This is a genomic window from Pseudomonas sp. AC242 (genome assembly GCF_979258655.1).
The window spans coordinates 3640001-3870686 of sequence record NZ_OZ409873.1 but is presented as its reverse complement, the minus strand read 5'-3'; the positions used below and the strand labels follow the sequence as shown (position 1 = coordinate 3870686).

General features: G+C 59.0%; 205 protein-coding genes, 1 rRNA gene and 1 pseudogene (2 of these 207 cut by a window edge). 119 read left to right on the top strand and 88 right to left on the bottom strand.

What is annotated here, in order from left to right:
- The 8 genes from ACZZ0A_RS17305 to ACZZ0A_RS17270 all read left to right on the top strand — a co-directional run.
- Positions 1-648 carry the 3' portion of a substrate-binding periplasmic protein gene (locus tag ACZZ0A_RS17305; RefSeq protein WP_007908342.1) on the top strand. The gene continues 186 nt to the left of window position 1, outside the view, so the window shows 648 of its 834 coding nt (coding positions 187-834); its start codon lies beyond the left edge, outside the window; its stop codon occupies positions 646-648.
- A gap of 9 nt (positions 649-657) precedes the next feature.
- Complete coding sequence (locus tag ACZZ0A_RS17300) at positions 658-1014, top strand: DUF4398 domain-containing protein (protein WP_176472319.1); 357 nt, start codon at positions 658-660, stop codon at positions 1012-1014.
- Positions 1011-1823: an OmpA family protein gene (locus ACZZ0A_RS17295; RefSeq protein WP_007908346.1), complete on the top strand. Its 813-nt coding sequence runs from the start codon at positions 1011-1013 to the stop codon at positions 1821-1823. Before ACZZ0A_RS17300 ends, ACZZ0A_RS17295 begins: the two co-directional genes overlap by 4 nt.
- A 202-nt stretch (positions 1824-2025) precedes the next feature.
- The gene (locus ACZZ0A_RS17290; protein ID WP_007908347.1) at positions 2026-3465 is read left to right on the top strand and encodes an aminotransferase-like domain-containing protein; all 1440 of its coding nucleotides are present in this window, start codon (positions 2026-2028) and stop codon (positions 3463-3465) included.
- A gap of 78 nt (positions 3466-3543) precedes the next feature.
- Positions 3544-4014 (top strand): hypothetical protein, encoded by a 471-nt coding sequence (locus tag ACZZ0A_RS17285; RefSeq protein ID WP_007908348.1) that lies wholly within the window; start codon positions 3544-3546, stop codon positions 4012-4014.
- Positions 4015-4180: 166 nt separating this feature from the next.
- Entirely contained in the window at positions 4181-4435 is a 255-nt protein-coding gene (locus ACZZ0A_RS17280) for a YkgJ family cysteine cluster protein (RefSeq protein WP_007908349.1), read from the top strand.
- Positions 4436-4476: 41 nt separating this feature from the next.
- Complete coding sequence (locus tag ACZZ0A_RS17275; protein WP_123375489.1) at positions 4477-5082, top strand: START domain-containing protein; 606 nt, start codon at positions 4477-4479, stop codon at positions 5080-5082.
- A gap of 316 nt (positions 5083-5398) precedes the next feature.
- Positions 5399-7492: an LTA synthase family protein gene (locus ACZZ0A_RS17270; protein ID WP_463543501.1), complete on the top strand. Its 2094-nt coding sequence runs from the start codon at positions 5399-5401 to the stop codon at positions 7490-7492.
- A 76-nt stretch (positions 7493-7568) separates the two neighbouring features.
- On the opposite strand, the gene ACZZ0A_RS17265 is transcribed toward ACZZ0A_RS17270, so the two are convergent.
- The gene (locus tag ACZZ0A_RS17265) at positions 7569-7727 is read right to left on the bottom strand and encodes a DUF3309 family protein (RefSeq protein ID WP_169432680.1); all 159 of its coding nucleotides are present in this window, start codon (positions 7725-7727) and stop codon (positions 7569-7571) included.
- Between the two features lie 323 nt (positions 7728-8050).
- Between ACZZ0A_RS17265 and ACZZ0A_RS17260 the strand changes: the two genes are divergently transcribed.
- The 3 genes from ACZZ0A_RS17260 (at position 8051) to csrA (ending at position 9583) form a co-directional block, all read left to right on the top strand.
- Complete coding sequence (locus ACZZ0A_RS17260; RefSeq protein WP_007908355.1) at positions 8051-8866, top strand: SDR family oxidoreductase; 816 nt, start codon at positions 8051-8053, stop codon at positions 8864-8866.
- A 63-nt stretch (positions 8867-8929) separates the two neighbouring features.
- Positions 8930-9262 (top strand): YnfA family protein, encoded by a 333-nt coding sequence (locus ACZZ0A_RS17255; RefSeq protein ID WP_123375491.1) that lies wholly within the window; start codon positions 8930-8932, stop codon positions 9260-9262.
- Between the two features lie 135 nt (positions 9263-9397).
- Positions 9398-9583, top strand: a complete 186-nt coding sequence (gene csrA / locus ACZZ0A_RS17250; RefSeq protein ID WP_007908359.1) for a carbon storage regulator CsrA — start codon at positions 9398-9400, stop codon at positions 9581-9583.
- A 4-nt stretch (positions 9584-9587) separates the two neighbouring features.
- Here csrA and ACZZ0A_RS17245 read toward each other — a convergent pair whose 3' ends face one another.
- The 5 genes from ACZZ0A_RS17245 to ACZZ0A_RS17225 all read right to left on the bottom strand — a co-directional run bounded on the left by ACZZ0A_RS17245 (position 9588) and on the right by ACZZ0A_RS17225 (position 16489).
- Positions 9588-9815 carry a YheU family protein gene (locus ACZZ0A_RS17245; RefSeq protein WP_463543500.1) on the bottom strand — a complete coding sequence of 76 codons (228 nt, stop codon included), beginning with the start codon at positions 9813-9815 and terminating at the stop codon, positions 9588-9590.
- 198 nt (positions 9816-10013) lie between these two features.
- Positions 10014-11204, bottom strand: a complete 1191-nt coding sequence (locus tag ACZZ0A_RS17240) for an osmoprotectant NAGGN system M42 family peptidase (protein ID WP_007949948.1) — start codon at positions 11202-11204, stop codon at positions 10014-10016.
- A 166-nt stretch (positions 11205-11370) separates the two neighbouring features.
- A complete protein-coding gene (gene ngg / locus ACZZ0A_RS17235; RefSeq protein ID WP_123375492.1) occupies positions 11371-13119 on the bottom strand; it encodes an N-acetylglutaminylglutamine synthetase in 1749 nt (582 codons plus the stop codon).
- 3 nt (positions 13120-13122) lie between these two features.
- The gene (locus ACZZ0A_RS17230; protein WP_123375493.1) at positions 13123-14895 is read right to left on the bottom strand and encodes an N-acetylglutaminylglutamine amidotransferase; all 1773 of its coding nucleotides are present in this window, start codon (positions 14893-14895) and stop codon (positions 13123-13125) included.
- Positions 14896-15004: 109 nt separating this feature from the next.
- Positions 15005-16489, bottom strand: coding sequence for a dermonecrotic toxin domain-containing protein (locus tag ACZZ0A_RS17225; protein ID WP_463543499.1), 1485 nt, complete (start codon positions 16487-16489; stop codon positions 15005-15007).
- A gap of 340 nt (positions 16490-16829) precedes the next feature.
- On the opposite strand from ACZZ0A_RS17225, the gene ACZZ0A_RS17220 reads away from it, so the two are divergent.
- Entirely contained in the window at positions 16830-21644 is a 4815-nt protein-coding gene (locus ACZZ0A_RS17220) for an NEL-type E3 ubiquitin ligase domain-containing protein (RefSeq protein WP_463543498.1), read from the top strand.
- A 3-nt stretch (positions 21645-21647) separates the two neighbouring features.
- On the opposite strand, the gene mnmC is transcribed toward ACZZ0A_RS17220, so the two are convergent.
- Complete coding sequence (gene mnmC, locus ACZZ0A_RS17215; RefSeq protein ID WP_463543497.1) at positions 21648-23627, bottom strand: bifunctional tRNA (5-methylaminomethyl-2-thiouridine)(34)-methyltransferase MnmC2/FAD-dependent 5-carboxymethylaminomethyl-2-thiouridine(34) oxidoreductase MnmC1; 1980 nt, start codon at positions 23625-23627, stop codon at positions 21648-21650.
- Between the two features lie 172 nt (positions 23628-23799).
- On the opposite strand from mnmC, the gene pap reads away from it, so the two are divergent.
- Entirely contained in the window at positions 23800-25314 is a 1515-nt protein-coding gene (pap, locus tag ACZZ0A_RS17210) for a polyphosphate:AMP phosphotransferase (RefSeq protein ID WP_007908377.1), read from the top strand.
- A gap of 102 nt (positions 25315-25416) precedes the next feature.
- Complete coding sequence (locus tag ACZZ0A_RS17205; protein WP_463543496.1) at positions 25417-26601, top strand: thiolase family protein; 1185 nt, start codon at positions 25417-25419, stop codon at positions 26599-26601.
- Between the two features lie 135 nt (positions 26602-26736).
- Here the strand turns inward: ACZZ0A_RS17205 and ACZZ0A_RS17200 are convergent, their stop codons facing one another.
- Positions 26737-26931, bottom strand: a complete 195-nt coding sequence (locus tag ACZZ0A_RS17200; protein ID WP_007908380.1) for a DUF6316 family protein — start codon at positions 26929-26931, stop codon at positions 26737-26739.
- Positions 26932-27141: 210 nt separating this feature from the next.
- Between ACZZ0A_RS17200 and ACZZ0A_RS17195 the strand changes: the two genes are divergently transcribed.
- Positions 27142-28101 (top strand): DMT family transporter, encoded by a 960-nt coding sequence (locus tag ACZZ0A_RS17195; protein WP_007908382.1) that lies wholly within the window; start codon positions 27142-27144, stop codon positions 28099-28101.
- A 105-nt stretch (positions 28102-28206) separates the two neighbouring features.
- Here the strand turns inward: ACZZ0A_RS17195 and ACZZ0A_RS17190 are convergent, their stop codons facing one another.
- On the bottom strand, positions 28207-29601 hold the full coding sequence (locus ACZZ0A_RS17190) for a class II fumarate hydratase (RefSeq protein ID WP_007908383.1): 1395 nt from the start codon (positions 29599-29601) through the stop codon (positions 28207-28209).
- A 193-nt stretch (positions 29602-29794) separates the two neighbouring features.
- Between ACZZ0A_RS17190 and ACZZ0A_RS17185 the strand changes: the two genes are divergently transcribed.
- The 7 genes from ACZZ0A_RS17185 to ACZZ0A_RS17155 all read left to right on the top strand — a co-directional run bounded on the left by ACZZ0A_RS17185 (position 29795) and on the right by ACZZ0A_RS17155 (position 37624).
- Positions 29795-30310 (top strand): DUF2059 domain-containing protein, encoded by a 516-nt coding sequence (locus tag ACZZ0A_RS17185; RefSeq protein ID WP_007908385.1) that lies wholly within the window; start codon positions 29795-29797, stop codon positions 30308-30310.
- Positions 30311-30322: 12 nt separating this feature from the next.
- Entirely contained in the window at positions 30323-30622 is a 300-nt protein-coding gene (locus tag ACZZ0A_RS17180; protein ID WP_007908388.1) for a BolA family protein, read from the top strand.
- A 101-nt stretch (positions 30623-30723) separates the two neighbouring features.
- Positions 30724-31665: an oxygen-dependent tRNA uridine(34) hydroxylase TrhO gene (trhO, locus tag ACZZ0A_RS17175; RefSeq protein WP_007908390.1), complete on the top strand. Its 942-nt coding sequence runs from the start codon at positions 30724-30726 to the stop codon at positions 31663-31665.
- A 35-nt stretch (positions 31666-31700) separates the two neighbouring features.
- Positions 31701-32303, top strand: coding sequence for a DsbA family protein (locus ACZZ0A_RS17170; RefSeq protein WP_176472332.1), 603 nt, complete (start codon positions 31701-31703; stop codon positions 32301-32303).
- On the top strand, positions 32296-34122 hold the full coding sequence (locus ACZZ0A_RS17165) for an ABC transporter ATP-binding protein (protein ID WP_007908392.1): 1827 nt from the start codon (positions 32296-32298) through the stop codon (positions 34120-34122). Before ACZZ0A_RS17170 ends, ACZZ0A_RS17165 begins: the two co-directional genes overlap by 8 nt.
- A gap of 201 nt (positions 34123-34323) precedes the next feature.
- Positions 34324-36783, top strand: a complete 2460-nt coding sequence (locus tag ACZZ0A_RS17160; protein ID WP_095112911.1) for an EAL domain-containing protein — start codon at positions 34324-34326, stop codon at positions 36781-36783.
- A gap of 79 nt (positions 36784-36862) precedes the next feature.
- On the top strand, positions 36863-37624 hold the full coding sequence (locus tag ACZZ0A_RS17155) for a TenA family transcriptional regulator (RefSeq protein ID WP_409212648.1): 762 nt from the start codon (positions 36863-36865) through the stop codon (positions 37622-37624).
- Positions 37625-37758: 134 nt separating this feature from the next.
- On the opposite strand, the gene ACZZ0A_RS17150 is transcribed toward ACZZ0A_RS17155, so the two are convergent.
- The 5 genes from ACZZ0A_RS17150 to ACZZ0A_RS17130 form a co-directional block, all read right to left on the bottom strand.
- Entirely contained in the window at positions 37759-38685 is a 927-nt protein-coding gene (locus ACZZ0A_RS17150; RefSeq protein WP_007908395.1) for a GGDEF domain-containing protein, read from the bottom strand.
- 361 nt (positions 38686-39046) lie between these two features.
- Positions 39047-39787, bottom strand: a complete 741-nt coding sequence (locus tag ACZZ0A_RS17145) for a YciK family oxidoreductase (protein WP_007908397.1) — start codon at positions 39785-39787, stop codon at positions 39047-39049.
- Between the two features lie 76 nt (positions 39788-39863).
- On the bottom strand, positions 39864-40535 hold the full coding sequence (gene mupP, locus ACZZ0A_RS17140) for an N-acetylmuramic acid 6-phosphate phosphatase MupP (RefSeq protein WP_463543495.1): 672 nt from the start codon (positions 40533-40535) through the stop codon (positions 39864-39866).
- 4 nt (positions 40536-40539) lie between these two features.
- Positions 40540-41238: a bifunctional 2-polyprenyl-6-hydroxyphenol methylase/3-demethylubiquinol 3-O-methyltransferase UbiG gene (ubiG, locus tag ACZZ0A_RS17135; protein ID WP_007908399.1), complete on the bottom strand. Its 699-nt coding sequence runs from the start codon at positions 41236-41238 to the stop codon at positions 40540-40542.
- A gap of 57 nt (positions 41239-41295) precedes the next feature.
- A complete protein-coding gene (locus ACZZ0A_RS17130) occupies positions 41296-42630 on the bottom strand; it encodes a TRZ/ATZ family hydrolase (protein WP_095112913.1) in 1335 nt (444 codons plus the stop codon).
- A 108-nt stretch (positions 42631-42738) separates the two neighbouring features.
- Between ACZZ0A_RS17130 and mtnA the strand changes: the two genes are divergently transcribed.
- From mtnA to ACZZ0A_RS16980, 30 genes are all read left to right on the top strand, one after another.
- On the top strand, positions 42739-43815 hold the full coding sequence (gene mtnA, locus ACZZ0A_RS17125) for an S-methyl-5-thioribose-1-phosphate isomerase (RefSeq protein WP_042704961.1): 1077 nt from the start codon (positions 42739-42741) through the stop codon (positions 43813-43815).
- A 434-nt stretch (positions 43816-44249) separates the two neighbouring features.
- Positions 44250-47024, top strand: a complete 2775-nt coding sequence (gene gyrA, locus ACZZ0A_RS17120) for a DNA gyrase subunit A (protein ID WP_007908402.1) — start codon at positions 44250-44252, stop codon at positions 47022-47024.
- Positions 47025-47175: 151 nt separating this feature from the next.
- Positions 47176-48261, top strand: a complete 1086-nt coding sequence (gene serC, locus ACZZ0A_RS17115; protein ID WP_007908403.1) for a 3-phosphoserine/phosphohydroxythreonine transaminase — start codon at positions 47176-47178, stop codon at positions 48259-48261.
- Complete coding sequence (gene pheA, locus ACZZ0A_RS17110) at positions 48261-49355, top strand: prephenate dehydratase (protein WP_007908404.1); 1095 nt, start codon at positions 48261-48263, stop codon at positions 49353-49355. Before serC ends, pheA begins: the two co-directional genes overlap by 1 nt.
- A 13-nt stretch (positions 49356-49368) precedes the next feature.
- Complete coding sequence (hisC, locus tag ACZZ0A_RS17105; protein ID WP_007908418.1) at positions 49369-50481, top strand: histidinol-phosphate transaminase; 1113 nt, start codon at positions 49369-49371, stop codon at positions 50479-50481.
- 28 nt (positions 50482-50509) lie between these two features.
- Positions 50510-52717 carry a bifunctional prephenate dehydrogenase/3-phosphoshikimate 1-carboxyvinyltransferase gene (locus ACZZ0A_RS17100; RefSeq protein WP_463544101.1) on the top strand — a complete coding sequence of 736 codons (2208 nt, stop codon included), beginning with the start codon at positions 50510-50512 and terminating at the stop codon, positions 52715-52717.
- On the top strand, positions 52714-53403 hold the full coding sequence (cmk, locus tag ACZZ0A_RS17095; RefSeq protein ID WP_007908422.1) for a (d)CMP kinase: 690 nt from the start codon (positions 52714-52716) through the stop codon (positions 53401-53403). The genes ACZZ0A_RS17100 and cmk overlap by 4 nt, the downstream gene beginning before the upstream one ends.
- A 119-nt stretch (positions 53404-53522) precedes the next feature.
- Complete coding sequence (gene rpsA, locus ACZZ0A_RS17090) at positions 53523-55205, top strand: 30S ribosomal protein S1 (protein ID WP_186620528.1); 1683 nt, start codon at positions 53523-53525, stop codon at positions 55203-55205.
- A gap of 205 nt (positions 55206-55410) precedes the next feature.
- On the top strand, positions 55411-55689 hold the full coding sequence (locus ACZZ0A_RS17085; protein WP_007908433.1) for a hypothetical protein: 279 nt from the start codon (positions 55411-55413) through the stop codon (positions 55687-55689).
- A gap of 152 nt (positions 55690-55841) precedes the next feature.
- Entirely contained in the window at positions 55842-56138 is a 297-nt protein-coding gene (gene ihfB, locus ACZZ0A_RS17080; protein WP_003189779.1) for an integration host factor subunit beta, read from the top strand.
- Positions 56139-56165: 27 nt separating this feature from the next.
- Positions 56166-56405: a LapA family protein gene (locus tag ACZZ0A_RS17075; protein ID WP_123375504.1), complete on the top strand. Its 240-nt coding sequence runs from the start codon at positions 56166-56168 to the stop codon at positions 56403-56405.
- A gap of 224 nt (positions 56406-56629) precedes the next feature.
- Complete coding sequence (gene rfbB, locus ACZZ0A_RS17070; protein ID WP_176472320.1) at positions 56630-57706, top strand: dTDP-glucose 4,6-dehydratase; 1077 nt, start codon at positions 56630-56632, stop codon at positions 57704-57706.
- Positions 57703-58596 carry a dTDP-4-dehydrorhamnose reductase gene (rfbD, locus tag ACZZ0A_RS17065; protein ID WP_007908452.1) on the top strand — a complete coding sequence of 298 codons (894 nt, stop codon included), beginning with the start codon at positions 57703-57705 and terminating at the stop codon, positions 58594-58596. The genes rfbB and rfbD overlap by 4 nt, the downstream gene beginning before the upstream one ends.
- Complete coding sequence (rfbA, locus tag ACZZ0A_RS17060) at positions 58593-59483, top strand: glucose-1-phosphate thymidylyltransferase RfbA (protein ID WP_007908453.1); 891 nt, start codon at positions 58593-58595, stop codon at positions 59481-59483. The genes rfbD and rfbA overlap by 4 nt, the downstream gene beginning before the upstream one ends.
- A 55-nt stretch (positions 59484-59538) precedes the next feature.
- Positions 59539-60459 carry a glycosyltransferase gene (locus tag ACZZ0A_RS17055; protein WP_414916842.1) on the top strand — a complete coding sequence of 307 codons (921 nt, stop codon included), beginning with the start codon at positions 59539-59541 and terminating at the stop codon, positions 60457-60459.
- Positions 60460-60637: 178 nt separating this feature from the next.
- Positions 60638-61627, top strand: coding sequence for a glycosyltransferase family 2 protein (locus ACZZ0A_RS17050; RefSeq protein WP_463543494.1), 990 nt, complete (start codon positions 60638-60640; stop codon positions 61625-61627).
- A gap of 54 nt (positions 61628-61681) precedes the next feature.
- Positions 61682-62500 carry an ABC transporter permease gene (locus tag ACZZ0A_RS17045; protein WP_007908460.1) on the top strand — a complete coding sequence of 273 codons (819 nt, stop codon included), beginning with the start codon at positions 61682-61684 and terminating at the stop codon, positions 62498-62500.
- Complete coding sequence (locus ACZZ0A_RS17040) at positions 62490-63815, top strand: ABC transporter ATP-binding protein (protein WP_123375507.1); 1326 nt, start codon at positions 62490-62492, stop codon at positions 63813-63815. The genes ACZZ0A_RS17045 and ACZZ0A_RS17040 overlap by 11 nt, the downstream gene beginning before the upstream one ends.
- Positions 63816-63968: 153 nt before the next feature.
- Positions 63969-65216 carry a sulfotransferase family 2 domain-containing protein gene (locus ACZZ0A_RS17035; protein ID WP_463543493.1) on the top strand — a complete coding sequence of 416 codons (1248 nt, stop codon included), beginning with the start codon at positions 63969-63971 and terminating at the stop codon, positions 65214-65216.
- A 1-nt stretch (position 65217) separates the two neighbouring features.
- Positions 65218-66279, top strand: coding sequence for a glycosyltransferase family 2 protein (locus tag ACZZ0A_RS17030; RefSeq protein ID WP_463543492.1), 1062 nt, complete (start codon positions 65218-65220; stop codon positions 66277-66279).
- Positions 66280-66336: 57 nt separating this feature from the next.
- Positions 66337-66855 carry a hypothetical protein gene (locus ACZZ0A_RS17025; protein ID WP_463543491.1) on the top strand — a complete coding sequence of 173 codons (519 nt, stop codon included), beginning with the start codon at positions 66337-66339 and terminating at the stop codon, positions 66853-66855.
- The gene (locus ACZZ0A_RS17020) at positions 66848-68011 is read left to right on the top strand and encodes an acyltransferase family protein (protein ID WP_177321048.1); all 1164 of its coding nucleotides are present in this window, start codon (positions 66848-66850) and stop codon (positions 68009-68011) included. The genes ACZZ0A_RS17025 and ACZZ0A_RS17020 overlap by 8 nt, the downstream gene beginning before the upstream one ends.
- Positions 68012-68018: 7 nt before the next feature.
- Positions 68019-70232: a glycosyltransferase gene (locus ACZZ0A_RS17015; RefSeq protein WP_238539522.1), complete on the top strand. Its 2214-nt coding sequence runs from the start codon at positions 68019-68021 to the stop codon at positions 70230-70232.
- 95 nt (positions 70233-70327) lie between these two features.
- On the top strand, positions 70328-71260 hold the full coding sequence (locus tag ACZZ0A_RS17010; protein WP_007908483.1) for an NAD-dependent epimerase/dehydratase family protein: 933 nt from the start codon (positions 70328-70330) through the stop codon (positions 71258-71260).
- Between the two features lie 48 nt (positions 71261-71308).
- Positions 71309-72655, top strand: coding sequence for a glycosyltransferase (locus ACZZ0A_RS17005; protein WP_123375512.1), 1347 nt, complete (start codon positions 71309-71311; stop codon positions 72653-72655).
- 169 nt (positions 72656-72824) lie between these two features.
- A complete protein-coding gene (cysC, locus tag ACZZ0A_RS17000; RefSeq protein ID WP_007908485.1) occupies positions 72825-73418 on the top strand; it encodes an adenylyl-sulfate kinase in 594 nt (197 codons plus the stop codon).
- Positions 73415-74791 (top strand): FAD/NAD(P)-binding protein, encoded by a 1377-nt coding sequence (locus ACZZ0A_RS16995; RefSeq protein ID WP_463543490.1) that lies wholly within the window; start codon positions 73415-73417, stop codon positions 74789-74791. Before cysC ends, ACZZ0A_RS16995 begins: the two co-directional genes overlap by 4 nt.
- A gap of 173 nt (positions 74792-74964) precedes the next feature.
- Positions 74965-75936 (top strand): UDP-glucose 4-epimerase family protein, encoded by a 972-nt coding sequence (locus ACZZ0A_RS16990; protein ID WP_123375514.1) that lies wholly within the window; start codon positions 74965-74967, stop codon positions 75934-75936.
- Complete coding sequence (locus ACZZ0A_RS16985; RefSeq protein ID WP_463543489.1) at positions 75933-76949, top strand: MraY family glycosyltransferase; 1017 nt, start codon at positions 75933-75935, stop codon at positions 76947-76949. Before ACZZ0A_RS16990 ends, ACZZ0A_RS16985 begins: the two co-directional genes overlap by 4 nt.
- Before the next feature lie 407 nt (positions 76950-77356).
- The gene (locus ACZZ0A_RS16980; protein WP_463543488.1) at positions 77357-78964 is read left to right on the top strand and encodes a glycosyltransferase; all 1608 of its coding nucleotides are present in this window, start codon (positions 77357-77359) and stop codon (positions 78962-78964) included.
- A 10-nt stretch (positions 78965-78974) separates the two neighbouring features.
- Here the strand turns inward: ACZZ0A_RS16980 and ACZZ0A_RS16975 are convergent, their stop codons facing one another.
- On the bottom strand, positions 78975-79739 hold the full coding sequence (locus ACZZ0A_RS16975; RefSeq protein ID WP_007908493.1) for an SGNH/GDSL hydrolase family protein: 765 nt from the start codon (positions 79737-79739) through the stop codon (positions 78975-78977).
- Between the two features lie 188 nt (positions 79740-79927).
- Here ACZZ0A_RS16975 and ACZZ0A_RS16970 point away from each other — a divergent pair, with 188 nt between their 5' ends.
- The 4 genes from ACZZ0A_RS16970 (at position 79928) to fabF (ending at position 84685) form a co-directional block, all read left to right on the top strand.
- Positions 79928-81922, top strand: coding sequence for a polysaccharide biosynthesis protein (locus ACZZ0A_RS16970; protein ID WP_007908494.1), 1995 nt, complete (start codon positions 79928-79930; stop codon positions 81920-81922).
- 110 nt (positions 81923-82032) lie between these two features.
- A complete protein-coding gene (locus ACZZ0A_RS16965; RefSeq protein ID WP_007908495.1) occupies positions 82033-82368 on the top strand; it encodes a ComEA family DNA-binding protein in 336 nt (111 codons plus the stop codon).
- Between the two features lie 216 nt (positions 82369-82584).
- Complete coding sequence (locus ACZZ0A_RS16960; protein WP_463543487.1) at positions 82585-83388, top strand: SDR family NAD(P)-dependent oxidoreductase; 804 nt, start codon at positions 82585-82587, stop codon at positions 83386-83388.
- Between the two features lie 22 nt (positions 83389-83410).
- Positions 83411-84685 (top strand): beta-ketoacyl-ACP synthase II, encoded by a 1275-nt coding sequence (gene fabF / locus ACZZ0A_RS16955; protein WP_007949741.1) that lies wholly within the window; start codon positions 83411-83413, stop codon positions 84683-84685.
- On the opposite strand, the gene ACZZ0A_RS16950 is transcribed toward fabF, so the two are convergent.
- From ACZZ0A_RS16950 to eat, 3 genes are all read right to left on the bottom strand, one after another.
- Entirely contained in the window at positions 84682-85236 is a 555-nt protein-coding gene (locus ACZZ0A_RS16950) for a TetR/AcrR family transcriptional regulator (RefSeq protein ID WP_007908503.1), read from the bottom strand. The two genes, fabF and ACZZ0A_RS16950, sit on opposite strands and share 4 nt — an antisense overlap.
- A 137-nt stretch (positions 85237-85373) precedes the next feature.
- On the bottom strand, positions 85374-85541 hold the full coding sequence (locus ACZZ0A_RS16945) for a DUF2897 family protein (protein ID WP_007908505.1): 168 nt from the start codon (positions 85539-85541) through the stop codon (positions 85374-85376).
- 129 nt (positions 85542-85670) lie between these two features.
- Positions 85671-87035, bottom strand: coding sequence for an ethanolamine permease (gene eat / locus ACZZ0A_RS16940; protein ID WP_007908507.1), 1365 nt, complete (start codon positions 87033-87035; stop codon positions 85671-85673).
- Between the two features lie 384 nt (positions 87036-87419).
- Here eat and kdpF point away from each other — a divergent pair, with 384 nt between their 5' ends.
- The 6 genes from kdpF (at position 87420) to ACZZ0A_RS16910 (ending at position 95722) form a co-directional block, all read left to right on the top strand.
- The gene (gene kdpF, locus ACZZ0A_RS16935; protein WP_007899818.1) at positions 87420-87509 is read left to right on the top strand and encodes a K(+)-transporting ATPase subunit F; all 90 of its coding nucleotides are present in this window, start codon (positions 87420-87422) and stop codon (positions 87507-87509) included.
- An 8-nt stretch (positions 87510-87517) separates the two neighbouring features.
- Entirely contained in the window at positions 87518-89212 is a 1695-nt protein-coding gene (gene kdpA / locus ACZZ0A_RS16930) for a potassium-transporting ATPase subunit KdpA (protein WP_007908510.1), read from the top strand.
- A 24-nt stretch (positions 89213-89236) separates the two neighbouring features.
- Positions 89237-91294 (top strand): potassium-transporting ATPase subunit KdpB, encoded by a 2058-nt coding sequence (gene kdpB, locus ACZZ0A_RS16925; protein ID WP_095112937.1) that lies wholly within the window; start codon positions 89237-89239, stop codon positions 91292-91294.
- 346 nt (positions 91295-91640) lie between these two features.
- A complete protein-coding gene (gene kdpC / locus ACZZ0A_RS16920) occupies positions 91641-92186 on the top strand; it encodes a potassium-transporting ATPase subunit KdpC (protein ID WP_007908524.1) in 546 nt (181 codons plus the stop codon).
- 137 nt (positions 92187-92323) lie between these two features.
- The gene (locus ACZZ0A_RS16915; RefSeq protein ID WP_007908532.1) at positions 92324-94975 is read left to right on the top strand and encodes a sensor histidine kinase; all 2652 of its coding nucleotides are present in this window, start codon (positions 92324-92326) and stop codon (positions 94973-94975) included.
- 48 nt (positions 94976-95023) lie between these two features.
- The gene (locus ACZZ0A_RS16910) at positions 95024-95722 is read left to right on the top strand and encodes a response regulator (protein ID WP_007908541.1); all 699 of its coding nucleotides are present in this window, start codon (positions 95024-95026) and stop codon (positions 95720-95722) included.
- Positions 95723-95863: 141 nt separating this feature from the next.
- Here ACZZ0A_RS16910 and ACZZ0A_RS16905 read toward each other — a convergent pair whose 3' ends face one another.
- On the bottom strand, positions 95864-96913 hold the full coding sequence (locus ACZZ0A_RS16905) for a patatin-like phospholipase family protein (RefSeq protein ID WP_007908542.1): 1050 nt from the start codon (positions 96911-96913) through the stop codon (positions 95864-95866).
- Between the two features lie 215 nt (positions 96914-97128).
- Here ACZZ0A_RS16905 and ACZZ0A_RS16900 point away from each other — a divergent pair, with 215 nt between their 5' ends.
- From ACZZ0A_RS16900 to ACZZ0A_RS16890, 3 genes are all read left to right on the top strand, one after another.
- Positions 97129-97407 (top strand): hypothetical protein, encoded by a 279-nt coding sequence (locus ACZZ0A_RS16900; protein WP_007908543.1) that lies wholly within the window; start codon positions 97129-97131, stop codon positions 97405-97407.
- A 79-nt stretch (positions 97408-97486) separates the two neighbouring features.
- Entirely contained in the window at positions 97487-98251 is a 765-nt protein-coding gene (locus ACZZ0A_RS16895) for a CHAD domain-containing protein (protein ID WP_007908544.1), read from the top strand.
- Positions 98252-98485: 234 nt separating this feature from the next.
- The gene (locus tag ACZZ0A_RS16890; protein WP_463543486.1) at positions 98486-99280 is read left to right on the top strand and encodes an acyl-CoA thioesterase; all 795 of its coding nucleotides are present in this window, start codon (positions 98486-98488) and stop codon (positions 99278-99280) included.
- A gap of 1 nt (position 99281) precedes the next feature.
- On the opposite strand, the gene ACZZ0A_RS16885 is transcribed toward ACZZ0A_RS16890, so the two are convergent.
- The 3 genes from ACZZ0A_RS16885 to ACZZ0A_RS16875 form a co-directional block, all read right to left on the bottom strand.
- Positions 99282-99647 (bottom strand): DUF962 domain-containing protein, encoded by a 366-nt coding sequence (locus ACZZ0A_RS16885; RefSeq protein WP_007908547.1) that lies wholly within the window; start codon positions 99645-99647, stop codon positions 99282-99284.
- A gap of 187 nt (positions 99648-99834) precedes the next feature.
- Complete coding sequence (locus ACZZ0A_RS16880) at positions 99835-101316, bottom strand: methyl-accepting chemotaxis protein (RefSeq protein WP_463543485.1); 1482 nt, start codon at positions 101314-101316, stop codon at positions 99835-99837.
- Between the two features lie 212 nt (positions 101317-101528).
- Complete coding sequence (locus ACZZ0A_RS16875) at positions 101529-102335, bottom strand: TatD family hydrolase (protein ID WP_463543484.1); 807 nt, start codon at positions 102333-102335, stop codon at positions 101529-101531.
- Positions 102336-102571: 236 nt separating this feature from the next.
- Between ACZZ0A_RS16875 and ACZZ0A_RS16870 the strand changes: the two genes are divergently transcribed.
- The 3 genes from ACZZ0A_RS16870 (at position 102572) to ACZZ0A_RS16860 (ending at position 105098) form a co-directional block, all read left to right on the top strand.
- Positions 102572-103993, top strand: coding sequence for an MltF family protein (locus ACZZ0A_RS16870; RefSeq protein WP_007950156.1), 1422 nt, complete (start codon positions 102572-102574; stop codon positions 103991-103993).
- A 112-nt stretch (positions 103994-104105) separates the two neighbouring features.
- Complete coding sequence (locus tag ACZZ0A_RS16865; protein ID WP_007908568.1) at positions 104106-104540, top strand: DoxX family protein; 435 nt, start codon at positions 104106-104108, stop codon at positions 104538-104540.
- 249 nt (positions 104541-104789) lie between these two features.
- A complete protein-coding gene (locus ACZZ0A_RS16860; RefSeq protein WP_007908569.1) occupies positions 104790-105098 on the top strand; it encodes a hypothetical protein in 309 nt (102 codons plus the stop codon).
- 6 nt (positions 105099-105104) lie between these two features.
- Here ACZZ0A_RS16860 and greB read toward each other — a convergent pair whose 3' ends face one another.
- From greB to ACZZ0A_RS16845, 3 genes are read right to left on the bottom strand one after another with little or no spacing between them, the layout of a single operon-like run.
- A complete protein-coding gene (gene greB, locus ACZZ0A_RS16855) occupies positions 105105-105602 on the bottom strand; it encodes a transcription elongation factor GreB (RefSeq protein ID WP_123375521.1) in 498 nt (165 codons plus the stop codon).
- A 34-nt stretch (positions 105603-105636) separates the two neighbouring features.
- Complete coding sequence (locus ACZZ0A_RS16850; protein WP_463543483.1) at positions 105637-108141, bottom strand: ABC transporter permease; 2505 nt, start codon at positions 108139-108141, stop codon at positions 105637-105639.
- On the bottom strand, positions 108141-108824 hold the full coding sequence (locus tag ACZZ0A_RS16845) for an ABC transporter ATP-binding protein (RefSeq protein ID WP_007908572.1): 684 nt from the start codon (positions 108822-108824) through the stop codon (positions 108141-108143). Before ACZZ0A_RS16845 ends, ACZZ0A_RS16850 begins: the two co-directional genes overlap by 1 nt.
- Positions 108825-108834: 10 nt before the next feature.
- Between ACZZ0A_RS16845 and ACZZ0A_RS16840 the strand changes: the two genes are divergently transcribed.
- From ACZZ0A_RS16840 to ACZZ0A_RS16830, 3 genes are all read left to right on the top strand, one after another.
- Positions 108835-109440, top strand: coding sequence for an arylesterase (locus ACZZ0A_RS16840; protein ID WP_007908573.1), 606 nt, complete (start codon positions 108835-108837; stop codon positions 109438-109440).
- Positions 109441-109497: 57 nt separating this feature from the next.
- Entirely contained in the window at positions 109498-109791 is a 294-nt protein-coding gene (locus tag ACZZ0A_RS16835; RefSeq protein ID WP_007908575.1) for a hypothetical protein, read from the top strand.
- A 180-nt stretch (positions 109792-109971) separates the two neighbouring features.
- Positions 109972-110943, top strand: a complete 972-nt coding sequence (locus tag ACZZ0A_RS16830; RefSeq protein WP_007950157.1) for a L,D-transpeptidase family protein — start codon at positions 109972-109974, stop codon at positions 110941-110943.
- Between the two features lie 126 nt (positions 110944-111069).
- Here the strand turns inward: ACZZ0A_RS16830 and oprI are convergent, their stop codons facing one another.
- A complete protein-coding gene (gene oprI / locus ACZZ0A_RS16825; RefSeq protein WP_003199355.1) occupies positions 111070-111321 on the bottom strand; it encodes an outer membrane lipoprotei OprI in 252 nt (83 codons plus the stop codon).
- A 640-nt stretch (positions 111322-111961) separates the two neighbouring features.
- Here oprI and ACZZ0A_RS16820 point away from each other — a divergent pair.
- Positions 111962-112243 carry a GNAT family N-acetyltransferase gene (locus tag ACZZ0A_RS16820; protein WP_003226804.1) on the top strand — a complete coding sequence of 94 codons (282 nt, stop codon included), beginning with the start codon at positions 111962-111964 and terminating at the stop codon, positions 112241-112243.
- A gap of 60 nt (positions 112244-112303) precedes the next feature.
- Here the strand turns inward: ACZZ0A_RS16820 and ACZZ0A_RS16815 are convergent, their stop codons facing one another.
- On the bottom strand, positions 112304-113380 hold the full coding sequence (locus ACZZ0A_RS16815) for a 3-deoxy-7-phosphoheptulonate synthase (RefSeq protein WP_007908583.1): 1077 nt from the start codon (positions 113378-113380) through the stop codon (positions 112304-112306).
- A gap of 130 nt (positions 113381-113510) precedes the next feature.
- Positions 113511-113954 carry a PilZ domain-containing protein gene (locus ACZZ0A_RS16810; protein WP_007908584.1) on the bottom strand — a complete coding sequence of 148 codons (444 nt, stop codon included), beginning with the start codon at positions 113952-113954 and terminating at the stop codon, positions 113511-113513.
- Between ACZZ0A_RS16810 and ACZZ0A_RS16805 the strand changes: the two genes are divergently transcribed.
- From ACZZ0A_RS16805 to cysB, 5 genes are all read left to right on the top strand, one after another.
- Positions 113953-114339 carry a YbbN family protein gene (locus ACZZ0A_RS16805; protein ID WP_042705015.1) on the top strand — a complete coding sequence of 129 codons (387 nt, stop codon included), beginning with the start codon at positions 113953-113955 and terminating at the stop codon, positions 114337-114339. The two genes, ACZZ0A_RS16810 and ACZZ0A_RS16805, sit on opposite strands and share 2 nt — an antisense overlap.
- Positions 114336-115292, top strand: coding sequence for a putative 2-dehydropantoate 2-reductase (locus ACZZ0A_RS16800; RefSeq protein WP_123375523.1), 957 nt, complete (start codon positions 114336-114338; stop codon positions 115290-115292). Before ACZZ0A_RS16805 ends, ACZZ0A_RS16800 begins: the two co-directional genes overlap by 4 nt.
- A 22-nt stretch (positions 115293-115314) precedes the next feature.
- Entirely contained in the window at positions 115315-116220 is a 906-nt protein-coding gene (locus tag ACZZ0A_RS16795) for a 5'-nucleotidase (RefSeq protein ID WP_007908587.1), read from the top strand.
- A gap of 98 nt (positions 116221-116318) precedes the next feature.
- On the top strand, positions 116319-116822 hold the full coding sequence (locus ACZZ0A_RS16790; protein WP_007908589.1) for a universal stress protein: 504 nt from the start codon (positions 116319-116321) through the stop codon (positions 116820-116822).
- A 113-nt stretch (positions 116823-116935) separates the two neighbouring features.
- The gene (gene cysB / locus ACZZ0A_RS16785; RefSeq protein WP_007908591.1) at positions 116936-117910 is read left to right on the top strand and encodes an HTH-type transcriptional regulator CysB; all 975 of its coding nucleotides are present in this window, start codon (positions 116936-116938) and stop codon (positions 117908-117910) included.
- A gap of 9 nt (positions 117911-117919) precedes the next feature.
- Here cysB and ACZZ0A_RS16780 read toward each other — a convergent pair whose 3' ends face one another.
- Both ACZZ0A_RS16780 and ACZZ0A_RS16775 read right to left on the bottom strand, forming a co-directional pair.
- Positions 117920-118402: a GreA/GreB family elongation factor gene (locus ACZZ0A_RS16780; protein ID WP_007908593.1), complete on the bottom strand. Its 483-nt coding sequence runs from the start codon at positions 118400-118402 to the stop codon at positions 117920-117922.
- A 2-nt stretch (positions 118403-118404) separates the two neighbouring features.
- On the bottom strand, positions 118405-118812 hold the full coding sequence (locus tag ACZZ0A_RS16775) for a hypothetical protein (protein ID WP_007908595.1): 408 nt from the start codon (positions 118810-118812) through the stop codon (positions 118405-118407).
- Between the two features lie 124 nt (positions 118813-118936).
- On the opposite strand from ACZZ0A_RS16775, the gene earP reads away from it, so the two are divergent.
- Both earP and ACZZ0A_RS16765 read left to right on the top strand, forming a co-directional pair.
- Positions 118937-120079 carry an elongation factor P maturation arginine rhamnosyltransferase EarP gene (gene earP, locus ACZZ0A_RS16770; protein ID WP_463543482.1) on the top strand — a complete coding sequence of 381 codons (1143 nt, stop codon included), beginning with the start codon at positions 118937-118939 and terminating at the stop codon, positions 120077-120079.
- A 48-nt stretch (positions 120080-120127) separates the two neighbouring features.
- Positions 120128-120697 carry an elongation factor P gene (locus tag ACZZ0A_RS16765; RefSeq protein ID WP_007908599.1) on the top strand — a complete coding sequence of 190 codons (570 nt, stop codon included), beginning with the start codon at positions 120128-120130 and terminating at the stop codon, positions 120695-120697.
- Between the two features lie 195 nt (positions 120698-120892).
- On the opposite strand, the gene ACZZ0A_RS16760 is transcribed toward ACZZ0A_RS16765, so the two are convergent.
- The 3 genes from ACZZ0A_RS16760 to ACZZ0A_RS16750 all read right to left on the bottom strand — a co-directional run bounded on the left by ACZZ0A_RS16760 (position 120893) and on the right by ACZZ0A_RS16750 (position 123124).
- Complete coding sequence (locus tag ACZZ0A_RS16760; protein ID WP_007908600.1) at positions 120893-121312, bottom strand: organic hydroperoxide resistance protein; 420 nt, start codon at positions 121310-121312, stop codon at positions 120893-120895.
- A gap of 327 nt (positions 121313-121639) precedes the next feature.
- The gene (locus ACZZ0A_RS16755; RefSeq protein WP_177321068.1) at positions 121640-122095 is read right to left on the bottom strand and encodes a MarR family winged helix-turn-helix transcriptional regulator; all 456 of its coding nucleotides are present in this window, start codon (positions 122093-122095) and stop codon (positions 121640-121642) included.
- A 72-nt stretch (positions 122096-122167) separates the two neighbouring features.
- Positions 122168-123124: a LysR family transcriptional regulator gene (locus ACZZ0A_RS16750; RefSeq protein WP_042705017.1), complete on the bottom strand. Its 957-nt coding sequence runs from the start codon at positions 123122-123124 to the stop codon at positions 122168-122170.
- Positions 123125-123236: 112 nt separating this feature from the next.
- On the opposite strand from ACZZ0A_RS16750, the gene ACZZ0A_RS16745 reads away from it, so the two are divergent.
- Positions 123237-123983 carry a sulfite exporter TauE/SafE family protein gene (locus ACZZ0A_RS16745; protein WP_007908605.1) on the top strand — a complete coding sequence of 249 codons (747 nt, stop codon included), beginning with the start codon at positions 123237-123239 and terminating at the stop codon, positions 123981-123983.
- Here ACZZ0A_RS16745 and ACZZ0A_RS16740 read toward each other — a convergent pair.
- On the bottom strand, positions 123973-124827 hold the full coding sequence (locus tag ACZZ0A_RS16740; protein WP_007908606.1) for a LysR substrate-binding domain-containing protein: 855 nt from the start codon (positions 124825-124827) through the stop codon (positions 123973-123975). The genes ACZZ0A_RS16745 and ACZZ0A_RS16740 overlap by 11 nt on opposite strands.
- A 96-nt stretch (positions 124828-124923) precedes the next feature.
- On the opposite strand from ACZZ0A_RS16740, the gene ACZZ0A_RS16735 reads away from it, so the two are divergent.
- Positions 124924-125145, top strand: coding sequence for a DUF1127 domain-containing protein (locus tag ACZZ0A_RS16735; RefSeq protein WP_007908607.1), 222 nt, complete (start codon positions 124924-124926; stop codon positions 125143-125145).
- 80 nt (positions 125146-125225) lie between these two features.
- Complete coding sequence (locus ACZZ0A_RS16730) at positions 125226-126452, top strand: winged helix-turn-helix domain-containing protein (RefSeq protein ID WP_463543481.1); 1227 nt, start codon at positions 125226-125228, stop codon at positions 126450-126452.
- 132 nt (positions 126453-126584) lie between these two features.
- Here the strand turns inward: ACZZ0A_RS16730 and ACZZ0A_RS16725 are convergent, their stop codons facing one another.
- Complete coding sequence (locus ACZZ0A_RS16725; RefSeq protein WP_003226774.1) at positions 126585-127931, bottom strand: class II 3-deoxy-7-phosphoheptulonate synthase; 1347 nt, start codon at positions 127929-127931, stop codon at positions 126585-126587.
- 153 nt (positions 127932-128084) lie between these two features.
- On the opposite strand from ACZZ0A_RS16725, the gene ACZZ0A_RS16720 reads away from it, so the two are divergent.
- Entirely contained in the window at positions 128085-128840 is a 756-nt protein-coding gene (locus ACZZ0A_RS16720; RefSeq protein ID WP_463543480.1) for a spermidine synthase, read from the top strand.
- Positions 128841-128972: 132 nt separating this feature from the next.
- Here ACZZ0A_RS16720 and ACZZ0A_RS16715 read toward each other — a convergent pair whose 3' ends face one another.
- Positions 128973-129764, bottom strand: a complete 792-nt coding sequence (locus tag ACZZ0A_RS16715) for a crotonase/enoyl-CoA hydratase family protein (protein WP_007908610.1) — start codon at positions 129762-129764, stop codon at positions 128973-128975.
- 422 nt (positions 129765-130186) lie between these two features.
- On the opposite strand from ACZZ0A_RS16715, the gene ACZZ0A_RS16710 reads away from it, so the two are divergent.
- A complete protein-coding gene (locus ACZZ0A_RS16710; RefSeq protein WP_007908612.1) occupies positions 130187-131860 on the top strand; it encodes a DEAD/DEAH box helicase in 1674 nt (557 codons plus the stop codon).
- A 159-nt stretch (positions 131861-132019) separates the two neighbouring features.
- Here ACZZ0A_RS16710 and ACZZ0A_RS16705 read toward each other — a convergent pair whose 3' ends face one another.
- The gene (locus ACZZ0A_RS16705; RefSeq protein WP_414916821.1) at positions 132020-132787 is read right to left on the bottom strand and encodes a DODA-type extradiol aromatic ring-opening family dioxygenase; all 768 of its coding nucleotides are present in this window, start codon (positions 132785-132787) and stop codon (positions 132020-132022) included.
- 103 nt (positions 132788-132890) lie between these two features.
- On the opposite strand from ACZZ0A_RS16705, the gene ACZZ0A_RS16700 reads away from it, so the two are divergent.
- A complete protein-coding gene (locus tag ACZZ0A_RS16700; RefSeq protein WP_463543479.1) occupies positions 132891-133538 on the top strand; it encodes a thiopurine S-methyltransferase in 648 nt (215 codons plus the stop codon).
- Between the two features lie 198 nt (positions 133539-133736).
- Here the strand turns inward: ACZZ0A_RS16700 and htpX are convergent, their stop codons facing one another.
- Together htpX and ACZZ0A_RS16690 are read right to left on the bottom strand one after the other, a co-directional pair.
- On the bottom strand, positions 133737-134624 hold the full coding sequence (htpX, locus tag ACZZ0A_RS16695) for a protease HtpX (protein WP_007908619.1): 888 nt from the start codon (positions 134622-134624) through the stop codon (positions 133737-133739).
- 303 nt (positions 134625-134927) lie between these two features.
- Entirely contained in the window at positions 134928-136139 is a 1212-nt protein-coding gene (locus ACZZ0A_RS16690; RefSeq protein ID WP_007908620.1) for a pyridoxal phosphate-dependent aminotransferase, read from the bottom strand.
- A gap of 224 nt (positions 136140-136363) precedes the next feature.
- On the opposite strand from ACZZ0A_RS16690, the gene msrB reads away from it, so the two are divergent.
- From msrB to ACZZ0A_RS16675, 3 genes are all read left to right on the top strand, one after another.
- Positions 136364-136759 carry a peptide-methionine (R)-S-oxide reductase MsrB gene (msrB, locus tag ACZZ0A_RS16685; protein ID WP_007908622.1) on the top strand — a complete coding sequence of 132 codons (396 nt, stop codon included), beginning with the start codon at positions 136364-136366 and terminating at the stop codon, positions 136757-136759.
- A 109-nt stretch (positions 136760-136868) separates the two neighbouring features.
- A complete protein-coding gene (locus tag ACZZ0A_RS16680) occupies positions 136869-137354 on the top strand; it encodes a glutathione peroxidase (RefSeq protein WP_123375531.1) in 486 nt (161 codons plus the stop codon).
- Positions 137351-137812: a MarR family winged helix-turn-helix transcriptional regulator gene (locus ACZZ0A_RS16675; RefSeq protein ID WP_447786561.1), complete on the top strand. Its 462-nt coding sequence runs from the start codon at positions 137351-137353 to the stop codon at positions 137810-137812. The genes ACZZ0A_RS16680 and ACZZ0A_RS16675 overlap by 4 nt, the downstream gene beginning before the upstream one ends.
- Here the strand turns inward: ACZZ0A_RS16675 and ACZZ0A_RS16670 are convergent.
- A complete protein-coding gene (locus ACZZ0A_RS16670; protein ID WP_463543478.1) occupies positions 137796-140117 on the bottom strand; it encodes a hybrid sensor histidine kinase/response regulator in 2322 nt (773 codons plus the stop codon). The genes ACZZ0A_RS16675 and ACZZ0A_RS16670 overlap by 17 nt on opposite strands.
- A 166-nt stretch (positions 140118-140283) precedes the next feature.
- On the opposite strand from ACZZ0A_RS16670, the gene ACZZ0A_RS16665 reads away from it, so the two are divergent.
- Positions 140284-141174 carry an ATP-binding protein gene (locus tag ACZZ0A_RS16665; RefSeq protein ID WP_007908631.1) on the top strand — a complete coding sequence of 297 codons (891 nt, stop codon included), beginning with the start codon at positions 140284-140286 and terminating at the stop codon, positions 141172-141174.
- A complete protein-coding gene (locus ACZZ0A_RS16660) occupies positions 141171-141653 on the top strand; it encodes a GAF domain-containing protein (RefSeq protein WP_007908634.1) in 483 nt (160 codons plus the stop codon). The genes ACZZ0A_RS16665 and ACZZ0A_RS16660 overlap by 4 nt, the downstream gene beginning before the upstream one ends.
- Here ACZZ0A_RS16660 and ACZZ0A_RS16655 read toward each other — a convergent pair whose 3' ends face one another.
- The 8 genes from ACZZ0A_RS16655 to ACZZ0A_RS16620 all read right to left on the bottom strand — a co-directional run bounded on the left by ACZZ0A_RS16655 (position 141654) and on the right by ACZZ0A_RS16620 (position 153021).
- Positions 141654-144599, bottom strand: coding sequence for an HD domain-containing phosphohydrolase (locus tag ACZZ0A_RS16655; protein WP_463543477.1), 2946 nt, complete (start codon positions 144597-144599; stop codon positions 141654-141656). It lies immediately after the preceding gene.
- A 47-nt stretch (positions 144600-144646) separates the two neighbouring features.
- Entirely contained in the window at positions 144647-148291 is a 3645-nt protein-coding gene (locus tag ACZZ0A_RS16650; RefSeq protein ID WP_414916818.1) for a transporter substrate-binding domain-containing protein, read from the bottom strand.
- 8 nt (positions 148292-148299) lie between these two features.
- Positions 148300-148926, bottom strand: a complete 627-nt coding sequence (locus ACZZ0A_RS16645; RefSeq protein WP_007908640.1) for a response regulator transcription factor — start codon at positions 148924-148926, stop codon at positions 148300-148302.
- Between the two features lie 363 nt (positions 148927-149289).
- The gene (locus ACZZ0A_RS16640) at positions 149290-150618 is read right to left on the bottom strand and encodes a deoxyguanosinetriphosphate triphosphohydrolase (protein WP_007908641.1); all 1329 of its coding nucleotides are present in this window, start codon (positions 150616-150618) and stop codon (positions 149290-149292) included.
- Positions 150619-150694: 76 nt separating this feature from the next.
- Positions 150695-151858: an EAL domain-containing protein gene (locus ACZZ0A_RS16635; protein WP_095113037.1), complete on the bottom strand. Its 1164-nt coding sequence runs from the start codon at positions 151856-151858 to the stop codon at positions 150695-150697.
- 124 nt (positions 151859-151982) lie between these two features.
- On the bottom strand, positions 151983-152321 hold the full coding sequence (locus ACZZ0A_RS16630) for a hypothetical protein (protein WP_007908651.1): 339 nt from the start codon (positions 152319-152321) through the stop codon (positions 151983-151985).
- A complete protein-coding gene (locus ACZZ0A_RS16625; protein WP_007908652.1) occupies positions 152318-152704 on the bottom strand; it encodes a phage holin family protein in 387 nt (128 codons plus the stop codon). The genes ACZZ0A_RS16630 and ACZZ0A_RS16625 overlap by 4 nt, the downstream gene beginning before the upstream one ends.
- Positions 152705-152706: 2 nt before the next feature.
- Positions 152707-153021 carry an ElaB/YgaM/YqjD family protein gene (locus ACZZ0A_RS16620; protein ID WP_007908653.1) on the bottom strand — a complete coding sequence of 105 codons (315 nt, stop codon included), beginning with the start codon at positions 153019-153021 and terminating at the stop codon, positions 152707-152709.
- Positions 153022-153325: 304 nt separating this feature from the next.
- Here ACZZ0A_RS16620 and ACZZ0A_RS16615 point away from each other — a divergent pair, with 304 nt between their 5' ends.
- Positions 153326-154534 (top strand): ammonium transporter, encoded by a 1209-nt coding sequence (locus tag ACZZ0A_RS16615; RefSeq protein ID WP_007908654.1) that lies wholly within the window; start codon positions 153326-153328, stop codon positions 154532-154534.
- Here the strand turns inward: ACZZ0A_RS16615 and ACZZ0A_RS16610 are convergent.
- Positions 154531-156243 carry a cation:proton antiporter gene (locus tag ACZZ0A_RS16610; RefSeq protein WP_463543476.1) on the bottom strand — a complete coding sequence of 571 codons (1713 nt, stop codon included), beginning with the start codon at positions 156241-156243 and terminating at the stop codon, positions 154531-154533. The genes ACZZ0A_RS16615 and ACZZ0A_RS16610 overlap by 4 nt on opposite strands.
- Positions 156244-156451: 208 nt before the next feature.
- Between ACZZ0A_RS16610 and ACZZ0A_RS16605 the strand changes: the two genes are divergently transcribed.
- The 3 genes from ACZZ0A_RS16605 to ACZZ0A_RS16595 all read left to right on the top strand — a co-directional run bounded on the left by ACZZ0A_RS16605 (position 156452) and on the right by ACZZ0A_RS16595 (position 158079).
- Positions 156452-156688 carry a glutaredoxin family protein gene (locus tag ACZZ0A_RS16605; protein WP_007908657.1) on the top strand — a complete coding sequence of 79 codons (237 nt, stop codon included), beginning with the start codon at positions 156452-156454 and terminating at the stop codon, positions 156686-156688.
- A 112-nt stretch (positions 156689-156800) separates the two neighbouring features.
- Positions 156801-157118, top strand: a complete 318-nt coding sequence (locus ACZZ0A_RS16600; RefSeq protein ID WP_007908658.1) for a transcriptional regulator — start codon at positions 156801-156803, stop codon at positions 157116-157118.
- A gap of 70 nt (positions 157119-157188) precedes the next feature.
- Positions 157189-158079, top strand: coding sequence for a pseudouridine synthase (locus ACZZ0A_RS16595; RefSeq protein ID WP_463543475.1), 891 nt, complete (start codon positions 157189-157191; stop codon positions 158077-158079).
- A gap of 79 nt (positions 158080-158158) precedes the next feature.
- Here ACZZ0A_RS16595 and ACZZ0A_RS16590 read toward each other — a convergent pair whose 3' ends face one another.
- Both ACZZ0A_RS16590 and mobA read right to left on the bottom strand, forming a co-directional pair.
- Positions 158159-158380, bottom strand: a complete 222-nt coding sequence (locus tag ACZZ0A_RS16590) for a YgdI/YgdR family lipoprotein (protein WP_007908660.1) — start codon at positions 158378-158380, stop codon at positions 158159-158161.
- A 78-nt stretch (positions 158381-158458) separates the two neighbouring features.
- A complete protein-coding gene (gene mobA / locus ACZZ0A_RS16585; RefSeq protein ID WP_007908662.1) occupies positions 158459-159061 on the bottom strand; it encodes a molybdenum cofactor guanylyltransferase MobA in 603 nt (200 codons plus the stop codon).
- 81 nt (positions 159062-159142) lie between these two features.
- Between mobA and moaB the strand changes: the two genes are divergently transcribed.
- Positions 159143-159682, top strand: a complete 540-nt coding sequence (gene moaB, locus ACZZ0A_RS16580; protein WP_007908664.1) for a molybdenum cofactor biosynthesis protein B — start codon at positions 159143-159145, stop codon at positions 159680-159682.
- Entirely contained in the window at positions 159666-160892 is a 1227-nt protein-coding gene (locus tag ACZZ0A_RS16575) for a molybdopterin molybdotransferase MoeA (RefSeq protein ID WP_463543474.1), read from the top strand. The genes moaB and ACZZ0A_RS16575 overlap by 17 nt, the downstream gene beginning before the upstream one ends.
- A gap of 58 nt (positions 160893-160950) precedes the next feature.
- Here the strand turns inward: ACZZ0A_RS16575 and ACZZ0A_RS16570 are convergent, their stop codons facing one another.
- A complete protein-coding gene (locus ACZZ0A_RS16570) occupies positions 160951-161259 on the bottom strand; it encodes a hypothetical protein (RefSeq protein ID WP_176472330.1) in 309 nt (102 codons plus the stop codon).
- 313 nt (positions 161260-161572) lie between these two features.
- On the opposite strand from ACZZ0A_RS16570, the gene yegS reads away from it, so the two are divergent.
- Positions 161573-162490 (top strand): lipid kinase YegS, encoded by a 918-nt coding sequence (gene yegS, locus ACZZ0A_RS16565; RefSeq protein WP_007908672.1) that lies wholly within the window; start codon positions 161573-161575, stop codon positions 162488-162490.
- Here the strand turns inward: yegS and ACZZ0A_RS16560 are convergent.
- From ACZZ0A_RS16560 to ACZZ0A_RS16550, 3 genes are all read right to left on the bottom strand, one after another.
- Positions 162474-163133, bottom strand: coding sequence for a response regulator (locus ACZZ0A_RS16560; protein WP_007949957.1), 660 nt, complete (start codon positions 163131-163133; stop codon positions 162474-162476). The two genes, yegS and ACZZ0A_RS16560, sit on opposite strands and share 17 nt — an antisense overlap.
- Positions 163130-164023 (bottom strand): sensor histidine kinase, encoded by an 894-nt coding sequence (locus ACZZ0A_RS16555; RefSeq protein WP_007908674.1) that lies wholly within the window; start codon positions 164021-164023, stop codon positions 163130-163132. Before ACZZ0A_RS16555 ends, ACZZ0A_RS16560 begins: the two co-directional genes overlap by 4 nt.
- 485 nt (positions 164024-164508) lie before the next feature.
- On the bottom strand, positions 164509-164976 hold the full coding sequence (locus tag ACZZ0A_RS16550) for a hypothetical protein (protein ID WP_007908675.1): 468 nt from the start codon (positions 164974-164976) through the stop codon (positions 164509-164511).
- 453 nt (positions 164977-165429) lie between these two features.
- Between ACZZ0A_RS16550 and ACZZ0A_RS16545 the strand changes: the two genes are divergently transcribed.
- Positions 165430-166365 (top strand): chemotaxis protein CheV, encoded by a 936-nt coding sequence (locus tag ACZZ0A_RS16545; protein ID WP_007908676.1) that lies wholly within the window; start codon positions 165430-165432, stop codon positions 166363-166365.
- Between the two features lie 167 nt (positions 166366-166532).
- Positions 166533-167339 carry an MOSC domain-containing protein gene (locus ACZZ0A_RS16540; protein WP_414916812.1) on the top strand — a complete coding sequence of 269 codons (807 nt, stop codon included), beginning with the start codon at positions 166533-166535 and terminating at the stop codon, positions 167337-167339.
- A 72-nt stretch (positions 167340-167411) separates the two neighbouring features.
- Here ACZZ0A_RS16540 and ppnP read toward each other — a convergent pair whose 3' ends face one another.
- The 8 genes from ppnP to ACZZ0A_RS16500 form a co-directional block, all read right to left on the bottom strand.
- Positions 167412-167696: a pyrimidine/purine nucleoside phosphorylase gene (ppnP, locus tag ACZZ0A_RS16535; RefSeq protein ID WP_003226701.1), complete on the bottom strand. Its 285-nt coding sequence runs from the start codon at positions 167694-167696 to the stop codon at positions 167412-167414.
- A 105-nt stretch (positions 167697-167801) separates the two neighbouring features.
- Positions 167802-168344 carry a 3'-5' exonuclease gene (locus ACZZ0A_RS16530; RefSeq protein ID WP_007908678.1) on the bottom strand — a complete coding sequence of 181 codons (543 nt, stop codon included), beginning with the start codon at positions 168342-168344 and terminating at the stop codon, positions 167802-167804.
- 70 nt (positions 168345-168414) lie between these two features.
- The gene (locus tag ACZZ0A_RS16525; RefSeq protein ID WP_463543473.1) at positions 168415-170376 is read right to left on the bottom strand and encodes an acetyl/propionyl/methylcrotonyl-CoA carboxylase subunit alpha; all 1962 of its coding nucleotides are present in this window, start codon (positions 170374-170376) and stop codon (positions 168415-168417) included.
- A gap of 118 nt (positions 170377-170494) precedes the next feature.
- A complete protein-coding gene (locus ACZZ0A_RS16520) occupies positions 170495-171292 on the bottom strand; it encodes an enoyl-CoA hydratase/isomerase family protein (protein WP_095113044.1) in 798 nt (265 codons plus the stop codon).
- Positions 171289-172446, bottom strand: coding sequence for a citronellyl-CoA dehydrogenase (atuD, locus tag ACZZ0A_RS16515; protein WP_463543472.1), 1158 nt, complete (start codon positions 172444-172446; stop codon positions 171289-171291). The genes ACZZ0A_RS16520 and atuD overlap by 4 nt, the downstream gene beginning before the upstream one ends.
- A gap of 30 nt (positions 172447-172476) precedes the next feature.
- Positions 172477-174093, bottom strand: a complete 1617-nt coding sequence (locus ACZZ0A_RS16510) for an acyl-CoA carboxylase subunit beta (RefSeq protein ID WP_463543471.1) — start codon at positions 174091-174093, stop codon at positions 172477-172479.
- Positions 174094-174096: 3 nt separating this feature from the next.
- A complete protein-coding gene (locus ACZZ0A_RS16505; protein ID WP_463543470.1) occupies positions 174097-174966 on the bottom strand; it encodes an SDR family oxidoreductase in 870 nt (289 codons plus the stop codon).
- 12 nt (positions 174967-174978) lie between these two features.
- Positions 174979-176763, bottom strand: coding sequence for an acyclic terpene utilization AtuA family protein (locus tag ACZZ0A_RS16500; RefSeq protein ID WP_463543469.1), 1785 nt, complete (start codon positions 176761-176763; stop codon positions 174979-174981).
- A gap of 184 nt (positions 176764-176947) precedes the next feature.
- On the opposite strand from ACZZ0A_RS16500, the gene ACZZ0A_RS16495 reads away from it, so the two are divergent.
- From ACZZ0A_RS16495 to ACZZ0A_RS16480, 4 genes are all read left to right on the top strand, one after another.
- Complete coding sequence (locus ACZZ0A_RS16495) at positions 176948-177571, top strand: TetR/AcrR family transcriptional regulator (RefSeq protein ID WP_007908692.1); 624 nt, start codon at positions 176948-176950, stop codon at positions 177569-177571.
- A gap of 92 nt (positions 177572-177663) precedes the next feature.
- Positions 177664-178458, top strand: a complete 795-nt coding sequence (locus ACZZ0A_RS16490) for a substrate-binding periplasmic protein (protein WP_007908693.1) — start codon at positions 177664-177666, stop codon at positions 178456-178458.
- Between the two features lie 137 nt (positions 178459-178595).
- Positions 178596-179432, top strand: a complete 837-nt coding sequence (locus tag ACZZ0A_RS16485; RefSeq protein ID WP_007908694.1) for a carbohydrate binding domain-containing protein — start codon at positions 178596-178598, stop codon at positions 179430-179432.
- 140 nt (positions 179433-179572) lie between these two features.
- Positions 179573-180586: a GNAT family N-acetyltransferase gene (locus ACZZ0A_RS16480; protein WP_123375541.1), complete on the top strand. Its 1014-nt coding sequence runs from the start codon at positions 179573-179575 to the stop codon at positions 180584-180586.
- Positions 180587-180694: 108 nt separating this feature from the next.
- Here ACZZ0A_RS16480 and ACZZ0A_RS16475 read toward each other — a convergent pair whose 3' ends face one another.
- Positions 180695-181249: an RNA polymerase factor sigma-70 gene (locus ACZZ0A_RS16475; RefSeq protein ID WP_007908696.1), complete on the bottom strand. Its 555-nt coding sequence runs from the start codon at positions 181247-181249 to the stop codon at positions 180695-180697.
- Positions 181250-181618: 369 nt separating this feature from the next.
- On the opposite strand from ACZZ0A_RS16475, the gene ACZZ0A_RS16470 reads away from it, so the two are divergent.
- On the top strand, positions 181619-194617 hold the full coding sequence (locus ACZZ0A_RS16470; RefSeq protein ID WP_463543468.1) for a non-ribosomal peptide synthetase: 12999 nt from the start codon (positions 181619-181621) through the stop codon (positions 194615-194617).
- Positions 194618-194846: 229 nt separating this feature from the next.
- Positions 194847-195659 carry an alpha/beta fold hydrolase gene (locus tag ACZZ0A_RS16465; protein WP_463543467.1) on the top strand — a complete coding sequence of 271 codons (813 nt, stop codon included), beginning with the start codon at positions 194847-194849 and terminating at the stop codon, positions 195657-195659.
- 81 nt (positions 195660-195740) lie between these two features.
- Here the strand turns inward: ACZZ0A_RS16465 and dsbG are convergent, their stop codons facing one another.
- The 4 genes from dsbG to ACZZ0A_RS16445 all read right to left on the bottom strand — a co-directional run bounded on the left by dsbG (position 195741) and on the right by ACZZ0A_RS16445 (position 199892).
- On the bottom strand, positions 195741-196511 hold the full coding sequence (gene dsbG / locus ACZZ0A_RS16460) for a thiol:disulfide interchange protein DsbG (RefSeq protein WP_463543466.1): 771 nt from the start codon (positions 196509-196511) through the stop codon (positions 195741-195743).
- Positions 196487-197368, bottom strand: a complete 882-nt coding sequence (locus ACZZ0A_RS16455) for a TlpA disulfide reductase family protein (RefSeq protein ID WP_007908704.1) — start codon at positions 197366-197368, stop codon at positions 196487-196489. Before ACZZ0A_RS16455 ends, dsbG begins: the two co-directional genes overlap by 25 nt.
- A complete protein-coding gene (gene dsbD / locus ACZZ0A_RS16450) occupies positions 197368-199101 on the bottom strand; it encodes a protein-disulfide reductase DsbD (protein WP_463543465.1) in 1734 nt (577 codons plus the stop codon). The genes ACZZ0A_RS16455 and dsbD overlap by 1 nt, the downstream gene beginning before the upstream one ends.
- 98 nt (positions 199102-199199) lie before the next feature.
- Complete coding sequence (locus tag ACZZ0A_RS16445) at positions 199200-199892, bottom strand: hypothetical protein (protein WP_463543464.1); 693 nt, start codon at positions 199890-199892, stop codon at positions 199200-199202.
- A gap of 238 nt (positions 199893-200130) precedes the next feature.
- On the opposite strand from ACZZ0A_RS16445, the gene ACZZ0A_RS16440 reads away from it, so the two are divergent.
- The 5 genes from ACZZ0A_RS16440 to ACZZ0A_RS16420 all read left to right on the top strand — a co-directional run bounded on the left by ACZZ0A_RS16440 (position 200131) and on the right by ACZZ0A_RS16420 (position 204610).
- Positions 200131-200811, top strand: coding sequence for a response regulator (locus ACZZ0A_RS16440; protein ID WP_007908710.1), 681 nt, complete (start codon positions 200131-200133; stop codon positions 200809-200811).
- On the top strand, positions 200811-202133 hold the full coding sequence (locus ACZZ0A_RS16435) for an ATP-binding protein (protein ID WP_095113055.1): 1323 nt from the start codon (positions 200811-200813) through the stop codon (positions 202131-202133). The genes ACZZ0A_RS16440 and ACZZ0A_RS16435 overlap by 1 nt, the downstream gene beginning before the upstream one ends.
- A 128-nt stretch (positions 202134-202261) precedes the next feature.
- A complete protein-coding gene (locus ACZZ0A_RS16430; protein ID WP_007908713.1) occupies positions 202262-202747 on the top strand; it encodes a GNAT family N-acetyltransferase in 486 nt (161 codons plus the stop codon).
- 142 nt (positions 202748-202889) lie between these two features.
- On the top strand, positions 202890-204302 hold the full coding sequence (locus tag ACZZ0A_RS16425; RefSeq protein ID WP_007949601.1) for an aspartate aminotransferase family protein: 1413 nt from the start codon (positions 202890-202892) through the stop codon (positions 204300-204302).
- Positions 204303-204385: 83 nt separating this feature from the next.
- Entirely contained in the window at positions 204386-204610 is a 225-nt protein-coding gene (locus ACZZ0A_RS16420) for an MbtH family protein (protein WP_463543463.1), read from the top strand.
- A 200-nt stretch (positions 204611-204810) separates the two neighbouring features.
- Here the strand turns inward: ACZZ0A_RS16420 and ACZZ0A_RS16415 are convergent, their stop codons facing one another.
- The 8 genes from ACZZ0A_RS16415 to ACZZ0A_RS16380 all read right to left on the bottom strand — a co-directional run bounded on the left by ACZZ0A_RS16415 (position 204811) and on the right by ACZZ0A_RS16380 (position 211074).
- Positions 204811-205716: a metal ABC transporter substrate-binding protein gene (locus ACZZ0A_RS16415; protein ID WP_123375546.1), complete on the bottom strand. Its 906-nt coding sequence runs from the start codon at positions 205714-205716 to the stop codon at positions 204811-204813.
- Entirely contained in the window at positions 205717-206616 is a 900-nt protein-coding gene (locus ACZZ0A_RS16410) for a metal ABC transporter permease (protein ID WP_007917717.1), read from the bottom strand.
- The gene (locus ACZZ0A_RS16405; RefSeq protein ID WP_414916880.1) at positions 206616-207326 is read right to left on the bottom strand and encodes a metal ABC transporter ATP-binding protein; all 711 of its coding nucleotides are present in this window, start codon (positions 207324-207326) and stop codon (positions 206616-206618) included. The genes ACZZ0A_RS16410 and ACZZ0A_RS16405 overlap by 1 nt, the downstream gene beginning before the upstream one ends.
- A gap of 134 nt (positions 207327-207460) precedes the next feature.
- Positions 207461-208390: a metal ABC transporter substrate-binding protein gene (locus tag ACZZ0A_RS16400; RefSeq protein WP_095113060.1), complete on the bottom strand. Its 930-nt coding sequence runs from the start codon at positions 208388-208390 to the stop codon at positions 207461-207463.
- Positions 208391-208425: 35 nt separating this feature from the next.
- The gene (locus ACZZ0A_RS16395) at positions 208426-209001 is read right to left on the bottom strand and encodes a DUF6162 family protein (RefSeq protein ID WP_095113061.1); all 576 of its coding nucleotides are present in this window, start codon (positions 208999-209001) and stop codon (positions 208426-208428) included.
- Entirely contained in the window at positions 208998-209339 is a 342-nt protein-coding gene (locus tag ACZZ0A_RS16390; RefSeq protein ID WP_007917722.1) for a hypothetical protein, read from the bottom strand. Before ACZZ0A_RS16390 ends, ACZZ0A_RS16395 begins: the two co-directional genes overlap by 4 nt.
- A complete protein-coding gene (locus ACZZ0A_RS16385; protein ID WP_007917723.1) occupies positions 209336-209878 on the bottom strand; it encodes a hypothetical protein in 543 nt (180 codons plus the stop codon). The genes ACZZ0A_RS16390 and ACZZ0A_RS16385 overlap by 4 nt, the downstream gene beginning before the upstream one ends.
- On the bottom strand, positions 209875-211074 hold the full coding sequence (locus tag ACZZ0A_RS16380; RefSeq protein WP_007917724.1) for a PepSY-associated TM helix domain-containing protein: 1200 nt from the start codon (positions 211072-211074) through the stop codon (positions 209875-209877). Before ACZZ0A_RS16380 ends, ACZZ0A_RS16385 begins: the two co-directional genes overlap by 4 nt.
- A gap of 406 nt (positions 211075-211480) precedes the next feature.
- Between ACZZ0A_RS16380 and leuC the strand changes: the two genes are divergently transcribed.
- Both leuC and leuD read left to right on the top strand, forming a co-directional pair.
- The gene (gene leuC, locus ACZZ0A_RS16375; RefSeq protein ID WP_463543462.1) at positions 211481-212899 is read left to right on the top strand and encodes a 3-isopropylmalate dehydratase large subunit; all 1419 of its coding nucleotides are present in this window, start codon (positions 211481-211483) and stop codon (positions 212897-212899) included.
- Positions 212896-213510: a 3-isopropylmalate dehydratase small subunit gene (gene leuD, locus ACZZ0A_RS16370; RefSeq protein WP_463543461.1), complete on the top strand. Its 615-nt coding sequence runs from the start codon at positions 212896-212898 to the stop codon at positions 213508-213510. The genes leuC and leuD overlap by 4 nt, the downstream gene beginning before the upstream one ends.
- 135 nt (positions 213511-213645) lie before the next feature.
- Here leuD and ACZZ0A_RS16365 read toward each other — a convergent pair whose 3' ends face one another.
- From ACZZ0A_RS16365 to soxR, 4 genes are all read right to left on the bottom strand, one after another.
- On the bottom strand, positions 213646-214596 hold the full coding sequence (locus tag ACZZ0A_RS16365) for a LysR substrate-binding domain-containing protein (protein ID WP_463543460.1): 951 nt from the start codon (positions 214594-214596) through the stop codon (positions 213646-213648).
- A 24-nt stretch (positions 214597-214620) separates the two neighbouring features.
- Positions 214621-215496, bottom strand: a complete 876-nt coding sequence (locus ACZZ0A_RS16360) for an alpha/beta fold hydrolase (protein WP_463543459.1) — start codon at positions 215494-215496, stop codon at positions 214621-214623.
- 240 nt (positions 215497-215736) lie between these two features.
- The gene (locus tag ACZZ0A_RS16355) at positions 215737-216195 is read right to left on the bottom strand and encodes a VOC family protein (protein WP_095048404.1); all 459 of its coding nucleotides are present in this window, start codon (positions 216193-216195) and stop codon (positions 215737-215739) included.
- 105 nt (positions 216196-216300) lie between these two features.
- A complete protein-coding gene (gene soxR / locus ACZZ0A_RS16350; RefSeq protein ID WP_007917730.1) occupies positions 216301-216753 on the bottom strand; it encodes a redox-sensitive transcriptional activator SoxR in 453 nt (150 codons plus the stop codon).
- Between the two features lie 93 nt (positions 216754-216846).
- Here soxR and ACZZ0A_RS16345 point away from each other — a divergent pair, with 93 nt between their 5' ends.
- Complete coding sequence (locus ACZZ0A_RS16345) at positions 216847-217200, top strand: antibiotic biosynthesis monooxygenase (protein WP_463543458.1); 354 nt, start codon at positions 216847-216849, stop codon at positions 217198-217200.
- Here the strand turns inward: ACZZ0A_RS16345 and ACZZ0A_RS16340 are convergent.
- The 4 genes from ACZZ0A_RS16340 to msuE all read right to left on the bottom strand — a co-directional run bounded on the left by ACZZ0A_RS16340 (position 217197) and on the right by msuE (position 221388).
- Positions 217197-218300 (bottom strand): sigma-54 interaction domain-containing protein, encoded by a 1104-nt coding sequence (locus ACZZ0A_RS16340; RefSeq protein ID WP_007917735.1) that lies wholly within the window; start codon positions 218298-218300, stop codon positions 217197-217199. The genes ACZZ0A_RS16345 and ACZZ0A_RS16340 overlap by 4 nt on opposite strands.
- A gap of 36 nt (positions 218301-218336) precedes the next feature.
- On the bottom strand, positions 218337-219524 hold the full coding sequence (locus ACZZ0A_RS16335; protein WP_007949712.1) for an acyl-CoA dehydrogenase family protein: 1188 nt from the start codon (positions 219522-219524) through the stop codon (positions 218337-218339).
- Between the two features lie 144 nt (positions 219525-219668).
- A complete protein-coding gene (ssuD, locus tag ACZZ0A_RS16330) occupies positions 219669-220814 on the bottom strand; it encodes an FMNH2-dependent alkanesulfonate monooxygenase (RefSeq protein WP_095113068.1) in 1146 nt (381 codons plus the stop codon).
- A 10-nt stretch (positions 220815-220824) separates the two neighbouring features.
- Entirely contained in the window at positions 220825-221388 is a 564-nt protein-coding gene (msuE, locus tag ACZZ0A_RS16325) for an FMN reductase (RefSeq protein ID WP_007917546.1), read from the bottom strand.
- 389 nt (positions 221389-221777) lie between these two features.
- On the opposite strand from msuE, the gene ACZZ0A_RS16320 reads away from it, so the two are divergent.
- The 4 genes from ACZZ0A_RS16320 (at position 221778) to ACZZ0A_RS16305 (ending at position 225988) form a co-directional block, all read left to right on the top strand.
- Positions 221778-222035, top strand: coding sequence for a hypothetical protein (locus ACZZ0A_RS16320; protein ID WP_007917547.1), 258 nt, complete (start codon positions 221778-221780; stop codon positions 222033-222035).
- A gap of 101 nt (positions 222036-222136) precedes the next feature.
- Positions 222137-222751: a LysE family translocator gene (locus ACZZ0A_RS16315; protein ID WP_095113070.1), complete on the top strand. Its 615-nt coding sequence runs from the start codon at positions 222137-222139 to the stop codon at positions 222749-222751.
- A 205-nt stretch (positions 222752-222956) separates the two neighbouring features.
- Positions 222957-224123, top strand: a complete 1167-nt coding sequence (locus ACZZ0A_RS16310) for an aminotransferase class V-fold PLP-dependent enzyme (RefSeq protein WP_463543457.1) — start codon at positions 222957-222959, stop codon at positions 224121-224123.
- Between the two features lie 56 nt (positions 224124-224179).
- Positions 224180-225988, top strand: a complete 1809-nt coding sequence (locus ACZZ0A_RS16305) for an aminopeptidase P family protein (RefSeq protein ID WP_123375557.1) — start codon at positions 224180-224182, stop codon at positions 225986-225988.
- A 43-nt stretch (positions 225989-226031) separates the two neighbouring features.
- Here the strand turns inward: ACZZ0A_RS16305 and ACZZ0A_RS16300 are convergent, their stop codons facing one another.
- A complete protein-coding gene (locus tag ACZZ0A_RS16300; RefSeq protein WP_123375558.1) occupies positions 226032-226628 on the bottom strand; it encodes a 2-hydroxychromene-2-carboxylate isomerase in 597 nt (198 codons plus the stop codon).
- Between the two features lie 37 nt (positions 226629-226665).
- Positions 226666-227394 carry an SDR family oxidoreductase gene (locus ACZZ0A_RS16295; protein WP_463543456.1) on the bottom strand — a complete coding sequence of 243 codons (729 nt, stop codon included), beginning with the start codon at positions 227392-227394 and terminating at the stop codon, positions 226666-226668.
- 91 nt (positions 227395-227485) lie between these two features.
- On the opposite strand from ACZZ0A_RS16295, the pseudogene ACZZ0A_RS16290 reads away from it, so the two are divergent.
- Positions 227486-228048 (top strand): annotated as a pseudogene (locus tag ACZZ0A_RS16290) (TetR/AcrR family transcriptional regulator).
- Between the two features lies 1 nt (position 228049).
- Here the strand turns inward: ACZZ0A_RS16290 and ACZZ0A_RS16285 are convergent.
- Both ACZZ0A_RS16285 and rhtA read right to left on the bottom strand, forming a co-directional pair.
- Positions 228050-228331 (bottom strand): hypothetical protein, encoded by a 282-nt coding sequence (locus ACZZ0A_RS16285; protein WP_007917561.1) that lies wholly within the window; start codon positions 228329-228331, stop codon positions 228050-228052.
- 167 nt (positions 228332-228498) lie between these two features.
- On the bottom strand, positions 228499-229386 hold the full coding sequence (gene rhtA, locus ACZZ0A_RS16280) for a threonine/homoserine exporter RhtA (RefSeq protein ID WP_042704914.1): 888 nt from the start codon (positions 229384-229386) through the stop codon (positions 228499-228501).
- A 611-nt stretch (positions 229387-229997) separates the two neighbouring features.
- Between rhtA and ACZZ0A_RS16275 the strand changes: the two genes are divergently transcribed.
- Positions 229998-230686: ribosomal RNA gene (locus ACZZ0A_RS16275) — 16S ribosomal RNA — on the top strand; it runs 848 nt beyond the window's last position.

Below are 230686 nucleotides of genomic sequence, written 5' to 3'. Positions count from 1 at the left end.
CAAGTCGCCAAAGACCTCGGCATCAAAGTCGAACTGCTCTACGCCGGCAAACGCTCGCAAGCCCTCGATGAAGTGCGCAGCGGGCGCATGGACATGCTGGCCGATGCGCCGCTGACCTTCAATGAACTGGAAAACTTCGACTACATCTATCCACCGCTGCTGGAAAACGACTATCTGGTGTGGACGCGTAAAGGCTCGACACTGGTCTATAGCGAGGCCAAAGACTTGCATGGCCACACCGGTGCGATGTCGGAAAAGTCTCGCATGACCCAGGCATTCGGCGTTTTCGCCGAGCAGAATCTGACCCTGACACGGACAGCCAACCTCACTCAGGCCCTGCAGAAATTGCTCCTCGGTGAAGTGGAATATGTACTCGCCGGCCGCTACTCAGGCATGGCCGCCGCGCAGGCATTGGGCATGACCAATGACCTGCTGGCGTTCGAGCACCCCGTCGACCGCCCGGGGCTGTTTCTTGCGGTTTCGCATAACTCGGCATGTAACGATCCGTGGTTGCGCGGACAGTTGGCCAAAAAGATGACAGAATTGCCCGCGTCCGGACTGACGGAAGCCGCGCTGCAACGCAACATCGAGCGCTGGAAGGCGCAGCAGCAACAGCCGCAACAACCCGTCAGTGCCCCAAAACAGTAGGGATTCTTAGTGAGTATTCGACCTCTTTTCGCGGCGATGGCCGTTCTGGCCCTGGCCGGTTGCGCGACCGATCCGGCACCCGTTGAACAAATGCGCCTGACCGAGCAAGCCATAATCCAGGCCAAGGCTGTTGGCGCCACTGCTGACGAAGTGCCGGAAATGAAACTGGCCGAAACCAAGTACAACCGCGCCAAAGGCAACATGGCGGACGAGTCCTACCGCAACGCGCGCATGCGTTCGGAACAGGCTGAACTGGATGCTCGTCTGGCCGAAGCCAAAGTGTTGACGCAAAAAAGTGAAGAACAGCTGAATGTGCTCAACACCCGCATCGTCCGTCTGCGCAAGCAACTGGGAGATGCCCAATGAGCCTCAAATCCAAAGTCCTCGGCGGTCTGATACTTGCCGGTTGCGCCAGCCTGTACGGCTGCGCCGGTCAACACAGCGAATCCGCACTGCAAGAGGCCAGCGCCGACTTCCAGAAGGTCAAGGAAGATTCCAACGTGCTGCGCATTGCGCCGAAAGACGTGATCCGTGCCGGTGAGTCGCTGGCCCGTGCCGATCGCCTGTCGACCTACTGGGGCAGCGGCTCTGACGTGGTGCATTACGCCTACCTGAGCCAGCGTTACAGCGAAATCGCCCGCGAGCACACCAATCAGGTGCTCAACGAAGAGCGCGCAGCCAAACTGGAGCTAGAGCGTCAGCGCTTGCAACTGGCCCTGCGTGAATCCAAGTTGCTCAGTGTGCAGCAGCAGGGCAAATGGCTGGAAGAACAGATCGTCGCACTGGCCACCACGCAGACCGACCGTGGTCTGGTAATGACCCTCGGTGATGTGCTGTTCGACACCGGTGAAGCGGAGCTGAAAAACTCGGCCAACCGCGTGGTGCTGAAGATCGTCCAGTTCCTGCAATTGAACCCCAAACGCGTGGTGCGTATCGAGGGGTACACCGACAGTACCGGTGGCAAACAGGAAAACCTCAAGTTGTCTCGTGATCGCGCGCAATCGGTCGCGGATGTGTTGATAGATCTGGGCATCGACGACAAGCGCATTCAGGTCGAAGGCTACGGCGACGAATACCCGGTGGACGCCAATGCTTCCGAGCGTGGGCGGGCGCAGAATCGTCGTGTGGAAATTGTCTTCTCCGATGAAAAAGGCCAGCTCGGCGCCGCCCGCTGAGGGCTGCGTCTCTGGAAAGCCCGGACTGTCATGCAGTACCGGGCTTTTTTACGTCTGTCGAATAGCCCGCAAATCAGTACAGTCAGGGGCAGACACCGCACTGTATGGTCGAGTAATGTGACAACTGTCCCAGTACACTTCTAAACTGTTCCGGTATTGTTTCACACAAGAATAAAATGCCCGTGAAATCGAGTGCTGCGTCATGACCAATCTCTTGCTCTACCAACGTATTGCTCAGCAACTGGCCGAAGACATCCGCCGTGGCGTCTATCAACCGGGGGAGCGCGTGCCTTCGGTGCGCAAGATGAGTTCGCAGCTCAACGTCAGCCATGCGACGGTGTTGCAGGCTTACGCCAATCTCGAAGATCAGGGCTTGATTAGGGCGCGCCCGCAGTCCGGGTATTACGTGCACCAGACACCTGCACTGACGGCGCCGACGCCGGACATCGCCCGGGTCGAACGGCCGGGCCTGGTTACCCGCAGCAGCATCATTCAACAGGTGCTGGTCGAATCACGCCGAGAAGGCGTGTTTCCGCTCGGCGCGGCTGTGCCGAGTGTCGATTACTTGCCGGTGCGCGCACTGCATCAGCAACTGGCCAAGGTCACGCGCTTCCATAGCCCGCGTGCTTTCAGTTACATGTTCAGCCCCGGTTTTGAGCCGCTGCGCCGCCAGGTGGCGATCCGCATGCGCGATGCTGGTGTGGTGGTCGATCCGTCAGAAGTGGTGATCACCCACGGTTGCGTCGATGCCTTGCAGATGTCGTTGCGCGTACTGACCCGCCCGGGTGATCTGATCGCCGCCGAATCGCCGACCTATTACGGATTGCTGCAACTGGCCGATCTGCTCGGCCTGAAAGTCATCGAGATTCCGAGCGATCCCGCGACTGGCATGAGCCTCGAAGCCCTGCAACTGGCGGCCAACCAATGGTCGATCAAAGCGCTGGTGCTGACCACGCGGCTGAGCAATCCGCTGGGCGGCACCATGCCCGAAGAGCGGCAGAAACAGTTGCTGCGCCTGGCTTCTGATTTCGATATTCAGATTGTCGAAGATGATATCTATGGCGAACTGATGTTCGAGCAAGGCAAGACCAAAGCGCTCAAGGCGTATGACCGACTGGATCGGGTGATCTACTGCTCGAGTTTCTCCAAAACCTTGTCACCCGGTGTGCGCATCGGCTGGATGATCGCCGGCAAGTATCAGCAGGAAATCCAGCGCTTGCAGACCTTCAGCACCCATTCGGCGTGCAGCGTGACGCAGATGGCGATTGCCGCTTATCTGGAAAACGGCGGTTATGACCGGCATTTACGGTACATCCGCCAGGAATACCGGAAAAACCTCAGCGCCTTCCAGTTGGCGGTGCAGCAGTACTTCCCCGAAGGCACGCAAATGACCCGGCCCACGGGCGGTTTCATCCTCTGGGTGAGCTTGCCGGGGAGGGTCAATACCCAGGAGTTGCATGTTCGCGCGTTGCAGCAGGGCATCAGTATTGCCCCGGGGCTGATCTTCAGTAATACCGAGCAGTTCAACCACTGTATTCGCCTGAACTGCGGGATTCCGTGGAACCGCGAGGCGGAGCGGGCGCTGATGACCCTGGGCATGCTGGCGACGCAACTGTGTCAGGAAACCGCTGGCGGATTCTGAACGAGCGGTGGGTGACGCTTGTCTTGTCGCGTCCAACAAGCGAGCATATGGCCCTCTGCCGTTAGTGTCGTTGGGTCCATGAAAGCGATTTTTCCTGCCGCTTGGGTGTTGCTGGGTTTGCTGATGATCGGTCATGCGCCTGGAGCCGTGGCCGCTGCAGTTCAGGAAAAACCGGCTGCGACGAGTGCCGCTAAAAAAGCCACGTCTGCGCCAAAGGCTGTTCCCGCGAAGAAAACCCAGCAAAAAGTCATCAAGAAACGCAAGCCGATCGCTTCCAAATCGAAGCCTGCCAGCGAAGTGGTGAAAGCCAAGTTGCCGCCGGCAAAACTCGATTTGAGCCTGCCCAAGGACATGGTCCAGGAACTGAAGCCCAAGGGCACGGTTGAATTGCCCAAGCGCGAGCCGATCCTGCCGCAGATGTTTGGCGAGAAAAACAACGGATTCCAGCTCAACGGCCGCTTGCTCAGCAACGAAATGCAGTTGCAACTGCGCAACGAAGAGCGCCGCGAAGTCGAAGGCGCGGCGCTGGATTTCGAATTCAAACAGTAAAACCAGCCCATCTGTGACCCGCAGACCAGACGCTTTGTCGGAGACTGGTCAGTCATATTCAGTTATCGCTAAAAACCCCGGTTCCGGGAATTTGAAACAGCCGTTTTAGCGGTTACTCTGTTCCGCGTCCCTTTTACACATCGCCCGTCGCGAGGAATTGTTCGTCATGAAATGCCGTGAAGGCTGTGGCGCTTGCTGCATTGCCCCATCCATCAGTTCGCCGATTCCCGGCATGCCTGATGGCAAACCTGCCGGCGAACGTTGCGTGCAGCTTTCGGTCGAAAACCTGTGCAGCATTTTCGGCCGCCCGGAGCGCCCGGCAGTCTGTTCGGGCTTTGCTGCGGATGTCGAGGTCTGCGGCAGCAGCTCGGAAGAAGCGATCAGGCTGATCGGCTGGTGGGAGCAAATGACGGCGGCGTGATGTGTCAAACGAACGGAACTTCAACAATAAGGAATAAGACTATGGGTTCGCTGCATCGTATCGCTGTGTTGTGTGGTTTGACCGCTGTGCTGGCCACGTCCGTCGCTCAGGCTGAAGACTGGAAAGTCGCCAAGAACGAGGACGGTATCAAGGTTTCCCTCAGTGAAGTGCCGGGTTCGGACTACAAGTCCTACCAGGGCGTTGCGCTGATGAAAACCACCGTCGCCAAACTGCGCGCACTGCAGGAAGATGTCTCCGGCGCGTGCGCCTGGATTCACGAGTGCAAGACCCAGAAACTGCTCAAGCACGAAGGCGATCAGAGCTGGACCTACACCCAGTTCAACACGCCTTGGCCAGTTACTCCGCGTGACTCGGTGCTGAAGGTGACCACCGTTGAAGGCGCCGATGGCAGCCTGACCCGCAATCTGGAAGGCTTGCCGACGTACATGCCGGAAGAAAAGGGCTTTGTCCGCGTTCAGCAGGTCAAAGGCTTCTGGAAGTTCGTGCCCAAGGGCGACCAGGTTGAAGTGACTTATCAGGTGCACACCGAGCCAGGCGGTAGCGTGCCGGCAATGGTGGCCAACAAGTTCGTCGTCGATGCGCCGTTCAACACCTTGAAAGCTCTGAAAGAACGCGCCGAGAAGTAATAAGCGCGCTCTACACAAAACGCCCCGACCGATACGGGGCGTTTTGTTTTCTCGCAATATTGTGTTTCCAGATATGCGTTGCACGAAATTTTCACAAAGTGTTCCTGACAATTCGCCCGCGCTGTTTGCACGCTTTCCCGGTTTGCCATGGCTCTAGATGAAAGTGTCTGGCGGCGGGGCAGTAATCAATGGCAATGGTGCGGGTGATCGTGCAACATTTGCGCACTGCGCAAGCCCCGGGGTCTGGAATGACCAATAGAGGGCATGGCGCCGCTGTATTTTTGCAACTTCAACTTCCAATGGGTCCTAAAACGACATGGCAAACCCGGACGCCCTGAATCAGCAGCGATCTTCCGCTCGCCTGCTGCAACCGACCGTCAAATCGCATCTGGCCTACACGCTGCTTTGCGCGCTGGTCATGATGGTGATGTTTTCCGTGCTGCGCCTCGCGCTGCTGGTCTACAACCGCGAGATGATCCTCGACACCCCGGCTTCGACCTTCCTCGAAGCCTTCGCCAACGGCCTGCGTTTCGACCTGCGCCTGGTGGTTTACGTGTGCATTCCGCTGGTGCTGGCACTGTTCAGTGCCCGCGCCATGGCCGCTCGCGGTTTCTTCCGCCTGTGGCTGACCATCGCCTCGAGCATCGCGCTGTTCCTTGGCCTGATGGAGATGGACTTCTATCGTGAGTTCCACCAGCGCCTCAACGGTCTGGTGTTCCAGTACGTGAAAGAAGACCCGAAAACCGTGATGAGCATGCTCTGGTACGGTTTCCCGGTGGTTCGCTATCTGCTGGGATGGGTCATCGGCACTGTCATCCTCACCCTGGCGTTCAAAGGTGCCGACCGTGCCACGCGTCCGCGCGGACCGTTCAGTGGCGGCAGCGTCAGCACCCGTCAAGTTGCGCCGTGGTACACCCGTCTTGCGGTGTTCGTGGTCTGCTTGCTGATTTGCGTGGTTGCCGCTCGTGGCACTCTGCGTCAAGGCCCGCCGATGCGTTGGGGTGACGTCTACACCACCGATTCCAACTTCGCCAACCAGCTTGGCCTCAACGCCACGCTGTCGCTGATCGAGGCTGCCAAGTCGCGCATGGGCGAAGATCGCGACAATATCTGGAAAGCGACGTTACCGCAGGAGCAAGCGCAGAAAGTCGTGCGCGATATGCTGCTGATGCCTGACGACAAACTGGTCGATGCCGATATTGCCGCCGTGCGCCGTGATTACACGCCGCCGGCCGACAAGACCCTGCCGATCAAGAACGTTGTAGTGATCCTGATGGAAAGCATGGCCGGTCACTCGGTCGGTGCATTGGGCGCGTCAGGCAACATCACGCCATACCTGGACAAACTGTCGAAGGAAGGTCTGCTGTTCGACCGCTTCTTCTCCAACGGTACGCACACCCATCAGGGCATGTTCGCGACCATGGCCTGCTTCCCCAACCTGCCAGGTTTCGAATACCTGATGCAGACCCCGGAAGGCAGCCACAAACTGTCCGGCTTGCCGCAGGTGCTCAGCGCCCGCAACTACGACGACGTATACGTCTACAACGGCGACTTCGCCTGGGACAACCAGTCGGGCTTTTTCAGCAACCAGGGCATGACCAACTTCGTTGGCCGTAACGACTTCGTCAACCCGGTGTTCTCCGATCCGACCTGGGGCGTGTCCGACCAGGACATGTTCGACCGTGGTCTGCAGGAGCTCAAGGCGCGGGAAAACGGCAAGCCGTTCTACGCGCTGCTGCAAACCCTGTCCAACCACACGCCGTACGCCTTGCCGACGCCATTGCCGGTCGAGCGCGTGACTGACCGTGGCAGCCTCAACGAACACTTGACCGCCATGCGCTACTCCGACTGGGCACTGGGTCAGTTCTTCGAGAAGGCGCGCAAAGAGCCGTACTTCAAGGAAACCCTGTTCGTCATCGTCGGCGACCACGGCTTCGGCAACGAGCGCCAGATCACCGAAATGGACCTGGGCCGCTTCAACGTACCGATGCTGATGATTGCACCGGGCATCCAGGAGAAGTTCGGTACCCGTGACCACACCGTGGGTACGCAGATCGACATCGTGCCGACCATCATGGGCCGTCTCGGTGGCGAAGTGCGTCATCAGTGCTGGGGCCGCGATTTGCTCAACCTGCCGGAAGGCGACACCGGTTTCGGTGTGATCAAACCGTCGGGCAGTGAGCAGACGACCGCCATCGTCACCGCCGACCAGATCCTGGTGTTGCCAAGAGACAAGGATATGGGGCCGAAGATGTGGCAGTACCAGCTAGGTGCCAACCCGCACGCCGAAGTCATTCCAAATGCACCGCGCACTGCCGAGTTGAAACTCAAACTCGAAGCGTTCCTGCAAACGGCGACCAAAAGCCTGATGGATAACACCGCTGGCGTCATTCACGGCAAGCCGGATTGATCGTTCACTGCCAGTAAAATCCGCGCAATAAAAAAGAGGCCCTGAACAGGGCCTCTTTTTTTTGCCGGTTACATCGTTATATCCGACCGAGTAACAGCAGCACCAACAGCACCACCAACACCACGCCGATAATCCCCGATGGACCGTAACCCCAACTTCTGGAGTGCGGGAAGACCGGCAGACCACCGATCAGCAACAGGATCAGGATAATGATAAGAATTGTGCCCATGTCGATTTCCTTGTTGATAGTGTTCGAGAAGTCTTGGTATTCAAGGGCGACTGGAGACTAAGTAATTCCAGACGGCTTACAAATTCCGACCGGTGCGCGTGAAAGAAAATTCAATGTTTTTTTAATGTATTTGGATTGCTTGTTTATTTCCTTTGAAGCACAAGATCAAAAGATCGCAGCCTTCGGCAGCTCCTACAGGAGTTCGATGTAGGAGCTGCCGAAGGCTGCGATCTTTTGATCTTGCATTCAGCAACTTGATGGAGCGTGGGCGCGCGCCGATCCTTCGCTACACTCGGCGCATCTTCCCCGGAACAACAAGGCTGTTTGCTATGCAAAATCGCATGATGATCACTGGTGCGGGCTCGGGCCTGGGTCGCGAAATCGCGCTGCGCTGGGCGCGTGAAGGCTGGCAACTGGCCTTGTCCGATGTCAGCGAACCCGGCCTGCAGGAAACCCTGAAAATGGTCCGCGAGGCCGGTGGCGACGGGTTCATTCAGCGCTGCGATGTGCGTGATTACAGCCAGCTCACCGCGTTCGCCCAGGCCTGCGAAGAGAAGCTCGGCGGCATCGACATCATCGTCAACAACGCCGGTGTTGCCTCGGGCGGTTTCTTCAGCGAGCTGTCGCTGGAAGACTGGGACTGGCAGATCGCGATCAACCTGATGGGCGTGGTCAAGGGCTGCAAGGCGTTCCTGCCGCTGCTGGAGCAAAGCAAAGGCAAGATTATCAACATCGCCTCGATGGCGGCATTGATGCAAGGCCCGGCCATGAGCAACTACAACGTGGCCAAGGCCGGGGTGGTGGCGTTGTCGGAAAGCTTGCTGATCGAGCTGGCGCAACAGGAAGTAGGCGTGCACGTGGTGTGTCCGTCGTTCTTCCAGACCAACTTGCTGGACTCGTTCCGTGGTCCCACCCCGGCGATGAAAGCGCAGGTCGGCAAGTTGCTGGAAAGTTCGCCGATCAGCGCGGCGGACATCGCCGATTACATCTATCAGCAAGTGGCCGCCGGCGAGTTCATGATTCTGCCCCACGAACAAGGCCGGATGGCTTGGGCGCTCAAGCAGAAGAACCCGCAACTGCTCTATAACGAAATGACCTCCATGGCGGAAAAAATGCGCGCCAAAGCCAAACAGAACAACGGCTGAGCTTGCCCGTAGCAGACCGCGTCGTTAGGGTGGCCGCAATGGTCACCCTGTCGAGACGCATCAATGCTCAATTACTTGTGGTTCTTCCTCGCGGCGCTGTTTGAAATCGCCGGTTGCTTCGCCTTCTTCATGTGGCTGCGCCAAGGCAAAAGTGCGTTTTGGGTGATTCCTGCGCTGCTCAGTCTGACCCTGTTCGCACTGCTGCTGACCCGCGTTGAAGCTAACTACGCGGGGCGTGCCTATGCCGCGTATGGCGGGATCTACATCGTCGCGTCGATTGGCTGGCTGATGGTGGTCGAGCGGGTGCGTCCTTTGAGTTCGGACTGGATCGGCGTGGCGCTGTGCGTGATCGGCGCTAGCGTGATTCTGTTCGGGCCGCGATTTTCTGCGGCGTGAGGGGTATTTGTCGGAAACGTCTGACGGCTTGATGCGAGCATGGCTGTAAGGCAAAACTGATTTGCCCGCCATGCATTGTAGAGCCGCGGCAAGCCGCGCATCTTCAGGGTTCGCTAACCCTGAAGGACGAATCTCATGCTTGTACTCAGCCGTGTTGTTGGTGAGTTGATTTCAATCGGCGACGACATTTCCCTGCGCGTGCTGTCGGTGAACGGCTCCAGCGTGCGCTTTGGCGTCGAGGCCCCGCAAAAGGTCAATGTGCACCGCGCGGAGGTCTATGACCGGATCAAGCGCAAGCAGGCCACCGAAAAGCTCCGCTAGGCATTCAATCGAACAGATGCTTGGGCACATCGTGTTTGAGCATCAACTGACATTGCTCGCTTTCCGGGTCGAAGACGATCAGCGCCTGGCCTTTGTTCAAGGCCTGACGCACGCGCAGCACACGGGTTTCCAGCGGCGTGTCATCGCCGTTGTCGGTGCCGTCGCGGGTGACGAAATCTTCGATGAGGCGGGTGAGGGTGTCGACTTCAAGTTGGTCGTGGGGAATGAGCATGGGCACCTCGGCTGAATCAATGGCGGGATGCTACGGCGATTGCGGTTTGCCTGCCAGTTTTGTGTTGCCTATGCCGACCTCATCGCTGGCAAGCCAGCTCCCACAGTAATTGGGGCAACACAAATTTGTGTACACCTCCGATACCTGTGGGAGCTGGCTTGCCAGCGATGGGGCCAGTCCTGTCATCACAAAGCCGGATCAAGTATCGGAACGCTGCCCCACCAGACTGTCCACCGACGGCACCCGCGTATCGCTCTCCATTTGCGTGTCATGTTCAATCTGATGACTGAAGCGATCCAGCGAAGCATTCGCCGGCGCTGCATCACTGGCAAACACCGGCGGACTCAAGATGTAAGCCCCCAGCAAACGACTCAGCGCCGCCAGGCTGTCGATGTGCGTACGCTCATAACCATGGGTCGCATCGCAACCAAACGCGAGCAGGGCAGTGCGGATGTCGTGGCCTGCAGTCACCGCCGAATGCGCATCGCTGAAGTAATAGCGGAACAGGTCGCGGCGCACCGGCAACTCGTTCTCGCTGGCCAATTTCAGCAAATGTCGCGACAGGTGATAGTCGTACGGCCCGCCGGAATCCTGCATCGCCACACTCACCGCATGCTCGCTGGAGTGCTGCCCCGGAGCGACCGGTGCGATGTCGATGCCGACGAATTCGCTGACGTCCCACGGCAATGCCGCTGCCGCGCCGCTGCCAGTCTCTTCGGTGATGGTAAACAGCGGATGGCAGTCGATCATCAGTTCCTGGCCGCTGTCGACGATGGCTTTGAGTGCCGCCAGCAGCGCTGCAACCCCGGCCTTGTCATCGAGGTGACGGGCGCTGATATGGCCGCTTTCGGTGAATTCCGGCAGCGGATCGAAGGCGACCACGTCACCGATGCTGATGCCCAGTGAGTCGCAATCGGCCTTGGTCGCACAGTAAGCGTCCAGGCGCAGTTCAACGTGATCCCAACTGATCGGCATCTCGTCCACGGCGGTGTTGAACGCGTGCCCGGAGGCCATCAGCGGCAACACACTGCCGCGAATCACGCCGTTGTCGGTGAACAGGCTGACACGGCTGCCCTCGGCAAAACGGCTCGACCAGCAGCCGACCGGGGCGAGGGTCAGACGCCCGTTATCTTTGATCGCGCGGACCGCCGCGCCGATGGTGTCGAGGTGCGCCGAGACGGCGCGATCGGGGCTATTCTTCTTGCCTTTGAGCGTGGCGCGAATGGTGCCGCGCCGGGTCATTTCGAACGGAATGCCGAGTTCTTCCAGACGCTCGGCGACATAGCGCACGATGGTGTCGGTAAACCCGGTAGGGCTGGGAATGGCGAGCATTTCCAGCAGTACTTTTTGCAGGTAGTTGAGATCCGGTTCGGGGATTTGCGTGGTCATGGAAACTCCTGATGGGTTGAGCACACCGATGGTTTCGATGAGGAAAGTTTTGTGTTGCTTGATAGGGCCTCATCGCTGGCAAGCCAGCTCCCACAGTTTTTGTGTGTACCGCAAAACTTGTGGGAGCTGGCTTGCCAGCGATGGCGTCGGTTCAGTCACTAGAGAATCAAGAGACAACCGGCTGACTGTGCGGAAACAACAAATCGACAAACCGCTCCGCCGTCGGCTGCGGCTCATGGTTGGCCAGCCCGGCGCGCTCGTTGGCCTCGATAAACACGTACTCGGGCTGATCCGCCGCCGGCACCATCAGATCGAGGCCGACCATCGGAATATCCAGCGCCCGTGCCGCCCGTACTGCCGCATCGACCAGCGTCGGGTGCAGAATCGCCGTGACATCTTCCAGCGTGCCGCCGGTGTGCAGATTCGCCGTACGCCGCACAAACAAATGCTCACCGGCCGGCAAAATGCTGCTGTAGTCATAACCCGCGGCATGCAAGGTGCGCTGGGTCTCGTGGTCCAGCGGGATCTTGCTCTCACCGCTGGTGGCCGCTTGCCGACGCCGACTCTGCGCCTCGATCAACGCGCCCACCGAATGCTGACCATCGCCTACCACTTCGGCAGGCTTGCGAATCGCCGCTGCCACCACTTCAAAGCCAATCACCAGAATCCGCAGATCAAGGCCTTCATGGAAGCTTTCCAGCAGCACGCGGCTATCAAACTGCTTCGCCGTTTCGATGGCTTGCTGCACCTCTTCGATGCTTTGCAAATCCACCGCCACGCCTTGACCTTGTTCTCCGTCGAGCGGCTTGACCACCACCCGTTGATGCTCGTCGAGGAAGGCCAGATTGTCGTCGGCATTGCCCGCCAATTGCTGCGAGGGCAGGTTCAACCCGGCGCCTTTGAGCACTTTGTGCGTGAGGCTTTTGTCCTGACACAAACTCATGCTGATCGCGCTCGTCAGGTCGCTCAACGATTCACGGCAACGCACCCGGCGCCCGCCATGGCTGAGGGTGAACAGGCCGGCATCGGCGTCGTCCACTTGCACGTCGATGCCGCGCCGATGGGCTTCTTCAACGATGATCCGCGCATACGGATTGAACTGCGCCTCCGGCCCCGGGCCGAGAAACAGCGGCTGATTGATGCCGTTCTTGCGCTTGATGGCGAAGGTCGACAGATTGCGAAAACCGAGCTTGGCGTAGAGGTTTTTCGCCTGCCGGTTGTCGTGCAACACCGACAGATCCAGATAACTCAGGCCGCGACTCATGAAGTGTTCGATCAGATGCCGCACCAGCACTTCGCCGACACCCGGGCGCGAGCACTGCGGATCAACCGCCAGGCACCACAGGCTGCTGCCGTTTTCCGGGTCGTTGAAGGCTTTTTGATGGTTCAGGCCCATGACGCTGCCGATCACCGCGCCGCTGTCTTCGTCCTCGGCCAGCCAGTACACCGGGCCGCCCTGATGATGCGGAGTCAGCCGCGTGGCATCGATCGGCAACATGCCGCGCGCCTGGTACAACTGATTGATCGCCTGCCAGTCCGCTTCACTTTGCGCGCGGCGAATACGAAAGCCGCGAAACACTCGGGTGGCCTGGCGGTAATCGCTGAACCACAGGCGCAAGGTGTCCGACGGGTCGAGAAACAGTTGCGTCGGTTCCAGGCCAAGAATCTGCTGCGGCGCGGCGACATACAAGGCAATGTCGCGCTCGCCGGGCTGCTCTTTCAGCAGTTCCTGCGCCAGTGATGCCGGGTCGGGAAACGTGTGGCCGATCAGCAACCGGCCCCAGCCGCAATGCAGCGCAATCGGCTCGGCGGCCAGCGTGCTGCCGTCTTCGGCCAGACGTGCCTGCAAGCGTTCATAGGACGGTGTCTGACCGCGTATCAGCCGTTGGTTGATGGCCGTGGCGTGGGGTTTCATCAATCAGATTCCTTGTTCACTGAGCCACAGGTTCAGGGCCGCCAGTTGCCACAGCTTCGAACCGCGTAACGGCGTCAGTTGGCCTTGCGGATCGGTCAGCAATTTGTCGAGCATGGCCGGGTTGAACAGGCCGCGATCCTGACTCGGATCAAGCAGCAGTTCGCGCACCCAGTTCAGCGTATCGCCCTGCAAGTGCTTGAGGCCGGGCACCGGGAAGTAGCCTTTTTTGCGATCGATTACTTCACTTGGGATGACTCGGCGCGCCGCTTCTTTGAGCACTTGTTTGCCGCCATCGGGCAGCTTGAATTTGCCGGGTACGCGGGCCGAGAGTTCGACCAGTCGGTAGTCGAGAAACGGCGTACGCGCTTCCAGGCCCCAGGCCATGGTCATGTTGTCGACGCGTTTGACCGGATCGTCGACCAGCATCACCGTGCTGTCCAGACGCAGGGCTTTGTCGACCGCCGCCTCGGCGCCGGGCTGGGCGAAATGCTCTTTGACGAAGTCACCGGCCGCGTCATGCGCAGTCAGCCACTGCGGTTGCACGGTGGCGGCGTAGTCGTCGTAGCTGCGGTCGAAAAACGCGTTGCGATAAGCCGCGTAAGGATCGGCAGCGCCGTCGACTTGCGGGTACCAGTGATAACCGGCGAACAATTCGTCTGCGCCCTGGCCGCTCTGCACAACCTTGCAGTGCTTGGCCACTTCACGCGACAGCAGATAGAAAGCGATGCAGTCATGACTGACCATCGGTTCGCTCATCGCGCGGAACGCGGCGGGCAATTGCTCGATGATTTCTTTCTCGTCGATACGCAATTGGTGATGCTGAGTGCCGTAGTGCTTGGCAATCAGATCGGAATACTGAAACTCGTCACCGCGTTCGCCGCCGGCATCCTGGAAACCGATGGAGAACGTCGAGAGGTTCTCGACGCCGACTTCACGCAACAGGCCGACGAGCATGCTCGAGTCGACACCGCCGGACAGCAGCACACCGACATCCACAGCGGCACGTTGACGAATCGCCACCGCTTCGCGGGTGCTGTCGAGGACGCGGTCGACCCAGTCTTCCAGCGTCAGATTTTTTTCGTCGTCGTGTGGGCCGTAGGGCAGGGTCCACCAGGTTTTCTGCTCGGTGCTGCCGTCGGCTTCAACGCGCATCCAGGTCGCTGGCGGCAGCTTTTCGATGCCGGCCAGCAAGGTGCGCGGCGCCGGGACCACGGCATGGAAATTCAGATAGTGATTGAGCGCCACCGGATCGAGAATCGGGTTGATGTCGCCGCCCTTGAGCAACGCCGGCAAGGCCGATGCAAAACGCAGGCGCTGGCCGGTGCGCGACAGGTACAACGGCTTCACGCCGAGACGGTCGCGGGCGATGAACAGGCGTTTGGCGTCGCGTTCCCAAATGGCGAAGGCGAACATCCCGTTGAGCTTGGGCAGCAGCGCTTCGCCCCAAGCGTGGTAGCCCTTGAGCAACACTTCGGTGTCGCCACCGGAATAGAACGCGTAACCCAGCGCTTCGAGTTCGGCGCGCAGCTCGGGGAAGTTGTAGATCGCACCGTTGAAGGCCAGGGAAAGGCCAAGTTGACTGTCGATCATCGGCTGTGCCGAGCCGTCCGACAGGTCCATGATTTTCAGGCGACGGTGGCCCAGGGCAATCGGCCCTTGGGCATGGAAGCCCCACGCGTCGGGGCCGCGAGGGGCCAGGTGATGGGTGATTCTCTCGATCGCTGCAAGGTCTGCAGGTTGTTGATCAAAGCGTAACTCGCCAGCTAATCCGCACATAAAGTCCTTACCGGTTTTTCCGTTGGGGAGGGGTCAAGCCGTACCTCGCCAGAAGAGCGGGTACTCAGAAACTGACCCGCCCCGGTAAGTGGAGTTTTAGAACGATAAGTTATAAGGCAACAGGTTCCAGCTTGTGCAGCAGAGTGCCCGGTTGTTCGCGCAAATGTTTCTGCGCCTCAAACTGCCCGAAGTAGTCGTCCGCCATTTCGCTGTTTATGGGGGCACCGGGCTTCGCGGAGTCTGTTGTGGTCAGGCGTTTTTTCAGATCCACCAGTCGAGACAGCGCATCGTGTTTTTCGATGGCGGTCCAACGATCGAGGCTGGCGAAAACGAGGGCCAGCAATTCATCCGTGGCATAAATACGCAAGCGCCTGTTGAAGTCCTCGTTCGGGCTGTTGAGATGGGCTGCGCCTATAAGTGACGCCTGATTCTCCGGGCGATTGGCGTAGGCGGCCTCGTTGACATTGGCAACCGCCACCGCGAGTTCCCCGGCATCTGCTGTCAACTTATCGAGATGGCGATCGAAAAGATGTTTGTACAGGCCTGTCTCCAGCGGGATGAACGCGATGTCTTCCAGGAACGAAAGGCTTTCCAGGTTCAATGTCCGGAAGTCACTTTGTTCGCGGTGGGTCAATTGCGAAATGAACAGTTCTTGCAGTTCTTTACTTGCAACGAAGTTGACGGCCAGGCGATACCTGCACTGGTCTTCACTGTCGTCCTGGTAAAAGCTGTCGCCAGCATCATTGGGAATGTAAACGTAGTAGCTGTCTTTCGTCGATTGATCGGTCTGGCGACAGGTTATCAATACGGCATCTGTCATGTATTTGCCAAATAGTTGTATCGAATACAACTTGATTCTGGAGTTGTTGAACAGGTCACCATAAACAATGTCTTCGTTGCCTTTGGCGAGGTTCAACAGGGTGACAAGCCGAGAAAGAGGGAAGTTCGGTTTGCTGAAATATTTTCCGTAGGCGGCGAGCTTCATGTTTGTTTTATGCATTCGCAGGCTGATCAATTCGAGACTTGAGACTCTGAACGTTCTGGATATGTGTTTCTTGTATTCGCCCCCGAGATCAAGCTGGCGACTCAACAGCGCAAACGCTTGTGCGGTTATCTGAGTAGGCGTTGAGCCGTCGGGCGCTTCTTCGTCGACTTTGGTTAAGGTCTCGCTGTCGTCCGAGAAGTAACCGGCAGCCGCTTCCTGTTGCGTAAAATTCAGCATCGCTGCCTGCAACAAGGTGTAGGTGTGGGAGCCATCGTCCACGGCTGTCGCGGGTTTGAGCTTGATGCTGTCGTTGATACTGAATCGTCCTCCATACTGTTGCTGCAGCGCCTGTCGCAGCTTTCGCTTGCAGAGATCCTCCAGCGTTTCCAGTTTGCCCAGCAATTGATCAATGTAGTACTGGTAGGGCAGCGCCTCATCGAACAATGCACGGAATCCGTCAAGTCTGACCGGGTCGGCTTTGAGCAATCCGTCACTGATGAATCGGGCAACGACGGTTGCCTTGTCCCGGTTGCCCATTACATTGAGCAGTTTTTTCAGCGTGGCTTCATGGGTCAAAACGCTTGCTTGTTGTTGCGTCTGGATAATCATGTTGGAAATCTCGTGTTGAAGAAGAGACTTGATCCTAGGCCGTCGAAACGAAAAAAAATAACGTGTTTATTTGATCGCTTGAGCCATGAAGTCAGCGGTATTTTGATTGAAATATATACATATCTATCGCCACGGAAAGGTCTGAGTGTGTGTGCGGTATTTGCAGGGGAGATGGCACTCGGGCATCCTGAAGTTACCGGAAAAGTGGTGGTAGATATCTATGTTATTGATGAGGGTTGTTGTGGTTTTATGCGTGCAGGAACATCAGGTCTTGGATTGTTAATTGTTCTTCGATTCCGATATGTTCAAACCTCCACTTCGCAATAAAGGACTATTGCCGATGTCAACCGAAGCAAAGCTTTCACAAAAAACAATCCTCAGCACATTGCTCGATGCCACAGAGGATCTCGATACCGCCCAGACTCTGCAAGAAAGCCTACCGGCGCATTTATTGAAAGCGACGGTGGCCGCTTTGTCAGCCCTTGATCAGACAAGCCGTGATCTGCACCAGATTCAGGCGACCGTGGCGGCGGATCTGCTCGCATTGAAGCCCTTGCAGACGTTCTGCATCAGTGAACTGAGCGATGCCTTGAGTCGCAAATGGTCGGTGGTTTTTGATGTCGAGAAAGACTTTCTGAGTCTGCCGGGCGTTGATTGCGGTTGCCCTGCGACCTCTACCGACGAGAACGGTATTCAGACGTTCCCGCACGCTACAACGCCGCTGTTGCAAGCGGCGATGCAGAACTTCAGCGAAGACGAGGCGGCTGAGAGCTTTCCGCAAGGCAGTTTTATTCGAGTGCACAGTGCCCCAGACGGTGTCACCGGGCTGACCCCGGCCACGTTTGCCGCTTTTTGCCGAGAGCTGGATTTGGGCAAGCGCTATCAGGAGCATTTCCAGCTGGTGTTCGGCTTGCGCGACAGCGATGACAAGGTGATCGCCACCAGCACCATGACCGCTGATATCGCCAAAATGAAAAAGCTGCTGTTGCAATTCGACATGCACCAGGCCGCTCTTAAAAGCCATATCACCTTGTCCGGTCAGCAAATGCTGCAGAAGCTGATCGACTTCGATGGCGTGGTGTCGGCGCAAACACTGCTCTATGGCAACCGAACGCTGATCATGCAAGGCATTGAAATTTTCGACAGTTGCGTCTGGGGTGTGGTGGTGTTTTCTGCCCGTTCGGTGGAGTTGTACCCCGATGAGTGGTGCCTGGTGTACATGGCGGGTGAGCCCGAGCGACCACTGTACGAATACAGCAGTTTTACCGCGTTCAAGCAGTACCTGACGCAGCAGTTGAAGGTTAAAAGTTACAAGGATTATTTCGCCAACAGCATTGATGAAGACGACAAGGCCGATTTTTTCAAATCACTCGCTGACAGCGCGGATCTGGGCCACATCAAGCAATTGCCGATCGCCGTGCCACTCTTTGAGTTCATGCTGCAAAGCCATGTCGGCAAGCTTCAGCTCGACGCGCGCAAACTGGCGGTGCCGACCGCTGATATCGATGAGGATGTCCGCCGGAAACGCTTGCTGGATTTTCTTCAGTTGGGTGTGACCGTTGCGTCCGTGGCGGGGTTCGTCGTGCCGGTGCTCGGGCAATTGATGATGGGCGTTGCAGTCGGGCAGTTGCTCAGTGAAGTTTACGAAGGGGTCGAGGATTGGCGCCGCGGTGATCATCAGAAAGCCCTGTCGCATCTGTTGAGCGTCGTGGAAAACATTGCGCTGACGGTTGCCTTTGCCGGGGGACAAAAAGCCTTGGGAGCGCTGGGTAAGAAACTGCTGCAGTCACACCCGGCGTTCTTCGGTGAATTCACCGCCATTATCAATCACGCTGGCCAGCCGCGCCTGTGGAAACCTGACCTTTCGCGCTATGAGCATTTCCTGCCGACGGGATTGACGGTCGCGCCGAGTTCCGAGGAGTTTTATCAGATCGGTGCGAAAACCATGGCTCGCGTCGATCATCGGTTCTTCGCCGGACCTTATGATTCCGCCGCGAAAGTCTGGCGCCTGGAACATGCCGAACGCGCGCAAGCTTATGTGCCGGAGCTTGTCCGGCACGTCGAAGGTGGCTGGCGGCTGCCTGCTGAAGAACCGCAAGAGTGGGGCAGTTCCGCGTACACGCTCAAACGTATCGATCCGCAATTGAGCGAATTCGTGGATACCGACCTGGACATGATGCGGCGACTCAGCGACACCTCGCCAGAAACCTTGCATCAGGCCTTTACTGACAATCTGAATTTGCCTGTGCGGCTGCGCGAAACCGTGGAGCGCGCGCGCGTCGTGCGTCAGTTGCGGCAATTGACCCGCGAACTGCAGAACGGCGAAACCCATTCCGGCCAGCCTGTTGAAGCGCAATTGCACGCCTTGCCGAAAATGTCCGGTTGGCCGACCGACCGCTACATTGAGGTGACCGACGCAGAAGGCACAGTGACGGCGACCTATCCGCAAACCAAAGTGCTCGACGAATCGCTGGCGGTGATGGTCAGCGAAAAACAACTGGCGCAGGGCCAGTTGCTGCAATCCGTAGTCGATGGCCTGTATCAGAAAGAGGTGGACACTTTGCTCGGCGGCAAAGTCGCGCAAAGTGTTGAAGAGTCGACGCTGGCAAAGAAACTCGGTGCGGTTTTGCAGGCGGATCATCGCGCGGCTTTCGAGCGTATGTACCAACGCTACGATAAAAGTGACGTCGATGATGTTCTGAAGCTGCGCCGTGTTTTTCCCGATATCCCGGCGCGTTATGCGAAAGCACTCATCGAGCGCGCGTCGAGTGTGCAGCGCCTGCATCTGCGTAAAACCGGTCGAGTACCGCTGCGGCTGGGGCAGGAGGTCAGCGATGGTATTGGCAAAGTGCGACTGGATCGCGCACTGGCGGGGTTTCATTGGTCGAGGCTCGCCAACGCCGACACCGACAGGCTGGCGATTCAGTTGTTGCCTCGTCTGAGCGGCTGGGATTCCCGACTGCGTCTGGAACTGCGCGACAAAACGCTCAGCGGGCCGATTCTGCAAGCCGTTGGCGACACCTCGGCGCTCCCCGCCGATACGTGCTCGCTGGTGAAGTCGGCTGATGGGTATGAGGCTTTTGGCGGCGACGGCAAAACCTTGGGAAAAGTGGCATTCGGCCCTGACGCGCTGTACGAAGCCATCCTCAAGGCCCTGCCGCGACGCCAGCGAACAGCCATTGGCTTTGCAGACCCGAAGCAGGCCAGCGCGGCAAAGCTGCGCAGCCAGTTGCTCAACGCTGCACTGGATGAGCGCGAGGCCACGGCGCGCACGCTGGTCAATGGCAAGCCTGAGCCGCAGGTTGTCGAACCAGTCTGTAATCAGGGTGATCAGCCGCCTGCGGTGCAACATCCACCGGCGTTGCTGCGCAAAGTGCGCAAACTCTTTCCGCGCTTGAGTGAAACGCAGGCCAGTGAGTTCATCGATGGCCTGGGAGACGATCAGTTGACTCGTGCGACACGGGTCAATGCCTTGCGCCAGGATCTGCAAAGCTTGCGTGAAGCGCTGTTCCTCTGGAGTGAGGATACTGGCGCAATGAACAAACTCGGAGGGGATCTGGCGGAAGTGCGGCACAGCCGCAAAACCATGGCCGAGCTGATCGAAAACGGATTCCGCCGGTATTACTCCGTCACCAATGAAAACGGGAAATGGGTGGGGGTCCTGAATTTTGATGGCATGCGGGTCGGAAAACTGCCGACGCTGCCCCCGGGGATCAGCTTTGACCACATCCAGAAACTGTTCATGAATGACATGGCACTGGATGATGATGTCGCGTACTTCCTCAAGTCATTCAAAAAGCTTGAGACGCTCGAGCTCGACCGCAATGCCATTACCCGCCTCCCTGAGGTGCTGTCGCATATGCCCGATATCACTCGCTTGTGTCTGGCGGGCAACAAGCTCCAGCTGACCGAGTATACGCTGGCCAAACTCAGCGGTTTGCGCTCGCTGCATCACCTGAACCTCAACGAAAATCCGCTGAATGCCACACCGGATGTCAGACAGATGTTCAATCTGCGTCGTCTGTTACTGCAAGACACCGGCCTCACGGAAATCCCCAAGGGACTTGAGTATCTGCTGTATCTGGACTGGGTGGACTTGCGCAGCAACAAGATCAAGAACCTGCCTGACTGGTTGTTCAAGACACCGCGAAGTTTCAGCCAGGCGCTGGACCTGGGACTCAATCCCTTGGCCGATCCGAGCAAAACGCACCTGGAGAATTATCGCGATAATTTCGGTATCGGCATGGGGTATCTGGAAAACGACATCGCTCGAATGAACGAGCAACAGGCACGCTCGCTTTGGCTTGCTGATAAAACGGCTGAGACGGGGACCGGGCGTGAACGGATCTGGAACGCATTCAAGGATGATCCACGCGCCGAGAGCCTGTTCCATCTGCTCGCTGAGCTGGGTGATACCGCCGATTCGGAAAAGGTCAACAAGGACATGCAGCGGCGAGTCTGGGCCGTGCTGGAAGCAGCCGAAGCCGATACAGCGCTGTGTGATCAGATACTGAGTCTGGCCGCCACCCCGATCAATTGCACCGACAGTGCGGCAATGAACTTCAGTTATCTGGAGGTCGCCGTGGAGGTCGATCGGGTGACCCGGCTGGCCGGAAACCGGATCGCCAGTGGCAAGCCGTTGCTTGAGCTGGGACGTGGCCTGTTCCGGTTGGAACAATTGAATGAAATTGCTCGGGCGCATGCCGCCAAGGTCCCGAAGGTGGATCCACTGGAGGTAAACCTCGCCTATCGCATCGGCCTGGCCGAGACACTGGAGTTGCCCGGCCAGCCGCGCAATATGCTTTTTGGCACACTGGGCGGGGTCACCGCAGCCGATCTGGACGTCGCGAAAAACCAGGTCGCCACGGCGGAACTCTCGCCCAAATGGCTGCAGTTCATGAGTGAGCGGACATTCTGGAGAGACTATCTGGAGCGCACACTTGCGCATCAGTTTTCCTCTGTCCGAGATATGTACGACCAGCGCATGACTGCCTTGGACGCGAAGAAAGACACGATGTCCAGTGTCGATTACGTTAGCCAGTCCGGCGTCCTCAAGGTCGAGCGCCAAAACGCCATGGACGAGGTCATGACGCGTCTGACCACCGATGCGCTGCGCGACGCGGATCTGGGCATCTGCACCCTGGCTGACGGATAAGTACTACTTGCCGCGAATCAGCTTGCGCAACGCGAAACGGTTGGGATGACAGGCTTCGGCGACGCTTCTTGGTACGGGCAGCGGCTCATCGTCCAGCCAGGCAGCCAGCAGCTCGCCCGACAGCGGCGCGGTGATCAGTCCTCGCGAGCCGTGGCCACTATTGATGTACAGGCCGTCGAGCCACGGACAGGCGATGTCCGGAATCTGACGGGCGTCCTTGCTCAGCAGCGCATAAGCGTCAAGAAACGCTTTGCGGTCGGCGAGGGGACCGACCATCGGTAAATAGTCAGGGCTGGTGCAGCGAAAGGCTGCGCGGCCCTGCAGGTTTTCGACAGGCTGTTCGCTGATTTTCAGGCGTGCGACAAGGTCAGAGGAAATCTCTGCAAGCATCGCCAGATTGCCTTGGTGTTCGGCGGTGGTCGGTGTCAGATCATCGCTGTTGAAATCGAAACTGGCGCCGAGGGTGTGTTCGCCCAAGCGGGCAGGAGCGACGTAGCCTTCGGCACAGACCACGGTGGCCAGTGTCTGACTGGCTGCGGTTTCGGCGAGACGGGTGATCTGCCCGCGAATGCGCTTGAGCGGCAACTCGGCACTCTGGGCAAAGCGTTGGATCTCGGCGGCACCGGCCAGCACCACGACCGGTGCGCTGGCGAGCAAACGCTCACCGTCCAGCGCCTGCCATTGATCATCGACCTTGCGCAGTTGCAGCGCTTCGCAATGGCTGAGCAGTTCGATGTTCGGCTGCGCCGCTTGCGCCTGACACAGCGCCGGCGGATGCACCCAACCCCCTTCGGCATAGTACAAGCCGCCGTGGGCTACTCCGACCCCGGCACGGGCCTGCGCCTCGGGTTGATCCAGCCACTGCAACAGGTCTTCCGGGAAGGCTTCAGCCAACTGCGCGTGACGCTCGGCTTCCTTGGTATTGAACGCCAGTTGCAGCACGCCACAATCGTCCCAGTCAGTGCCGCGTTGCAGGGTTTCCAGCAGGCGCCGGGTGTAACCGAAACCGCTGACGATCAGCTGCGACAGCGCCGTGCCGTGGGCGGACAACTTCAGGTACAGCACGCCCTGCGGATTGCCCGAGGCTTCCTGCGCCACGGCTGCATGGCGTTCGAGCAACGTCACCTGCCAGCCGCGTGCGGCCAGGCTGGACGCCGTGGCACATCCGGCGAGACCGGCGCCGATCACCAGTGCTCGACGGTCACTGGTGATCGGCGCAGGGCGAGCAAACCAGGGTTTTTCCGGCGCCGGCGGCGTCACCTCTGCCGGCCAGCCGAGGAATTCGCCACGGAGGATTTCCCACTTGTGGCCGATGCCCGGCGTGCGCTTCATTTTGAACCCGGCGGCATTGAGCAAACGCCGTACCCAGCCGGTGCTGGTGAAGGTGCTGATGGTCGAACCGGGCGCTGCCAGTCGCGCCAGTTCGACAAACAGTTCGGCGGTCCACATGTCGGGGTTTTTCGCCGGGGCGAAACCGTCGAGAAACCACGCGTCGATCTGTGCGTCGAGCTGCGGCAGTTGCTCCAGTGCATCGCCGATCAACAGCGTCAGCGTCACGCGGCCGTTGGCCAGGGTGATGCGCTGAAAGCCGGCATGGATTGCCACGTAATGGCGCAGCAACTGATCGGCCAACGATTTGAGTTCCGGCCAGAGTGCCAAGGCACGCTTGAGGTCGGCGGGGCTCAACGGGTATTTTTCGACGCTGACAAAATGCAGTCGCGCACCGGCCACGGCGTGTTGCTCGAACAACTGCCAGGCGCAGAGAAAATTCAGCCCGGTGCCAAAACCGGTTTCACCAATAACCAGACGACCAGTTGCCGGCAGTGCGGCAAAACGCTCGGCCAGGCGATTCTGTTCGAGGAACACATAACGGGTTTCTTCCAGACCTGATTTGTCGGAAAAATACACGTCATCGAACACCCGCGAACGCGGGCGTCCCTGGTCATCCCAGTCGAGTTGGGCGTGGGGCAATACAGGTTTCATGGCAGGCTCGGCAACGACAAGGCGGCCATTCTAGCCGATCGCGCAGGCGCTGCTTGATCCATGGCAAGGCTTGCGCCCGACGACTCGCGGACAATCCGCGACCTGCGGGAATTTCTGCGCCGTTGCTGTGCCCAATCCGCTAGTCTTGCTGAATCCTGGAAGGAGCCGTCCCATGTTTGAATCCGCTGAAATCGGTCACGCCATCGACAAAGACACCTATGAGGCGGCCGTCCCGGCATTGCGTGAAGCCTTGCTCGAAGCCCAGTTCGAACTGCAACAGCAGAAGCGTTTTCCGGTGATCATCTTGATCAACGGTATCGAAGGTGCGGGCAAGGGCGAGACGGTCAAGTTGCTCAACGAGTGGATGGACCCGCGCCTGATCGAAGTGCGTACTTTCGATCAACAGACCGATGAAGAGTTGTCCCGGCCACCGGCCTGGCGTTACTGGCGGATGCTCCCGGCCAAGGGCCGCATGGGGATTTTTTTCGGCAATTGGTACAGCCAGATGCTCCAGGGGCGGGTGCATGGCTTGTTCAAGGATCCGCGTCTGGATCAGGCGATCGCCGGTGCCGAGCGCCTGGAAAAGATGCTCTGCGATGAAGGCGCGCTGATCTTCAAATTCTGGTTTCACTTGTCCAAGAAACAGATGAAAGCGCGGCTCAAGGCGCTGGCCGATGACCCGTTGCACAGCTGGCGCATCAGCCCGCTGGACTGGCAGCAGTCGGAAACCTACGACAAGTTCGTCAAGTACGGCGAGCGCGTGCTGCGCCGTACCAGCCGTGATTACGCGCCGTGGCATGTGATCGAAGGCGTCGACGCCAACTACCGCAGCCTGGCGGTCGGCAAGATTCTCCTCGAGGGTTTGCAAAATGCGCTGAAGCGTCCGGACGTACATCCCCACGATGTCAGCGCCGCGCCGCTGGGTACGCCGGTCGATCAGTTGAACCTGCTCGACAGCCTCGACCTGACCCAGCGCCTGGAGAAGAAAGACTACGAAGAACAACTGATCACCGAGCAGGCGCGATTGTCCGGGCTGATGCGCGACAAACGCATGCGCCGCCACGCGCTGATCGCGGTATTCGAAGGCAACGACGCGGCAGGCAAGGGCGGGGCGATCCGTCGGGTCGCGGCGGCGCTCGATCCGCGCCAGTACAACATCGTGCCGATTGCCGCACCGACCGAAGAGGAGCGGGCGCAGCCGTACTTGTGGCGCTTCTGGCGGCACATTCCGGCGCGCGGCAAGTTCACCGTGTTCGACCGCTCCTGGTACGGCCGGGTCTTGGTCGAGCGGGTCGAAGGCTTTTGCACGCCAGCCGACTGGCTGCGCGCCTATGGCGAGATCAACGATTTCGAAGAGCAACTGGCCGATGCCGGCGTGATCGTTGTGAAGTTCTGGCTGGCCATCGACAAGGACACGCAGATGGAGCGGTTCCAGGAGCGCGAAGAGATCCCGTTCAAGCGTTTCAAGATCACCGAAGACGACTGGCGCAATCGCGACAAATGGGACGCCTACCGGGCCGCCGTGGGCGATATGGTCGACCGCACCAGTTCGGAGATCTCGCCATGGACGCTGGTCGAAGCCAATGACAAACGCTGGGCCAGGGTCAAAGTGTTGCGCACGATCAACCGCGCGCTGGAAGACGCCTTCGAGAAATCCGACAAGCGCGCAAAGAAACACAAGGATTGAGCCGATAGACGCGCATACGCGGGGTGAATGATTGTCGCGGTCGTTGATGCAGTGGACTTATGCTCGGTCCACTCTCAACTGACCACAACAATGAGGTATGCCATGCGTGAAGTGGTGATCGTCGACAGCGTGCGGACTGGCCTGGCCAAATCCTTTCGCGGCAAGTTCAACCAGACCCGTCCCGATGACATGGCGGCTCATTGCGTCAACGCCCTGCTTGAGCGCAACGATATCGACCCGGCGAGCGTCGAGGATTGCATCGTTGGTGCGGGCTCCAACGAAGGTGCGCAGGGTTACAACATCGGCCGTAATGTCGCGGTGCTGTCGCGCTTGGGCAACGGCACCGCCGGCATGACCCTCAACCGTTTCTGCTCGTCAGGCTTGCAGGCTATCGCCATTGCCGCCAACCAGATTGCCTCGGGTTGCAGCGACATCATCGTTGCCGGCGGCGTCGAGTCGATCAGCCTGACGATGAAAAGCGTCAACACTGATCACTTGATCAACCCGCTGCTCAAGCAACAGTCGCCGGGCATCTATTACACGATGGGCCAGACCGCCGAAGTGGTCGCGCGACGTTATGGCGTCAGTCGTGAAGCGCAGGATCGATATTCGCTGCAAAGTCAGGTTCGCACTGCGGCAGCGCAGGCCGCAGGGCTGTTCAACGATGAAATCGTGCCGATGGCGGTCAAGTATCGTGTCGAGGACAAGAACACCGGTGAGGTGCAGATTCTCGATGGCGTGGTCGACCGCGACGACTGCAACCGTCCGGACACCACCTATGAAAGCCTCGCTGGACTGAAACCGGTATTCGCCGAGGACGGTTCGGTGACGGCGGGCAACTCGTCGCAACTGTCTGACGGTGCGTCGATGACGCTGGTGATGAGCCTTGAGAAAGCGTTGCAGCTGGGCCTCAAGCCGAAAGCGTTTTTCCGTGGCTTCACCGTGGCCGGCTGCGAGCCGGACGAGATGGGCATTGGCCCGGTGTTCTCGGTGCCGAAACTGCTCAAGGCCAAGGGCCTGCAAGTGGCGGATATCGATCTGTGGGAGCTGAACGAGGCGTTCGCTTCGCAGTGCCTGTACAGCCGTGATCGGCTGGAGATCGATAACGACAAGTACAACGTCAATGGCGGCTCGATTTCCATTGGTCACCCGTTTGGCATGACCGGATCGCGGCAGGTCGGGCATCTGGTGCGTGAGTTGCAGCGGCGGAATTTGCGTTACGGCATCGTGACCATGTGCGTGGGCGGCGGGATGGGGGCGACGGGGTTGTTTGAGGCGGTGCGTTAAGCCAGAACATTTTTGTTGTCTGTTCCATTGCTATCGCTGGCAAGCCAGCTCCCACAGGTTTCGGAGCGTTCGCAAAATCTGTGTACGCCACCGATCCTGTGGGAGCTGGCTTGCCAGCGATTGGATCACCACCACTTAGCGGTTGGAATCCTGCAGCTGCATCCGCGCGATATAGGCTTTTATCTCCAGCTCAGCCTTCTTGGCACTCTCAAACGGCCCCTCAAGGGTATTTTCCCGAGTGCTGAAAAAAAGTTCGCCATTGACCCGGCACAACCGCTCGCTGCGAAAGCGCATGGCGGGGGCGCTGTCCTGCGCGCGCATTCCTAACATGATCGGTCTCCTCGGCTGATGTGCTGAAAGGGATCCAATGAGCTTATGCCTGAAGCACTTGGCGCGCCCGCTCAGCCGATCAACGGCGGCGCGTCAATTTACTGCTGCGACCTGCACAGTTTCATTCGCGTCCTGACCGCAACTGTCCCTGTGTCGCGCCCGGTGGCACGCCTAGAATGAGCGCACTTGTCAGCAGGCTTTGGGGTTTCCATGCACATATCATCCGGTCGCTGGGTCTACGGCTTGTTCCTGGCACTGCTGACTGCGTTTTTGTGGGGCATCCTGCCGATCAAACTCAAACAGGTATTACTGGTGATGGACCCGGTGACGGTGACCTGGTTTCGCCTGCTGGTGTCCGGCGGCTGTCTGTTCATCTATCTGGCGGCGGTAAAACGCCTGCCCAGCCGCAAAGTGCTCGGGCCCAAGGGTGGCTGGCTGGTGTTGATGGCGGTGCTCGGGCTGGTTGGCAACTATGTGCTGTACCTGATGGGCCTCAATCTGCTCAGCCCCGGTACCGCGCAACTGGTGGTGCAGATGGGCCCGATCATGTTGCTGATCGCCAGCCTGTTTGTGTTCAAGGAACGCTTTAGTATTGGCCAGGGGATTGGTCTGGCGGTGTTGTTGATCGGTTTTGTGCTGTTCTTCAATCAGCGGCTGGCCGAACTGCTGACCTCACTGTCGGATTACACCGCTGGGGTTTTGCTGGTGCTGTTGGCGTCGACGGTGTGGACCTTCTACGCGCTGGGCCAGAAGCAATTGCTGACGGTGTGGAATTCGTTGCAGGTGATGATGGTGATCTACCTGTTCTGCGCGCTGTTGCTGACACCGTGGGTGCACCCGCTCGAGGCGCTGAACCTGAATCCCTTGCAGGGCTGGCTGCTGCTGGCGTGCTGCATGAACACGCTGATTGCCTATGGCGCGTTCGCTGAAGCGTTGGCGCATTGGGAGGCGTCGCGGGTCAGTGCGACGTTGGCGATTACGCCGTTGGTAACGTTTGGTGCGGTGGCGATTGCGGCCGGGATCTGGCCCGAGTACGTACATGCTGAGCAGATCAATGCGCTCGGCTATGGCGGGGCGGTGCTGGTGGTGCTGGGTTCGGCGCTGGTGGCGTTGGGGCCGTCGTTGATCGCCGGTTTGAAGGCGCGGCGGATGAAGATGGCCGCCAGTTAAACCGCGCCGCTGCCATTCGCGAGCAGGCTCACTCCTACAGGGGGAATGCGTTCCAATTTAGGAGTGAGCCTGCTCGCGATGACTTACTAAGAAACGCTACAAATCTCAGCCCTTGGCGCCAGCCTCGATCATATTCTCCGGCCGCACCCACGCATCAAACTCTTCATCGGTGAGATACCCCAGCGCCAACGCCGCCTCACGCAAGGTCAGCCCTTCGCTGTAGGCCTTCTTGGCGATCTCCGCCGACTTGTCATAACCGATATGCGGATTCAGTGCGGTCACCAGCATCAGCCCACGCTCCAGATGTCGTGCCATGACTTCGGCATCCGGCTCCAGCCCGGCAATGCAGTGCTGCTGGAAGTTGCTGCAACCGTCGGCCAGCAAGCGAATCGATTGCAGCAGGTTGTGGATGATCACCGGTTTGAACACGTTCAACTGCAAGTGACCCTGACTGGCGGCAATGCCGATGGTCACGTCATTGCCCAGCACCTGACAAGCGAGCATCGACAGCGCTTCGCATTGGGTCGGGTTGACCTTGCCGGGCATGATCGAACTGCCCGGCTCGTTCGCCGGCAGCCGCACTTCGGCAAACCCTGCGCGTGGCCCGGAGCCAAGCAGACGCAGGTCATTGGCGATTTTCATCAGCGCCACGGCGAGGGTTTTCAGCGCGCCGGAGAGGCTGGTGAGCGGTTCGTGGCCGGCGAGGGCGGCAAACTTGTTCGGCGCAGTGACGAAGGGCAGGCCTGAGAGCGCCGCCAGTTCGGCGGCAATCGCCTCACCAAAACCGTGTGGCGAATTCAGCCCGGTACCGACCGCGGTGCCACCCTGGGCCAGTTCACACACCGCCGGCAGTGCCGCGCGGATTGCGCGTTCGGCGTAATCCAGCTGCGCGATGAACCCGGACAACTCCTGACCGAAGGTGATCGGCGTCGCATCCATCATGTGCGTACGTCCGGTCTTCACCAGTTTCATGTGCCGCGCGGCCAGTTCGGCGAGGCCGCCGGACAACTCGGCAATCGCCGGCAGCAGTTGTTCCTGCACCGCTTGCGCGGTGGCGATGCTCATGGCGGTAGGGAAGCAGTCGTTGGAGCTTTGCGAGCGGTTGACGTGATCGTTGGGGTGCACCGGCGTCTTGCCGCCGCGCGGGTTGCCGGCCAGTTCGTTGGCGCGACCGGCGATCACTTCGTTGACGTTCATGTTGCTCTGCGTGCCGCTACCGGTCTGCCAGACCACTAGTGGAAACTGGTCGTCGTGCTGGCCGTCGAGCACTTCGTCAGCGGCCTGTTCGATCAGGCGGGCGATGTCGGCGGGCAGGTCGCCGTTGCGGTCGTTGACCCGGGCCGCGGCTTTCTTGATCAGGGCCAGGGCGTGCAATACCGGCAGCGGCATGCGTTCCTGACCAATGGCGAAGTTGATCAGCGAGCGTTGCGTCTGAGCACCCCAGTAGGCGTCGTCCGGGACTTCGATCTGGCCCAGGCTGTCGGTTTCGATACGGCTCATCGTGCACACTCCTGTTGGTCTGTTTGCGCAGTTTAGGCCCGGTCGGGCCCAGGTGGTTCCCTCGATCCGATTGTTGACCGGTAAAACCCCGCCAATCAAGCGCGGCAAGGCTCGGGGGTTGAGCGACGAGGTTTTTTAGGCGCAGAATGGTCGCCCTTGGGGTTTTACCTCGCCTAGCTGAAAAGGAAACTCGATGACTCGTCTTCGTGCCATCTGCACCGCGGTTGCACTGGTTTGCGCCAGCGGCCAGGTGCTTGCCGATACCGCCAGCCACAACGCCAGTGCTGAAGCTTTCCTGACCCTGGCGCACGCTGACAAGCTGGGCACTCCGGTGTACATGCAAGTGCAGCAAATGTTCGCTCAGCGTTTCGAACAGACCAAAGCCCCGGAAGCCAAGAAAGCCGTACTGGAAACCTACCAGGCCAAGGCCAACGCCGCGCTCGACCAGGCCATCGGCTGGAACAAGCTCAAGCCTGACATGGTCAAGCTCTACACCAGCAACTTCAGCGAATCCGAGCTGAAAGACCTGGTCGCGTTCTACCAGTCGCCACTGGGCAAGAAAGTCCTGGAAAAAATGCCGCAGCTGACTCAGCAATCGGCCCAGATGACCCAGGCCAAACTGGAAAGCGCCGTACCGGTCGTCAACAAGCTGCTCGACGACATGACCAAAGAGCTGACCCCGGCAGCGCCTGCGGCCAAGAAGAAGTAAGCGGAGTTCGTGATGACCATGCAACAACGCATCGAATCGACGCTGGCCCTGCTTCAGCCTGAGCACCTGCAAGTGCTGGATGAAAGCCACATGCACAGTCGCGGGTTACAGACGCACTTCAAGGCCGTGGTGGTCAGCGCGCAGTTCGACGGCCTGAACCGGGTCAAGCGCCACCAGAAAGTCTACGGCACGCTTGGCGAGCTGATGGGCGAGTTCCATGCGTTGGCGCTGCACACCTACACCCCGCAGGAATGGGCAGAGATCGGCGCCGCTCCGGCATCGCCGACCTGTGCTGGCGGCAGCAAGCATTAAGCTTCGGTTTTTTGCTAGAATCCGCAACGCGCCGCTCACCCGGCGCGTTTTTTTTGAATCCGGTTCACCCTTTGCGAGGGTAGCCACCTGGAGAAATACCCATGACACAACCGATTGTCGTGGCGGCACTGTATAAGTTCGTCACCCTCGAAGATTACGTCAATCTGCGCGAGCCCCTGCTGCAAGCGATGGTCGACAACCAGATCAAAGGCACGCTGCTGATCGCCGAAGAAGGTATCAACGGCACGGTCTCCGGCAGCCGCGAAGGCATCGACGGCCTGCTCGCCTGGCTGAAGAACGACCCACGCATGATCGACATTGATCACAAAGAGTCGTACTGCGACGAGCAGCCGTTCTATCGCACCAAGGTCAAACTGAAGAAAGAGATCGTCACCCTCGGTGTCGAAGGCGTCGACCCGAACAAGAAGGTCGGCACCTACGTTGATCCGCAAGACTGGAACGCGTTGATCAGCGACCCGGAAGTGCTGTTGATCGATACACGTAACGATTACGAAGTGTCGATCGGCACCTTTGAAGGCGCCATCGATCCGAAAACCACCAGTTTTCGCGAATTTCCCGACTACATCAAAGAACACTTCAACCCGGCCGTGCACAAGAAAGTTGCGATGTTCTGCACCGGTGGCATTCGCTGCGAGAAAGCCTCGAGCTACATGCTCGGCGAAGGCTACGAAGAGGTTTACCACCTCAAGGGTGGCATCCTGAAGTACCTTGAAGAGGTGCCGCAGGAAGAAACCAAGTGGCAGGGCGACTGCTTTGTGTTCGACAACCGCGTGACCGTGCGTCACGACCTCAGCGAAGGCGACTACGATCAATGTCATGCCTGCCGCACGCCGGTCAGTGTTGAAGATCGTGCGTCCGAGCACTATGTGGCCGGTATCAGCTGCCCACATTGCTGGGACAAACTCAGCGAGAAAACTCGCCGCAGCGCGATCGATCGGCAGAAGCAGATCGAACTGGCCAAGGCGCGCAACCAGCCGCACCCGATTGGCTACAACTACAAGCAAGCATCCACCGAGGCTTAACCATGTCTGCGCGCCTGCTCTATGTGATGGATCCGATGTGTTCGTGGTGCTGGGGGTTTGCTCCGGTGGCCAAGGCATTGGTCGAGCAGGCGCAAGCAGCCGGTGTGGAGTTGCATCTGGTGGTTGGCGGTTTGCGCACCGGCAGTGGCTCGGCGCTGGAGCCGACCACGCGTCGCTACATTATCGAGCATTGGCAAGCGGTCACTGAAGCCACCGGCCAGCCGTTCAAGTTTGACGGTGCGTTGCCCGACGGTTTTGTCTACGACACTGAGCCTGCCTGCCGGGCGATCGTTACTGCGCGCAGTCTGGCGCCGGATTGCGCGTGGAGATTGGTCGGACTGATCCAGCAGGCGTTTTATGCTGAAGGTCGCGACGTTACCCAGGCCAGCGTGCTGGTCGAGCTGGCAGAAAAGGCCGGTGTACCGCGTATCGAATTCGCTGCCTTGTTCGATCATGCCGACCAGCACAAAGCGACTCAGGCCGATTTCAGTTGGGTGCAAGATCTGGGCATCGCCGGTTTCCCGACCCTGCTCGCCGAGCGCAACGGTCAACTGGCGCTGCTGACCAACGGCTACCAACCGCTCAGCGAGCTGTCGCCATTGCTCGGCCGCTGGCTGGAACGCGCGGCCTGTGTCTGATCGGGCCGATGACACGCCAGCCGTAAAGCGTGTCGACCGGCTGAGCTGGGCAGAAGTCCGGCGACTGGCATTGAGGCACAAAAAATCCCTGTGGATCGCTAACGGTGTCGCCGTGCTGGCGACGCTGTGCAGCGTGCCGATTCCGTTGCTGCTGCCGCTGCTGGTGGACGAAGTGCTGCTCGGCCATGGCGACGCTGCGCTGAAAGTCATGAATCACGTGCTGCCCGGTATGTGGCAGCAAGCGGCGGGTTACATCGGCTTGATGCTGGTAGTGACGCTGACCCTGCGTTGCGGCTCGCTGTGCTTCGGCGTGTTGCAGTCGCGGCTGTTCGCACGGCTGGCCAAAGACATCGTTTATCGCATTCGCGTGCGCCTGATCGAACGCCTGAAGCGGATTTCCCTCGGCGAATACGAAAGCCTCGGCAGCGGCACCGTGACCACGCACCTGGTCACCGACCTGGACACCCTCGACAAATTTGTTGGCGAAACCCTCAGCCGCTTTCTGGTGGCGATGCTGACGCTGGTCGGCACCGCGAGCATCCTGATGTGGATGCACTGGAAACTGGCGCTGTTGATTCTGTTGTTCAATCCGTTGGTGATCTACGCCACGGTGCAGTTGGGCAAACGCGTCAAACACCTGAAGAAACTCGAGAACGACAGCACCTCGCGCTTCACCCAGGCGTTGAGTGAAACCCTCGATGCGATTCAGGAAATCCGTGCCGGTAACCGCCAGGGCTTCTTTCTCGGTCGGCTCGGCCTGCGCGCGCAGGAGGTGCGCAACTACGCGGTCAATTCGCAGTGGAAAACCGACGCTTCCAACCGCGCCAGTGGCTTGTTGTTTCAGTTCGGCATCGACATTTTCCGCGCGGCGGCGATGCTCACGGTGTTGTTCTCCGACCTGTCGATCGGCCAGATGCTCGCGGTGTTCAGTTACCTGTGGTTCATGATCGGCCCGGTCGAACAACTGCTCAATCTGCAATACGCCTATTACGCGGCGGGCGGGGCGCTGGCGCGGATCAACGAGTTGTTGGCGCGCGCCGATGAGCCGCAATATCCCGGTGGCGTCGATCCGTTCAAGGGCCGCGACACTGTCGGCATTCAGGTGCAAGGCCTGAGCTTCGGCTACGGCGATGAGCTGGTGCTGGATCAGTTGAATCTGTCGATTGCTCCCGGTGAGAAAGTCGCGATTGTCGGTGCCAGTGGCGGCGGTAAAAGTACCCTCGTGCAGTTGTTGCTCGGGCTTTATACACCGCTGGCCGGCACCATCCGGTTCGGCGGTTCGACCCAGCAGGACATCGGCCTGGAAACGGTTCGCGAAAATGTCGCGGTGGTGTTACAGCACCCGGCGCTGTTCAACGACACCGTGCGCGCCAACCTGACCATGGGCCGCACCCGCAGTGACGAAGCCTGCTGGCAGGCGCTGGAAATCGCTCAGCTGGACGCGACCATCCGCGCTTTGCCCAATGGCCTCGACAGTATTGTCGGTCGCTCCGGCGTGCGTCTGTCGGGCGGGCAGCGGCAACGGCTGGCCATCGCGCGGATGATCCTCGCCGAGCCGAAAGTAGTCATCCTCGACGAAGCCACGTCTGCCCTCGACGCCGCCACTGAGTACAACCTGCATCAGGCCATGGCGCGCTTCCTCAATGGCCGCACCACGCTGATCATTGCCCACCGACTGTCGGCGGTGAAACAGGCTGATCGCGTGCTGGTGTTCGATGGTGGTCAGGTCGCTGAAGACGGCGATCACCAGCAGTTGATCGCCGATGGCGGTCTGTATGCCAAGCTCTATGGTCACCTGCAGCAGATCCAGCGCCCTTGAGTTTCGTTCCGGTTTCTGTGCTTAGTGCTTGAATTGCATTGAGTAAATTCAACCGGAACGCGCAAGCAGCACAGCCATTTGCACAATCGGCCTAGAGGACGGCAGAGCTGTCCCTTTGACTTGTCGAAAACTAGCCTAGGCTGAGCTGTCAGGAGCGGGATTTTCCGGTGTTCATCTGGCAGTGCTTGCGCAAGGGATCTCATGAAGCAAAAGCGGACTCTCGGAACGCCACGGTTGTTGGGCATCGTCTGGCCATTTATTGCCGTCGTGTTGTTTCAAGCGTTACTGGGTGGCGTGAGTCTTTACGTGCTCTCGGCCGTTCGCGGTTATGTCGCTGGCGAAAGTCTCTGGTCCAAGGGCCAGAAAGACGCGATCTATTACCTCAATCTATACGCCGACAGCCGTGACGAGGCGATCTTCCTCAAATACCGCAACGCGATTGCCGTGCCGCAAGGCGGGCATCAGTTACGCCTGGCGCTGGATCATCAACCGCCGGATCTGGCCGCGGCACGCGAAGGTATTCTCAAGGGTGGCAACCACCCGGACGACGTCTCCAGCCTGATCTGGCTGTACCTCAACTTCCGTCATTTCAGTTATCTGGAAACTGCCATTGACCGCTGGACGGTCGGCGATGCCTATCTGGTCGAACTGGATGACGTGGCGCAGGAGATGCACCGCAGCATTTCAGATAGCACGGCCAGCAGCGCCGATATCCAGCGCTGGAAGGCGCGGATTTTCGCCATCAACGATGCCGTGACTCCGGCGGCGAAAGCTTTCAGCGATGCCTTGGGCGAAGGTTCGCGGATGATTCTGCGGCTGCTGCTGTTAACCAATCTGGCCACGGCACTGGGGCTGATCGTGCTGGCCTTGTGGCGCACGCACAAACTGCTCAAACAGCGCCATGCCTTTGCCGAGGCGCTGCAACTTGAGAAGGATCGGGCGCACGTCACCTTGCATTCGATCGGTGATGGCGTCATCACCACCGATGTCAGTGGTGCCATCGATTACATGAACCCGGCCGCCGAAGCCATGACCCACTGGAAGGCCGAGCAGGCGGCGGGATTGCCGCTGGCAGCGTTGTTCAATTTGCTCGACGACAACGCCCAGGCCGAGGGGCTGACCCTGATCGAGCACATTCTCAGTGGCCAGCTCAGTGGCGGCAGCGAGCATTCGAAACTGATCCAGCGCCTGGATGGCACGACGTTGTCAGTGACGCTGGTCGGCGCACCGATCCGCAATGCCGGCAAGGTCAGCGGCACGGTGCTGGTGCTGCACGACATGACTCAGGAGCGGCAATACATCGCCAACCTGTCGTGGCAGGCGACCCATGATGCGCTGACCGGGTTGGCCAACCGTCGCGAGTTCGAATATCGGCTGGAGCAGGCACTGCATAAGCTCACGCGGCATTCCGGGCGGCATGCGCTGATGTTCCTCGACCTCGATCAATTCAAACTGGTCAACGATACCTGTGGTCACGCCGCCGGCGATGAACTGTTAAGGCACATTTGTACGCTGTTGCAATCGGGGCTGCGCGAAGGCGACACGCTGGCGCGCCTGGGCGGTGATGAGTTCGGCATTCTGCTGGAGAACTGCGCGCCAGACGCGGCCGAGAAAATCGCCGAGGCGCTACGCCAGACTGTGCAGAACCTGCATTTTGTCTGGAAAGGGCGGCCGTTCCTGACCACGGTGAGCATTGGTCTGGTGCATATCGCGCAGACCCCGACGACCCTCGAAGCCTCACTGCGCGCGGCCGATATGGCCTGTTACATGGCCAAGGAAAAGGGCCGCAACCGGGTGCAGGTCTACCACGCCGACGATTCCGAGCTGTCGCTGCGCTTTGGCGAAATGGCTTGGGTGCAACGGCTGCACATGGCACTGGAAGAAAACCGCTTTTGTCTGTACGCCCAGGAAATCGCCCCGCTCAAGCCGGGTGACAACAAGGGTGGGCACATCGAGATTCTGCTGCGTCTGCATGATGAAGCTGGGCGGATGATTCTGCCGGACAGTTTCATTCCCGCTGCCGAGCGTTATGGTTTGATGAGTCAACTGGATCGTTGGGTAGTTCAGAACGTATTCAAGGTTATTGCTCAATGTATTGCACAAGAACATCAAGAGCCTTTAGCAATGTGTGCGATTAATCTGTCAGGCATTACTATAGGAGATGACGCGTTTTTGCACTTTCTGCGAGAGCAGTTTGTTAACTACGCAATACCGCCTGAAATGATTTGTTTTGAAATTACAGAAACCAGTGCAATTGCAAATCTGGGCAGCGCAATAAGATTTATTAATGAACTCAAAGGCTTAGGTTGCTATTTTTCATTAGATGACTTTTGTGCCGGAATGTCTTCATTCGCTTATCTGAAACATTTGCCTGTAGACTTCCTGAAGATCGACGGGAGTTTCGTAAAGGATATGCTGGACGACCCGATTAACCGCGCAATGGTCGAAGTGATCAATCACATCGGGCATGTCATGGGTAAGCAGACAATTGCCGAGTTTGTTGAAACAACTCAGATCGAGCAGGCATTGCTCGAAATTGGTGTGGATTACGCTCAGGGTTATGTTATAGAACGCCCACAGTTGTTTACCTGTGACAGTTTGCAAAGTCGGCCCGCCAGACCGCAACCGTTGTTATTCAAAGCGCCTGGCACGTTCCGTTGAAGTCTCTCGCCGATCCTTACAATCACAAATCAAAAGGAGCCGAACAGTGATCGACACATTCAACCGAACCGGACCACTCATGGAAGCTGCAAGTTATCCTGCCTGGGCGCAACAGCTCATTGAGGATTGCAGCGAGAGCAAGCGCCGGGTTGTCGAACATGAACTTTACCTGCGCATGCGTGATAACAAGCTCAGCGCCAGAACCATGCGTCAGTACCTGATCGGGGGCTGGCCGGTGGTTGAGCAGTTTGCGTTGTACATGGCGCAGAACCTCACCAAAACCAGATTTGCCCGGCATCCGGGTGAAGACATGGCGCGGCGCTGGTTGATGCGCAATATCCGCGTTGAACTCAATCACGCTGATTACTGGGTGCATTGGAGCCGGGCACATGGCGTCAGTCTGGAAGACCTTCAGGCTCAACAGGTGCCGCCTGAGTTGCATGCCTTGAGTCATTGGTGCTGGCACACCAGTTCTGCCGATTCGCTGATCGTGGCCATCGCCGCCACCAACTATGCCATTGAAGGCGCGACCGGGGAGTGGTCGGCGCTGGTCTGCTCCACCGGCGTGTATGCCGCAGCGTTTCCCGAAGAGGATCGCAAGCGGGCGATGAAGTGGTTGAAGATGCATGCCCAGTACGACGATGCTCATCCCTGGGAGGCGCTGGAAATCATCTGCACGCTCGCGGGGATGAACCCGAGCAAGGCCTTGCAGGCCGAACTGCGTCAGGCGGTGTGCAAGAGCTATGACTACATGTATCTGTTTCTGGAGCGCTGCATGCAACTGGAGACGTCGGAGCGCTTGTTGGTCAACCGAGAGCGCAGGGCGGTAGTCGAGAGCTGATTCAAGTCTCACGCAATACCAATGTGGGAGCGAGCCTGCTCGCGAAGGGGTCATGTCAGTCAGCATTGCTTTGACTGAATCACCGCTTTCGCGAGCAGGCTCGCTCCCACACTGTTTTGTGTTGGTTGAACAGCTCAGCCCGCCATGGCCAAGCGATTACGCCCTTCGCGCTTGGCCACGTACAGCGCACTGTCAGCGCGGCGCAGCAAGCTGTCGGCCGATTCGCCGGGCAGTAACGTCGAGCATCCCAGGCTCACGGTCAGCTCGATCAACTGGCCATCGGCGTAGTACTCAGCCGCCTGTGTCGCATAACGCAGCCGTTCGCCGACCATTGCCGCCGCTTCGCGGCTGGTGTTGGACAGCAGAATCAGAAACTCTTCCCCGCCGTAACGGAACACCATGTCGACGTTGCGCAATTGTGCCTTGATCGTCGCGGCGATGGCTTTAAGCACGTCATCGCCGGCACTGTGACCATGGCTGTCATTGACCCGTTTGAAGTGGTCGATATCGAGCATCAACAGCGACAACGGTTGCAGGTGGCGACGGGACATTTCGATTTCCCGTTGCAGGGTCTGCTCCATGGCGATGCGGTTGCCGGCGCCGGTCAGCGGATCGCGCAGAGCGCTCTGGGTCGCCTCACGGTAAAGCAGGGCGTTGCGCATCGGGTACAGCAAGGATGACAGCAGCGACTCCAGCTGGCCTTGTTCCTTGTCGTTGAAGCGCTGATTGCGGCGGAACACCAGTTCGCCCATGTGCTCGCCTTCGTGGCTCAGGCTGTAGCTGACCGAGTGATGGCCGCGGCTGCCGAACTCCAGGCGCAAATCGCTGCCTTGGTGCACGTAACTCAGCGCGTCCAATGGCACGAGGCGCTGAACTTCGCGGAAAAACAGGCCGAGGATGCGTTGCGGTTCGAGGCTGGTTTGCAGTTGCAGGCTCATTTGCTGGCGCAATTGCGCCAGACTGGCCGGTCGCTCCAACAAGGGAGGCAATTGACCAAAGCCCAGGCGTTGCAATTTGGCACTGTCAAAGTCAATTGCATTGGTCTGGGAGGGTGATTTCATATGGCGTGAACCCTTAGCAGTAAGTCTGTCTTACAGGCTGGGTGAGAGCGGCTATGGGCTGCGCGTCATACTGATCCATCAGTCCCGTAGGACGTTTGGCGTAAGTTTAGTCTGCCGGATGACGATTAGTCAGCTATCGAAATCGGCCTCGCCCCATTGCCTTCACGTGGCTTGCTTTGAGGAAAATTAGAGCGAAAGTCGTGCCATTCGGTTCGGTTTTATTTAAACCGTTTGGAATCAATGGTTTGGATATTGGGGTGCGAGGTGTGCGCTGGAAATTTGACTGAAATGTGACGGTCGCCAGCGGCAAATGCATGCCGCGACAGGAATCTGCCGCGGCAACAAATGCGACGTATGGCAGTTATTGCGCGTTGAATGCCTGGCCGTTGATGCCGGTACTGTCCGGGCCCATCAGGTACAGGTACACCGGCATGATTTCTTCCGGCGTCGGATTGTTCAGCGGATTTTCTCCCGGATAAGCTTGCGCGCGCATACTGGTGCGCGTACCGCCCGGGTTGATGCTGTTGGAACGCACTGGTGCCACACCATCGACTTCATCGGCCAGGGTTTGCATCAGGCCTTCGGTGGCGAACTTCGAGACGCCATAGGCGCCCCAGTACGCCCGGCCCTTACGCCCGACACTGCTGGAGGTGAACACTACCGAGGCATCCTGCGACAGCTTGAGCAACGGCAGCAGGGTGCTGGTCAGCATGAACATGGCGTTGACGTTGACCTGCATGACGCGCATGAAGTTTTCGCCGGACAACTGCTCGATCGGTGTACGTGGGCCGATGATCGAAGCGTTGTGCAGCAAGCCGTCGAGGTGGCCGAATTCGGCCTCGATCATCGCGGCCAGCTCATCGTATTGATGGGGCAGGGCGGTTTCGAGGTTGAACGGAATCACCGCCGGCTGAGGGTGGCCTGCCGCTTCGATTTCGTCATAGACCTGCGTCAGGTTCGCTTCGGTCTTGCCCAGCAGCAATACGGTGGCGCCGTGGGCGGCGTAGGTTTTCGCCGCAGCCGCGCCAATGCCCCGACCGGCACCGGTGACCAGAATGACCCGATCCTTGAGCAATTCGGGGCGAGCGGAATAATCAAACATAAAAACCTCATCATGGAGTCAGATCGTTCCCCACGCTCCGCGTGGGAATGCAGCCAATGACGCTCTGCGTCAGGTCTCAGCAGCTGCAAAGCGCGCTATCGAGTACCTTGCGCAATTCCGACGGATGATCCACCACCACATCCGCGCCCCAATGACGCGGATTATCGTCCGGGTGGATATAGCCAAACGTCACCGCAGCGGTTTTCGTCCCGGCATCGCGCCCCGATTCGATATCGCGCAGATCATCGCCTACAAACAGAACCGTCGACGGATCCAGATCAAGCATCTTGCACGCAAGGATCAACGGTTCCGGATCCGGCTTGCTGTTTTTCACGTGATCCGGGCAGATCAGCAGCGCCGAACGCTCGGCCAGTCCCAACTGTTGCATGATCGGCTCGGCAAAGCGCAATGGCTTGTTGGTGACCACGCCCCAGATCAGCTTGGCCTTTTCGATATCAGCTAACAGTTCGCCCATGCCGTCGAACAGTTTGCTGTGCACGGCGCAGCCAACCAGATAGCGCTCAAGGAACTCCAGGCGCAGTTCTTCGAAGCCCGGTGATTCCGGGTCCATCGAAAACGTCACCGCTACCATGGCTTTGGCGCCACCGGAGATCTCGTCGCGGATGTACTTGTCGTTCATCGGCGGCAAACCACGATCCGCGCGCATTGCCTGGCAGATGGCGATGAAGTCCGGCGCCGTGTCGAGCAGGGTGCCGTCCATGTCGAAGAGAACTGCTCTGATGGCCATCGGCTTATTCCTCGCGCAGGGTCTGGATCATGTAGTTGACGTCAACGTCGTTGGCCAGCTTGTAGTGCTTGGTCAGCGGGTTGTAGGTCAGGCCGATGATGTCCTTGACGGTCAGGCCGGCCATGCGGCTCCACGCGCCGAGCTCGGAAGGGCGGATGAATTTCTTGAAGTCGTGGGTGCCGCGCGGCAGCAGCTTCATGATGTATTCAGCGCCGATAATGGCGAAGAGGTACGCCTTCGGGTTGCGGTTGATGGTCGAGAAGAACACCTGGCCACCCGGTTTGACCATGCGGAAGCAGGCACGAATGACCGACGATGGATCCGGTACGTGCTCGAGCATTTCCAGACAGGTCACCACGTCGAACTGCTCAGGCATTTCTTCGGCCAGGGCTTCGGCGGTGATCTGGCGGTATTCGACGCTGACGCCGGATTCCAGTTGATGCAGTTGCGCGACCGCCAATGGCGCCTCGCCCATGTCGATACCCATCACGGTGGCACCGCGTTGCGCCATGGCTTCGCTGAGGATGCCGCCGCCGCAACCGACGTCGAGGACTTTCTTGCCGGCCAGATTGACCCGCTCGTCAATCCAGTTGACCCGCAAAGGGTTGATGTCGTGCAGCGGTTTGAATTCGCTTTCGCGGTCCCACCAGCGATGGGCCAGGGCTTCGAATTTGGCGATTTCGGCGTGGTCGACGTTGCTCATGTTCAATTCCTCTAAAACTTTAAAAGGGCTGTAGCCCCGGCGTGGGCGCCGGGGTGTTTACGATTCGGTGTGGCCGCTGATGCGCTGGCCCCAGGTACGGGCGGTGGCGCCCAGTTGCGCTTCGTCCATGCGCGTCAGGCGTCGGTCGTCGAGCAGTTGTTTGCCGGCGACCCATAGGTGTTTCACGCAATCGCGGCCGGTGGCGTATATAAGCTGCGATACCGGGTCATACACCGGTTGCTGGGCCAGGCCGGACAGGTCGAAAGCGACGATGTCGGCGGCTTTGCCGATTTCCAGCGAGCCAACTTGCGTCTCGATTCCCAGTGCTCGCGCACCATTCAGGGTGGCCATGCGCAGTGCCCGATGAGCGTCCAGCGCCGTGGCCGAGCCGGCAACGGCTTTGGCCAGCAGGGCGGCAGTGCGGGTTTCGCCGAGCAGATCGAGATCATTATTACTGGCGGCGCCATCGGTGCCGACCGCGACATTCACCCCAGCCTGCCACAAACGCTCGACCGGGCAGAAACCGCTGGCGAGTTTCAGGTTCGATTCCGGGCAATGAATGACGCTGGTGTTGCTTTCTACCAGCAACGCCAGGTCGTCATCGCTGATCTGGGTCATGTGCACGGCCTGGAAGCGCGGGCCGAGCAGGCCCAGACGACCGAGGCGAGCGAGCGGGCGTTCGCCACGCTGCTCCAGCGCTTGTTGGACTTCGAACGCGGTTTCATGCACGTGCATGTGGATCGATGCGTCCAGCTCCTCGGCAATCACGCGGATTTTCTCGAGATTCTCGTCGCCGACGGTGTACGGTGCATGAGGGCCGAAGGTGATCTTGATGCGTTCGTGATGCTTCAAGTCGCCAAACAATTCGACGCCCTGACGAATGGCTTCATCGGCACTGCTGGCGCCCGGGATCGGGAAATCAAGGATCGGAATGGCGATCTGCGCGCGAATGCCGCTGTTGTGCACGCGCTCGCTGGCGACTTTTGGAAAGAAATACATGTCCGAGAAGCAGGTGATGCCGCCCTTGATCTGCTCGGCGATGGCCAGGTCGGTGCCATCACGAACGAAATCTTCATCGACCCACTTGGCCTCGGCCGGCCAGATATGGTTTTCCAGCCAGGTCATCAGCGGCAGATCATCGGCCAGGCCACGGAACAGCGTCATCGCCGCATGGCCGTGGGCGTTGATCAGACCGGGGGCGAGCAGCACGTCCGGCAGTTCGCGGACTTCAGTGGCGTTACACTTCAATGCTTCGGCGCGCGGGCCGATAAACACGATGCGACCGTCGCGGATGCCCAGGCCGTGCTCCTTGAGCACAACGCCTGCAGGTTCGACGGGTACCAGCCAGGTCGGCAGCAATAATAAGTCGAGCGCAATGGCAGGTTTCGGCATCGAGGGTCGGTTCCAGTGCTTTTGTAAAGGATGGCGAAGTATACCCGAGCGTCTTCGCGGGGGGATCGCTATAATCGGCGGCTTTTGTTCATGAGTGCGGGGTGTAGGATGCGCGATCGACTGTTGGCTGCGGAAAAAGTGAAGGCCATCGATTGGCGTGACGGCGCGCTGCACCTGCTGGATCAGCGTATTTTGCCGTTCGAAGAAACCTGGATTGCCTACACCAGCGCCGCCGGCGTGGCCGAGGCGATTCGCTCGATGGTGGTACGTGGCGCGCCGGCCATTGGCATCAGTGCCGCGTATGGCATCGTCCTCGCGGCCCGTGCGCGGATCGCCGAAGGTGGCGATTGGTACGTGGCGCTGGAAGAGGACTTTGCCTTGCTGGCCGATTCCCGTCCGACAGCGGTTAACCTGTTTTGGGCCTTGGGTCGCATGCACGATCGCCTTGATCGCTTGAAAGAGAACGCCGATCCGCTGGCCGCGCTGGAAGCCGAAGCCATCGCCATTCACGAAAGCGACCGCGAAGCCAACCTGACCATGGCCCAGTTGGGCGTTGATCTGATCCGCAAGCATCAGGGCAATGCCCAGGCGATTCTGACTCATTGCAATACTGGCGCGCTGGCCACCGGTGGTTTCGGTACGGCGTTAGGGGTGATTCGTGCAGCCTTCATTGAAGGCATGGTCGAGCGCGTCTATGCCGACGAGACCCGCCCATGGTTGCAAGGCTCGCGTTTGACTGCGTGGGAACTGGCCAACGAAGGCATCCCGGTTACGTTGAATGCCGACTCCGCCGCTGCACACATCATGAAAACCAAAGGCGTGACCTGGGTGATCGTCGGTGCTGACCGAATCACCGCCAATGGTGACGTGGCGAACAAGATCGGCACCTATCAACTGGCGGTCAACGCCATGCACCACGGTGTGCGCTTCATGGTCGTGGCACCGAGTTCCACCATCGACATGAATCTGGCCAGCGGTGACGACATTCCGATCGAGGAGCGTGACGGCGCCGAGTTGCTGGAAGTCGGCGGCAAGCGTGTCGGTGCGGACGTTGAAGCGTTCAATCCGGTGTTTGACGTGACGCCGGCGGATCTCATCGACGCGATCGTCACCGAAAAAGGCATCGTCGAACGCCCGGACACCGCGAAAATGGCCCAGTTGATGTGCCGCAAACGCCTGCATTAATGCGGTGATACTCAATGTAGGAGCTGCCGAAGGCTGCGATCTTTTGATCTTGCTTTTTAGAGGGCAGGATCAAAAGATCGCAGCGTTCGGCAGCTCCTACAGGTGTTTGTACCCCTAAATGTCAATAAACATCCGCAAATCAGCCCTCAAATCTGCATTCAAAGAAGCTCTGAGCTTCTCTCGTCCCCGTTAAGCCTGTCACCGGTCAACTAACTATGCTCCATGCGCATCTGGGGGATAGGTGCGTGGCGGCCTTTGTGATAACATCCGGCGTTTTCCGAGGCAGCTCCACGGAGCTGTCTTTACTGCGCAAATCCGCGATCCAATGTTGATTTGTCGTAAGTCGGCGCATGGCACTCGGCCTGCCCCGGCGAGCTTCGTTGCTCCCACATGGATATGACGAAGTTTCACCAGAAAAAGGAATCAGGCTTCTCATGGGCGAACTGGCCAAAGAAATCCTCCCGGTCAATATCGAAGACGAGCTGAAACAGTCCTACCTCGACTACGCGATGAGCGTAATCGTCGGCCGTGCACTGCCGGATGCGCGCGATGGCCTCAAGCCCGTGCACCGTCGCGTACTGTTCGCGATGAGCGAGCTGGGCAACGACTTCAACAAGCCGTACAAGAAATCTGCCCGTGTTGTCGGCGACGTGATCGGTAAGTATCACCCGCACGGCGACACTGCCGTGTACGACACCATCGTTCGTATGGCTCAGCCTTTCTCCCTGCGCTACCTGCTGGTAGACGGTCAGGGCAACTTCGGTTCGGTCGACGGCGACAACGCTGCGGCGATGCGATACACCGAAGTGCGCATGACCAAGCTGGCGCACGAGCTGCTGGCTGACCTGCACAAAGAAACCGTGGACTGGGTGCCGAACTACGACGGCACCGAAATGATCCCGGCGGTCATGCCGACCCGTATCCCCAACCTGCTGGTCAACGGCTCCAGCGGTATCGCCGTGGGCATGGCGACCAACATTCCGCCACACAACCTCGGTGAAGTCATCGACGGTTGCCTGGCACTCATCGACAACCCTGAGCTGACCGTCGACGAGTTGATGCAGTACATCCCCGGTCCGGACTTCCCGACCGCCGCGATCATCAATGGTCGCGCCGGCATCATCGAAGCCTACCGCACCGGTCGCGGGCGCATTTATATGCGCGCCCGCTCGATCATCGAAGACATCGACAAGGTCGGTGGCCGTCAGCAGATCGTCATCACCGAACTCCCTTACCAGTTGAACAAGGCGCGTCTGATCGAGAAGATCGCCGAGCTGGTCAAAGAGAAGAAGCTGGAAGGCATCACTGAACTGCGCGACGAGTCCGACAAGGACGGTATGCGCGTCGTGATCGAACTGCGTCGCGGCGAAGTGCCTGAGGTGATCCTCAACAACCTCTACGCCCAGACCCAGCTGCAATCGGTATTCGGCATCAACATCGTTGCGCTGATCGATGGTCGTCCACGCATCCTGAACCTCAAGGATCTGCTGGAAGCCTTCGTCCGTCACCGTCGCGAAGTCGTTACCCGCCGTACCGTGTTCGAACTGCGCAAGGCGCGCGAGCGTGGTCATATCCTCGAAGGTCAGGCCGTTGCCCTGTCGAACATCGATCCGGTTATCGCGCTGATCAAGGCTTCGCCGACGCCGTCGGAAGCAAAAGAAGCCCTGGTCAGCACGCCGTGGGAATCCTCGGCAGTGGTGGCGATGGTGGAACGTGCCGGTGCCGATTCGTGCCGTCCGGAAAACCTCGACCCGCAATACGGTCTGCGCGAAGGCAAGTACTTCCTGTCGCCAGAACAGGCGCAAGCCATTCTGGAACTGCGTCTGCACCGTCTGACCGGTCTGGAACACGAAAAACTGCTGGCCGAGTATCAAGAGATCCTTAACCAGATCGGCGAGCTGATCCGCATCCTCAACAGCGCCGTGCGCCTGATGGAAGTGATCCGCGAAGAGCTGGAAGTGATCCGCGCCGAATACGGCGACCAGCGTCGCACCGAAATTCTCGATGCCCGTCTTGATCTGACCCTGGGTGACATGATCCCGGAAGAAGAACGCGTCGTGACCATCTCCCACGGGGGCTACGCCAAGACCCAGCCTCTGGCTGCGTATCAGGCTCAGCGTCGTGGCGGTAAAGGCAAATCGGCCACCGGCGTCAAGGATGAGGACTACATCGCTCACCTGCTGGTTGCCAACAGTCACACCACGCTGCTGCTGTTTTCCAGCAAGGGCAAGGTGTACTGGCTCAAGACCTACGAGATTCCGGAAGCGTCCCGCGCCGCCCGTGGCCGTCCGCTGGTCAACCTTCTGCCATTGAGCGAAGGCGAGTACATCACCACCATGCTGCCGGTCGATCTCGAAGCCATGAAGCGTCAGGCTGATGAAGAAGAAGCCGAAGGCGTCGAGGCTGATGTAGAAGAGATCGAAAACAGCAACGAAACCGATGAAGAGCGTCGCGCTCGCATCAAGGCTGCCGATCGCAAGAAAGCGCCGTTCATCTTCATGTCGACTGCCAACGGTACCGTGAAGAAGACGCCGCTGGTGGCCTTCAGCCGTCAGCGCAGCGTTGGTCTGATCGCGCTGGAACTGGACGAAGGCGACATCCTGATCTCCGCAGCCATCACCGATGGCGAGCAGGAAATCATGCTGTTCTCCGACGGCGGCAAAGTGACGCGCTTCAAGGAATCCGAAGTTCGCGCCATGGGCCGTACCGCCCGCGGTGTGCGTGGCATGCGTCTGCCGGAAGGGCAGAAGCTGATCTCCATGTTGATTCCGGAAGAGGGCAGCGAAATCCTCACCGCCTCCGAGCGCGGCTACGGCAAGCGCACGGCGATCACCGAGTTCCCTGAATACAAACGTGGCGGTCAGGGCGTTATCGCCATGGTCAGCAACGAGCGTAACGGCCGTCTGGTCGGCGCAGTTCAGGTGCAGGACGGTGAAGAAATCATGCTGATCTCCGATCAGGGCACCCTGGTGCGTACCCGTGTCGACGAAGTGTCGAGCCTGGGTCGTAACACTCAAGGTGTAACGCTGATCAAGCTGGCCAAGGATGAAACCCTGGTCGGGCTGGAGCGGGTTCAGGAGCCTTCGGAAGTTGAGGGTGAAGAGCTTGAGGGTGAAGAGGGCGAGGAATTCGAAGGCACTGTCGTAAACGACGATGCCGGTGAAGACCAGCAACTCGACGCCGCAGCAGACGAAGAACCGCAAGAATAAGCGGACAAACGAGGGGGCGGATGAGAATTCGCCCCCTTGTTATTTGTCCGGTATGAATTTCCCCTGTAGGAGTTGCCGAAGGCTGCTACAGAGGTAGACCTATCAGATTTACAGATTTTTTGTGTATCACCAAGTCAGAGCGAGATTGGATGTGAGCAAGCGAGCCTATAACTTCTGCGCCGGTCCTGCGGCGCTTCCTGAAGCTGTCCTGCAGCGCGCCCAGGGTGAACTCCTTGATTGGCATGGCAAGGGTCTGTCGGTCATGGAAATGAGCCATCGCAGCGATGAGTTCGTGTCCATCGCCACCCAGGCCGAGCAGGATCTGCGTGACCTGCTGAATATCCCGTCGAACTATAAAGTGCTGTTTCTGCAAGGTGGCGCCAGCCAGCAATTCGCGCAGATCCCACTGAACCTGCTGCCTGAAGGCGGTTCTGCCGACTATATCGACACCGGTATCTGGTCGCAGAAAGCCATCGAAGAAGCTTCGCGCTACGGCCACGTCAATGTTGCCGCCACCGCCAAGCCATACGACTATTTCGCTATCCCGGGCCAGAACGAGTGGAAGCTGTCGAAAGACGCCGCTTATGTTCACTACGCGCCGAACGAAACCATCGGTGGTCTGGAATTCCAGTGGATTCCTGAAGTCGGTGATGTACCGCTGGTAGCCGACATGTCTTCGGACATCCTCTCGCGCCCGGTCGATATCTCGCGTTTCGGCATGATCTACGCCGGCGCACAGAAAAACATCGGCCCGAGCGGTATTGTGGTCAACATCATCCGCGAAGACCTGCTCGGCAAGGCGCGCGCGCTGTGCCCGACCATGCTCGACTACAAAGTCGCAGCGGATAACGGCTCGATGTACAACACCCCGCCGACCCTGGCCTGGTACCTGTCCGGCCTGGTGTTCCAGTGGCTGAAAGAGCAGGGCGGTGTCGAAGCGATCGCCAAGCTCAACGACGTCAAACAGCGCACGCTGTACGACTTCATCGACGCCAGCGGCCTCTACAGCAACCCGATCAACAAGTCGGATCGCTCGTGGATGAACGTGCCGTTCCGTCTGGCCGATGATCGTCTGGACAAGCCGTTCCTCGTCGGTGCCGAAGAGCGCGGCTTGCTCAATCTGAAGGGCCACCGCTCCGTGGGCGGCATGCGCGCCTCCATCTACAACGCCGTCGACATCACCGCGGTTAATGCGCTGGTGGCGTACATGGCTGAATTCGAGAAGGAACACGGCTGATGTCCGAGCAAGAACTCAAGGCACTGCGCGTTCGCATTGACGCTCTGGACACCAAAGTCATGGAGCTGATCAGTGAGCGTGCGCGTTGCGCCCAGGAAGTCGCGCGAGTAAAGATGGCCTCGCTGGCCGAAGGCGAAGTGCCGGTGTTCTATCGTCCTGAGCGCGAAGCTCAGGTGCTCAAGCGGGTGATGGAGCGCAATCAGGGGCCGCTGGGCAACGAAGAGATGGCGCGGTTGTTCCGTGAAATCATGTCGTCGTGCCTGGCGCTGGAGCAGCCACTGAAAGTGGCTTATCTCGGTCCTGAAGGCACCTTCACCCAAGCCGCAGCGATGAAACACTTCGGTCACGCGGTGATCAGCAAGCCGATGGCGGCGATCGACGAAGTGTTTCGTGAGGTGGCGGCCGGTGCGGTGAATTTTGGCGTGGTGCCGGTGGAAAACTCCACCGAAGGCGCGGTCAACCACACGCTGGACAGCTTCCTCGAGCACGACATGGTGATCTGTGGCGAAGTCGAGCTGCGCATTCACCATCACCTGTTGGTCGGTGAAAATACCAAGACCGACAGCATCAGCCGCATCTATTCCCACGCGCAATCGCTGGCCCAGTGCCGCAAGTGGCTGGACGCGCATTACCCGAATGTCGAGCGCGTGGCGGTGTCGAGCAACGCCGAAGCGGCCAAGCGGGTTAAAGGCGAGTGGAATTCGGCGGCGATTGCCGGCGACATGGCGGCAGGGCTGTATGGCCTGACGCGTCTGGCCGAGAAGATCGAAGACCGTCCCGACAACTCGACGCGCTTCCTGATGATCGGTAACCAGGAAGTGCCGCCGACCGGCGACGACAAGACTTCGATCATCGTGTCGATGAGCAACAAGCCCGGCGCGCTCCATGAGTTGCTGGTGCCGTTCCACGACAACGGGATCGACCTGACCCGTATCGAAACCCGTCCGTCGCGCAGTGGCAAATGGACCTACGTGTTCTTCATCGACTTCGTCGGCCATCACCGTGATCCGTTGATCAAAGGTGTATTGGAAAAGATCAGTCAGGAAGCAGTAGCACTCAAAGTGCTGGGTTCCTACCCGAAAGCAGTTCTCTAAGGGGCGGTAGCAAATGAGTGGCAACTTCCTCGCTCTGGCACAGCCGGGCGTGCAACAACTTTCGCCGTACGTTCCGGGCAAGCCTGTGGACGAACTGGCGCGCGAGCTGGACCTGGATCCGGCAAAAATCGTCAAACTGGCGAGCAACGAAAACCCGCTGGGTGCCAGTCCGAAAGCCTTGGCGGCGATCCGCGAAGAGCTGGCCGAGTTGACGCGTTACCCGGACGGCAACGGTTTCGCGCTGAAATCCCTGCTGGCCGAGCAATGCCGCGTCGAGCTGAATCAGGTCACGCTGGGCAACGGTTCCAACGACATTCTTGAACTGGTCGCGCGCGCCTATCTGGCGCCGGGTCTGAATGCCGTGTTCAGTGAGCACGCTTTCGCTGTGTACCCGATTGCCACCCAGGCAGTCGGCGCCCAAGCCAAAGTGGTGCCGGCGAAAGATTGGGGGCATGACCTGCCTGCAATGCTCGCGGCCATCGATGCCAACACCCGCGTGGTGTTTATCGCCAACCCGAACAACCCGACCGGTACCTGGTTCGGTGCTGAAGCGCTGGACGAGTTCCTGCAGGACGTTCCGGAGCATGTGCTGGTGGTGCTGGACGAGGCTTACATCGAGTACGCCGAAGGCAGCGATCTGCCGGACGGTCTGGATTTCCTCGCCGCTTACCCGAATCTGCTGGTCTCGCGCACCTTCTCCAAAGCCTATGGCCTGGCGGCATTGCGCGTTGGCTACGGTCTGTCGACTGCGGTTGTGGCTGACGTGCTGAACCGCGTTCGCCAGCCGTTCAACGTCAACAGTCTGGCCCTCGCGGCAGCCTGCGCAGCGCTGAAGGATGAGGAATATCTGGCGCAAAGCCGTCAGCTCAATGAGTCGGGTATGCAGCAGTTGCAGGCCGGCTTCCGTGAGCTGGGGCTGAGCTGGATCGAATCCAAAGGCAATTTCATCTGCGTCGACCTCGGTCAGGTCGCGGCTCCGGTGTTCCAGGGCTTGCTGCGCGAAGGCGTGATCGTGCGTCCGGTAGCCAACTACGGCATGCCGAACCACCTGCGGGTGACCATCGGTCTGCCGGCGGAAAACAGCCGCTTCCTCGAAGCGCTGCGCAAGGTTCTGGCTCGTGGGTGATGTCACTGCACTGCAATCTGCTGCACCTATGATCGGTCGCCTTGTGGTGGTCGGTCTGGGGTTGATCGGTGGTTCGTTTGCCAAAGGCTTGCGTGAAAGCGGTATCTGCCGCGAAGTGGTCGGGGTCGATCTCGACCCGCAGTCGCGCAAGTTGGCGGTTGAGTTAGGCGTTGTGGATCGCTGTGAAGATGACTTGGCAACCGCATGCCAGGGCGCTGACGTGATTCAGTTGGCGGTGCCGATTCTGGCCATGGAGAAAGTGCTCGCGCGGTTGGCGAACATGGATCTGGGCTCGGCGATTCTGACCGATGTCGGCAGCGCCAAAGGCAATGTGGTGCGCGCGGCGACCGAAGCGTTTGGCGCTATGCCGCCGCGATTCGTACCGGCTCATCCGATTGCCGGTTCCGAGCAGAGCGGGGTGGAAGCCTCCAATGCCGAACTGTTCCGTCGCCACAAAGTGATTCTCACGCCGCTTGAGCAAACCGATCCGGCGGCGCTGGCTGTGGTTGATCGTCTGTGGCGCGAATTGGGCGCCGACGTCGAGCACATGCAGGTCGAGCGTCACGATGAAGTGCTGGCCGCGACCAGTCATCTGCCGCATCTGCTGGCCTTCGGTCTGGTCGATTCGTTGGCCAAGCGCAATGAAAATCTTGAGATCTTCCGTTACGCTGCGGGCGGTTTCCGCGATTTCACAAGAATCGCCGGAAGCGACCCGGTGATGTGGCACGACATCTTCCTCGCCAACCGCGAGGCTGTCCTGCGCACACTCGATACATTTCGCAGCGACCTCGACGCCTTGCGCGACGCGGTCGATGCAGGGGATGGGCACCAATTGTTGGGCGTTTTCACTCGCGCCCGGGTTGCCCGCGAGCATTTCAGTAAAATCCTGGCCCGCAGGGCCTATGTGGACGCTATGAATTCCAACGATCTGATCTTCCTGGCTCAACCTGGTGGCCGCCTGTCCGGTCGGATTCGCGTACCGGGTGACAAATCGATTTCCCACCGCTCGATCATGCTCGGCTCGCTGGCCGAAGGCGTCACTGAAGTCGAAGGCTTCCTTGAGGGTGAAGACGCCCTGGCGACCTTGCAGGCATTTCGCGACATGGGCGTGGTCATCGAAGGCCCGCACCACGGCCGCGTGACCATCCACGGTGTCGGCCTGCACGGCTTGAAGCCGGCGCCCGGCCCGATCTATCTGGGCAACTCCGGTACCTCGATGCGTCTGCTGTCCGGCCTGTTGGCGGCGCAGAACTTCGACAGCGTTTTGACTGGCGACGCCTCGCTGTCCAAGCGTCCGATGAATCGCGTGGCCAATCCACTGCGCGAAATGGGCGCCGTGATTGAAACTGCTGCTGAAGGTCGTCCGCCGATGACCATTCGTGGCGGACACAAGCTCAAAGGCCTGACTTACACCATGCCGATGGCCAGTGCTCAGGTGAAGTCCTGCCTGCTGCTCGCCGGTCTGTACGCTGAAGGCAAGACCACCGTGACCGAGCCGGCTCCGACTCGCGACCACACCGAGCGCATGCTGCGTGGTTTCGGTTATCCGGTGAGCGTTGATGGCGCTACGGCCTCGGTCGAGTCCGGCGGCAAACTGACTGCGACCCACATTGAAGTGCCCGGCGACATCTCGTCGTCAGCGTTCTTCCTGGTCGCGGCCTCGATCGCCGAAGGTTCCGAGCTGGTGCTTGAGCACGTCGGCATCAACCCGACCCGCACTGGCGTGATCGACATCCTGCGCCTGATGGGCGCGGACATCACTCTGGAAAACCAGCGTGAAGTCGGCGGCGAGCCGGTGGCTGACCTGCGCGTGCGAGCAGCTAAACTCAAAGGTATCGAGATTCCTGAAGCGCTGGTTCCACTGGCGATCGACGAATTCCCGGTGTTGTTCGTCGCCGCAGCCTGTGCCGAAGGGCGCACCGTGCTGACCGGTGCCGAAGAGCTGCGGGTCAAGGAATCGGATCGCATTCAGGTCATGGCAGACGGTTTGCTGGCGCTGGGTGTCAAGTGCCAGCCGACTCCGGACGGCATCATCATCGACGGCGGCCAGATTGGCGGCGGCGAAGTGCATGGTCATGGCGATCACCGTATCGCGATGGCATTCAGTGTGGCGTCGCTGCGCGCTACTGCACCGATCCGCATCCATGATTGCGCCAACGTCGCGACGTCGTTCCCGAACTTCCTCGCACTGTGCGGGCAGGTCGGTATTCGTGTGGCACAAGAGGCTCAGTCGTGAAATACATTGCACCGGTCATCACCATTGATGGGCCAAGCGGCTCGGGCAAAGGCACCGTAGCCGGGATTCTGGCCAAGCGTCTGGGCTGGAACCTGCTGGATTCCGGTGCGTTGTACCGCTTGCTGGCATTTGCTGCGCACAACCACGGTGTGGATCTGACCAATGAAGAGCTGCTGAAGAAACTCGCCGCTCATCTGGATGTTCAGTTCATTGCGGCGACCGATGGTCAGTTGCAACGGATCATTCTGGAAGGCGACGAAGTCAGCGATGTCATTCGCACCGAAAGCGTCGGTTCCGGCGCTTCGCAAGTGGCGGCATTGCCGGCCGTACGCGAGGCACTGCTGCAGCGCCAGCGTGCTTTTCAGGAGGCGCCGGGTCTGGTGGCCGATGGTCGCGACATGGGCACGGTGGTTTTTCCTGATGCGCCGCTGAAGATTTTCCTGACCGCCAGTGCCGAGGAGAGGGCGCGCCGTCGATATTTGCAGTTGAAGGGCAAAGTCGAGGGTGTTAGTCTGTCGAGTCTGCTAGATGAGATCCGTGCACGCGACGAGCGTGACACCCAGCGAGCGGTAGCCCCGCTTAAGCCGGCGGCTGACGCCATACAGCTGGATTCCACGGAGTTGTCCATCGATCAGGTGCTTGAACGCATCATGAGCGAGATCGCCATTCGCGATATCGCCGGGTGACCAAGAAGGCGGCAGGGGACCAGTCATAGTCCTGCAGCGCTTCTTTTTAATGAAACTAACCCACACCGTCTGGGGTGTGGAGATGGGCGTATCCTTCGCCCTCATTTACAGGAATTAAAATGAGCGAAAGCTTTGCGGAACTCTTTGAAGAAAGCCTAAAAACCCTGAACCTTCAGGCAGGCTCCATCATCACCGGTGTTATCGTTGATATCGATTACCAGGCTCGCTGGGTAACCGTTCACGCTGGCCTGAAGTCTGAAGCACTCATCCCGCTTGAGCAGTTCTACAACGACGCTGGCGATCTGACTATCAATGTCGGTGACGAAGTTCACGTTGCTCTGGACTCGGTTGAAGACGGTTTCGGTGAAACCAAGCTGTCCCGTGAAAAAGCCAAGCGCGCTGAGTGCTGGATCGTTCTGGAAGCGGCCTTCGCAGCTGAGGAAGTGGTCAAGGGCGTTATCAACGGTAAGGTTAAAGGCGGCTTCACTGTCGACGTTAACGGCATCCGTGCGTTCCTGCCAGGTTCCCTGGTTGACGTCCGTCCAGTGCGCGACACCACGCACCTGGAAGGCAAAGAGCTGGAATTCAAGGTCATCAAGCTGGATCAGAAGCGCAACAACGTTGTCGTTTCCCGTCGCAGCGTCCTGGAAGCCGAGAACTCCGCCGAGCGTGAAGCTCTGCTGGAATCCCTGCAGGAAGGCCAGCAAGTCAAAGGTATCGTCAAAAACCTCACCGATTACGGCGCATTCGTCGATCTGGGTGGCGTGGACGGCCTGCTGCACATCACCGACATGGCCTGGAAGCGCATCAAGCATCCTTCCGAGATCGTCAACGTTGGTGACGAAATCGACGTCAAGGTTCTGAAATACGATCGCGAACGCAACCGTGTTTCCCTGGGCCTGAAGCAACTGGGCGAAGATCCATGGGTTGCTATCAAAGCCCGTTACCCAGAAAGCACTCGCGTTACCGCTCGTGTAACCAACCTGACCGACTACGGCTGCTTCGCTGAGCTGGAAGAAGGCGTTGAAGGTCTGGTACACGTTTCGGAAATGGACTGGACCAACAAGAACATCCACCCTTCGAAAGTCGTACAAGTCGGCGACGAAGTGGAAGTTATGGTTCTGGACATCGACGAAGAGCGTCGTCGTATCTCCCTGGGCATCAAGCAGTGCAAATCTAACCCATGGGAAGATTTCTCTGGCCAGTTCAACAAGGGCGATAAAATCTCCGGCACCATCAAGTCGATCACCGATTTCGGTATCTTCATTGGTCTGGACGGCGGCATCGACGGTCTGGTTCACCTGTCCGACATCTCCTGGAACGAAGTTGGCGAAGAAGCTGTTCGTCGTTTCAAGAAGGGCGACGAGCTGGACACCGTTATCCTGTCGGTTGACCCAGAGCGCGAGCGCATCTCCCTGGGTATCAAGCAACTGGAAAGCGATCCGTTCTCCGAGTACGTTCAAGAGAACGACAAAGGCGCCATCGTTAAAGGCACTGTGAAAGAAGTTGACGCCAAAGGCGCCATCATCGTTCTGGCCGACGATATCGAAGCGACTCTGAAAGCCTCCGAAATCAGCCGTGACCGCGTTGAAGACGCGCGCAACGTTCTGAAAGAAGGCCAGGAAGTAGAAGCCAAGATCATCAGCGTTGACCGCAAGAGCCGCGTGATCCAGCTCTCCATCAAGTCGAAAGACGATGCTGAAGAGAAAGAAGCTATCCAAAGCCTGAAGGCTGAAGAAGCTCCTGTTGGCGACACCACCATGGCGCAACTGCTGCGCAATGCAATGGCCAAACAGAACTAAGTTCTGCTTGATCATTAAAAAGGGCGACTTCGGTCGCCCTTTTTTGTGCCTGCGATTTGGTGCTTCCAGGTTTTCGCGAGTGTTTCGGTGAAACCAATTCCACTTCGGGCTGGTCTGTTTCTTTAATCGGATCAATCGTCTATTCACGTCTAAGCTTGGTCTTAAGCGTGTAGTCGTCGGGCAGTTGCCTGGCATAAGGAAGTGGATGAACAAGTTTATTGTCCTCATGGCTGTACTGGTTCTGGCTGGCTGTACGACCAGTGCCAAGACCCATGCTGTGCGTGGTGTCAGTGGTATAGAGGTCGACTGCTCTGGGTTGGGTTCTGGCTGGGAGAAATGTCAGAAGCGTGCGGCAAAGGAGTGCAAGGGGGCGGGGTACAAGGTGATCACCCGATCGGATGATGCCAAGGATGAAGATGAGTTTCCTTTTGGCTTCAATCCGGCGGGCTACGTGACGCGAACCATGCTGGTGATATGTCGTTAAGCATGCCGTGCCCTGTTTGTTGCTGTGATGCCCTGAAAACGGGCGTTTCGACGCGGTGGAAGATATGTCAATCCCTGGGCTGTTCAAAATCTTCCGGGCGTGCTAAAACCTTTCAAGCGCTGATCTAGCTGCTTGAAAAAGAAGGGAAAAATATGACGAAGTCGGAGTTGATCGAACGAATTGTCACCCATCAAGGGCTGCTCTCATCCAAGGATGTGGAGCTGGCCATCAAGACCATGCTTGAGCAAATGTCCCAATGCCTTGCCACCGGTGATCGCATCGAGATCCGTGGGTTTGGCAGTTTCTCCCTGCACTACCGTGCGCCGCGCGTCGGTCGTAACCCGAAGACCGGCCAATCCGTCAGTCTTGACGGTAAATTCGTTCCGCATTTCAAGCCGGGCAAAGAGTTGCGTGATCGGGTGAATGAGGAAGAGGAGGAGGGGGTTTGACAGTCGCTATCTCTCAAGGGGTTCCTCATGCGTAACCTTAAGCGCATATTTCTTGGCGTTTTTATTCTTTTACTGATTCTGGTGGTTCTAGCGTTTGTGCTCGAAAACCAGCAATCGGTATCGTTATTGTTTCTAGGTTTGAGCGGGCCGCAGTTGCCAATTTCACTGATCGTAGTCTTGGCGTTGCTGATTGGTATGTTGATGGGGCCAGTGCTCGGTTGGTTTTTGGGGCGCTCCTCCAGAGCGGCGCGCAAACGCCTTGTCTGAAAGCGGCAGGTGCAGGGCGTCTGTCGAAATTGCGCCTCTCCCTGTTTATATCCATTAGTAAAACGTTCGTTAAGCTGTAAAATGCAGCCCTTGTTCGACAATGCTTTATTGCGCGTCGATTCAGACTGACTTTGACGGAAGCCTCATGTTTGGTGGCTTCTGCATTCATGGATTAGACAGTGCTCGTTGATGGCGCTGTCCGCAGCTCAAGGGTATGGTTCCGCGTGAAAATTCTAGTAACCGGCGGCGCCGGGTTTATCGGCTCGGCAGTCATCCGTCACATCATCGCCAACACCACCGATTCTGTCGTTAACGTCGATAAACTGACTTACGCCGGCAATCTGGAGTCGCTGGCCGAGGTTAGTCAAGACGAGCGTTACGCATTCGAACGCGTTGATATCTGTGATCGCGAGCAGGTTGATCGTGTTCTGCGTGAGCACCAGCCGGATGCGATCATGCATCTTGCCGCTGAGTCCCATGTTGATCGCTCGATCTCGGGCCCGTCCGAGTTCATTCAGACCAACATCATCGGTACTTACACTTTGCTCGAGTCCGCACGCCACTATTGGTCGGCGCTGGACGATACCCGCAAGAGCAACTTCCGCTTCCACCATATCTCCACTGACGAAGTGTATGGTGATCTTGAAGGCCCGGAAGATCTGTTCACCGAGACTACGCCTTACCAGCCAAGCTCGCCATACTCGGCCAGCAAGGCCAGTTCCGATCACCTGGTTCGTGCCTGGGCTCGCACCTATGGTTTGCCAACACTGGTCACCAATTGCTCGAACAACTACGGCCCTTGCCACTTCCCCGAGAAACTGATCCCGCTCATCATTCTCAATGCGCTGGAAGGCAAGCCGCTGCCGGTTTACGGCAAAGGTAATCAGGTTCGCGACTGGCTTTATGTAGAAGACCATGCTCGTGCGCTGTACAAGGTCGTGACCGAGGGTGTTATCGGCGAGACCTACAACATTGGTGGTCATAACGAAAAGCAGAACATCGAAGTGGTCCATACACTTTGCGCCCTGCTTGACGAACTGCGTCCGGATTCTGCACATCGCCCGCATGCCAGTCTGATCACCTATGTCCAGGATCGCCCGGGCCATGATCAGCGTTACGCAATCGATGCCAGCAAGATCCAGCGTGAGCTGGGCTGGACGCCTGAAGAAACCTTCGAAACGGGTATTCGCAAGACCGTCGAGTGGTATCTGACCAACACCGAATGGGTAGAGCACGTGAAGAGCGGCAGCTACCAGCAGTGGATCGATCAGAACTACGCGGATCGATCGAACAAGGCATGAAGATCCTTCTTCTAGGAAAGGATGGTCAGGTGGGATGGGAGTTGCAACGCTCCCTCCGGCCGCTTGGCGAATTGATCGCACTGGGTCGGCATGGCGTTGACGGGTTGTCTGGTGACTTGACCGACTTGGCGGCCTTGCGCGAGACAATCCGCAAGGTCCAGCCTGACGTGATCGTCAATGCGGCAGCTTACAATGCCGTCGACACTGCCGAGTCCGAGCCAGATCAGGCTAATCTGGTGAATGCGCAAGCTATCCAGGTTCTCGCCGACGAAGCTCGTGAAGTGGGTGCCTGGTTGGTCCACTACTCGACTGATTACGTGTTTGACGGTCAGGGGCAAGTGCCCTGGCTGGAAGGCGACGAGCCGCAGCCGCTGAATCGCTACGGCGAAAGCAAGTTGGCAGGGGAGCGCGCCGTCCAGGCCTCCGGTTGCCGTTACTTGCTGTTTCGTACCAGTTGGGTTTACAGCGCTCGTGGCGGCAACTTCGCCAAGACCATGCTGCGTCTGGGTAAAGAGCGCGAAAAGCTCAATGTCATCGTTGATCAGGTAGGAGCGCCGACAGGTGCCGATCTGATTGCGGATATAACCGCACTGGCACTGCAGCAAGCGCTCAAGCGCCCGGAGCTGTCCGGTTTGTATCATCTGGCGGCCGCTGGGGAAGTGTCATGGTACGGCTATGCTTGTCATGTGCTGGATTTTGCCAAGGCCAATGGCGAGTCGCTTGCCGTACAGGCAATTGAACCCATTGAGGCAACGGCTTATCCAACTGCCGCACGTCGACCGTTGAACTCGCGCTTGAATACACAAAAGCTGCGCGACAATTTTTCTCTACACTTGCCGGATTGGCAAAGTGGTGTAACTCGAATGCTTAGGGAAGTTCTGAACAAATGACCACCAATAATCGTAAAGGCATCATCCTCGCCGGCGGTTCGGGCACTCGCCTGCATCCGCTGACCCTCGGCGTGTCGAAGCAGATGCTGCCGATTTACGACAAACCGATGATTTTCTACCCGCTTTCGGTACTGATGCTTGCCGGCATGCGCGAGATCCTGATCATCTCCACGCCGGAAGATCTGCCGAACTTCCGCAAATTGCTGGGTGATGGCAGCCTTTACGGTATCGAGCTGACTTATGCCGAGCAGCCTAGCCCGGATGGACTTGCACAAGCGTTCATCATCGGTGAAGAGTTCATCGGCAAGGACCCTTGCTGCCTGATCCTGGGTGACAACATCTTCTACGGCCAGCACTTCTCGGACAATCTGCGCTCCGCCAACGAGCAGAAGAGTGGCGCCACTGTGTTTGGTTATCACGTTTCCGATCCGGAGCGTTTTGGCGTGGTCGAGTTCGACGCGACAGGCCGTGCCCTGAGCATCGAAGAAAAGCCGTTGAAGCCGAAATCCAACTACGCGGTGACCGGTCTGTATTTCTACGATAACGAGGTCGTGGAAATCGCCAAGAATATCAAGCCGTCGGAGCGAGGCGAGCTGGAAATCACTGATGTGAACAGCGCCTACCTCAATAAGAAGTCGCTGAATGTCGAAATGCTCGGCCGTGGCTTCGCGTGGCTGGATACCGGTACCCATGACTCCTTGTTGGAAGCGAGTCACTTCGTTCACACCATCGAGCAGCGTCAAGGCTTGAAAGTAGCGTGCCTCGAAGAAATTGCTTACCACAATGGCTGGATAACAGCAGAGCAGCTGGGTTCTCAGGCAAATGCCTTGAAGAAAACCGGTTACGGTCAGTACCTGCAAAAACTGCTGGACTCGCCTTCTCGCTGATTCGAAAGCCTCGCGCTTTCAATCGGTGGGTTCAATCGCTGCTAGCAGGAATGGCATGCCAGTAAAACATCCCAAGATTGCGGTTTTGCTGGCTGCCTACAATGGCATGCAGTGGATCGAGGAGCAGGTAGCCTCGATCCTCGGTCAGCAGTCCGTCGATGTCACTATTCATATCAGCGTTGATTTGTCCGATGACGGCACCGAGGCCTGGTGCAAAGCTCTCGGAGAGGTCGACAGTCGCGTGATTCTTTTGCCTCCTGCCGGGCGTTTTGGTGGTGCGGCGCGCAATTTTTTTCGTTTGATTCGAGATGTTGATCTGCACGATTACGATGCTGTGTCGTTTGCAGATCAGGATGATATCTGGGAGTCCGACAAGCTGCTGCGCGCTACACAAGCCATTACCTCGCACGGAGTCGATGCCTACTCCAGCAATGTCACGGCTTTCTGGCCGGATGGCAAGACGATCCTGCTCGACAAGAGTCAGCCGCAAGTTGCCTGGGACTTTCTGTTCGAGGCGGCGGGGCCTGGCTGTACTTACGTGTTGAGCCCCGCGCTTGCCCGGTCACTGCGCCAACAGGTCATTCAGGATTGGGAGCAACTGCAGCAAGTCAGTTTGCATGACTGGTATTGCTATGCGTTCGCTCGCAGCCATGGCTTCAAATGGTTCATCGATTCGCGGCCGAGCATGCTTTATCGGCAGCATGAGAGTAACCAGGTAGGCGCCAATACCGGGTTGACATCACTGTTTCAACGCTATGTCACCATCCATGAAGGCTGGTGGTTCAAGCAAGTTCAGGCCATCGCGCTGCTTGTCGGGGCGGATAAAAATCCCTTCGTCAGCAGTTGGCTGCCTCTGCGGCGGCGTGATTTGCTGCGGTTATCCGTCAGGGGCGGGCAGTGCCGTCGGCGGCCGCGTGACAAGTTTCTGTTTTTTTTCGTCTGCTGGCTGACTGCTGTCGTTGGCAGGAAGTCCTGATCGAGGCTGGAGCGGGTTTTGCGATTTTGCTTCGCCTGCTCGAAGCCCAACAACCGGAGATGAAAGTTCTCTATAATCGCCCGCTTCATGAAGGGAACGAATGGAGCCGATACCGTCGAAGCACTGGATATGATTCCTCAGGCTTCCGACCGGCGTTTTAATTGCAGTGGAGCATACAGTGTCAAGCCCCTTATCAGCGGATTCCGCGAACTCCGGCCTGAGTGTCGATACAGTCGAAGTGCCGGAGCTGGATGAGTCTGTCGCGATATTGCTGTGCTCGTATAACGGAGAGCGATTTCTTTCCGAGCAATTGAGCTCCATTGAGCAGCAGCAACATGCGCAGTGGCGTCTGTTCGTCTCAGATGACGGATCGTCCGACTCAACACTGGAGATTCTCAAGTCGTTTCAGGCGCGTATGGGGGAGCAGAAAGTGACGTTGCTTTCCGGCCCTCGAACGGGGTTCGCCGACAACTTCATGTCGGTGACCTGTCTGGAAAATATCAGTGCTGATTTTTACGCATGGTCCGACCAGGATGATGTCTGGGCGGCCGATAAGCTCAGCGCTGCGTTGACGCGGCTACGTCAGGTACCCGTTGGCGTTCCTGCGCTGTATGCCTCCCGGACGACGGTGGTCAATGAGTCCGGTGTCGAAGTGGGGATGACCCCCGGATATTGCCGCGACTTCAGCTTCCCCAATGCGCTCGTACAGAATGTCGCCGCCGGAAACACGATGGTTTTCAATCGCGCGGCGCATGAGCTATTGAAGGCGGGGCCGGCTCGGGGCATTGTCGCCCATGACTGGTGGGCCTATATGCTGGTGACCGGTGCCGGCGGGCAGTTTCATTTCGATCAGGTGCCGCATCTTTTCTATCGGCAGCACGAAACGAATTCGATAGGCGCCAATGCGGGGTTCATGGCCGCCCTGACGCGTATCCGAAAAATGTTTCAGGGACGTTTGCGGCGCTGGATCGATCAGAACATCGACCACCTGGAGGTGGTTGAACATCTTCTAACCGAACAGAACCGCAAGGTGCTGAGCCGGTTCAAGAGCGCTCGCAATCGGGGCTTGGTTGGACGCATCACCGGGATATGGCGCTCGGGTATTTACCGCCAGACGCTCCTTGGAAATCTGGGGCTTGCAGTAGCGATCATTTTCAAAGGAATTTGATGATGAATGTTGTGAAAAGGGTTTGAAAATGATTTTTTTTGAGGTCGCAGGTTAATGCAGAAGTTTTCAGCGGCGCCTGGCGTCATGTTCTCCAGTGTCTGGCGCAATCGCGCACTTATCGTTGCTTTGATCAAGCGCGAAGTCATCGGTCGCTACCGCGGCTCCTTTATGGGCATTCTCTGGTCGTTCTTCAATCCGATCGTGATGCTGGCGATCTACACATTCGTGTTCAGCTTCATCTTCAATTCACGCTGGGCGGGGGCTGGTGATTCAAAAGCCGAGTTCGCGTTGATCCTGTTCGCCGGCCTGATGGTTTTCAACCTGTTCGCAGAGTGTGTCACCCGCGCGCCCAATCTGATCATTTCAAATGCCAACTACGTGAAGAAGGTCGTGTTTCCGCTGGAAATACTGCCGTGCGTAATCGCCGGCTCTTCCTTGTTCCATGCGTTGGTCAGCCTGATTGTGTGGTTGCTGGCTTACTGCGTGTTTTTTGGCATGCCGCCGCTCACATTGTTTTACCTGCCGCTGGTCATAGCGCCTCTGGTGCTGATCATCCTGGGTCTGTCATGGGGGTTGGCCGCCATCGGTGTTTACATGCGAGATGTCGCGCATTTCATTGGCCTGGTGACCAGCGGTCTGATGTTTCTCGCGCCGATTTTCTACCCTGCGACGGCAGTGCCGGAGGAGTATCGGCATCTGCTTTTGCTCAACCCGCTCACCGTGGCCGTGGAGAACGTGAGGGCCGTACTGTTTTTCGGGCAGCAGCCTGATTGGCAGGCGCTCGGCATCTACGCATGCATAGCGATTGCAGTGGCTTACCTGGGGTTTGCCTTCTTCCAGAAGACTAGAAAGGGGTTCGCCGATGTCCTCTGAAATCGCGATCAAGCTGCAGAATGTCAGCAAGTGTTATCACATTTACGATAAGCCTCGCGATCGCCTCATGCAGATGGTCGCTGGTCAGCGCAAACAATACTATCGAGAGTTCTGGGCACTCAGGGACGTCTCGTTCGAAATCAAGAAAGGCGAGACTGTCGGTATTGTCGGCCGTAACGGCAGCGGCAAGTCGACATTGCTCCAGGTCATCTGCGGTACGTTGAACCAGACCGTCGGTGATGTTCAGACTCTGGGCCGGATCGGCGCACTGCTTGAGCTCGGCTCCGGATTCAACCCGGAGTTCACCGGGCACGAGAACGTCTACATGAACGCCGCGATTCTCGGCCTCAGTCGTGCGGAAGTGGATGAGCGCTACGACGACATTGCGGCATTTGCCGACATTGGCGAGTTCATCCATCAGCCGGTCAAGACGTATTCCAGCGGCATGATCGTGCGTCTGGCGTTTGCCGTTCAGGCGATGGTCGACCCGGACATCCTGATTGTCGATGAGGCGCTGGCGGTCGGTGATGAGCGCTTCCAGCGCAAGTGTTTCGCCAGGCTCGATGAGTTGAAGGCGAAGGGCACTTCGATTCTGTTCGTCTCCCACTCGGGACCGCAGGTTGTCGAGCTGTGTGATCGGGCGATTTTGATGGAGCGCGGCGAGCGCGTCTGTACCGGATCGCCGATGGAGGTGGTGCGGGCTTATCAAAAGCTGATCTACGCACCAGCCGAAGAGCAGCCTCGATTGATCGAGGAATTCCGCGCAATTGGTACGGACAAGATTGCTGTCGAAACGACCCCGCTGGAAGCTGAGCAGGATGCTCCGGCGCAAGACCAGTACTTCGATGCCGGAATGGTGCCTGAGTCGACTACGGTCTACCCCGAACAAGGTGCTCGAATCGACGCGTTCGAGGTGTTCGACAAAGAAGGACGTCGTTGTAATGTCCTGAAGGCCGGCGGCGAATACGATATCGTCATGCGGGGCAACCTCACTGACGCGGTTTCGCGGGTTTTCTTTGCGATGCATATCCGCACGGTGTCGGGCGTCGTGATTACCGGTCAGCGTTTCCCCGATGAAGGGAAATATTTTGACTGTGAAGGCGCTGAGCGCGAGTTTCGAGTCACGTTCAGCTGCAAGATGGTGATGCTCCCCGGCGTATACTTCGTCGGTGGGGGCGTGTGGTCGGAGAGCGAGCCAACCCTGTGCCATCGGATTCTGGATGCTTCGATGTTCAGGGTGGTGTCGGATCAGGGGGCGAGGTCGTTTGGTTATATGGATGTTTCCGTAGACGAACCGGCGCTTGAACTGCTCTAAAAACTTGATCTGCTGAGGGAGAATCAGTCGTTCAGATGCCTCGGGACAGGGATGTTCGAATGGATGAGGAGGCCGGGTATGGGCCCCGATATAGCGTGAATATCGGCAAGATTTCCCTTTGCATAAAAATCAATGAGAATTGAGAAAAAAGTAATGACGAGTAGTGATGACCAGCGCTTGCTGGACTATTTTTCCTGGAATAGCTGCGTCTCGGATGAGCGGAAGTTGTTCTACGTGGCCACTCCAAAGGTGGCGTGCACCTCCGTGAAATGGTGGTTTGCAGAGCTTGAGGGCGTTGTTCAGGCCGTCCAGCAAGCGAAAAGCAGTTCGGAAACAGATCCGGAATTGGCCATTCATGACACGTTGCTCGCCGTCGCCCCAGGATTGTTCGTCAGATCCCCCGAGCGACTTGCTCAGATAAAGGCCGATGGGTACTTTAGCTTTGCGCTGGTGAGAAATCCCTACAAACGGATTTTTTCTGCCTGGCAATCGAAAATACTGCTGCGCGAGCCGTTGCAGATTGTTCCTTATGAAGGGCAGGATTTCGTCGAGTACCCGATTGAACTCATGTCAGATGTGGCGGGGGCTTTCGAGTGTTTTCTCGAATATCTGTACGTCCACGAGCGCGACGATTTCAAGGATTGTCATTGGACGCCTCAGTACGATTTGCTCCAGCCTGCACTTTTCCCCTACAGCGCCGTCTCAAAAATAGAAGATACTGCGGCGCTTGATGCTGCGCTGCGCGCTCACCTCGCAGAGGCATATGTAAGTCCGTTTACGACTGCTCGCGCGAACGAGAGCATGATTCCCTATCTGCCGGAATTCATCAGCCCGCGATCCGAGGAGCTGATTAAAGAACTTTATTCCAAGGATTTTGAGGAATATGGCTATTCAAAAGTCATTCCGCCTGCGAAGGAAAGTTTCTCGCAAGAGCAGTTGACGGTGGCGCTGAAGGGGATTGAGCTTTTACGCGGCAGGCATCAACGCATGGGTGAAATGCGCCAATGTTTGAACGAACAGATGGCTGACCTGCTGAAGGATAAAGAGTGGCTTGTCGGAGATCGCGACACTTGGGCTGCTTTCGCCAAGAGCAAAGAAGAGCAGATATATGCTATTGAGGCGCACTGTAGTGCTCAAGAGGCCGATAGGATTGCCAGAGACGCACAATATGGTGATCTAGAGGCCAAAATGGTCGCTAAAGAGGCACAATATAATGACCTGGAGGTCCACAGGCTCGCTCAACAAGCTCAACTTGAAGCGTTGCGCTCTGAATGCGAAAATCTCGTAATTGAGCTGGACCAGTCGAAGAAAGAAGCGAGCCAGTTGAAGGTGGATCTCGAACTTTCCCAAGCGGAGTTGCGCAAGGCATTGCGTGTAACTAATGAGCGTAACGGAGCGTAAAGTGGCGAAAGTTTCAGTTGTTCTTACCTCCTATAACCATGAAAAGTTTATAGGGCAGGCAATCGATTCTGTGATCAATCAGACGTTTACTGATTGGGAGCTGATTATTGTAGATGACGTTTCGCCAGATGGTTCGTGGGCCGTTATCGAAAGCTACAATGACCCAAGAATCATCAAGGTTCAGAACGATAGAACTCGCCGTTATATCTATAACATTAATCGTGCTATCGAATCGCAAAGTACCGGTGAATATATTGCCATTCACCACTCGGATGATGCTTGGGAACTGGGCAAGCTGGAAAAGCAAGTGGCCGTGCTGGAAGCAAATCCCGGCATAGGCGCGGTATTTTCGCATGTTCAATGCATTGACGAGAATAACCAGCCACTCGTCGTCGAATGGTTCAATCAGCCGAACAAGCCGCGGACGGCCTGGTTGCGTTCGCTGTTCTTCAACGAAAACCAGTTGTGTCACCCAAGTGCGCTGGTCAGACGCAGTGCCTATGAACAGGCGGGTCTCTATAGAAGCGCGCATGCGCAAACAGACGATGCCGAAATGTGGACACGGTTACTGAAGATTTTCGATATCCATGTTGTTCAAGAGCGACTGACTCTACACCGTATCTTCTCGGATCAATCCAACGAGAGTGGGGATCGGCCGGACAGGCGGGCCCGGATGTGGCTGGAATGGTACTTTCAAAAGAAAAACTACATTGGCATGTCGCTGGCCGACATACTTGAAGCGTTTCCCGAAAGTGTAAAGTGGGTAACGCCAAAAGGGGCTAATAGTGGATACTTGCTGGCAATGTTCGCAATCCAGATCGGCGGTTGCCCTGGCACCCGGCTGTTTGGTGTCGAACTACTGTATCAGTTGATGAACAATAGCGAGGAGAGGGCGGAGATCGAAGCTATTCACGGCTTCAACTACCTGGATTTCATCGCGCTCACGGGTCAGGAAGAATTTTTCAACCCGGCAGCATTGGCGCCCGTAGTGCCGAGTCGCATCGTCAGCAATCCACTGCGGCGCTTTGCCGGTAAGGTAGTGCGCAGGCTAAGCAGCTGGTAACAGGGCATCTTCCAGGATAACTGACCGAGCCAGTGTTTCGCTTCTGAATGGGGCGGAGTGCTGGTTTTATGGTACGCAAAAGTAATCAGTGATGATTGGGCAGTGAGAGTGAAGGTCGATCTGAAGATATTGAGTGGTGTCCTTTTTTTCGCCTTGATTGCGATAGGAGTGTTGTCCTTCGCTCGCTGGACAGGAGTCGGCAAGGTAGTTGAATTGCCCGTACCGGTCGAACCTACGGTCGTTCTTCCGCAAGGGGTGGATGTGGCCGTGACGAGCGCGGGGGTCACCCTGGAAGTACAAGCGTGTGACATCGAAAAGTTGGGGGATGAGTTTTTCCTGCATCTTTATCCAGCGAATGCCGCGAGCGCAGGCCCGGAAGGATTCATCAATCAGCAGTTCAATCTGAAGGCCTTGACGCCAGTCCAAACCAAAAAGCAGGAAGGTCCCGGCTCTTGTCATTACCGCATAGAGTTCGCGCCGATGGCCATTACACGCGTCGCGCTAGGTCAGTTCAGGGCACCGGAAGGACGTTGCTGTGACATATTGTGGACTAAAGAAGTGAAACTTGATGAATAACCCTCAAGCAACAGGCGCTGTACAGAATGTCCATCGTTCCTTTGGCCTGGATGTTTGTCGGACCATTGCCTGCCTGCTTGTTGTTTTCGGACATATGCTCGGGCACTCGGCACCGCATCCAGTATTGGCCGGATTTGCATTTCTGGCGACTTTCGGTGTGGACTTGTTCTTTTGTCTGAGTGGTTTTCTTATCGGCAGGATTCTGCTAAAAGAGGCGGCGCATTGGCGCGAACAAAAGATTGCGGGATTGACAGAGTTTTGGTATCGCCGCTGGATGAGGACTTTGCCGCTCTATATTTTCTTCTTTTTTGTTTCGTTGCGATTTGACTGGGCGGGCGCCACGACATTCGCCGAGCAGTTTCACTACTTGGTGTTTGCGCAGAACTTTGCATGGAGCATGACGGATTTCTACCGTCTATCCTGGAGCCTGGCAGTTGAAGAGTGGTTTTACTACACCTTTCCGCTTGTTATGTTGTTGATGATCGGGCTGGGCGCAGGCGTAAAGAGCGCAGCAGCGATCGTTATTCTGGTCTTTATAGTGGCGCCTTTTCTTGCGCGTATCGGATTGCCAATTCAGTCAGTGCGATATGACGATGCACGTTATGTAGTGTTGTACCGCCTTGATGCCATTGGTTTCGGGGTATTGATCGCTTATCTCTACACTTGGCACCGCCCGATCTTTGAATGTCTGGCCAAATTTTGGTATGTGCCATTTACATTCGCTGTCGGATTGATTGTCCTGACTCGACAAGGGATGCCATGGACTGCTGGTAGCAAGCTGGAGCAATCATTGTTTTTCACGTGGTCAGCGATATTTTTCGCCACGTTAATACCTGCATTTTTCAGTCTGAGTGCTTCGCGCCTTAATATTGTAAATCGCTTCGTGAAATATACCAGCCTGATTTCCTATTCAATTTATCTCGGCCATATTTTCGCTTTTATATTGGTAATAAATGTTTTGAATCGATATGGGTTGCACGAGCGTATTTACGATAATCCGTGGCTGGCCTACCCGATTTTCATTGTATGCGTTTACGCGCTCGCTCATCTGACATACACATTCGTTGAGAAGCCGTTCTTGCGGTTGCGTGATGTTAATAGCTTGTCGGTATTCAAGTTTTTCAAAAGTCTTCAGCGTTTTGGCGCAGGGAAGTAATTATATTATGTCGAACTCTGCGCAGATTGATGCTCTTCCAAGCGCCGATCCGGTTGAAATGGCGAATCGATACGAACCGATAAATGGATCGAGTGGTGGTCCTCAGCAAGCTGACGTCCTTGTCGTCAGCAGTGCGAGCGCTACGCTCACCGATTTTTCGAATCTGTATCGATCCCTTCTGGGGCAGACATTCCAGTCCTGGAAATGGCTGATTTGCTTTGAAGGTGGCACGGCGCCGCAATTTGCCGATGAGTTCTTGCAAGCTATAGCCGTTGATAAGCGTGTGCAGGTACTTGATCGTACAGAGTGCTCTTATGCGAATGACGTTTGGGCATTTCCTGAATATGTAGTTCTGGCTGATGCAGCAACAGCGTTTGATCCGACATTTATCGAGAAGGGTATCTGGTTTCTAGAGTCCAACCCTGAGTTCGCTTTTTGCAACTCCTTCGGCACGATAACGGGAGAGCAGCGCGTGCCAGTACGGCACAGCTTGAGTCAAGGCAAATATTACCTCGAGCACCCTCATCCCAAAGTCAGAGGCATTGTGGTTCGCAAGTCGGTCATCTTGCAGATGTCTGAAGAAGTAGCGCCTCTCGTCGACGGCAGAGATCCAACATCGTTTCTCGCTCGCCTGGCGGATGCGGGTCATTGGGGTTTTACCATTGCAGAGTTTCTGCAGACCTTTAGCAAAGTATCGTCGCGACAAGACCTTGACGATTCACCCTCACTGCCGCTCAAGCCTGTTCCTAGCCCTCAGCGTCGTTATCCCTCTGCCTATGAAACATTGCCCGAGGGCGTTGTATTCAATAATCCGCTGAAAGGCAACGTGCGCGGTAGAAGGGTCATGTTTTTACTGCCGTGGATGGTTGAGGGCGGGGCTGATCGCGTCAATATTGATCTCATTCAAGGGCTCGTTGCGGGCGGCGCCGATGTAACGGTATGCGCTACCCTTGAGGCTGATCATCGGTGGCAGGACAAGTTTGCGGAGTGGACGGCGGATATCTTCATTCTGCCGAATATTCTTTCGCTGTCAGATTTTCCAAGGTTCCTCTTGTATCTCATTGCCTCCAGACAGATCGACACTGTATTGGTAGCCGGGAGTACGCTGGGTTATCAGCTTCTTCCTTACTTGCGCACGCAGGCGCCAGCGACGACGTTCCTGGACTTGAGTCATACCGAGGAAATGCACTGGCTCAACGGCGGGCATCCGCGATTTGGCGTCGGTTATCAGGATGCGCTGGACATGAACGTGGTCAGTACTCGCCATCTGTCCGAGTGGATGGTGGAGCGCAATGCTGATGCCGGGAAAGTTCGTGTCATGTACACGGGAATCAAATCGCACCCGGTATCGCTTTCGCAAACTCAGCGAGCTGAAAAACAGCGTGGTCTAGGCCTTGATGAACAGGCCTTTACCATCATTTTTGCGGGGCGCATGTGTGACCAGAAGCGACCGCTGAAGCTGGCTGAAATCCTCAACGGTTTGAAACAGGCTGGCATTCGCTTCAATGCATTGATCATCGGTGAGGGCGAATTACGTCCCGCGTTCGAGGCATCAATCAAGCAGTATGGCTTGGGTGCAGAAGTTCATGTAATTGGTGCGAAACCGCATGCTGAGTGGCTCTCATTGCTGGCGATTTCCGATGTGTTGCTAATGCCTTCGGAATACGAGGGAATCTCGGTCGCTCTTCTTGAGTCAATGGCTGCAGGCGTTGTGCCGGTGGTCGCCGATGTTGGTGGACAGGATGAGCTGGTGGGGGAGGAAACCGGGTATCTGGTCCCGCACGGCGAAGACGAGGTCAGTCGCTATGTTGACGTATTGAAGGTGCTGTCGAAAGATCCGGCGATGCGTGAGCGAAAGGCGCAGGCGTGCCGGCAGTTGATCGAGGCTCATTACACTGCAGCCGCGACCAATCGTCAGTGGTTGCAGATCTTGGATGAGGCTCAAGCCAACAGGGCGCAGTCACCCCAACCGTTCATGGCGGCAGGGCTCGCGAGAGAGCTGGCGACGACTGCGCTGGAGAACCGTCGTGTGACATCTTATCTGGATTATCTCTACTCTACGCATTGCCTGACAAATGATGCGCAGACCGAGGTTCCAGTCAAGTCCGGAATTCTACGGTTGTTAATTTCACAAGTTCGCCAATATCCATTTACTAAATACTTGCTGAAAAACCCATTGATTAAAAAGGTTGCGCAAAAGTTGAAAGTGTTGGTTTCTTGACGCTTTGTCGCTTTTGTGTTAATTTTTTTGTCATTTTTATTGGCTGATTAACGTCAATTTTTTTGTCATTTTTTCGATGTCAGTCGAGAGTTTTTATGAAAATTACAGTATTTGGTGGTGGTGGTTTTATCGGATCAACAATTGTTGATCGCTTGTTGTTAGATGGTCATTCAATTCGAGTTTTTGAGCGTCCTCGCGTAGTTGAATATCGTAAGTTTTTATCTCATGAATGTGTCGAATGGATGACAGGCGATTTGTCGTCCACCAGTGATATAAACAAGGCAGTAGAAGGTGCCGATGTTGTTTTTCATCTGGTCTCCACCACGCTGCCGAAAAGCTCGAATGAAGATCCGGTCTACGATGTCCAGAGCAATGTCGTTGCAAGTTTGCAGCTGCTCAATGCAATGGTTGCGCACAAGGTTGGCAGAATCGTTTTCATTTCTTCCGGAGGCACTGTCTATGGCGCTCCGAAGTACCTGCCGATCGATGAAAAACACCCGACAGATCCAGAAGTTTCTTATGGCATCACCAAGCTGACCATCGAGAAATATCTGCAAATGTACAACCATCTGTATGGCATCAAGCCTGTCGTTCTGAGGGTCGCCAACCCTTACGGCGAGCGTCAGCGCGTGGAGACTGCGCAGGGCGCGGTGGGTGTGTTCATCCATAACGTGCTGAAGGGCTTGCCGATCGAGATTTGGGGTGATGGTAGCGTCGAGCGCGATTTCCTGCATGTCAGCGATGTGGCCGAGGCGTTCGCCAAGGCGGCTACCTACTCGGGTAGCGCCAGTGTCTTCAATATCAGTTCCGGCGTGGGTACCAGCCTGAACAGTCTCATGTCGATGATCGAAGAAGTCAGCGGTGAGCCGGTTGCCCGTAACTACAAGCCTGGCCGTTCTTTCGATGTGCCAGTGAGTGTGCTGAGCAACGATCTGGCGCGCGACGAACTGGGCTGGGAGCCCAAGGTTTCGATGAAGGAAGGGATCGTGCGAACTTTCGAGTGGGCCAAGAACGAACAGCAGAAGTGAGGGTGGTCGGGTGAGTTACCGTCTGCTCGGTGTCAGCGTTGGTTGCAAATGAAGGTTCTGCTCACGGTTCATCAGTTTTTCCCGGAGTTTTCTGCGGGTACTGAGGTTTTGACGCTGTCCGTTGCCCGCGTATTGAAAACCCTTGGCCATGAGGTCAGGATTTTTACGGGCTATCCGGCTACCGAAGCGCTCGCGGACAGTGAGCGCTTCGATCAATATAGTTACGACTCGATTCTGGTTGATCGTTTTCGGCACGCCTATGTGCCCATGGGCGATCAAACTTCAAAAATCGAGATCGGTTATGACAACCATCTGGCCGCTGACTTTTTCGGGCATTTGCTGGAAGAGTTCAAGCCGGATGTCGTGCATTTCTTTCACCTCAATCGTCTCGGCACCGGCCTGATCGAAAAAGCGGTCGCTGCCGGTGTGCCTGCGTATTACACGCCAACCGACTTCTGGAGTATTTGTCCTACCGGGCAGTTGCTGCGTTGTGGCGGGCGGGCATGTGCGGGGCCAAGTACGGATGCGGGGAACTGTGTCGTGCATTTTGCTGCAAGTCAGTTGCCTGAGCGCATTGGCAGGCTGGCGACCGCGGTTCCGGATGTCATCAGCGATTTGCTCGTGCGCATTGCTCGCTCGCCTCGGCTGCCAGCGGGTTCCCTGGTGCGCGAGGTGCGCGCATTGCATGGTCGTCTTGAGCGTAATGTCGGGCGGCTGAATATGCTCCAGGGCATCATCGCCCCCAACCAGATGATCGAAACGCTGCTGACCCGTAATGGCGTGCGCCCAGATATCGTGGTCAAGTCGTCCTACGGCATCAATCTTGATCAGCCAGTTGTGGTGCGAGATCGAGCGCGGCGTGAGCGCCCCTTGGTCTTGGGATTCATTGGTACGCTCGCTTCACACAAAGGCTGCCATGTGCTTTTGGAGGCGTTGCAGCAGTTTTCTTCACGCGATGTGCGACTGAGAATTTACGGCAAGCAGACGGAATTTCCCGACTATGTAGCCGGCTTGCATCGGCTGGCGGATGGCAATGAAGCCGTTACGTTTTGCGGCACTTTCGCCAACGAAGACATATTCGATGTATTGGGTGGGCTGGACGCACTGATAGTGCCATCTGTCTGGAATGAAAATACGCCACTGGTCGTCTATTCGGCACAGGCTGCCGGTTGCCCGGTTGTGGCTTCCGATGTACCCGGAATCGCTGAGGCCGTGACCCATGATTTCAATGGATTGCTGTTTGAACCAGGCAGCGTGTTGGGCCTTGAAAGCGCATTGAAACGTCTGCTTGCCGAGGAGGGTTTATTGGCAAAGCTGTCGTCGAATTCCACGCCTCCAAAATCCGTTGCTGTTTATGTAAATGAGTTGTTACAGAGATGGACGTTATCCAAGTAACAGCGTCGGCTATTGTTCCGGTGTAGAGGTTTTTCTTGGCGCCGGCAGACGCTGGGTCTATTCTTCACGCTTAATTACGAACTTGGGTTCAATGCTCGCAGATCTAATTTCTGACAGCGTTGGAAAGCCTGATTTAAGTCAATGTGTATATAACTGCGGTGTAGTTTCGATGACGGAAAATCTTGTCGCTCATCAGATGGTCGTCGACCGGGAGCAGCGGAGCGCTCTTAAACAGCAGCGCCCTGTGGTTCTTTGGTTTACCGGGCTTAGCGGCGCCGGCAAATCGACGATCGCCAACGCTCTAGAGCAGGCACTGCTTGAGAATAATCGTCATACCTACTTGCTGGACGGAGACAACATGCGTCTCGGTCTGTGCAATGATCTCGGGTTCAATGATCATGATCGGGCGGAAAACATCCGCCGGATCGCTGAAGTAGGCAAGCTGTTCGTTGACGCTGGCCTGATCGTCGTCAGCGCCTTCATTTCGCCGTTTCGCCTTGACCGGGCATTGGCCAGGAAAGTGATCGGTGACGAGTTCTTCGTTGAGGTCTACATCAGTACGCCGTTACCTGAGTGCGAGCGCCGCGACCCGAAGGGTCTGTATGGCAAGGCCCGCTCGGGCATGATCAAGAATTTCACCGGTATCGACTCGTTGTACGAGCCTCCGTTGAACCCGGATATCACGATCAACACACTTGAAGAAGATGTGTCCGTATCTGTCGAGAAGATTATGCAGTATCTGGTCGGGCGGATCGAACGTTGAAGACTCTGGTCATCATTGGTGCCGGATTCAGTGGCGCGGTAACCGCTGTTCAATTCCTCCAGGTGTGCAAACCTGGCACTCGAGTGGTGTTGCTCAACCGTTCCGGTGAAATGGCCCGTGGTCTGGCTTACGGAACCAACAGTTCGCGGCACTTGCTTAATGTGCCAGCGGGGAACATGACGGCGCTGGTTGATCAGCCTGATCATTTTCTGCGTTTTTGCGAAAGCCGTTTGCCGGGTACTGCGGCGGGGACTTTTGTTCCTCGCAAGCTCTACGGCGAATACCTCTCGGGACTGCTCGCCGAGGCTGAACATCAGTGCCGTGATGGCGTCAGTTTCGAGCGGATCACCACCGAAGCTCACAGTATCGAAGCGGAGAACGGAAAAGCCCGGATACGTATTGCTGATGGCCGGGAAATACTGGCCGATCATGTGATTCTCGCGTTCGGTAACTTTTCACCGTTCAACCCGGCTATCACGTCCATTCCCCGTGCCGCAGGGCGCTATATCGCTGATCCGTGGTCGGGAGAAATCGAGGTGCCGATCGACCCGCAGGCTCCGGTTCTGTTGCTGGGCGCAGGATTGACTGCGCTGGATGTGGCCCTGACCCTGGATCAACAAGGGCACACCGGGCCGGTGTACATGCTTTCGCGGCGAGGCGTTCAGCCGTTGCCCCATCGTACTTCGGGACATGTCGATAGCATTGCCGGTGAGGTGGTTCAAACGCTTCTTGCCTCCGCTCCGAGCGTGCGCAGCTATCTGCGCCACATGCGCTCATTGGTTCGTGTTGCCGCTCAGGATGGCGTCGACTGGCGTGATGTCATTGCCGCCGTGCGTCCAGTCACTGCACAACTGTGGGAGCGTTTGAGCGAGACCGAACGCCGGCGTTTCCTGCGTCACGTCCAAGTGTATTGGGACGCCCATCGCCACAGAGTTGCACCGGCTTCGTATGCGGCGTTTTCCGCGCAGTTGGAGCTGGGCAGGCTGAAGCCGATGGCGGGCAGAATCCAGGACATCGAAGTGTTGCCCAATGGTTTGCGCGTTCAAGTCGGGCTGCGTGGTACTGCGGCGGTAGAGTCTCTGGATGTTTCGCATATCATCAATTGCACCGGGCCGAATTCCAATCTGGCGCGTGTCGATGATCGCTTGATCGTGCAATTGCGGCAGTCGGGGCTGATTCGATTGGATAAACTCGGCCTGGGCGTTTGCGTCGATGAGGCGCTTTCCGTTCAGGATGAGCACGGCGCCCCTGTCAGTTGGCTGAGCTACGTCGGGCCAATGCTCAAGGCGCAGTTCTGGGAAGCCACGGCTGTTCCAGAGCTTCGTCGTTATGCGCGAGATCTGGCCCAGCGGGTTGCCGCGAAACTCGGCTGATTCATATCGCGACGATCAGTGTCACGGGCTTGTCCTTTCAGGCATCACGGTTTCCACTGACGTGTAGTTTGGCCTCGCTGTTTGCAGCGGGGTCCAATCCTCTTTTGGATAATTTGATGGTCAGTAGTCGTGATGCAATTTCAAGCGTCAATATTCGTTACCGAGCCTGAACAATGAAAGTTGAAACGGTACTTGTCTCCGGCGGTTCAGGCTTTTTGGGTGGTGCCTTGCTGCGACACCTGGATACCAGCGGGCAGTATTCCCTGATTGCCGCGTTGCGCAAGGAATGTAGCGATCTCCCCCCATCCATTCGACGTTTCCTGTTTGCGGATCTGACGGCTGATGTCGATTGGCGAGATGCGCTTGATCAGGTTGATGTGGTGGTACATTCAGCTGCACGGGTTCACGTCATGGATGAATCCGCTGCTGATCCGCTGACCGAGTTTCGCCGGGTAAATGTCGATGCCACATTGAATCTGGCCCGGCAGGCTGCAAGTGCAGGCGTGAAGCGCTTCATCTACATCAGCTCGATCAAGGTCAATGGCGAATCAACTTCGCCTGGCATTGCGTTTACAGCAGATGACACGCCCGCGCCCCTCGACCCTTATGGCATTTCCAAACTTGAGGCCGAACTTGGCTTAAAGGCGCTCGCAATCGCTACCGGAATGGAAGTGGTCATCATCCGGCCCGTTCTGGTGTATGGCGCGGGCGTCAAAGCCAACTTCCTCACCATGATTCGCTGGGTACAACGCGCAGTGCCGTTGCCGTTTGGTGCGGTGCATAACAAGCGCAGCCTGGTCAGTCTGGATAATCTGGTGGATTTGATCGAGACGTGTATGAGACACCCTTCGGCGGCTAATCAGACATTTCTGGTCAGCGACGGGCATGACGTCTCGACAACCGAGCTGTTACGCAGTCTGTCTGCTGCGCTGCATAAGCCCTCTCTGTTAATACCGTTGCCGGTGAGCCTGATGAGCGCTGCGGCGAAACTATTGGGTAAAGAGGCCGTCGCACAGCGCATCTTTGGTTCTCTGGAAGTCGATATCAGTAAGAATCAACGTCTGTTGGGCTGGGTTCCGCCGGTCAGTTTTCCGCGGGCTCTTGACGCCACAGTAAAACCATTCCTGGATGCTCGAAAAAAATGAATGACTGGTGGCTAGTTCTGGTTGTTGCGATTCTGTCGTTCGCACTCACGGGTTTTTTACGTCGTTATGCAATTTCGCGCAGCCTGATCGATATTCCCAATCAGCGCAGTTCCCACTCGATCCCAACACCGCGTGGTGGCGGTGTGGCCATCGTCCTGACCTTTATCTTCGCCATGTGCGTTTTGTTCGCTGTCGGGCTGACGACCAAGGATGCGTTGATTGCCTTGGTCGGCGCCGGCAGTATCACGGCGGTTATCGGTTTTCTGGATGATCACGGTCACATTGCCGCCCGCTGGCGCCTGCTGGCGCATTTTTCTGCCGCCGCTTGGGGCGTTTATTGGGTGGGTGGGCTATCGCCGTTGGTGATTGCCGGTGTCAGCGTTGATCTGGGATGGCTCGGACATTTTCTCGCGCTGTTTTATCTGGTCTGGATGCTGAATCTCTACAACTTCATGGATGGTATTGACGGTATTGCCGGTGTCGAAGCCGTCACGACATGCGCTGGTGCCTGTCTGATTTACTGGCTCAGTGGCTTCTCGCAACTGTTATGGCCACCTGCGTTACTGGCGGTATGCGCTGCCGGTTTTCTGTGCTGGAACTTTCCCCCGGCAAAAATTTTCATGGGCGATGCGGGCAGTGGCTTCCTCGGTATCATTCTTGGCGTGTTGTCGCTGCAGGCGGCATGGACTGATCCCGGTTTGCTGTGGGTCTGGCTGATACTGCTTGGCGTGTTCATCGTTGATGCAACGTTCACGTTGATGCGTCGATTGTTGCGCGGCGATAAAGTCTACGAAGCGCATCGCAGCCACGGCTATCAGTTTGCGTCCCGACAGTTTGGCAAGCACCTGCCCGTGACTGTGGCAGTCGGGCTGATCAATGTGTTCTGGCTGCTGCCGATTGCGCTCTGCGTGAGCTACTGGAAAGTGGACGGTGCATTGGGCTTGGTTGTGGCGTACTTGCCACTTGTCTGGCTGGCGGTTAAGTATCGAGCGGGCGAACTTGAGCGATCTTAAGTAGTTGGGCAGGTCGCATCGTCCTGGGCGCTCCCTGCCGCCCATCGCCGATTACGGCTGCTGCGCAAGTGTCGGAAAACCGGCCAGGATGTGTATCATGCTCCACCCAGATAGATTATTGCCCGTCTGTATCACGGACTGCGAAATCAGGTGGCGCATGACACATTTCGGTTTGTGTACATTTATGGTTCGAGATAGGTGAGAGGCTGGGAAACACTGCACCGTTCATCAAAGGTGGAGAAGCACTCGATCCCTTGAAACTGCTTAATTAGAAGGAATAGATTTTGGCTCGCAATAGTTTTTTCTCGAAGCTGTCCCGGCTCTTTGTCCAACGATCAGAAAGCGTTGAGATCTCCAGGTTGCCCCAGCCAAAGTCACCCGCTGAGCCAGTTATCGTTGGAGCCCCTGTGGTTGAGCCGCCGGCGGTCGTTCAGATTGAACATCACACGCGCAGGCTGCCAGACAATTTTGACGCGGCGCTCTATCTGAAAATGAATCCGGATCTCGGTACGGCAATTGATCCGATTGCCCATTACCTGAATCATGGTTTTCAGGAAAGCTGGCGTATCGTGACGCTGCCCAGAATCAAAATGTCCGACAGTCGTCAGTTCGATCCTTCGCGAGAAACGGTCATGGTCGTCAGTCACGAAGCATCCCGATCAGGTGCGCCGATACTTGCCCTTAACCTGGTACAGCGTTTATCCGCCAGTTACAACGTAGTCGCGCTTTTGCTCGGCAATGGCCCGCTTCTTGAGGACTTCGAAGATGCAGCGGTTGCGACAATGGCGAGCCCGCGACTGAAAAACAATCTTCCCTACACACAGTTCGCCATTGAAAAACTGTGCAGCGACTTCAATTTCAAGTTCGCACTGGTTAACAGCATGGAGTGCCGCGTGGTTCTGGAGCCACTGGCCCGGCATTTCGTGCCCGCTATTCCGTTGATCCATGAATTTGCGTCCGCATACCCCAATTCCGCCGCTCTGTTTTCAGATGCCAAGTTGTGGTCTAGCGACCTGGTGTTTTCCGCGGATATTACTTGGGAGAGTGCCAAAGATTTATGTCCGGCCCTGAAACCTCTGAGCGCCCACATTATTCCTCAGGGACATTGTGCGCTGCCCGCACCAGTTGTCGAACAGGAAAGGCAGCAATTGGAGTCTGATTACTTGCGCGGCAAGATGCGGCCTGCCACCGATACTGAGAGGAAGTTCGTAATTCTCGGCGCTGGCTATGTCAATTTCCGAAAAGGCGCCGACATCTTCATTCAATGCGCGATCAAAGCCATGCTGACTCCCGGTGGGGAGAAGTTTCGTTTTGTCTGGATCGGTAAAGGCTTTAACCCCGATGTAGAAGATGGCTATTCGGTTTATCTCGCCGATCAGATCAAGCGTTCGGGGCTGGGGGATCGCTTCGTGATGCTGGACGAGACGTCCGCTATTGCAACGGCTTATGAAGAAGCTGACCTGTTGTTTATCTCGTCTCGATTGGACCCGTTGCCGAACGTCGCCATTGATGCTTTCGATGCGCGATTGCCAGTGCTCTGCTTCGACAAAGCGACAGGCATATCTGACTTCCTTTCATTTGGCGGACTGCGCGATTCCTGTATCGCTGATTATCTTGATGTTGACAGCGCCGTGCGAAAAATTTTCGCATTGGCCGACTCCAGTGAACTGTATGAAGAGGCAGTCGCCAAGAGTCATGCAGCATCGAAAATCTACTTCGATATGGACAGGTATGTTGCGGAACTTGAGTCTGTCGGTGTTAAAGCCGCTGTACGCGCTCAACAGGAAAAACGTGATGTTCAATTGATTTCGGACTCGGGCTTGCTCGACATCAGTCAGCGAGACGCGCGCTTGTATGTTCGCGCATGGGCCAGCGGCATAAACCCGCAGTCGCCTCGCTCAGACTTCCAGCCCGATGTATATGCCGAACAACATGGTGTGGAAATCCCGGGCAGCGACCCATTTGCCGATTACATTCGCACGGGTTCTCCGCAAGGCGTATGGAACAACGCCTGACAGGGTCACCTCACCTGCGGCGAAAGTAACGCTCCACCAGCCTGCCCAAGAGCGTCGGTTTGCTCTTTGCGAGATGTTCTTCGACAGGCTGGGTTACACCGCTTGATTGATCCGAATGCGCGTAACGTTCGAGCACCGGCGCCAGCAGCGGTGCAATCATTAGCGAGTGGGCAGAGGGATCGTAGTGATGGTCGCTCGGATCGGTGTTTCGAAGCGTTTCTTTGAGACTTCCCGTTGCGTCCAGCGACAGACTGTCCATGTTTATATGACTGATGCCCTGATGGACGCAAAAAACCTCCATCAGACTATTGAACTCAATAGTCAACCGGGTTCTTTCAGCGAGAGTGGCCTGCACCTCCTTACGCAAGTTGGCAACTTCGCCCCAATCCATTCCATCTCGAATGGTGGGGAGGGGAGTGCTGATGCAGATCACATGATGGGTCTGTTTAATGTCCTGAAGAAGTTTCTGATAGTTATCAACTGCCAATTGCAACATTTGCGATACAGCGTTGCCGTGCTTTTGCGCTCGATACCAAATCACAAAACCGGTGTCGACCTCGCCCAGCATTACGATCGCCGTTTTGGCCGTTGTCGCCTCCAGCGCTGCTTTGAACTGTGGCATGGCCTGAGTTAGGGCGTTTGGATTTTTTAATCCAGAAACGGTTGCCCCTCCTACCGAAGTCACTTCGAACGTGTATTCGGGAAGCAGTGCTTTCAGTATTTCGGAGTTGAATACCGATGCGTGAGAGTCGCCGAGTACAACTACTGGGATCATTGTCTGATTAATTCCTGATTCATCGGGGTTGCGAAAAGGCAATGGTGAAATTCTATAGGGTCGCCGCGTTTACTCCGAGAACCAATTCACCTTTTCTGGGGCCAATTATTCAGATGAAGACGCCAGCATGAGGTTACAATGCTGGTCGTCGACTGTTTAAGGAGGGAGCCACGTGCTCGAGCGGCTGAATGGATAAAGTGCGGACTGTCTTGCTGGGCTTGCCTCGTAAGCAAAAACGTTTGCTGCAGGTGGCTACCGACGTCGTCCTGGTCTGGGTTGCTCTCTGGATGTCGTTCATCGTGCGCCTCGGCATCGATGACATGTACAACCCCTTGAAGGCTCACATCTGGCTCTTTGCATTCGCCCCTGTCATCGCCATTCCACTCTTTATTCGCTTTGGCATGTACCGGGCCGTGATGCGTTACTTTGGTAACGACGCCCTGATTGCCATCGTCAAGGCGGTCAGCCTGTCCTCGCTGATTCTGGCGGTCGTCGTTTACTGGTACAGCAATCACGAAGCCGTAGTGCCGCGCTCGATCATCTTCAACTACTGGTGGTTGAGCATGATGATCATCGGCGGCCTGCGCCTGTGCATGCGCCAGTTTTTCATGGGCGACTGGTTTACCGCAGCTCAACACGTACCGTTTACCAGCCGCGATGACGGTTTGACCAAGGTCGCCGTGTACGGTGCCGGTGTCGCCGGCAATCAGCTGGTTGCCGCTTTGCGCATGGGGCGCGTGATGCGTCCGGTGGCCTTTATCGATGATGATCCGGGCATTTCCGATCGCTCGATTTCCGGGCTTCAGGTCTACAAACCCAAGCACATTCAACATATGATCGATGTCACCGGTGCCCAGGAGATACTCCTCGCGCTGCCGTCGTCGACCCGCGCCAGGCGCCGGGAAATCCTCAACCTGCTCGAGGGTTTTCCGCTGCACGTGCGCAGTGTGCCGAATTTCACCGATCTGGCCAGTGGTCGCGTCAAGGTCGAGGATATCCAGGAAGTGGATATCGCCGACTTGCTCGGGCGTGACGCCGTACCGGCCCAACCGGACCTGTTGGCGCGTTGCATCAATGGCAAAGTGGTGATGGTCACAGGCGCTGGTGGTTCGATCGGCTCGGAGTTGTGCCGACAGATCTTCACTCTGGGGCCGACCACGCTCGTGTTGTTCGAACATAGCGAATTCAATCTCTACAGCATTCTCTCCGAACTCGAACAACGGGGTTGCCGGCAGTCGGTTCCGGTACGTCTGTTGCCTATCCTCGGTTCCATCCGTCATCAAGACAAACTGCTCGATGTGATGAAAACCTGGAAAGTCGACACCGTGTATCACGCAGCAGCCTATAAGCATGTGCCGATGGTTGAGCACAATATTGCTGAAGGTGTACTGAACAACGTGATCGGCACGCTCAATACAGCGCAGGCGGCATTGCAGTCGGGCGTGTCGAATTTCGTGCTTATCTCCACTGATAAAGCCGTGCGCCCGACGAACATCATGGGCAGTACCAAGCGTCTGGCCGAGTTGACGCTGCAGGCCCTCAGCTGTGAAAGTGCACCGGTATTGTTTGGTGACAGTGCCAACGTGTCGCGGGTCAACAAGACCCGGTTCACCATGGTGCGTTTCGGCAATGTTCTCGGTTCCTCGGGTTCAGTGATTCCGCTGTTCCACAGTCAGATCAAGTCCGGTGGCCCGCTGACGGTCACTCACCCGAAAATTACCCGCTATTTCATGACCATCCCCGAGGCCGCCCAATTGGTGATCCAGGCCGGCTCCATGGGGCAGGGCGGGGATGTGTTTGTGCTGGACATGGGCGAACCGGTGAAAATCGTCGAGCTGGCAGAAAAAATGATCCACCTGTCCGGCTTGAGCATTCGCTCCGAACGCAATCCGCAGGGCGATATTTCCATCGAGTTCACCGGGCTGCGCCCCGGCGAAAAGCTCTACGAAGAGCTGTTGATCGGCGACAACGTGGCCGCCACCCAGCACCCGATGATCATGACGGCGAGCGAAGACCACCTGCCGTGGGATGTGCTGAAAACCCGCTTGAGCGAATTGCTTCTGGCCGTGGAACGCGATGATTATGCGCGGGTCCGACAACTGCTGCGCGAAACGGTCAGCGGCTATATGCCGGACGGCGAGATCGTCGATTGGATCTATCAGCAACGCCGTCTCGAACCCTGATTGTTTCACATCCTGTAACGCACGCATTTTTGACATCGCTCCAGCATGACCTACGTTTGGAGAGCAGCTTCGGAAAAGCTGCTTTCTCAAATGATGATGGAGCGTCACTAATGCGTACCGGTTACTTCTACTCTCTGATTTTCGCTTTCCTTACCAGCGCCTCGATCGCTGCTATTGCCGCACCTGTTGCGCCAGCGGAGTCGCCCAAGGCGCCTTTGGTGATGGATACCGCGGCACCTTCCCTGAGTGCAAAAATCGATCTTAACGATGCCGACGCGGCAACGCTGCAAAAGGAGCTGGCAGGAGTTGGTGAGGCCAAGGCCAAAGCGATTGTTGCTTATCGTGAAACAAACGGGCCTTTTGCATCGGTGGATGAGTTGCTGGAAGTGAAGGGTATCGGCAAGGCGATTCTGGATCGCAATCGCGACAAGCTGGAAGTCAACTAAGCTAAGTGTTCAACGCCAAGGGGGCCGGTCATTGACCGGCCTTTTTTACTTGCGCAGCGTATGGCCGCTAGTGTTGGTGGAGAGGGCAGCCGTCGGCCACTTTTAAATTACGGCTATCATATTGCGTTTGGATTATGCCTATAATAATTTGCCGGTGCGTCGAGCCAACATGGCTCATCGGCAACTTCCTTCATCAAGCGTTCCAGGAGCATTCTCATGAGTTCCGCCCAATCCCAAGGTACTGCTCTCGTTACCGGCGCATCGTCCGGTATCGGTGCGATTTACGCTCAGCGCCTGGCGGCGCGTGGTTTTGATCTGCTGCTGGTTGCCCGTGACAAGGACCGTCTGGAAAGTGCTGCGAGCCGGTTGCGTGACGCCCATGGCGTTCAGGTTGAAGTTCTCAAGGCCGATCTGACACAGAAGGACGACGTGCTCAAACTCGAACAGCGCTTGCGCAGTGATTCGAGCATCAGCCTGCTGGTCAATAACGCCGGTGTGGCAGCGGACGGACTGCTGGCCAACGCCGATATGGACCAATTGGAGCGCCTGATCCAGTTGAACATCACCGCAGTCACCCGCTTGGCATCGTCTGCTGCTGCCAGTTTCGCCAAGGCCGGTCGTGGCACGATCATCAATATCGCCTCGGTGGTGGCGTTGTTTCCGGAACGCTTCAACGCTACCTACAGCGCCAGCAAAGCTTATGTACTGAGCCTGACCCAATCGCTTAACACTGAACTCGAAGGCACCGGCGTGCAGATCCAGGCCGTGCTGCCGGGCGTGACCCGCACCGAAATCTGGGAGCGCTCGGGTATCGATGCCAGTGGCATTCCGGCAGAAATGGTCATGGACGCAGGCGAGATGGTCGATGCGGCGCTGGCCGGTCTGGATCAGGGCGAGTTGATCACCATTCCTTCGCTACCTGACGCAGGCGAATGGCATGCCTTTGTGGCGGCTCGTCATGTCATGGCACCGAACCTTTCCCGCAGTGCTGCAGCCCAGCGCTACAAGTCCGGCAATTGAATTGATCAGAGGTCATCACGGTATGGATTCGCGTCGAATAGTCGTCACGGGCATGGGCCTGGTTTCACCCTTGGGCAGCGATCTTGAAGTCGTATGGCAGCGCTTGCTGGCCGGGCGTTCTGGTCTGCGTAACTTGCCTGAGGCAACGGTCGCTGATTTGCCCACGCGAGTCGGCGGCGCGGTGCCGACGCTGGAAGAGGATGCTGAAGCAGGTTTTGATCCGGATCGCGCCACGTCACCCAAGGAACAGAAGAAGATGGACCGCTTTATTCTGTTCGCCATGGAGGCTGCCCGGCAGGCGCTGGAGCAGGCTGACTGGCATCCGTCGGAGAGCAAAAGCCAGGAGCGTACCGCAACGATCATCGGTTCCGGTGTCGGTGGTTTCGGCGCGATTGCCGACGCCGTGCGCACCACCGACAGCCGCGGTCCTCGGCGTTTGTCACCATTTACCATCCCGTCGTTTCTGGTCAATCTCGCGGCAGGGCACGTGTCCATTCAGCACGGCCTCAAGGGGCCTTTGGGGGCGCCGGTGACGGCGTGCGCTGCGGGTGTTCAAGCGATTGGCGATGCGGCGCGCTTGATTCGCGCCGGCGAAGCGGATATTGCCGTGTGCGGTGGCGCGGAAGCTTGCATCGACCGCGTCAGTCTTGCCGGTTTTGCGGCAGCACGGGCACTGTCGAGCGGTTACAACGACACCCCGGAGCGCGCATCTCGACCATTCGACAGCGGTCGCGACGGTTTCGTGATGGGCGAGGGCGCGGGGCTGCTGGTGATCGAATCTCTGGAGCATGCCTTGGCCCGGGGGGCCAAGCCTTTGGCTGAGCTGGTCGGTTATGGCACCAGCGCCGACGCCTATCACCTGACGGCCGGGCCGGAAGATGGCAGCGGTGCCAGGCGGGCGATGACGTTGGCACTGGCGCAGGCGGGTATCGAGCCGGAACAGGTGCAACACCTCAACGCTCATGCGACTTCGACCCCGGTGGGCGACCTCGGCGAACTGGCGGCGATCAAAGCGTTGTTCGGCACGCAAAATAAAATCGCCGTGACCTCGACCAAGTCAGCCACCGGTCATTTGCTCGGCGCTGCCGGCGGGCTTGAAGCCATTTTCACACTGTTGGCCATTCGTGATCAGGTCGTTCCGCCGACGCTGAATTTCGACAATCCCGATCCGGCGAGCGCAGGGGTGGACATCGTCCATGGCCAAGCGCGGCCGATGTCGATCGAATATGCACTGTCCAATGGTTTCGGGTTTGGCGGGGTCAATGCCAGCGTGCTGTTCAAGCGCTGGCAGGCTTAGTCGCGGTTCTTGAGATGATCGCGGGTGACATCGAGGATGCGTTGCGCAAACTCGGCATCCGCGACGCTGCGTGACAGCAGCAGCGCGCCGACCAGTGTCGACATGATGACGATGGCGCGGTCAGCGCTGTTCTCTCCTTCGAGACTGTTTTCGATCTGCTCCAGCCGCGCGTTGAGGACCACGTCGCTGGTGGGGCTCGGTTGGCCACGCAGGCCCAGCTCGGAAGAAATGGTCAGCAACGGACAACCTTCATGCGGCGATGTCTGGTGCCATTCGGACAGATACGTTTCGATGAAGACATCGAGCGGATTGTCTTGGGAAAAAATCTCGGCGCACAAACCGTCGACCTGGTTGCCGGCCTCTTGCAAGGCTTTCTCGACAAGTTCGTCCTTGGACTTGAAATGTGAGTAGAAACCGCCATGGGTCAGACCCAGCGCCTTCATCAGGGGTTGCAGACCTGTAGCGCCGATTCCGTCCTTGCGAAAGCGAGCCGAAGCCTCCTTGATGATGCGCTGATGGGTCTGGGCTTTATGATCCTGCGAATAACGCATGTGGAACTCTCCGCAACAATGTCCCCATCTTAACCAAGGAAAATTAGATGGTGACTGTACTTCTACTTCTTAAAAGCGTGCAGATAGGTCCAATGGCTATAAAAAGCACAAACCCCGCCGATCAGGCGGGGTTGTGTTCAGCGGTCCTGCGCATCTTTGGCGTCCGCTTCGGCATTGCGTTGGGCAACGCGTCGGCGTTCTTCATCGGTCAGATCGACCTTGTTGGCGGTGTCGCGCAACATCATCAATCCGCCGACGATCGAGCCGATTGCAACGACTAGAATCAACCAGGCATACCAAGGCATAACGGCTCTCCTTAAGGGCAGGTCGACGGACGAGGATTTCGCCGTGCGACGCTGCATACCACGTTTGAGCGAAGTGAACTCGCAGTGGTTCCATTCTAGGCCGCTTGCACCCGGTACACCCGAAATCCCTCAATTGCCCGTCAGCATCGCATCGGCCGGTGCGTTGGCACGCAGTTGTCCGGTGAGCAGGAAGTAGCCGAAACCGACTGCCATGAAGCCGAGGAAGATCAGCCCGATCAACGCGTTGAACCACGCCATCGCCACCAGACACACCACCGCCAGCACCAAGGCAATCAGCGGAATCAACGGGTAGCACGGCGCGCGGAAGGTACGTTCCAGATTCGGTTCCGATTTACGCAGTTTGAACAGGCTGAGCATGCTCATGATGTACATCACGATGGCGCCGAACACGGCCATGGTGATCATCGCGGCGGTGAGGGTCATGCCGCCGAGGTTGATCAGACCGTCGCTGTAAATCGCCGCGATGCCGATGATGCCGCCGACAATGATGGCGCGGTGTGGCGTCTGGAAGCGTGAGAGTTTCGCCAGCGAGGCTGGGAGATAACCGGCGCGGGCCAAGGCGAAGAACTGCCGTGAATAGCCGAGGATGATGCCGTGGAAACTGGCGACCAGACCGAACAGGCCGATCCACACCAGCATGTGCAGCCAGCCGGAGTTGTCGCCGACCACGGTTTTCATCGCCTGCGGTAGTGGGTCGTTGATGTTGGCCAGGGTGCGCCAGTCGCCGACGCCGCCGGCAAAGAACATCACACCCATCGCCAGCAACACCAGGGTCAGAATGCCGCTGATATAAGCCTTGGGAATCGTGCGTTTCGGATCCTTGGCTTCTTCGGCAGCCATCGCCGCGCCTTCGATGGCCAGGAAGAACCAGATCGCAAACGGAATGGCCGCGAACATCCCGGCAATCGCCGGCGCGCCAAACACGTCGGAGCCGGCCCAGCCATTCAAGGCAAAGTTGCTGAAGCTGAACGCAGGTGCGACCACGCCCATGAATACCAGCAATTCAGCCACGGCCAGCACGCAAACAATCAGTTCGAAAGTAGCCGCCAGTTTCACCCCAAGAATATTCAGCCCCATGAACACGATGTACGCACCGACCGCCGCGTGTTTCGGATCGAGCGCCGGAAACTGCACATTAAGGTAGGCGCCAATGGCTAGGGCGATTGCCGGTGGGGCGAAGACGAACTCGATCAGCGTTGCCAACCCGGCAATCAAGCCACCCTTTTCACCGAAGGCGCGACGGCTGTAGGCGAACGGCCCACCCGCATGGGGAATTGCGGTCGTGAGTTCGGTGAAACTGAAGATAAAACAGGTGTACATGGTCGCGACCATGAACGAGGTCACCAGAAACCCCAGGGTCCCGGCCACACCCCAGCCGTAACTCCAGCCGAAGTACTCTCCGGAAATCACCAGCCCTACCGCAATGCCCCACAGGTGCAGCGTGCCCAGCGTAGGTTTGAGTTGTGTGTTCATGCGTTTGCTCCCTGAACGGTTTGAAAAGCTCGGGAGAGGGCGTTTGCAGTGGGCGTGCCATTGCGTTGAAACAAGTCGTAATGAGTTGAAAGCTGTCGTATCGGGGATGTTCGCGGTGGGATAGCTGCTTTTTGTGCGCCAGTTGGGTGCGATGTCGGCGTTGATGCCGTCTTCGCGAGCAGGTGAATGCATTTCAAAATGTGGGAGCGAGCCTGCTCGCGAAGAGGCCCGCCTGACGGCGCAAAAACCTGCTGTAACGCCGGCATAAACCCACTCTTTACGCTTTCTTTATGCCCAGCCAGACCCCTCGCTCTCGTTCCTTTACAGCCTCCTTTCCGACAATGCCTCCACACGCGGCAATACGCCGTAACACGGAGATCTTCCATGAGCGTTCTGGACGGGGTGTCACTGCTATTGGCAGTGGGGCTGTTCATTTATCTGTTGGTTGCGCTGTTGCGCGCGGATCGGAACTAGGAGCGGCTATGCACAGTTATGACTATTGGCTGATCCTCGCGTTTTTCGCGGTGGTCCTGCTGCCGGCGCCGCTGCTCGGGCGCTTCTACTACAAAGTGATGGAAGGTCAGCGCACCTGGCTGACGCCGGTTCTCGGCCCGGTCGAGCGCGGTTGCTATCGCATCGCCGGGGTCGATCCGCAGGCTGAGCAGAGCTGGCAGAAGTACACGCTGGCGCTGCTCGCCTTCAACCTCGCCGGTTTCCTCCTGCTGTTCGCGATCCTGTTGTTTCAGGATCACTTGCCACTGAACCCGCAAAATCTGCCGGGCCAGGAGTGGACGCAGGCGTTCAACACCGCGGTCAGTTTCATGACCAACACCAACTGGCAGTCCTACAGCGGCGAAGCGACCCTCAGCTACCTGAGCCAGATGGTCGGTCTCACCGTGCAGAACTTCGTCAGCGCCGCCACCGGCCTGGCCGTGCTGGTGGCGCTGTGCCGTGGCATCGGCCGCAAATCGACGAAAACTCTCGGCAACTTCTGGGTCGACATGACCCGCGCCACCCTCTACGGCCTGTTGCCGTTGTGCTTGCTGTTGGCGCTGTATCTGGTCTGGCAGGGCGTGCCGCAGACGTTTGCGCAGTATGTGAACGCGGTGACGATGCAAGGCGTTGATCAAGTGATCCCGCTCGGCCCGGCCGCCAGCCAGATTGCGATCAAGCAACTGGGCACCAACGGCGGCGGCTTCTTCGGCGTCAACTCGGCGCATCCGTTCGAGAACCCGACCGCGTGGAGCAACCTGTTCGAAGTCGCTTCGATCATTCTGATTCCGGTGGCGCTGGTGTTCACCTTCGGCCACTACGTCAAAGACCTGCGCCAGAGCCGCGCGATTATCGCCTGCATGCTCGCGCTGTTCCTGATCGGTGGCGCGACTTCGCTGTGGGCTGAGTACCAACCGAATCCGACCCTGAACAACGCCGCCGTCGAACAGACCGCGCCGCTGGAAGGCAAGGAAGCGCGCTTCGGCACCACCGCCACGGTGCTGTGGTCGGTGACGACGACGGCCGCGTCGAACGGTTCGGTCAACGGCATGCACGACAGCCTCAACCCGCTCAGCGGCATGGTCGCGCTGGTCAACATGATGGTCGGCGAAGTGATCTTCGGCGGCGTTGGTGCTGGGCTCTACGGCATGTTGCTCAACGTGCTGATCGCGGTGTTCCTCGCCGGTTTGATGATCGGTCGCACCCCGGAATACCTCGGCAAGAAACTCCAGGCGCGTGAGGTGCAATTACTGGTGGTGACCCTGCTGGTCATGCCGGTCGGCGTGCTGGTGCTCGGTGCGATTGCCGCAGCGGTTCCCAGTGCTGCGGCGACCATCAGCAACCCCGGCCCGCACGGATTCAGCCAGTTGCTCTATGCCTACACCTCTGCCAGTGCCAACAACGGTTCGGCGTTCGGTGGTCTGAGCGCCAACACGCCGTTCCACAATCTGATGTTGGGCCTGGGCATGTTGATCGGTCGCTTCGGTTACATCCTGCCGGTACTGGCCCTGGCCGGCAGCCTGGCGATGAAGAAAACCGCACCGATCGGCCAGAACAGCTTCCCGACCCATGGCCCGCTGTTCGTGACCCTGTTGACCGTGACCATTTTGCTGGTGGGCGGCCTGACCTTCCTGCCAACCCTGGCGCTCGGCCCAATCGCGGAACACCTGAGCATGGGCTTCTAAGCCTTTCATTTTAGGAGCTGGATGATGAATATGCCCGCAATCAAACCCGCCGTCGTCAAGGCGCCGGAACAAGCGAAAACCGCGATCTCGGCCCTGTGGCGGCCGGCGCTGGTGCAAGCCTTCGTCAAGCTCGACCCTCGGCAACTGAAACGTTCGCCGGTGATGCTGGTGGTCGAACTGACCGCAATTTTCACCACGGTGCTGTGCTTCATTCCCGACGCCGACGTGCCGACCTTCGTCGCTGCGCAAATCGCCCTGTGGCTGTGGTTCACCGTGCTATTCGCCAACTTCGCCGAAGCCTTGGCCGAAGGTCGCGGCAAGGCCCGCGCCGACAGCCTCAAGGCTGGCAGCGAAGGCCTCAGCGCACGGCGTAAACAGGCTAACGGCAGCTTTCAGGTAGTGCCAGCGGCAAGTCTGCGCAAAGGCGATGTGGTGCGTGTCGAAGCCGGGGAAATGATCCCCGGTGACGGCGAAGTCATCGAAGGCATCGCGGCGGTCAACGAAGCGGCGATCACCGGTGAATCGGCGCCGGTGATTCGTGAATCCGGTGGCGATCGTTCGGCCGTCACTGGCAACACGCGACTGGTGTCTGACTGGTTGCTGGTGAAGATCACCGTCAACCCCGGTGAGTCGACTCTGGACCGCATGATCGCACTGGTTGAAGGCGCCAAGCGTCAGAAGACGCCCAACGAAGTGGCGCTGGACATCCTGCTGATTGGCCTGACCCTGATCTTCCTGTTGGTAGTCGTGACCCTGCAACCGTTCGCCCATTTCGCCAACGGCAGCCTGCCGCTGGTATTCCTTGTGGCGCTGCTGGTCACGCTGATCCCGACCACCATTGGCGGTTTGCTCTCGGCGATTGGTATCGCCGGGATGGATCGTCTGGTGCGCCTCAATGTGATCGCCAAGTCCGGTCGTGCGGTGGAAGCGGCGGGGGACGTGCATGTGCTGCTGCTCGACAAGACCGGCACCATCACCTTCGGTAACCGTCGTTGCAGCGCGGTGTATGCCGCGCCGGGTGTGAGTGGTCGCGAACTGGCTGAAGGTGCGTTGTTCGCATCCTTGGCCGACGAAACCGCTGAAGGTAAATCCATCGTCGAATACCTGCGCGGTCTGCACCCGCAGCCTGAGCCGGCGCTGGAAACCTTGACCGCTGTGCCGTTCAGCGCGGAAACCCGTTTGTCCGGTGTCGACTATCAGGGCCGCGTCTATCGCAAAGGTGCGGTGGACTCGCTGCTGAGTTTCCTCGGCCAGAAACGCGCCGATCTGGCTCCGGCACTGTCGCGGGAAATCGACAAGATCGCGCAGAGCGGTGGCACGCCATTGCTGGTGTGTGCCGACGGCAAATTGCTGGGCGCGATCCATCTCAAGGACGTGGTCAAACCGGGGATCCGCGAACGTTTCGCCGAACTGCGCAAACTGGGGATCCGTACCGTGATGGTCACCGGTGATAACCCGCTGACTGCCGCCGCCATCGCCGCTGAGGCGGGTGTCGATGACGTTCTCGCCGAGGCCACCCCGGAGAAAAAACTCGCGCGCATTCGTCATGAGCAAAACGACGGTCGCCTGGTCGCGATGTGCGGCGACGGCGCCAACGATGCCCCGGCGCTGGCTCAGGCTGACGTCGGCATGGCGATGAACGATGGCACCCAGGCTGCCCGCGAAGCGGCGAACATGGTCGACCTCGACAGCGATCCGACCAAGCTGCTCGACGTGGTGCAGATCGGTAAGGAATTGCTGGTGACCCGTGGCGCGCTGACGACGTTTTCCATCGCCAACGACGTGGCCAAATACTTCGCGATCCTGCCGGCGCTGTTTGCCTCGATTTATCCGCAACTGGGCGTGCTCAACATCATGCAGTTGACCAGTCCGCAGAGCGCGATCCTCTCGGCCATCGTCTTCAACGCCTTGATCATCGTTGTACTGATTCCGTTGGCGCTGCGCGGTGTGCGCGTGCAGGCGGCGAGTGCGGCAGCGTTGCTGCGGCGCAATCTGCTGATCTACGGATTGGGCGGGATTCTGGTGCCGTTTGTGGGGATCAAGGCGATCGACATGTTGCTCACGGCGCTGCATTTGGTGTGAGGCTGATATCGCAGCCCCTCACCCTAACCCTCTCCCGGAGGGAGAGGGGACTGACCGAGTGGTTTATCAGAGGTACATCGACTTGAAATACCGAGCCGAACTCAGGTTTTGAAAAGCACAGAGATCGGCCCCCCTTTCCCCTCGCCCCTTTGGAGTAGAGGGGACTGATTGAAGTGTTTGTGAGAGCTGCGTCGACTTGAGATACCGAGCCAAACTCAGGTTTTGAACCACACAGAAATCGGCTCCCTTTCCCCCTCGCCCCCTTGGGGGAGAGGGCTGGGGTGAGGGGGAAGAGATCTCCCTGATACCCCGCAAAAGTTTGCCCAACGAATTCGAGGATTTTGAAATGTCCACAATGATACGTCCGGCCCTGAGCCTGCTGGTGCTGATGACCCTGGTCACCGGCGTCGCCTATCCACTGGTGGTGACCGGCGTCGCGCAAGTCGCATTCCCCGCTCAAGCCAACGGCAGCCTGGTGCACGACGCCGACGGTAAAGTCCGTGGCTCGTCACTGATTGCCCAGGATTTTGTCGGCGATGCGTGGTTCCATCCACGTCCCTCCGCCGGTGCGTTTGCCACCGTTTCCAGCAGCGCGAGCAACCTGGCGCCGAGCAATCCGGCACTCGCCACGCGGGTGATCGACGATGCCAACAAATTGCAGGTTCCTGGTCAGGGCCCGGTGCCATTGGCCTTGCTGACCACCTCCGGCAGCGGCCTTGATCCACACTTGCCACCGGCAGCGATTGCCTATCAACTGGCGCGTGTCGCAGCAGCGCGAAATGTGCCGGTATCGACTCTTCAGCAACTGCTCGATGCGCATATCGAACAGCCGCTGGTGGGGCCGCCGGTGGTCAATGTGCTGGAGCTGAACATGGCCCTGGAAAAACTGTAGAAGATGATCGTTCCCACGCTCTGCGTGGGAATGCATCAATGGACGCTCCGCGTCCGCTTTGGTGGGACGCAGAGCGTCCCGGGCTGCATTCCCACGCAGAGCGTGGGAACGATCATCAGGAAGAGAGAACATCAAGCATGAGCGACTCCGGCCGCGCCGACGCGCTGTTAGCAGACCTGCCCCGTGACGGCCGTGGCCGGCTCAAGGTTTTCCTCGGCGCCGCCCCCGGTGTCGGCAAGACCTACGCCATGCTTCAGGCTGCCCACACGCAATTGCGCCAAGGCGTGAAAGTCCTCGCTGGGGTCGTTGAAACCCACGGCCGCGCCGAAACCGAAGCGTTGCTTGGCGGCCTGCCGCAGCAACCGCTGGTGCGCTCGGAATACCGTGGCGTGATGCTCGAAGAAATGGACCTCGACGGCATTCTCGCGGCCAGGCCGAAGTTGGTGCTGGTCGATGAACTGGCCCACAGCAACGCCCCCGGCAGCCGCCACGCGAAACGCTGGCAAGACATTCAGGAGCTGCTCGCCGCCGGTATCGACGTATTCACCACGGTCAACGTCCAGCACCTGGAAAGCCTCAACGATCAGGTGCGCGGCATCACCGGTGTGCAAGTGCGCGAAACCCTGCCGGACTGGGTGCTGCAAGAAGCCTACGAACTGCTGTTGATCGACCTGCCGCCGCGTGAACTGCTCGAGCGTCTGCGTGAAGGCAAGGTCTACGTGCCGGAACAGGCCCGCGCAGCGATCGATGCGTTTTTCACCCAGACCAACCTCACCGCGTTGCGCGAACTGGCGATGCAAACCGCCGCTGCGCAGGTCGATAACGATCTCGCTCAAGGCTATCGCCAGCTCGGTCAGGCCGCCCCGGCAGTGCGCGGGCGATTGCTGGTCGGCGTCGATGGTGATGCGCAAGCCGAACGCCTGGTACGGCATGCCAGTCGTGTCGCCCAGCGCCGGCATTTACCGTGGAGTCTGGTGCATGTCGATAACGGCAGCGTACGCGACGAGCAATCGCGCCTGCGCCTGCAAAGCGCTCAGCAACTGGCCGAGCGCCTCGGTGGAGAAGTGGTGTTGCTGCGCGCCGGTGAAGTGGCGAAAACCTTGGTCCAGCATGCTGCCGAGCGCCGTGCGAGTCTGGTGTTGGTCGGCCAGTCTCGGCCCAGTTGGCGTCGTCGACTGTTCGGCGGTGGCTTGGCGGCGCGTCTGTTGCGTCAGGCCCATGGGCTGGAAATCAACGTCCTCGACAACGATCATGAACACCCGCAGTCGCGCCCGCGAAACCCGCTGACACTGGTGTGGTTCGACTATGCGCTGGCGCTGGTTGCCACGGTGTTGGCCAGTGCGCTGGCGTGGGCGGTGTCGAGTGTGTTGCCGCTGCCGAATATCTCGCTGGTGTTCCTCGCGGCAGTGTTGCTGGTGGCGGTGCGCAGCAGTCTCGGTCCGGCGCTGGCCTGTGCGGCGTTGTCGTTTCTGACCTATGACTTTCTGTTCATCCCGCCGAATTTTTCCTTCGCCATCCAGCGCGAAGAAGACGTCCTGACTTTATTGTTTTTCCTGTTGATGGCGGCGCTCACCGGTAATCTTGCGGCGCGTCAGCGTCGGCAATTGCAAGCCTTGCGTGACACCCAGGAAGAAACCACCGAACTGCTTGACCTGTCGCGCAAACTCACCGCCGCCACCGATCGCCAGGCCGTGGTCAGCGCCGCCGCGCAACACCTCAACGGCTGGAGCGATCTGCAGTTGTGCCTGCTCAATCGCGATGGCCAGGGCGGCTGGAAAATCGAGACCGGCGGGCCGCTGGAATTTACCGAGTCCGAACGCGCCGCCGCCGATTGGGCCTGGCAGCACGATCAACCGGCGGGCATGGGCACCGGCACGTTGCCGTTCGGACGCTGGTGGTGGTGGCCGCTGTCGGTCGAGGATGGGCCGCTGGCGTTGCTTGGCGTGTGTGCCAAGGAAGGCCAGACCTTGAGTGGCCAGCGTCGCCGCTTGCTCACCGCGTTGAGTCAGCCGCTCGCCCAAGCGCTGGCGCGCGCGCAGTTGGCCGATGACCTGGAAGCCGCGCGCCTGCACGGCGAGACCGAACAATTGCGCAGTGCGCTATTGGCGTCGGTGTCTCACGACTTGCGCACGCCGCTGACCGCCATGCGCGGCAGCATCGACAGCCTGTTGGCCCTCGGCGAAGCGATCCCGCTGGAGGATCGTCGTGAACTGCTCGAAGGCACCCGTGATGAAGCCGAACGCCTCGACCGCTACATCCAGAACCTGCTCGACATGACCCGGCTCGGCCACGGTGCGTTGAAACTTGCGCGGGACTGGGTGTCGCCCGCCGATATCGTCGGCAGCTCACTCAATCGCCTGCGCGCGGTATTGGCGCCGCTCCAGGTCAGTACCGATGTGCCGAGTGAGTTGCCGCTATTGTTCGTCCATGCCGCGTTGATTGAACAGGCATTGGTCAATGTGATGGAAAACGCAGCGCGTTTCTCACCTGTTCACGGTCGTTTACAACTCAGCGCGGGAGCGAATGACGAGGAGATTTTCTTCTCGGTCAGCGACGAGGGGCCGGGGATTCCCGAGGATGAACGGGCGAAGATTTTCGACATGTTCTACACCGCAGCCCGTGGTGATCGCGGGGGGCAGGGCACTGGCCTCGGCCTGGCAATCTGTCAGGGCATGGTCGGCGCGCACGGCGGTCGCATCAGTGTCGCCGACGGCATCGACGGACGCGGCACCTGCATCACTTTGCACTTGCCGTTGCAAGCGCAACCGGGGATGGACAATGAAGCCTGATGCGGACTGCGCTAATCTCTTGCCACTCTTTTGTGTTGATGTGAATTCATGAGCCAGACCGCGACCATTTTGGTCATCGACGACGAACCGCAGATCCGCAAGTTCCTGCGCATCAGCCTCGCTTCCCAGGGCTACAAAGTGCTTGAGGCCGGCACCGGTGCCGAAGGCCTGGCGCAGGCGGCGCTGAACAAACCGGATTTGCTGGTGCTCGACCTCGGCCTGCCGGACATGGACGGCCAGCAAGTGCTGCGCGAATTTCGCGAGTGGGCCACGGCGCCGGTGTTGGTGTTGTCGGTGCGCGCCAGCGAAGGGCAGAAAGTCCAGGCGTTGGATGGCGGCGCCAATGACTACGTGACCAAGCCGTTCGGCATCCAGGAGTTTCTCGCCCGGGTCCGCGCCTTGTTGCGTCAGGCGCCGACGGGGGAGGCGCAGCAGGCGGCGTTGAGTTTCGGCCCGTTGACCGTGGATCTGGCCTATCGGCGGGTGCTGCTCGACGGTGTCGAAGTGGCGCTGACTCGTAAGGAGTACGCAGTGCTGGCGCAACTGGCGCGGCATCCGGGGCGAGTGATTACCCAGCAGCAATTGCTCAAGGATATCTGGGGGCCGACCCACACCGAGGACAGCCATTATCTGCGGATTGTGGTGGGGCATTTGCGCCAGAAACTCGCGGATGATCCGACGCGGCCGCGGTTTATCGTGACTGAGGCGGGGGTTGGCTATCGGCTGTTGAGTGACAACACTCTTTAGCCATTTGTTGTCCCGGCAGACGCCATCGCTGGCAAGCCAGCTCCCACAGGTTTTTCAGCTGTGATTGAAATCTGTGTATCACCTCGATCACTGTGGGAGCTGGCTTGCCAGCGATGAGGCCCTTAAAGACTGCGGAAAACTTCAGGGCTCTCTGCTCTGCTCACTGTCATACCGATCCAGCGTATCCCGCGCAATCTCGCGCCCCAACGCGATCAGCTCCGGCGCCTTGTAAAACTCGAAAAACCGGCACACCCGCTTCGGCACGTTGATCAGGATGTCCGGCGGATACCCAGCGATCTTGTACTGCGCCAACGAGGTCTGCATCACCTCGAAACTCTGGTTGATCAAATCCAGCAGCGACGCCGGCCCGACGTTATCGATGATGAATGAACCGGTCGCCGATTTCGGCGCGCCTTCACGCTCTGGCGCGGCGGCCGGTTGCTGGCTCTCCGGCTCGGCGCCGTCCAGCCAGGGGTTGATGTCTGCTGCTTCGGCACGCAACGCTTCCTGCTCGAGACGCAACAGTTGCTCGGCCTGTGTACGGCGGAACGGCATCTTCGATCCCAGTGATCTGATCAGGTTGTCGAAGCGTGAGCGGAACGCGGCGGGGCGCTGGATCACCGGCAGTTTGTAGTGACGCTGGTTGGTCGAGTTGAGGTTGACCGCAATGATCAGATCACAGTGACTCGACACCACCGGCACGATCGGCAACGGGTTGAGAATGCCGCCGTCGACCAGCATGCGATTGCCTTGCATCACTGGCGTGAACAGACTAGGAATCGCCGCCGAGGCGCGCATCGCCTGATGCAGGCAGCCTTCCTGAAACCAGATCTCCTGTTGGTTGGTGAGGTCGGCAGCGACCGCGGTGTAGGGGATGCGCAAGTCTTCGATGTTGATTTCGCCGACGATCTTGCGGATCTGGCCGAAGACTTTTTCGCCGCGAATCGCGCCGAGGCGGAAACTCACGTCGACCAGGCGCAGTACGTCCAGATAGTCGAGACTTTCGATCCAGTTGCGGTATTCATCGAGCTTGCCGGCGGCGTAGATCCCGCCGACCACGGCGCCCATCGAACAGCCGGCAATGCAGGCGATTTCGTACCCGCGTTTCTCGATCTCTTCAATGACCCCGATATGGGCATAGCCCCGGGCGCCACCGGAGCCCAGTACCAGCGCGACACGTTTTTTTTTCATCCAGCGTCCTCCCGACAAGGTTCCACAATGCACCCATCGCCGGACCGGCTCAATCGCCGAAGTCGTTCAGTGCGCCAGTGACGTCGTTTTTTCGCTCCTGCATGACCCTTCAGCGCTATCCTTCTCAGTTGCGCGGTTTCACCCGCCGGCAAGGCACTTTTTCGCAGCCAGGCCGTCTTACCTGCACGATTGTTGACCTATTTGAGGTGTGAGTGATGAAAGCCTGGATCTGTGTGCCGTTGATGGCTCTGGCATTGGCCGGTTGCGCCGGTAAAACCGCTTACCGCGACAGCTGCGGCAGCCAGCTCGACGCGGCCTGGCATGAGCTGGATCTGGCCAAGGCCGAAGGCTTTGCCGGCACCGTCAGCTACTCCAAAGCGTTGTCGCTGCTGACTGCCGCGAAGACTCAGCAACAATTCGAGGGTTTCGAAGGCTGCAGCAAGAAAGCCGAGAAAGCGCGTTTCTACATTCGCGAATCCCGCGCCGGCCGCTAAGCTGCTGACGTGAAGCAAGGAGGCTGCGTTCGCTGGGCAGCAGAATGATCGTCAGAGCCATTTGAATCAGGAGCAAGTGATGTCTGCGTTGGTTGACCGGTTGGTGGCTCATGTCCTGAGTCTGGAGGTGCGGCTGCTGGCCTGTCAGGCGCGATTGACGGCACGTACCGACCCCGAGGCGCTGCACGATCTGCGCACTACGGTGCGGCGCTTGCGCAGCCTGTTGCGGCCATTGCGCGGCTTGCCCGGTGTCGAGCAACTGGAAGATGCCGCCTCGGCGGTCGGCCAATTGACCACCCCGTGGCGTGATCGCGAGGTGTTGGCGGCGTACCTGCTCGCGCATGATCAGCCTGAAGCCGCGCAACGCCGCATGGCGCAGATGGCCGAGGCTTATCCGGCGCTGGCGGCGAGTGCCGAAGTGGCCTCGCTGCTGATGATTCTCGACGCGTTCCCGCGATTTCTGCGCGCCTCACAGCGTCAGGGCTTGCTCAAAGGTTTGGACAAGCGCATCGAGAAACGCCTCGGCAAGCAATGGCAGAAACTCGACGAGGCGCTGCACGATCCCGCTCACGATCGTCACCGCTTACGTTTGCTGATCAAGCGCGTGCGCTACGGCATCGAAGCCTATCCCGAACTGGACCGCTTGCCCGAGGCGGCGCTGGCGCGATTGAAGTCGGCCCAAGGCGCGTTGGGTGACTGGCACGATTGCTGGCAGTGGCTGGCGAAAGCCGAACTGGAGGCGGATCTTCAGCCCTGTGTCGCCACTTGGCAGGCGACCATGATCAAAGCCGAAAGCAAAGCTGATCGTGTGCTGGAAAAACTCAGTTCAGCCTGTTTCAAATAACCTGAGCCCCGCGATATCCCCTGCAGGAGCTGCCGAAGGCTGCGATCTTTTGATCTTGTTGTTAAAAATCAAAATCAAAAGATCGCAGCCTTCGGCAGCTCCTACAGGGTTTTGTGTCTGTATTTGAAATACGCTAAGGCCTTTCTGTCAGCCCATTTGACCGGAATAGACGCTGCGGCGCTGTGCAGGTCTGGTTAAGATCCCTGCATTCCTTTTTCGTTTTTTGAGGTTGCCATGCGCTTTAGCGATCTGCTCGAGGCGGTCCGCCGCCAACCAGAATTGACCATTCCTGCCGAATGGGGCCAGGGGCGTGCGAGCTTCGGTGGTCTGGTGGCTGCGCTGCAATACGAAGCCATACGCGCGAAGGTCCCGGCGGATCGCCCGGTACGTTCGCTGGCGATCACCTTTGTCGGCCCGGTCGAGCCTGAAGTCCCGGTGAGTTTCGAAGTGGATGTACTGCGCGAAGGCAAGGCCGTCAGCCAGGTCATGGGCCGGGCGATCCAGAATGGTCAGGTGGTGACCATCGTTCAGGGTAGTTTCGGTGCCTCTCGGCCGTCGGAGGTGGCAGTCGAAGCGTATCCGGCGCCGTCAATGAAACACTGGGATGAATGCCAGGAATTACCCTATATCAAAGGCGTGACCCCGGAGTTCATGCGTCATCTGGCAATGCGCTGGAGTGTCGGTGGGATGCCGTTCACCGGCACGCAATCGCGGCTGATGGGCGGCTGGGTGCGCTTGCGTGGGGATGTCAAAGAAGAACCGGTTAACGAGGCACATCTTCTGGCCTTGGTGGATGCATGGCCACCCGCGTTGTTGCCGTATCTGAAGAAGCCTGCACCCGGCAGTACGCTGACCTGGACCATCGAATTCGTTCAGCCGCTACGCGACTTGAGCACGCTGGACTGGTGCCAATACCTGGCCGACATCGAGCACGCCGCCGATGGCTACGGCCATGTCGCCGCCAAGCTGTGGAGCGCAGAAGGTGAGCTGATTGCGATGAGTCGCCAGACCGTCACGATCTTCGCCTGACTCAGTGCCGACGGTGGCGTTCACGCCAGGCGCGCCACCAGCCGCCGCTGAGAAAGAAGCGCGGGAAGGTCAGGAACTGCTCGACCAGTAAACGCGAGACGGCATCTTTACGATCACTGAACGGCTCGGAGGCTTGCGCCTCCAGGCTGTGGCCATGACGCTGCAAACCCAGCGCCGCGACGATACCGATCACGCCGATGGCCACACTGGCCAGACTCAGGCTGAACACCCCGGAGACGATCAGCAGAAACGCGACGATGAACAGCGGCACGGCGATCAGGTGCAACACCAGATTGGTCGGATGCTGATGATTGCCCGGGTACGCGCGCCATTGCCACGCGGGAAGGTTGGGGTGACGTTTGCCCATGTTTTCTACTCCTCGATCCATGTTGAACTCATGGTTGAAGAATAGGCCCGGGCGCGGAGGGCGGCGAATCAAGGTTGGCTATTGGCATCATAGTAATGATGGACAAAAAAGATCGCAGCCTTCGGCAGCTCCTACATTGAAATGCGTACACCTGTAGGAGCTGCCGAAGGCTGCGATCTTTTGATCTTCAGAGCTTCAACTGACCTATTGCCTTGCTCAACTCCCCAGCCAACGTCGCCAGCTCATTACTGGTCGTCGCCGAATCCACAGTCTGCTGCACGGTGTTCTCGGTCACATCACGAATACTCACCACCGCCCGGTTCATCTCTTCAGCAACCTGGCTTTGCTGCTCCGCCGCCACGGCAATCTGCGTATTGCTTTCACGCATCTGCGCTACCGCTCCGGTGATTTCCGCCAGCGCCTCGCCGGCCTCTTGCGCCTGCTGCACGCAATCGTCGGCCTTGTACGAACTCTCCTGCATGAAATCCACCGCGTCGCGAGTGCCCGCCTGCAAGGCCGAGACCATCGTGGTGATCTCGTCGGTCGAGGTCTGCACGCGTTTCGCCAGATTACGCACCTCATCGGCGACCACTGCAAAACCCCGGCCCATCTCACCGGCGCGCGCCGCTTCGATGGCCGCGTTCAGCGCCAGCAGGTTGGTCTGCTCGGCAATGCTGTGAATCACGCTGACCACGCCGTTGATCTTCTGACTGTCCTCGGCCAGCCGTTGAATCATCTCGGCCGTCTGCTGCACGCCGCTGGACAGCCCGGCAATCGAGTGCTGCACCCGCGCGACCACTTGCTGACCGCTGCCGGCGAGGCCATCGGCGGTCTGCGACAAGTCGCGGGTGGCGCCGGCGTGCTGGGCGATGTGATAAACCGTGGCGGTCATTTCATTGATCGCGGTAGCGGCCTGATCGGTTTCGCTCTGCTGGCCGAGCATACCGTGGCGCACCTCGTTCATGCTCGACGCCAACCGTGCCGCGCCGACATCCAGTTGCCGTGCGGTGTTGGCCACTGTGGTGACGACGCGCTGGTAACCGGCCTGCATCGCGTTGAACGCATTGGCCATCTGCCCGACTTCGTCTTTGCCTGCCAGTGGCACACGAGCCGAGAGATCGCCGCTTTTCTCAACGTGAAGCATGACGTCCTTCAAGGTGTTGAGCTGGCTGAGCAGAAAACGGATCAGCAGTTGCGAGGCACACAGCATGGCGAACATCAGGATGAACACCGCCACCGCATAGTTGGCGAAACGCTCGCTGAACACCTGACTCAGACTCGGGCCGTAGGCAATGACCGCAACTTGCTGGCCATCGGCGCGACTGAACACTTCGGCGCCCATCAGCGGGTTATCGCCGAACAGCGGCAGGTGATTGATCTCGTTCCAGCCGTTGCTTTCCGTGATTTCCAGCAAGGGCTGATCGTTCAGGCGCGGTGCTTCGCCGCGCTTGAAGGTCAGCACCTGATCGGCCTTGGGCAATGCCTGCCCGGCCGGCCAGGCCTTGAGCAATTGCGCCTGGGCTTGCGCCGAGGCCTGTGATGCGTGACTGCGCGCCTGTTGTTCGAGCTGCACGGCGTACAGCACCAGCAAAAGGGTGGTGACGAAGGCGACCGCATTGACCGCCCAGAATTTGTATTTCAGCGAGATATTGCTAAGCCAGGCACCCATGGAGGTCTTCTCTGATAGCGGAAACAGTTTTGGCAAGGTGCCAGCATTGTGCCGCTATGCAGATATAGACATTTTGATGTGAGTCAACAGACGATGCGGTCCGCCCTTGTAGGAGTGAGCCTGCTCGCGATGGCGGCGTGCCAGTCGACAACGATATCAACTGATCTACCGCAATCGCGAGCAGGCTCACTCCTACATTGGATTCCAGTGTGTCAGGAGAGGGTGGGCATGTTGTAGAACGCGCGGGCACACGCGGTGGTGTGCGCCGCCAGATCTTCCTCGGTTTCGCCGCGGTGCAACGCCACTTCGCGCAGCACTTCAGTCAGATACGCCGGTTCATTGCGCCCATTCTTTGGTTTCGGTCGCAGAGTGCGCGGCAGCAGGTACGGCGCATCGCTTTCCAGCATCAGGCGCCCGCGTTTGATCTCTTTCACCAACGGATGCAAATGCGTGCCCCGACGCTCATCGCAGATCCAGCCAGTGATACCGATGTGCAGGTCCAGATCGAGGTAGCTGAACAGGGCTTTTTGCTCGCCGGTGAAGCAATGCACCACAGTGGCGGGCAGTTGATCGCGGAAGACTTTGAGGATTTCCATCAGGCGCTGGCTGGCATCGCGCTCGTGCAGGAAGACCGGCAATTGCAGTTCAACGGCCAACGCCAAATGTTCTTCGAGGACTTTTTCCTGCTGTGGGCGCGGCGAGAAATCCCGGTTGAAATCCAGCCCGCATTCACCCACGGCGACGACGTTTTTTTCTTGCAACAGACTGCGCAAACGTCGGGCGCTATCGGCGTTCCAGTCGCTGGCCGAATGCGGATGGATACCGGCGGTGGCGAACAACCGTTGACCGCTTTCATCCAGCTGTTGGCACAGCTCTAAAGCCTGTTCGCTACCCTCGACGCTGGTGCCGGTCAGCACCAGTTGGCAGACCCCGGCCGCATAGGCGCGATCAAGCACGGCCTGGTGTTTGTCGGCGAAACTGGGGTTGGTCAGGTTGACGCCGATATCGATGAGTTGCATGGTTGCTACCTCGGGCCGAAGGCCGGAAAGCATACCAGAGCTGTAGATTCATAAGAAAAGCCAAGAACTACAACGAGTTATAGCTGTCTTTTGATGCCGCGACGCAGCCCGGTTTGGCAGAAGTGCCATTACTGTGCCAGTCTCTCGCACTTTGCCAGCGCTCCAAGCGCTCTGTTTTTGTCGGTGATTTCGATCTTTCAGAGATGAAATTGCCCCGTATTCTTTCCGGAGAGTGGATGGTTCGTCCCTCGGTTTTGCTCCTGTTGTGTGGATCGTTGCTACTGCCGATGACGGCGGTTGCGCGCCTGCCCGGGCCGTTGCAAGCCGTGCCGGCGGCCAAGGTGCGGGACTTGTCCGAGATTCGCAGCAGCCGCGTATTGCGCGTGCTGGTCAACCAGAGCCGCAACAGCTCCGGCGAAGTTCAGGGCCAGGCCATCGGCGTCGAATACCATCGCCTGCGTGCCTTCGAGCAATACCTCAATGGCCATGCTCGCGATGGCCAGGAAATCACCCTCAAGATCATTCCCAAAGCCAAGGACCAATTGCTCGGCGCCTTGCAGCGTGGCGAAGGTGATCTGGTCGCACCGGGTGAATTGCTCGATCTGCAATCTGGCTATGCCGTGGCCAGTAGCGAACCGGTCGCCAGCAACGTGCCGCTGGTGTTGGTCGGGATCAAGGGCGAGCGACGCTACACCAAGGTCGAGCAACTTTCCGGCAAAACCCTCGCGTTGCCCACCGGCAGTGCGGCGGGGGAGGCGGTCAGTCAGCTCAATCAGAAACTGGCGTTGCACAAACTGGCGCCGATCAAGATCGAATGGGTCGATCCGACCCTGGCGGTCGAAGATGTGCTGGAGATGGTTCAGGGCGGGATTTTTCACCTGACCATCGTCGAGCAACCTATCGCCGAGCGTTGGGGCAAGATCCTGCCGAAGCTGCGTTTTGACCGGCAACTGATCATCAGCGAGCCGGGCGAGGAGTACTGGTTCGTGCGCCGTGACGCCGCAATGTTGCGTGCAAGCATTGACCGCTTCCTCGGCGGTTACAAGAAACCCTCGAACGAAGATGCTGCGTTTTTGCGCATCTATCGACGCCTGTACCAAGTCCACAATCCGTTGGCTAAGGCCGATCGCCAGCGTCTCGAAAAACTGCGCCCGACTCTGCAAAAGCACGCCGCCGCGCAGAACATGGACTGGCTGAATCTGGCCGCACTGGCGTTCAAGGAATCACGCCTGCAACCCAACGCCCGTAGCGGCAGCGGCCCGACGGGGCTGATGCAGATCACGCCTTCCGCCGCTCAGCGAGTCGGCGTGAGCAATATTCAGAATCTCGATGCGAATGTGCAGGCCGGGGCCAAGTACCTGGCGATGATTCGCCGCAAGTTTTTCAACAGCCCCAAACTCAACGAGCGCGAGCGCATGGCCTTCACCCTCGCGGCCTACAACATCGGCCCCGAGCGCGTGCAGGGCATGCGCGCCGAGGCCCGGCGGCGCGGGCTGAATCCCAACCAGTGGTTCTTCCAGGTCGAGCGCATTGCCATGGAGCAGGTAGGAATGGGGCCGGTCAGCTATGTTAATAGCGTGAACAAGTATTACTTGGCGTTCGACCGGGAGCGGGAGTCGTTGGAGCCCGGGGCGCAAAAAGTCGTCTCACGGAAATGATCTAATAAACTGATTGTTATGGCGGAATATTTGCGCTTTTAACATGAATTTTACTGATTAATATAGCGGCCAACCAACACACACAACTTCTCGCAAAAACAAGGAATGCCCCATGAGCTCTCTGATCAACAAAGTACTGTTCACCCGCGCCGGCTACGGTCTGACCATCCTGCGCATTGCGGTCGGCGTAATCTTCGCTGCGCACGGCTCGCAAAAACTCTTCGGTCTGTTCGGTGGGTATGGTCTGGCAGGCACCGCGCAGTACATGGACAGCATTGGCCTGCACCCGGGCTACCTGATGGCCACATTGGCGGGCGGTACTGAGTTCTTCGCCGGCCTGGCCTTGATCATCGGCCTGCTGGTGCGTCCGGCGGCGTTGGGCCTGACCTTCCTGTCGCTGGTGGCGATCTTCACCGTACACATCAGCAACGGTCTGTTTATGGCCAACAACGGTTACGAGTTCGCCCTGGCCCTGCTCGGTGGCAGCCTCGCCGTCCTGATCGAAGGCGCCGGCAAGCTCTCGGTGGACCGCGCCATCGCCGGCTAAGCGCTCTGGCTCAAGGAATAGGCCCGCATTGTGCGGGCCTTTTTTTGTTGCGGCTGATTCTTGACACTGATCGGTCACGTTCTCTAGGATGTTGCCCATGCGCCGATTTAAACAGCTACTTGCGGGGCGCCAGGTGACTTCAACAGTTGCCGTCAGAAGCCGGAACAGGGCTTCGAAATACCGCTAAAGCGCTGGTTCGGTGTTGCCTCTCACCTGCCATGCAGACTTTTGAGGCAGAGACACGACACGATGAATGCACTACGCCCTCCAGCACGTCCCGCGCCGATCACGGCACATATCACCCAGCGCAACCCGAAAATTCTCCTTGGCGGCAAACATCAGCCGACGCTGTTGCGTTATCTCGATGGCTGGCCACGTCGCAGCGGCGGTCCTGCCGCGTTCCTGATCCAGTTCGTTGAAGACGGCGAGTCGCTGGCGCGTTTTGCCAGTGACAGCTTTGATCTGGCGGTGATTCAAGCGCCGAGCGTTGAGGATGCGCCGGAGATGATCAAGCAACTGACCCGCGTTGCGCGGCAGGGCTTGATCACCCGACGCTGATACGCTTTACGGATAGTCGATAGCGACGATGTAAACGAACTGTTCACCCGTCGGCGTCTGCACCCGGACTTCTGCATCCAGCGCCTTGCCGATCAAGGCGCGGGCCAGTGGCGAGTCGATGCTGATCAGGCCCAGTTTCAGATCCAGTTCATCCGGGCCGACGATGCGGTAGCGCGATTGCTTGCCTTCTTCGTCTTCGATGGTCACCCACGCGCCGAAGTAGACCTTGTTCGGATCACTGGGTTTTTCACTGACGACTTTCAATGCTTCCAGGCGTTTGGTGAGAAAGCGCACGCGACTGTCGATCTCGCGCAGCATCTTCTTGCCGTAGGTGTATTCGGCGTTCTCCGAGCGATCGCCCTGAGCCGCCGCCTCGCTGACCGATTGCGTGACTTGCGGGCGGCGCACATGCCACAACTCATGGAATTCGGCGCGCATCCGCGCTTCACCCTCAGGGGTGATCAGCGCGGTGCCGGCGGGGCGGGGAGGGCGATAACGGCTCATGGCAACTTCTTGTGATTAAGACCGCCTGAGTCTATCAACCCTCACGCAACACTGTCAGTGGACTTGCATTGAGTGCCCGGCGCGTTCCGAATACGCCGGCGCCACCAATCAACGCCGCGCCAATCAACGGCAGCACCAGCAACCATGGATGCGGGTGCCACGGTAGATCGAACGCGTAGCGATACAACACCAGACTCACCACTTCCGAACCGATCGCTGCGAGCAAACCGCTGACCGCACCGAGCAAACCGAACTCGATACGCCGCGCCTTGATCAGCAACTGCCGCTCCGCCCCCAGCGCACGCAACAGCGCGCCTTGGCGAATGCGTTCATCGAGCGTCGCCTGCAAGCCGGAAAACAGCACGGCCATGCCCGCTGCCAAAACAAACAACAATACATATTCCACGGCCAGGGTGACTTGGGCGAGGATGCTGCGCAGTTGTTCCAGCAGCGCTTCGACCTGAAGAATGGTCACAGCGGGAAAGGTTCGCGACAGTTCGACGATCTGCTGATCATGACCCGGAGCCAGATAGAAACTGGTCAAGTAGGTCGCGGGCAGATCCTTCAAAGTGCCAGGCTGGAAGATCATGAAGAAGTTCGGCTGAAAATTGTCCCAGTTGATCTCGCGCAGGCTGGTGACCTTCGCCTCGCGATTGACCCCGCCGACACTGAACACCATGTGGTCGCCGAGTTTGAGCTGGAGGCTTTCGGCGACTTTGCCTTCTACCGATACCCCGGGAACATCGTCGGTCGGCTGATCCTTCCACCACTCACCGGCAGTGAGCTTGTTGCCCGCCGGTAAATCAGCGGCCCAGGTCAGACTCAAATCTCTTTGAACCGCGCGGTCGCCCGCCGAATCCTTGCTGACGATTTGCTGCACGGCTTCGCCGTTGATGCTGATCAATCGTCCCGGCACTACCGGATACAGTGGCGCGGCTTGCGCGGACACTTTGATCAGGTGATCGGTGAACGCCTGTTTGTCTGCTGGCAGGATGTTCAGAGCAAAATAGTTGGGAGCGTTTTTCGGAAGCTGGTTTTGCCAGGTGTCGAGCAGTTCGCCGCGCAGCAGGGCGATCAAGGCCATCGACAGCAGAATCAGACCGAATGCCAGCGATTGACCGGCCGCTGCCAAGGGATGGCGCAGCAACTGGCCCAGGCCCAGGCGCCATGGCAGCGAAGCTCGGGCGAGCATCCGCCGCAAGCTTTGCAGCAACAACAGCAGCAAACCACCCAAGACCAACGCGGCGACCACGCCACCGCCGAGCAGGGCGAATGTCAGCAGCAGATCGAGGCTCAGGCGCCACATGATCAAACCGAGCGCACCCAACGCGGCGCCATAAACCATCCACGTGCTCGACGGGATCGGCAGCATGTCGCGGCGCAGCACCCGCAGCGGCGGCACGCGACCCAATGCGGCCAGCGGCGGCAAGGCGAAACCGGCCAACGCCACCAGCCCGGTGCCGATCCCGGCGATGGCTGGAAACAGCCCGCCCGGGGGTACATTGCTTGGCAACAAATCATGCAGCAGCGCGAACAAACCCAGTTGCGCCAACCAGCCGAGCAATGCACCACTCAGTGCGGCGAGCAGCCCGAGCACGGTCAACTGCAGACTGAACAGCACCATGGTTTCCCGGCGCGAAAGACCAAGGCAACGCAACAACGCACTGGCATCGAAACGGCGACTGGCAAAACGGTTGGCCGATAACGCCACCGCGACACCGGCCAACAGCACGGCGACCAGACTGGCCATGTTCAGATAACGCTCGGCTTTGCCCAGTGCACCGCCAATCTGCCGGTTGCCATCGCGCGCATCCTGAATCCGCTGGTTCGCGGCGAGCCCGGGTTTGATCAGTTGCCGATAGGTTTCCAGCGCCTGCGGTTCACCGCGCCACAGTTCGCGGTAACTCACGCGGCTGCCGGGTTGCACGACGCCGGTAGCGGCGAGGTCGTCGAGGTTGATCATCACCCGCGGCGTGAGGCTGTAAAAGTTGCCGGCGCGATCCGGTTCGTAGGTCAGCACGCGGGTCATTTTCAATGTCTTCATGCCGACATCGATGCTGTCGCCGATCTTCAGATCCAGTGCGGTCAGCAGGCGTGCTTCGACCCAGGCTTCGCCGGGTTGCGGTTCACCGCCGGGTTCTTCGGTGGCGAAGGGCGCTGGCGCACTCTTCAGTTCGCCGCGCAACGGATAGGCGCGGTCGACGGCTTTGATGCTCGACAGCTGAATGCCGTTGTCGGTGGCGATGACGCTGGAGAATTCCACCACTTGCGCATGCTTCAGACGCAGCTCGGTGCCGCTTCTGATCTGTTCTTCGCGTGCTGGCGAACTTCCCTCAAGCACCAGGTCGGCGCCGAGGAACTCGGTCGCGCGCAGCATCATCGCGCCATTCAGTCGGGCACCGAAATAGCCGATGGCGGTACTCGCCGCTACTGCAACGACCAAGGCGAAGAACAACACGCGCAATTCACCGGCGCGGGCATCGCGCAGGAGTTGGCGTATAGCGAGACTGAACAGACGCAACAGCGGCAAACGTGCCATCAAGGCTCCAGAGGGGCGACCAACAGCCCGGCTTCAAGACGGATCAGGCGCCGGCAGCGATGGGCCAGGCGTTCGTCGTGGGTCACCAGCACCAGGGTGGTGCCGCGTTCCTTGTTCAATTCGAAAAGCAGATCGCTGATGCGCTCACCGGTGTGGCTGTCGAGGTTGCCGGTCGGTTCGTCGGCAAACAGCACATCGGGCTCGGCGGCAAACGCACGGGCGATCGCAACACGTTGTTGCTCACCACCGGAGAGCTGGCGCGGCGAGTGCGTGAGGCGCTGGCCGAGTCCGACGCGCTGGAGCAATTCGGTCGCGCGTTCACGGGCGTCTTTGCGGCCATCGAGTTCCAGCGGCAGCATGACGTTTTCCAGTGCGTTGAGACTGTCGAGCAATTGAAAAGACTGGAAGACGAAACCGACATGCTCGGCACGAATGCGTGCGCGCTGGTCTTCATCAAGATTGCTCAGTCCTTGCCCGGCGAGAATGACTTCGCCACTGCTCGGCAGGTCGAGACCGGCGAGCAGGCCGAGGAGGGTGGATTTGCCTGAACCGGATGCGCCGACGATGGCGAGGCTGTCGCCCTTGTTCAGTTCCAGGCTGAGTTCGTGCAGGATAGTCAGTTCACCTTCCGCGCTGGGAACCACTTTGCTGAGGTTCTTCGCGGTGAGAATGCTTGCGCCCATGGAGAATCCGATGCGTGTGTGGTTTTTGAGTGCTGGCCTGGCCTTGATGTGCATGGCCCAGAACGCAGCGGCGGGTACTGTCCTGATCGTTGGCGATAGTATCAGCGCCGGTTTCGGACTGGATACCCGCTTGGGGTGGGTGTCGTTGCTCGAACAACGGCTCAAACAGGAGGGTTTCGACGACAAAGTGGTCAATGCCTCGATCAGTGGCGACACCAGTGCCGGAGGCCAGGCACGGCTGCCGGCGCTGCTTGCAGAGCATAAGCCGGAACTGGTGATCCTCGAACTGGGTGGCAACGATGGCTTGCGCGGAATGCCGCCAAATCAATTGCAACAAAATCTTGCCTCGATGATCGACAGCTCGCGTCAGAGCGGGGCCAAGGTGCTGTTGCTCGGCATGCAACTGCCGCCCAATTACGGCAAGCGCTACACCGATGCTTTTGCCGAGGTCTACGGCAAACTCGCCGACGATAAAAAGATCCCTCTGGTGCCGTTTTTCCTCGACGGCGTGGGCGGTCATCCAGACCTGATGCAGGCCGATGGTCTGCACCCGGCGGCCGGGGCTCAGGGCAAGTTGCTGGAAAATGTCTGGCCGACGCTAAAACCGCTGTTATGAGGCTTTTCTAAGGGCAGGCTTTCGGCTAATGTGGCGCCCCCTTATTTGGAGCCCCCGATGTCGCGTTCTGCCTGGTCCCTGTTTGCCTACCAACTGATCGAGCCTGACGAGCAGCTGGATCTGTTCGCCTGCCAGGAAGTGCGGGTGCATCTGGTGACCCGGCAACTCGAACTCGGTGGTTCGGCCGATCGCACCCTGTGCGGCAGTCTGCTGCCGGCGCAGCCGCGCTGGTCGAGCGTGGATCGCCGGGTGTTTCAGGATCAGCGCCTGTGCTCGCTGTGCCGGGCGATTCTGGAGTCGCAGAAGCGCGGCACTTCGCCAATCTGGCCGGAGCTGCGTTTCGAGCTTTAAGAGCAAAAGATCGCAGCCTGCGGCAGCTCCTGCATGGGTTCGCGTAATCCTGTAGGAGCTGCCGAAGGCTGCGATCTTTTCGCATTCAGCACGGTCCATCGGCGTGGCTCCCCGAATATTCAAAGTGCGGTGTACAATCGCGCTTTTATACCCTTGTTGATCATGCGAAGGATTTTCCGGATGTTGCCGCGCTTTCCTGCCGTCACCCGCTGCCTGTCACTTGCCGCCCTGTGTGTGGCCGGTCCCGTTGCTGCATTGGAGTTTCCCCTGCCACCACCCGGTGAAGACATCATCGGTCAGGTGCAGGTGATCAAAGCCAAGTACGAAGACACCTTCGCCGATCTGGGCACGAAGTACGATCTGGGTTACTCGGAAATGGTCGCGGCCAACCCGGGCGTCGATGCCTGGTTGCCGGGCGCCGGCACCGAAATCGTCTTGCCGACCCGTTTCATTCTGCCGCCGGGCCCGCGCGAAGGCATCGTCATCAACCTCGCCGAATACCGCCTCTACTACTTCCCGAAAGGCAAGAACGTGGTGTACACGTTCCCGCTGGGTATTGGTCGTGAGGGCTGGGGTTCGCCGATCGCGCACACCTCGATCACCGCCAAGACGCCTAACCCGACCTGGACGCCTCCAGCGTCGATCAAGGCTGAACACGCCGCTGACGGCGACCCGCTGCCGAACGTAGTGCCGGCCGGCCCGGACAATCCGCTGGGTCCGTTCAAGTTCACCCTGGGCACGCCGGGCTACCTGATCCACGGTTCGAACAAGAAATTCGGTATCGGCATGCGCACCAGCCACGGCTGCTTCCGCATGTTCAACAACAACGTGCTGGAAATGGCCAGCATGGTCCCGGTCGGTACCTCGGTGCGCATCCTCAACGATGCCTACAAGTTCGGCAGCAGTGGCGGCAAGGTCTATCTGGAAGCGCACACACCAATCGACGACAAGGGCAACCCGTCGGTGGTCGACAAGCACACTGCCGTGATCAATGCGATGCTCAAGCGTGAAGACGTCACCAGTAACCTGCGCGTGAACTGGGATGTGGTGCGTGATGTGGTCGCGGCTGAAGATGGTCTGCCAACTGAAATCGGCACGCCGAATACCTCGGCGCCGATAGTCTCGAACACACCGATCGACTTGCAGCAGTAAGTCGAGATCAAAAACCCGCCGATGCGTGTAGCGTCGGCGGGTTTTTTATTGCCCGGGGAAAAGCATCGGGCACAAAAAAGCCGACCCGAAAAATCGGGTCGGCTTGATAACAATCCCGAGGGATTATTACTTGCGGCTAGCTTTGTCCAGCATGCGCAGAGCACGCTCGTTAGCTTCGTCAGCAGTCTGTTGTGCTTTTTGAGCAGCAGCCAGAGCTTCATCAGCTTTACGGTAAGCTTCGTCTGCACGAGCCTGGGAGCGAGCAGCTGCGTCTTCAGTAGCGGTCAGACGTGCTTCGGTTTCTTTCGATGCGCTGCTGCAACCGGTAGCCAGAACTGCGGCCAGAGCCAGAGCAGAGAATTTCAGAACGTTGTTCATCGTGTTCCCCTTCAAGGACTTTCAAATTAAGTGGCTGTCTCCTCACGATTGAGGAAATAGCCGGCGTACATACTACCCATTACTTGTAGTAAGTAAACTGACGTAAGGCAAGAAGCAAAAAAAATTGTAGGCGTTGATTCTTTTTCGAGCAACTTTTAACTGCACTGCTTAAAAAATACCCAGCTGCAAGCCCCGAGCTGAGCGAGTTAATGAGAAAAAGTTCCCGTTGCCACGTGCTGTTTTTGCAGTCTTGGCTAAAGTCTGTCTAGATGAATTCGTCCACACTTTTGTTCCGATTTTGCGCGCTGCTTCGCTTATCTTTGTCCATGTTGAGGTGACTTTAAAAAAGGCTGCACGTCTTAAGTCTCAACATCCGGCAATGTTCAGGTGAGTGGCCCGGGAAGATCTTCTCCCCAATCACCTCTGCGTCCATCGGAGCAACCCCCCGTCAACCCGCTTGATGACGAGCGTACCTTGAGCATTTTTGCCAATGGTGCCTACTATTTATCAGGTGCCAGGTTGCGCGAGATCGGTGTGGCTCTTCTCGGTGTCCATCAGGCACGGGGTGGCGTAGATGTTCCTTCGCCGGAAAAACATCGGTAAGGTAGGGGTCAGAATTCAAGACCCGCGAGGAGTAGTGATGAGCGAGGCGTTGTCCATCCACCATGACCAGGCTGGTCATCAGTTCGAGACCAATGTGGACGGTCATCGTGCCTACCTGACCTATATGGATCTGGGGAAACAGACCCTGGATATCTATCGCACCTTCGTGCCCAACGCCCTGCGTGGCCGTGGCATTGCCGCAGCGCTGACCGAAAGCGCGCTGCAGTACGCCGAAGAAATGGGCTACACGGTGATCCCGTCATGCTCCTACGTCGAGCGCTACATGGAACGTCATCAGCGCCGCGCCGCCAAAATCTGAATCGCACACACAAAAACGCCGGGCATTGCCCGGCGTTTTTTTATGCCTGTAAAGCGCGTATCAGCTGCGCTGGCGTTTCGGCAGAACATCCTTGAGCTTGGCGTGCATGCTGCGCAGGGTGTTCTCGGTGGCGGACCAGTCGATGCACGCATCGGTGATCGACACGCCGTATTGCAGGTCGGCGAGGTCTTTTGGAATTGCCTGGCAACCCCAGTTCAGGTGACTCTCGACCATCAGGCCGATGATCGATTGATTGCCTTCGAGGATCTGGTTGGCGACGTTCTCCATCACCAGCGGTTGCAGGGCCGGGTCCTTGTTGGAGTTGGCGTGGCTGCAATCGACCATGATGTTCGGCTTGATCTTCGCCTTGTTCAGCGCCTGCTCGCACAGGGCCACGCTGACCGAATCATAGTTCGGCTTGCCGTTGCCGCCGCGCAGCACCACGTGACCGTAGGCGTTGCCTTTGGTGGTGACGATCGACACGCCACCTTCCTGGTTGATGCCAAGGAAACGGTGCGGGCTGGACACCGACTGCAAGGCGTTGATCGCCACAGTCAGACCGCCGTCAGTGCCGTTCTTGAAGCCGACTGCCGAGGACAGGCCGGAAGCCATTTCGCGGTGAGTCTGCGATTCGGTGGTACGCGCGCCGATGGCCGACCAGCTGATCAGGTCCTGCAGATATTGCGGGGAGATCGGGTCGAGGGCTTCGGTCGCGGTTGGCAGGCCTTTTTCGGCCAGATCCAGCAGCAACTGACGACCGATGTGCAGACCGTCCTGAATCTTGAACGAGTCATCCAGGTACGGATCGTTGATCAGGCCTTTCCAGCCGACGGTGGTGCGTGGCTTCTCGAAATATACGCGCATGACCAGATACAGGGTGTCGGAAACTTCCGCAGCCAGCACCTTGAGGCGATCGGCGTATTCGTGGGCAGCCTTGATATCGTGGATCGAGCACGGGCCGATCACTACGAACAGACGGTGGTCGGTGCCATCAAGAATGTTGCGAATGACTTCGCGACCCTTGGTGACGGTGCGCAGGGCAGCATCGCTCAGAGGGATATCACGCTTGAGCTGATCGGGAGTGATCAGGGTCTCGTTAGAGGCGACGTTTAGGTCGTTGATCGGTAAATCAGCCATCGTTTACTCGTCAGGTCACGGGTGCCGGCCGCCAGCGATCCCCGCGCGGCGGAGCACAGCAGATTTAAGCGCGTCGGGGAGCGGAACCTTAGCGCGTAAAGCGCCTGCTAGACAATGGGCAAAAGGTGCTTTAGTCCAGCGCTGGCTGCGCAAAAGCCTTGCGCACGCTGTCGTGGGAGAACTCGTCGGCGTGTTGCTCGACCCATTGCAGGGCCACTGCCTGAATTTCTTGCAGGTCATCGTGGGTGTCGTGCATGCGGCAATAGCGCTCGATCTGACACACTTGCTCACCCATTCGCGCACTGAACAGCGTCTGCTCATCGGTGAACGCGATGCCCACCAGATAGCCTTTTTTGCGTCGCAGGCACCACGCTACATAGCCCGGATAACAGATGTCGGCATTCAGTGTCGGCATGCGTACTTGCAGGGCGGTGCCATGGCGCCAGGCACGGTGGTAATTGCAAGCGATGCCGCCGAGGCTGATAGTGTGCAGCTGTTGCCTGGAAATACACTCAGGCTTGAGCAAGGTTAATTCAACCGGCACCTCGTCCGGATGAGGAATGAAACGTCCCATGAGCACAGACTCCCTGTGTCGGCCATTTGACATTGTTTCCCCCAGTATAGTGGTCGAATCCGAACTGACCGATTTCGACGCCGACCAACGGCTATTGGCGATGAGCGGCGTTTCGCTGGTGATTTTCACCAGCGTCGGCTGCGCCAGTTGCCGTTATGCCCGCGAGGTGTTGCCGGGACTCGATCTGGCAATCGATCAGTTGTGCTGGATCGATGCCGGCGACAACGGCGGGTTGGTGGAGCGCTATCAGGTCTTTCATTTGCCGGCGCTGTTTGTGGTGCGCGACGGCGAGTTCTTTGGGGCATTGCACACGCGCCTGACGGCCGATGCGCTGAACGCGGCGCTGGCGCAGGCACTGGGTCGAATTGCAGAGGAGTTGCCATGATGGGGGCAGTGAATAAACCGGTCGTAGGGATTATCGGTACCGGTGCAATCGGGGGGTTTTACGGTGTGATGCTGGCGCGCGCCGGTTTCGATGTGCACTTCCTGTTGCGCAGCGAGTTTTCAGCGGTGGCCGAGCGCGGCTTGCACATCAACAGCGCGGTGCATGGCCCGCTGACGTTGCATCCGGCGCAGGCCTATTCGTCGGCCGAAGACATGCCCAAATGCGACTGGCTGTTGGTGGGAGCGAAAACCACCAGCAACGCCGGCCTCGCGCCTTCAATCATTCAAGCGGCCAAACCCGATGCGAAAGTGCTGGTCCTGCAAAACGGTCTCGACGTCGAGGACAGCCTGCGTGAACTGCTTCCCGACTCTCTTCACCTGCTGGGCGGTTTGTGCCTGATCTGCGTGCATCGTGAGGGACCTGGACAAGTCACCCATCAAGCCTTGGGCGCGGTGAACGTCGGTTATCACAGCGGTCCGGCCAGTGATGACGTCGCACCTATGGCGATCGTCGAGGAGGGGGCCGGGTTGTTCCGCGCTGCCGGAATCGATTCCCAGGCGATGCCCAATCTGCAACAGGCGCGCTGGCAGAAACTGGTGTGGAATATTCCTTATAACGGACTTTCGGTTCTGCTCGGCGCCAGCACCACACCGCTGATGGCCGATGCCGACAGTCGCGCGTTGATTCAGGCGTTGATGGCCGAAGTGGTGCAGGGCGCCAAGGCCTGCGGCCATGACGTGCCGCCGGGATACGCCGACTATCTGTTCATGATGACCGAGAAAATGCCCGACTACTGGCCGAGCATGTACCACGACTTTTCACACAAACGCCCGCTGGAGCTGCAAGCGATCTACGCTCGGCCATTGGCAGCGGCGAAAGCGGCGGGCTGTGAGCTGCCGCGCATCGAAGCGTTGTATCGCAATTTAAGTTTTATCGACCGGCGCAACGTTTAAGCCGGTCGCTCTGGGGGAAGGCATGGCCAAGAACATCGATGACAAACTGGTGCTGGCGATTTCGTCGCGCGCCTTGTTCGACCTGAGCGAGAGCCACAAGGTCTATCTGTCGAGCGGGGTCGAAGCCTATCGGCAATATCAGATCGAGCACGAAGACGAAATTCTTGCGCCCGGCGACGCCTTCCCGCTGGTGGAAAAACTCCTGAGCCTGAACAGTCGCCTCGGACGAGCACGGGTCGAGGTGATTCTGGTCTCGCGCAACAGCGCCGACACCGGACTGCGCGTGTTCAACTCGATTCACCATTACGGTCTGGCGATTTCCCGCGCGGCGTTCGTCGGCGGGCGCAGTCCGTATCCGTATTTGAAAGCGTTCGGTTGCGACCTGTTTCTGTCGACTCATGCCGAAGATGTGCGCGCCGCGCTGGATGCCGGATTCGCTGCTGCAACCATTCTGTCCGGTGGCGCCAGCCGCGCGGCCAGCGACGAATTGCGCATCGCCTTCGACGGCGACGCGGTGATCTTTTCCGATGAGTCGGAGCGCGTCTATCAATCCGGCGGATTGGAAGCGTTTCAGGCCAAGGAGCGTGAAGCCGCCCGCGAGCCTTTGCGCGGCGGGCCGTTCAAAGGCTTTCTGGCAGCGCTCAATCTGTTGCAGCGCGAGTTTCCCGATGACGATTGCCCGATCCGCACGGCGCTGGTCACCGCGCGTTCGGCGCCGGCCCATGAGCGGGTGATCCGCACCTTGCGCGAGTGGGACATCCGCCTCGACGAATCCCTGTTCCTCGGCGGCCTGACCAAGTCGGCGTTCCTTGAAGCGTTTGCTGCCGACGTGTTTTTCGACGATCAGGCCGGCCACTGCGAACTCGCCCGCGAAGTCGTTGCCACCGGCCACGTACCGCACGGCATCAGTAACGAACCGTCGGTCTAAAGCCTACGTGCTTCAAGACGTTGCGTCGCACGTCGTACTCGCCAAGGCACTGCTAAGCTGAATCAAATCTCCGCCATGTTGGCACGCGAGGAGGTCATATGATTCGTTCGATGCTGTATGCCACTGACCTCGGTCTGTACGCACCGTTAGTGATGCAGCATGCCTTGGCGCTGGCGCGAACATTCAATGCCGATTTGTACGTGGTGCACGCGGTGGAGCCGATGGGGCTGTTTGCCGAATCGGTGTTGCAGAGCTATCTCGACGAGCAGGCATTGAACGAATTTCACAGCCAGGGTCTGAAAACTGTCATCGCCAATATCGAGCAGCGGGTGCTGGAAAGTTTTCGCGAAGAACTGGGAGATGAAGGCGAGCAGGATCTGCAGCGCATTCGCGCGGTGCGCGTGCTGCAGGGTGATCCGTCGCAAGTGATACTCGACCAGGTGCAGAAACTCTCTGTCGATCTGCTGATCGTCGGCAGTCACAGCCACGGGGTGGGCGCGGAAACGCCGTTGGGGCGCACGGCGGCGCGGGTCCTGCAATTGGCCAAGGTGCCGGTTTATCTGGTGCCGTTGGTGGAGCGTCGGCGGCGGGAGGATCGCTGAGGCAGGAATAATGGCGCTTTGATAAAAAAGTTCTAGATTTATTATTCAAACCATTAATATAGTTATATACCGTCGCTGATGCCCGTGGCGTCTACCTGCTTTGAGGGATTCATATGAAGCTTCAACAATTGCGCTACATCTGGGAAGTGGCGCACCACGACCTCAACGTTTCCGCTACAGCCCAAAGCCTTTACACCTCGCAACCGGGCATCAGTAAACAAATCCGCCTGCTGGAAGACGAACTTGGCGTCGAAGTGTTTGCCCGCAGCGGCAAGCACCTGACCCGCGTGACCCCGGCCGGCGAGCGCATCATCACCACCGCCGGTGAGATTCTGCGCAAGGTCGAAAGCATCAAGCAGATCGCCCAGGAATTCTCCAACGAGAAAAAAGGCACCCTGTCGATCGCCACCACCCACACCCAGGCACGTTACGCACTGCCGCCGGTGATCAGTAATTTCATCAAGCAATACCCCGACGTGGCGCTGCACATGCACCAGGGGTCGCCGATGCAGATCGCCGAAATGGCCGCTGACGGCACTGTGGATTTTGCCATCGCCACCGAAGCGCTGGAGCTCTTCGGCGACCTGGTGATGATGCCTTGCTACCGCTGGAACCGCTGCGTGGTCGTGCCGCAGGGCCACCCGCTGACCAAGCTGCCGAAGCTGACCCTCGAAGCCTTGGCCGAATACCCGATCGTGACTTACGTGTTCGGTTTCACCGGCCGGTCGAAACTCGACGAAGCTTTCAGCCATCGTGGCCTGACGCCGAAAGTGGTGTTCACGGCTGCCGACGCCGACGTGATCAAAACTTACGTGCGCCTGGGCCTGGGCGTGGGCATCGTGGCGAAAATGGCCGTCGACACCAAGCTCGATAATGATTTGGTGGTGCTGGATGCCAGCGAACTGTTCGAATCGAGCATCACCAAGATCGGTTTCCGTCGCGGCACCTTCCTGCGTGGTTTCATGTGCGACTTCATCGAGAAGTTTGCCCCGCACCTGACCCGCGAAGTGATGGCCAAAGCCATTCAGTGCCACAACAAGCAGGAACTGGAAGAACTGTTCGACGGCGTCGAACTGCCGGTTCACTGATCCGTTGAATCAGAGCACCTCGGTGACAGCAAACTGTTGCCGGGTGCCCGCCACCAGTATCTCCACCTCATCACCTTCTAGCTTGCCCAGCAGACTTTTGCCCAGCGGCGAGCGCGGGGTGATGACGGTAATCGGCTGACCGACCACGTCGACTTTCAGACCTGCCGCATCCGGTGCCAGAAACAGCCATTGCTCGCGACCCTTTTCGTCTTCCAGACCGAGCAGGGCGCCGACCTCGATGCCACGATTTTCATCGTAGGCACGCAGAGTCAGGTTCTGGCACAGCGCCAATGAATGGCGAATTTCTTCGACACGTTTCGCCTGTCCGGCCGCCAGATACGACGCCTCAAGACCCAGCGTGTCGTACTTGTTTTCGGCGATGTTTTCTTCGTGGGTTGCGGTTTCGTAAGCGGTTTGTGCGGCGCGTTCGGCGATGTCGAGGTCAACGCGCAGTTTGTCGAGAATCAGTTGGTGGACGCTGTGTTTGTTCATGATCAATCGCAGAATTGCAAAACGTTGGCGCGGCTTTTCTCGCTTGGAGCCGTCTGATCCTGCTGCAGCCAGAACTGGCATTTCGGGTTCGACTGATTTCGCGAACTGCTGCGCGCTTGATCGAGTCGAGCCTGCTGTTCATTCTTGCGCAGGTTTTCTTCGTACTGGTCGAACAGCGGGCTCTGCGGCGGAATGTCCGGCTGCACCTGCACGGCGGGCGGATTGGCCAGTTGCTGCACCGCTTGAGCCACCGGTACCAATTGCTCTTTGAAGACAAAATGCGACAGCAGCCAACAGGTCAGCGCAATGGCGAGAAAGCCCAGCCACATGCCCAAGGCAATGCTGCCGGTCAAATGCAGCGCACTTAGCTGAACAGGCAACGGGCGACGCGGATTGGGGCGATAGGGCATGGCAGCCTCCTGGCGGATGATGACGGGCAAGTGGCGATTGTCGCACGAAGATTAATCGCCGTCGGCTCTTCTGCGCGAGGTCATTTATGCGGACAATCGCTGCTTTTGCCAACGGGAGTCTTGAATGCCGGAATTAAAACCCCGCTGGGATATTTTCTGCACCGTGGTCGACAACTTTGGCGACATCGGCGTGACCTGGCGTCTGGCCAGGCAATTGGTGGCTGAGCATGGTTTGCCGGTGCGTTTATGGGTCGATGATCTGCGTGCGTTTGAACGTATCTGCCCCGAGATCGATATCGACCAGGCACAGCAATGGCAGCATGGCGTCGAAGTGCGACACTGGCCGGCCGAGTGGTCGCACGCTGACGCCGCCGATGTCGTGATCGCCGCATTTGCCTGTCAGTTGCCCACTGACTACATGGACGCGATGGCTGCGCGCGAGCAGCCGCCACTGTGGATGAACCTCGATTATCTCAGCGCCGAAGACTGGGTGATCGGTTGCCATGGATTGCCGTCGGTCAAATACAAAACGGTGCAGAAATTCTTCTTCTTTCCGGGATTCCAGCCGGGCACTGGCGGATTGTTGCGAGAGCGAGGATTGCTCGATCAGCGTCGGCAATTTCAGCAGGATGCCGAGGCTCAGCGCCAATTCCTGCAAAGTCTTGGCATCGATCCTGCACCTGGCGTTCAGCTGATTTCGCTGTTTGCCTACGAGAATGCGGGGTTGGCCAGCTGGCTGGACGTTTTGGCGGCGGACGCTGCACCGACTCATCTGCTGGTGCCGGAAGGGCGGATTCTTGGCGATGTGGCGCGCTGGCTCGAGGTGGAAAACCTTGCGGTTGGTGCGATTCATGTGCGTCAGTCGCTCACCGTGCAGGTGCTGCCGTTCGTCCGACAGGATCAATATGATCACTTGCTCTGGTGCTGCGATTTCAACGCGGTGCGTGGTGAGGACTCGTTCGTGCGGGCGCAATGGGCGGCGCGGCCGATGCTCTGGCACATCTATCAGCAGGACGAAGACATCCATCTGGACAAGCTCGATGCCTTCCTTGCGCTCTACACAAAAGGCTTGTCGCCGGGCGCCGCTGAGGCGATAAACGGTCTGTGGCGGGCGTGGAGTGCCAGTCAACCGATCGGTGAACATTGGCTTGCGACCCGCAAACACTGGCCGGAACTGCAGGAAAATGCTGAAAAATGGTGTCTGGAACAAGGCTTGCAGGCTGATCTTGCCGCAGCGCTGGTACAGTTTTACCTAAATTGGATATGATACGCGGCCTAGATTTTTGTAAATCCCATCCAAATTCGGATATTCGCAATGAAAACTGGTAAAGAACTGAAACCCGGTACCGTGATCCGTCTCGAGAACGATCCTTGGCTGGTTCAGAAAGCTGAATTCACCAAATCGGGCCGTAACAGCGCGATCATGAAAACCAAGCTGAAAAACCTGCTGACCGGTTACAAGACCGAGATCGTTTACAGCGCTGACGACAAACTGGACGACGTAATCCTCGACCGCAAAGAAGCGACCCTGTCCTTCATCAGCGGCGACACCTACACGTTCATGGACACCACTGACTACACCATGTACGAGCTGAACGCTGAAGACATCGAAGCTGTTCTGCCTTTCGTTGAAGAAGGCATGACCGATGTTTGCGAAGCGATCTTCTTCGAAGAGCGTCTGGTTTCCGTAGAGCTGCCGACCACTATCGTGCGCGTAGTTGACTACACCGAAGGTTCGGCGCGTGGCGACACTTCCGGCAAAGTCATGAAGCCAGCCAAGCTGGCCAACGGTACTGAGCTGCAAGTTGCTGACTTCATCGAAATCGGTGACAAGATCGAAATCGACACCCGCGAAGGCGGTTCCTACAAAGGCCGTGCTAAATAAGCATCGGTTTTTGCGGAAAGAAAAAGCCCGACCATTGAGTCGGGCTTTTTTGTGCCTGCGATATGTGTCACGCCGCAGGATCCCCTGTAGGCCTTCGCCTGCTCGCGATAGCGTCATTCCAGTCGACATCTACATTGATTGACTCAACCGCTATCGCGAGCAGGCTCACTCCTACATTGGAATTTGCGTATGGCTTCAAACGGTGACGTGCAGACGCACATCGACGTTGCCACGGGTGGCGTTGGAGTACGGGCAGACCTGGTGAGCAGCGTCGACCAGCGCTTGTGCGTCGGCTTGTTCCAGGCCCGGCAGGCTGATGTGCAGGTCGATGTCCAGACCGAAGCCGCCAGGAATCTGGCCGATACCGACGTGGGCGGTGATCGAGGCGTCGTCAGGGATTTTGCGTTTGGTCTGGCTGGCAACGAATTTCAGCGCACCGATAAAGCAGGCCGAATAGCCGGCTGCGAACAGTTGCTCTGGGTTGGTCGCTGCGCCACCGGCACCGCCGAGTTCTTTCGGAGTAGCGAGTTTGACGTCGAGGATGTTGTCGCTGGAGATCGCACGACCATCACGGCCGCCAGTGGAGGTTGCGATTGCGGTGTAGAGAGTTTGCATGGTGTGAGCCTCGTTGAGTGCGATGTGTTGCGCTAATTATTTGCGCGCTAAGTAACTGCGAGATAAATGTATCGCGCGAATATTTAGTGCGCAAGATATATTATTGAGAAATCCGCGCTTTGACTAAGGGGTGGGGATGAGAGATGGTCTGTAAGCCTTGATTTAGAGCGGTTTGTGCTGCAGATCAGTTGTTGAAAATATTTTGCTGGCGACGAAATCAATGTGGGAGCGAGCCTGCTCGCGAATGGGATGTCTCACTCAACAAATCAGTTGGCTGACAGATCGCATTCGCGAGCAGGCTCGCTCCCACAGGGGACAAGTGTTGGGTCAGATCAGGCTTTCTTGTAGATGGCTGCGCAGTGCCTGCAACTCCGCTTGCAGGTGTTGCAGACGCTCCAGAGAAAAGCCGCTGGCGCCGAGGATGCATTGTGGAACGGTCTGGGCTTTTTCTTGCAACGCGCGGCCTTGCTCGGTCAGCTCGACGATCACTACGCGCTCATCTTCTCGACTGCGCGTGCGGCTGAGCAAACCTTCGCCTTCCAGGCGCTTGAGCAGTGGCGTCAGCGAGCCCGGATCGGTCAGCAACCGAGTGCTGATTTCTCCGACGGTCAAACCATCCTTCTCCCACAACACCATCATCGCCAAGTACTGCGGATAGGTCAGGCCAAGCGCTTGCAGCAGCGGCTTGTAGACCTTGGTCATCATCAACGAGGTGGAATGCAGGGCGAAGCAGGCCTGGTTATCCAGCAGCAGGTCATCACAGGTGTCGCGTTCGGAAGTCATGTCAAAGCCTTGATCGGTGATGGACATGAATCTAGCGCTCGAATCTTTAATGCGCCAGATAATTCTCCAGTGCTAGTGTCGACCCAGATCCCGCTGTAGGGCCAGATCCCACGGAGGCACTGGACTGAAACGGGTCTTGAGATACTCCAGAAGCAGGCGGCTGCGCGAGTTGGTTTGTTGTTCCATGCGCAGAGCGTAGATGCCGGTGGACTCCGGCATCGGCAGACCGTTTTCGCAGAACAACGGCAGCAGTTCGCCGCGCAACAGGTATTCGCTGGCCAGCCACGTCGGCAGATGGGCGATGCCCAAGCCAGCCAAAGCGCCGCAGACCAGGGCTTCGGCATTGTTGGCGCTCATGCGGATACGGCCCGGGCGATGCAATTGCATTTGCCCGTCGTGTTCGAAGCGCCAGGCGAAGGGCGGAGCGAGCCCCTCCCAGTCGAGACCATCGTGTTCATGCAACTGCGCAGGAACGCTTGGCACCCCACGACGCTGGAGATACTCGGCGCTGGCGCAGGCAATGCGCACCATGCTCGCCAGTGGCGTGGCCACCAGTCGCGTATCGGCCATTTGCCCGGCGCGCAGCACCAGATCGACTTTGCCCAGGTTCGAGCCGCCCATGTCGACGAAACTGTCGATCAGGTGCAATTGCACATCCAGTCCGGGGTAGAGCACGAGAAAGTCAGCGATCACTGGCGCCAGATGCCGGCGTCCAAACGCGGCGGGGGCGTCAATGCGGATCAGACCTTCCGGCGCGCTGCTCAGGGACACGGCTTCGGCCCGGGCCAGTTGCAACTCGGCGACAATTCGCCGGGCGCGTTCGGCAAACGCCAGGCCGGCGGGTGTTGCTCGTACGGCGTGGGTGCTTCGAATAAACAACTGGCTGCCGACGGCGCTTTCCAGGCTGTCGATCCGTCGCGCGACGGCCGACGGTGTCAGCGGATGACGACGTGAAGCGGCGGAAAAACTGCCACTTTCCAGCACGTCGAGAAACAGCCCGAGTTGATCGGTCAATTGATTAGGGTTCATATCGGCTAAATGCTTGTGCGAAATCGGCATAGCCATTGTGCGTTGCTATGCGTTTCCCCGCCAGCCGCGACTGCGTAGGATGAGTCACCCGACGTAAGAGGAATTGGCTGTGATGGAGTTTGTGTTGTACCTGTTGTTCGGCGCCGCCCTTGGCACTCTCGGTGGCATATTCGGCATCGGCGGCGGCTTGATCGCTATCCCGTTGCTCGGCGTCTGGTTTGGTCTCGATCAGCAGATCGCCCAAGGCACGGCGCTGGTCATGGTAGTGCCGAACGTGATGCTGGCGCTGTGGCGTTATCACCAGCGCAATCGCATCGAACTGCGACATGCGCTGCCCTTGGCGGTGATGGGCTTTTGCTTTGCCTGGATCGGTTCGATCTGGGCAGTGGGCATTGATGCGCAAACCATGCGCATCGGCTTTGTCGCGTTCCTGGTGGTGCTCTCGATCTACAACTTGTTGAAGATGTTCGGCAAGCCACCTGCTGCGACGTCCGAAATGCGCTATTCCTGGCCGTGGCTTGGCGTGCTTGGCGCGGCGTCCGGGACCATGGGCGGTTTATTCGGTGTCGGCGGTGCGGTGGTGGCAACGCCGGTGCTGACCAGCTTGTTCGGCACCACGCAAGTGGTTGCTCAAGGCTTGTCGCTGGCGCTGGCCTTGCCAAGCACCGGCGTGACCCTGGTGACTTACGCGGTCCACCACGAAGTGGACTGGATGATCGGCCTGCCGCTGGCCATCGGTGGTCTGGCCAGCATCAGTTGGGGCGTGAAAGTCGCCCACGCCATGCCGGAAAAACTCCTGCGCGGGCTGTTCTGCGGTTTCCTGGTGCTGTGTGCGGTGATGCTCGCGTTTAAAGTTTGAAGCCTTCGACGATGTGCTCGGCCAGGCACTCGGTGATCGGCGACGGGTTGTTCAGGTTGCGGATCAGCATGATGCTGGCCTCGGGCAGCAGTGGCAGATCCTCGGCGGCGCCAAGAATGCGCATGTCCGGGGTGATCAGGCTTTCCAGTTGCGCGGTGATCGCCAGACCCGCGCTGACCACGGCCATCAGCGCCGACAGGCTGGTGCTGTTGTAGGCGATGCGGTATTCGCGGCCCATCGCATCCAGTGCATTACACGCCCACAAACGGCAGAAACAATCGCTGTTGAACATCGCCAAGGGCAGCGGCGTCTGTTCGTGGGCGCTGAAATTCTGCGCCTCGGCCCAGACGAAACGCTCCTTGCGCAGCAACTGGCCGATCTCGTTGCCCGGTTCGCGGGTGACGATCGACAGGTCCAGATCAGTGCGTTGCAGCAGCTGCTTGGTCGATTCGCAGTGCACTTCGATCTGAATCAGCGGATAGAACTGCGCGAACCGCGAGAGAATCCCCGGCAGAAATCGCATCACATAATCGTCCGGCGTACCGATGCGCACCGTGCCGACCATATGTGGCTCACGCAATGTGTTGAACACCTCACTGTGCAACTTGAGGATGCGCCGCGCGTAACCGAGCAGCACCTGGCCCTCGGCGGTCAGGCGCACCTGGCGTCCATCGCGCTCGAACAACTGTCGCTGCAATACGTCTTCTTCCAGACGCTTCATCTGCATGCTCACCGCCGACTGTGTGCGGTTGACCATTTCGCCGGCGCGGGTGAAACCGCCCTGATCAGCGATGGCGACAAAGGTGCGCAGGACATCGGTATCGATACTGGGGTAGGCCGACAATTGATGAATCTCCGTGATGCATGCCATCAGAAACATTCGTTGGATTGATCTTAGCGCCGGCGCGAGACTTGAGCCATCCACATGGAGGGCAACACGATGAAAGGTCAAAGAGAGTATGTAGACGAATCAAAATTTTCCGGCCACGGCCATATCGTTTCCGACCTGCTGCACAAGTTTAGCCGCTGGTACGAACTGCACCGTGAACGCGAGTTGCTGGCCAGTCTGAGTGACGAAGCGTTGAAGGACATCGGGGTGAGTCGTGCCGACGTTGAACACGAAGCCGTGCGGCCGTTCTGGGATGATCCGATGCATAAATGACCCGCTGCATAAATGATGAGCAGAGCGCTACACAAACCAGCTTCAAGTGGGGTAGGTTGCGAGCAGACAAGGAGATGCTCATGCCCGCAACAGTATCCTTTTCCCTCAAACAGGCGCGACGACTGGCGCTGGCTGCCCAAGGATTCAACGGGCGCCAGCCGCCGACTGTCAAAGCCGCTCACGTTCACCGGCTGATCGAACGGCTGGGCGTGCTGCAAATCGACTCCGTCAATGCCGTGGTGCGCTCGCACTACCTGCCGCTGTTCTCCCGTCTCGGTTCTTATTCCTCTGACTTGCTCGACCAGGCTGCCTGGAGTTCGGGGAGACGTCGTTCGTTGTTCGAATACTGGGGGCACGAAGCCTCATTGTTGCCGCTGTCGATGTATCCGTTGCTGGGCTGGCGCATGCAGCGGGCCAGGCGTGGCGAGGATATCTATCAGCAACTGGCCAGATTCGGTCGCGAGCAGCAGGACGTTGTTCGTCGGGTGTTGAGTTCCGTTGAGGAGCAGGGCGCCTTAGGCGCCGGCAGCCTTTCAACCCGGGAAGACAAGGCCGGGCCGTGGTGGGACTGGAGCGCAGAAAAACATGCGCTGGAATGGTTGTTTGCTGCCGGTGAAGTGACAGTGGCGGGCCGCCGCGGTTTTGAGCGTTTGTATGATTTACCGGAGCGCGTCATTCCTTCTTCGATCCTCCAGCAAGCCTTACCTGGCGAGGCGGAGGCGCAACGGGGATTGCTGCTGCACGCGGCACAGGCCTTGGGCGTCGGCACTGAAAAAGACCTGCGTGATTACTTTCGGCTGAACCCGGCGGATGCCCGTCCACGTCTGGCGGAACTGGTCGAGGCCGGGCAACTGCAGATGTGCGAAGTCGCCGGTTGGCGGCAGGTCGCCTATTGCCTGCCGGAGCCGAAAGTCCCGCGCAAGGTTGTGGCCAGCGCGCTGTTGTCGCCCTTCGATTCGTTGATCTGGGAGCGCAGCCGCACTGAGCGCTTGTTCGATTTCCGTTATCGACTGGAGATTTATACGCCGCAGGACAAGCGGGTTTACGGCTATTACGTGTTGCCGTTTTTGCACAACGAGAGGATTGCTGCGCGGGTGGATTTACGTGCCGAGCGGGCGGCGGGGCAGTTGGCGGTGCATGCGGTGCACGAGGAAGAGCCGGGGCTGGATGAGGAGGGGATGCTGGCGCTGGCGGTGAATTTGCGGCAGATGGCGGATTGGCTGGGGCTTGCGCGGGTGCAGCTGAATTGTCAGCGCGAGAGTGCGGCGCGGTTACGGGTGGCATTGGCACAGATTGGGTGCGACTGACCTTACGCCATCGCTGGCAAGCCAGACTCCCACAGTGTCCGCGTCGTACATATATTTTGTGATCGACGCGATCACTGTGGGAGCCTGGCTTGCCAGCGATGAGGCCAGTTAAAGCGATAAAGATGTCGAATCTTAGCGGCGAACCTGCTTCAGCGTCTCGGCAATCAAAAACGCCAACTCCAGCGACTGATCAGCATTCATCCGCGGATCACAATGGGTGTGATAGCGGTCCGACAATCCGTCTTCAGTGATCGGCCGCGCGCCACCAATGCACTCAGTGACATTCTGCCCGGTCATCTCGATGTGAATGCCGCCGGCATAACTGCCTTCAGCTTCGTGCACCTGGAAGAACTGTTTGACTTCACCGAGGATCTGCGCAAAGTCGCGGGTCTTGTAGCCGCTGCTGGCCTTGATGGTGTTGCCGTGCATCGGATCGGAACTCCACAGCACCTGCTTGCCTTCACGCTGCACCGCGCGGATCAGCGCCGGCAGGTGATCGCCAACCTTGTTCGCACCCATCCGTGCGATCAGGTTCAGACGACCTGGATCGTTATCCGGGTTGAGCACGTCGATCAGACGGATCAGATCATCCGGGTTCATGCTCGGGCCGACCTTCACGCCGATCGGGTTGTTCACGCCACGGAGGAATTCGACGTGAGCGCCGTCGAGTTGGCGGGTGCGGTCGCCGATCCACAGCATGTGCGCCGAGCAATCGTAGTAATCGTTGGTCAGGCTGTCGCGACGCACGAAGGCTTCTTCGTAGTTCAGCAGCAGCGCTTCGTGGGCAGTGAAGAAACTGGTTTCGCGCAGTTGCGGCGAGCTGTCCATGCCGCAGGCGCGCATGAATGCCAGGGTTTCATCGATGCGGTCGGCCAAATGGCTGTATTTCTCGGCCAGCGCCGAGTTGGCGATGAAGTCGAGGTTCCACTTGTGCACCTGATGCAGGTCGGCAAAACCGCCCTGCGCGAACGCGCGCAGCAGGTTCAGCGTCGCGGTGGACTGGTGATAAGACTGCAGCAGACGTTCCGGATCCGGTACGCGGCTTTTCTCGTCGAAACCGATGCCGTTGACGATGTCGCCGCGATAAGCCGGCAGGGTCACACCGTCGATGGTCTCGTCGTTGGCCGAGCGCGGCTTGGCGAACTGACCGGCCATGCGCCCGACCTTGACCACCGGGCAACCGGCGGCGAAAGTCATGACGATGGCCATTTGCAGCAACACTTTAAAGGTGTCGCGAATCTTCGCCGCGGAGAACTCGGCAAAGCTTTCCGCACAATCGCCGCCCTGCAACAGGAAGGCCCGGCCCTGGGTGACTTCGGCAAACTGTCGGCGCAGTTCGCGCGCTTCACCGGCAAACACCAGCGGCGGATAACTGGCCAGGGTTTGCTCGACCTGGCGCAAGTGCGCGGCGTCGGGGTATTGCGGTTGTTGCTGGATCGGCAGGGCGCGCCAGCTGTCAGGGCTCCACGGTTGGCTCATCACGGTCTCTAGTTGGTTCTACGCACGGGAAGCCCATGGTAGCAGCAATTAGTGCGTGACCTGCTCCCGCCCCATCGCCGACAATCGCCGCTTTGCCACGGCCCCACAGCGGTGCCATCGCGTCACCGCGCCCGGTGACCATCAGGAGACGAAATGACTGAGGAGCGCGTCGAGCATCTGCTCGCCGAAGTACAGGATGAGTTCGGCGTGATTCGCGTGCTGGAAGTGGCCGATTACCGCTTTCTCGAGTTCGGCGATGCGATCGAGCAGAGCTGCGTGTTCACCGCAGACCCGAGCTGGCTGGAATACGATTACACCCGCGCGATGCTGATCGGCGCGTTGTGCCATGAGCAGCCGGAGAGTGCGCTGTTTCTCGGGCTCGGTGCCGGGACGCTGACTCAGGCGTGCCTCAAGTTTCTGCCGCTGGAAGATGTCGAAGCCATCGAGTTGCGCCCGGACGTGCCACGTCTGGCGATCGAATACCTTGGGCTGGATGATGATCCACGGTTGTATATCCGCGTTGGCGATGCGCTGGAACTGCTGCCGACCGCCGAGCCTGCGGATCTGATTTTCGTCGACCTGTACACCGATGTCGGGCCGGGCGTCGGGCATCTGGCCTGGAGTTTTCTTGGCGACTGTCAGAAGCGTTTGAATCCGGGCGGCTGGCTGGTGATCAATCAGTGGGCCACCGATGACGGCAAGCCGCTGGGCGCGGCGTTGTTGCGTGGGCTCTATCACCGGCATTACTGGGAACTGCCGGTGAAGGAGGGCAATGTGATTCTGATTGTGCCGGCGGATCTCGATCAGGTGCTGGACATGCAAGCGCTGACCGCCCGGGCTGAAGCCTTGGCACCGAAGTTGGGGTATTCGTTGCAGCCGTTGATCAACAGTATTCGCCCGGCCACCTGAGGCGTCAGTGCTGGCCCCATCGCTGGCAAGCCAGCTCCCACAGGGTTCGCGCCGCACGCAAAATGTGTGAACGACTCGGTCACTGTGGGAGCTGGCTTGCCAGCGATGGCGCCCTGACAGGCGACATAATTCTCAGATCCCCTTGAATATGCCAGGTCGCCGCTCCACCAATGAGCGCACCCCCTCCCTGGCATCTTCACTGGCCAGCAACTTCTTCACCAGCGCCGGCAACCCTTGCGCTGCCGCCGTCTCACCCTCATACCGCGCCTGGCGCGCCGACAGCAACGTCGCCTGCACCCCCAACGGCGCCTGTCGGGCAATCCGCTCAGCCAACTCAATCGCCCGCGGCAAAAGGTCTTCACTGGCCATCACTTCCTGCACCAACCCCAAATGCAACGCATCGTGCGCATCGAACTCATCCCCGGTCAGCAACCAGCGCATCGCATTCCCCCAGCCGGCCATCTGGGGAAAACGTAAAGTCGCGCCACCAAAAGGAAAAATCCCACGCTGCACTTCCATTTGCGCGAAACGGGTATTGCTCGCGCACAGGTTAATGTCGGCGGCCAGCATCAACTCGATCCCAATGGTCAGGCAATAGCCTTGCGCGGCGACAATCACCGGTTTGCTCACCCGAGGCCCGACGAAAACACCCCACGGATCGCAACCGCCGGTCGGAACCTGCCAACCTTCGGCCAAAGCCGAGCTGGCATTCACCAGATCCAGACCAGCGGTAAAGTGTTCGCCATGTCCAAACACCACCGCTACCCGCGCCTCGCTGTCGGCCTCGAACTCGCCATAGGCCAGGCTCAGGTCATTGAGCAGGTCGAGGTCGAAAGCATTGCGCTTGGCCGCTCGATCAAGGCCGATCAGGTGGACGTGACCACGGCGTTCACGGCTGACGCGGCCGGGGCAGGGCTGATTCATGGCGAAATCCTCGGGCGGGAAGGGCGGGTACAGCGACGGTATGCCGCAGGTCGGTGAATCGTTTTAGCGTCATCGCCAGCAGGGCCGGGCCTTTGAAAAATAGACCTTGGCGCGATTATCCGCAAAACCCCGTTACACAGCGGTGACACAGGTATTTTGACGATAAAAAAAGCTCCCTTTTTGGGCAAAATCCGGTATAGTGCGCGCCGGCCTTTAACCGGGCCGCGTTTAGGTAGCGCAATTTCCCGAAGTCAGCTTCGGCTGCACGTCCGCATTGCGGGCTCTTCCCGGACGATTCTTTTTTCATTCATTCGTTTTCGCAAATCCCCGCCGACAAAGCTGCCAGGGCGACTCTTGAGTCTCAACACGGCATGCGCAGCTTTGGAGCATGGGTCTTTGCGGATGCACTTAGAGGCAGACCCATGACCCAGGAAACCGGCGGATTCGCCGCTTTTAATCTTAACCCGAATATTCTTGCAGCCGTCGCAGCGACCGGCTACGAAGAGCCTTCGGCGATTCAGCAGCAATCGATCCCGATCATCATGGCCGGCCAGGACATGATTGGCCAGGCGCAAACCGGTACCGGTAAAACCGCCGCGTTCGCACTGCCTATTCTGCACCGCATCGATCCTGCCAAGCGCGAACCGCAAGCCCTGATCCTGGCGCCAACTCGTGAGTTGGCGCTGCAAGTAGCAACCGCTTTCGAAACTTACGCCAAGCAAATGCCGGGCGTTACTGTTGTGGCCGTTTACGGCGGCGCGCCGATGGGCCCGCAACTGAAAGCAATCCGTAATGGTGCACAGATCGTTGTCGCCACTCCGGGCCGTCTGTGCGACCACCTGCGTCGTGACGAAAAAGTGCTGTCGACCGTGAACCACCTGGTTCTCGACGAAGCTGACGAAATGTTGAAACTGGGCTTCATGGATGACCTGGAAGTCATCTTCAAGGCTCTGCCACCTACCCGTCAGACCGTATTGTTCTCGGCTACCCTGCCGCAGTCGATCCGCGCCATTGCCGAACGCCATCTGCGCGATCCGCAACACGTGAAGATCCAGACCAAGACCCAGACCGTTACCGCGATCGAACAGGCTCACCTGTTGGTTCACGCTGACCAGAAGACTTCGGCCGTTCTCAGCTTGCTGGAAGTGGAAGACTTCGACGCACTGATCATGTTCGTGCGCACCAAGCAAGCGACCCTGGATCTGGCCAGCGCCCTCGACGCCAAAGGCTACAAAGCCGCGGCGCTGAACGGTGACATCGCCCAGAACCAGCGTGAGCGCGTGATCGACTCGCTGAAAGATGGCCGTCTGGACATCGTTGTTGCGACCGACGTTGCTGCTCGTGGTCTGGACGTTCCGCGCATCACTCACGTGTTCAACGTTGACATGCCGTACGACCCAGAGTCCTACGTTCACCGTATCGGCCGTACCGGCCGTGCCGGTCGCGAAGGTCGTGCACTGCTGCTGGTGACTCCACGTGAGCGCCGCATGCTGCAAGTGATCGAGCGTGTAACCGGTCAGAAAGTTGCCGAAGTTCGCCTGCCGGACGCTCAAGCTGTTCTCGATGCACGCATCAAGAAACTGACCAACAGCCTGTCGCCGCTGGTCGCTGATGCCGAATCGACTCACGGTGATCTGCTCGATCGTCTGACTGCAGACATCGGCTGCACTCCGCGTGCTCTGGCTGCTGCGCTGCTGCGCAAAGCCACCAACGGTCAAGCGCTGAACCTGGCTGCGATCGAGAAGGAACGTCCACTGGTGCCGAACAACGCACCGCGTGGCGACCGTCCTGAGCGCACCGGTGATCGTCCTGATCGTGGTGACCGCGAGCGTCGCGCGCCAATGCCTTTGGGCGAAGGCCGTGCTCGTTGCCGTACCGCGCTGGGTGCGCGTGATGGTATCGCTGCGAAAAACCTGCTGGGCGCCATCCTCAACGAAGGCGGTCTGGCCCGTGAAGCGATCGGTCGCATCCAGGTGCGTGACAGCTTCAGCCTCGTCGAGCTGCCGGAAGATGGTCTGGACAAACTCCTGACCAAACTGAAGGACACTCGCGTTGCCGGTAAGCAGCTGAAACTGCGTCGCTACCGCGAAGATTGATCCGCCCTTGGGCTGATTGATCGAACATAAAAAATCCCCGACTGGTTCGGGGATTTTTTTTGTCTGCCTGAAAGATCAAAAGATCGCAGCCTTCGGCAGCTCCTACAGAGGGAACGCATTCCAAATGTAGGAGCTGCCGAAGGCTGCGATCTTTTGCTTTTAACCAAAGCGATAGATGTCCATCCCTAACGCACCCATCGTGAAGCCCTTGTGCGCCACACTGAACTCACCGCCCGCGCCCCGGGCAAAATACAGCGGCAACAAATGCTCATCACTCGGATGGCTGCGCACTGCATTCGGCGCCTGCTGGCGGTAATCATGCAGCGCCGCCTCATCGTCCGCCGCCAACTTCTCGATCACCCAGTCACGGAAATCTCGCGCCCACGGCTCGACACTTTCCGGGCCGGCGTGCCAGTCCAGTTCGCGCAGGTTGTGGGTGATGCTGCCGGAGCCGATCAGCAGAATGCCCTGATCACGCAGACTCGCCAGCGCTCGGCCGACCCGGGTTTGCAGCGCCGGGCCCGCGCGACTCGGCAGCGAAACCTGCACCACTGGAATATCCGCCTGCGGGTACATCAGCGACAACGGCACCCAAACACCATGATCGAATGGACGTTGTGGGTCGAGGCGGGCAGTCAGGTTGTTGGCTGCCAGCAAATCAGCCACTTCGGCAGCCAGTTGCGGATTGCCCGGCGCCGGGTACTGCACTTCAAACAATGCACGCGGAAAGCCGCCGAAGTCGTGCCAGGTTTCCGGTTGCGCGTTACTGCTGACCAGCAACTCGTGGCTTTCCCAATGCGCAGAAACGATCACGATGGCTTTGGGTTTCGGTAATTCGGCTGCGAGACGCGCCAGCGCCGGGCCACTGGCGCCGGGTTCCAGCGCGAGCATGGGTGAACCGTGGGAAATAAACAGGCTGGGAAACATGATGGGTTCCTGAGCGTTAAGATGGCCTCATCTTCAGTCAGATCATTGATCTAAATCTAATATAAGTTTTGATGCTTTTTGATCGAATTATTGGGAGTGATGCATGCAGCCTGAGTTTTGGCACAAGAAGTGGGCTTCGGGCCAGATCGGTTTCCATCTGCCCGAGGTGAACCCGTATCTGCAGCGGCACTGGGCGGCACCTGAAACGGCGCGAGTGCTCGTGCCTTTGTGTGGGAAAAGTCTGGATCTGGCGTGGCTGGCAGGGCGCGGTCATCAGGTGCTCGGGATCGAATTGTCGGAAAAGGCTATCGAGGACTTTTTCAGTGAACATCAGGTGCAGCCGCAGATCAGCGAGAAGGGCGCGTTCAAGGTCTATCGGGGTGACGCCATCGAGTTGTGGTGTGGGGATTTCTTTGCGCTGACAGCGAGTGATGTGGCCGATTGCACAGCGTTGTACGACCGCGCCGCGCTGATTGCCTTGCCAGCGCCGATGCGTGAGCGTTATGCGGCGCATCTTCAGCGGATTCTCCCGCAAGGTGTACAAGGGTTGCTGATCACGCTGGATTACGATCAGGCGCAGATGCCGGGGCCGCCGTTTGCGGTGGGGGATGATGAGGTGCAGCGGTTGCTGGGGGATGCCTGGCAGGTGCAAGTGCTCGAGGAGCAGGATGTGCTGGGCGAGAGCTGGAAGTTCCTGCAGGCGGGCGTGACGCGACTTGAGGAGCGGGTGTACCGCGTTTCTGGCCTATAGCTCTTTAGGGGGAGTACTGGCCTCATCGCTGGCAAGCCAGCTCCCACAGGGTTCAATCGTGTTCTCTCTATCTTCAAAACGCCACAGCCCACTGTGGGAGCTGGCTTGCCAGCGATAGGGCCATCAGCAACCGCGAACTAATCATGGCAACAAAAAAGGCCCGCATCACTGCGGGCCTTTTCATTGTTACCGGTCAGATCAACCGCGACGACGCAGCGCGTCAATACGCTCTTCCAGCGGCGGGTGGCTCATGAACATGCGGGCAAAGCCCTGTTTGATGCCACCGTTGATGCCAAAGGCGTTCAGGGTGTCCGGCATGTGCACCGGCAGGCCCTGTTCGGCGCGCAGGCGTTGCAGTGCACCGATCATCGCGCTGGTGCCAGCCAGACGTGCGCCGGCCTCGTCGGCACGGAATTCGCGCTTGCGCGAGAACCACATGACGATCGCACTGGCGAGAATGCCCAGTACCAGTTCGGCGAAGATGGTCGCCACGTAGTAGGCGATGCCCTGGCCTTCTTCGTTCTTGAAGATCACCTTGTCGACGAAATTGCCGATGATCCGCGCAAAGAACATCACGAAGGTGTTCACCACGCCCTGGATCAGCGCCAGCGTGACCATGTCGCCGTTTGCCACGTGACCGATTTCGTGGGCCAGTACGGCTTTCACTTCATCGGGTGAGAAGCGCTCGAGCAAGCCCTGGCTGACCGCGACCAGCGCGTCGTTCTTGTTCCAGCCAGTGGCGAAGGCGTTTGCTTCGTAGGCCGGGAAAATACCGACTTCGGGCATCTTGATCCCGGCTTCGCGGGACAGTTGCTCAACGGTTTGCAGCAGCCATTGCTCATGCCGGGTACGTGGCTGGCTGATGATCTGGGTACCGGTGCTCATCTTCGCCATCCACTTGGAGATGAACAGCGAGAACAGCGAGCCGGCGAAACCAAAGACTGCACAGAAAACCAGCAGCTGACTAAGGTCGAGATCAACCCCGTTGGCCGCCATGAACCCGTTGAAGCCGAACAGGCTCAGGGTGATGCTGGCTATCAGCACGACCGCCAGGTTAGTGGCCAAAAACAGCAGGATGCGCATCATGGTTGTAGAAATCTCCTCAAGCTAAAGATGTAGCGTACTGCGGGGTATATAAGGTGCTGCACCGGGCTATTCAACTGAGTGACTATTTCAAACTGTGTCCTACAGCAGATTCTTCGGTGCTCGGCACATTTCCCACGACAGAAACTGATAGGGATGACGGCCAGCCGCGACCCGTCGCCATTACGCCGGACGCAGGTAACCGGTATGAATCGCAAGTGTAGAAGGCGTGCGCGGAGGTGGAACGCAGAAGTGTTGCTGAATCAGACAGTGCGCAACGTTTGGCCGTTGCGCACTGCTGGCCAGTTACTGGCGGTAAGACTTGAGGAAGTTGCCGATGCGGCCGATGGCCATTTCCAGATCATCGACGCGAGGCAGCGTGACGACGCGGAAGTGATCCGGCCACGGCCAGTTGAACGCCGTGCCCTGTACCACCAGCAGCTTCTCGGAGAGCAGCAGGTCGAGGACGAATTTTTCGTCGTTGTGGATCGGGCAGACCTTCGGATCGATTTTCGGGAACGCGTACAGCGCACCCATCGGCTTGACGCAGCTCACGCCGGGAATGTCGTTGAGCAATTCCCAGGTGCGGTTGCGCTGCTCCAGCAGACGACCCTGCGGCAGCACCAGATCATTGATGCTCTGATAGCCGCCCAGTGCGGTCTGGATCGCGTGCTGGCTCGGCACGTTGGCGCACAGGCGCATGTTGGCCAGCATATCGATGCCTTCGATGTAGCTCTGCGCGTTGTGCTTCGGCCCGGAGATCGCGATCCAGCCGGAACGGAAACCCGCCACACGGTACGACTTCGACAGACCGTTGAAGGTCAGGCAGAGCAGGTCCGGGGCCAGCGACGCGGTGCAGATGTGCACGGCATCGTCGTACAGAATCTTGTCGTAGATCTCGTCGGAGAACACCACCAGATTGTGCGCACGGGCAATTTCCAGCATGCCCAGCAACACTTCCTTCGAATACACCGCGCCGGTCGGGTTGTTCGGGTTGATGATCACCATGGCTTTGGTGTTCGGGGTGATCTTGGCCTTGATGTCGGCCAGATCCGGGAACCAGTCGGCGCCCTCGTCACACAGATAATGCACGGCATTGCCACCGGCGAGGCTGACGGCGGCGGTCCACAGCGGATAGTCCGGGGCCGGCACCAGCACTTCGTCGCCATTGTTGAGCAGCGCCTGCAGCGACATCACGATCAGCTCGGACACGCCGTTGCCCAGGTAGATGTCTTCGATGCCGACACCTTCGACATTCTTTTGCTGGTAGTACTGCATCACCGCTTTGCGCGCGCTGAACAGACCTTTGGAGTCGCTGTAGCCTTGCGCGGTCGGCAGGTTGCGGATCACATCCTGGAGGATTTCATCCGGCGCTTCGAAACCAAACGGCGCCGGGTTGCCGATGTTCAGCTTGAGGATGCGCTGGCCTTCCTCTTCCAGTCGTTTGGCGTGCTTGAGCACCGGGCCGCGAATGTCGTAGCAGACGTTGGCGAGCTTGTTCGATTTGCTGAACTGCATGGCGATGTGATCCCGAAAATGAACGATCCAGGCGGTGGATGGACAACCGTGCTGGGATTCCTGTGTTTTCACACAGGCGGACGTCTTGAGCCGTGGCTCCCATAATCCGTTTGAATGCGCCCGGTCTGGCTGCCAGACTGGTGCGTGACGAGGCGCAATCATACGTGCCGCCCGATCCGTGGAAAAGGTACAGATCGGGCTTTTTCAGCCGCTGAGGTGTGATGATGGAAAAGTTGGAAAAAACCCTGGAAGAATGGAAAGCCATGCTCGACCCGCAGCAGTACGAGGTTTGCCGCCTCAGTGCCACTGAGCGACCGTTCTCCGGCAAATACAACGCGACCAAAACCGACGGCGTTTATCACTGCGTTTGCTGCAACGAGCCGTTGTTCGACTCCAAGACCAAATTCGATTCCGGCTGCGGCTGGCCGAGCTTCTACGCGCCGATTGGCGAAAGCGCGATGACCGAAATCCGTGATACCACGCACGGCATGATCCGCACGGAAGTGAAGTGCGCGCGCTGCGATGCGCATCTGGGTCATGTGTTTCCCGACGGCCCGCCGCCGACCGGCCTGCGGTATTGCATCAACTCGGTGTGTCTGAACCTCGAACCGCGCGCTTAAACGATTGAAGGCGACCTTCGGGTCGCCTTGTTATTCGATAATTAAATTGCACACAATTTAATTGCTCGCTATGTTTGGTCTTTCCTGACTGTCTGCGGAGCCCAGTGCCATGAGCGACAACCTGCTGAACATCCCGTGCACCACCATCAAGGGTGAGCAAAAGACCCTGGCCGATTTCGCTGGCAAAGCGGTTTTAGTGGTCAACACTGCGAGCAAATGCGGTTTCACCCCACAGTACAAAGGCCTCGAAGAGCTGTGGCAGACCTACAAGGATCAGGGGCTGGTGGTTTTGGGCTTCCCGTGCAATCAGTTCGGCAAGCAGGAGCCAGGCAACGAAGGGGCGATCAGTGAATTCTGTGAGCTGAACTTCGGTGTCAGCTTCCCTCTGTTCAAGAAAATCGAAGTTAACGGTGCCGACGCGCATCCGCTATTCGTGCAACTGAAAAAACGCGCGCCGGGTCTGCTTGGCTCCCAGGGCATCAAGTGGAACTTCACCAAGTTCCTGATTGGCAAGGACGGAAAACTGGTCAAGCGTTTTGCCCCGACCACCAAGCCGCAGGAGCTGAGCGGCGAGATCGAAGCCTTGCTCAAATGAACAGCCTGCCGGTCGATTCGCTGAAGCTCGACAGCCAGTTGTGCTTCAAGTTGTACGCCGCCTCCCGAGCGGTAATTCGTGCCTACAAGCCGATGCTCGATCAGCTCGGTCTGACCTACCCGCAATATCTTGCGATGCTGGTGTTGTGGGAATGGCAGGACGCCGCGCCGGAGCAACCGACCGTCAAGGCCTTGGGCGAGCGCCTGGCACTGGACTCGGGCACGCTGACGCCGTTGCTCAAGCGTCTGCAGCAGTTGCAGTGGGTGCAGCGCCAGCGTTCCACGCGTGATGAACGGGAAGTCCACCTGAGCCTGACACCGGCCGGCCAAGCGTTGCGCGAACAGGTCGGGCCGCTCAAGGCCCGGTTGCTGTGCGACAGCGGGGTCGATCTGGACCGCCTCAACGACCTGCGTGACGGCCTCGATCACTTGTTGGGGCAGATCAAAGCGCTGTCGTAGTCGGGATCCACTGATCGAGCAGGGCCGCGAGTTCTTCACGGCGGAACGGCTTGGCCAGATAGTCGCTCATACCGGCCGCACGGCAGCGCTCGCGTTCCTCGGACATGGCGTTGGCAGTCAGGGCGACGATAGGCAGGTGCGGCCAGCGCCCGCTTTGACGGATCTGCCGGCTGGCTTCGTAGCCGTCCATCACCGGCATGTTGCAGTCCATCAGCACCAGATCGAATTCGTGATACTCCAACTGATCGAGCGCTTCGGCACCATGGGCAGCGACGATGACCTCGCAGCCCAGTTTGCCGAGCATGCCTTTGGCCACCAACTGATTGACCGGGTTGTCTTCGACCAGCAACACCCGCCCGCGCCGCACCGAGGGAGCGGTTTCGAGCTGCGCATCGTTAATGGCAACGACGTCCGGTTGCAGGGTGCGGCGCAGGTTCTGGTAAAGCGCGTTGCGCGCCAACGGCCGCGCCTGTTGTTGCAGAGGCGCGAGCGCAGCCGCTTCTTCGCTCGGCAGAAAGCTGCCGTAGGCGGTCACCAGCAAAATCGGCGCAACGAGCGTCGGGCGCAAGCCGAAAAGGCACTCAGGGCAATCGGTAATCACCACGTCCGGGGTCAGGCCCAACAGTGAGTCATCGATGGTGCGCTGCTCATACGCAAGCCCCCAGACCGGCAGCAGGCTCTGCAACAGTTCCGCCAGACCGCTGCTGGCCGCAGTGATGGCGAGGACTTTCCCGTGCAGTGGCGCCGGGGCAAGCGCGCGGGTATGACACGGCAGAGGCAACTCGGCACAGAACTGACTGCCAAAACCGGTCTCGGAGCTGATGGTCAGGCGCCCCTGCATCGCTTCGCAGAGGTTGTAGGTCAGCGCCAGTCCCAGGCCGGTGCCGCCGTACTGGCGAGTGATGCCGGCGCCTGCCTGCGTGAACGGCTGGAAGATTTTCAGCTGCGCGTCCTGGGCGATACCGATGCCGGTGTCGCAGACCTCGATGCGCACGCCATCCTGGTAGGTCGACAAGCGCACGTCTACCCTGCCGAAGCGGGTGAATTTCAGCGCGTTGGACAGCAGGTTGCTGACGATCTGCCGCACGCGGGTCGGATCGCCCAGCACCAGCGCCGGGAAGTGCGGATTGATCAGGCAGGTCAGCTCGACGCTTGGCGCCGCGTTCTGCGATAGCAGGTTGGCGGTATCTTCGATCAACGAGCCAAGATCGAACGGGATGTGCTCAAGCTCCAGTTGCCCGGCATCGAATTTCGACAGGTCGAGGATATCGTTGAGCAACTCGACCAGCACCTTGCCCGAATCGTGGGCGATCGACAGCTGTTGCTGTTGCTCGGCATTCAACGGGCCGTCGAGTGACAGCGCAATCATCCCCAGCAGGCCGTTGAGTGGCGTGCGGATCTCGTGGCTCATGTTGGCGAGGAATGCCGAGCGGGCTTCGGCCATTTCCAGGGCGGTGCTGCGGGCGACTTCGAGTTCCTGATTGGACTGGCTGAGCCGCGCGTTGATCGCCTTGAGTTCGGCGGTGCGCGCCGAGACGATGTTTTCCAGTTGCCCGAGGTAGTCGGTCAGGCGGTTTTCGGCGTTGCGCCGCTGTTGAATCTCGGTGGCAATGTTCTCGAATTGCTGATTGGCGACTTTGACCAGCACGCCGATTTCATCGTTGCCGTGGCCGGACGGACATTCCAGCGTAGTCGGTTCGGCGCTGCGCGGGTCGCGCCCACTGAGTTCGCGGATCACCCGCACCAGCGGTTTGGTCAGCATCACGTAGAACAGCGCCAAGAGGATGCCGGTGAGAATCAGGCTGCGCGCGAACCCATTGAGCAGGGTCACCTCGGCCCGGCGCAGAAAACGGCTGCCGAAGGCATAGGTGTCGACCTCGAGGCTCAAGACCCCCAGCGATTCGTTGGGCAGGTGATCCAGATACAGACGATCCTCGAACTGGCGCTTGGCGCCAAACAGGAAGTCGCTGATCACCCGGTAGCCGCTTTGCAGTTCCGGGCGTTTGACGCTGGCCAGCACCGTATTGTTATTGTCGATCAGTTGCGCAGAAATGATCGCCGGTGAGCGCAACAGGCCCAGGGTCAGTTCCTGCGCCAGTTCGGCGTCGATGTTGTAGGCAATCCTTGAGGCCGGGTTATGGCTGATTTCCAGCAAAGACAGGATTTCACGGTTGATGGAGGCGTCTTCACTGGCATAATCGATGCCGATTTGCAGCAGGCTGAGCAGCGTGCCCAGAATGAACCCGACCAGCACAGTAAGCCTGGCTTGCTTGTATGACAGCCGGTGGGTGAATTTGATATCCATGGGGTGTTGAACCACTTCCGTTTCCCTTCGCTGCTCAAGCATAGTCGATCATGTATGGATACCGAGGTTCCCGAATCGCCTTGTAACAAGGCTTGGTAGGGTGATTTTTATCTGTGTGTCGCCGCTGGATCGTCATCATCACTGTGAATGTGCCCGAGGAGAAGACGTGGATTCCCGATTGAATGCTTTTCTTGAACGCGCCGAGTCGGTTCTGGCGCGGATCGAACCGTTGTTGCCGGCACCACGGCCGGTGATCGACTGGGGCACTTGTCTGGCGGCGCGCTGGCAGCGCGACGGGCGCAGCGGCTACTTGTTGCCGCTGGAAGTCAGCCTCGACATGCGCCTGTCCGACCTGATCGGTGTTGACCGTCAGCTCGAACAACTGGGGCGCAACACCCAGCAATTTCTCGATGGCATGCCGGCCAACCATGCGCTGCTGTGGGGCTCGCGCGGCACTGGCAAGTCGTCGCTGGTGCGAGCCTTGCTGGCGGAACACGCCGCCGCGGGTCTGCGCTTGATCGAGATCGAGCGCGATCATCTGGCGGATCTGCCGCGGGTGGTCGAGCAGATCGGCAAACTGCCGCAACGTTTCGTGTTGTTTTGCGATGACTTGTCGTTCGAATCCGGTGAAGGCGATTATCGCGTGCTCAAAAGCGTGCTCGATGGTTCGCTTGAGCAGGCCCCGGACAACGTCTTGCTGTACGCCACTTCCAACCGTCGCCATCTGGTGCCGGAGAAGGAAAGCGACAACGAAAACTGGAAACGCGTCGACGGCGAACTGCATCCCAGCGAAGCAGTGGAAGACAAGATCGCGCTGTCGGACCGTTTCGGTCTGTGGCTGTCGTTCTACCCGTTTACTCAAGAACACTTCCTCAACGTCGTCGAGCATTGGATCGGCCAGTTGGCGGCCAAGGCCGGCCTGAGCTGGCAGCGCGACGAAGAACTGGACATCCTTGCCGTGCGTTGGGCCACCGGCCGCGGTAATCGCAATGGACGTTGCGCGTACCAATTCGCCCGTTACTGGGTGGGACTGAAATTGTTGGAGCACAAGGCATGATTGATTTGCAACAAAGCGGCCAAGGCCTCGAAGGCTATGGCATGTTGGCCGCACAACTGGAATCGCTGCTGGCGGACGAGCGCGATTTCATCGCCAACGCCGCGCAGTTTTCGGCGTTCCTGTTCAACCAGCTCGATGATCTGAACTGGGCGGGTTTTTACCTCAACCGTAACGAAGAGCTGGTGCTCGGCCCGTTTCAGGGGCAGATCGCTTGCGTACGCATTCCGTTCGGTCGTGGCGTGTGTGGTGCGGCGGCAGCGACTCGGCAAACCCAGCGCGTTGAAGATGTGCACGCGTTCCCGGGGCATATCGCCTGCGACAGCGCGTCGAACAGTGAGCTGGTCGTGCCGCTGGTCAAGGACGGTCGCCTGATCGGTGTACTTGACCTCGACAGCCCGAAACTGGCGCGTTTCGGTGCGCAGGATCAGGCCGGTATCGAGCAACTGGCGGCGATTTTCCTGCGTCTGACCGACTGCTGATCACGCGGTGAGGCCAGCCTTGTGCAGCAGGCTGGCCGGATCCACGTTGTCGATCTGCGCGGGATCGAGAAAACGCACGGCGTACTGCATGTACACGCCATCGTTGATGAACAAACCAAACAGCTGGGCATCGATGTGTGCTTCGCGGCACATGGTGGCCATGATCGCCAACGCCTCACTCAAGGTTTTCGCTTTCTTGTACGGGCGATCGGCTGCGGTCAGCGCCTCGAAGATATCGGCAATCGCCATCATCCGCGCCGGCAGGCTCATGTCCTCACGCTTCAGGCGTTTCGGGTAACCGGTGCCGTCCATTTTTTCATGATGACCGCCGGCGATCTCGGCAATGCTGTCGAGGTGGCCGGGGAAGGGCAGGTGGCTGAGCATCATGATTGTCTGCACCATGTGGTGATTGATCACGTAACGCTCTTCGCGGGTCAGGGTGCCGCGGCTGATGCTCAGGTTATACAGCTCGCCGCGATTGTATTTGTAGCGCGGCACATCCAGCTTGAAGCCCCATGGATTGTCTTCGGGAATCAACTCGTTCGGGTCGCGTTCGAGCAGGTGCTCGGGCTTGTCCGCCAAAAGCTTTTCACTGACCGGCAAGCTCGGTGCCGGCGTGCGCGACTGACGCCGATTCTCCTCCCAGGACACACCCAACCGGTCATCAAGGGTACGCATCCAGGTGCGTCGGCCGAGATGATCAAGGCGCTGCAGATCTGCTTCGGCCATCGCTTCACTGCCTAGGTTGCAGCGCGCGACAAAGGCAAAATCGTCGTCGAGCGCCGTCAGCGTGGCGTCGCGCAGTTCGGCCAATGCGGTCTCATCGCCGCCCAGGGCGCGCGCCTGCCAATAGCTGATCCAGGCATCACGCTTGAGCACTTCGAAACGTGTGCGGATCTCGTGGATGCGGTCGTTGATGGTTTCCAGTTTGGTGGCCTTGTCGACCACGTATTCCGGCGTCGTGACCTTGCCGCAGTCGTGCAGCCACGCGGCAATGTGCAGGGCTTCCCATTCATCTTCGCTGGGTTGATAGGCGCTGAAGGCCGGCGCCTGACTGGCTGCTGCGGCCTGGGCAAGCATCAGTGTCAGCTCCGGCACGCGCTGACAATGCCCGCCGGTATACGGACTCTTGGCGTCGATGGCACCGGCGAGTAATTGAATAAAGGCGTCGAGAAGTTGTTTCTGACGGGCTTGCAGACGCTGGCTCTCGATGCTCACCGCCGCCGCGCCGGACACAGCCTGCAAAAAAGCGATGCGATCAGGGCGCAGTTTTTCCAGATCGGCTGCGGTGCCGCTGTCGCTCACCAGCAGAATCAGCAGGCCGATGGTTTCGTCGTGGCGGTTGTGCAGGCGGATGCCGATCAGATGGATGCGCGGCGATTGCATTGCCAGCAGGACCTTCTGCAAGTCGCCGGCCTGATCAAAGCCGAAGTTGCTCACCACGTTGTTGGCGCTGACCAATTGTCTGAACCACGCCGGGCCGTTGCTCTGCTGCAGGTCGTGGCCCTGGATGTCGAACGCCTCCAGGGTCTGTGGCGTGCCATCTATGACCAGGCCGTAAGGCTCCATGCGGCTGCTGTCGCTTTCACGCAGATAGATCAGCCCTGCCTGCGCCTGAGCAATCTGCACCGTTTCAAACAGCACCCGGTGCAGCAGGGGGGCAAAGCGGGTTTCGGCGCCCAGGGTGTCGGTGATCTGGAAGAAACTCGCCAGGGTGTCTTTCATTCGTGCCATCGACACACTCAACTGGTCGACTTCAAGCACCGGCGAGCGGCGTGCCAACGGAAAATTGAAATCGAAACTGCGGATGGCGTCTGCTTCCTTGACCAGCGCGTGCAACGGCTTGACCAGAATCCGCGAAATCACCCAGCCCAGCGGCAGGCATAGCAGCAGGGTCGCCAGGGTGACCAGCGCGCCTTGCCAGCGCAAACGGTAGGCATCGACCAGTAACTCGTCTTCCGGCACCAGTAACGCCAATTGCAAACCTTTCGGGCCACCCTCTTGAATGCTGCTGCGGGCGACGATCCAGTGGCGCCCCTCCGCTTCCACGCGATTGCCCTTGGCTGCGCCGGACAACAGCGTATGCAAGCCCGGACTCAGGTCCGCCGCTTTGGCCAGAGAGGCCGTGCTGCCGTCGACAATCAGGCGCTCGCTGTCGGGGTAGGCCACGGCGTTGCCCTCGGCGTCGAACAGGGCAATCTCGGTGGAGGGGGTGACGACATGTTTACTCAGCGCGGCGGACAGGGCGACCAGCGTCAGGTCCGCGCCAATCACGGCGTTCTCGCCGCTGCGCCGGGCCAAGGTCGTGCCGACATTGTGAGTGGAGAAAAACACGTAGGGCTCGGTGGTGATCTGTTCCTCTTGTTGACGGGCATCGTTGAACCAGGCACGGCTGCGCGGATCGTAGCGGTCGCCTGGGTTGTCCTGACGGCTTATCGGGGTCAGTGCCTGATCGAAAAACAGCGATTGCGAGTGCATCGCGCCCTGCGGGTCATGCTCGATGCTCCAGACCTGATACGCCGCCGCTTCAGGGGCCTTGAGCAGCGTTTTCAGTGCTGCGCTGCGCAGTGGACGGACCATGAAGAAGTCGCCATTGGCATAACCCAGGTACAGCGACGCCAGGTTGGGATTGTCGGTGAGCGACTGGCTGAAGGGGCGGAGCAGGGGCATGCGTTGTTCAAGGCGCGCAGCCTGAGTGGCGGGGTTGTCCGCCAGCAAACTCAGCAAATGGCGGATCGGCTGATAGGTGGCCGCCATGTCCAGGCGCACGTCCTGTTCGATCCGTTCGAACAGTTTTTCGCTGCTCGAGAGGATGATCTGCGTGGTCTGGTGGTAATTGAACAGGCCCAGCACGATTCCTGTAAGCAGCAACAGGAAGGTGAACATGACGCTGATGTGCACATGCAGCGGAAACCGGCGTTGCTCCGGGCGCAGTGGGCTGGGCATTTCGGGCTCTCCATGATGGTTAACTCACTGCTCAGCGCCAAGCATAGTTAAGGCAGGCTCATTGTGCTTTGATCCGACACCGTCAATTGCTGCTGCAAGGCGTGCTCGAGATCGAGCATCGCCCGGTTGCTCGCTTCGCAACGGCGAGCGATCTCGTCTGTCGACAAGGCCTCGGCGCAGGCTTGCTCAAGGGCGTCGCAGCACTCGATCACGCGTGATGCCTGAGCGATACGCGCGGCGCCCTTGATCTTGTGAGCGACCACCGCCAGCGCCGCGCGATCATGTTCAGGCGACAGCGCGAGCAGTTCCTGACGATCGAGACGGCTGCTTTTGAGCAACTCGGCCAGCAAACGGCGGGCTTGAGCAGGGTTGCCACCGGTCAGCATGTTCATGTTTTGCAGGTTGAAGGCCGGTGGTGCACACGTCGGCGTGATGCCATCGACCCACTGGCTGAGCAGGCTCAGGCTCAAGGGCTTGAACAGGCAATCGTTCATGCCGGCCTGTTTGCAACGCTGGATTTCCTCCGGCTGTGCATTGGCCGTAAAGCCCAGCACAGTGCAGGGCGGGCAGCGTGCCTGGAGTTCATGCTGGCGAATGGCGCGAGTCAATTCGTAGCCATTCATCAACGGCATGTTGCAGTCGACGATCACCAGGTCGAAATGGCCCGCCCTCCACAGTGCCAGGCCACTGCAGCCGTTCTCGGCAATGCTGAAGTGATGTCCGAGAAACTCCAGTTGCTGACACATCAACAATCGATTCGCCGGATGGTCATCTACCACGAGCACACGCAGGGGCGTTTGCGATGTCTTGATCGCCGCTTCACTTTTCACTGTGCTCAGCTGTATCGGCAAGGTTTCCAGCGCCAGGGAGATACATACCTGAGTGCCGATGCCCGGCTGACTGTTCAATTGCAGTTGCCCGCCCATCATTTCGCAGAGGTTGCGACTGATCACCAGTCCCAGGCCTGCCCCGCTTCTACCTTGTTGACTGCTGTTTTCCGCCTGGGCAAATGGTTCGAACAAGCGCTGCTGGTCCTCGGCACTGATACCGACGCCAGTGTCCTGTACGGTCAGTTGCATCAAGGCACGGGCCGGCACCTCGGTGTTCATGAGGTCCAGGGTAATCCGCACATGCCCCTGCTCGGTGAATTTGATGGCATTGCTCACCAGATTCGACAGCACCTGTTTGAAACGCAGGGGGTCCAGATGCACATCGATTGCCAGGTCCGGTGGATTGAAGATGACTTGCAGGGTGAGGTTTTTCTGCCGGGCGAGGCCTTCGAAGATTCTTGCCACAGACGCCACGGTATCGACCAGATTGACCCGTTCCGGGCAAAGACTCAGACGCCCGGATTCGATCCGTGCGATGTCGAGAATATCGCCGATCAAACCCAGCAGATCGTTGGCCGAATGATAAGCCGTGTCGATTGATGAGCGATCCGGATGCTGTTGATCCATACGTTTGAGTGTCAGTTCAAGCATGCCGATCACGGCATTCATTGGCGTGCGGATTTCGTGACTCATGGTCGCCAGAAACGTGCTTTTTGCCCGGTTGGCCTCATCTGCCTGTTCTTTGGCCGTACGCAACTCTTCGAATAACTGACGGCGTTCGCTGATGTCGATCCAACCGCCGATGATGCCTTTCACGTCGCCGCTGGAGTCACGGTACGGCAGTATCCAGTGATAGATCGTCAGGCGTCGGTTACCGATGTGCAAAGGCCGGTCGACCACCATCGGCGTGCCTTCGGCGACGACGCGTTGGTAATCGGCCTGAAAAGCCTGAGCTTCGAAGGCGTTGCTCAAGGTGCCCTCAATGACGCTTTTGCCGATGACGTCTTCGCGTTTGGCATTGAACGCTTCGAGGTAGCTTTCATTGCAGCTTTGCAGCAGGCCTTGGCGGTCGCGGACATAAATCGGATGCGGTGTGCCATCGACCAGTGAACGCATGAATTCGAACTGGTCGTTCAGCGCGCGCTCGGCGGCCTGACGTTGTTTGATCTGGTGACGCATATAGGCGTTCCAGGCCAGAAGCAGCAGCAGTAACAGGCAAGCGCCGACGATCACTTGGTAGAACAGGCGCTGGTAGTTATGCCAGATGTTCTGCGATGCCGTGGAGTAACCGCGCCAGCGGCCATTGATCACGCCCAGCTCATCGGGGGCGATGCTCAACAACGCTTTGTTGATGATCGACGCCAGTTCCGTGTTGTCCCGGGCGGTTGCCAGCGAAAACGCAGCCTGGCCGGTGCCGATGGTGGTGGTGATTTGTAATGCCTGATTGAAGATCCGCGAAGAAATGAAGTAGTTGGCAATCACCAGTGAGTTCACCGCGCCGTCGACATGTCCTTCAGCGAGCAGCGATACCGCGCTGAAGGTATCCGCGGTTTCGATCAACTGGATGCGCGGATACTCTCGGCGCAGGTATTCGACCATCGGATTGCCTTGGGCAATCGCCAGTTGTTTGCCTTTGAGCTGGCCCAGGTTGGTCGGGCCGTCGGCACTCTTGCGGGTCAGCAGAACGTAGGAATTTTCCAGATAGGGACGACTGAAATTGAGGGTTTTTTCGCGCTCCGCTGTCGGCAACAATGCTGCAATCAGATCGGCTTGATGGTGGTCTATCTGCTGGATCATTTCCGCGTCGTTGCGGCTGCGCCGGATCTCGAAACGCAGGCCGGTGCGCAGGCGGATCAGTTCGAGCAGGTCGGCACTGATGCCGCGAAAATTGCCGTCGTTGTCAAAGAATGTCAGGGGCGCGAACGCTTCATTGACGACCACGCTGACCACCGGATGCTGTTTGAGCCACACTTCTTCGCGCTGGGTCAGTTGCATTTTCCGGTCGGTGAGCAACAGGTCGCTGCCGGCGCTCCAGCGCTTGGCAATATTGTCGCGTTCGCTGGCAGGCACTGCCTTGAGCACGGTGTCGACGATGTCGAGCAATTGTGGGTTGTTGCGGCGCACGGCGAAGCTGAACCCCTGGGCTTCCTGCTTGCCGAAATTGGCCATGCGCACATTGTTCAGGTAACCCTTGTTGATCATGTAATGCGTCGACAGGGTATCGCCGAGAAACACATCGGCCTGGTCAAACGCGACGGCGTTGATCGCGTTCTGGTAGGAGGGGTAGCAGGTAATGAGCGCCTTGGGATACAGCGCCTTGACTTCGGGTAACGGCAAATAGTGATAGACCATGCTCAGGCGCAGCCCGGCCAGGCCTTCGGTGAGTGAGCGGGTTTCGTCTTCGCGGGTGACCAGCACCGGCAGGTCAATGGCATAGGGGGTCGACAGCGCCAGGTTGGCATTGCTCGCTTCGAACCCGTTCGCGGTACCCAGCAGGTCGACCTGGCCATCGACCAGTGCCCGAATCGCCGCATCCCGGGATGGAAAGCGCTGCACCCGGACAGGCAGACCGGTGGCCTGGCCAAGGAGTCCGGCGTAGTCAGCTGTCAGCCCTTCGTAATCCTTGCCACTGACCGTCATGTCAAACGGCGGGTAGTCAGGCGCCGAAGTGCCCAGAACCAGTTCGCTACGCGCAAGCATCCATTGCCGCTGGGACTTATCGAACGTGATCGATACCGGCTCGTTTGCCGACCTGCTTAGCAAGGCATAGTCCGGTGAACCGCCGGGCATGGCGAACACGTTGGCGCTCAGGTAAAGACCTGCACTCAACGCAATTAAATAGTCCTTCAAACGGCTGGGCATGCGGGCTCTCACACGAGTGCGTTTCGTTTGGCCATCTCGATAAGTTCTACAAGGGATTTGGCCTTGAGTTTCTGCATCAGGCGTTTTTTGTAAGTGCTGACGGTTTTATTACTTAGAAACATGCCCTTGGCGATCTCCTTGTTAGTGCGGCCTTGGGCGAACAATTGCAAAACCATCAACTCGCGATCATTGACGGATTTGAACAGTTCCAGTTCGGCAAAACGGATATCGTCACTACGAACCGGATTCAATGCCTGGCTGGGGAAATAGTTGTAACCGGAAAGTACTGCTTTGATTGCACTGACCAGTTCGCTCAGGTCTTCCTGTTTGCAGACATAACCCGATGCGCCGGATTGCATGCAGCGAATGCCGAACAGTGTCGGGCACTGCGCCGTCAGAATCAGGATTTTCAACGGCGAGCCCATGGCATTGAAGCGGGCCAGCACCTCCAGGCCGTCCAGCTTGGGAATGCTCACATCGAGAATGACCAGATCGGGCATGCACTCGCGCACCATTTGCATGGCATCGACTCCGTTATCGGTTTCACCGACGACCTTGTAACCTTCATGCTCCAGCAGCATTCGAACGGCGAGACGGATGACCGGGTGATCGTCGACAATAAAAACGGAGTTCATAATCAAATCCCATGCAAGCACGAATAAAGCGCGCACCTTAGCTCAGTTGAATGAGCACTCGCATGAAGTGACATGGCTCCAGTCACGTTATCGGATTAATCCTACAACTAATAAGGAAACGGACTACGTTCAAACTAGGTTTGACGTAAGGAGGAGCAGAATTTGAAGAGGCTTATAGTTTGACTTGAATGATTTGCAAGTACTGGCTGTAAATGGCTTTTTATAGATGTTTAAACTTGCTGAATCGCCGCGTGGTCATTGTGGATCTTCAGCCCTGTCAGTGACGCGTTAAAAGTTCTCGGGTTGACATTGGGAGGGCTGCATGCGGGTAGCCAAAACCATGGGCGCCCGCACGCGATGGGGTCAGTGGCTGGAGCGGCCGGTCATTTCCAGCGCCATGTCGCTGGCGTAGCTGTCGGTCATGCCGGCAATGAAATCGATCATGCGCAGAAACGACGTGTGTAACGAACCCTGAGGATCCGGTGCGTTACTGCCCAGCAGATCAAGAATGCGCCGGCTTTTGAATGACGGCGTACGACCGTTGTGTTGTTCCAGCGCGGCCCCACAGAACGAATTGAGCAGGATCTCCAGCGTCGTATACGCGCCGATTTCATGCAGGGTTTTGCGCTTGTCCTGAAAGATTTTCTTGCGGGCGATGTCCTTGGCGTTCAGGACGCAACGCTTGGCCGGGCCGTGCATGTGCTCGACCAGATCGCCGTGCAGCGTGCCGGCGAGGAGTGCGTCCTGTTGCTCGACAAAGGCCCGCGCCGCAGCGTTGGTCAAATGCTCAATGGCCTTGCCGCGCAGGATCGCCAGTTTGCGTCGTCGCGAATCCTGCGGGCCGAGCTGACGATAGGTTTCCGGCAGATCGTCGCCCACCAGCCCGAGCAGCAGGGATTCGACTTCGGCGTATTCCAGCAGCTCCATTTCGAGGCCGTCTTCGAGATCGATCAGCGCGTAGCAGATGTCGTCGGCTGCCTCCATCAGATACACCAACGGGTGACGCGCCCAACGCTGGTCTTCGATTTGCGGCAGGCCCAGTTTGTGGGCGATCTGCTCAAGCAGCGGCAGCTCACTTTGATAGCAGCCGAATTTGTGTTTCTTGTAGCCCAGGGAGTCGGCGTGGCGCGCGGTCCACGGGTATTTCAGGTAAGTGCCGAGGGTGGCGTAGGTCAGCCGTGTACCGCCGTCGAACTGGTGGTACTCCAGCTGAGTCAGTACGCGAAAGCCTTGGGCGTTACCTTCGAAGTTGAGAAAGTCAGCGCGTTCGGCTTCGCTCATGCCGTCGAGCCAGCCACGTCCGGCGGCCTGCTGGAACCAGTGACGAATAGCATCTTCACCGGAATGGCCGAACGGCGGATTGCCGATGTCGTGGGCCAGACACGCCGACTGCACGACCATGCCGAGGTCGGCCGGGTCGCACCATTCGGGCAAGGCACTGCGCAGGGTTTCGCCCACTCGCATGCCCAGTGAACGGCCGACGCAACTGACTTCCAGCGAATGGGTCAGGCGCGTGTGAATGTGATCGTTGCTGGTGACCGGGTGCACCTGGGTCTTGCGTCCGAGGCGGCGGAAGGCACCGGAGAAAATGATGCGGTCATGGTCTTTGTGGAAAGGGCTGCGGCCAAGTTCTTGCGGGCTGTGCAGCGGCTTGCCTAGGCGTTCGCGGTTGAGCAGGGTTTGCCAATCCAAGGCTGATTCTCTCCGTCAGGTGACTGGGGGCGTTGGCCCCTAGCTTCCCGGTTCGCGCACGCCCCTGCAAGCGTAACTACAACCCAGCCGCGTCGATGTCGATCAACAGCAAACGCTCACCGTTGTCAAAAAACTGCCCGGCCGTCAGGCAATACTGATTGCTGGTGGCATCGCGGTAGGTATTGGAGAGCGTCAAACGCCGCTCCTCCCAGCCTTCGGCGAGCAAATGATAGAAATACGGGCGCCACGACCAGTTGTGCCCCAGATAACGATTGTCGGCGAACCAGCCATGCTGCCGCCATTCGAGGTTGGGCGTCAGCTGCGTGCCGTGGCGATCGCATTGATAAAACCGCAGCAGCCAAGGGAAGGCGTCCAGTTGTGGCAGCGCGCTCAAGGGGGCATGCGCCTGAGCCCAGGCTTGCAGGATCGACATCAGTTCAGCGAGTTGCTGGCGCATTTGCATCAGCCGCCCGCGCTCCGCGAGTTTCTGCCGGACATAGCGCTGGCGCAGTTCGGCGAAGTGCTGCACAAACGCGTCGGCGGGAAAGAACGCCTCCTGCGCCCGCGCGAACAGGAATCCCTGTACATAGCGCGATCCGCATTCCAGGGCGAAATTCAACTGCGCTTCGGTCTCGACGCCTTCGGCGATGATCCAGCAGCCGGTCTTCTCGGCCATCTGCGCGAGAGCCTTGACCACATCACTGCTCGGACCACCCAGTGCGGCGGCCTGGAACAGACGCATATCGAGTTTGAGAATGTCCGGTTGCAGCGCCAGCACCCGATCAAGTTGCGAGTAGCCGGCGCCAAAGTCGTCGATGGCGATTCTCGCGCCCGCCTCGCGATAACGCGTGACGACTTCGGCCAGGCGTTGACCGTTGCCGCCCAGTTCGGTGATCTCGAAGACGATGCGTTGCGGATCGATACCGTAGCGCGCCAATTGTTTGAGGCTGGGCAGAGCCTGATCGGCGCGCAGACGACTGATCCAGCGCGGCGACATGTTCAGGCTGAGAAACCAGTCTGCCGGCGCTTCATGCAAGCGGCTCAAGGCGTTGTCGCGGATTTGCCGGTCGAGGCGACGCAGGGCAATCGCGGGTGTGCGCGGGTCCGCAAACAGTGGCCCGACCGAAGCCAGTTGACCGTCGGCCTGGCGCAGGCGGCCCAATGCTTCGACGCCTGCAATGCGTCCCGTGGCGGTATCGATGAAAGGTTGAAAGCAGGCGAGCGGTTGCCCGTCGATCACGGGGCCTCCTTAGTCGTTCTTGTTCTGGTTGAACCCCGTCGACCGGATAGGCGCACGGGATTGAACCTCCGGATAAAGAGGTTCATCCCGCCGGTATTGCAAGAATGTAGCCAGATGTATCTGTTCAGCGTTTGGCCGAACTCTGCATGACCAGTTTGATCAGCGGCCCGAGGCTGGTGCCGAGCCGGATCAGCCGGCTCAAGCCACCGGCGCCGCCGCTTTTCGCGCCTTTGCCAGTGATAAAGCCCAATAGCGTAACGGCAGCCACGCCCCACAATGGCGCGTGTTTGATGCCGAAACCACCTTGCAGGTTTTGCGTCATGCCGCGCATGCGATGCAGCGGTTGCAGGACTTGCCCGGCTTCATGACGAATTTCCTGGCGATGCATTTCCATGCGCAGGCGGATCAACGCCTTGCGCATTTCCCGACGCGAGCTGTTGTGTGGCAGTTCAGGCAGGCTCATGGCAGCAGGCGCTCCCGGTCGTTGGCCAGCTCTTCGAGCGTGCCGTGGAAAGGCGAGGACTCATCGAAAATCGCCGCCTTGAGACGCAGTGCGCAGAAGATCGACGCCAGGGTATAGAAAACGCACAGGCCAATGATCGCGGCCAGACGATAAGTGTCCCAGAACACGATCATCACCAGTGTCGATAAGCCCACCAGCAACAACAGGGCAAAGACCAAAGCCAGACCTGCGAACAGCAACAGGCTGACGGTTCGTGATTTCTGCTCCTGCAATTCGATGCCGAATAATTCGACATGGCTGTGCAGCAGACCCAGAACGGCGGCGCCCAGGCGTCGCGTGGAAGAGGCGGTGCCCGCAGTCGGGCCGGATTCACCGATCGACATAATCAGCGCCGGGTAGCCAGCAGGCCGATCAGAAAGCCGACACCGGCAGCGATGCCAACGGACTGCCAAGGGTTGGCCGACACGTAATCTTCAGTGGCGGTCACTGCAGCCTGACCGCGATCGCGCAGGGTTTCTTCGGTCAGTTTCAGCGTTTCGCGGGCGCGCAGCAGGCTGTCGTGAATCTGCTCGCGCAGCTCATCGGCCTGATCGCCGGCCAGGGTGGCGGTGTGCTCGAGCAAGCGTTCGGTGTCGGCGACCAAAGTCTGGAAGTCGTTCATGAGGATTTCTTGAGCAGTCTTTGCCTTGATGCTGGCCATGGTGGATCTCCGTAAGTGACGTCTGAAGCGTTCGAGTATGAGCCTTGCGCGAAGGTTCAGTACAAATGACTGGTACAACTTTTGCTGTGTCGTGGTGCGTTGCCCGGCGGTCGTGCGCGGTTGCCGGGCATGCGCCATGAGAAACCTTATCCCAAACAAGCCCGGTTCGTGTCAGGACATCGACCTCGTGCGCCAAAGCAGTTCGCCGGACCGTAGGCTCCGTGCCTGCGCGGTCGCAACTTGGTGCATGAAATGTGCGCATGAACCGCTTTGGTGCCTTTTTCGCCTTTAGGTCTGCCTGCTTATGGAAAATCTGCAAAGCGCTGTGGACACCCTGGTTCACAGCTCCAATACCTTGTTCATTCTGATCGGTGCGGTAATGGTGCTGGCAATGCATGCCGGTTTCGCCTTTCTCGAAGTTGGTACAGTCCGCCAGAAAAACCAGGTGAATGCGTTGTCGAAGATTCTCAGCGACTTCGCCGTCTCGACCCTGGCCTATTTCTTTATAGGCTATTGGATCTCCTACGGCGTGACGTTTATGCAACCGGCGGCGGTGCTGAGTGCCGATCACGGTTACGGACTGGTGAAGTTTTTCTTCCTGCTGACTTTTGCTGCCGCGATCCCGGCGATTATTTCCGGTGGCATCGCAGAACGCGCGCGTTTCGTGCCGCAGTTGTGCGCCACGGCGCTGATCGTCGCGTTCATCTATCCGTTTTTCGAAGGCATGATCTGGAACGGCAACTACGGTCTGCAAGCTTGGCTGACGGCGCAGTTCGGTGCCGCTTTTCATGACTTCGCCGGTTCCGTCGTGGTGCATGCCATGGGCGGTTGGCTGGCGCTGGCGGCGGTGCTGTTGCTGGGGCCGCGTAATGGCCGTTACCGCGACGGGCGTCTGGTGGCGTTCGCACCGTCGAGCATTCCTTTCCTGGCCCTGGGTTCGTGGATTCTGATTGTCGGCTGGTTCGGCTTCAACGTGATGAGTGCGCAAACACTGCAAGGCGTCAGCGGTCTGGTGGCGGTCAATTCGTTGATGGCGATGGTCGGCGGCACGATGGCGGCGCTGCTCGTCGGCCGCAATGACCCGGGCTTCCTGCACAACGGCCCATTGGCCGGGCTGGTGGCGATCTGTGCCGGGTCCGACTTGATGCATCCGGTCGGTGCGCTGGTGACCGGCGCGATTGCCGGTGCGCTGTTTGTCTGGTGCTTTACCGCTGCGCAGGTTAAATGGCGCATCGATGACGTATTGGGTGTTTGGCCACTGCACGGCCTGTGCGGTGTTTGGGGCGGGATCGCCTGCGGGATTTTCGGCCAGGCCGCGCTCGGTGGTATCGGCGGCGTCAGTCTGATCAGCCAGTTGATCGGCACCGCACTCGGTGTCGCGGTGGCGCTGATCGGTGGCTTTGTCGTGTACGGCGTGATCAAGGCGCTGCACGGGCTGCGCCTGAGTCAGGAACAAGAGTATTACGGCGCTGACCTGTCGCTGCACAAGATCGGCGCGGTGAGCCAGGACTAAGTCTCGGGATCATCGGTTCCGGGGTAAAAACCATGGAGCAGGCGATAACGGTCGATGCGCACCTGATCGACCTTTTCCTGCACCTGATGCGCCGGCAGACCGAGCATGATCAAGGCGTGAGAGGCGAGCATCAGGCTTGACTCCAACAGCTCCGGCACCACTTCGGTGGCGCCGGCGGCTTTCAATTCGGCCCATTGGCTGTCGTCGCGGGTGCGTACCAGGATCGGCACATGGGCATTGAGTCGGCGCGCTTCCTTGAGGATGTGCAGGGCAATGTCGCTCTGATCCACGGCAACCACCAGCAGTTTTGCGCGCAGCAGGCCAACGGCGGTCAGCAGATCGCCGCGTGATGAGTCGCCATAATGCACGTCACTTTCTCCGCTGGCGGCTTCCTGTACGCGAACCGGATCACTGTCCAGTGCGATGTAAGGCTGCTTGGCATTGCGCAGGAAACGCCCGATGGATTGACCGACGCGGCCGTAGCCACAAATCACCACGTGCTGATTGAGGTCGGCGTTGAGTGCGCTGATTTCCTCGATCTGTGCTTCCTGATTGGGCTTGCGGTGGAGTGCTGTAGCGATGCGGGGCGCCGCGCGCAATAGCAGTGGCGTCAGCAGCATCGAACAGAACGTCGCGGCGAGCAGAAGATTGCCCAGCGCCTCGGGCGTCATGCTGTGTTGCTGCATTTGCGCCATCAGTGCAAAGCAGAACTCGCCCCCCTGCGCCAATGCCAGGCCGCTACGCCACGCCGTTTCGCTGTCGCTGCCGCGCCACTTCACCAACAAGGCGACGACGATGCCCTTGATCACCATCAAGCCGACGGTGAGCCCGAGGATCAGCAGGCTGTGACTGACGAACAGTTGCAGGTCGATGAGCATGCCGATGCTGACGAAAAACACCCCGAGCAGGATGTCGCGAAACGGTCGGATGTCGGCCTCGATCTGATGCCGATAGTGGCTTTCACCGAGCAACATGCCGGCCAGAAATGCACCGAGGGCAGGGGACAGGCCCAGCAAGTGAGTCAGCCACGCGGTCAGCAGCACAATCACCAGCGCCAACAGCACGAACAACTCAGCCGAGCGTGACGCGGCCACTTCATGAAACAGCCTCGGCAGTAACCAGCGACTGGCCAGCAGCAGACCGACAAACAGCACCACGGTTTTCGCCAGTGTCAGCGGCAGCGCCCAGTACCAGGCTTGGGCGCTGCTCCCGGCAAACACTGGCACCAACGTCAGCAGCAATACTGCGACAACGTCCTGAAACAGCAAAACGCCAACGGCATTCTGCCCGTGACTGCTGAACACCTCGCCGAGGCTGCCCAGTTCTTTGGTCACAATTGCCGTCGATGACAGCGAAAGCCCGGCGCCGAGCAGCAGCGCCGGCGTCGTCGGCATGCCCAGCAGCATCAGCAACAAACCGAGCAGCGCGGTGCTGATCAGTACCTGCTGACTGCCGAGGCGGAATACCACCTGACGCAAGGCGATCATCTTCGACAGGGAAAATTCCAGGCCGAGTGAAAACAGCAGAAACACCACCCCCAGTTCGGCTACGTCAGGCAGGTGTTCGCTTTCGTTGACCCAGTCGAAGGCACTCGGCCCGACCAGCAATCCCACGCACAGATAACCCAGAACCGGCGGCAACCGCAGGCGCCGAAACAGCGCAATCACCACGAGGGACGAGGCGAGGATGATCAACAAATTGGCAAACACTGGACACTCCGATGTCAGATTCAGGCTTTTCAAGCGTAGAGGCAAAAAGACCGGGAGGATCGCGCAAATGGTTTTTCTGTGGACTGATTTGCGTCAGGGTTTTGCCTGTGAACCTTTGTCGGAGGACTGGAGCCTTTGGGCGGCGGTGGCTCGACGGGTTTTCAGCTGCGGCCTAGAATAGGCCCACTCATTTCCTGGTTGAGCGCTCATGCTTCCTGAATGTCAGCTGTTCGGCACCCTTGGATGCCATTTGTGTGAAGTTGCCGAGGCCGAGTTGATGCCTTTCGTTGAGCACGGCCTGCTGGTTGAACTGGTCGATATCGCTGAAGACGAATCTTGGTTTGAGGCTTATAGCCTGCGGATTCCGGTGTTGCGTCGTGTCGACACCGGGGCAGAACTGGGCTGGCCCTTCAGCGCTGATCAAGTTGTGGCGTTTCTGCGTTAATTCGTATTTTCTCATTCATCCCGCCGGTCGCCGCTGCCATCCATTCCTTGGCATTTTACGGATTGTTCGGTTACTGTATGTTCATACAGTAAATGCTTCAGAGGGATGAACCGTGGTCAATGTCGAACAGTTGAAAAACAGCGTGAACCGGATGTCGGTTGACGTGGTGCGCGAGGCCGTTCTCGAATTGCGCCTGGACGGGCTGGTCACGGAAGGCAAGACGCCCTTCAACAAGCTGCATTTCAACACTTGCTTTGCCGAAATCGAGGCCTTGTTTCAGCGTGCCGGTTATCACAAACAACTGGATGTGGTCGGTTATCAAGGGTTGCTTTACGCCTTGTATGACCCGGGCCGCTGGGAGGCTGTCGATGTCCTGCGCTGGCTCAAGGAGTTCACTGACGCCGCAGCGCTCAAGTCGATCCCGGCCTGAGCAATCTGCGCTAGGCTCGTTTCCCTCCGTGCTGGATAATGCCGCCCTGTATTGAGGGTTTGATTTCCGTATGTCCACATCTACATTCTCTGCTGCGCAGAATCAGGCGAGCACGCTCTATCTGCCGCCGGGTCCCTGGCTGACCGTACTCGATTGTCTGTGTGAGCATTTTCGTGCGATTGATCGCGAGCAATGGCTGGACCGCATCGCTCGGGGGCGAGTTCTGGATGGTGATGGTCAGCCGATCTCGGTGGATTTGCCTTACAAGGAAGGCTTGCGAATTCATTATTTTCGCGAAGTGCCGGACGAAAAGCCGATCCCGGTGGTCGAGTCGATCCTGTATGCCGACGAACATCTGGTGGTGGCTGACAAACCGCATTTCCTGCCAGTCACACCCGCCGGCGAGTACGTTGAGCAGACATTGTTGCGCAGGCTGATTTGTCGCCTGGACAATCCCCATCTGGTGCCTTTGCACCGCATCGACCGGCATACGGCGGGACTGGTTATTTTCTCGGCCAACCCGCAAACCCGTTCGGCTTATCAGTCGCTCTTCCCGACGCGGCAGATCGACAAACGCTATGAAGCCATCGCCCCGGCGCTGCCAGATCTGAGGTTCCCTTTGGTGCACAAGAGCCGTCTGGTCGATGGCGAGCCGTTTTTCCGCATGCAGGAAGGCGCAGGGGCCAGCAACACCGAAACGGCGGTGGAGGTTCGGGAAAAGCATGGCGATCTGTGGCGCTATGGATTGTTTCCGGTGACCGGCAAGAAACATCAACTGCGTGTGCACATGACTGCGCTGGGGGCGAGCATCTGCAACGATCCGTTTTATCCGCAGGTGTTGAAAGACGTCGAGGATGACTACGCCAATCCGCTGAAGCTGCTGGCGCAGGGGCTGCGGTTTATCGACCCGGTGAACGGTGAAGAGCGCGAATTCGAGAGCCGGATTACGCTGCAATGGTGAGGCCCAAGCCACCTTTCGAACGCCCATGAAAAAGCCCGCATTAATGCGGGCTTTTCTGTATCCGGTGTCGACCAGAGCTTTACAGCTCTTTAACGGTGCGAACCTGATCCTTGTTGATGCGGGTTTCTTTGCCGTCCAGCTGTTTGAACTCGTAGAAGCCCGAATCGTCATCGTATTTCGGGGTGTCGACGGCCTGGATTTCGCGACCGTCATTCAAGGTGATCACTGTAGGCGACGAGCAACCGGCGAGGGTGGCAAGGCCCAGTGCGAGCATGAAAGTGGCGAGGGTCCGTTGAGTCATGGGTGTGTCTCCGAATGGGAATTCTTTTGGTTACTGAGCTTGAGACGTATACAAGGCGTGAGAGTTCCTTGAATGGTGTCAGTCTGACACAGTGTTGTGGGAATTTAACAGTTCGGGGGTGTTCAGGTTGGCCAGTCGCGGGTCGTTGTCCGGGCATTGCAGGGCAGTAGCGCCGAGCATGCGCATAACCCGGCCGGGGCTGCGCTCACCGGCGTTCCAGGCCTCTTCGAAGGCGGGTCGAAGGGCTGCCGGAATCACACACAGCAAGGGTTCCCAGTGCTCGTCATGGCGCAACATTAAAGGTTTTTCAGGATTCTGATTGGCCGTCTCGCGCATGCTTTGCAGTAACGCTGCGTCAATGCGCGGGACGTCACAGGGCAAGACCAGCAGGTGCGAATGGCGCGCAGCTTTCAGACCCGCACGAATGCCGGCCAATGGCCCCGGAAAATCGCCTTCGTCATCGACCACCAATTGATCAGCGAATGGCGCGTAACGCTCGCGATTACGGTTGCAGGAGATGATCAGGTCATCAGTCAGCCCACGGACCTTGCGCTGCAAATGTGCAATCAACGGCTCGCCCTGCCATTCGACCAAACCTTTGTCCTGGCCGCCCATGCGTTGGCCGCGTCCACCTGCCAGGAGCAGAATGGAGCAGGGGGGCAGTTGCGTGTCGAGGGTCATGGCAGCTCTCCAGAGGGGCGGCGAAAAAATGAGGCGCTGTGATATAACACCGGGCTGTTTCTCCTACAACTGGACGAGCCTATGAAAGCCAAGGCTGATGTACCTTTCGTGCCGCTCAATATTGCGGTGCTGACTGTCAGTGACACTCGAACACTGGAAACCGACACCTCAGGTCAGGTCTTCGTCGACCGTTTGACGGCGGCAGGCCATTTTCTGGCGCAGCGGGTGTTGCTCAAAGATGACCTCTACAAAATTCGTGCGCAAGTCGCCACCTGGATTGCCGACGATGTCGTACAGGTCGTGCTGATCACCGGCGGGACCGGATTCACTGGCCGCGACAGTACTCCTGAAGCAGTTGCCTGCCTGCTCGACAAACAGGTCGACGGGTTTGGTGAGTTGTTCCGGCAGATTTCGGTAGCCGATATTGGTACCTCCACGGTGCAGTCCCGTGCGCTGGCCGGTCTGGCCAATGGCACGCTGGTTTGCTGCTTGCCGGGTTCGACCAACGCCGTACGCACCGGTTGGGATGGCATCCTGGGCGAGCAGTTGGACGCGCGTCACCGTCCGTGCAATTTCGTGACTCACTTGAAGCAGGCGGCGCCTTGTGAATCCCGTGGGTAAGCCGGGCAAGACCGGGGCATTGATGCCGGTTGAGTTGGCGCTGGCGCGTTTGCTCGAGATGGCCGAAGCCTCGCCAATTGCAGAGCATGAAGACTTGCCGTTGGCTCAGGTTCAGGGACGTGTGCTGAGCGAAGATCTGGTTTCGACGCTGGATCTGCCGCCTTGGCCTAACAGTGCCATGGACGGATATGCGTTGAACCTGGCGGACTGGACTGGCGAACCCATGCCGGTCAGTCAGAAAGTGTTCGCCGGGCAATCCCCGGAGCCTTTGAAGCCGGGCACCTGTGCACGGATTTTCACCGGCGCTCCAGTGCCCGCGGGCGCTGACTGCGTGGAAATGCAGGAAAACGCTGAGGTTCAAGCTGATGAAACGGTGCGCTTCCTCGAGCCGATGAAGACCGGGCAGAACATCCGTCCACAAGGCCAGGAAACCACCGTCGGTGAGCTGATCCTGCCTGCCGGAACCCGCTTGGGTCCGATAGAGCAGGGACTGGCTGCGTCGTTGGGGTGTGCCGGGTTGAAGGTCGTGCGCAAGGTTCGCGTTGCGGTGATCTCCACGGGTGATGAATTGGTCGAGCCGGGCCAGGCATTGGGGCCGGGTCAGATTTACAACAGCAATCGGGTGTTGCTATGCAGTTGGCTGCAACGTCTGGGCTGTGAGGTGATCGATGCCGGTATTCTTCCGGATAATCTGGCCACTACCCGTGCCCGTCTGGGGGAGTTGCAGGATGTTGATCTGATCCTTTCCACGGGGGGCGTGTCGGTAGGTGAGGCGGATTTTCTGGGTGTCGCCTTGCGAGAAGAGGGCGAGCTTGCCCTTTGGAAGCTGGCGATCAAACCTGGAAAACCGCTGACATTTGGCCATTTCCGCAATGTACCGGTCATTGGTTTGCCAGGAAATCCGGCATCGACGCTGGTGACCTTTGCGCTACTCACTCGGCCATATCTGTTGCGCCGTCAGGGCGTGCAGGACGTCGAGCCGCTGAAGTTCAGCGTGCCAGCGGGTTTTGACTGGCCGGTGGCAGGCAATCGGCGTGAGTACCTTAGAGGCCGTCTGGAGCAAGGGCGGGCCACTGTTTATCGCAACCAGAGCTCAGGCGTACTGCGTAGCGCCGCATGGGCAGATGGATTGGTCGAAGTGCTGGAGGGCCGCACACTGAGCGCCGGCGATGAAGTGGTCTTCATTCCGCTGAGTGATCTGCTGGACTGACCGCTGTCTCGCAAATGCAGGCGTCGGCTGTCGTCGGCGCCTGCAATGACTCATTCATTTAATTGCTGATCAGTGTCACAAGCTGGTCGAATCGGCTATTGGCCACCCAACCCAGCAGACCCAGCACTACCGCTGTCGCACCCGCCGAGTAGGCAAGCCGGTGTTTGATTGTTCTGACATCACTGCGGACTTCGTCCATGTCCCGCCGAAGGTACTTGAGATGGGTTTCCAGCTCGGTTACACGAGGTTCCATATCAATTTCTCCAGTGGTTCTGGCGCTGTTTTTGAATTCTGACTTTTGATTCGAGCGACTTTCGACGAGAGGGCCAACCGGGCTCAATGGCACTCTGGCTTCATGACTGGGCATGGAAGCATCCACCGATCGTTTCAACTGTTCGCTTGCAAACTTTTTCAGCTATCGAGCTGGCAAGAGCCTTGGGGGGGTATCCACTCATTACATGCACATCCTTGTGTGTTGGATTGAAGATTGCTACCGCCGGCACACGGTGACCCAATGTCGAAGCCGGGTCAATTAAGCCGATTCCGCATGTTTTGTAAGAAAAAATACCGCTGTGTAGGACGTTGAGGCCAGAAGGCCGAATTAATTACAGGTCTGACGGCTTTTTTGCGGGCGGCAGTGGTCAAGATGTCTCGAACCGATTCGATTAGGGAGTGATGTGATGAGTGAACGCCGGGCACTGTTGATTTTGCATGGCAAGCAGGCACTCAACGAGGCGGTACGCACCGCCGTCGAGGACAAGCGCAAGCAAGGCTGGGAGCTGGCCGTGCGCCTGACGTGGGAGGCAGGGGATGCTCAGCGGTGGGTGGAGCAAGCCTTGGCGGACGGCTACACAAAGATTATCGCCGGTGGTGGAGATGGCACGTTGCGCGACATCGCCGAAGCGCTCGCGGCGCACCCGGGCAAAGCCAGCCTCGTTCTTTTACCCTTGGGCACCGCTAACGACTTTTCCCGCGCCGCCGGTGTGCCATTGGAGCCTGCCGAAGCGCTTGAGCTGCTTGATGTGCCGCCGCGCGACATCGATCTGGGCGAGGTGGGCGGGCAGATTTTCCTCAATATGGCCACGGGTGGTTTCGGCAGTCAGGTCACGGCCAATACTTCCGAGGACCTGAAAAAAGTACTCGGTGGTGCAGCCTATCTGTTCACCGGTTTGTCACGATTCAGCGAGCTGCATGCTGCTTATGGTGAACTTCAGGGGCCGGACTTTCACTGGAGTGGCGAAATGCTCGCGCTGGGTATCGGCAATGGCCGTCAGGCCGGTGGCGGGCACGTATTGTGCCCGGAAGCGCTGGCCGATGACGGTTTGCTGGATATCAGCATCCTGCCGGCGCCACAGGAGCTGGTGGGCACGTTGAAGACGCTGCTCAGCGATGGTTTCGGCATCGATAACATGTTTGTCCGAGCCCGTTTGCCATGGGTCGAAATCAAAGTGGCCGAGGGGCTCTGCATCAATCTGGATGGCGAACCACTGGAAGGTGAGAGCTTGCGATTTGAGGCGCGTCCGGCAGCGTTGCGCGTGCACTTGCCGGAGCATTCTCCATTGTTGGGCGGCGCCCGCTCGGTCAGTCGTCCAGGCTGATGATCTGTTCGCGCACGGCGAACAGTACCAGGCCCGCTACGTCGTAGATTTGCAGACGCTTCATGATCTGTGAGCGGTGGGTCTCGACTGTCTTGATGCTCAGCCCCAGGCCATTGGCGATTTCCCGGGTGGATTTCCCCCGCACGATCAAACGCAGGATTTCCAGCTGGCGCGCGGTCAGATTGTGCGAGTCGGCGGCCTCCGGCTGCTGCTTCTGATTACGGGTCAGGGCCTGATTGATCACGGTGTGTGCGATGGCGGGGCTCAGGTAGCGCTCGTTGTTGCGCAAGGCCTCCAGTGCATGTTCGAGCTCGGTAGCGGTCGTGTCCTTGAGCAGATAGCCGTGGGCGCCGGACTCGAGCGCCTGCATGATCAGCGCCGGATCGGTGTGCATCGACAAGATCAGCACCTTGCTCTGCGGACGCACCCGCTTGAGCCGTTGCAGGGCTTCCAGGCCACCGGTTTCTTTCATGGAGATATCCAGCAACACGATATCCGGACTCAGTTGCTCGACCATTTCGAGCAACTGCGAACCGTCATTGGCCTCGCCAATCACCGCGTAACCGGGAATATCCAGCACCAGAGCGCGCACGCCGGCCCTGATCAGCGAGTGGTCATCCACCAGAAGTAAGTTGCAAGTCAACGCATAACCTTATTCGTACTGGCCCGCTCGAGTGCGCGAGGCGCCCAGGGGAAGAGTGCTTCGATTTGAGTGCCTTTACCCGGTTCGCTGATGACGTTCAGGGTGCCACCCAGTTGCTCGATTCGTTCGGCCATCCCGGCCATGCCTCGTTGTCCTTCTCGACCAGGATTGGCCGACGGGGCGAATCCCATACCGTCATCGCTGATCAGCAGCGTCAGCCCTTTAGGCAGACGTTGCACGCGTATCACCAGGTTTTTTGCCTGGGCGTGACGCAGGATATTGGTAACAGCCTCCTGGGTGATGCGAAAGGCGGCGACCGCCATTTCTTCCGGAATACCGTTGAGGCGCTGCTGGCAATCGAGGCTCCAGTGCACGCTGGTGTTGGTCAATGTCTTGAGCAGATGTGCACGCAGACTGGCTTCAAGCCCCAGGCTGGTCAACTGCCGTGGATTGAGAATGGCCGAAACGTCGCGCACTTTGTCGAGGGTTTCTTCCAGGGTGGCGCACAGCACCGTGCATTGCTCCTGCAAGTCATCCGGCAGGCGTCGCTTGAGCCACTCGCTCTGCAGTTTGGCGGCCGTCAGCAATTGGCCGATATCGTCGTGCAATTCGCGGCTGAGGCGATGGCGCTCGTTTTCCTGGACTTCCAGCAAGCGGTCGGCGAGCTCCTGAGGCTGAAATTTGATCGATTTGCGTGACAGTCGATATTGCACCCAGACACATGCGGTAGCGGCGATGTCGAGCAGTAGCAGCCCGAGGCTAAGGGGTGTCGAAAGACCATAGGTCAGCAGGCTGCCGAGGGTGGCCGCGACACACAGTATGAGCGTGAACCGGCGTGCATTTTCCCGGGAAGGTGGCCATGTAGTGATTGACTTGAGACTGGCGTACATAACGGATGGAGCCAATGGATGTTCGCTGCGGGCAGACCGGCCTGAGGCTGGCGGGTCTCTGTCTGAAAATGCTGTCAATTATGTTATTGGTTTCAACGCGGTCCAGTGAATGTATTGACCGCCAACTTCAGTGGACAGCGGTCGCTGAAATCACTGTGCCATTAATTTGAAAGCAACTAATGGGCGGCATAATACCACTTAAGATACCGTTGGTCGCGCTCGCTATATATGTCCATTGAGTCAGGAAATACGTGTTTTGGACGCAAGTTCCATAATGGAAAAAGTCGATTTATTGAGTTCGATAGATGTAGGTGTTACCTGAAGTTGTGCTTCTTAACACACAGGTAAACCCTGAGGTCGGCAGAAAACATGGGTGTCTGTCGTCGGTGATTATTTAATTCGATTTTGTCGCTGGCAGGTATGAAGTATTCAATTACGACATTCAACGTTTCGCTGCAAGCGCCTGCGTGGATACAGCGTGTTGATCAGGCTTGTCCCGAGTAGGGCAATTGAGGCAAACGTTTGCCCGTCAGTGGCGGCTTGAGCTGGCTTTGACCAACCTGGAATGCGAAAGCTTCGATCAGCGAAGTCTGTTCACTTTCATCCAGACTCAGTTGCCCGGTCTGTTGATCGACCAGTTCAAGCTGCCAGGCCATCAACGTGAAGCAATCCTGCAACGCGACCAGGGCCTCTTCGTGAAGGTCGACGCGATCCTGGGTCAGGTTGAGCAGGCTGTAAATATGCAGAGAGAACTCGGAAATTGCCTCCAGCGCCAGGGCTTCAGCCCTGCGTGCGAGTTTCAGGAGGGTATTGAGCATGCACTCGATAGCGTCCTTGTCATTGCTGATCAGTTGCAGATGGCTGAGGCATTCTTCGGACTTGGCCAAGAGTTGTTCGGCCTCGACAAGGAATTCGGGGAAGCGTTGTACCCACTCTTTGCGGTCCATTGGCATGCTTATCTCCACCACGTCATGTCTCATGAGGGAATGCCGTGTGTGGCGACGATCATGAATCGTCGGGAGATCGCGCCCAGACGTGCAGGTGCACTGGCTGAGGGGTTCCAGAGGGGTTGTTTCCACTGAACTGCGATCGCACACAATAGCCTGACTCCGTTCATGCAATGAGAATGGCGTCACATTAATGGCTATTGGATATTGCGAATATCAGGTTGGGCCTGATTGTTACTAGGGGAATCCCTTAGACACGGGAACCTACGGTGCAAACCGAGGTCGCGCCGCAGAGTATGTAGAAGATGAAAATCACCGGGCCAGTAAAGCATGATGTTAATGTGACATCAATGCCTGATCATGGCATTTTTGACGGGTCGGGTTTGGCAATCAAGAACTGCCATTTGCCGCCGATAACCTCACATAGTGAATTCATCAGAACAAGCCCAGGAGTCATTGATGGCCGGCATTCTCGACACGGTAGACCAACGCACGCAACTGGTGGGTGAGAATCGCCTGGAAATTCTCATGTTTCGACTGGCCGGGCGCCAGTTGTTCGCGATTAACGTGTTCAAGGTCCAGGAAGTGCTGCAACTGCCGAAACTGACTTTGATGCCGCAGCGTCATCCGTTTGTGTGCGGGGTGGTCAATCTGCGCGGTCAGACCTTGCCAGTGATTGATCTGTCGCAGGCAATCGGCATGCGTCCATTGGTGCCAGGCCCAAACAGCACCATCATCGTCACCGAGTACAACCGTTCGGTGCAGGCATTCCTTGTGGGCGGTGTGGACCGCATCGTCAACATGAACTGGGAAGCCATTCTGCCGCCGCCGACCAGCGCCGGGCGTCAGCACTATCTGACTGCGATCAGCAAGGTCGACGATCAACTGGTGGAAATCATCGACGTCGAGAAAGTCCTCGCCGAAATCGTCCCGTACAACGCCAAGGTCTCGCGTGAAAAACTCGAAGATCCGGTGCTGGAGCGCGCCCGTGGCCGTGAAGTACTGCTGGTGGACGACTCCAACGTGGCCCTCTCGCAATTGCGCGACACCCTCGGCCAGCTCGGCGTGAAGATGCACATTGCCAGCGATGGTCTGAAAGCCCTGAACATGCTCAAGGCCTGGGCCGATACTGGCGTGAACATGACCGACAAACTGCTGATGATCTTCACCGATGCGGAAATGCCGGAAATGGACGGTTATCGCTTGACCACCGAAATTCGCAATGACCCGCGTCTGCGTGGCTTGTACGTGGTGTTGCACACCTCGCTGTCCGGCAGTTTCAACGACTCGATGGTGAAGAAGGTCGGTTGCGACAACTTCCTCTCCAAGTTCCAGCCGGACAAGCTGGTCGACGTGGTGCGCCAGCGTCTGATGCTCGACGAAGTCCCGGCCTGATTACACACCCATTGTAGGAGTGAGCCTGCTCGCGGAAGCGGTGTGTCAGCCCCGAATCATTACCTGACACACCGCTATCGCGAGCAGGCTCACTCCTGCAGTCATTGCTCTTTGATTCCTGATCAAGCTCGTATAGGGTGGCGTTTTTATCCTCCAGGGAGCTGGCCATGCTGCGTCTGAGCGCGCTTTATCGTTACCCGTTGAAATCCGGCAAAGTCGATGTGCTAAAAAGTGTCGACCTCGACAAGCTGGGGCTTGATGGCGACCGACGCTGGATGCTCGTGGACGAAGCCAGCGGCCGCTTTCTGACCCAGCGCGCCGAAGCGAAGATGAGTCAGTTGTCGGCCCTGTGGAATGCGCAGGGCGGTCTGACCCTGAGCGCACCTGAACAGTCCTCCATCGAAATCGCCTTGCCGGGCAACGACGCCGAACTGCGCGGTGTGACGATCTGGCGCGACACCTTGCGCGTGCCGGATGCCGGTGATGAGGCCGCGCGCTGGGTCAGCGATTTCATCGGCAAGCCGACCCGGCTGGTGCAGGTGCCGCTGGATCGCGCTCGCACCACCCAAGCGGGCTATGGCAACGATGAGGATCAGGTCGCGTTCGCCGATGGATTTCCTCTGCTGTTGATTGGTGAGGCATCCCTGCAGGATCTATCGCAAAAGGTCGGACGACCGCTGGAAATGCTGCGTTTTCGGCCTAACCTGGTGATCGAAGGCAGCGAGGCGTATGCCGAAGATGGCTGGAAGCGCATACGCATTGGCGAAGTCGAGTTCCGTGTGGTCAAGCCGTGTTCGCGCTGCATTCTCACCACCATCGACCCGCAAACCGGTGAGCGCAGTGCCGATCGCGAGCCGCTGGCAACCTTGCAGAAATATCGCGCTCAAGCCGATGGTGCGATGTTCGGGCAGAATCTGGTGAATGACAGCAATGGTCGACTCGAAGTCGGCATGCCGGTGGAGATTCTCGAGTAGTCCGTCACTGCAACGGAAAATGCCCGTGTCCTTGGACACGGGCATTTTTGTTGGTGCGGTGAAACCGTTGCTTTAGCCGCGGTATTCGCACAGGTAAGCGGTGTCGACCGCGACCTTGAGCTGGAACTTGCTGTTGGCCGGAACGTTGAACTGGCTGCCGGCGGCGAAGGTTTCCCAGTCGCTGCTGTCGGGCAGTTTGACGGTCAATGCGCCGGACACCACATGCATGATTTCACGCTGAGCGGTGCCGAACTCGTATTCGCCCGGGGCCATGACGCCGATGGTCGCCGGACCTTCAGCGGTGCCAAAGGCGATCGACTTGACGGTGCCGTCGAAGTACTCGTTGACTTTAAACATGGGCGATTCCTCGAAAAGGGTTAAAAAATGGAGGCGGCCAGTATGCACAAGGCTTTTCGCGCCGTCACCTGCCCGGCTTCTGTCTGGTGAGTTCTCGAATTGACCCTAGAGTGGCAAGACCAGTGGCAACAACCGTGCGGTGTTGCGCGCATCCTCCAGCGCCCGATGCTGCTGACCACTGAACTGCATGCCAGCCAGTTGCAGCGCACCGTTGAGGCCCAACGGCCGCTCCAGGCGTCGGGCCTTGGCGAAGCGTTGTTTGAGGTTCATGTGCGGCACCTTGCTCAATCCACTGTCGATTTGCAGACGCTGCCATTCCTGCAACAACTGCTTGCGGTCGTAATCGCCCCAGCTGGCCCAGCCTTCGAGGCGCGTCTGATGCTGCGCGAGCCAGCGTTCGAACGCCGGCCAGACTTCGGTCAACGGCTGCGCCGTGTCGATATTGGCCTGGGTGATGTGCGTCAGTTCACGACAAAAAGGTGTGAGCAACGGCCGCCGCGTCGGTTTGACGAAGCGCTGGAAGTGATCCTGCTCGCGCCCGGCACGATCGACCAGTGTGGCGCCGATCTCGATAATTTCCATTTCGGTGACCGGCCAGCCACCCTCATCGGTGGTGGCTTCCAGATCTATGACCAGCCAGTGAGGCATCGCAGGGTTCCTGATTTCCGCGTTCTGATAACTCAGAGCGTAGTCAAAACCCGCATGCGTGTGTGGGCGACTACTCGACCTGCAACAGAACCTGACGATTTTTTACCTGATCGCCGACCTTGACCTGCACCCGCTTGAGCACGCCGTCGATGCCGGCCTTGAGCGGGTGCTCCATTTTCATTGCCTCCAGTACCACCAGCAGTTGACCTTTGCTGACCGGGCTGCCTTCGCTGACCAAAACGTCGACGATGGCGCCGTCCATCGGTGCTTTCAAGGTGCCGGAGCTGACGCTGGTCTGACTGTCGATCACGGCATGAGTTCGATCCTCCAGGCGCAGACTGCCGGGATGGCTGAACAGCCAGAGGTGCCCGCTATCCAGTCGATACGCGTGACGCTGGCGCAAACCGTCGATTTCCAGTGTCAGTGACTGCGTGTCCTGGTCGATGAGTTTTAACTCGAGCGCGCGCTCGGCAACCTGCACGGTGAAGGCGCCTTGCGCTTGAGCGAGCAGTTGCACTGTCCAGTTCTGATCATCAAGCCCGAGTCGATAATGCAGCGGCACACTGGCGTTGTTGCGCCAGCCGGTGAGTGGCGCGCGGTGGGCGAGGGCGCTTGCTTGATAGAACAGCATCGCCGCAATCGCCAGTTCCTCGGCATCCGCAATGTAACGGTGCAAACAAGGGTGTTCGCTGAAGTGCCGGGCAATAAACGCGGTACTGAATTCGCCACTGATGAACTGCGGATGTTGCAACAGGCTGACGAGCAGGCGCTGATTGCTTTGCACCCCGAGCAGCACCGTGTCTTGCACCGCGCGCAACAGTTTGCGCCGGGCCTCTTCGCGGGTGGCGCCGTGGGCGATCAGTTTGCCGAGCATCGGGTCGTAGAACGGGCTGACCGCTTGCCCTTCAAGCAAGCCATGATCGATTCGCGCGCCGTGTTGCAGCGCCGGCTCCCAGGCCTCTACTCGACCGGTTTGCGGGAGGAAGTCTTGCGCGGGATCTTCGGCGTAAAGCCGCACTTCCATGGCATGTCCGTTGAGCAGGACCTGGTCCTGGGTCAGCGGCAACGGCTGACCTTCGGCAACCAATATTTGCCACGCCACCAGATCCAGTCCGGTGATCAATTCAGTCACCGGGTGTTCCACTTGCAAACGCGTGTTCATCTCCAGAAAGTAAAACTGCCCACGCGCATCGAGCAAGAATTCCACCGTGCCAGCACCGACGTAATTCACCGAGCGGCCAGCCTTGAGCGCCGCTTCACCCATGGCTTGACGCAGCTCAGCGGTCATCACCGGGCAAGGTGCTTCTTCGATGACTTTCTGGTGGCGACGCTGAATCGAACAGTCGCGCTCGCCAAGGTAGATCAGGTTGCCGTGTTGGTCGCCGAACAGTTGCACTTCGACGTGCCGTGGTTCGATCAACGCCTGTTCGAGGATCAATTCGTCGCTACCGAAACCGTTCAATGCTTCGGAGCGCGCGGTACGCAGTTGCGCTGGCAAATCAGCGGCGTCGTGCACCTGACGCATGCCGCGTCCGCCACCGCCGGCGCTGGCCTTTATCATCAGTGGAAAACCGATGCGTTCGGCCTCGCGCAGCAACGTTGCGTCATCCTGTTCAGCGCCCTGATAACCGCCGATGCACGGTACGCCGGCTTCGAGCATGGCGATTTTTGAGCGGCGTTTGCTGCCCATCAGTTCGATGGCTTCGGCGCTGGGACCAATGAAGATCAGCCCGGCCTGTTTGCAGGCGCGGGCAAATTCGGCGTTCTCCGAGAGGAAGCCGTAGCCGGGGTGGATGGCGTCGGCGCCGCTGCGGCGGGCGGCGTCGAGGATGGCCTGGGTGTTCAGGTAGGACTGCTGCACGGGGGCGGGGCCGATGTGTACGGCTTGATCGGCCATTTTCACGTGCAGGGCATCGGCGTCGGCATCGCTGAAGACGGCGACGGTGCGATAGCCGAGGGCTTGCGCGGTGCGCTGGATGCGGCAGGCGATTTCACCGCGGTTGGCGATCAGGATTTTGTGGAATGCAGGCATGGGATATTTCCTTGGAAAGTTGCATTGCATGTGCTGGCCTCATCGCTGGCAAGCCAGCTCCCACAGGTTTTGTGAGCGACGCAAATCCCCTGTGGGAACTGGCTTGCCAGCGATGCTTTTAGGTCGCCCACCGCGGTTTCCGCTTTTGCACAAAAGCCATGGTGCCCTCGATCCCTTCGTCGCCAGTCACTGCTTCGCTAAACCACTGCGCGGCCTCATCGAGCAATTCGCTAGACGGCTGACCGGCACTCGCCAACAACAATTTCTTGGTCATCGCATTCGCCTCGGGCGCGCAACACAGCACATGCTGCAACACTTCATCGAGTCGCTCGGCCAGCGCTTGGGCATCCTGCTCGACAAAGTGCACCAGCCCCAGACGCCGTGCCTGATGCCCATCGAAACGCGCCGCCGTCAGCGCCAATCTTCGGGTTTCGGTCAGGCCGATACGTTGCACAACAAACGGCGCAATCTGCGCCGGCAGCAAGCCGAGGCTGGTTTCCGGCAGGCCGAATTGCGCCTGATGATCGGCAATCGCGATATCGCTGACACACGCCAGCCCGAAACCGCCGCCAAGCACCGCGCCTTGCAGCACCGTGATCAGCACTTGCGGCGCGTGCTGTGCTTCCTCCAGCAAGGCACCGAACGCGCGATTCAAATCGCGGTAAGCCTCGGCGCCCTGAGCGCGTGCATTGGCCATGTCCTTGATATCGCCGCCGGCACAGAAATGCCCATCGGCCCCGCTGAGCACCAGTGCCCGAACAGCGCGGTCATCGCACACAGCCGCCAGCACCGCGCGCAGTTCGCTGACCATCTGCAGGCTCATCGCATTGCGACTGTCCGGCCGATTGAGGGTGATGTGCAGCACGCCGCCATGCAGTTCCAGCAACAGCGTCTGACATTGCGGCAGGTTGCTCATTTCTTTTTCCCCGGCAGGATGCCCATCAGTTTGCAGATGATCCCCAGCATGATTTCGTCGGCGCCGCCGCCAATCGATACCAGCCGCACATCGCGGTAGGCGCGGGCGACCGGGTTGTCCCACATGAAGCCCATGCCGCCCCAATATTGCAGACAGCTGTCGCTGACTTCGCGGCCGAGGCGCCCGGCCTTGAGCTTGGCCATCGACGCCAGCCGTGTCACATCCTGACCTTTCACGTATTGCTCGGTCGCCTGATAGACCAGCGCGCGCAGGCATTCGATTTCGGTCTGCAATTCGGCGAGGCGGAAGTGAATGACCTGGTTGTCGATCAGCGCATTGCCGAAGGTCTTGCGCTCCTTGCAGTACTCGATGGTGCTGTCGACGCAATATTCCAGGCCCTTGATCATGTTCGCCGCACCGAACAGACGTTCTTCCTGAAACTGCAGCATCTGCATCATGAAGCCGGCGCCTTCATGGCCGATGCGATTGCGCTGGGGCACGCGTACGTTGTCGAAAAACACCTGTGCGGTTTCCGAACTGCGCATGCCGAGTTTGTCGAGGTGCGGACTGAGGCTGATCCCCGGCGTGTTCATCGGCACCATGATCAGCGACTTGTTGATGTGCGGTTTGTCGTCCGAAGTGTTGGCCAGCAGGCAGATGAAATCGGCGCTCGGCGAGTTGGTGATCCACATTTTGCTGCCGTTGATCACATAGTCGTCGCCGTCCTTGCGCGCGGTGGTTTTCAGCCCCGCGACGTCGGAGCCGGCGCCGACTTCAGAGACACCGATGCAGCCGACCTGCTCACCAGTGATCGCCGGACGCAGGAACTCTTCGCGCAGTTCATCAGAGCCGAAGCGGGCGAGGGCGGGGGTGCACATGTCGGTCTGCACGCCGATCGACATCGGAATGCCGCCGCAGTGAATGGTGCCGAACTCTTCGGCAGCGACAATCGAATAGCTGTAGTCGAGGCCCATGCCGCCGAATTTTTCCGGCTTGGAAATACCGAGCAAACCTAGGTCGCCGGCCTTGCGGAAAATTTCGTGAATGGGAAAGCGTCCGGCCTTTTCCCATTCATCGACGTGCGGATTGATCTCGCGCTCGACGAACTGGCGGACGGTACGGCGCAGGGCTTCGTGTTCCGGGGTGAAGATCATTGTTATTGTTCTCCGTAAGATCCGTGGCGGTCAGAACCGGCTGACGCCGAAGCTGTTGGGTTGCAACGTGCGAATGTCGGCTTCGTGACAGATATCGAGCAAATAACCGAGCAGGGTGCGCGTGTCGCGCGGATCGATCAGCCCGTCGTCCCACAGGTTGGCGCTGCCATAAAGCGCGGTGGACTGGTTGTCGAGTTTCTGCGCGGTGACCTGTTCGAGCATGTCGAGCATCTTCGGGTCCGGCGTCAAGCCGTCCTTGAGCTGTTTGGCTTCGGTAACGATGCGCAACACCTTGCCGGCCTGCGCACCGCCCATCACCGCCGTGCGGCTGTTCGGCCAGGCGAAGATGAAGCGCGGGTCGAGGCCGCGGCCGCACATCGCATAGTTGCCGGCACCGTAGGAACCGCCGACGACGATGGTCAGTTTAGGCACCCTTGCATTGGCCACCGCTTGAATCAGTTTCGAGCCGTGTTTGATCACGCCTTGTTGCTCGGATTCGGTGCCGACCATGAAGCCGGTGGTGTTGTGGAAAAACAGCAGCGGGGTCTGGCTCTGGTCGCACAACTGGATGAACTGCGCCGCTTTGCTTGCACCGTTCGGGGTGATCGGGCCGTTGTTGCCAATGAACCCGCAGGCGCGGCCCTGAATCTTCAATTGGCCGCAGATGGTTTGCTGATCGAACTCGCCCTTGAATTCGACGAAGCAGGATTCATCGGCGATGCGCGCGATGATTTCGCGCACGTCGTAAGGCTTTTTCGGATCATCGGGGATCAGCCCGAGCAATTCATCGATCGGGTAAAGCGGCTCTTTGTATTGCGGCTCCGGCAGCCACGGCAGCTGCTCGTTCCATGGCAGCATACGGAGGATTTCACGCACCTGACGCACGCCATCGGCATCGTTTTCCGCGAGGTATTCAGCCGTGCCAGCGACTTGCGCGTGCATCTCGGCACCACCCAGTTCTTCATCGGTGGCGACTTCGCCGGTGGCGGCTCTGAGCAACGGCGGGCCGGCCAAAAACAGCTTGGCCTTGCCGCGCACCACCACCACGTAATCCGACAGCCCCGGCTGATAGGCGCCGCCCGCCGTCGCCGAGCCGTGCACCACAGTGATCTGCGGCAAGCCCATTGCCGACATCCGCGCCTGATTGGCAAAACTGCGCGCGCCTTCGACGAAAATCTCGGCGGCGTAATTGAGGTTGGCGCCACCGCTCTCGGCGAGGGTGATCACCGGCAGTTTGTTTTCCTGAGCGATCTGTTGCAGGCGCAGGGATTTTTTCAGGCCGCTGGGCGAGATCGTGCCGCCCTTGATCGCGCTGTTGTTCGCCACGATCATCGCGCGGATGCCGCAGACGTAACCGATACCGGCGATCAGCCCGCCACCGGCCGAACTGCCATCCTTGTCGTCATGCAATTTGTAGCCGGCGAGGCTGGCCAGTTCGAGGAATGGCGCACCGGGATCAAGCAACAGGTTCAGGCGCTCGCGCGGCAGCAGTTGCCCGCGCTTGTCGAATTTCGCTTTGGCTTCGGCGGCTTTGTTCAGCAGGTTCTGTTCGAGTTGCTGCACTTGTTCGATGGCCGTAAGCATGGCCGCACGGTTGCGGGCGAAAGCCTCGCTGTGCGGATCGAGTCGGGACTGAATCTGCGGCATGGCTTACTCCTTGTCCTTGAGGACATCGGGAAGGTACGCCCGGTGGAACCCGTTGAACGACTCGCTGTGAGTGGCCTTGTGCAACGGCCATGCACGACTGCCGAGGCTGGCTGCGCCATCGATTTTCAAGGTGCTGCCACTGATGAACGCCGCCGCCGGGCTGAGCAGAAATACAATCGCCGCGCTGACTTCCGATTCGGTGCCGATGCGCTTGAGCGGTACATGTTCACGCAGGGTTGGAATCACCGCTTTGAACGCGCCTTCGTAAGTGTCCATGCCGCTGGAGGCGATCCAGCCCGGCGCCACCGCGTTGACCCGCACGCCGGCATGACCCCATTCGAACGCGGCGGTTTTGGTGAAGTTGTCCATGCCCGAACGCGCCGCGCCGGAGTGGCCCATGCCGGGCATGCCACCCCACATGTCGGCGAGCATGTTGACGATATTGCCGCCGTGTTTGCTCATCGACTGGTTAAACACTTCGCGAGCCATCAGGAAACCGCCGACCAGATTGGTGCGCAACACGGTTTCGAAACCTTTCTGATTGATCGAGGCCAAGGGCGACGGGTACTGGCCGCCGGCATTGTTGACCAGACCATGGATCGGCCCGTGTTTGGCAATCAGTTCTTTCACCAATTGCTTCACCGCTTCTTCATCGCGTATATCGCAGGCCTTCCAGGATGCGCGGCCACCGTCCTCGGCGATTTCGGTGGCGACTTTTTCGAGCTTCTCCGGCTTGCGCCCGACCAGCAGCACATTGGCCCCGAGCGCTGCCAGTTCATGCGCGGTGCAGCGACCGATGCCGCTGCCGCCGCCGGTAACGATGATGGTCTGGCCGCTGAACAGATCGGCGTTGAAAATCGACGCGTAAGCCATGCAAACCCTCCTCTAGTCGAGCTGTTCGGCGATGCTCTGTGGCACCGGGATCTGGATTTCCAACAGTTGCTGGGCGAAGGCTTTGCCTTGCGGGTCGATGCGCAGACTGGCCACGCCACCACCGCCAAGCGCGTTTTCCAAAAGAAAATTCAAACTGTGGGTGCCGGGCAGATACCAGCGCTCGACCCGGCCGTGGATCGGGTCGAGCACGTGGCTCATCCAGTCGACGATAACGGCTGGGGTCAGTGCTTCGGCGATCCACGCTAGGTACTCGGGTTTGCGCGGCATGACGCCGATGTTGCTGTGATTGCCTTTGTCACCGGAGCGCGCCACGGCCAGTTTCACCAAGGCCACACTGGCATCGGCGCGGCCCTGTGGTTTGGGCGGCTGATGGGGCAGAGGTAAATTCTCGCTGTCGAGCGCGCCCAGTGAGGGCAGGGTGCATGGATAGTGTTCACCGGCCATGTCGATGTGCAGCGAGCAAGCGCTTTTCTCGATCAGAAAGGAGAACAGACGGATCAACGGATACACCGTTGGCCGTCCGCCGACGATGCCGGTCAGCCCCGGTGCCATGCCGGTGGCGGCCTGGGCGATTTCCCGGGAGAACAGCACCAGTGCCTGTTTCAGCGGGTGGCGCACGGCGAGTTTGATCACCACTTCACGGCTGTCGCGGCGCTGGCCATGAGGGCCGTAGGTGGCTTCGCTGCCGAGCAGTTCGATGTTGATTTCGCTGTAGGGCGCCCAGCCGCGCTGGCTGAACATTTCCGAAGTCTTATCGATGATCGCCTGACTGACGCGTCGTGCCTTATCCACCGCATCGATGCCGGCGATCAGGCAACTGGCGGTACAGCGAAAGCCATCCGGATAGGTGGCGCTGACCTTGTATTTATCCGGCGGCGGCAGGCCTTTGGCGCCGTGGACATGAACGAGGTTTTTGCCTTGTTGCTGAAGTTTGACCTGAGTGAAATCGCAGACCACGTCAGGCAACAGATACGCCTGCGGATCGCCGATTTCATACAGCATCTGCTCGCCAACGGTCAGTGGTGTGACCAGTCCGCCAGTGCCTTCAGGCTTGCTGACGATGAATTGGCCGTCGGCGCTGACTTCGACGATAGGGAAACCGATGTGCTCGTAATCCGGCACCTCGCGCCAATCGGTGAAATTGCCGCCGGTGCATTGCGCGCCGCATTCGATGATGTGCCCGGCCAGCGCGGCCTGGGCGAGTTTGTCGTAGTCGTGCCACGACCAGCCGAATTCATGCACCAGCGCCGCACTGACCACGGCGCTGTCGACCACGCGCCCGGTGATGACGATGTCGGCGCCCAGGCGCAAGGCTTCGACAATGCCCGGCGCGCCGAGGTAGGCGTTGGTCGATACGCACATCGGCGGCAGCGGGGCGCCGCTGAACATCTCGGCGATGCCGCTGAGTTGTTTGAATTGTGGTTGCAGGTCATCGCCGAGTAACACGGCGATTTTCAGCGGGACGCCGGCCTTGTCGCAGGCCGCTTGCAGGGCGGCGGCGCAGGCTTGTGGATTGACCCCGCCGGCATTGCTGATGACGCGGATGTTCTGCTCGGCCAACTGCGGCAACAGAGGCGTGAGCACTTCGATGAAGTCGCCGGCGAACCCCGCCTGCGGATCCTTCATGCGTGCGCCGGCCATGATCGACATGGTGATCTCGGCGAGGTAGTCGAACACCAGATAGTCCAGCTTGCCGCCCTCCACCAACTGCGCGGCGGCGGTGGACGTATCTCCCCAGAATGCACTGGCGCATCCGATGCGAACGGTGGTGGGCATTTTTATCTCCGACTCAGCAACCTGCGACAGAAGTGTCTGGAGGCTACCAAGCAAGCGCTTGGTTTGTAAACAGTTGAAACTATCTTCTGCCCAAGCGCTTGCTTGGTTGCCGCTGGCGGCTTAAATTGCGCGCAACCCTGCGGTTTCAGGGGGCAACAGACTGATCGACTGTAGGAGAGAACGGGTGGACGAGCAAAAAGCCCTGAGGGTCATGCGTGATTTGGTCGACGAGGGCCAATTGACCGACCCCGACAGCGCCCGTGGCAAATTGCTGCAAGTGGCCGCTCACCTGTTCCGTAACAAAGGCTATGAACGCACCACAGTGCGCGATCTGGCCGGCGCAGTCGGTATCCAGTCGGGAAGCATTTTTCATCACTTCAAAAGCAAGGATGAAATCCTCCGCGCGGTGATGGAAGAAACCATCCGCTACAACACTGCGTTGATGCGTGCTGCACTCGCCGATGCGGCTGATGTGCGCGAGCGCGTGCTGGCGCTGATCCGCTGCGAATTGCAGTCGATCATGGGCGGCAGCGGTGAAGCCATGGCGGTGCTGGTCTACGAATGGCGCTCGCTGTCCGAAGAGGGCCAGGCCAAAGTGCTGGCGTTGCGCGATGTTTACGAAGACATCTGGCTGCAAGTGCTGGGTGAAGCCAAAGACGCCGGATTTATTCGTGGCGATGTATTTATTACCCGACGTTTCCTCACCGGCGCACTGTCGTGGACGACCACATGGTTCCGTGCCGGCGGCAGTTTGAGCCTCGATCAGTTGGCCGACGAGGCGTTGATTCTGGTCCTTGAAGCGCGCTGAAGCACTTTCTATCCGGCCGGGAAACTGGCTAACTTGGCGAAACCGCCTAGCTTGAATGCATTGATCGGTATTTTTTCGGGGAGTGGGGTGTTTTGAAGTCTTCGCCAATTCGGACGGCCGCGGGTTTGATGCTCGCAGCGCTGGCTGCATTTTGGGTTTTGCCCGCTCAGGCAGCGCAACTGGTTCGGGTCGGCGCGGCGCATTTTCCGCCTTACACCATTCGCCCGGAGAACGGTGCCGACACAGGCCTCCTGCCGCAACTGGTCGAGGCCCTCAATCGTTTGCAAAGCGACTATCAGTTCGTCCTCGTGCCGACCTCGATTCCCCGGCGTTTCGGTGATTTCAAGCAGGGCCGGATCGACATGGCGATTTTCGAGAATCCTGATTGGGGCTGGAAAGACATTCCGCACACGGATGTCGACATGGGCCTCGAGGATGCGGAGATTTTCGTCGCGCAACGCGAGGACGGTCGTCAGCAGAACTACTTTGCCGACCTCACCGGCAAGCGCCTCGCGCTGTTCAGCGGTTATCACTACGAGTTCGCCAACTTCAACGCCGACCCCAAATTTCTTGCACAGAATTACAAGGCCACGCTGACCTATTCCCACGACAGCAATCTGCTGATGGTCCTTCGTAGTCGCGCCGATATCGCCTTGGTGACCCGTTCCTATCTGTTCGATTATCTGCTGCGTAACGAAAAGGTGCGCGACGAGTTGCTGGTGTCACAACGTATCGATCAGGTCTATCACCACTACGCGATTCTTCGCCCGACGGCGCCGATTACCGGTGCGGCGTTTGGCAAGCTGCTTAAGGGGCTGCGCGACAACGGTGAAATGCTGAAAATTTTCGAGCCGTACAAGATTGCGGTGGTGCCGGTGCCGAAGTAACGGCGTGTCATGCCCATCCGTTGGTCGGATACCTGGCTGACCCTGTCAGATCTGACAGTAGACGCCGTATTGGCTTCAGGTTTTGATTCCTTTCCACACCCGCTCTTTGTGAGCGGCTTGAGAAAAAGGAATTTGCCATGTCCAATCCATCCCCGATTTCACTGCGTTGTGTGCCTGCTCCATTCGTAGAGCAAGCCAGCGAGAATGTCCTCACCTTGAACAAACCCGATGGTTCGACCGGCATTACAGTCGAAGTGTCGAGGTGGCCCTTTATGGCGCTCGGGCAACCGACGACGCTGCATGCCTGTGGTCAGACAAGCGATGGTTCACCAATCATGTTGCGCATCGCCGATGCTGAACCATTGACGCAGCAGGAATTTGAGGAGGGCTGGCGCAGAACGATTGCGTGGGATGACCTGCAGGATCTGAAACACAACAGTCAACTGATGCTTATTTTTCAGCTGGCCCTGAATAACGCGGGTTGTGATTGCCCACTGCTGTTTCCTCCGATCAGCCTCAAAGTGCGAGTTCCCTTCGAGGATCTGACGACCTTCTCCGACGCTGAAGAAGCGCCCTGGAACGGCTGGACAAAAGGCCCGGCTGCAATCGACCCCGGAGATCTGGTTGTCGCCAAGGACGAGGACATCTACGTTCTCAACAACCGCACGTACACCAACGCATCGGCTGGCATCATTCTGGAAAAAAACTTCGCGAACCTTGAAGCCGGTACGCGTTATGAGTTCGGTCTACAGGTTCGTCGAACCAACACCAGCTCCAGTGTGCCGAGTCTGTCGCTTGCAGCAGGCACCCAGACAGTCACTGAAGCCAAGGATTTTCCAGCCATGACTTGGGAATCACTGGAGGGCACGTTTACTGCGGATTCTTCGCAGTGCACGTTGGCAATCATCAGTCATACGGCGAGTGGCAGCGGAAACGATTACGCAATCAAAAGGATCTGTGTCAGGTCTGTTTAGTTTGAGAACATGGGGTTTGTCAGCTTCAGAGAGCCCCGCCAGCAAACAGCATCGTTAGATTGTTGGTGGGGATCTCTAAATTTTCCGGGCGCGATCACGTTCCAGCATTTAACTGTCGACGATTATCGTGAGCCCGACCCATGTCCAATCTGAATGACCTGACTGCCCTGGCCTTGCCTTCGGGCAGCCAACTGATCGCTGATGCCACCGAAAGCCGTCTGAGCCTGAGCCTGGACGGGCAACCGCTGATCCGCTTGCGCCTCGATCGAGAGGCAAAGGGACCGATCCAGATCGATGAGCGCTTTGCGTTGCCGCCCGGGCAGGCGTTGTGGGCAGCCTGTTACTGGCTGTTCGCCCGCGATCCGGCGTGCGAGCAATTGACTTGGCAACTCGATCAGCCACCCACCGAAGCCTTGCTCAGTGGCTTGCTGGTGAACACCGACGTGGCGGGTGAATACCGCTGCGAACGCACGTTGTTCTGGCAATTGCCGCAACCTTGGCTCGGCACATCGCTAACCGGCAGCTACCCGCAGCAAATGGTCATCAGCCAAGGCAAGCGCCATCCACTGCGGCCGGTGAAGCCGCGCGGTGAAGTGTATCGGCGTTTCGATGCCCGTCTGGGCGCGTGGATTTCCCTGCGCACGGTAGAGATCGAAGAGGATTTGCCGCGTTTCAACCGCTGGCAGAACAGTCCGCGCGTTGCCAGTTTCTGGCAGGAAGAGGGCAGCCTCGAGAAGCACCGCGAATACCTGAGCAAGCTCGATGCCGATCCGCACACGCTGACCTTGATCGGCTGTTTCGATGATCAGCCGTTTGCCTATTTCGAAGCCTACTGGGCCAAGGAAGACCGCATTGCGCCGTTCTACGATGCCGACAATTACGATCGCGGCATTCACATGCTGGTCGGCGAGGAGGATCACCGTGGCCCGCACAAAGTGGCGAGCTGGCTATCGGCGCTGGTGCATTACCTGTTTCTCGATGATCCGCGCACTCAGCGTGTGGTCGCTGAGCCTCGGGCCGACAACGCGAAGATGATCGGCCACATGCAGAATCAGTGTTTCCACTGTGAGAAGGAGTTCGACTTTCCGCACAAGCGCGCGGCGCTGATGATGCTGGGGCGTGAGCGGTTTTTTGATCGGTGCAAATTGGCCTGAGGTGATTTAAAAGCAAAAGATCGCAGCCTTCGGCAGCTCCTACAGAGGAATGCATTTCCATGTGAGAGCTGCCGAAGGCTGCGATCTTTTTTATCTGGCGACGCGGTCTTAACGACGACCGGCAATCACCGCATCCTGACGGCTGCCCGAGACCTTGCGGCAGTGCACCAGCGCGTCACGAATCATGAAGTTGACCAGGGTTGGCGAAACGCCGAGCTCCTTGGCGATGTCCTTTTGCGGCACGCCATGCAAGCGGTACATCTCGAATGCATAGCGCGTGCGGCTGGGCAGTTCGGTCAGCGCGTCGGCGATGTTTTCCAGGGTCGAGAAGTTGATGTGCGAGGTTTCCGGCGAAGCACCTTGAATAACCACGTTCAGCCCTTCCTCTTCAGGGCCGGAGTACTTCTGCTCAAGCGCCTGTTTGCGGTAGTGATCGATAGCGAGGTTGCGCACGATCTGGAACAGATAGCTCAGTTGCGCCTTGATCGACGACGTGATTGGTGGCGCCGATTGCAGTCGGAAAAACGCATCCTGCACCACATCTTCGGCGCGCGACCGGCAGCCGGTAATACGGGCTGCAATCTTGACCAGAATCAGTCGATTGTCGACGAATGCCTGAAGTAGCGGTGAATCGCACTTGCTTGTGGATACTTGTTCCGTCATGGAAATCACCTTGCTGCCAAATAGGTTAGTGGGACGCCTGGGGACGAGGCCGTCCTACACATCGAGCGACAAATTATGTTGAATGATAATGATTGTCAATTGAGAAAGAGAAGTAATGCGCCACAAAGGTGCGATGTGAGAACTGCGACACGCCGCCACACCCCGGCCCCATTGGCGATCCAGCCTGCCGACTAATTATTTCAAGACGTCATCCGTTCTCATTGGTGAATGGTTCCGGGTGCACGACCCCGGCCAGACAGCATTCCAGCGCCTTGCGCGGTCGGCACAGACCGCGCCCAGCAGGCCCTTCGCGGGGCGTGACGCAGCAACCCGATTCCATTAGCAAGCCGAATTCAGGCAGGAAACCTCATGACCGACGCGTTCGAACTCCCCAGCACCCTGGTCCAAGCCCTTCAGCGCCGCGCGGCCCTGACGCCGGATCGACTGGCCTTGCGTTTTCTTGCCGAAAGCGAAGAGCAGGCTGTGGTACTCAGTTATCGCGAACTGGATGAGCGCGCGCGTACTATTGCGGCCGCATTGCAGGTCGAAGCCGAATTCGGCGACCGCGCGGTGCTGTTGTTTCCCAGCGGCCCGGATTACGTCGCGGCCTTCTTTGGATGCTTGTACGCCGGCGTGATCGCGGTGCCGGCTTATCCGCCGGAATCTGCGCGGCGTCATCACCAGGAGCGGTTGCTGTCGATCATTGCCGACGCCGAACCGCGTCTGCTACTGACCAGCGCCGACTTGCGCGACGCCTTGCAGCAGATCGAAGGCGCGCCGCCGTTGCTGTGTGTCGACACTCTCGACCGAACGCAGGCCGAAAGCTGGGTTGAACCGAGCTTGCCGCAAGACCATATCGCTTTCCTGCAATACACCTCCGGCTCCACCGCGCTGCCCAAAGGCGTGCAGGTCAGCCACGGCAATCTGGTCGCCAATGAACTGTTGATCCGTCACGGTTTCGGCATCGATGTAAATCCGGACGACGTGATCGTCAGCTGGCTGCCGCTGTATCACGACATGGGTTTGATCGGCGGTCTGTTGCAGCCGATTTTCAGCGGCGTACCGTGCATCCTGATGTCGCCAGCGTACTTCCTCGGCCGGCCTTTGCGCTGGCTGGAAGCGATCAGCCAATACGGCGGCACCATCAGCGGCGGGCCCGACTTCGCCTATCGCCTGTGCAGCGAGCGGGTCAGCGAATCGGCACTTGAACGCCTCGACCTGAGCCGCTGGCGCGTGGCCTATTCCGGCTCCGAGCCGATCCGTCTCGACACCCTCGAGCGCTTCGCCGAGAAGTTCACTGCGTGCGGCTTCAGCGCAGACAGTTTCATGGCCTCGTACGGTCTGGCCGAAGCGACGCTATTCGTCGCCGGCACCCCGCGCGGCACCGGCATCCCGGCACTGCGCGTGGACGATCAGGCGCTGGCGCAAAACCGTGCGGAGCCGGGTGAGGGCAGCCCGATCATGAGCTGCGGCATCAGCCAGCCGGAACACGCCGTGCTGATCGTCGAACCCAATACCCTCGAAGCGCTGGCCGACAATGCTGTCGGCGAAGTCTGGGCTACGGGTCCGAGCATCGCCCTCGGCTATTGGCGCAACCCGGAAGCCAGCGCCAAGACGTTTGTCCAGCATGCCGGCCGCACCTGGCTGCGCACCGGTGACCTGGGCTTCGTCCGCAACGGCGAACTGTTCATCACCGGGCGCCTGAAAGACATGCTCATCGTGCGCGGCCACAACCTCTATCCGCAGGACATCGAGAAGACCGTCGAGAACGAAGTGGAAGTGGTGCGCAAGGGCCGCGTCGCTGCATTCGCGATCAATCAGAATGGCGAAGAAGGCATCGGCATCGCCGCGGAAATCAGCCGCAGCGTGCAAAAAATCCTGCCGCCGGAAGCCTTGATCAAAGCGATCCGCCAAGCGGTAGCCGAGGCGTATCAGGAGGCACCAAGCGTCGTTGTACTGCTCAATCCAGGCGCCTTGCCGAAAACCTCCAGCGGCAAATTACAGCGTTCGGCGTGCCGCAATCGTCTGGCCGATGGCAGCCTAGACAGCTACGCGGTGTTCCCGTCGACCACAGCCGAAACCGCAGAGTCGGCCACCAGCGCCTCCGAACTCGAAGCGTTGATCGGCAACATCTGGGCCGAACAACTCAACGTCAAACAGGTCAACGCCGACGATCACTTCTTCCTGCTCGGCGGCAACTCGATCGCCGCCACGCAAGTGATCGCCCGGGTTCGCGAAGAACTCAGCCTTGAGCTGAGCCTGCGTCTGCTCTTCGAAGCCCCGACACTGTCGGCATTCGCTGCTGCCGTGGCGCAACAGCAACAGGACGGCGGCAGCGCCCAAGGCGCAATCATTGCGTTGTCGCGTTCCGAGCCAATGCCACAATCGCTGGCGCAAAACCGTCTGAGGATCACCTGGCAACTCGACCCGCAGAGCAGCGCCTACAACATTCCCGGTGCCCTGCGTTTACGCGGCGAACTGGACGAAGACGCCTTGCGCACCAGTTTCCAGCAATTGATCGAACGCCATGAATCCCTGCGCACACGCTTCTTCGAACGCGACGGCGTGGCCCTGCAACAAGTCGCTGCCGCCGCCGAATTCAATCTGCAACTGATCGACATCAGCGACCTGCCGGCCCATGAGCGCGAGGCCCGTGCGCAACAAATCCGCGAAGATGAAGCGCGCACCCAGTTCGACCTGGAGAAAGGCCCGCTGCTGTGGGTGACGCTGGTGCGTCTCGACGACGAAGATCACCAACTGCTGGTGACGCTGCACCACATCATCGCCGACGGCTGGTCGCTGAACGTATTGATCGACGAATTTTCGCGCCTGTACGCCGCCGCTTCGCAGGGCGCGACCGCGACCCTTGCGCCGCTGCCAACCCAGTACGCCGACTACGGCAGTTGGCAGCGCCAATGGCTGGCGCAGGGCGAGGGCGAGCGGCAACTAGCGTACTGGAAAACGCAGTTGGGTGACGAACATCCGACCCTGGAACTGGCCACTGATCATCCGCGCTCGACCCAACAAAACCACAGTGCCGCGCGCCACACCGTGCGTTTGGGCGCGCACCTCAGCGAGGCGATCCGCAACACCGCGCAAGCGCAACAAGCGACGCCGTTCATGCTGCTGCTCTCGGCATTCCAGAGCCTGCTGCATCGCTACAGCGGTCAGCGCGACATTCGCATCGGCGTACCCAACGCCAACCGTCCGCGCCTGGAAACCCAAGGCCTGATCGGTTTCTTCATCAACACCCAAGTGCTGCGTGCGCAAATCGATTCGCGCCTGTCGTTTGTCGAGCTGCTGGCCCAGACCCGTCAAGCCGCACTCGGTGCGCAAGCGAATCAGGATCTGCCCTTCGAACAACTGCTCGAAGCCTTCCCGCAAGCCCGTGAACAAGGCTTGTTCCAGGTCATGTTCAACCATCAGCAACGCGACCTGAGCGCACTCAAGCGTCTGCCGGGTCTGCTCGCCGAAGAACTGCCGTGGCACAGCCGCGAAGCCAAGTTCGACCTGCAACTGCACAGCGAAGAAGACCGTAACGGTCGCCTGACGCTGTCGTTCGACTATGCCAGTGAACTGTTCGATTCGGCCACCATCGAGCGTCTGGCCGAACACTTCAGCAACCTGTTGCGCGAAGTCTGCGAACGCCCGGAGCAAGCCATCGGCGACCTGCAGCTGTTGACCGTCGGCGAACACGACCAGCAAAAAAACTGGAGCGTCGCACCGTGCACCCCGGCGCAACAATGGCTGCCGGAACGGCTCAACGAACAGGTGCGAAAAACCCCGGAACGCACCGCGCTGGTGTGGGACGGTGGCAGCCTCGACTTCGCCGAACTGCACACGCAGGCCAACCGCCTCGCGCACTACCTGCGCGACAAAGGCGTCGGCCCGGACGTTTGCGTGGCCATCGCCGCCGAGCGTTCGCCACAACTGTTGATCGGCCTGCTGGCGATCATCAAGGCCGGTGGCGCCTATGTGCCGCTGGACCCGGATTATCCGGCTGATCGTCTCGCCTACATGCTCAGCGACAGCGGCGTCGAATTGCTGCTGACCCAAACCGAATTGCTCGAGCGTTTGCCGGCCAGCGACGGCGTCAGCGTGATCGCCATGGATGCGTTGCACCTGGAAAACTGGCCGAGCCAGGCGCCAGGTCTGCACCTGCACGGCGACAACCTCGCCTACGTGATCTACACCTCGGGTTCCACCGGCCAACCGAAAGGCGTCGGCAATACCCACGCAGCACTGGCCGAGCGCCTGCAATGGATGCAGAACGCTTACGCGCTCGATGAAACGGATGTGCTGATGCAAAAAGCGCCGATCAGTTTCGACGTGTCGGTGTGGGAATGCTTCTGGCCGCTGATCACTGGCGCGCGTCTGCTGATCGCCGGCCCCGGTGAACACCGCGATCCGCATCGCATTGCGCAGCTTGTTCAGGCCTATGGCGTGACCACGCTGCACTTTGTGCCGCCACTGCTCTCGCTGTTCATCGACGAACCGCTGAGCGCCGAATGCACCAGCCTGCGCCGGGTATTCTCCGGTGGTGAAGCGCTGCCCGCCGAACTGCGTAACCGCGTCCTCGCGCAACTGCCGACGGTGCAACTGCACAACCGTTACGGCCCGACCGAAACCGCAATCAACGTCACCCACTGGCATTGCACCCCTGCCGATGGCGAACGTTCGCCGATCGGTCGTCCGTTGGGCAACGTGATTTGCCGCGTGCTCGACGCCGATCTCAATCCGGTGCCGGCCGGCGTGCCGGGTGAGCTGTGCATCAGCGGTATCGGTCTGGCTCGCGGTTACCTTGGCCGTCCATCGTTGACCGCGGAACGTTTTGTGGTCGATCCGCTGGGCGAGCAGGGCGCACGTTTGTACCGCACCGGCGACCGCGCGCGCTGGACGTCCGACGGCGTCATCGAATACCTCGGCCGTCTCGACCAGCAAGTCAAACTGCGTGGCTTCCGCGTCGAACCGGAAGAAATCGAAGCGCGTCTGCTTGCCCAGAATGGCGTCGCCCAAGCCGTGGTGCTGGTGCGCGAAACCGCTGCCGGTGCGCAACTGATCGGTTACTTCACCGCGACCGATGCCAGTGAACATCCTGACGAGCAAAGCGCTCGCCTGAAAACCGCGCTGGCCGCCGAGCTGCCGGAATACATGGTCCCGGCACAACTGATGCGTCTGGATGCAATGCCCCTCAGCCCAAGCGGCAAACTCGACCGCCGCGCCTTGCCCGAGCCGCAATGGCAAGTACGTGAACACGTCGAGCCGGTGACTGCACTGCAACAGCAGATCGCCGCGATCTGGCGCGAAGTGCTCGGTCTGGCGCAAGTTGGCCTGCGCGACGACTTCTTCGCCCTCGGCGGTCACTCGCTGCTGGCCACGCAAATCATCTCGCGCACCCGTCAGGCCTGCGACGTCGAACTGCCGTTGCGCGCCTTGTTCGAGCACAGCGAGCTGGCTGATTTCGCCGAGCAGATCCGCCTGATCCAGGCCAGCGGCCGCACCAACAAACAGCCGCCGATCGACAAGGTTGATCGCAGCCAACCGGTGCCGTTGTCGTACTCGCAACAGCGCATGTGGTTCCTCTGGCAGATGGAGCCGGACAGCCCGGCGTACAACGTCGGCGGCATGGCGCGCTTGCGCGGCGTGTTGCACGTCGAGCGTTTCGAGGCCGCACTGCAAGCGCTGATCCGGCGTCACGAAACCCTGCGCACCACCTTCCCGAGCGTCGACGGCGTCGCCCGCCAACAGGTGCATGCCGAAACCGGCGTATGCATGGGCTGGAAGGATTTCTCAAAACTTTCCGCCGACGTGCGCGAGCAAAAGGTTCAGCAATTCGCCGACGAAGAAGCGCATCTGCCGTTCGATCTGGAAAGCGGTCCGCTGCTGCGCGCCTGCCTGGTGAAAACCGCCGAGCAGGAGCATTACTTTGTCCTGACTCTGCACCACATCGTCACCGAAGGCTGGGCGATGGATATTTTCGCCCGCGAACTCAGCGCGCTGTACGAAGCGTTTGTCGATGACCGTGATTCGCCGCTGGAACCGTTGCCGGTGCAATACCTCGACTACAGCGTCTGGCAGCGCAACTGGCTGGAATCCGGCGAGCGTCAGCGCCAACTCGACTACTGGACCGCGCAACTCGGTCGTGAACATCCGCTGCTGGAACTGCCGGGTGACCGTCCGCGTCCGCCGGTACAAAGCCATCAGGGCGAACTGTTCCGCTTCGACCTCAGCGACGATCTTGCCGCGCGGGTTCGTGCCTTCAATGCGCAAAACGGCCTGACCCTGTTCATGACCATGACCGCCGCGCTCGCGACATTGCTTTACCGCTACAGCGGCCAGACCGATCTGCGCATCGGCGCGCCAGTGGCTAACCGTATTCGCCCAGAAAGCGAAGGGCTGATCGGTGCGTTCCTCAACACCCAGGTGCTGCGTTGTCAGCTCGACGGCATGATGTCGGTCGGCGAGTTGTTCGAGCAGGTGCGTCACACCGTGATCGAAGGCCAGTCGCATCAGGATCTGCCGTTCGATCATCTGGTCGAAGCGTTGCAGCCGCCGCGCAGTGCCGCCTACAACCCGTTGTTCCAAGTAATGTGCAACGTGCAGCGCTGGGAATTCCAGCAGAGCCGCATGCTCGCCGGCATGACCGTCGAGTATTTGGCCAACGATGCGCGGGCGACCAAGTTCGACCTCAATCTGGAAGTCACCGACCTCGACCATCGCCTCGGTTGCTGCCTGACTTACAGCACCGATCTGTTCGACGAGCCGACCATCGCGCGCATGGCCAAACATTGGCGCAACCTGCTGGAAGCGCTGATCGCCGATCCGCAACAGCGTCTAAGCGAATTGCCGCTGCTGGACGCTCTGGAGCAACAGCAACTGCTCGACAGCCTCGGCGTCGAACCGGGTGAGCGTCGTCTCGACCAGTGCATCCATCACCTGTTCGCCGAACAAGCGCTGGCGCGCAAAGACGCACCGGCCCTGACTTTCGCCGGGCAGACCCTTAGCTACGCCGAACTCGACGCCCGCGCCAATCGTCTGGCCTGGGCGCTGCGTGAGCGCGGCGTCGGCCCGCAAGTACGGGTGGGTCTGGCACTGGAGCGTTCGCTGGAAATGGTCATCGGCCTGCTGGCGATTCTCAAGGCTGGCGGCGCCTATGTGCCGCTGGACCCGGAATACCCGCTCGACCGTCTGCATTACATGATCGAAGACAGCCGCATCGGCCTGCTGCTCAGTGATCGCGCAATGTTCAAAGCCCTTGGCGAACTGCCGTCGAGCGTGGCGCGCTGGTGCCTGGAAGATGACAGCGCAGCACTCGCTGCTTATCCGGCCAGCGAGCTGCCGTTTATCAGCCTGCCGCAACATCAGGCCTACCTGATTTACACCTCGGGCTCGACCGGCAAACCGAAAGGCGTGGTGGTCTCCCACGGTGAAATCGCCATGCACTGCCAAGCCGTGATCGAGCGGTTTGGCATGCGCCCGGATGACTGCGAACTGCACTTCTATTCGATCAACTTCGATGCGGCGACCGAGCGTCTGTTGGTGCCGCTGCTCAGTGGCGCGCAGGTTGTATTGCGTGCACAAGGTCAGTGGGACGCGGAAGAAATCTGCGGTTTGATCCGCACGCATAAAATCAACGTGCTCGGTTTCACCCCGAGCTACGGTAGCCAGTTGGCGCAGTTCCTCTCGACGCAAAACGAAATCCTCCCGGTGCGGATGATCATCACCGGCGGTGAAGCATTGACCGGTGAACACCTGCAACGCATTCGTGCAGCGTTCAAACCGGCGATGTTCTTCAACGCCTATGGCCCGACGGAAACCGTGGTCATGCCACTGGCCAGTCTGGCGCCGCAGGTGCTGGAGGAGGGCGCCGGCAGCGTGCCGATCGGCAGCGTGATCGGTGCGCGCGTGGCGTACATTCTCGACGCCGATCTGGCGCTGGTGCCGCAAGGTGCGACCGGTGAATTGTTCGTCGGCGGCGCCGGTCTGGCGCAGGCCTATCACGACCGTCCGGGCATCACCGCCGAGCGTTTTGTTGCTGACCCGTTCGCCAGCGATGGCGGGCGCATGTACCGCACCGGCGATCTGGTGCGCCAGCGCGCCGATGGTTTGGTGGAGTACCTTGGGCGCATCGACCATCAAGTGAAAATCCGTGGATTCCGTATCGAGCTCGGCGAAATCGAAACCCGTCTGCTCGATCATGACTCGATCCGCGAAGCCGTGGTGCTCGCCCTCGACGCGCCAAGCGGCAAACAACTGGTTGGCTATTTAGTCACTGAAGTCGCTGAGCAAAGCGAAGCCAATCAGGCTGAACTGCGCGACGCGCTCAAGGCGCACCTCAAGGCGCAACTGCCGGATTACATGGTGCCGACCCACCTGATTCTGCTGGCGAGCATGCCGCTGACCGCCAACGGCAAACTCGACCGCCGCGCCTTGCCGGCGCCGGATCCCGAGTTGAATCGTCAGGACTACGTTGCGCCAAGCAACGAACTGGAACAGACCCTGGCGCAGATCTGGTGCGAAGTGCTCAACGTCGAACAGGTCGGCCTCAACGACAACTTCTTTGAACTGGGTGGCGACTCGATTCTGTCGATCCAAGTGGTCAGCCGTGCGCGCCAGCAAGGCATTCATTTCAGCCCGCGTGATCTGTTCCAGCATCAGACTGTGCAGACACTGGCCGCTGTGGCCAGCCGCACCGAGCAGTTCACGGCCGAGCAGGGTCTGGTGGCCGGTGAATCGCGCCTGACGCCGATTCAGCACTGGTTCTTCGACACTGCAATCCCCAAGCGTCAGCACTGGAATCAGGCGTTGTTGCTGGAGCCGACCGTGACCCTCGAACCGCATCGTCTGGAGCAAGCGTTGCTGGCGGTGATCGAGCAGCATGATGCCTTGCGCCTGCGCTTCACCGAGGCCAACGGTCAATGGCAAGCGACGCACCAAGCCGTCTCCGAAGCGGCCGTGGTGTGGCAAGTGCGGGTTACCTCGATGGACAAGTGCCAAGCGCTGTTTGCCGATGCGCAACGCAGCCTTGATCTGCAAAATGGTCCGCTGGTTCGCGCCTTGCTGGTCGACGGCCCTGAAGGTCAGCAACGCCTGTTTATCGCAATCCATCACTTGGTGGTCGACGGCGTGTCGTGGCGCGTATTGCTCGACGATGTGCAAACCGTTTACCGCCAACTCGATGCCGACCAAGCGGTGAAACTGCCAGCGAAAACCAGTGCCTTCAAAGACTGGGCCGCGCGTTTGCAAGCCTACGCCGGCAGCGAATCCCTGCGCGAAGAACTCAACTGGTGGCAGACCCAACTGGCCGGTCCGAGCGCCGATTTGCCGTGCGAAAACCCGCAGGGCGGCCAGCAGAATCGTCACGCGCAAACCGTCAGCGTGCGCCTCGATGCCGAGCACACCAAACAGTTACTGCAACAGGCGCCAGCCGCCTATCGCACGCAAGTCAACGACTTGCTGCTGACCGCGCTGGCCCGTGTGCTCTGCCGCTGGAGCGGTCAACCGTCGGCACTGATTCAACTGGAAGGCCACGGTCGCGAAACCCTGTTCGACGAGATCGATCTGACCCGCACTGTCGGCTGGTTCACCAGCGCTTACCCACTGCGTCTGACCCCGCACAACATCGAAGAGGCTGCGGGGCAGGGCGCTTCGATCAAGGCGATCAAGGAGCAACTGCGCGCTGTGCCGCACAAGGGCCTGGGCTACGGCGTACTGCGTTATCTCGCCGATGATCTCAGCCAGCGCAGCATGGCCGCGTTGCCGAACGCGCCGGTCACCTTCAACTACCTCGGCCAGTTCGACCAGAGCTTCGGCAGCGATGCGCTGTTCCGTCCGCTGGATGAAGCGGTCGGTGCCGCCCACGATCCGCACGCGCCATTGCCGAACGAACTGAGTATCGACAGTCAGGTCTACGGCGGTGAATTGCTGCTGCGCTGGACCTTCAGCGCCGAGCGTTACGACGCGCAAACCATCAACGATCTGGCCGACGCTTACCTCGGTGAGCTGCAAAGCCTGATCGCCCATTGCCTGCAAGACGAGGCCGGCGGCCTGACGCCGTCGGATTTCCCGTTGGCCAAGCTGACTCAGGCGCAACTGGATGCCTTGCCGGTACCGGCCGCGCACATCGAAGACGTTTATCCGCTGACGCCGATGCAGGAAGGCATGTTGCTGCATACCTTGCTCGAACCGGGCACCGGTCTGTACTACATGCAGGATCGCTACCGCATCAACAGCGAACTCGACCCGGAGCGTTTCGCCCAGGCGTGGCAAGCGGTGATCGCCCGTCACGAAGCGCTGCGTGCGTCGTTCTGCTGGAATGTCGGCGAAGACATGCTGCAAGTGATTCACACACCGGGTCGCACGCCGATCGAGTATCTGGACTGGAGTGCCATCGCTGAAACCGAGCAGGAACCGAAGCTGCAAGCGCTGCTGAAAAGCGAGCGTGAGGCCGGTTTCGATCTGCTCAATCAGGCGCCGTTCCACCTGCGTCTGATCAAGGTCGGCGCAGCGCGTTACTGGTTCATGATGAGCAACCACCACATTCTCATCGATGCATGGTGCCGCTCGTTGCTGATGAACGACTTCTTCGAGATTTACACCGCGTTGGGTGAGGGTCGTGAAGCGCAACTTGCCGTGCCGCCGCGTTATCGCGATTACATCGGCTGGCTGCAACGTCAGAGCCTGGCCGAAGCGCGGCAGTGGTGGCAGCACAATCTGCAAGGGTTCGAACGCACCACACCGATCCCGAGCGACCGTCCGTTCCTGCGCGAACACGCCGGTGAAAGCGGCGGCATGGTCGTTGGCGACCGCTACACCCGCCTCAATGTCGAGGACGGTGCGCGTCTGCGTGAACTGGCGCAGGCGCATCAATTGACCATCAACACTTTCGCTCAAGCCGCGTGGGCCTTGGTACTGCGCCGCATGAGTGGCGATCGTGACGTGCTCTTCGGCGTCACCGTGGCCGGGCGTCCGGTGGAAATGCCGGAGATGCAGCGCACCGTCGGTCTGTTCATCAACAGTATCGCGCTGCGGGTGAAAATGCCTGAGGACGATCAGCGCAGCAGCGTGCGTGAGTGGCTCAGCGCTTTGCTCGACAGCAACATGCAACTGCGTGAGTACGAATACCTGCCGCTGGTGAACATTCAGGAACAAAGCGAATTGCCGAAAGGCCAGCCGCTGTTTGACAGCCTGTTTGTCTTCGAAAACGCGCCGGTGGAAGTGTCGGTACTTGATCGCGCGCAGAGCCTCAATGCGACCTCGGACTCCGGCCGTACGCACACTAACTTCCCGCTGACGGCGGTGTGCTACCCGGGTGATGACCTTGGTCTGCATCTGTCCTACGACCAGCGCTATTTCGACGAATCGACCATCGAACGCATGCTCGGCGAGTTCAAGCGTTTGCTGCTGGCGCTGGTCGATGGCTTCCATGGCGATATGGCCGACCTGCCGCTGCTAGGCAGTGAGGAAGAGGAGTTTCTGCTGCACGGTTGCAACCAGAGTGCCCACGACTATCCGCTGGAGCAGAGCTACGTTGCGCTGTTCGAAGCGCAGGTCGCCGCGCATCCGCAGCGCATCGCCGCCACTTGCCTTGATCAGCAACTGAGCTACGCCGAGCTGAACCACAATGCCAACCGACTCGGCCATGCACTGGTCGCCGCGGGTGTGCAGATGGATCAACCGGTGGCCTTGCTCGCCGAACGAAATCTCGATCTGCTCGGCATGATCATCGGTAGCTTCAAGGCCGGTGCCGGTTATCTGCCGCTGGATCCGGGCCTGCCGAGCCAGCGTCTGCAACGCATCATCGAACTGAGCCGCACGCCGGTGCTGGTCTGCTCTAAAGCATGCTTTGAACAGGCGCAGACTTTGCTGGATGAATTCAGCTGCGCCAATCGACCGCGCTTGCTGGTGTGGGAAGAGCTTCAGGCAGCGGCAACATCGGCGCACAACCCGGAGATTTACAGCGGCCCGGACAACCTCGCTTATGTGATCTACACCTCGGGTTCGACCGGCCTGCCGAAAGGCGTGATGGTCGAGCAGCGCGGTATGCTCAACAACCAGTTGAGCAAGGTGCCGTACTTGAATCTGAGCGACGTCGATGTGATTGCACAGACCGCGTCGCAAAGCTTCGATATTTCGGTCTGGCAGTTCCTCGCCGCGCCGTTGTTCGGCGCACGGGTGGACATCGTGCCGAACACCATCGCCCACGATCCGCAAGGTTTGCTGGTGCACGTGCAAGCGCAGGGCATCACCGTACTGGAGAGCGTGCCGTCGCTGATTCAGGGGATGCTCGCCTCGGATCGCCTGAGCCTGGATGGCTTGCGCTGGATGCTGCCGACCGGTGAAGCAATGCCGCCGGAGCTGGCGCACCAATGGCTGCTGCGTTACCCGGACATCGGTCTGGTCAACGCTTACGGCCCGGCGGAATGCTCGGATGACGTGGCGTTTTTCCGTGTCGACATGGCCTCGACGCGCGGCAGTTACTTGCCGATCGGTACGCCGACCGACAACAACTTGCTGTACCTCGTTGATGGCGCTCTGGAACTGGTGCCTTTGGGCGCGGTGGGGGAGTTGTGTGTGGCGGGGACGGGCGTTGGTCGCGGTTATGTCAGCGATACGTTGCGTACCGCGCCGGTGTTTGTGCCGAACCCGTTCGGTGCGCCGGGCGAGCGTCTGTATCGCACCGGTGACCTGGCGCGGCGTCGCAGCGACGGTGTGCTGGAGTACGTCGGCCGCGTTGACCATCAGGTGAAGATTCGCGGTTACCGCATCGAGCTGGGTGAGATCGAGGCGCGTCTGCATGAGCAACCGGAAGTGCGCGATGGCGCAGTCGGTGTGCAGGAAGGCGTCAACGGCAAGCACTTGGTCGGCTATCTGGTGGCGGCCGATTCGGCACTCAATCCGAGTGAACGCCTGGAGCGGATCAAACAGCGCCTGCGCGCCGAGTTGCCTGAATACATGGTGCCGCTGCACTGGTTGTGGCTCGATCAGCTGCCGCTGAATGCCAACGGCAAACTCGACCGCAAAGCCTTGCCGGCGCTGGAGATCGGCCAGTTGCAGAGTCAGGATTATCTGGCCCCGCGCAATGAACTGGAGCAGACCCTGGCGGATGTTTGGGCCGAGGTGCTGAAGGTCGAGAAGGTCGGCGTACGCGACAACTTCTTCGAACTGGGCGGGCATTCGTTGCTGGCCACGCAGATCGCCTCGCGGGTGCAGAAAACCCTGCAGCGCGATGTGCCGTTGCGGGCGATGTTCGAGTGCAGCACGGTGGAGGAGCTGGCCGAATACATTGACGGGCTGGCGGCGAGCGATATCACCGAGGAGAAGGTTGATCGGTTGAATGATCTGATGGCGGAGCTGGAGGGCCTTTGATTTTCTAGTGCCTGTAGTGGCCTTATCGCTGGCAAGCCAGCTCCCACAGTAATCGAGTGTAGCCACAGATTTTGTGTTCACTCTGGAACCTGTGGGAGCTGGCTTGCCAGCGATGGCGTCAGCGCGTTCAACACAATTAAACCAGTACAAACGCGTACATTTTCAGGGTTGACGACCAGCAACCGGCAGCTCAGTCTGCCGGTTCTCTTTTTTGTCGCGGGGGTGGTCGATGCCTTTTTTCACGGTTGACGGACAAGCGCTGCATTACATTGATCAAGGCACAGGCCCGGCGGTATTGCTGGCCGGCAGCTACCTGTGGGATCAGGCCATGTGGGCACCGCAGATCGCTGCGTTATCGCCGCACTATCGGGTGATCGCACTGGACTTGTGGGGCCACGGTGAGTCGGGACGGTTGCCTGAAGGCACCACATCACTGGACGACATTGCTCGTCAGGCGCGGTCCCTGATCGATCATCTTGATATCGATCAGGTCACTCTTGTCGGGCTGTCGGTCGGTGGCATGTGGGGCGTACGTCTGGCGTTGTCGGCCCCGCAACGGATCAACGGTCTGGTGCTGATGGACACCTACGTCGGCGTCGAGCCGGAACCGACTCGTCAGTACTACTTCTCGCTGTTCAAGCAGATTGAAGAAACCGGCGAAATCTCCGAGCAGTTACTGGATATCGTCGTGCCGATCTTCTTCCGTCCGGGTATCGATCCGCAGTCGGCGCTGTATCAGGATTTCCGCGCGAAACTGGCGGCGTACTCCTCGGATCGACTGCGCGAAAGTATCGTGCCGATGGGGCGTATCACCTTTGGCCGGGATGATTTGTTGCCGCGTCTGGGCGAGCTGAATGCCGCGACCACGCTGGTGCTGTGCGGCGATCAGGACAAACCACGACCACCGTCGGAAACAAAGGAAATGGCCGAGTTGATCGGTTGCCCGTGGGTGCTGGTGCCGGAGGCGGGGCATATCTCCAACCTGGAGAACCCGCAGTTTGTCACCGAGGTGTTGTTGGCTTTCCTGGCTGACCGCCGTTGAAAAGATCGCAGCCTGCGGCAGCTCCTACAGAAAACGCTTTCCATGTAGGAGCTGCCGCAGGCTGCGATCTTTTGATTTTGCTTATTTAGGCCCGAGAATCTTCACCAACTTGTCCGGCGAAGGCGCACCTTGCTGCTGTTGCAGCTCACCCTTGTCATCCATATAGAAGATTGCCGGCGTCGCCTGCAAATCGAGGTCTTCCATCAACTGCATGTTCGCCGCCAATTTGCTCTGCACGGCCGCTGGAATATCTTTCAGCGCTTTTAGCGAACTGCCCTTGCCAGCCTTTTCGTGATCTTCCAGCGCCTTGACCGGATCCTTCGCGGCCAGCAGTGCCGCTGATTTACCCGGGCTGTCCTCGCGAATGATGCCGACCATGATGTGCCGCAACTGCACCTTGCCAGCCTTGACCCACGGCCGCGCCTGTTCCCAGAACATGTTGCAGTACGGGCAGTTCGGGTCGCTGAACAGGTACACGGTGCGCGGTGCATCCTTGTTGCCGTCCTGAATCCAGTTGCTCGCCTCGAACTTGGCCCAGACTTCCTTGGCCATTGGCGCGTAGACCAGTTTTTGCAGCGGCTCGCTGCTCAGGTCCTTACCGTCGGCGTCGTACAGATTACCGAGCAAAACGTGTTTGCCATCCGGAGTCAGGTACAGGGCCATGCCACGGTTCTGATATTGCGCCGCATAACCGCGCAGACCGTCGGGCGCATCGAACTGGCCGACGATTTTCGCGCCTTTGGCTTCGATCTGCTTGATCGCCGCAGGCAATTCTTCAGCGGCCTGCACCGACGGCAAGTGCAGCAGGGCGCTGCCCAGAGTCAGCGTCAGCAGGTGGCGGAGGCGGGGCATGGCAGTTTCCTTGCAGAGGTGGCCGGTGCAGTGGCCGGGTTCGAATTCGGGGTCGGGGTGTCGAAGTTTTCCAGGGCGCGCGCCAGGCTGGCGTTGGATAACTCGCCCAGGTGGCTGCTCAGCAGGCGACCGTCAGGGCTATAGAACAGCGTAGTCGGCAAAGCCATGGAACCCACGGCCTGACCCAGGCGGCCGCTGCGGTCGAACAGCACGTTGTTCAGGCTCAGGCCCTGAGTTTCGAGAAACGTCGCCACGCTTTGCATGCTTTCGGCCTGATTGACGAACAGGAAGGTCAGGTCCGGGCGTTGTTGCTGGGCATTCTCCAGGACTGGCATTTCGCGCCGACACGGCGGACACCAGGTCGCCCACAGATTGATCACCAGCGGGCCGCCCTGATAATCGCTGAGCTGGATGGTTTCCCCGGCCGCGTTGCGCAGAGAGATGTCCGGCAGTCGGGTGCCTTGTTCATAGATGTTTAACGACAACGTCGCCAACAGCCAGAACGCCACACCGCTGGCCACGCCAAAGCCCAGTGGACGACGCAGCCCTGGACGCCGCCAGCCGCGATACAGCGCCGCCAGCAGCAACACAATCACACCCGGCCAGGCAAGGAAGCCACCGTCACGCAAATCGATGATCTGCCACGGGTCATTGCGATAGTGCGACCAGTACAGCAGCACAAAGGCAATCCGCGCCGCGAGCATGCCCAGCAGAAACAGGCTGAACAACGCCGACTCGGGGTTATCGCCGCCACGCTTGGCCACCCGCCAGCCGACAAAGGTCGCCAGTGCCAGAGCACTGATCAGCAGCAGGTGATTAAGCGCGATGGCAAAAGTGCCGAGGGTGAAAGTCAGCATTAATTGGCGTCCCGGGTGGTGGCCCAGCGTTGCAGGAACGTCTCGGCATCGACTTCGCCGGTGATGCGCTGGCTGCGGCGTTCTTCGCCATCGGTACCGATCCAGACGAAGCTCGGTGGCCCCGGCACTTTGTAGCGGCTGAGCAATTCACGGCTGGCGGCATTGTCGGCGGTGACATCGAGCCTGAGCAGGCGCACGTCATTCAACGCCTGCTTGACCTTGTCCTTGCCGAATACCTGTTTCTCCATGACTTTGCACGACACGCACCAGTCGGCGTAGTAATCGAGCAGCACCCACTGACCCTGAGCCTTGGCGGCATCGAGTTCGCGTTGCAGCGCAGCCGGCTCCTTGATCGTGGTGAACGCGTCATGAGCCGATGGCTGCGCTGCGCTGGCGCGGCCGGCGCTGTAGACCTGCAACGGCTGATACGGATCATCGCTGCCGCCTGCCGCGCCAATCACCAGCAGACTGCCCCACAGCCCGAGCAACAGCGAGCTGGCGCCGAACAACTGGGCTACTCGGCCAAAACCTTCGGACTGTTTCCAGGCACAGAACGCAGCGATCAACAGCAGTGCACCGCACAGGCCCAGCCACAACGAAGCCTCCAGCACCGGACGCAACATCAACAGCGCCGTGGCGAGGAAGAGGAAACCGAACACGCCTTTGAGCAGGTTCATCCACGCGCCGGGCTTGGGCAGGAAGCGATTGCCCACGGTCACCAGCAACAACAACGGCACACCAATGCCGATACCCAGCGAGAACAGAATCAAGCCGCCGTGCAGTGCGTTGCCGCTCTGCGCGATGTACAGCAACGCACCGGCCAGCGGCGCGGTCATGCACGGGCCGACCAGCAGACCGGACAATGCACCGAGGACCCCGGCGCCAATCAGGCTGCCACCGCTGCGACTGCGCGAGGCGTGTTCCAGGCGATCACGCAGGGCCACCGGCAATTGCAGTTCAAAGAAGCCGAACATCGGCAGGGCCAGCACCACGAAGATCGCGGCGAACGTGCCGAGCAGCCACGGATTCTGCAACCATGCCTGCAGGTTTGCGCCGAGCAGCGCAGCGATCACGCCCATCGCCGCATAGACCAGGGCCATGCAGATCACATAACTGCCGGCCAGCGCGAAACCGCGACGCGGGGTGGCGCCACTGCCAACGACCATGCCGGCCAGAATCGGCAGCATCGGTAACGTGCAAGGCGTGAACGCGAGCAACAGACCGAGGCCGAAAAACACCAGCAAGCTCCAGCCCAGCGCGCGTTGTTGCAGGCTGCTGGCCAAGGCCTGATCCGGCGCTTCAGCGCTGGCGGCCACCGCCGCTTTACCGCCCAGATCAATGACCCGGGTCTGCGGTGGATAGCACAGGCCGGCATCGGCACAGCCCTGATAGCTGACCTTGATCTGGCCTGTGGCTGTCGCCGGGATTTTCACTTCCAGCCCTTGGCGATAGACCGGTTGTTCCCCGAAAAACTCGTCGCTGTGGGACTCGCCTTCAGGCAGCGCGGGCTGTTGCTCTGCGCTCAATCCGTCGAATTTCAGGCGTTTCTGATACAGGTAATAGCCGTCGGTGATTTGCCAGAACAGTTGGGTTTCACCGGATTCCAGGCGTTCGGAGGTGAGCACGAATGCCTGGTCGACCGGCAGAAATTCCGGTTTAGTCTCAAATGGATTGTTTCCAGCCTGGGCCAGGCTGGACATCAGCAGAGCAAACAATAGAAAAAAATGACGCATGGAGGAGCCTTGTCCCTGTGCAAGTGAGGCGCAGAATGGGCGGCGGCGATTAACCGATAATTAACCGTATCCTACAAGGCCCTCCGGGCTTCGGCCAATCAGCCGCGCAGCAGTCCCGGCCAGTTCGCGTCATTAATGGTTTTCGGTCCGGAGACCAGACGGTCGGACTGAATGTTGTAAGTCAGGTATTGGTTGTCGGTCAGGAAGATGTACCAGTAGCTGTCGGCCAAAGTCCGGTCATTTTGCGCTGCCGTGATGATGCGGTCCTTGTACGGTTTCAGCGCGCCCAGCCGATAATCCCCGAAGGATTTGTAGGTCAGGGTCTTTGCCTTGTAGTTAAACGATAGATAGTGTCCGTCGTTGAGGATGAACCTGAATAGAAACGGGTGACCGGTCAGTTGGAACCAGGTGCCAGCGATGATCTTGTCGAAGTAGGGCAATATCGGCTTCCAGATCGAATCGGAAACTTTATAAAAGGCATCGACCTTGTCTTTGTCTTGATTATATTTACACACCACGGGTGTGTTGCCCTGATAGAAAAACAACCAGGCAATATCTTCATCTGACGAGGTGTTCCAGCCGAATGAAGTGGTTGTCAGGCCGAAACGCAAGTCTTTGGCATGGGGGCCAAAGGTGTCCCAGCTATCGCCGACCGATGCGGGATAGTTGGCGGATACCTTATTGTCACCGAGATCGAATCGGGAATAGGTGTCGCTGTCCTTGAAGAAGAAATAAATACGGTCGGGGCCGGAGCGCCAATCGAGCGCGACGAAGTTTTTTAGTTGAGGCATGTTTATTAAGTCCCTTTAAAGTTGTTGGTGGTTGCCAGTCGAAAACTAAATGATCGAAGGGTTATTACATAGGGAGAAACTGTTTCTTTATTATTGGGAAAGTTTCAGCGCCGGGTGAGGCCCTGCAACAGGTGGCGCCCCGATGTTTTTGCCCGGCTTTCCGTAAGCGCCGGTGACGGCCATAATTGCCGCTTAATCCTCGCCTGCTTCACTCGCCTTTTTTATCCACGGAGCACCCATGCACGTACTGGTTTGCGAAGACGATGAGCTGATTGCCAGCGGGATCGTTGCCGGCCTCACGGCTCAGGGTTTGACCGTTGAGCACGTCAACACCGCGTCGAAGGCGCGGGCGATGCTCAAGGTGGCCGAATTCGACGTGATGGTGCTCGATCTCGGCCTGCCCGACGAAGATGGCCTCAAGTTGCTGCAACAACTGCGGCAGAGTGGCCTGGAAATTCCGGTGCTGATCCTGACCGCGCGCGACTCGGTCACCGACCGCGTCGATGGTTTGCAGGCCGGGGCTGACGATTACCTGCTCAAACCGTTCGATCTGCGTGAACTGTTCGCCCGTCTGCAAACTTTGCTGCGCCGGGTCGCCGGGCGCAGCGTCAACCTGATCGAGCACGGCGCGCTGACCTACGACCCGAGCAGCCGCGAAACCACCCTGGCCGGGCAACCGGTGGACTTGTCGCGCCGCGAGCAATCGCTGCTGCAGGCGCTGCTGCACAATCGTGGTCGGGTGCTGTCCACTGAACAGTTGAAGGACAGTGTCTACGGCTTCAACGATGAACTGGAAAGCAACGCGCTGAACGTGCACATTCATCACCTGCGCAGCAAACTGGGCAAAGGCATCGTCGAAACCGTGCGCGGTCTGGGCTATCGCCTTGGCCCGGCCGATGGTGGAGATCAAGGCAAGTGATGAGTCTGCGACTGCGCCTGAGTCTGACCCTCGGCGCCGCGTTTGCACTGATTTGGGCGCTGGCGGCGGCGTGGATGCTCAGTGACCTGCGCAATCAGATGATGTTTTCCCTCGACCAGCGTCTGGTGGCGTCGGCGCGCATGGTCGCCGGGCTGCTGGAACAGTTGCCGACTTTGCCGAGCAAAGGCGAGGGCACGCATTTCAGTGCCGAACAACTGAATATCCCCGGTGGCATGGCCTGTCAGGTCAGCTCCTTGCGCGGGGAAATCCTCGCGCGCAGCCACAACAACCCCGAACAAGCGCTGGAAGCCGAGAAGATGGGCTTCCATGACCAGATGATCGACGGTGCGCCGTGGCGCAGTTTCACCCTTGCCCGAGGCGATGTGCGGATTACCACCGCTGACCGGCAGATCGAGCGCGAGGCGCTGAACATGTCGATCCTGCTGGCGGCGTCGGTGCCGGTGGGTGTGGCGTTGCTCGGCTGTCTGTGTCTGTTGTGGCTGGGCATTGGCCAGGGTCTGGCGCCGCTCAACCGTCTGCGTGAAGCACTGATGCGGCGCAATGCCGACTCGCTTGAGCCGTTGCAGATCCAGACTTTCCCCAGTGAATTGAAGCCGCTGCTTGAAACGCAAAACCAGTTGTTCCAGCGCATTGGCAAAACCATCGAGCGTGAGCGCCGTCTGACCGGTGACGCGGCGCATGAGCTGCGCAGCCCGCTGACGGCGATCAAGACCCACCTGCAAGTCGCACGCATGACCGATGGCAACGCCCGCGATCAGTCGCTGGCACGGGCCGAGGAGGGCGCTGATCGCTTGCATCGCACGCTCGAGCAACTGCTGTTGCTGGCGCGGGTCGAGGGCAGTCTGTCGTTCGATGACGGCTCGCAATGCAGCGCCGAGCAAGTGGCACGCCTGGCGATTCAGGACGCCACGGGGGGCGAACGCCTGCGCATCAAATTGCACCTGCCGGCCGAACTTTCTGTCGCACCGTTGCAAATGCCGGCGGTGCTGTCGATTGCGGCGCTGCGCAATCTGCTCGACAACGCCCTGCGCCATACGCCCGAAGACTGTGCGGTTGAGCTGAGCCTGGAAACCATTGGCAACCGCGTGCGTTTTGTCGTGCGCGACCATGGCCCGGGGATTGCGCCGGATGATCTGCAACACCTGACCCAACGCTTCTGGCGCAACGGCCAAAGCACCGGTTGCGGCCTCGGTCTGGCAATTGTTCAGGCGATCGTTCAGCGTTGCGACTGTGCCCTGCATTTCGACAGTCGCCCGGATGGCCTGCGGGTCGAGCTGACCATGCCGTTGCAGCCTGTCTGATTCCAGCACAGCCTGTGGTAGGAAATCGCGCCAGACACATCAAATGTAACTTCTCGGCGTTCGCTATCCGGACCGGGTGGGGATAAGGTCATCGCAGCTTTGACTCAATGGATTGAGGGAACTGCGCCATGGAAGCACCCATCTGCATTCGTCCGGCCACTCTGGCCGACGCCGGTATCATCAGTCGCATCATCGAACGTTCGATCCGCATCGGTTGTGCGCTCGATCACCGTAACGATCCGTCACTCGTCAGCCAATGGATCGGCCTGCAATCCGCCGACTTCATCAGTGCCCGGCTCGCCGACCCGCACTTCTATCTGTGTATCGCGTTGCTGGCGGACAAACCGGTCGGTGTCGGCATGGCTCGGGCCAGCGGCGACATTTTGCTGTGTTACGTCCAGCCAGAGTCATTTCGCCGGGGCGTTGGACGGGCGCTGATGGAGGATCTGGAAGGCTGGTTACGGGTTCGCGGTGGTTCTCACGCTGATCTCAACAGCACGTACACCGGCCAGGCATTTTATCGGCGTCTGGGCTATCACAAGTCAGCGCCGCCCCTCGAATACCAAGGCTTGCAGAGCCTGCCCATGCGCAAGCCGTTGGCATTGCCGGGCTGACAACTCGATCACGGGCTAAATCCTCAGGCCCCTTAAGCGTTTCCAGAACAGGAAAACCTGCAAGTGCGCCCCGCGATCGGAATGCGCACCTGTCCGGTGTGCTGTTTTGGTCACTATCCATAGCCAATTGAGGGGTCGAGAGATGTCAGTCGCCACCAGCCTTATCGAAGAGTCGTCGGCCCGGGTTACTTCGGCGCCGGCCGAAACGTTGTACCAGTTCAATGAATCGCCATTGCTGGCCCGGCAGGCCCGGCAGGAATCCAACGCCCGCAGTTATCCGCGGCGCATTCCGCTGGCGCTGAAGCGCGCCAAAGGCCTCTATGTCGAAGACGTCGAAGGGCGCACGTTCATCGACTGCCTGGCCGGTGCCGGCACGCTGGCGCTGGGGCATAACCATCCGGTGGTGATCGAAGCGATCCAGCAGGTGCTGGCCGATGAATTGCCACTGCATACCCTCGACCTGACCACTCCGGTCAAGGATCAGTTCGTCCAGGATCTGTTTGGCCTGCTGCCTTCCGCGCTCGCGGCTGAAGCGAAAATCCAGTTCTGCGGCCCGACCGGCACCGATGCCGTGGAAGCCGCGTTGAAGCTGGTGCGCACCGCGACCGGGCGCAGCACCGTGCTGTCGTTCTCCGGCGGTTATCACGGCATGAGCCAGGGCGCGCTGAGCCTGATGGGCAGCCTGGGGCCGAAAAAGCCGTTGGGTGCGCTGCTCAGCAATGGCGTGCAGTTCATGCCGTTCCCGTATGACTACCGTTGCCCGTTCGGCCTCGGTGGCGCGGCGGGCGTAAAGGCCAACCTGAGTTACCTGGAAAACCTGCTCAACGACCCCGAGGCCGGTGTGCAATTGCCCGCCGCGGTGATTGTCGAGGCGGTGCAGGGCGAGGGCGGTGTGATTCCGGCGGACATCGAGTGGCTGCGCGGCTTGCGTCGGATCACTGAGAAGGCTGGTGTGGCGCTGATCGTCGACGAGATCCAGAGCGGTTTTGCCCGCACCGGCAAAATGTTTGCCTTCGAACACGCCGACATCACCCCGGATGTGGTGGTGTTGTCCAAAGCCATCGGCGGCAGTCTGCCGTTGGCCGTGGTGGTCTATCGCGACTGGCTCGACACTTGGCAACCGGGCGCGCACGCCGGCACCTTCCGTGGCAATCAGATGGCCATGGCGGCAGGCTCTGCGGTGATGCGTTATCTGGTCGAACACAAGGTCTGCGAACACGCCGCGGCCATGGGCGAGCGCCTCAGCGAGCACTTGCGCATCCTGCAACGCGACTTCCCGCAACTCGGCGATATTCGTGGTCGTGGCCTGATGCTCGGGGTCGAGCTGGTCGAGCCGAACGGCACTCCCGATGCGCTCGGTCATCCGCCGGCGTTTGCTCGACTGGCGCCGCTGGTCCAGCGCGAATGCCTCAAGCGCGGGCTGATTCTGGAGCTGGGTGGTCGGCATGGCGCGGTGGTGCGTTTCCTGCCGCCGCTGGTGATCACTGCTGCCGAAATCGACCGTGTCGCGGAAATCTTTGGCCGTGCTTTGGCCGCTGCCACCGCTGCGCTGTAAATTTTTCGCCGCGCCAAACGTTCTTTCTACATACCCGGCTGCACCCCGCGTGCAGCCCACCCTTACAACGATGGAGAACCAGCATGACGTCAGTATTCGACCGCGAGGACATCCTTTTTCAGGTTGTGGTCAACCACGAAGAGCAATACTCGATCTGGCCGGATTACAAATCCGTGCCGGACGGCTGGCGCACCGTGGGCAAGAGCGGCCTGAAAAAGGAGTGCCTGGCCTACATCGAAGAAGTCTGGACTGACATGCGTCCGCTGAGCCTGCGCCAGAAGATGGAAGCCCAGGCCGCCGCGCAATAAGCGGCCGGGCAAAAAGAAACCCGCTGGACTGGAAACAGTCAGCGGGTTTTTTCTTGCCTTGGATTTGTGTTGCCTTTCAGGGCCCCATCGCTGGCAAGCCAGCTCCCACAGGTATTTTGGTGATTACAAAATCTGCGCTCACCGAGAACCCTGTGGGAGCTGGCTTGCCAGCGATGAACGATAACGCGGTGCAACTGGAATCACGCCCCGCTCAAGCCCTTGAGCAGCAAATCCACATTGCCTTCCAGCTCCGCCACCGGGTCCGCCGCATCGGTGCTCAACACCACCAGATGACTGCCGGACTCGGCAATCGCCGCTTTTACCGCGTCCGATGGCTGCCGATGATGCAACACCACCGCCACCTCATTGTCCTTGAGCGTCGCCGTGAGTTTTTTCAGATCTTCAGGCGTCCACTCGGCATCCGGCCGTGGATCCTCGCCGATGAGTTCCAGATTGAGGCTGCCGATCAAATAGCCGAAGTGATCACTCAAACTCATCACACTGAGATTGTCGGCGCTGGCCAGTCGCGCCTCGCTGTCGGCGCTGAGCTTCAGCAAACGCTGCTTCAATGCCGCCAGATTCGCCTCGATCTTTGGCTTCGCGCTGGGTGCCAGGCGCACCAGATCCGCCGCCATCACATCCGCCATGCGCCCCATGTTGTTGCTCGCCAGCCATGGCTGACTGTTCAAGCCATCGACCTTCAGATCCGGTTGCACGGCGATGCCGGGCAGGGCGCCATCCACCGGTCGCGCGGCGTCGACTTCAACGATGCGGATATTGCTGCGACGGGCGATCGGGTACAGCGGATCATCGGCCCACAGCGAGCGCACGCCGATTACAGCATCGGCGCCGGTTGCCAGTTTGCTCAGTGCCGGCGCGCCGCGACCGGTGAAATACGCGGTCTGACGGCTGCCCGGCAGATTCGCTGGCGCCGCACGTTCAAGGTTGACATCAGTGCCTTTGAGCAGCACTTCGCCCAAACCATAAGTAATCGGCAACGACGCCAGCACTCGCAGCGGTTTAGCATTTTCGGCAGCCATCAACGGCGCGCAGACCACGCCGCACAAGGCCATGGCCAAGGTCAGTTTGCGAATTGAAAAAGTCATTTATCCAAGATTCCCTTTCAGACTCGGGACAACCCCGCGCGCAATGGCGGCAAGGGCAAAGGCAATACCGGCGACCAGAATGATGGCCGCGCCGGACGGAATCGGCAGATCGAACACGATCGGCGCAAGAATCCCGCACAACGTGCTGACCGTGGCGATCAACACCGAGCACCAGAAGAACCCTTTGAGCGACTGGCTGAGCAAGCGCGCCGCCGCGGCCGGGATCACCAGCAGAGCACCGACCAGAATCGCGCCGATGACTTTCACCGCTGCCACGGTTATCAGCGTCACCAGAATCACGAACAGATAATCCAGGGTCTTCACCGCCACTCCGCGCACGGCTGCCAGTTGCGGATTGAAGCTGGCGAGCATGATGCGGTTGTACAGCGGTAGCGCCAATGCCATGACCAGCGAACCGACGATGGCCAGCACCGCCAGATCGTTGCCGTTGACCGTCAGCACTGAACCGAACAGCACGTTCTCGAGAATGTGCACGTTGATCTTGCCCGCCAGAATCAACAGCAGACTCGCGCCCAACGCCAGCGACACCGACAGAAACACGCCAATCAAAGTATCCGGTGCGAGGCCGGTACGGTTGCGCAGGTAATTGAGCAGGATGCCGAACAGCAGGCAATAACCGAACAGGCTGCCATAGGGGCCGGTGTAGGGTTCGCCGAGCAGGATGCCGATGGCCACGCCGGTTAGCGCCGCGTGGCCCACCGCTTCGGAGAAAAACGCGAAGCGCTTGACCACCACCAGCGTGCCGAGGCCGCCGAGCACCGGGCCGATCAACAGGCCGGCAAGCAGCGCATTGACCACGAAACCGTAGGCCAGCGCTTCCGGCAGATAACCGGACGAGGCCCAGCCTTGCACCATCAAACGAAAGGCTTCGTAACTCATCAGGCAGCGCTCCGTGGATGGGTCGAGAACAGCGTCAGCAGGCGTTCCGGGGTCAGCGCCTGTTGTGGCGTGGCGTCGAACAGCACACGACGGTTCAGGCCGGTGACCCGATCGGCCAGGCGTCCGACCGCTTCCAGATCGTGCTCGATCCACAGCACGGTGATACCTGCCGCGCGCCAGTCATTGAGCAGGCGCTCGAACACCTGAATCCCGGCTTCATCGAGGGCCGACATCGGCTCATCCAGCACCAGCAATTGCGGCGTCGGAATCAAACCTTGTGCGAGCAGCACCCGCTGGCGCTCACCGCCGGACAGCGCACCCATGCGCCGCTTGCGTTTGTCCTGCATGCCGACGCGTTCCAGCGCATCGCCAATGGCGCCGGCGTAACGCTTGCTCAAGCCGAGAAACGCCGGGCGTCGCTGACACATGGCAGCCATGAAATCGTCGACGGTCATCGGCAGACCGCGATCGAATTCCAGCGCCTGCGGTACATAACCGATGGTGCCGGGTTCGCCGGGCCATTGCAGGCTGAGCTGGCCCTGATGCGGCATTTGCCCGAGCAGGGTCTTGATCAGCGAACTCTTGCCGCCACCGTTGGGGCCGACCAGCGCGTGTACGCTGCCGGGCTGCACCTGGAAGGTGACCTTGTCGAGAATGGTTGTGCGACCCAGCGTCAGACAAACCTGCGCAAAATCCAGCGTCGGCCCCATAACCTGTAGGCCTTCGCCTGCTCGCGATAGCGGTGTGTCATTCAACAAAGGTGTCGACTGATCCGGCGCCTTCGCGAGCAGGCTCGCTCCCACAGGGGACTCGGTGTTTTCGGGGGAAAGGTTTTCTCTGGAAGTCATGCGCCAGACTCCTGAATCGCCCGCACCACGGTATTGAGGTTGCCGGTCATTTCCTTTTCGTATTTGTCGGCGGTGTATTCGCCGTAGGAAATGTGCGACAACGGATACAGCTTCACGCCGGATTCACGCTGAATCGTTTCGACGTAGGTGGAGGGGAAATCCATCTCCGAGAAGATCACTTTCACGTCCAGTTCACGCAATTGGTCGATGGTCTTCTTCAACTGGCTTGGGCTTGGCTCGATGCCGTGGGCCGGTTCGACCACGGCGGTCACTTCCAGGCCGAACTCACGCAACAGATAGTCGTAAGCCGCGTGTACCGTGGCCACGCGCAGTTCGGCATTCGGCGCTTGAGTCAGTTTTGCCAGCGCGTCGGCGCGCATCTGCCGCAGGCGCTTGCCGTAGGCGCGGGCGTTCTGTGTATAGGTCTTGGCGTTGTCCGGATCGAGTTTGCCCAGTTCGCGGGCGATGTTGTTGACCTGAGCGATGGAGGCGCTGATCGACAGGAACGTGTGCGGATTCACCACTTTGCCGGCCCCGCGCGCGGCAACGCCGGTGGCGGCCAGCAGCGGAACGTTTTCGTTGGCTTCGATGGTTTTGATGTTCGGCGTTTCGCTGGCGGCGATCATGCGGTCGGCGAAGTCGTCATGACCGACACCGTTGAGCACGATCACATCCAGCCCGCTGATGCGTTTGATGTCCTCGGCCCGAGGCTCGTAGGCGTGCGGATTGAAACCGGCCGGGATCAGCGGCACCACTTCGGCCTTGTCGCCGACGATGTTCGCCACGTAGCTGTAATACGGGTGCAGGGTGATGCCGATGCGCAGGCGCTTGGCCTGATCGGCGCTGGCCAGCGGGCTCAGCAGGCAGGCACACAGGCCCACTAAAAACAGGCGTAACAACGGACGGCGAGGCGATGAAATAGACATGGGCAAGCGGTCTTCTCTCGGAGTAGGGCGAGGAATCAATGGCGATGTTCGCGGGTAACCCCGGCATCGTATTGCGCGACGATCTGTTTCCAGCCAGCAGCGGACAGCGCCGCCGCATTCAGTTGCGCCGGGGCTTGAGCGGCGGCATCACGGTTGAGCCAGATGTCCGGCGCAGCCTTGTCATCGGTACTCAGCAGCATGACGAACGAGCCAGCGACAGTCGGATTCTGGCTTTGACCGACATACGCGGTGTTCGCCAGCAACTGCCAGGCATGACCCCCACGGCTGACCGAACTCGCATCCTGGGCAAACGGGGCAAAGCCTTCGTCGGCCAGATTCTGCGGCGTCGGCAGGGCTTGCTGTTCTTCGCGCAGCAGGCGGATTTCGTCGAGGGTCACCCGCAGGTCGGCGTAGATGCCTTGCTCGGCAGCACTGAGGTCGCGACGGGCGTCGAGTTGATTGGACGCAACCGGCTCCGGCTCATGGGAAACCCCGCGCCACGCGACCACGGAACCGGCGACTGCCAGAATCAACAGGCACAACAGCAGCACATTGAGGGTTTCATGACCGGCGCCGGCCGGACGCACGATTTGTGTGGTTGGCGTACTCATGGGGCTTCGATATCCGCTTGGTCGATTTCCACAACGTGGCCTGGACCTGCGTCGAACAGCACGTAGAACTCGGCGCCAGGCTTCTTGAAGGTCAGGGTCGAGTCACTGCCGAGCTTGCCCGGCACCAGAATGGTTTCGTCGTAGCCGATCACATCGAGGGTCACCCCCGGCGCGCCGCTGCCGTCGGAGAACCCACCGGTGCATTTGATCTGCTCGGCGTCGATGGCTTTGCATTCGCACATCGGGTTATGCGCCAGAGCGCTGGCACTGAAGCCGGCGCCGAGCACCAGCAGCGCGGCCTTCAGGCGCAGGCGAGAAGGGCGTTGAGAGCAAGTCATGGTTTGACTCCTTGTTTGTTCAGCCAGGCGAAGGTGGCGGGGGAGGCCTGACTCAGGGGAATCGAAGCCTGGTGCATGCTGCCGTCCCAGCCTTCCATGGTGATCCACAGTTCGGCGTCGGCTCTGGTTTTCTCCGGGATCGGCATTTGCGTGCCCATGCGATAAGGCGTGCCGAAGAAAATGCTGCCGGCGGCGCGCAGGCTGCGTGGCTTGCCGATGCGCAGGTAGGTCGCCTTGACCTGATCGACACAGGCATCGCACAGCGCGGCGCTGAAGTCTTTCATGTAGCCGGCCGGACCGGTCAGCACCGGTGCTTCGTTGCGTAACTCGGCCAGGCGCAGGCTCCATGGCCCGACCTGGACAGTGCCGATCTCGTGCTGGCCCAAGCCGCTGTCACCGCGAAACAGCGAGGCGTCGGCGAAGTACTTGGGCATGAAACCCAGCGGGATCAACAGCAGCAGAACATTGATGTGGAAGCGCCATCTGTGCCAGAAACGCGCCAGTCGAGAAGGTTGGGCCTTGGTGATGGACTTGCTCACAGGCTGGCCTCCGAGGTTTCACGGCTCATGGCCGGTTGTGCCTTGATGCGGTTTTTCTTGTCTTCGCGCTTCAACGCATTGGCGGTGGCCAGGGCGGTGCGTTTGGTCCAGATCAACAAGCCGCTGAGGATCATCATGCTCAGGATCAAACCGAAGAAGAACCAGATCAGCTTGATCCAGATGCCGCCGAAATCCCCGGTGTGCAGTGGTCGCATGGACTCGGTGACGAACTCCAGCGACGAGCGATCGGACAGCAACCGTGAAGCGGCGATGTCGCCGTTGTACGGATTGAGCGTGGCGGTCTGGAACATCAGCGGATACCAGCCGCGCCCGCCGACGCTCATGTGGCTGTAGGCGTTGCCCGGCAGGCTGACGAAACTGGCTTCCAGCCCCGGAATCTTCTCTTGCGCGAGCTCGACGGCACGGTCCAGGCTGATCCGTGGCGGCGGGGTGCCGGCGGCAGAGATCGGCACGCTTTCGCGGGACATCGCCGGAATGATCGGCTCGCTGGAGATGGCGATCTGGTTATCGAACAGAATCGCCCGAATCAGAAACCAGATGCCAGTGATGGAAATCACTGCAATGAACCAGATCGACCAGATACCGCACAGCCGATGGAAGTCACCCCAGAAAATCCGTGCGCCGTGGCGCACGCGCAGGGTCGGGCGCAGAAAACCCTTCCAGAAGCGCTTGTAGACCACCAGACCGGTGATCAACGAGACCAGCATCGGCACGCCGAGGAACGACACCAGATACCAGCCCCAACTGAAGCCATTGGTGAACGGCACCAGCCACCAGCCATGCAGAGCCCGGGTGAAGGCTTTGAAATCGAAGGTCGGCGCAGGGCCCTGGATCACCCCGGTGTAAGGATTGACGTAGACCGTCTGCGAACGACCGTCCGGATAACTGACCGCAACGTCGAGCGCGAAGTGTGACTCATCGGGGCGACTGATGCTTTCAACGAGGGTCTGCGGTTCGGCTTTTTTGATCGCTGCCATGATCTGGTCATAGCTGAGCAGCGGCGCATCCTCCGCAGGCTGGCTGGCGCGCATCTGCGGGTTGGCCAGCCAGACGATTTCCTGACTGACCACCGCCAGTGTGCCGGTGACACAGACGATCAGGACAAAGAACCAGATCGGTAACGCCAGCCAGCTATGAACGAGGAACCACAGTTTGGAGCGGGATTTCTTCGACATGATTGCGCGTCTTGATAGCGGTGAAAGGGTGCCTGGCTACGGGCTTCGCAGCACGGGGACCCGGAAAGACCGGACGTGGCTTTTGCCTACGCGAACGGCCTGCATCTCTATAGGACGGATGAGCGAGGAAAATCCCGAAAGATGATATGAAAGCAAATGTTTCCCAATTCGCAGGGTTTGACAGATCCCACTGTAGGAGCTGCGGCACGCTGCGATCTTTTGATCCTGATCTTTAAAAACAAGATCAAAAGATCGCAGCCTCGTTGCACTCGACAGCTCCTACAGGGTTTCGCTGATCGGCAGATCAAACACGATTCATGATCCACGCCATCACTGTCTGCCAATTGATGGCCGACCCGCGCTCCCTATGATGGGAATCACCTGATTTCCCTGAGTGAGCGCCTTGATGACCGCCAGAACCCTCTATGACAAACACATCGATTCGCACACGGTGTGCCGCCTCGACGATCAAGGCCATGTCCTCTTGTATATCGATCGTCAGGTGATCAACGAATACACCAGCCCGCAGGCGTTCAGCGGTTTGCGTGCCGCCGGGCGCGGGGTCTGGCGTCCGGGCACGGCGCTGGCGGTGGTCGATCACGTCAACCCGACCACGCCTGTGCGCATCGCGGCAATGCCTGATGCCGGCGGCGCCCGGCAAGTCTCGTATCTGGCGGAGAATTGCCGGGACTTCGGCATCGAGTTGCTGGACATCCTCGACAAACGTCAGGGCATTGAACACGTGATCGCTCCCGAGCAGGGGTTCATTCTGCCCGGCATGGTCATCGCCGCCGGCGACAGCCATACCACCACCTATGGCGCACTCGGCGCTTTCGGTTTTGGCATCGGCACCTCCGAGATCGAACACCTGCTGGCCTCGCAGACGCTGGTCTACAAACGTCTGAAAAGCCTGCGCGTGACCGTCGACGGCGAGTTGACAGCGGGCCTGACGTCCAAAGACGTGATCATGGCCCTGATCGGTCGCATCGGCGCGTCCGGGGCCAGCGGTTACGCGATCGAGTTCTGCGGCTCGACTATCGATGCCTTGAGCGTTGAAGCGCGCATGACCATCTGCAACATGGCTGTCGAGGCCGGTGCGCGCGGCGCGTTCATGGCCCCGGATGAAAAGGTCTTCGCCTATCTCAAGGGCAAGCCGCGCGCGCCGCAAGGTGAGTTGTGGGAACGGGGCGTGAAGAAGTGGCGCGAACTGCGCAGTGATCCCGGTGCGCTGTTTGACCGCGAGATTCACCTGGATGCCAGCATTCTTGAACCGATGGTCACCTGGGGCACCAGCCCCGATCAGGCCGCCGCGATCGGTGCGCGGGTGCCGGATCCGCAAGCGATCAGCGATCCGATCCTGCGCCAGGACATGCGCCGCGCCCTCAACTACATGGGCCTCGAAGCGGGCATGGCGCTCAGCGACATTGTTATCAGCCACGCCTTTATCGGCTCGTGCACCAACGCGCGAATCGAAGACTTGCGCGATGCCGCCGGCGTCGTACGCGGTCAGCACGTGGCCGGGCATGTACGCGCAATGATCGTCCCCGGCTCCAGCGAAGTTCGCGCGCAGGCCGAGGCCGAAGGGCTGGCGCAGATCTTTATCGACGCCGGGTTCGAATGGCGTCAGTCCGGCTGCTCGATGTGCCTGGCGATGAACGACGACGTACTTGCCCCCGGCGACCGCTGCGCATCCAGCACCAACCGCAACTTTGAAGGCCGTCAGGGCGCCGGCGCGCGCACTCATTTGATGAGCCCGGCGATGGTCGCCGCCGCAGCGATCAGCGGTCGACTCACCGATATCCGCCACTTTGGAGTACGCCCATGAGCCTGCAACCTTTCACTCTAGTCATTGGCCAGGCTGCGCCGTTACTGGCAGCGAACGTTGATACCGACGTGATCATGCCCAAGCAGTTTCTCAAGGGCATCGATAGAAACGGGCTGGATCGCGGACTGTTTTTCGATCTGCGGTTTCAGCGCGATGGCACGCCCAACCCTGAGTTCGTGCTGAACCAGCCCGCCTGGAAAGGTGCGAACTTTCTTGTGGTCGGGCCCAATTTCGGCTGCGGTTCCAGCCGTGAACACGCGGTGTGGGGCCTGCAGCAGATGGGCATCCGCGCGTTGATCGGCAGCAGCTTTGCCGGGATTTTCTATGACAATTGCCAGCGTAACGGCGTGTTGTTGATCACCCTGGAAGAGGTACAGGTGCAGCGCATTGGACAGCTTGTCGGTGAGCCTGAAACGGCGCGGGTCAGCATTGATCTGGAGGCGCAGCGGATTAGTCTGGCGGATGGCAGCGTGATCGATTTCCAGATTGATAACCTGCGCAAAACCGCGTTGCTGCTCGGCCTGGATGCCATCGGCAGCACCCTGCAACGGCGCGAACAGATCAAAGATTTCGAACGCGAGCATTTGGCCAGTAACCCTTGGTTAGGCTGAACGCATAACCTGTGGGAGCTGGCTTGCCAGCGATGAGGCCGGCACTTCCAGCATTTGTGTTGGCTGAGCTGACGCCATCGCTGCGATGCGGCGTTCCGACAAGCCAGCTCCCACAGGTTTTTGTGGTGTTTTGAGCTACAGCGACAATCCTTTGAAATGCGCCTGCAAAAACTCCACACACGCGCGCAACTTCCCCGAATGCGCCAGCCGTGTCGGGTACACCGCCCAGACATTGGCGCTCTGGCTGTAATCGTCCAGCACCTGCACCAAGCGTCCTTGCTCCAGCAGCGGTTTCACATCCCACAGCGAGCGCAACAACACCCCACGCCCGTCCAGTGCCCACTGCAAAACAATCTCGCCGTTGTTGGACGACAACGGCCCGCTGACCCGCACGCTCTCTTGCCCGCCGTCGCGATCCAGATGCCAGATGCCGAAGGCGTTGTCGCGCTCTTTGATCACCAGGCAATCGTGCTGTTGCAATTCGTCCAGCGTCTGCGGCGTGCCGCGGCGTTGCAGATAATCGGGAGCCGCGCATAGCACTCGTCGATTACTGACCAGGCGTCGACCGATGTGCTGGCCGGGCAGGTCATCGCCGACGCGGATCTCCAGGTCGAAGCCTTCGTTGATGATGTCCACCACCCGGTCGAACAGGTCGAGGCGAATCTCCAGGTCTGGATAACGTTCGGCCAGCAGCGACACCGCCGGCGCCACATGATTGCGACCGAAACCGAAACTGCTGCAGAGGTGCAAACGCCCACGCGGGCTGTCGTGGGCGTCGGACAGTTCGTCGTGCAGTTGCTGGAAGTCATCGAGAATGCGCAACGCCCAGCGCTGCACCCGTTCGCCGTCCTCGGTCAGCGAGACGCGACGACTGGTGCGGTGCAGCAGGCGAGTGCCAAGGGTGGTTTCAAGAATCTGGATGCGTTTGCTGACATAGGCCGGCGACAGGCCGAGTTCATCCGCTGCGGCGGCAAAGCCGTTCTTGCGGATCACGGTGAGTAGCACGCGCAGGTCTTCGGGCAGGGGCACGCTGTCTTTCTTCTGTGGCATGTCAAAACGAACACTGGCGGCAGAAGCCGCCAGCATAGCACCGAGATCCGGCGGCTCGGCTCAGCGCAAAAAGGCCAGTGCTTCGCCAAGCAACAGTTCAGGGACTTCTTCGGCAAGGTAATGGCCGGCGGGCAATGCCTGACCGCTGACGTCAGTCGCCACGTGTTGCCATTCCTTGAGCGGATCGAAGCAACGGCCGACGGTGCCTTCGGCGCCCCACAACACGCGCAGCGGCAGACTCAGGTGATGCCCGGCAGCGATGTTGGCGCGGTCGTGCTCAAGATCGATGCTGGCGCTGGCGCGATAGTCTTCGCAGATGCCACGGGCGCTGCCCGGTTGTTGCAGGCAGCGCAGGTATTCGCCGAAGGCTGCATCGGTAAACGGCTTGAGCCCGGCGCTGCGGCTGCCCATGACGCTGCGCAGATAACTTTCGGGATTGGCTTCGAGCAAGGTTTCCGGCAATGGCGCCGGGCGGATCAGGAAGAACCAGTGCCAATACGCGCGAGCAAAGGCTTCGTTGGTTTGCGCGTACATCGACAGGGTTGGCGCGATGTCGAGCAGCATCATCCGTTGCACGGCATCCGGGTGATCGAGGGCGAGGCGATGGGCGACCCGCGCGCCACGGTCGTGAGCGAGAATCGAAAACTGCTCGAAGCCCAGCGCCTGCATCAACTCGACATTGTCGCGGGCCATTTCGCGTTTCGAGTAATTAACGTGCAGCTCATCGGCGGCCGGGCGACTGCTGTCGCCGTAACCGCGCAGGTCGGCGGCGACCACGCTGAAGTGTTCGGCCAGTTGTTCGGCAATCTTGTGCCAGATCACGTGGGTCTGCGGGTGCCCGTGCAACAGCAACAGGCCCGGGCCGCTGCCGCCGAGGCGGTAGGCAATGTCGACGCCGTTGACGTGGCGCTGGTCTTTGCGGAATCCGGCAAACATCGGGCTGATCCTTTTTCAGGGTTCTGGTTGGCTGCATCCTGAAATTGTCCGGGATTCGCGGCAAGGGGCAAAGCGTGGTCGGCAGGTTCATGAAGTGTGATGGGTGTTGGCCGTTCCGGCCCCATCGCGGGCAAGCCCGCTCCCACAGGGATCTTTGGTGTGGTCACGATCTATGTCCAACCACAAAACCCTGTGGGAGCGGGCTTGCCCGCGATGAGGCCATTGAACACACAGAAAAAATCAGCCTTGGCTAAACATCTCCATCGCCCGCTGTTTGATCTGCTCCTCGGTCAGATCCTCCTTGCGTGAGGCGAGAAACCACAGATGCCCATACGGGTCCTTCAACGTCCCGCTGCGATCCCCGTAAAACTGATCCTTGACCTCGGACACCGTCGTCGCCCCGGCCTCCAGCGCCCTTTGAAACGATTTGTCGACATCAGTCACATACAGATGCAAACCAACCGACACTGCTTGATCCGGATTGCTCAGTGGCCCCTGATCGCACGGCGAACCGAGCATGATCGCGCTGTCGCCGATGCGCAGTTCGGCGTGGCCGATGCCGCCGTCAGGCATGGCCAGACGCATGACCTCGGTGGCGCCGAAGGCTGTTTTATAGAAGTCGATGGCCTCGGCGGCTTTGTGGATGCCGAGATACGGGGTAATGCTGTGATACCCCTCGGGAATGGGTTTGACGCTCATGACGTTCTCCCTGAATTGTTGTTCTATGGGACAGGACTCCACCGAATTTGTGGAAGATTCACTATAGAACCGTCCTCGCCGTGCAGACTTTTGCCCGACGAGCAGTCAATCCTTTGGAAAATGCGGGCCAGGCCCTTGTTCGCCGAGTACATCGCCCTGATTGCGCAGCGGACAGGCCTCCATCGACAAACAGCCACAACCGATGCAGCCATTGAGCCGATCGCGCAGCAGCGTCAGTTGCTCGATCCGCGCGTCCAGTTCCTGTCGCCATTGCTGTGAGAGGATTTTCCAGTCTGCCGCGCTGGGCGCACGATCCTCCGGGAGGATTTTCAATGCCTCGCCAATTTCCGCCAGCGGAATCCCCAGCCGCTGCGCGACTTTGATCAACGCTACGCGGCGCAGTACTTCGCGCGGATAGCGCCGCTGATTGCCGGCATTGCGCTGGCTCTTGATCAGGCCTTTGGATTCATAAAAGTGCAGGGCGGTGACGGCCACGCCACTGCGCGCTGCGACTTCACCAACCGTTAACTGTTTGTGCACATTTTCTTTGCTGATCATTTGAAGACAGCTCTTGACCTTGACTTAACTAGAGGTTTTACCCTGCAGGTCTTCGAGTCGCAAGGCTCGTCTTACGCTGAGTGGGGGCATTCCATGAACAACCGCAGTTTTACCCAATTGATCGAATTCGAAATCGAACCACGCCAACAACCCGCCTTGGTCACTGCACTATCAATGCAAACCGAGCGCCTGGCGCAACGTTATGCCGGTTTTGTCAGCGCCAGTGTGCAGGCCAGCGATGACGGCCGGCGCGTGTTGAGTTTTCTGCAATGGCAGACCCGCGAGGCGGGGGAGGCGGCCTTTCGCAGCTTCGAAAGCGGCGAGCAGGACTTCTGGCAACTGATTCACACCCATCAGGCGAAAACCGTCACCTTCAACTCGTTTCAGGTGCTGAGCAGCATCGCCCGCAGTCACGACGATGCGCTGCATTGCCACCTGGTCGGCTAGATCGACAACTGGATCAGGCGTTCGCCCTGCAGATTCTCCGTGAGCCGCCGCTTGTTTACCGCCAGTTCGCCGATCTTGATCAGTCGCGTGCGGGTGACGTTGCGGCTCAGACCGAGCAACGCGGCGGTGTGCACCTGGTTGTAATGGCAGAAGCGATACGCCGCGCGCAGCAAAGCGTCTTCGACTTTTTCGTGCAACGCGCCGGCCTGTTGCGCGAAGAGTTTTTGAAAGGCCTGTTCCAGTAAGGCCTCCGGTGAATCATCGGCACTGCTGTGATGATCGTCCGGGCGTTCGATGCGCAGGTTCGACAGACGCAAATCATCGCGTTCGATCACGCCGTTGCGGCAGATCAGCAAGGTGTGATGGATGACGTTCTCCAGCTCGCGAATATTGCCCGGCCAACTGTAAGCGCGCAGTTTGTGTTCGGCGCCGGGGCTGATGCTGACCCGCCCGTAACCGAGGCGTTGGCTGTAGGCCTCGATGAAATGGCGGGTCAGCGGCAGTATGTCGCCAGGACGCTCGCGCAACGGGCTCAGTTCCAGATTGACCACGTTGAGGCGGTAATACAGATCCTCGCGGAAATGGCCGGCGTTGATGGCTTTTTCCAACTGCACGTTGGTCGCTGCCAGCACCCGCACATCGATGGGAATGCTTTTGCGCGAGCCCAGTCGCACCACTTCGCGTTCCTGCAAAACCCGCAGCAACTTCACCTGAATCGCCATCGGCAGATCGCCGATCTCATCGAGAAACAAGGTGCCACCATCCGCTTCCTCGAACCATCCGGCCTTGGCGCTCAGCGCGCCAGTGAACGCGCCTTTTTCATGACCGAACAACTCCGCTTCCACCAGTGATTCGGAAAACGCCCCGCAATTGACCGCGATAAACGGCCGATGACGGCGATTGCTGAGGTTATGAATATGCCGCGCTACCAGTTCTTTGCCGGTACCGGTCTCGCCGATGATCAGCACACTCGCTTCACTCGGCGCGACCTGCTGTAAATGCGCGAGCAGGGCCTGGGACTTCGGGTCCTCGAACACCTGCGCAGTGGCGCGGATGGACGTGGCGAGCGCGGGGGAGGGCGGTAGGGTCAGCAGTTGCATGGGCTCGTCCTTCTTTTTAGTTCAAATGCAGGCAGGTCAGGAATAGAAGGTCGGCACCGGCAGCGACTGATTCAGCGCCCAGTCGCCCAACTCATGGAGTTTGTAGTCCAGCGGGTCGTGCAGGGTTTGCGTGCGCAGGTTGCGCCAGTGGCGATCGAGGCGCAGGGACGCGTGAGTGGAGCGCGCGCCGGTCACTTCGAACAAACGGCTGCAAATCTCCAGGCCCTGACGGCTGGCGGCAACTTTCGCGGTGGCAATCGCTGTCGCGACTTGGCCGCGCTCTTCGGCACTGAGATTCGCGCCTTTGGCCCAGGCCTCATCGAGCAACGCCGCCGCGCGTTCGACCAACAGGCGGATGCCTTCCAGCGCCACCCAGAACTCGCCGTAATGGGCGAGCACGTACGGATCTTCACGCACATCGCGCGCCGAGGATTTATGCCAGAGTCGGGTTTCGCTGAGGGTGTATTGCCGCGCCTCCTCGAAAGCGCCTTCGGCAATTCCGAGAAACATATGCGTGAAGGTCAGCTGCGCGATTAGCGGTCGCAAGCACGCAAACGGCGTGCTCAGCGGGCCGGGATCGAGCAGCAGTTCCGACTCTTCGACCCGGACCCGTTCAAACGTAGCGCTGCCGCTGTCGGTCTGACGCTGGCCGATATTGTTCCAGTCGTTGTGCAGGGTGATGCCACTGCGGCCGCTGGGAATCGCCGCGATCAGCAATTTGCCGCCGGCACTTTCATCGACCGCCGAAGCGATCAGCATTTGTGAATCACTGGCGCCGGAGCAGAAGCTTTTCTTCCCGGAAAACTCGCGCCAGCCGCCGAGGTCCTTGACCACGGTGCGGGTGTCGAGCGGGTTCAGTGCGTTGCCCCAGAACCAGTTCTGCCGCGCGGTCTGTTCGAACCACGGCTGCCATTGTTCCGGCCGGGAAAACAGGCGCACGGTGGCGAGCATCAAATGATGGAAACCGAAGACGTGAGCAATCGAGCTGTCGACCTTGGCGAACTCGCGAACGACCTGCAGGGTTTCGCTCCAGCTCGCGCCGAGGCCGCCGTAGCGGGTGGGAATGCTCAGGGCCAGCAGGCCGCTGTCGCGCAGGGCATCGCGCTCGGCCTTCGGTGTGCCGCCACGTTCGTCGCGTTCGACGGCGGTCAGGGCAAATTCGGCGGCCAGTTGGCGGGCGGTCTGCAGCGGGGATAACAAAGTACTTTGTGGTTTAGCGGTCACACGGTGTTCCTCGAAATCGACGCATTCCCTGTAGGAGTGAGCCTGCTCGCGATGAGGTCGGCACAATCGACATCATCGTTGAATGACCCACCGCATACGTCGGAGCGCCGCCCGGAGCAGGCTCGCTCCCACAAGGGATTTGGTTCAGGCAGTGGCTTTTGTGGGCAACACATCATTGGCAATCATTTCGCCAAACGGCCCGGTCAGATTGGTCACGCCACGCCCGGCCAGACTCGCATAAGGCTCGGGCAACAGCGGGAACACCAGCTCGGCAAAGCGGTAAGCCTCTTCCAGATGCGGGTAACCGGAGAAGATGAAACTCTCGATGCCCAGATCCGCGTATTCCTTGATCCGCGCCGCCACTTGCTGCGGATCGCCGACCAATGCCGTACCGGCACCGCCGCGCACCAGACCGACGCCGGCCCACAGGTTCGGGGCGATCTCGAGGTTGTCGCGACGGCCATCGTGCAATGCGGCCATGCGCCGCTGACCCTCGGAGTCGAAGCGCGAAAAGGATTTCTGCGCCGCTTCAATGGTTTCGTCGCTGATGTGTTCGATCAGTTTGTCGGCGGCTTTCCAGGCCTCTTCGGCGGTCTCGCGCACGATCACATGCAGGCGGATGCCGAACTTCACCTTGCGCCCATGCCGCGCCGCGCGTTCGCGCACGTCGGCGAGTTTTTCCGCGACGGCGGCCGGTGGTTCGCCCCAGGTCAGATAGACGTCGACCTGTTCGGCGGCCAGATCATGCGCGGCATCGGAAGAGCCGCCGAAGTACAGCGGCGGATAGGGTTTCTGCACAGGCGGATACAGCGCTTTGGCGTTCTGCACCTTCAGGTGCTTGCCGTCGAAATCCACCGCTTCGCCTTGCAACACGCGACGCCAGATCTTCAGGAATTCATCGGTGACTTCATAGCGCTCGGCGTGGCTGAGGAAACTGCCGTCGCCACGGTTTTCATCTGGATCGCCGCCGGTCACCACGTTGATCAACAAGCGCCCGTTGGACAGGCGATCAAGCGTCGCAGCCATGCGCGCCGAGACTGTCGGCGAGATGATCCCCGGACGGATCGCCACCAGATAACGCAGGCGTTCAGTCAGCGGCACCAGCGCCGAGGCGATCACCCACGAGTCTTCGCAGGAGCGCCCGGTGGGAATCAGCACGCCGTGGTAGCCGAGACTGTCAGCGGCCTGCGCCACCTGTTTCAGATAATTGAGCGTGACCGGGCGCGCGCCTTGAGTGGTGCCCAGATAGTGGCCATCGCCGTGGGTCGGCAGGAACCAGAAAACATCCATGAACGGCTCCTCAGGCGATTTTCAGCAAGGGTTTGATTTGTGTGGCGAACAGCGGCGCCGCGCGTTCGGCGGCGAGGCGGATGCGCGCCTTCAACAGTTCGCTGGTGATCTGGTAATCGGCGAAGTCGGCTTCGGTGGCGTACACGCCGATCGGCAACGTCATGGCTTGGAAGAAGCTGAACAGCGGGCGCAACTGGTGATCGAGGACCAGCGCATGGCGTTCGCTGCCGCCGGTAGCAGCGAGCAGCACCGGGGTGTCGATCAGGGCGTTGAGGTCGATCAGGTCGAACAGATGCTTGAGCAGACCCGGGTAGGAACCGCGATAAACCGGCGCGGCAACAATCAGCAGATCGGCCTGCTCGATGGCCTGCAACTCGGCTTCAACTTCCGCACTGAGTTCCTGACGCGATAGCGCAGCGCCGAGCGGACGAGCGATATCACCGAGTTCGATCAAATGGCTTTCGATGGTCAGGTGCCCAGCCAGTTCGGCGAGCAAGGCCTGGGTCAGCACCAGAGTACGGGACGGACGCCAGGTGCCGCCGGAGAGGGCGACGACTTTCAGGGGACGCGACATGATCAGTTCCTTTTTTCAACAGTTGCTCAGCGAGCAGTGAATGAGTCACCGAGTCTGAGCAAGCGCTGTACCAATTCCCGCAAGCCCCGGTTTACAAGGCGTTGAGCGTAAGGGTGGCGGTCGCCCGTGTGAGTAACAGGGCGCTTTGTTGAATCGCTGTTGGCTGAGCAACAGTTGCTGGAGCAACAGTGCTCAGCGCATGGTTGGAGTTATAAAGGCTGTTTGTTATTCCGTAAAATAACGTTAATCGATATTTATAGATCGTTAAGAGATATGCGGCAGTTTGTGTCGAATTCCTGATAGCCACTATTGAGAGCGTTGATTTCCGCGCGAGCGTGCCCGGGCGTAGCCTTTGTCCATCGACTCCCATTGCTCGCCAGGACGCCCCCATGAACCGTTTACTGACCGTTTCGCTGTTGCTCGCTGTCTCCGTACTCGCCGGTTGTGCCGGACACGTTTCGCCGGAACTGCGCCCTTACACTGATGAAGAATCCCGCGAATTGGCGATGGAAGCGCTCAATCGCAGCGGCCTGTCCTTCGACGAATACCACGCGAAAAAAGCGCAATTACTCGGTCAGACCCAGTTCGACAAAAAAGCTGAAATGAGTGCCGAACGTGCCGTACAGCTGCACGGTCGCCCAAGCTGAAAGCAAACTGTACTGCTCGAAGTTTTACCCAACTGTCCGTGGGCTTGCCGGGCAGTGTGGGATAGGGTCAACACCTGAATGACCCTGATGGATTGCCTGCCATGACCCTCTCGCTTGACCTGCTGTTGGGCTTCGCCCTGTTTGCCCTTGTCACCTCGATTACGCCGGGGCCGAACAACACCATGTTGCTGGCATCGGGGGTGAATTTCGGCTTTAACCGCACCATCCCGCATATGCTCGGAATTACCTGTGGCTTCTTCGTTCTGGTAGTCGCGGTGGGCTTTGGCCTCGGCGCGGTGTTTCAGAACTATCCGATTCTCTATACGGTTCTGCGCTATGTCGGCGCGGCGTATCTGTTGTATCTGGCGTGGAAAATCGCCCACTCGGGGCCGGTCGGTGACAGCGCCGAAGGCGAAGCGAAGCCGATCAGCTACCTTGGCGCCGCCGCGTTTCAGTGGGTCAATCCCAAGGCGTGGATCATGGCCATCGGCGCCATCAGCACCTACACGCCGATGCAGGGCTATTTCACCAATGTCGTGGTGATTGCTGCAGTGTTCGCCATCATCAACCTGCCGAGCGTCGGCGTCTGGGCCGCCTGCGGTACGTTGTTGCGCAATGTGCTGAAGGATCCGCGCTGGTTGCGCGTGTTCAACTGGGGCATGGCGGCACTGTTGGTGATTTCGCTGTATCCGTTACTTCTCGAAAGCTTTAGCTGACGCATCGCTTCAACCGCAGGCCGGATGCCTGTTAAGCTCGACTTCAGGAGCGTTCCTACGCACTTTTAAATGAAGTTGTTCTTCTTTAACGGCATCCGATCAGGTATTGATGACGCTCTCGAACCGGCGCGCAGCTCACAAGGCTGCGCCGTACCGTTTGCAGACACGAGCCTCCTGATCCCGGAACACGCTCTGCGAGTCTTTTATGAACACACGTCCGTTGTATTTCGATTACGCCGCCACCACCCCGGTTGACGAGCGGGTCATCCAGGTGATGATCGAGTGTCTGGGGTTTCACGGTAACTTTGGCAACCCGGCTTCCAGCTCCCACGCGTTCGGCCAGCAAGCCCGACACACGGTCGAGCAGGCCCGCCGACAGGTCGCCGAACTGGTCGGCGCCAATCCTGAGCAGATCGTCTGGACCTCCGGTGCCACCGAGTCCAATAACCTCGCCCTCAAAGGCGTGGCGCAGGCGCGCGGGGTGTCCGGCGGCCACATCATTACCAGTCAGATCGAACACAAAGCCATCCTCGATACCGCCCGCCAGTTGCAGGACGCCGGCATCGCCGTGACTTATCTGGTGCCGGACGTCGATGGCCTGATCACGCCGCAAGCAGTCAGTGAAGCCATGCGTGAGGACACCTTTCTGGTGTCGCTGATGCTGGTCAACAACGAGTTGGGCACCGTCAATGATGTTCAAGCGATTGGCGAAGTGGTGCGCAGTCGCGAGGCGTTGTTCCATGTCGACGCGGCGCAAGGCGCCGGCAAAGTGGCCATCGATCTGGGGCAATGGCCGGTGGATCTGATGTCGTTTTCGGCGCACAAACTTTACGGTCCCAAAGGCATCGGCGCGTTGTACGTCGGCCCACGGGCGCAGCAGCGTTTACAGGCGCAGATTCACGGTGGCGGACACGAAGGGGGATTGCGCTCCGGAACCCTGGCGACGCACCAGATTGCCGGGATGGGCGCAGCATTTGCCTTGGCCGCCGAGGCGTTCGATGTCGAGAAAAAAACCATCGTCGCGCTGCGTGAACGCTTGCTCGAACAACTGCTGAGCCTGCCGGGCGTGCGCCTGAATGGTTGTGCCACTCAGCGCATTCCGCACACCTTGAGCCTGACCTTCAGCGAAGGCGAATTCAACAGCGCGGCGTTGAGCCATTCGATTGCTTTCTCCGCGACCTCGGCTTGCAACTCCGCCAGTAACACGCCATCCCACGTGCTGTTGGCGCTGGGGCATGACGCGCATCTGGCCGGACGCACCATTCGCTTGAGCCTCGGCCGTTTTACCACCGCCGAGGACATCGACAAGGCCGTCGAACTGATCAAGACCGCCTGCGCCAGTGCTCCGGCATTCTGGGCGACAGGGCTTTAAACGAGCCGATTTAACGGCGACGAACAATAACGATGAAGTGATTAGCAGGAGACATGATGAGTACCCAGACCTCGACCGAAGGATCGGTGCCCCAGCGCCTGGCGCACACCCGTGAACTGATGCGCCGCGAAGGCATTCACGCACTGTTGGTGCCGTCCGCCGACCCGCATTTGTCGGAATATCTGCCGGGTTACTGGCAGGGTCGGCAGTGGTTGTCGGGCTTCCATGGTTCGGTCGGGACGTTGATTGTCACCGCTGATTTCGCCGGCGTCTGGGCCGACAGTCGTTACTGGGAGCAGGCGAGCAAAGAACTCAAGGGCAGCGGCATCGAACTGGTCAAGTTGCAACCGGGTCAACCGAGCCCGCTGGACTGGCTTGCCGAGCAGACACCGGAAGGTGGTGTGGTCGCGGTTGACGGTGCGGTGATGGCCGTGGCTTCGGCGCGTACCCTGAGCAGCAAACTGGAAGCACGCGGCGCACGTCTGCGCACCGACATTGATCTGCTGCAAGAAGTCTGGCGCGATCGCCCGAGCCTGCCGAACGCACCGATCTATCAGCATCTGCCACCGCAAGCGACGGTCAGCCGTGGCGAGAAACTGGCCAAGCTACGCGAAACCCTGCAAGAGCGCGGCGCTGACTGGCATTTCATCGCCACCCTCGACGACATTGCCTGGTTGTTCAACTTGCGCGGCGGCGATGTGTCGTTCAACCCGGTGTTTGTTTCGTTTGCGTTGATCGGTCAGCAGCAGGCCACGTTGTTCGTAGCGTTAAGCAAGGTCGACGCAGATTTGCGCTCGGTGCTTGAGACGGACGGCGTGACGTTGCGTGATTACAGCGAAGTCGCTGATGCCCTGCGTGCCGTGCCGAGTGGCGCGAGTTTGTTGGTTGATCCGGCGCGCGTTACCAGCGGCTTGCTGGATAACCTCGACAGCACGGTGAAGCTGGTCGAAGGCCTGAACCCGACCACGTTGGCCAAGTCGCAGAAAAGTGAAGCGGACGCTGAACATATTCGCAAAGCGATGGAGCAGGATGGCGCGGCGCTGTGCGAGTTTTTTGCCTGGCTGGAATCGGCCTGGGGGCGCGAGCGCATTACCGAATTGACCATCGACGAAAAGCTCACCGCTGCCCGTGAGCGTCGTCCGGATTATGTCTCGCTGAGTTTCAACACCATTGCTGCGTTTAACGCCAATGGCGCCATGCCGCATTACCACGCCACCGAAGAAGAGCACGCGGTGATCGAGGGTGACGGCTTGCTGCTGATCGACTCGGGTGGACAATACCTGGGCGGCACCACGGACATCACGCGAATGGTGCCGGTTGGTACGCCGAGCGAAGAACAGAAGCGCGATTGCACGCGCGTGTTGAAGGGCGTGATTGCCCTGTCGCGCGCGCAGTTCCCGAAAGGCATTCTCTCGCCGCTGCTCGATGCTATTGCCCGTGCGCCGATCTGGGCCGAAAGCGTCGATTACGGTCACGGCACCGGTCATGGCGTTGGCTACTTCCTCAACGTCCATGAAGGTCCACAGGTGATCGCTTATCAGGCCGCGCCTGCACCGCAGACGGCCATGCAGCCGGGGATGATTACTTCGATCGAGCCAGGCACCTACCGTCCGGGTCGTTGGGGCGTGCGGATCGAGAACCTGGCGATGAACCGCGAGGCGGGCAGCAGCGAATTCGGAGAATTCCTCAAGTTTGAAACCTTGACGCTGTGCCCGATCGACACGCGTTGCCTGCTGCCGGCGTTGCTGACTGAAGAAGAGAAACAGTGGTTCAACGCCTACCACGCGCAAGTGCGTGAGCGCTTGAGTCCATTGCTTGAGGGTGCGGCGCTGGAATGGCTGAACACCCGTACTGCGGCGATCTGATCGGCTGGGATTCAGGCGCTGTGTTCAGCGCCTGAATGATCGTTTAGCCTTGGCGCAAGGCTTCCGCAACGAAGTCCAGCCGATCCTGGCCGAAGAACAGTTGATCGCCGATAAACATGCTGGGTGCTCCGAAAACACCACGTTTAACAGCGGTTTCGGTGTTCTCCTTAAGCGCTGCTTTGACCGATTCATCGTTGCTCAGCGCCAGTACTTCCTGCGGATCGAAACCGTGTTCGCTCAGCACAGCAGCGACAATCGCCGGTTCGTCGAGGCTGCGTCCTTCAACCCATAGCGCCGTGAACAGACAATCGATAAACGCCTGAAAGCGTGCTGGCTGACGCAACTGGATGCCGGTTACCGCACGCATCAACATCAGTGTGTTGATCGGGAAGTGCGGATTGAATTTCAGCGGCACCCCGTAGCGTTTTGCGTAGCGATCCAGATCCTCAAACATGTACCGACCCTTCGCCGGAATCATCGCCGGTGAAGCGTTGCCGGTTGCCTTGAAGACGCCACCGAGCAGCATCGGGATGTAGATCAGCTCGCTGTTGGTCTCGGCGCAAATCTTCGGTAACTGGGTGTAGGCCAGGTAGGTGGCAGGGCTGCCGAGGTCGAAATAGAACTCCACGGTTTTCGTCATTTTCGCGTCTCTGTCGTTATTGTTATGGCGGGGGGGCTTACCAGCGTTCGTTCCAGGGGCGCAGATCCAGCTCGAACGTCCAGGCATCCCGTGGCTGACTGTGCAGATACCAGTAGTTCTCGGCGATGTGCTCGGGGTTGAGGATGCCGTCCTGATCTTTGGTGGCGTACTTCTCTGGGAAACTGTTGCGAATGAAATCGGTGTCGATCGCACCATCGACTACGACGTGGGCGACGTGGATGTTCATTGGCCCCAGTTCCCGCGCCATGCTTTGTGCCAGCGCGCGGATACCGTGTTTGGCTCCGGCGAAGGCGGCAAACCCGGATGCGCCGCGAAGTCCGGCGGTGGCACCGGTGAACAGGATAGTGCCGCGTTGGCGTGTGATCATGCGTTTGGCCACTTCACGGGCATTGAGGAACCCTGAGAAGCAGGCCATTTCCCAAATCTTGAAATACTTGCGTGCGGTTTCTTCAAGAATGCTGCACGGCACATTGGCGCCGATATTGAATACAAAAGCTTCGATCGGACCGAGGCGAGTCTCGATGTCTTCAATCAGAGCAATGACGTCTTCTTCTTTGCGCGCATCGCAGGCAAAACCGTGAGCTTCACCGCCTTCAGCCTTGATCGCGTCCACTAGCGGCTGCAATTTGTCGGCGCTGCGTCGGGTGACGCAGGCGATGAATCCCTCTTTGGCAAAACGCTTTGCAATCGCTCCGCCCGTGGCATCGCCAGCGCCGACAACCAATACGACCTTCTTGTTATTCATGGGTGATTGCCTTTATTAAACGATCGTTAAGTGAACGAACGTTATGCTAGGATCCAGACAACGTCAAGGCAGTCGATTCGAGGGCAAATACATGCGTTACTCCGCCAGTCACAAGTTGGAAACACGGGAAAAGCTGCTGCAGAGCAGCGCGCTGTCAGCAAAGCGTTCCGGTTTTTCCACGGTGGGCGTTGATGGTTTGATGAAGGCTATCGGATTGAGCGGTGCGGCGTTCTACAGCCATTTCTCATCGAAAGATGCGTTGTTCACTGCCATCGTCGAACGCGAGTTGGGTCAAAGCCTTGAACGATTGGGGGGGAGGGCACGCGGGATCGTGAGCGACTGGAGCGCTGTCTCAAGCACTACCTGAGCATGGCTCACGTAGAGCAACCTGAGGCCGGTTGCGCGTTGCCGGCGTTGGGCGCAGAAATTGCCCGATCGGATGTTCTGGTGCGCGAGCAGGCCGAGCTGTGGATTTGCCGGCTTCAGGAGCGTTGGGCACAGACTCTTGAGAGCGAGACCCTGGCGTGGTCGGTGCTGTCGCAATGCGTCGGGGCGTTGGTGGTGGCGCGTATGTTGGCCACGCCGGACGTTCAGCAAGCGGTGCTGAAGTCCAGCCATGAAGAAATTGGCCGGCAGATTGCCGGGCAGCGCTGATCTATTTACAGATGACAATCATGCTGCGACTGGTGTAGCCCGCAGGATTGAGACCGAACGGGTAATCGCCGGGCTCTTCCACGGCGTCACCGGATTTTGCGATGACCTTGTAGCCCTTCGGCAAGCAGGCATTGGCGGCACTGGCGTAGCACTTGTCCCAGGAGGACGATAGCCCTGAGCAGTTGATGTGCAGCCCTTTTTTCCCGCGTTTTACCTGAGTTTCCGAAGTCGCCGCACAACCTGCAACTGCCAGTATGGCGATCAGTATCAAAATTCGTTTCATTACCGTCCTTATAACGGCCACGAGTCTAATGCTCGGGTTTGCCTGTGTTCGCGTGCGCTCTAAGCTTTTGAAATCCCTGTCCGAAAAAATCCATGTCTGGCATTGGGTTACAGGTCTAAACATGGCCTAAATGCGCGTCAATTGCCAGACCTTCGTCGAATCCTCTTTCAATCAGCCGCGATGGCGGGTTTCGCAGCACTCCCCATGGTCATGGTTGCGCCGACAGATGCCAGAATAATGCACAGGATCGCCATCCATTGTGACAGTGTGAGGAATTCGTGCAGGAACAACAGGCCTGAGAGGGCTCCGAAGGCCGGTTCGATACTCATCAATGTGCCGAAAGTGCGTGCCGGGAGGCGGGTGAGGGCGACCATCTCCAGTGTATAGGGCAGGGCGGTGGACAGAATGGCGACGCCGATGGCAATCGGGATCAACGAAGGGGTCAATAGGGCTGAACCAGCATGCACGATGCCGATAGGGGCCACGAACAGCGCTGCGATCATTACCCCCAGAGCTGCCGTCGTTACACCGTTATCGGCGCCGGCCTTCTGACCGAACAGAATGTATAGCGCCCAGCAGACACCGGCTCCCAGTGCATACCCGGCGCCCACCAGATCGATTCCGGCGCTGGTTGTGCCTGTTGGAATCAGCAGCATCAAGCCGGCGGCAGCCAGGGCAATCCAGAGAAAGTCGATGGCACGGCGGGAAGCAAGGATGGCTACGGCCAGTGGCCCGGTAAATTCGAGGGCGACGGCAATTCCCAACGGCACCGTTTGCAATGACATATAGAAGAGGAAGTTCATGCCGCCCAATGCCATGCCGTAGACGAGGACTGTACGCAGTGATTTGGCGGTCAGCCTCGCGCGCCATGGACGCAGTATTAACAGCATGATCACGCTGGCGAAGATCAGCCGCAGCGTGGTGGTTCCCTGGGCGCCAACGATAGGGAACATGCTTTTGGCCAAAGAAGCTCCTGACTGGATCGACGCCATGGCTATTAATAGCAGGCCAACCGGAAACAGCATTGAGGCAAGAGAGCGTGGCTGGTCATTCATTACGTGGCATCGTCCAAGGTGAGAGCAAGGCATTATTATTGGTGTTGGGCAATATACTGCGCATTCGATCGAGTTACGTCTATATAGAAGAGTCCTTTTTCCCCGGATCGATAGAAAAGCGCAATTAACGCTTGACGGCAGATTTCAGATGTCTATAATTCGCCCCACTTCCGGCGCAGTCGAAACGGAAAACTCCTTGAGATTCAATGAGTTATGCAGGTTTCGGCAGTGAGTTGCTTCAGTTCATCGAAGCCGAAAGGAAGTTGAAAAAGAGGTGTTGACAGCAGCGTGTAACGCTGTAGAATTCGCCTCCCGCTTCGGAGAGATCTGAAGCGCAAGTGGTTGAAGTTGTTGAAGAATTCTTCGAAACTTCTGAAAATAATCACTTGACAGCAAATGAGGCTGCTGTAGAGTGCGCGCCTCGGTTGAGACGAAAGATCTTAACCAACCGCTCTTTAACAACTGAATCAAGCAATTCGTGTGGGTGCTTGTGGAGTCAGACTGATAGTCAACAAGATTATCAGCATCACAAGTTACTCCGCGAGAAATCAAAGATGTAACCAACGATTGCTGAGCCAAGTTTAGGGTTTCTTAAAAACCCAAAGATGTTTGAACTGAAGAGTTTGATCATGGCTCAGATTGAACGCTGGCGGCAGGCCTAACACATGCAAGTCGAGCGGATGAGAGGAGCTTGCTCCTGGATTCAGCGGCGGACGGGTGAGTAATGCCTAGGAATCTGCCTGGTAGTGGGGGACAACGTTTCGAAAGGAACGCTAATACCGCATACGTCCTACGGGAGAAAGCAGGGGACCTTCGGGCCTTGCGCTATCAGATGAGCCTAGGTCGGATTAGCTAGTTGGTGAGGTAATGGCTCACCAAGGCGACGATCCGTAACTGGTCTGAGAGGATGATCAGTCACACTGGAACTGAGACACGGTCCAGACTCCTACGGGAGGCAGCAGTGGGGAATATTGGACAATGGGCGAAAGCCTGATCCAGCCATGCCGCGTGTGTGAAGAAGGTCTTCGGATTGTAAAGCACTTTAAGTTGGGAGGAAGGGTTGTAGATTAATACTCTGCAATTTTGACGTTACCGACAGAATAAGCACCGGCTAACTCTGTGCCAGCAGCCGCGGTAATACAGAGGGTGCAAGCGTTAATCGGAATTACTGGGCGTAAAGCGCGCGTAGGTGGTTCGTTAAGTTGGATGTGAAATCCCCGGGCTCAACCTGGGAACTGCATTCAAAACTGTCGAGCTAGAGTATGGTAGAGGGTGGTGGAATTTCCTGTGTAGCGGTGAA

Coding starts and splice junctions, on each gene's coding strand:
- ACZZ0A_RS17295 (WP_007908346.1), top strand. CDS start 1,011: ATGAGCCTCAAATCCAAAGTCCTCGGCGGTCTGATACTTGCCGGTTGC.
- ACZZ0A_RS17290 (WP_007908347.1), top strand. CDS start 2,026: ATGACCAATCTCTTGCTCTACCAACGTATTGCTCAGCAACTGGCCGAA.
- ACZZ0A_RS17285 (WP_007908348.1), top strand. CDS start 3,544: ATGAAAGCGATTTTTCCTGCCGCTTGGGTGTTGCTGGGTTTGCTGATG.
- ACZZ0A_RS17280 (WP_007908349.1), top strand. CDS start 4,181: ATGAAATGCCGTGAAGGCTGTGGCGCTTGCTGCATTGCCCCATCCATC.
- ACZZ0A_RS17275 (WP_123375489.1), top strand. CDS start 4,477: ATGGGTTCGCTGCATCGTATCGCTGTGTTGTGTGGTTTGACCGCTGTG.
- ACZZ0A_RS17270 (WP_463543501.1), top strand. CDS start 5,399: ATGGCAAACCCGGACGCCCTGAATCAGCAGCGATCTTCCGCTCGCCTG.
- ACZZ0A_RS17260 (WP_007908355.1), top strand. CDS start 8,051: ATGCAAAATCGCATGATGATCACTGGTGCGGGCTCGGGCCTGGGTCGC.
- ACZZ0A_RS17255 (WP_123375491.1), top strand. CDS start 8,930: ATGCTCAATTACTTGTGGTTCTTCCTCGCGGCGCTGTTTGAAATCGCC.
- csrA (WP_007908359.1), top strand. CDS start 9,398: ATGCTTGTACTCAGCCGTGTTGTTGGTGAGTTGATTTCAATCGGCGAC.
- ACZZ0A_RS17245 (WP_463543500.1), bottom strand. CDS start 9,815: ATGCTCATTCCCCACGACCAACTTGAAGTCGACACCCTCACCCGCCTC.
- ACZZ0A_RS17240 (WP_007949948.1), bottom strand. CDS start 11,204: ATGACCACGCAAATCCCCGAACCGGATCTCAACTACCTGCAAAAAGTA.
- ngg (WP_123375492.1), bottom strand. CDS start 13,119: ATGAAACCCCACGCCACGGCCATCAACCAACGGCTGATACGCGGTCAG.
- ACZZ0A_RS17230 (WP_123375493.1), bottom strand. CDS start 14,895: ATGTGCGGATTAGCTGGCGAGTTACGCTTTGATCAACAACCTGCAGAC.
- ACZZ0A_RS17225 (WP_463543499.1), bottom strand. CDS start 16,489: ATGATTATCCAGACGCAACAACAAGCAAGCGTTTTGACCCATGAAGCC.
- ACZZ0A_RS17220 (WP_463543498.1), top strand. CDS start 16,830: ATGTCAACCGAAGCAAAGCTTTCACAAAAAACAATCCTCAGCACATTG.
- mnmC (WP_463543497.1), bottom strand. CDS start 23,627: ATGAAACCTGTATTGCCCCACGCCCAACTCGACTGGGATGACCAGGGA.
- pap (WP_007908377.1), top strand. CDS start 23,800: ATGTTTGAATCCGCTGAAATCGGTCACGCCATCGACAAAGACACCTAT.
- ACZZ0A_RS17205 (WP_463543496.1), top strand. CDS start 25,417: ATGCGTGAAGTGGTGATCGTCGACAGCGTGCGGACTGGCCTGGCCAAA.
- ACZZ0A_RS17200 (WP_007908380.1), bottom strand. CDS start 26,931: ATGTTAGGAATGCGCGCGCAGGACAGCGCCCCCGCCATGCGCTTTCGC.
- ACZZ0A_RS17195 (WP_007908382.1), top strand. CDS start 27,142: ATGCACATATCATCCGGTCGCTGGGTCTACGGCTTGTTCCTGGCACTG.
- ACZZ0A_RS17190 (WP_007908383.1), bottom strand. CDS start 29,601: ATGAGCCGTATCGAAACCGACAGCCTGGGCCAGATCGAAGTCCCGGAC.
- ACZZ0A_RS17185 (WP_007908385.1), top strand. CDS start 29,795: ATGACTCGTCTTCGTGCCATCTGCACCGCGGTTGCACTGGTTTGCGCC.
- ACZZ0A_RS17180 (WP_007908388.1), top strand. CDS start 30,323: ATGACCATGCAACAACGCATCGAATCGACGCTGGCCCTGCTTCAGCCT.
- trhO (WP_007908390.1), top strand. CDS start 30,724: ATGACACAACCGATTGTCGTGGCGGCACTGTATAAGTTCGTCACCCTC.
- ACZZ0A_RS17170 (WP_176472332.1), top strand. CDS start 31,701: ATGTGTTCGTGGTGCTGGGGGTTTGCTCCGGTGGCCAAGGCATTGGTC.
- ACZZ0A_RS17160 (WP_095112911.1), top strand. CDS start 34,324: ATGAAGCAAAAGCGGACTCTCGGAACGCCACGGTTGTTGGGCATCGTC.
- ACZZ0A_RS17155 (WP_409212648.1), top strand. CDS start 36,863: ATGGAAGCTGCAAGTTATCCTGCCTGGGCGCAACAGCTCATTGAGGAT.
- ACZZ0A_RS17150 (WP_007908395.1), bottom strand. CDS start 38,685: ATGAAATCACCCTCCCAGACCAATGCAATTGACTTTGACAGTGCCAAA.
- ACZZ0A_RS17145 (WP_007908397.1), bottom strand. CDS start 39,787: ATGTTTGATTATTCCGCTCGCCCCGAATTGCTCAAGGATCGGGTCATT.
- mupP (WP_463543495.1), bottom strand. CDS start 40,535: ATGGCCATCAGAGCAGTTCTCTTCGACATGGACGGCACCCTGCTCGAC.
- ubiG (WP_007908399.1), bottom strand. CDS start 41,238: ATGAGCAACGTCGACCACGCCGAAATCGCCAAATTCGAAGCCCTGGCC.
- ACZZ0A_RS17130 (WP_095112913.1), bottom strand. CDS start 42,630: ATGCCGAAACCTGCCATTGCGCTCGACTTATTATTGCTGCCGACCTGG.
- mtnA (WP_042704961.1), top strand. CDS start 42,739: ATGCGCGATCGACTGTTGGCTGCGGAAAAAGTGAAGGCCATCGATTGG.
- gyrA (WP_007908402.1), top strand. CDS start 44,250: ATGGGCGAACTGGCCAAAGAAATCCTCCCGGTCAATATCGAAGACGAG.
- pheA (WP_007908404.1), top strand. CDS start 48,261: ATGTCCGAGCAAGAACTCAAGGCACTGCGCGTTCGCATTGACGCTCTG.
- hisC (WP_007908418.1), top strand. CDS start 49,369: ATGAGTGGCAACTTCCTCGCTCTGGCACAGCCGGGCGTGCAACAACTT.
- ACZZ0A_RS17100 (WP_463544101.1), top strand. CDS start 50,510: ATGATCGGTCGCCTTGTGGTGGTCGGTCTGGGGTTGATCGGTGGTTCG.
- rpsA (WP_186620528.1), top strand. CDS start 53,523: ATGAGCGAAAGCTTTGCGGAACTCTTTGAAGAAAGCCTAAAAACCCTG.
- ACZZ0A_RS17085 (WP_007908433.1), top strand. CDS start 55,411: ATGAACAAGTTTATTGTCCTCATGGCTGTACTGGTTCTGGCTGGCTGT.
- ihfB (WP_003189779.1), top strand. CDS start 55,842: ATGACGAAGTCGGAGTTGATCGAACGAATTGTCACCCATCAAGGGCTG.
- ACZZ0A_RS17075 (WP_123375504.1), top strand. CDS start 56,166: ATGCGTAACCTTAAGCGCATATTTCTTGGCGTTTTTATTCTTTTACTG.
- rfbD (WP_007908452.1), top strand. CDS start 57,703: ATGAAGATCCTTCTTCTAGGAAAGGATGGTCAGGTGGGATGGGAGTTG.
- rfbA (WP_007908453.1), top strand. CDS start 58,593: ATGACCACCAATAATCGTAAAGGCATCATCCTCGCCGGCGGTTCGGGC.
- ACZZ0A_RS17055 (WP_414916842.1), top strand. CDS start 59,539: ATGCCAGTAAAACATCCCAAGATTGCGGTTTTGCTGGCTGCCTACAAT.
- ACZZ0A_RS17045 (WP_007908460.1), top strand. CDS start 61,682: ATGCAGAAGTTTTCAGCGGCGCCTGGCGTCATGTTCTCCAGTGTCTGG.
- ACZZ0A_RS17040 (WP_123375507.1), top strand. CDS start 62,490: ATGTCCTCTGAAATCGCGATCAAGCTGCAGAATGTCAGCAAGTGTTAT.
- ACZZ0A_RS17035 (WP_463543493.1), top strand. CDS start 63,969: ATGACGAGTAGTGATGACCAGCGCTTGCTGGACTATTTTTCCTGGAAT.
- ACZZ0A_RS17020 (WP_177321048.1), top strand. CDS start 66,848: ATGAATAACCCTCAAGCAACAGGCGCTGTACAGAATGTCCATCGTTCC.
- ACZZ0A_RS17015 (WP_238539522.1), top strand. CDS start 68,019: ATGTCGAACTCTGCGCAGATTGATGCTCTTCCAAGCGCCGATCCGGTT.
- ACZZ0A_RS17010 (WP_007908483.1), top strand. CDS start 70,328: ATGAAAATTACAGTATTTGGTGGTGGTGGTTTTATCGGATCAACAATT.
- ACZZ0A_RS17005 (WP_123375512.1), top strand. CDS start 71,309: ATGAAGGTTCTGCTCACGGTTCATCAGTTTTTCCCGGAGTTTTCTGCG.
- cysC (WP_007908485.1), top strand. CDS start 72,825: ATGACGGAAAATCTTGTCGCTCATCAGATGGTCGTCGACCGGGAGCAG.
- ACZZ0A_RS16990 (WP_123375514.1), top strand. CDS start 74,965: ATGAAAGTTGAAACGGTACTTGTCTCCGGCGGTTCAGGCTTTTTGGGT.
- ACZZ0A_RS16985 (WP_463543489.1), top strand. CDS start 75,933: ATGAATGACTGGTGGCTAGTTCTGGTTGTTGCGATTCTGTCGTTCGCA.
- ACZZ0A_RS16975 (WP_007908493.1), bottom strand. CDS start 79,739: ATGATCCCAGTAGTTGTACTCGGCGACTCTCACGCATCGGTATTCAAC.
- ACZZ0A_RS16970 (WP_007908494.1), top strand. CDS start 79,928: ATGGATAAAGTGCGGACTGTCTTGCTGGGCTTGCCTCGTAAGCAAAAA.
- ACZZ0A_RS16965 (WP_007908495.1), top strand. CDS start 82,033: ATGCGTACCGGTTACTTCTACTCTCTGATTTTCGCTTTCCTTACCAGC.
- ACZZ0A_RS16960 (WP_463543487.1), top strand. CDS start 82,585: ATGAGTTCCGCCCAATCCCAAGGTACTGCTCTCGTTACCGGCGCATCG.
- fabF (WP_007949741.1), top strand. CDS start 83,411: ATGGATTCGCGTCGAATAGTCGTCACGGGCATGGGCCTGGTTTCACCC.
- ACZZ0A_RS16950 (WP_007908503.1), bottom strand. CDS start 85,236: ATGCGTTATTCGCAGGATCATAAAGCCCAGACCCATCAGCGCATCATC.
- ACZZ0A_RS16945 (WP_007908505.1), bottom strand. CDS start 85,541: ATGCCTTGGTATGCCTGGTTGATTCTAGTCGTTGCAATCGGCTCGATC.
- eat (WP_007908507.1), bottom strand. CDS start 87,035: ATGAACACACAACTCAAACCTACGCTGGGCACGCTGCACCTGTGGGGC.
- kdpF (WP_007899818.1), top strand. CDS start 87,420: ATGAGCGTTCTGGACGGGGTGTCACTGCTATTGGCAGTGGGGCTGTTC.
- kdpA (WP_007908510.1), top strand. CDS start 87,518: ATGCACAGTTATGACTATTGGCTGATCCTCGCGTTTTTCGCGGTGGTC.
- kdpB (WP_095112937.1), top strand. CDS start 89,237: ATGAATATGCCCGCAATCAAACCCGCCGTCGTCAAGGCGCCGGAACAA.
- kdpC (WP_007908524.1), top strand. CDS start 91,641: ATGTCCACAATGATACGTCCGGCCCTGAGCCTGCTGGTGCTGATGACC.
- ACZZ0A_RS16915 (WP_007908532.1), top strand. CDS start 92,324: ATGAGCGACTCCGGCCGCGCCGACGCGCTGTTAGCAGACCTGCCCCGT.
- ACZZ0A_RS16910 (WP_007908541.1), top strand. CDS start 95,024: ATGAGCCAGACCGCGACCATTTTGGTCATCGACGACGAACCGCAGATC.
- ACZZ0A_RS16905 (WP_007908542.1), bottom strand. CDS start 96,913: ATGAAAAAAAAACGTGTCGCGCTGGTACTGGGCTCCGGTGGCGCCCGG.
- ACZZ0A_RS16900 (WP_007908543.1), top strand. CDS start 97,129: ATGAAAGCCTGGATCTGTGTGCCGTTGATGGCTCTGGCATTGGCCGGT.
- ACZZ0A_RS16895 (WP_007908544.1), top strand. CDS start 97,487: ATGTCTGCGTTGGTTGACCGGTTGGTGGCTCATGTCCTGAGTCTGGAG.
- ACZZ0A_RS16890 (WP_463543486.1), top strand. CDS start 98,486: ATGCGCTTTAGCGATCTGCTCGAGGCGGTCCGCCGCCAACCAGAATTG.
- ACZZ0A_RS16885 (WP_007908547.1), bottom strand. CDS start 99,647: ATGGGCAAACGTCACCCCAACCTTCCCGCGTGGCAATGGCGCGCGTAC.
- ACZZ0A_RS16880 (WP_463543485.1), bottom strand. CDS start 101,316: ATGGGTGCCTGGCTTAGCAATATCTCGCTGAAATACAAATTCTGGGCG.
- ACZZ0A_RS16875 (WP_463543484.1), bottom strand. CDS start 102,335: ATGCAACTCATCGATATCGGCGTCAACCTGACCAACCCCAGTTTCGCC.
- ACZZ0A_RS16870 (WP_007950156.1), top strand. CDS start 102,572: ATGGTTCGTCCCTCGGTTTTGCTCCTGTTGTGTGGATCGTTGCTACTG.
- ACZZ0A_RS16865 (WP_007908568.1), top strand. CDS start 104,106: ATGAGCTCTCTGATCAACAAAGTACTGTTCACCCGCGCCGGCTACGGT.
- ACZZ0A_RS16860 (WP_007908569.1), top strand. CDS start 104,790: ATGAATGCACTACGCCCTCCAGCACGTCCCGCGCCGATCACGGCACAT.
- greB (WP_123375521.1), bottom strand. CDS start 105,602: ATGAGCCGTTATCGCCCTCCCCGCCCCGCCGGCACCGCGCTGATCACC.
- ACZZ0A_RS16850 (WP_463543483.1), bottom strand. CDS start 108,141: ATGGCACGTTTGCCGCTGTTGCGTCTGTTCAGTCTCGCTATACGCCAA.
- ACZZ0A_RS16845 (WP_007908572.1), bottom strand. CDS start 108,824: ATGGGCGCAAGCATTCTCACCGCGAAGAACCTCAGCAAAGTGGTTCCC.
- ACZZ0A_RS16840 (WP_007908573.1), top strand. CDS start 108,835: ATGCGTGTGTGGTTTTTGAGTGCTGGCCTGGCCTTGATGTGCATGGCC.
- ACZZ0A_RS16835 (WP_007908575.1), top strand. CDS start 109,498: ATGTCGCGTTCTGCCTGGTCCCTGTTTGCCTACCAACTGATCGAGCCT.
- ACZZ0A_RS16830 (WP_007950157.1), top strand. CDS start 109,972: ATGTTGCCGCGCTTTCCTGCCGTCACCCGCTGCCTGTCACTTGCCGCC.
- oprI (WP_003199355.1), bottom strand. CDS start 111,321: ATGAACAACGTTCTGAAATTCTCTGCTCTGGCTCTGGCCGCAGTTCTG.
- ACZZ0A_RS16820 (WP_003226804.1), top strand. CDS start 111,962: ATGAGCGAGGCGTTGTCCATCCACCATGACCAGGCTGGTCATCAGTTC.
- ACZZ0A_RS16815 (WP_007908583.1), bottom strand. CDS start 113,380: ATGGCTGATTTACCGATCAACGACCTAAACGTCGCCTCTAACGAGACC.
- ACZZ0A_RS16805 (WP_042705015.1), top strand. CDS start 113,953: ATGAGCACAGACTCCCTGTGTCGGCCATTTGACATTGTTTCCCCCAGT.
- ACZZ0A_RS16810 (WP_007908584.1), bottom strand. CDS start 113,954: ATGGGACGTTTCATTCCTCATCCGGACGAGGTGCCGGTTGAATTAACC.
- ACZZ0A_RS16800 (WP_123375523.1), top strand. CDS start 114,336: ATGATGGGGGCAGTGAATAAACCGGTCGTAGGGATTATCGGTACCGGT.
- ACZZ0A_RS16795 (WP_007908587.1), top strand. CDS start 115,315: ATGGCCAAGAACATCGATGACAAACTGGTGCTGGCGATTTCGTCGCGC.
- ACZZ0A_RS16790 (WP_007908589.1), top strand. CDS start 116,319: ATGATTCGTTCGATGCTGTATGCCACTGACCTCGGTCTGTACGCACCG.
- cysB (WP_007908591.1), top strand. CDS start 116,936: ATGAAGCTTCAACAATTGCGCTACATCTGGGAAGTGGCGCACCACGAC.
- ACZZ0A_RS16780 (WP_007908593.1), bottom strand. CDS start 118,402: ATGAACAAACACAGCGTCCACCAACTGATTCTCGACAAACTGCGCGTT.
- ACZZ0A_RS16775 (WP_007908595.1), bottom strand. CDS start 118,812: ATGCCCTATCGCCCCAATCCGCGTCGCCCGTTGCCTGTTCAGCTAAGT.
- earP (WP_463543482.1), top strand. CDS start 118,937: ATGCCGGAATTAAAACCCCGCTGGGATATTTTCTGCACCGTGGTCGAC.
- ACZZ0A_RS16765 (WP_007908599.1), top strand. CDS start 120,128: ATGAAAACTGGTAAAGAACTGAAACCCGGTACCGTGATCCGTCTCGAG.
- ACZZ0A_RS16760 (WP_007908600.1), bottom strand. CDS start 121,312: ATGCAAACTCTCTACACCGCAATCGCAACCTCCACTGGCGGCCGTGAT.
- ACZZ0A_RS16755 (WP_177321068.1), bottom strand. CDS start 122,095: ATGACTTCCGAACGCGACACCTGTGATGACCTGCTGCTGGATAACCAG.
- ACZZ0A_RS16750 (WP_042705017.1), bottom strand. CDS start 123,124: ATGAACCCTAATCAATTGACCGATCAACTCGGGCTGTTTCTCGACGTG.
- ACZZ0A_RS16745 (WP_007908605.1), top strand. CDS start 123,237: ATGGAGTTTGTGTTGTACCTGTTGTTCGGCGCCGCCCTTGGCACTCTC.
- ACZZ0A_RS16735 (WP_007908607.1), top strand. CDS start 124,924: ATGAAAGGTCAAAGAGAGTATGTAGACGAATCAAAATTTTCCGGCCAC.
- ACZZ0A_RS16730 (WP_463543481.1), top strand. CDS start 125,226: ATGCCCGCAACAGTATCCTTTTCCCTCAAACAGGCGCGACGACTGGCG.
- ACZZ0A_RS16725 (WP_003226774.1), bottom strand. CDS start 127,931: ATGAGCCAACCGTGGAGCCCTGACAGCTGGCGCGCCCTGCCGATCCAG.
- ACZZ0A_RS16720 (WP_463543480.1), top strand. CDS start 128,085: ATGACTGAGGAGCGCGTCGAGCATCTGCTCGCCGAAGTACAGGATGAG.
- ACZZ0A_RS16715 (WP_007908610.1), bottom strand. CDS start 129,764: ATGAATCAGCCCTGCCCCGGCCGCGTCAGCCGTGAACGCCGTGGTCAC.
- ACZZ0A_RS16710 (WP_007908612.1), top strand. CDS start 130,187: ATGACCCAGGAAACCGGCGGATTCGCCGCTTTTAATCTTAACCCGAAT.
- ACZZ0A_RS16705 (WP_414916821.1), bottom strand. CDS start 132,787: ATGTTTCCCAGCCTGTTTATTTCCCACGGTTCACCCATGCTCGCGCTG.
- ACZZ0A_RS16700 (WP_463543479.1), top strand. CDS start 132,891: ATGCAGCCTGAGTTTTGGCACAAGAAGTGGGCTTCGGGCCAGATCGGT.
- htpX (WP_007908619.1), bottom strand. CDS start 134,624: ATGATGCGCATCCTGCTGTTTTTGGCCACTAACCTGGCGGTCGTGCTG.
- ACZZ0A_RS16690 (WP_007908620.1), bottom strand. CDS start 136,139: ATGCAGTTCAGCAAATCGAACAAGCTCGCCAACGTCTGCTACGACATT.
- msrB (WP_007908622.1), top strand. CDS start 136,364: ATGGAAAAGTTGGAAAAAACCCTGGAAGAATGGAAAGCCATGCTCGAC.
- ACZZ0A_RS16680 (WP_123375531.1), top strand. CDS start 136,869: ATGAGCGACAACCTGCTGAACATCCCGTGCACCACCATCAAGGGTGAG.
- ACZZ0A_RS16675 (WP_447786561.1), top strand. CDS start 137,351: ATGAACAGCCTGCCGGTCGATTCGCTGAAGCTCGACAGCCAGTTGTGC.
- ACZZ0A_RS16670 (WP_463543478.1), bottom strand. CDS start 140,117: ATGGATATCAAATTCACCCACCGGCTGTCATACAAGCAAGCCAGGCTT.
- ACZZ0A_RS16660 (WP_007908634.1), top strand. CDS start 141,171: ATGATTGATTTGCAACAAAGCGGCCAAGGCCTCGAAGGCTATGGCATG.
- ACZZ0A_RS16655 (WP_463543477.1), bottom strand. CDS start 144,599: ATGCCCAGCCCACTGCGCCCGGAGCAACGCCGGTTTCCGCTGCATGTG.
- ACZZ0A_RS16650 (WP_414916818.1), bottom strand. CDS start 148,291: ATGCCCAGCCGTTTGAAGGACTATTTAATTGCGTTGAGTGCAGGTCTT.
- ACZZ0A_RS16645 (WP_007908640.1), bottom strand. CDS start 148,926: ATGAACTCCGTTTTTATTGTCGACGATCACCCGGTCATCCGTCTCGCC.
- ACZZ0A_RS16630 (WP_007908651.1), bottom strand. CDS start 152,321: ATGAGCCTGCCTGAACTGCCACACAACAGCTCGCGTCGGGAAATGCGC.
- ACZZ0A_RS16625 (WP_007908652.1), bottom strand. CDS start 152,704: ATGTCGATCGGTGAATCCGGCCCGACTGCGGGCACCGCCTCTTCCACG.
- ACZZ0A_RS16620 (WP_007908653.1), bottom strand. CDS start 153,021: ATGGCCAGCATCAAGGCAAAGACTGCTCAAGAAATCCTCATGAACGAC.
- ACZZ0A_RS16615 (WP_007908654.1), top strand. CDS start 153,326: ATGGAAAATCTGCAAAGCGCTGTGGACACCCTGGTTCACAGCTCCAAT.
- ACZZ0A_RS16605 (WP_007908657.1), top strand. CDS start 156,452: ATGCTTCCTGAATGTCAGCTGTTCGGCACCCTTGGATGCCATTTGTGT.
- ACZZ0A_RS16595 (WP_463543475.1), top strand. CDS start 157,189: ATGTCCACATCTACATTCTCTGCTGCGCAGAATCAGGCGAGCACGCTC.
- ACZZ0A_RS16590 (WP_007908660.1), bottom strand. CDS start 158,380: ATGACTCAACGGACCCTCGCCACTTTCATGCTCGCACTGGGCCTTGCC.
- mobA (WP_007908662.1), bottom strand. CDS start 159,061: ATGACCCTCGACACGCAACTGCCCCCCTGCTCCATTCTGCTCCTGGCA.
- moaB (WP_007908664.1), top strand. CDS start 159,143: ATGAAAGCCAAGGCTGATGTACCTTTCGTGCCGCTCAATATTGCGGTG.
- ACZZ0A_RS16570 (WP_176472330.1), bottom strand. CDS start 161,259: ATGCCCAGTCATGAAGCCAGAGTGCCATTGAGCCCGGTTGGCCCTCTC.
- yegS (WP_007908672.1), top strand. CDS start 161,573: ATGAGTGAACGCCGGGCACTGTTGATTTTGCATGGCAAGCAGGCACTC.
- ACZZ0A_RS16555 (WP_007908674.1), bottom strand. CDS start 164,023: ATGTACGCCAGTCTCAAGTCAATCACTACATGGCCACCTTCCCGGGAA.
- ACZZ0A_RS16550 (WP_007908675.1), bottom strand. CDS start 164,976: ATGCCAATGGACCGCAAAGAGTGGGTACAACGCTTCCCCGAATTCCTT.
- ACZZ0A_RS16545 (WP_007908676.1), top strand. CDS start 165,430: ATGGCCGGCATTCTCGACACGGTAGACCAACGCACGCAACTGGTGGGT.
- ACZZ0A_RS16540 (WP_414916812.1), top strand. CDS start 166,533: ATGCTGCGTCTGAGCGCGCTTTATCGTTACCCGTTGAAATCCGGCAAA.
- ppnP (WP_003226701.1), bottom strand. CDS start 167,696: ATGTTTAAAGTCAACGAGTACTTCGACGGCACCGTCAAGTCGATCGCC.
- ACZZ0A_RS16530 (WP_007908678.1), bottom strand. CDS start 168,344: ATGCCTCACTGGCTGGTCATAGATCTGGAAGCCACCACCGATGAGGGT.
- ACZZ0A_RS16525 (WP_463543473.1), bottom strand. CDS start 170,376: ATGCCTGCATTCCACAAAATCCTGATCGCCAACCGCGGTGAAATCGCC.
- ACZZ0A_RS16520 (WP_095113044.1), bottom strand. CDS start 171,292: ATGAGCAACCTGCCGCAATGTCAGACGCTGTTGCTGGAACTGCATGGC.
- atuD (WP_463543472.1), bottom strand. CDS start 172,446: ATGATCTTCACCCCGGAACACGAAGCCCTGCGCCGTACCGTCCGCCAG.
- ACZZ0A_RS16510 (WP_463543471.1), bottom strand. CDS start 174,093: ATGCCGCAGATTCAGTCCCGACTCGATCCGCACAGCGAGGCTTTCGCC.
- ACZZ0A_RS16505 (WP_463543470.1), bottom strand. CDS start 174,966: ATGGCTTACGCGTCGATTTTCAACGCCGATCTGTTCAGCGGCCAGACC.
- ACZZ0A_RS16500 (WP_463543469.1), bottom strand. CDS start 176,763: ATGCCCACCACCGTTCGCATCGGATGCGCCAGTGCATTCTGGGGAGAT.
- ACZZ0A_RS16485 (WP_007908694.1), top strand. CDS start 178,596: ATGTCCAATCCATCCCCGATTTCACTGCGTTGTGTGCCTGCTCCATTC.
- ACZZ0A_RS16480 (WP_123375541.1), top strand. CDS start 179,573: ATGTCCAATCTGAATGACCTGACTGCCCTGGCCTTGCCTTCGGGCAGC.
- ACZZ0A_RS16475 (WP_007908696.1), bottom strand. CDS start 181,249: ATGACGGAACAAGTATCCACAAGCAAGTGCGATTCACCGCTACTTCAG.
- ACZZ0A_RS16470 (WP_463543468.1), top strand. CDS start 181,619: ATGACCGACGCGTTCGAACTCCCCAGCACCCTGGTCCAAGCCCTTCAG.
- ACZZ0A_RS16465 (WP_463543467.1), top strand. CDS start 194,847: ATGCCTTTTTTCACGGTTGACGGACAAGCGCTGCATTACATTGATCAA.
- dsbG (WP_463543466.1), bottom strand. CDS start 196,511: ATGCCCCGCCTCCGCCACCTGCTGACGCTGACTCTGGGCAGCGCCCTG.
- ACZZ0A_RS16455 (WP_007908704.1), bottom strand. CDS start 197,368: ATGCTGACTTTCACCCTCGGCACTTTTGCCATCGCGCTTAATCACCTG.
- dsbD (WP_463543465.1), bottom strand. CDS start 199,101: ATGCGTCATTTTTTTCTATTGTTTGCTCTGCTGATGTCCAGCCTGGCC.
- ACZZ0A_RS16445 (WP_463543464.1), bottom strand. CDS start 199,892: ATGCCTCAACTAAAAAACTTCGTCGCGCTCGATTGGCGCTCCGGCCCC.
- ACZZ0A_RS16440 (WP_007908710.1), top strand. CDS start 200,131: ATGCACGTACTGGTTTGCGAAGACGATGAGCTGATTGCCAGCGGGATC.
- ACZZ0A_RS16435 (WP_095113055.1), top strand. CDS start 200,811: ATGAGTCTGCGACTGCGCCTGAGTCTGACCCTCGGCGCCGCGTTTGCA.
- ACZZ0A_RS16430 (WP_007908713.1), top strand. CDS start 202,262: ATGGAAGCACCCATCTGCATTCGTCCGGCCACTCTGGCCGACGCCGGT.
- ACZZ0A_RS16425 (WP_007949601.1), top strand. CDS start 202,890: ATGTCAGTCGCCACCAGCCTTATCGAAGAGTCGTCGGCCCGGGTTACT.
- ACZZ0A_RS16420 (WP_463543463.1), top strand. CDS start 204,386: ATGACGTCAGTATTCGACCGCGAGGACATCCTTTTTCAGGTTGTGGTC.
- ACZZ0A_RS16415 (WP_123375546.1), bottom strand. CDS start 205,716: ATGACTTTTTCAATTCGCAAACTGACCTTGGCCATGGCCTTGTGCGGC.
- ACZZ0A_RS16410 (WP_007917717.1), bottom strand. CDS start 206,616: ATGAGTTACGAAGCCTTTCGTTTGATGGTGCAAGGCTGGGCCTCGTCC.
- ACZZ0A_RS16405 (WP_414916880.1), bottom strand. CDS start 207,326: ATGGGGCCGACGCTGGATTTTGCGCAGGTTTGTCTGACGCTGGGTCGC.
- ACZZ0A_RS16400 (WP_095113060.1), bottom strand. CDS start 208,390: ATGTCTATTTCATCGCCTCGCCGTCCGTTGTTACGCCTGTTTTTAGTG.
- ACZZ0A_RS16395 (WP_095113061.1), bottom strand. CDS start 209,001: ATGAGTACGCCAACCACACAAATCGTGCGTCCGGCCGGCGCCGGTCAT.
- ACZZ0A_RS16390 (WP_007917722.1), bottom strand. CDS start 209,339: ATGACTTGCTCTCAACGCCCTTCTCGCCTGCGCCTGAAGGCCGCGCTG.
- ACZZ0A_RS16380 (WP_007917724.1), bottom strand. CDS start 211,074: ATGTCGAAGAAATCCCGCTCCAAACTGTGGTTCCTCGTTCATAGCTGG.
- leuC (WP_463543462.1), top strand. CDS start 211,481: ATGACCGCCAGAACCCTCTATGACAAACACATCGATTCGCACACGGTG.
- leuD (WP_463543461.1), top strand. CDS start 212,896: ATGAGCCTGCAACCTTTCACTCTAGTCATTGGCCAGGCTGCGCCGTTA.
- ACZZ0A_RS16365 (WP_463543460.1), bottom strand. CDS start 214,596: ATGCTGGCGGCTTCTGCCGCCAGTGTTCGTTTTGACATGCCACAGAAG.
- ACZZ0A_RS16360 (WP_463543459.1), bottom strand. CDS start 215,496: ATGTTTGCCGGATTCCGCAAAGACCAGCGCCACGTCAACGGCGTCGAC.
- ACZZ0A_RS16355 (WP_095048404.1), bottom strand. CDS start 216,195: ATGAGCGTCAAACCCATTCCCGAGGGGTATCACAGCATTACCCCGTAT.
- soxR (WP_007917730.1), bottom strand. CDS start 216,753: ATGATCAGCAAAGAAAATGTGCACAAACAGTTAACGGTTGGTGAAGTC.
- ACZZ0A_RS16345 (WP_463543458.1), top strand. CDS start 216,847: ATGAACAACCGCAGTTTTACCCAATTGATCGAATTCGAAATCGAACCA.
- ACZZ0A_RS16340 (WP_007917735.1), bottom strand. CDS start 218,300: ATGCAACTGCTGACCCTACCGCCCTCCCCCGCGCTCGCCACGTCCATC.
- ssuD (WP_095113068.1), bottom strand. CDS start 220,814: ATGGATGTTTTCTGGTTCCTGCCGACCCACGGCGATGGCCACTATCTG.
- msuE (WP_007917546.1), bottom strand. CDS start 221,388: ATGTCGCGTCCCCTGAAAGTCGTCGCCCTCTCCGGCGGCACCTGGCGT.
- ACZZ0A_RS16320 (WP_007917547.1), top strand. CDS start 221,778: ATGAACCGTTTACTGACCGTTTCGCTGTTGCTCGCTGTCTCCGTACTC.
- ACZZ0A_RS16315 (WP_095113070.1), top strand. CDS start 222,137: ATGACCCTCTCGCTTGACCTGCTGTTGGGCTTCGCCCTGTTTGCCCTT.
- ACZZ0A_RS16310 (WP_463543457.1), top strand. CDS start 222,957: ATGAACACACGTCCGTTGTATTTCGATTACGCCGCCACCACCCCGGTT.
- ACZZ0A_RS16305 (WP_123375557.1), top strand. CDS start 224,180: ATGAGTACCCAGACCTCGACCGAAGGATCGGTGCCCCAGCGCCTGGCG.
- ACZZ0A_RS16300 (WP_123375558.1), bottom strand. CDS start 226,628: ATGACGAAAACCGTGGAGTTCTATTTCGACCTCGGCAGCCCTGCCACC.
- ACZZ0A_RS16295 (WP_463543456.1), bottom strand. CDS start 227,394: ATGAATAACAAGAAGGTCGTATTGGTTGTCGGCGCTGGCGATGCCACG.
- ACZZ0A_RS16285 (WP_007917561.1), bottom strand. CDS start 228,331: ATGAAACGAATTTTGATACTGATCGCCATACTGGCAGTTGCAGGTTGT.
- rhtA (WP_042704914.1), bottom strand. CDS start 229,386: ATGAATGACCAGCCACGCTCTCTTGCCTCAATGCTGTTTCCGGTTGGC.